The following is a 230,686-nucleotide window of genomic DNA, read 5'->3' on the forward strand; positions in this document are numbered from 1 at the left end:
TAGACAAAGCCCTCTGCCAGCGCCCGACCGAGCTTAGACATGTCGTTTGCGTAATCCTGATAATAGCCAAAATTTTCACCGGTGGCCGTGATGTGCAGGACATGGTGAATGTCGTCATTCCACTGCGCGGTGAAATGGATGGGCGCACCATTTTTATTACGTTCGAGCAGGTCGGCATTGTTGTCTTCATTCTCGACGATCAGATGCACGGCCCGTCCGAGTGCGCAAGCGCGTGTCCGCATGGCGATATCATGAAGGATATGGGGCTTGCGCTCGTCTTCTATGGCGTGAACGGCGTCGAAGCGCAGTCCGTCGATCCGAAACTCGTCCACCCAGTATATGGCATTGCGCACGACGAATTCACGCACGGCTTCCGACTGGTCGCCATCGTAATTGACACCCGGCCCCCAGGGCGTGATGTGCTTGTCGGTAAAGATCGGCGCATAGGCGGGAAGATAATTTCCGTCCGGACCGAAGTGATTATAGACCACATCGAGAAAGATGCAGATGCCGCGTGCATGGGCTTCGTCCACCAGCCGCTTCAGATCCTCAGGACGGCCGTAGCTGCTATCGGGTGCATAAGGCAATACGCCGTCATAGCCCCAGTTCCAGCGTCCTGGAAAGTCGCTGATTGGCATGAGTTGCAGCGCGGTCACGCCGAGGTTTTTCAGGTGGTCCAGCCGTTCGATGATGGCTGTAAACGTTCCGGCGGGCGTAAAGCTTCCCACGTGCAGTTCGTAGATGACGATCTCTTCCCAGGGCAGTCCCTGCCATTCGGTCTGCTGCCAGGCATAGGCTGGGTCGATAACCTCGCTTGGCCCATGCACATCGTCGGGCTGGAAGCGTGAGGCGGGATCTGGAACAGCGAGGCCATCCTCCAGGATGAAGTTATAACGGCATCCGGCCCCGACCTCAGGCACTTCGGCGCTGTACCACCCATTGTCACCGGCTGTCATGGGACGAGGCTCCTGTCCCTCGATCTTCAGCAGAACCTTTTCCTGAAGCGGCGCCCAAAGGCTGAAGATCGTGCCGTTGCCGTAAAGAACCGGGCCAAATGTCATGTCCTGCATCGTGTCTCCTGCGCATTTCAATGGGTGGTCGTCGGGGGTAATCGGGTGGTGATCGGGCAAACCGAGGCGTTAACTTCCAAACTGCTCCGGTGTTCCGTCTTTCCCGGTATTTGATGCCGACTGTATCGGCATTCCGCCGCCATTATTGACCGGGACCGCGTGGAACCGAAGGCGGCTAGCCGTGTTACTGGCAAACACCATCAAGAGGGCAGCATGACCATCCCAACAGCGACCTACCGCCTGCAATTTCGAAACGGCATAACATTCGATCATGCTATCGATCTTATTCCCCATTTGAAATCGATGAGCATCAGCCATCTCTATGCATCCCCGATCTTCACGGCCACCACTGGCTCCACCCACGGCTATGATGTGGTGGATGCCAACGAAATCGACCCGGTTATTGGCGGGAAAGCCGGTTTCGATCGGATGTGCGCGGCGCTTGCAAAGGCGGATATTGGTCTGATCCTCGATATCGTTCCCAACCATATGGCGGCTTCGGTTGAAAATGCCTGGTGGTACGACGTGCTGCGCAATGGCAGCCGCAGCGCCTATGCCGGACATTTCGATATTGACTGGAGCCGGAAGCTGACCTTGCCGGTGCTTGGCAAGACCCTTGAGGATGCCCTTGGCGATGGTGAGCTGACGATCATACGGGATGATAACGCTGACAGGTTCAGCCTTGCCTATTTCGAGACGCATATTCCCTTGAGCGATGAAAGCATCGAGCAGGCACTTGTCTCTGAAAAGACCGACCGGGCGACCTTGGTCGAGGTGCTCGCCTCGCCTGAAAAAGTCAGGGCGTTACTCGATGCCCAGCATTGGCAGCTTCAACACTGGAAACAGGCTGCGGAAAGCCTGAGTTATCGCCGCTTTTTCGAAGTCACCGGCCTTGTGGGTGTCTGCGTGGAAAAACCGCAGGTGTTTGAAGAAAGCCACCAGCTGATCCTTGATCTGGTCCGGTCAGGGCAGGTTCAGGGATTGCGGATCGATCATGTCGATGGGCTGGCCGATCCGGCTGGTTATCTCGACCGCCTGCGCGAGGCGGCGGGGCCGCAGACCTATATCACTGTCGAGAAAATTCTGGGGGCAGGCGAGGTGATTGCGTCGAGCTGGCCGGTGTCCGGCACGACGGGCTATGAGTTCATCACCGCCCTGTCGCAGCTCTACATCGATGGCGACGGGCTTGAACGCCTTCAGCAGGCCTATAACGACACCGACGCAGGCGCTGCGGACTATGTCAAAGGCCTGCGGGATGCCAAGACCCGGATGGTTCAACGCAATTTCAAGGGTGAAGTCACCCGGCTGGTGGTGCTAGCGCAATCGATTGGCACCGGCCACGGCGAGGACGAGTTGCGCAAGGCGATACAGGAATTGCTGATCGCTTTCCCAGTCTACCGGACCTATGGCTATCACGGTGGCCTTGATGCGCAGGACAAAATCGTCCTGGAACACGTCGTTGCGCAGGCTCGGCTCTGGGGCGTGGACGAGGGAGCGCTTGGTGTTATCGAACGCCTGTTGCTCGGCGGGTTCGAGGCGGAGGCGGCAGATGAGTTCCGCACCCGTTTCCAGCAGTTGAGCGGTCCTGTCATGGCTAAGGCGTTGGAAGATACGCTGTTCTACCGCTACAACCGCCTGATTGCCGCAAACGAGGTTGGTGGTGAACCAGCCCATCCGCCGGGCGGTGTGAGCGCCTTCCACGCCGCAATGGCTGAGCGCATGCAGACCCAGCCGCATGGTCTCACGGCAAGCTCAACCCATGATACCAAGCGCGGGGAGGATGCGCGCGCCCGTCTCTACACCCTGTCGGAAGGGGCGGATGCCTGGATCGACGGTGTGAGCCGCTGGCGCCAGATGCATCGCGGCAATCTCACCTCTTTACTAGACGGTCCCGCGCCCGATCCGAATGTGGAGTGGATGCTGTACCAGGCTTTGGCGGGGATCTGGCTCGCGCCGACCGAAGCTACCGATCCTGCCACGCTGACCGACCGCTTTCTGGCCTATACTGAAAAAGCGCTTCGGGAGGCCAAGGTGCGAACGGACTGGGCCGAGCCAAACGAGGCTTTCGAACAGGCGGTGCGCTCCTATGCCGAACAGTTGGTGTCACCGGAAAACCGAAGCTTCCTGACGGATTTCAGCGATACGCTTCAGCCCTTTATGGCGGCGGGCGAGGTCAACAGCCTCTCCCAGACGCTGATCAAGCTCACGGCGCCGGGCGTGCCGGATATTTATCAGGGAACCGAGGGCAAAGACGACAGTCTGGTCGATCCGGACAATCGTCGCATCATCGATTATCAGGCGCTGGCAGCCGAGGTGAGTGCGCCCGCAAATGAGGGCCCGGTCTCTTTCATTCAGCGCAAGCAAAGGCTGATCCGGGAGGTGCTCGCCCTTCGTAGCCGCCATGCGAGCCTGTTCAATAACGGTGATTACGTGCCGGTGGAGGTCACTGGTCATGCCCGGGATCACGTCATCGCTTTCGCTCGGGTACAAGGCAATGATATCGCGTTGACCATCGCGCCAAGATTGGTGTTTGGCCGGATCGATCCTGAGACGGCAAGGGTTGCTGCGGCGTTCTGGGCGGATACCAGGATTGTTTGGCCTGAGAGCGTGCAGGGACCGTTGCACACTATTCTGTCAGGCCGGTCGTTCAATCGTGAACAGATGCTGGTGTCAGATCTGCTCGACGGTAACGATATCGCCCTGCTGGTGACGCCTTCACTCACTGCAACCGACATTCAGCGATAAGCGGAACCGATCCTGCGCCGGGGTGTTAACCCATCATCCCGGCCAATGGCCCGCTTATGAATGGAGCGGCGGGGTCCCATAGTTGGGCCTATTTGCATAGAATAAGGAGATTGCCATGAAGATCGAAAAATACGGTTCGGCCCAGTGGTCCGGTGGTTTGAAAGACGGAAAAGGCAAGGTTTCGACGCAGAGCGGCGCGTTGAATGCCTATCCTTACGGGTTCAACACCCGCTTTGAAGGCGTCACCGGCAGCAACCCGGAAGAGCTGATCGGTGCGGCCCATGCGGCCTGCTTTACCATGGCGTTGTCGATGATGCTGGGCGAGGCTGGACTCACCGCCGAAAGCCTGGAAACCAAGGCCAATGTGACCCTGGAAAAGCTGGAGGCTGGTTTTGCCATCACTGCCATCGAGCTTGTCTTGAAGGGTAAGGTGCCTGGTGCCGATGAAGCCCGGTTTACGGAAATTGCCAATCAGGCTAAGGCGGGATGCCCGGTTTCCAAGGCCCTGGCCGCCGTGCCGATTAGCCTCAGCGTTACCCTGGGATAACCAGTTACCCTGGGTAGTCTGGGTCCGGTCTGGCTTGAATGCTAGGCCGGGCTTTTGTGCTTTTTTCAAGAGATGATATCCGCCTTTTCGACGCCCCCTGTGATAAACGGCTGGCACGTGCTAGGCACACTCAGCAGCTTGACAATCACGGATCGCTGCCAATCGCGAGGGACGCTGTTATGCCGACACTGAGTGACGAGGGCCAAGCGCGTCTGAGCGACATTGCCACCCGCCATGGGGTCAGCTTCGGGGCGGTGGAACATTTGCTGATGGCGTTGATGGCTGGCAACGGCTACCAGGCCCAGTTCAACCACCCGGATCTTGGGGGCATGGGGCAATGGTCGCAGGGTGGCATGACCATGGTCGGCGATATGTTCAACAATGGGCTGAAGGCCCGGGTCGACAATCTTTGCTCGGATATCGCCACGTTGCTGCAAACCAGTGATCTGCATCGCCCGGCATCCGGCTATGCCTCATCCTCGCAATCACAATCGCAGGGAAATGGCGGGTTTGGGGCCTTTTCGAGCGGTGTTAGTCTCTTCGTCCCCGGCAGTATTTCAGCCGCAAACTGGTGGCCAGCTGATCTTGGCTTTCCGGCTTCGACCGGTGCCCAGAACAATTTGCGCTATGCGTTTTTCCCGTCAAGCCGCAGACTGGCGATCGATATTGGCGGGCGCACGACAGTCTATGATACCAGAGACCACCAGATCGGCGGATTTTCCCAGCAACAGGGCGGCGACCAGACACTGAGCTTCACCTCCCAATACGGTTTGGTGCGGATCTCCGAGCTTGACGTCGTGTCTCCCGGTGCGACTGCGCCCGTTACGAATGTGGTAGGCGAGGCCGCGACTGCACCCCTCGCGCCGGTCATGCCACCCGTCGCCACTGTTTTTGACGATCCCGAACCAGCGCGTGAGCCTTTGGCGTCGGAAATCCAGGCATTTTCGGCAGGGACTTCTGCCAGGCCTCCAGCCGCTTCCCCGGCAGGCAGTGACGATGAGATCTTTGCCAAGATCGAAAAACTCGCCGCCCTGCATGGCCGTGGCATCCTGACCGACAAGGAATATCAAGACAAAAAGGCCGATCTTCTGTCGCGTCTCTGATCGCAGACGAATTCTATTCGGTGCGTGACATGTGGTATTTGGGGTGATGGGGTGGCCAAACGGGCGACCGCATAATGACGCCTGAATGGCAGGTGAGGGGAAGAGCATCCGTTCACAATACGCTCCTGAGATGGTGTGTTGTTGAAAAAGCGCTGCATAAATAGGCGCTTAACACCTTCTTTTTTCCAAAACGACAGGTCGTGTTATCCTGGATGCAAATAGGTCCAGTGGACATCTTTCAATTTAAATCTATATATTTTATAGTCAATATGCAGTGGCAGGAGTCGAGGACTGGCAAATTCAACAGGCACTCAGGGCATGCCTGTATGGCTATCCTGAAGGCCGCTTGATGGAGGGCATCATGCTCCAGTTTATTTCAGGGGTTTCTCACTTGGGAGCTTACCAAGCGAAAAGCAGCATTTCGCCTGCCCGCAAGACAGTCGTTATTGTCGGTGGAGGGTTTGCCGGCGCGTCAGTAGCGCGGTTTCTGGCGGAGCGGCAGGACGAGGATCTGCAAATTCTGGTATTTGAGCCGAGAGCCACGCTGGGGGCCGGTCTTGCCTATGATACGGACGATCCGGCACTTCGTCTCAATGTTGAAGCAAGCCGGATGATAGCCGATGCTAGGGAGCCACTCGCCTTTGCCGAGTGGTTACGGCAATCTGGCGCGCTTGCGGACGATCCTGACGCGCAGGTCGAATGCACAGGCAGTGATGTCCCGCAGGTGTTTGCCCGCCGTGAAGCCTTCGGTCGTTTCATGGCGGAGCGGATGGCGCCTTATCTTGAAGAGGGTAGGATTCAGCACATCCGGGAGACGGTGGAAAGCGTGACCCGGATCGGGAGCCGCTGGTTGGTGACCGGCAATTTGGGTGCCTGGATCGAGGCCGATATCGTCGTCATGGCAGCCACCCACCCGGCTCCCAAGGCGCCGCGGGCATTGCAATCAGCCCTGCAAGGCCATCCACGCTTCCTTACCAATCCCGTCGCGGGCCCGAGCCTTTGCGGTTTCCGTGCGACGGATCGGGTTCTTGTCGTGGGCATGGGTCTGACGGCAGCGGATATTGTCGCCAGTTTGAGTGTCCGTGGCCATCGCGGCGAGATCACCGCCTTTTCAAGGCGCGGCATGTCGTCTCGCGGCCATACTCTTCAGCCCCAGGACTGGTCTTGCTCGTTTAGCGAGGATGATTGTCGCTCGGTAAGGTCGTTGTTACGAGCCGTGCGGCGTGCGGTGGCCGATGCGCAGGCCCATGGCGTGACTTGGCATGCGGTGACCGACGCCCTGCGTAAACAGGGTCAGACCATTTGGGCGCGGCTCAATGCGACGGAAAGAAAACGGCTGTTGCGCCACGCCCGCCGTCTTTGGGACGTGCATCGCTACCGGCTGCCACCCCAGGCACAAGCCATTTGGCAGCAGCGGTTGGCTGAAGGCAGTCTGACGCTCGCCTCAGGCCGGATGATTAAGATCGAGCGGGGTATCGAGACCATCGCTATTGATCTCGTGGTGGCCTCGACCGGGTTGGTGGAGCGGAAATTGTTCGACTGGGTGGTGCTGGCGACAGGTCCCGATCATGCCAGTGTTCTAAAATCACAGTCGATGTTGTTGACGCTGGAAAGCACGGGCCACCTCCAGGCCGATGCCTACGGGCTCGGTATTGCCTGTGATGAGACTGGTCAGGCCATTGGTATTGATGGGCGACCGCAAGCGGATTTGTTTATTGCAGGCCCGCTGGCACGCGGTACGTTTGGTGAGCTTATGGGCGTCCCGGAAGTCTCCCGCCAGGCCGAACTGGTGGCAGATCGTATCGCCAATGCCGTCTTGGCTAGCCGCAGCATGGCGAGCCATAGCATCGAAGCGCGATAGCATTGTATTGCCAGTCCAGCCCGGTCGTATCGATGCCGGGCTGGCGTATTCCTCACGCTTGGGCCGCTTCTCCCAGCAGTTTCCCCAATATCTGTGCTTCGATTGCCGCGCATTCTGCCGTGGCATGCCGCCTTGGGCGTGGCAGTGAAACCTTGAGATCGAGCGCAATGCGTCCGGCGTCGATGACGACGATCCGATCGGCGAGGGCGACGGCTTCCGACACGTCATGGGTGACCAGCACCGCCGTGAACCGTTGCTTTTGCCAGATCCGTTCCAGCAATTGCTGCATTTCGATCCGGGTTAGGGCATCGAGCGCGCCCAGCGGTTCATCCAGCGCCAGGATATGCGGATGCGCCGCCAAGGCGCGGGCAAGCGCGACGCGCTGTTTCTGGCCGCCTGAGAGAACGGAGGGCCATTCGCTGGCCCGTGCGCCAAGGCCGACCTCTTCCAACAGGGCGCGGGCCGCCGAAAGCGCTTCCTTGCCCTTGGCAATTCCGGTCAGTCCGACGGCGACATTGTCGTCGATCTTTGCCCAGGGCAGAAGACGCGGTTCCTGAAACATCATTCGAACCCGGGCAGCATCGCTCTTGTCGGCATGATGGATAAGTTCGCCGGAACTTGGTTTGTCCAGCCCGGCCAGCAACCGCAGCAGGGTGCTTTTGCCACAGCCGCTCTTGCCGATGATCGCCAGGAACTCACCTTCGGCGACATCGAGGTTTATGCCATCAAGCACGGTCTGTGTCCCGAAACTCTTTCGGACATTGCGGAAGGAAAAAGCCGGGCGGGCGCTGGCAAGCACCGGTTGGGATGCCTGTTCCTGTCTTGTTGCAGGATGTGCTTCCTGAATTGGCCGAAGCCGCGTCACTGTTGTTGCGGTCATGGGTCTTACCTCGCTGTCTGGTAGGCCGGATGCCATTGCAGGAACACGCGCTCCAGGAAACGGGCAAGCAGATCCGCCAGTTTGCCGAGCAGCGCATAGATGAGAATGGAAAGAACAACCACGTCGATCAGCAGGAACTCACGCGCCTGCATGGCCATGTAACCGAGGCCGGAAGAGGCGGCGATGGTTTCCGCGACGATCAGCGTCAGCCACATGATGCCAAGACCATAGCGCAGTCCGGCAAAGATCGCGGGCAGGGCGCCCGGCAAGATCACCTTGCGAAACAGCCGGTATGGCTTCATGCCGTAAAGGCGGCCCATTTCCACCAGTTGCGGATCGACGCTCTGGATACCCAGCAAGGTGTTGACATAGATCGGGAAAAACACGCCAAGCGCGACAAGAAAGAGCTTGGCCTCCTCATCAATCCCGAACCACAGAATAACCAGCGGGATCAGTGCCAGATGGGGAATATTGCGCACCATCTGCAAGGTTGTATCGGTAATGCCCCGGCTCAGGGCCGACAGGCCGTTGAGCAGACCGAGTGCGAAACCAATGCCGCCACCAATGGCAAAGCCAGCCAACGCCCGTACGGTGCTGACGCCTATATTGGTTGGCAATTCGCCCGATAATGTCAGCCGCCAGAAGGCTTCGGCGACGGCAGACGGTGCTGGCAGCACGTTTTGCTGCAACAATCCGGCGCGCGACGATGCTTCCCAGGCAATCAGGATCAGCAAAGGCAGCGCCCAGCCGATGCTGTTGCCAGCCAACCGCGACAGGCCAGCCCTGAACCATGCAAGTCCCAGCGAGGGGGCCAGCGAGGGGGCATGTCCGGCATCTGGTCTGAGGTTTGAATTCTGCATCGCTTCAACTCCGGATCATTATCTTCAGTTGCCTGGGTCTTCAGTTGGCTGGCGCAACCCACACGGCGTCTTTGATGTTGATTTTCTTCGGGATCAGGCCAAGCCGGAAGAAACGGTCTGCCGTCTCTTGCTGGGTTGCCACGATCTCGTCGGTAATCTTGAAAATGCCGAACTCGGCCCGGTTGGCAGCCAAAGTCTGGGCGTTGAGCGGCACGCCGGTAATCTCATGCAGGGCGGCGGCCAATTGATCGCGATTGTTGGCGGACCATTCCGCTGCAACAGTGAGCGCCTTCAATACGGTTGCCAATGTGTCGGGATGGCTTGCTGCAAAGTCGCGATTGGCGAGAAAATAGGTTTTGACGTCAAGCACTTCGCTGGAGCGGGCGAGCGTCACCAGATCATATCGGGTCTCGGCAATCGCCAGGAACGGGTCCCAGACGGCCCAGGCGTCCACCTTGTCGCTGGCAAAGGCCGCCGCCGCATCCGCCGGGCCCAGATAGACTGGGGTGATCTCGTCAAAGCCGATCCCGGCCTTTTCCAGGGCAACCACAACGAGGTTATGGGCGCTGGTACCTTTTCCGACCGCGACCTTGCGGCCCTTGAGACCGGCCAGATCCTTGATGCCGGAACTGGCCTTGACGACGATGCCTTCGCCTTTGCCATTTGGTGGTAGCGCCGCAGCATAGACGATGGCTGCCCCGGATGCCTGACCGAAAATTGGCGGCGCATCTCCTGTCCAGCCGACATGGACGGAGCCGACATTCAAGGCCTCCACCAGCGGCGGCCCGGCGGCGAACTCCACCCAGGATACCGAGGTCCCCTGCGATTTGAGAGCGGCTTCGATCACGCCCTGCTGGCGTGCGATGACGGGCAGACCTGTTTTCTGGTAGCCGATTTTCAAGGTACCCAGTCCTTCGGCCTGAGCGCGAAATGCAGCGCCAAGCGCCAGGGAGAAGGCGAGGGAGCCAAGGGCACCTGTCGTGAACAGGCGGCGGGTCAATTCTGTCATGTTGCGTCTCTTGAAAACTCGATTCCGGGCGATCGCGCCTTAGGTTAGAGTATATTGTCTATGGAAATAATGGAGATAAATTCGATCAATATTCCACGAACAGCGAAAACATTTTTCCTCATTCGACAGTTTTCCGGGTTGGGGCGTTCGGCGATGATGCCCTCATGTGGGTTGGGCCTGGGCCGGCGAAAACCGACCCCCGTGGCTGACTTCAGTCTCCGCATCTTCAGAAGAGACGAAATTCCGACCCCTGAAGACGGTAAAATGGCGGCAGGAAATTTCCGCAATCGTCCATAAAGCGAAAAATATTGCTTACAAATTCCATAGACTAAATCATCATATAGGCCTGACGAACGCGACAGACCGAAGAAAGAGACCGCTGATGATCAACCGCAGACAGACCCTTGGCTTGCTTGGCGCTGCCAGCACCATCCTCGCCTTGCCGGCAATCCGTACCGCCCAGGCGGCAACCACGACATTGCGGATCGGCTGGCAGAAGAATGGTGTGCTGGCGCTGGCCAAGCGCACGGGCGCGCTGGAAAAGCGTTTGGCTACACGCGGCGTCACCGTGACCTGGGCTGAATTTACCTCAGGCCCGCCGCTTCTGGAAGCGCTGGGCGCCGGTGCGCTCGACTTCGGTCCGACAGGCGATGTGCCGCCACTGTTTGCCCAGGCGGCGGGCGGCAATCTCCTTTATGTCGGCACGTACAAGGGAGCACCCTCCGGCACGGCATTGCTTGTTCACAAGGATTCACCGATCCAGTCGATTGCCGATCTCAAGGGCAAGAAGCTTGCCTTCAAGCGTGGTTCGAGCGCCCACAATTTCGTGGTCAAGGCGCTGAAAACGGCCGGATTGACGCGATCAGATGTCAAGGCTGCGGATCTGTCGCCTGCCGATGCGGGGGCGGCATTCAAATCCGGAAATGTCGATGCCTGGGCAATCTGGGACCCTTATTTTGCGGTGGCCGAGACCGATCCTAATGCCAGGGTGTTGACGACCGCCAGCGGTATTGTCGATAGCTGGAGCTTCTATTTCGGCAATGGTGATTTCACCAGTAAAAACCCGGAGGTGATCACCGATGTGATCGATGAATTGCGCAAGACCGGCGTTTGGGCGCAGAGCCATCTGGATGAGACGATTACAGCGCTCGCCGAAATCACTGGCGTGCCGCGCGACACGACAAAGACCGTGCTGACCCGGCCCGGCGCCGATCTCGGCAGCGTGTCTACCCTGAACGATGAAGCCATCGCCTATCAGCAGGCCTTGGCCGACGAGTTTCACGCCCTGCAAATTCTGCCGAAGCCTTTGAAGATCGCCGAGATCGTCTGGCGCCCGAAGGCCAGCTGAACCATTTCCATGAAAGGACTTGTCCATGACTAAAACGTCCAATGCGCAAAATGCGCGGCCCATCGATTTTCTCTGGTTCATCCCCACGTCGGGTGACGGCACCTATCTCGGCTCCAACGATCTGACCCGCCCGGTCGATCACGGCTATCTGCGTGAGATTGCCAGCGCTGTCGACCGGCTCGGCTATTACGGCGTATTGCTGCCAACGGGGGTCGCCTGTGAGGAATCCTTCGTCACGGCGGCGTCGTTGGCTGCCCATACGCAGAAACTGAAATTTCTGGTCGCCATTCGCCCCGGCACGGCGTCGCCCGCCTATTACGCGCGGTTGGCGGTCGCCCTGGACCGGGTCTCGAATGGTCGCACGCTGCTGAATATCGTTGTCGGCGGCAGCCCGACGGAATTGGCGGGCGATGGTATTTTCGTCTCCCATGACGAACGCTATGCCCATGCCGACGAGTTTTTCACCGTCTGGGAAGATCTTCTGAGCAAGGGCCATGCCGACCTGAATGGCAAGTATATTCGCGCTGAGGGGGCGCGCCTGGGCTTTCCGCCGGTACAATCGCCGCGTCCGCCGCTCTATTTCGGCGGCTCCTCGGACGCCGGGATCGACTTTGCCGCCCGTCGCGTCGACAAATACCTGACCTGGGGCGAACCGCCAGCGCAGGTCAAGGAAAAGGTCGATGCCGTACGCGCTGCCGCTGCCCGCAGCGGGCGGGATGTCTCCTTTGGCATCCGTCTGCACTTTATCGTCCGCGAAACCGATGAAGAGGCCTGGGCCGCCGCAGACAAGCTGATCTCGAAACTGTCGGATGAAACCATCCGCGAAACCCAGGCCCGCTTTGCCAAGGAATCCGATTCTGTCGGCCAACGCCGCATGACTGAATTGCATAATGGCCGGCGCGATAAGCTGGAAGTCTCGCCCAATCTGTGGGCCGGGGTGGGGCTGGTGCGGGCAGGGGCCGGTACGGCCCTCGTTGGTTCGCCGGAAACGGTGGCGGAGCGCCTGCGGGAATATCAGGCCATCGGCATTGATACGGTGATCGGCTCCGGCTATCCGCACCTGGAGGAAGCCTACCGTGTCGCGGAACTGCTGTTTCCGAAGCTTGGTCTGGGCAGGTCGAATGAAAACGACATTAAGCACAGCGACTTCGCCGATTCGAAAGTCTTTGCCGGCGGAGGCCATTCCGGTGGTTTCCGGGTCGTTTCCGGCTCCTGACACCCTTTAATTGTCGCTCATGCGCCATGCCGCTCCGGATTAAGCCGGGGCGGTGTTGCCTTTTTTGATGCTTCCATGCAACGAACGGCGGTGAAACGTCGGTCGATCTGACGTTTGCCAGCCACAATCCCTTGCGGCAAAGCTTGAATATGAAATACATAATTTTTATATGTTTTTAAAGTTCACGCTGTAGTTTGGCTTTATTGCCATGGTGAAATGCGGATGGGGCCGAGATTTGTCGGCCCGGAATGTTGGGAAAGCAGACAGTCATGCTGACGAAAAAAGGCAAATACGGTTTGAAAGCGCTGGTGGATCTGGCTCAGCTTGGACCGGGTGAAACAGCGTTCATCAGCGAGATTGCGCTCAGAAACAACATTCCGAAGAAGTTTCTCGACACCATTCTTCTCGAATTGCGCAATGGTGGCATCCTGCGGTCGAAAAAAGGCCCGGGCGGCGGTTACTCCCTGTCGCATCCCGCCAGCGAAATCCGTATTGGCCACGCCATTCGCCTGCTGGATGGGCCGCTTGCGCCGATCCGTTGTGCCAGCCGCACCGCTTTCGAAGCTTGCGATGATTGTGCCGATCCGGTCAACTGTCAGGTCCGGCGGTCGATGACCCAGGTGCGGGACGCCATTGCGGCTATTCTCGACAATATGACACTGGAACAATTCGTCGCTACGCCAAGCCTGAATGAGCTGACGCAGGATGAGCAGCAGGAAAAGCGCGCTACTGCATAATTCCTTAAATCGGCTTGGATTTATGGCTAAAATTATGCAGCAGATGTAAAGCGCTACGGCAGACCTCTAGTATGAAACATGTCCGTCGAATACAGAAATCAGCCTGCCGGATCTGAATAATCCGGCAGGCTGATTTTTTGCTGTGGCCGCAAGGTCAGCCCAAAATCGGTGTGAAATTGCCGTAACGGCCGTTCTGATAGGCCAGTGGGTTGCCTTCGCCGAGCTGGATCGAAATGACCCTGCCAATGATGATGCCGTGGCTATGGCGGTCGATGATCTCTTCCACTTCGCAGTCGATTGCGGCGAGCGCGCCGACCAGCAGCGATGCGCCGCTAGGCCCGACCAGCCAATTTGACCCGTCATAGCGGGCCTCTCCCTTCAGACCCCCAACGCCGGCAAAACGATTGGCGACAGGCTCGTCATGGCTCGCAAGGATGTTGAGGCCGAAATGACCGTATTTCCGGATCACCGGATAGCTGGAAGAGGTCCGGTTGATATTGACGATAACCGTTGGAGGATCGACCGACAAAGCGGTGGCGGAGGTCACGGTTGCACCAGTGCGCTCTGGCCCCTGGCCCGCCGTGATCACCGAAACCTGGCCGCTGACGTGGCGCATGGCCGATTTCAGCAGACCCGGATCGGCGGACGGCTGCGGATAGGGCGTAGCGTTGGCGTCCTTGCGCGGCATGGTGAGGATCGTCATGAGCAATCTCCAATTGGCTGTCTTTTCCTGCCGGTCAAAATGGAATCTCACGGCTCTTTTGTCAAAGTAATCCATAATTTCAATAGATTAAATTATGAGAAGAAAATTCTAAAAAATGGCGGTCTTTTGCACTCCTTGACCCGTAAACCTTTCAAGGCCGACATGCTGCCGACATAATGTGCTATAAACGGGAGAGCCTATCAGATTTGGACTGAACCAGATGGGCTCTCACTTCTCTTGGTTTCAGGTGTCTTTTCACGAAAACCGGAGTCCACTTTTCCGAGAGTATTTTCAGCAAAAGTGCGCAGCGGGTTTGCGTCCGGAAATGCTCTAACGCAAACTGCTGGCAGCATTCATCGGCAAGTTATCCATTGGAATCATCATCTGAAAAACCGCTCAAGCCAAGTGTGCCCTTGCGCAAAAGCGAAACGATGATAGCGGCTTCAGCACTTTGGAACTCGACACCGCCAAGAGGCGTGGTTGCATGTGCAAAGCGTGGGTCCGCTGCGACAGACTGAGCGATTGTCGAGGCTTCCACGGCGGCTGCATTGGCTGCCGATGCGATCAGGAAGGCGGTATGTCGATGCCGGTCCTGTGTGCCGATCTGGGCGGCATCGATGGCGCTGGCGGCTTTCTCGATAACGGCTTCGGCTGTTGCCAATCGCAGGGCGGCATCGGCGATGGCGCCGGTTTTTGATGGGTCAAAATCGGGTTCGAACGTCTCATCAGGCAGATGAGAGGGGGCCAATACCGGGCTTCCGAACAATTGGCTGAATGCAGCTTTGCCTCTCCCTAGTTCCACCGCTGCCTGCAAAAGCAGCTCCATGGCCTGAGGCACATCCGGCCCCTGGGCCGGACGACGGGTCTGCAATTGCGCGTCCTTTTCGCCTCTCTGGTCGCGAAACAGCACGGGCTCACCTCGATCCGGCTGGCTTTTGTCTGAAAGGGAATTGGCGATCGGCGTCATCGTCGCCGTTCCCCCAGGGAAAAACAGATGGGCTGGCTCTTCAACCTGGTCATGGACGGAAACCATGATCCAATCGGCAGAAGTAGCGTTCGGTGACGCCATGCCGGTGCCATTCAATGACCAGCCAAGTCCATTATAGGAAAGGTGCAGGCCCCTGTCTTTCAGGCTTGCCGCAGACGGTGCTTTGACGCGTGCCAGACGCATGCCTGCCAGTGCGGCAGCAAAGAAATAGGATTTCTGCGCTTCGCTGCCATGGCTGCGCAACAGCTCCAATGCACTATAATGGCCCGCAAGCATGGCCCCCAATGTGGAACAAGCCTTTGCCAAAACACAGCAAATGGTCGATAACAACACATTCGAAACGTCGATCCCGCCGTAATCGGTCGAGACGGAAATGCCGAGTAGCCCCGACCTGAGCAGATGGTCGAGGATTGTTTTTTCATAGGACCCGTCATCTGCCGACATTGCAGTTTCGGCCAGGAGATGCGCGCAGCCAAGGGCTTCGTCTTCGGCTTTGATGAAGGCAACTGGTCTAGCCAGTCGGTCGAAAACGGGCGAGAATGTTCCCATGACGGCATCTCCCTTTTGTCTCGATTTCGAAATTCAGGACCAGAGCATTTCCAGGAAAAGTGGAGACCGGTTTTCCGTCCGGAAATGCGTAAAAACAAAGAGTTAGAGCGTTACTGCGGTTACATGTAGAGCAGAAACGCTCTAGTGACGTCTCTTCCCGATTCACGAGAGCCGGAACCCGCCAAACAGGTGGGCAATAAACGATATTATCATATCGATAGATTTTGTATAGTTTCCTTTTCAAAGGGTTGTGGGGTCTGTGACGTCGTTGTTTCAGCCCTCATTGAGTCTGGCTTCGAGCAGAAGTTTTACCAGCCAATCCACGAAAACCCGGACCTTGTTGCTCAAATGCCGGTTCGGCGGATAGACGATATAGAGAGGAAGCGGCTCACGCCTCCACTCCGCCAGCACTTGCACCAATTCGCCCGATGCGAGGAGGCTGGCAGCCATGAATCGGGGAATTGGCGCAATACCGAGGCCGTTCTGGGCGCACGTCATATAGGTGCGGCTATCGTTGACAGACACGATGTAGCGGGCGCTGATCTCCAACTCTTCCTTGTCTTTTTTGAACGTGAACGGCATTTTCCGGCTATTGTTGCTGCTGAAATAGTTCACGCAATAGTGGTGGTTTTCCAGCTCGCGCGGATGGGCCGGGATGCCGAATTTTTCGATATATCGGGGTGCGACGCAGGTGATCATTTCCACGTCGCAAACCCGTCTGGCGATCAGCGACTGATCGGACGGCGTGCCGGCCCGCAAGGCGCAATCGACGTTTTCGGCAAGATAATCGACCATCCGGTCGCTGACGCCGAGATCGATGTGCATATCTGGAAATTTCTGATGAAAGTCGCAGAGGGACGGCACGACAATCCAGTCGGAAAAGGCGCCGGACATTTCGACACGCAAGCGTCCGCGGGGTGTGCTTTGCGCATTGGAAAGACTTTCGTCCAGCTCAGCCAGTTCCGAAACGATCTGGACGGCTCGCTCATAATACAAGGCCCCGTCCGTGGTCACCATGACGCGACGGGTGGTCCGGTTGAGCAGTTTGGTTTGCAAATGGGCTTCCAACCCCTGGATGAGATTGGTGACCGTTGCCTTCGGCATATCAAGCCGTTCAGCCGCACGGGTAAAGTTGCCGGTTTCCACCACGCGAATAAAGGCGCGCATTGCCGAGAGCTGGTCCATGGGAGTTGGCCTTGTTGATGTGCGTTGCACTATTATTCGAAAATACGAACAGTGTAGTAAGAAAACGCCAGCTTGTTCCAATTGGCGAATAACAATAGATTTTACATGAAATTGCAAGCGTGCATATCATATCTCGTCTCGGGGGCCGCTGGTCGGACCAGGGAAAATCAGAAGTCCCGAACGTTGGGGCTTAAGGAAAGCCTAAGCAATGTCGGTACAAGTGAAAGATATGGTGCTGGACAAGCTGGCCGTCGGGCCGGTGTCGGCGCGTGTCTATCAGGGTGCCGAATATGGCAAGGGGCCACCGGTCGTGTTGTTCTTTCACGCAGGTGCCTTCATGGCGTCCGGCGTGGTGGACAGTTCGGTTGCGGCATGTCTGGCGAGGACCGGTGCTATCGTGGTGGTGCCGGACTACAACGCGCCGCTCGGGCCGGTCTTCCCCAGTCCGCTTGAGGTGGGTTTTTCGATTTTCTCCTATCTCGCCAACAAGCGTGCCGGGCTTGGCGACCGTAAATCGCTGCTGTTGCTGGCAGGCGTTGAGGCGGGTGGTAATATTGCCGCCAGCGTCGCGCTGAAGGCACGGGATCATTTCGCCAACGAACTCGACGGCCAGATCCTGCTGTCGCCGCTGCTCGACCCATTCATGGGGACGGCTTCCATCCGTGAAGCGGAAGCCATCGGCATGCGGGAGCGCTGGGCGGAAGGCTGGAGCCGCTATCTCAGTGGTGGCGGATGCCATCCCTATGCCGCACCTTGTCTCTGTTCGCGCCTTGCAGGCGTCGCGCCTGCTTTGGTTTTGAGCGCAGAGGACGATCCACTGCGTGATGAAAGTCTTGCGTTCGCGCAAAGCCTGAAACAGGCAGGCGTTAAAACCTGTAGCCAGATCCTGCCTTCGGGGAAGGGCTGGTCATCCATCTATGGCAGTCAACAGAGCCATGCATCGACATGGGAGCCTGAGCTTGAAAGCCAGTTCGAGGACTTCGTTAAACAGATCAGCATTCGCTAGAATGTCGTGAAACCTGAATGAACAATGGCGGCCTGTGGGGGCCGCAAGGAGATTGCCAATGTCATCCAGAAAACAACGCTGGGCCCTTATGGGCGCCGGCCTGGGCCTTGTTGTGTCCATTTCAGCCGTATCCGTGGTTCTTCAATTGCCGATGAGTGCTGCTGCAACGGCGGCCTCGGCGGCCGCACCGGCTCCTGCCGTGCCGGTCACGGTTTCCAAGGTTTCCAGCCGGAATTTCACCCATTGGGAGCTGTTTTCCGGCCGTCTCGAGGCCGTTGAACGGGTCGATGTGCGGCCACGGGTCGGCGGAGCCATCCAATCCGTCCATTTTCGTGAGGGCGCGTTGGTCAAGGCAGGCGATTTGCTGTTCACTATCGATCCCGCTCCTTATCAGGCCGCTGTCGATCAGGCGGAAGGCCAGTTCGCTTCAGCCGAAGCCAAAGTCGATCTTGCCAGGATCGAATTGGATCGCGGCTTGAAACTATCGGGCAACAGCACGATTTCGCAAAGCGATATGGATCAGCGCCGCAATAGCTTTACCCAGGCTCAAGCTGCCATGGGAACCGCCAGAGCCCAGCTGCAATCGGCTCAATTGGAGCTGGATTATACCCAGGTGCGCGCCCCGGTATCCGGTCGCGTTGGTAAGCTTGAGGTTACAGCTGGCAATCTGGTGGCCTCGGGGTCGTCTTCTTCCGTCTTGACCACACTGGTGTCTGTCGATCCGATCTATGCCAGCTTCAATGTCAGCGAGCAGTTGGTGGCCAAGGCTCTGTCGCAGCTCCCACAAACTGGAGCCGCCTTGGCCGACATCGACCGTATCCCTGTCGAAATCGGCACGTTGGCCGATGACGGCACGCCGATCAAAGGCAAGCTGCAATTGATCAATAACCAGGTCGATGCGGCCAGCGGGACGATTGGGGTGCGGGCCGTGTTCGACAATCCGGGCGGCAGGCTTATTCCTGGCCAGTTTGTGCGGGTGCGCATGGGACAACCAGTGCCGGAAAACAAGATCCTGGTCAGCGAACGGGCGATTGGCACCGATCAGGACAAGAAATTCGTTTTCGTTGTCGATGGCGATAACAAGGTCAATTACCGCCAGATCCAGCTGGGCGCCGTGGCCGAAGGCCAGCGTGTGGTGGAAAGCGGGCTTACTGCTGGCGATACGATCGTCGTCAACGGCCTGCAACGCATCAAACCGGGCGCAGTGGTTGTGCCGCAGCCGGAAGAAAAGCTCGCGGCGTCGAAGTAAGCATAGCCTCCGCATCGACCTGATGCCTCGTCCGTAAGCTGCGAACACTCGTCAGGTCCAATATCCTCCCGGCAGCAAAGGCCGCCGGGCAGGACTGTCATATCCATATCCACCGTTTGCCGGACGAAACATCGCTTTTGTCCGAGGGCGGAGTTGTTTCACGCCGGAGAGGGCTTTGAAATGAACATTTCCCGATTTTTTGTCGACCGCCCGGTGTTTGCCGGGGTGCTGTCGGTGCTGATCGTCGTCGCCGGGTTGATCGGCATGCGGTCGCTGCCGATTTCCGAATATCCCGATGTCGTGCCGCCGTCGATTGTCGTGCGGGCCACCTATCCCGGTGCCAATCCGAAGGTGATTGCCGAAACCGTGGCGACGCCGCTGGAAGAGCAGATCAACGGCGTCGAGGGCATGCTTTACATGTCGAGCCAGGCGACCTCGGACGGCGTGATGACGCTGACCGTCACCTTCAAGCTCGGCACTGACCCCGATCAGGCCCAGCAACTGGTGCAGAACCGGGTGTCCCAGGCCGAGCCGCGGATGCCGGAAGAGGTCAAGAGCCTCGGCGTGACCACGGTCAAAAGCTCTCCCGACCTGATGATGGTCGTCAACCTGATCTCCCCAGACAATCGCTATGACATTACCTACCTGCGCAATTACGGCGTCCTGAACATCAAGGACCGGCTGGCGCGGATTGCCGGCGTCGGTCAGGTTCAGATCTTCGGTTCCGGCGATTATTCCATGCGCATCTGGATCGATCCGCAGCAGGCGGCCGAACACGGCTTGGCGGCCAGCGATATTACCACGGCCATCCGCGCGCAGAATGTCCAGGCCGCAGCCGGTATCATCGGTGGGTCGCCAAGCCTGCCGGGGGTCGATGTGCAGTTGAATGTCAACGCACAGGGGCGGCTACAAACACCCGAGGATTTTGGCAATATCATCGTCAAAAGCGGCGCAAACGGTCAGATCACCCGATTGCGCGATGTCGCCCGCGTCGAGCTTGGCGCTTCCGATTACGCACTGCGCTCCCTGCTGGACAGCAAGGCCGCAGTCGCCATTCCTGTTTTCCAGGCGCCCGGCTCCAATGCCATCACCATTTCCGATGAAGTGGTGAGGACGATGGATGAGCTGCAATTGGCCATGCCAGAAGGCGTGAAATACGAAATCGTCTACGACACCACCAAATTCGTCCGGTCTTCCATCGAGAAAGTAGTCGATACCCTGCTGGAAGCCGTGGCGCTGGTCGTGCTGGTCGTCATCCTCTTCCTCCAGACCTGGCGGGCGTCGATCATTCCGCTGATCGCGGTTCCGGTGTCGATCATCGGCACATTTGCCGTGATGTATGCCTTCGGCTTTTCTATCAACGCCCTCAGCCTGTTCGGACTGGTTCTGGCCATCGGCATCGTCGTGGATGATGCCATCGTCGTTGTCGAAAATGTCGAGCGCAATATCGAAAACGGCCTGTCGCCCCGTCAGGCGACCTACCGTGCCATGAAGGAAGTGTCGGGGCCGATTATCGCCATCGCCCTGGTTCTGGTGGCGGTCTTCGTGCCGCTGGCCTTCATTTCCGGTCTGTCGGGCCAGTTCTACCGCCAGTTCGCCTTGACCATCGCCATTTCGACCGTGATCTCGGCGCTGAATTCGCTGACCCTGTCACCGGCGCTTGCCGCTCTGCTTCTGAAGGGACACCACGCACCGAAGGACCGGCTGACGCGCGGCCTGGATTTCATGCTTGGCTGGTTTTTCAGAGGTTTTAACCGTGTCTTTGGCGCTGGCTCCAATGCCTACGGAAAAAGCGTCGGCGGTCTTCTCTCACGCAAAAGCATCGTCATGGTGGTTTATCTGGCCCTGGCCGGTGCCACCTATGGCCTGTTCAATGCTGTTCCGGGCGGGTTCGTGCCAGCGCAGGACAAGCAATATCTGATTGGTTTTGCCCAATTGCCGGATGCGGCCAGCCTTGACCGTACGGAAGATGTTATCAAGCGGATGAGCGACATTGCGCTTGCCCAGCCGGGCGTGGCTCACGCCATCGCTTTTCCGGGCCTGTCGATCAATGGTTTCACCAATTCCTCCAATGCCGGCATTGTCTTCGTCACCCTGAAGGATTTCGACGAGCGCAAGACGCCTGATCTGTCCGGTGGGGCAATTGCCATGCAGCTGAACCAGAAGTTTTCCTCCATTCAGGATGCTTTCATCGCCATGTTCCCGCCGCCACCCGTCCAGGGTCTCGGCACGACCGGCGGTTTCAAGCTGCAATTGGAAGACCGGGCTGGATTGGGCTATCAGGCGCTGGACGAGGCCACCAAAGCGTTTCTGGCCAAGGCCTATCAGACACCGGAGCTGACTGGCCTGTTTTCCAGCTTCCAGATCAATGTGCCGCAGCTCTATGCCGATCTTGATCGCGCCAAGGCAGAACAGCTCGGTGTTTCCGTTACTGATGTGTTCCAGACCCTGCAAATCTATCTGGGGTCACTTTATGTCAATGACTTCAATGCCTTTGGCCGCACATACAGCGTTCGCGCCCAGGCCGATGCCAAGTTTCGGGCCACGCCCGACAATATTGGTCAGTTAAAGGTGCGCTCCGCATCGGGCCAGATGATCCCGCTGTCTGCGCTGCTGCGGGTCGATCCGACCACAGGGCCGGAACGCACCAACCGCTATAACGGTTTTCTGGCTGCTGATATCAATGGGGGTCCGGCACCGGGCTTTTCGTCCGGTCAAGCACAGGCGGCAATTGAAAAGATCGCAGCTGATGTACTGCCGAAAGGCATCGGCTATGAATGGACCGATCTGACCTATCAGCAAATCCTGGCGGGAAGCTCGGGCTTCCTGGTGTTTCCACTGGCTTTGCTTCTGGTCTATCTTGTGCTTGCCGCGCAATATGAAAGCCTGACTCTGCCTTTGGCGATCATCATGATCGTACCGATGGGCGTATTGGCTGCACTGACCGGGATCTGGTTGACCGGAGGAGACAATAACATCTTCACCCAGATCGGCCTGATCGTGCTTGTCGGGCTCTCAGCCAAAAACGCCATCCTGATCGTCGAATTTGCGCGGGAGCTGGAATTTGAAGGCAGGACACCGGTTCAGGCGGCTATCGAGGCCAGCCGCTTGCGTCTGCGCCCGATCCTGATGACATCCATGGCCTTCATCATGGGCGTCGTTCCGCTGGTCACCTCAACCGGTGCCGGGGCTGAAATGCGTGCGGCCATGGGCATTGCGGTGTTTTCCGGCATGATTGGCGTGACGGTCTTCGGCATTTTCATGACGCCGGTCTTTTACGTGCTGATCCGCAAACTGGCTGGCAATCGTCCGCTGGTGCAGCATAACCACGATGACCATGAGCAGGACAATGACAGGCCGATGCGCATGGCGGCCGAGTAAGGCAAACGAAGTGCCGTTGCGCTTCTGAGGCGCAGCGGCACGTCGCTGTTTATGTTCTATTTTTACGGTTCGACGACAGCGATCAGCCGGAAACGATGTCATGTTCCTTATGCCGATCGGGCTCCATTTTTTCCTGACGAACTCTCGCTGCTGCCTCGTGCATCTGGGATCGGAACCAGACCAGTGCGGGATCGCGGGTGCGATAGCTGTGCCATTGCAGGCACTGTAGTAATGGTGGCAGAGGGAAAGGCGGGTCCATGATGCGGATACCGCCCAGATTGAGCATGCATTCCGCCAGGCTGCGTTGAACCATGGCAATGCGTTTTGAGCCACGGATAAGGAAGGGCAGGGATGAAAAGGAAAAGGTTGAAGCCTCCACCTTGATCTTCAGGCCGAGCCTGTCGCAGGCGCGTTGGGCAAAGGTCTCGCCGCCATTGGGCGGCTGCATCACCACATGACCGGCCTCAAGAAAATCCTTTTCTGTCATAGGCCCTTCGGCCAGCGGCCCGTTCACATCCACCACACAACAGATCTGGTCTTCCAGAAAAGGTTCCGATGGATGATTGGTCGAGCAAAAGTCGCTTGGCGCCACCAATAGATCCGCTTCCCCGCGCTCGAGAAGGAGATGGGGATAGTTTTGTTGTGGTTGGAAATGGATTTGCACACCCGGGGCCAGCGCGGTCACCTGCCGAAGAAACGGCGGCATGATCGTATTGAGCGTATAGTCAGACACGATGAGGTTGATACTGCGTGTCGATTCATGGGGAATGAAGGACGGTGTTGACACAACAGCCGCTTCGATGCGCACGATAATGTCGCGCAAGGGCAGCTCCAATGAGGCGGCGAGGGGGGATAATTCCATGGATCGCCCGACCTGAATCAGCAGTGGATCATCGAAGTAATCGCGCAGACGCCCAAGGGCATTGCTCATCGCCGATTGGGTGATGAACATTTCCTCTGCCGCCCGGCTGACATTGCGAACCCTGATCAGCGTGTCGAGCGCCACCAGCAGATTAAGGTCCAGATTCTTGAAGCGCATGATTGTCCCCCTCCCAAGGAATCCCTCGAATAACCAACCAAATTATCGGGGGGTCAATCGATTCATGTATTTATTTTAAAAATACAAATCATTCATCAATGCAATTTTGTAAACGAGTTTTTCTTCAGTACATCTTGGGTCAGGGAGGAAATATCGTTGCTTGGCCTTAACGCTGGCAGCGCGGTTCTCCCATCGCCTAAATCGCCCGAGGAGGCGAGTTCGAGGAGACCCGATGTTTAAGTATTTTCCGACCAATTATGTCTGGAACCTGTCTGTCGATCTGTCGATCGAGATGGGTGCCCGGATGGGCGAGATCGAAGAAATGTGCGCCCCGTTGCAGGAGGCGGCCAAGGCGCCTGATGCAGCCGGGACACAAGCGTTCCGCGAGACCTGGATCAAGATGGCGGACAAGCTGGTGTCCCTCGCCGAGGAAGACGAAGCCAAGGGCAGGTTGATTTCTGCGGGTGACAAGCTGATCCGCGCCGCCAATTACATGCTGACTGCGGAACGGTTGCTTGCCCATGGTTCTGAGGGCCGGGTAGCCTTGTACAAGCGCTTTCTGGATGCGTTTGAAAAGGGTTTGAAGCTTTCCGGCTCGTCCTGTCGCCGGGTTGAGATTCCCTATGAGGGCAAGCATCTGTCCGCTCTTTACGTACCTGCCGAAGGCGTCGAAGGTGCCGCACCGCTTCTGGTCCAGGTCAATGGTCTCGACAGTACCAAGGAAATGAAGCTTTTGGTTGGGTTGCCGGTGTGGCTTGCCAAGCGCGGCGTCGCTTCGCTGATCGTCGATCAGCCGGGTACGGGGGAAGCCCTGCGCCTTCAAGGACTGACGGCCCGTTATGACAGCGAGCACTGGGCGAGCCGTGTGGTCGATTGGTTGGAAGGCCAGCCGGATATCGATGCCAAGCGGATTGGCATGGAAGGCGTTTCACTTGGCGGTTACTATTGTCCCCGCGCTGTCGCCTTCGAACCACGCTTTGCCTGCGGCGTGGTGTGGGGTGCCAATCACGATTGGCGCGATGTTCAGAAAAAGCGCCTTGCCCGTGAGGGCAATCTCCCTGTTCCTCATTACTGGAGCCATGTCATGTGGGTCTGGGGTGCCAAGGACATGGACGACTTCATGGAGATTGCCGAAAAGGTTCATCTCAATGGCATTCTCGACCGGATTCATGTGCCTTTCCTTGTCACTCACGGTGAAAAAGATAGCCAGATTCCCCTGCAATGGGCTCATGCCACCTATGACCAGCTGGTCAACAGTCCCAACCGCGAGCTGAAGATATTCGACGAGCGTACTGGAGGCATCCAGCATTCCAGCTTCGACAATTCGGCAAATGCCGGTGCCTTTATTGCCGATTGGGTCGCGGAGGTCCTGGGTGGACGTATCGCAGTCAGGAAAAACTCATGACCATCAAACTTATGCTCTGTGGCCGTCGGCGGTTGGGCCAGACTCTTGCCGAACAACGTGCACACATGAAGGACCATCACGGCAAGCTTGTGCTGGATTATATTGCACATGATCCGGTGACAGCACCGCAGCGCTATGTTCAAAACCATGCTTTCGATGGCGTCTATTTTGGTGGGGAGCCGCAGGTCAAGGCACTGTCGATTGGTCTGGATTTCGTCACCGAGGTCTGGGCTCAGGATCTGGCAGGATTGAAGGCGTCACGCGAGACGCCGTTCTATCTGCAAAATCTCAAGCCCGACGAGCCGGAAATGGTCGATCACGATACTCTCATCGGCTTACCCTACTCGGAAGAGATAATCATTCCGGTGCAGTCGCGTGAAGGTGCCGTGAAAGTATTCCTGGCCTGGTTTGGCGAAACGCCAGACGTCCATGCTGTTTTGGATGTGATCGACACGGCTTCTCACGGATTGCTCGGATATTCCCGCAACACACCATTGTTTCCCGGCCCGGTCGCAGCCATCGATGAATATTGGCTGCCGAATGAGGGTGCTGGCGTCGCCTTCACAAAAGCCTGCCGCGACGCCATCAACGGGCTTCGCCCCGGCGATACCAGCTTTAGCCTGACCATTGCCCGCGAATATGTTCTCCACGCTGGTCACCTAGACCTCGCAAAATAAATGCCAGACGTTATGAAGGAAAGGAATGTCCCATGAACATCATCGGACCCGATTATCTTGTCTTTGGTGTCGATAATGTCGCAGCTTGCTGCGAATATCTCACGGCTTTCGGCCTGAAGCCGGTGGATGTTACGGATGCCGGTGGCTTGTTTGAAGCGTTGGACGGCACGGGAATAATCGTTCGCCACGCGTCCGATCCGTCTTTGCCTCCGCCGCTGCCAACCGCGAACATGTTGCGCCAGCAGGTTTATGGTGTACGCGCAGCGGAAGATCTGGATGCGATCGAAGCCGAGCTGTCCAAGGACCGTCGCGTCACGCGGCTGTCCAACGGTTCGATCGAAGTGAAGGACAGCCATGGGTTAGAGCTCAAATTTCAGGTATCGATCCGCCGGGAATTCGACATGCCAGCGGAAAAGATCAATGCACCTGGCGCACCGGCCCAGCGCAAACCGAACGAAATCGGCGTATGGGAAGAGATGCCGGCACTGCCGCGCTCACTCAGCCATGTGGTGTTGTTCATTCCCGATATTGAGATCGCAACCGAGTTTTATTGTGATCGCCTCGGCTTCGTCGTCACGGATACCTTGAGTGGGGCAGGTCCGTTCCTGCGGCCCAAGGCGAATGACGATCATCACACACTGTTCTTCATTCGCACGCCGGACTACATGAAAGGCTGCGAGCATCTCGCCTTCCATATGGGTGGGCCGACGGAATTGATGGTTGCGGGAACGCGCTTCGTCAAAAAAGGTTATCAGAGCTTCTGGGGACCTGGCCGTCATAAGTTCGGATCGAACTGGTTCTGGTATTTCAATAGTCCCCTTGGCTGTCACGTCGAATACGACGCCGACATGGACAAGCACGATGAGACTTGGGTAGGCCGCGACGTGCCGATCAGTGCCGAGGCGTCTCAGATCATCCTGTTCGAGATGCGCGAGAAGTGGATGCCCGGTGGCGGTCCGCCTCCCGGTGCAAAGTCCTGACGTGATGGAAAGAGACCATGCCATCCCGACAATTCCTCTGCCGACAGGATGCCGTTGGCGAGGGCGAGGCTAAAGGCTTCGGCCCGCTTGAAGGCTTCCGTCGCAAGATCATCGTGATCAGACGTGACGGCAAGCTCCACGCCTGGCTCGATGCTTGCCCGCATTATTCCAGCGGAACGCCGATGGCCTGGAAGACGGATGCCTATTTCAACGGCGAGAAAACCCATCTCGCCTGCCATTCCCATGGCGCCTTGTTCGATTTGGAGACGGGAGAATGTGTGCTTGGCCCTTGCCTGGGGCAAGGACTGACACGAGTGGACATTGCAGTGGGTGAGGAAGGCGAGGTTTTCGCTTTGGTAACTGCGCAGGAGGAATAAAACATGAATTCGGGTATCAAGAAGATCCTGATTATCGGCGGTGGTTTTTCGGGAATGACTGCGGCACTTCAGCTGTCGCGAGAGGGGTTTGAGGTCGATCTCGTGGAGATCGATCCAGGATGGCGCTCCTATGGGGCAGGCATCAGCCTGCACGGCTCGACGCTCAGGGTGCTGCGCCAACTCGGCCTGCTGGATCGCTTCATGGAAGAGGGTTATGCCAGTGACGGCGTGCACTTACGGGGGCCGGATGATGCCGTGCTGTTCACACTGCCTACCCCCCGGGTGGCGGGCGACGATATTCCCGGCGGCGGCGGCATCATGCGCCCGGCGCTTGCCAAAATCCTGTCGGAGGCGGTGCGGGCTTCCACGACCAAGGTTCGGCTAGGCGTGACATTTACCGAGATCGTCCAGAGCGAAGACGGAGCACAGGTCAGCTTTAGCGACGGCAGTTCAGACCGGTTCGATCTCGTCATCGGGGCGGACGGGCTGTTTTCCGCTGTCCGTTCCAAGACGTTTCCTCATGCCCCAAAGCCCCGTTTCATCGGCCAGTCGGTCTGGCGCGCTGTTCTGCCAAGACCGGAGGAGCTGGAAACCATCACCATGTGGATGGGTCCGAAACTCAAGGTCGGCTTGAATGGCGTCAACAAAACCCAAGCCTATCTATTCCTGACCGAAGACCGCCCCACCAATAACTTCGTGGCTCCGGAGCTTTTCGTCGATACCCTGCGCGGCTTGATGGAGCGCTTCAGCTCGCCAATCATCCAAGGAATTGCCAAGCAATTGTCAGCTGAGCACCAGATCATTTACCGGCCACTGGAGCAGATGTTGCTGCCGCGTCCTTGGTTTCAGGGACGGGTGGTGCTGATCGGCGACGCCGTTCATGCCACGACACCGCATCTGGCCGCCGGTGCCTGTATCGGTATCGAGGATGCCATGGTGCTGGCCGAGGAATTGGTGAGGGGCAGCGATGTCGATGGCGCGCTTGCCGCTTTCGAGGCAAGGCGCTGGGAGCGGTGTCGGATGGTGGTCGAGAATTCGGGCCGTCTGGCCGATATCGAGATCCATGGCGGCAGCCGTGAAGAGCACGCTTCGATCATGACAGTTTCGATGAAAACCCTGGCGGAAGCGATCTGACACCAGAAATCATTGCAAGTGATAGTCGATACTCAATTTAAAAATTACTTAAATTATTGATTTTGTTAAAATATTTTCGACGGCGTTCCGATTGGGAGATCGGACGCTTTTGTCGGCGCATGAAAAGAACCGGAGGAGATGGAATGTCAGGACAGAAATTTGGAGTGGTCGGGTCGATTGCCCTCGTCATCGGTCACTTCTCGGGCATGCTTGATTTGATTGCTCTTCCCGTCTGGGTTGGTGCGCTTGTCGAACGCTTCGGGTTCAGCCCGCAGCAGGCAGGCGGGATCGTGACATTGTTCCTGGTCGGTGCAGTGGTTGCGAGCCTCATTGTTGCGCCTCGTTTCAACCAGATGAACCAAAGGCGCTGGGCCTCGACGGCTTTTGCCGTTGCCGCTGCCGCTTTTTTTGGTGCATCGAGAGAGACGGCTTTCATTCCCCTTGCACTGTTACATCTGACTGCCGGTTTCGCGGTTGGGACAGCTCTTTCCATGGTGCATGGAACGATCGGCCAGGCGACCAATCCGCATCGGCTATTCGCCATGGCTGGCATAGCCCTTGGACTTTTCGCCATTGTTCTCCTGGCCGCCATACCGCAGCTTTTGATCGTTTATGGCGGTTCTGTCCTCTTCTATGTGTTCACCGGTATCATGGTGATTGCCGCCCTTACCTCTACGTTCTTGTTTCGCAATCCCGTCCATGCCGTTGAGCCGGAGAAAAAGCCCTTTAGCCGGGCAATGTGGTTCACGATCTTTGGCATCAGCATCCTGACCTTCAACCAATCCATGGTATTTTCCTTCGTTGAGGTCATCGGTAAATCGCGTGGGTTTTCCGCAGAAAGCGTGCTGGCCGTTCTCATCGCGCTGGGCTGCGTCAACTTCATATTGCCGTCTCCACTGGCGGCTTTTTTGCAGACCCGCGTTTCCGCCACGACTGTCACCCAGATTGGGCCGGCGGTGCAGGTCATTCTGGCAATCATCGTGACCTCGGTCACCGTTTTTCCGGTCTGGGCGGTCGCGGCCTCCCTGTTCGTCTCCGTGCAGATCTTCACGCATAACTTTGCGTTCGGTCGTCTGGCAAAACTCGATCCGACCGGACGTGCCGTTGCAGCGACCCCGGCGATGCTGATGGTGGGGGCCGCACTTGGCCCCATTGTCGGCGGTGCATTGGGCGAAAATTTTGGCTTCGCGGCGCTGGGCGTGACGGCTGTGGCGGTCGGCGCGGTCTCTATTGGCTTCTTTACCAAGGCGAAAACAGCATGACACAATTTCCTGACATTACCCGTATCGTTACCGGCCATGCGAGCGATGGCCGCTCCATCCTCAGCGAAGTCGGGCCTTTGCCCAAGGTGGTTGAAATCGATGCCATTCCTGGCACTGTGTTTCACGAAGTGTGGTCAACAGGCGAAAGCCCTGTGCGGATTGATAATAGAACCGACCCGACCTTAGGTCCGCTGGTGCTACCGCCTCCAGCTGGCGGCACGCGCATCCGTTTCGTCGATATTCCGCCGGATACCGAGGATTTTTTGAAAACCGGTGCGGAGCGAATGAACGTGGCCTTCGAGCAACTGGGCGACAAGGCTGCCTCCACGGTGGAGGAGCATTCTCCGCATCCGCTGATGCATCGCACGGAATCGGTTGATTATGGCATTGTCATTGAAGGCGAGATGACCCTGGTACTTGATGATGGCGAGGTGCTTTTGAAGCAGGGGTCTGTCGTCATCCAACGTGGGACCAATCATGCCTGGGCCAATCGGTCCGGCAAGACGTGCCGGATGCTCTTCATCCTGATCGCAGGGGTCTACGACCCCGCTATCGCCGCAAGTCTTGCCGGACGATGATAGCCGGGTGCCACCAATAACAGCAGGAACGAGGTCATCATGAAGTTTGCAACTTATCACGATGGAAGCCGCGACGGCCAACTCTGGATCGTTTCGCGCGATCTGAAACGGGCCGTTCCAGCAACCGGCATCGCTGTGTCCCTGCTTGCTGCGCTGGAGGATTGGGATGCCGCCGCTCCCCGCCTTCTCGAACTGTATGAACGGGTCAATGCGGGAGATGAGCCCTTTGCCACCAGCTTCCAGCCGGAACGGTGTCTGGCACCCTTGCCGCGTGCGCCGCAATGGCTGGATGCGTCGGCTTTCCTCAACCATGGTCGGTTGATGGATAAGGCCTTCGACAATCCGGTTAACCCGGACTTCGAGACAGTGCCCTTGATCTATCAAGGGGCGAGCGACGATTTCCGCGGGCCGCTGGCAGGCGTGGAGTTTCTCGACGACGCGCTGCTGATCGACATGGAAGGCGAGTTCGGCGTTATTCTTGCCGATGTGCCGATGGGCGTGACACCGGAAAATGCCACCGATCACGTCCGTCTGCTGGTGCAGATCAACGATTGGTCGCTGCGCGCTCTTGGGCCGCGCGAAATGCGGGCGGGTTTCGGGTTTCTCCAGGCCAAACCATCGACGGCCTTTGCACCGGTCGCCATCACGCCGGACGAGATCGGGCCGCATTGGTCTAACGGTCGGACGGGTCTGGCTTTGCATGTGGAGATCAACGGGCGGCGGGTCGGGGATGCGCATGGAAGCGAGATGCATTTCTCCTTCGGTGAATTGATCGCTCATTGCGCCCGTAGTCGGCGTTTATCGGCGGGGACCATTCTGGGTTCCGGCACAGTGTCCAATGCAGATCGGGCCGCCGGTTCGTCTTGCATTTCTGAAATCCGGGTGATCGAGCTTCTGGATGAAGGCAAGGCGCGCACGCCCTTTCTGACCTGGGGTGATCAGGTGCGGATGGAGGCACGGCTGCCGGATGGGAGCACGCCTTTCGGGGTGATTGATCAGGCGGTGGTGAAGGCCTGATGCGCATTCTTGTGACCGGTGCTGATGGCTTTCTCGGACGCGGGCTCGTGGCTCGTCTCCCGTTCGCTCTTCACCAGGCAAAGCGGATCGTTGTCACAGACCGAGCCTTTGCTCAACCTGTCCCTGACGGGATTGAGGCCTTGGTCGGTGATCTCGGCGATCCCGGCTTTCTGGACACATTGCTGGAACCCGGTTTCGATCTAGTCTTCCATCTGGCCAGCGTTCCCGGAGGACTTGCCGAGCGCGAACAGGCGCTGGGACATGGTGCAAACCTGCTTGCGCCGATTGCTTTGGCGCAAGGCGTCGCACTTCGCCAGCCCGGCGCGAGGCTGGTGTTTGCCTCCTCCATCGCGGTCTATGGTGCGCTTGGAGCGGCAACCGTCACGGCGCAGACGCTTGCCGCGCCGCAGTTGACCTATGGCGCCCACAAGCTGATGACCGAAATTCTGTTGTCCGACATGACGCGACGCGGTGCGCTTTCAGCCATCAGTCTGCGGTTTCCCGGCATTGTCGCACGGCCTGCGACCGATAGCGGGCATGGTTCGGCCTTTATGAGCCTGCTTTTCCATCGGATCGCTGCCGGAGAAGCCTATGCCTGTCCGGTTCCGGCGAAAAGCACCTGCTGGTGGGTCTCGCGGCAGGCGGCGGTGGATATGCTGCTGCATGCCGCAGGGCTGAAGGATAGTGCCGTAACCGTTGTCCAGCCGCCGGTACTGTTTGCAACGACCGGCGACGTGGCCGCTGCTGTCGCCCGCCATGTGGGCAAAACCGCATTGGTCGAATGGGGTGAGGACGACATGCTTCGCCGCCTGTTTGGTGCGATGCCGCCGCTTGATGCTGCCACGGCGTTGGCGGCGGGCTTCAAGGCCGATGCTGATCTCGACGCGCTTGCCAAAGCCGCAATTTCAGGAGAGTCATGATGAAGATTATCGATCTGTCCGTTGCTATCGAAAACGACATTCCTGCCGATCCGCCGGGCCTTGGTCCCAAAATCACCTACACGAACCATGCGGAAGGCTCGGAAGAGGTTTTGCGCTTCTTTCCCGGGCTCGACATTGGCGATGTTCCCGGTGGGGAAGGCTGGGCAGTCGAACAGCTGAACCTGACCGCCCATGCCGGTACGCATCTCGATGCGCCCTGGCATTTCGCCTCAACGATGAATAATGGCGAGCGCGCCTGGACCATTGATGAAGTGCCGCTGGACTGGTGCATCCGTCCGGGCGTCAAACTGGATCTGCGCCATCTGCCGGACGGCTCAATCGCAACGGCAGCCGATCTTCAGTCAGCTCTGGAGGTCGCAGGCCATACACTCCAGCCTTTTGATGTGGTGCTGGTCAACACCGCCGCCGGTGCCGCCTATGGGCGACCGGATTATCTGGGCCGTGGCTGTGGCATCGGACGCGAGGCCACCCACTGGCTTATGGCGCAAGGCGTCCACATCGCTGGAACCGACGCCTGGTCCTGGGATGCGCCCTTTCCGGTCACCGCCAAACGGTTTGCGGAAACCAGGGATGCAGGGTTGATCTGGGAAGGACATAAAGCCGCCCGTGAAGGTATTTTCCTGCATATGGAAAAGCTGACACGGCTGGAGGAATTGCCGGGCTCCGGCTTCACCGTCTCCTGCCTGCCTGTGAAGATCAAGGGCGGCTCGGCTGGCTGGTGCCGTGCAGTGGCGATTTTCCCGGAGGGTTAACAGTCTATCCAAGAATTGCCGCTGGCCGTCTGCAAATGGCAATTTCTGCGCTTCCAGTGCTCACGTACTTTAAGTACGCTCCGCGCCGGTTCTCGAAATCACCATTTTCGCCAGGCCAACAGCAATCCTTGAACAGACTGTAAGACAATTTCGTTGTATGCCAATCTGCTGCGCCCGCCGTTATAAAAGACACGGGCACAGCATTTCAAATCGTGCCTGTTCAACCTATTCCGGGTTTTCCAGGCTGAACATTTCGGTGCGTTCGTCATAGGCGAACAATTCGGCATAGCGCGCCCAGGAGACAATGGTCTTCAACGTGTCGTCGGCGTAGGATTCGCTCATGTAATCCTCCAGTTCGTTGCGGAACCGCGCTGCCGGTGCTGTATGGCTTGGCCGTTCATCCAGAACCCGGCGGATCAGGCCCATCAGAGGCACATAGCTGACCAGATGCTCGGCAAACAGTTTTTTGCGGGCATCGGTTTCCAGATGGGCGAAGCGGGTTCCGGCCTCGGTCAGCACCAGATCGCCTTCGCTCAGATGGGCAAAGCGCAAAAGCTGGAGCGCTTCACCCAGATGAAACAGCTCGTCGGCCTCCAGTTGCAACTGGCCGGCCAGTACCGGAAGATCGGCGCGGCCATGATAGGGTGCGCCTGCGAGCGCCTCGATCAGCCCCGACAGGATGTTGGTCGAAACCGGCTCCAGCACCATGCCCATGCCCGTGCCGGGAATGCCGTCCATGCTGGGCAAGCGCGGTTCGGCGCGTGCCGTCATCAGCGCGTAGATGCTATCGACCAGCTGGCGGAACACCGGGTCGAGCCGGTTGCGCGGATGCGGCAGATCGACCTTCAATTCGCGCGCCACCCGGCCCGGATTGGAGGAAAACACCAGGATGCGGTCACACATCAGCACCGCTTCCTCGATATTGTGGGTGACGATCAGCACGGATTTGATTGGCAGGCGGCCCTCGATCCACAGGTCGATCATGTCAGTGCGCAGGGTTTCGGCAGTCAGCACGTCGAGGGCGGAAAATGGCTCGTCCATCAACAGCAGATCAGGGTGGACGACCAGGGCGCGGGCAAAGCCGACGCGCTGGCGCATGCCGCCGGACAGCTCTTTCGGATAGGCGTTTTCAAACCCATCAAGGCCGATCAGGTCGATTGCGGCCAAGGCAAGTGAGCGTCGCTCGGTGCGGTCTACGCCCTTGGCTTCCAGGCCGAGTTCGACATTCTGGAGCACTGTTAGCCAGGGAAACAGGGCAAAGGACTGGAAGACCATCGAGATGCCGGGCGGTGGCCCGTCGATTTCGGTGCCGCGATAGCGGGCGCTGCCCGAAGACGGCGACAGCAAGCCGGCGATGATGCGCAGCAGCGTCGATTTTCCGGAGCCGGAGCGGCCGAGCAAGCCGACGATTTCGCCTTCCTTGATGGCGAGGTCAACATTTTCGAGCACGACAACATCGTTGCCGCTGGCCTTGGGAAAGGAGCGAGAGACCTGGGCGATATCGATCAGCGGGGACTTGGTGATAAGATCAAGCATGGGAACAATCCTTTTGTCGGATGACATCATGTCTGTGGTGTCAGGGAATGCCGAAACATTCCCGATTGATGGTGGATGGTATCAGCCCAGGCGCAGGCGGCTTTCGCCATAGGCATAGAGCGGACGCCAGACCAGCCGGTTGAACAGCGTCACGAAGGTACACATGACGATGATACCGAGCACGACCCGTGGGAAATCGCCTGCCGTTGTCGCATTGGCGATGTAGGAGCCAAGGCCCGGGGTGGTCAGTTGGGTATCGCCCCAGCTTGCCACTTCTGCGACGATGCTGGCATTCCAGGACCCACCCGAAGCCGTGATGGCCCCGGTGATGTAATAGGGAAAGATACCGGGCAGGATGACCTTGAACCACCAGCGCCAGCCGGTGATGTGGAAACTGCGGGCGGCCTCCTTGAGATCGCTTGGAAAGGCGCTGGCACCGGCGATCACATTGAACAGGATGTACCATTGGGTCCCGAGGATCATCAGCGGGCTCAGCCAGATATCGGCATTGAGACCGAAATGCACGATCACCACCACGAACACCGGAAAGGCGATATTGGCGGGGAAGGCCGCCAGAAATTGCGCAAGCGGCTGGACTTTTTCCGAGAGCTTCGGACGCAGGCCGATCCACACTCCGACCGGCACCCAGACCACGGTTGCGATGGCCATCAGCACAATGACGCGCAGCAGGGTGATGGAGCCATAGAGGATAACGGTCGGGATTTCCGACCAGCCGATGCTGGCCCGCAGGTAATCGAAGCTGATATAGGCGGCCCAAGCTGCTGCACAGGCAATGATGGCAATCCAGATCCAGTCGATGACACGCGAGTTGGCAGGGCTGGCAGTTTTTGAACCGGTGCTCCGCAGTTTGGGGAGGCGTAATGTCCAGAGTTGACGGGCCACCCAGTTCAGAGGTGCCAGCAGCAGGCGGGTAACACGGGCCTTGCGCAGCAGGTCCAGCATCCAGGAACTGGGAGCCACGCCTGAGGCGGTGGTCTCGAAGCGGAACTTGTCGGCCCATGCCACCAGCGGACGAAACATCAACTGGTCATAGAGAAGGATGACGGCGAGCATGGCGATGACGGCATAGAAGACCGCCAGAATGTCCTGTTGCTTGATGGCCAGCGCCACATAGGAACCGATGCCCGGCAGAGTAACCGTGGTATTGCCCACGGTGATGGCCTCAGAGGCGACGACGAAGAACCAGCCGCCGGACATCGACATCATCGTATTCCAGACCAGGCCGGGCATGGCGAAGGGAACGTCAAGCCGCCAGAAGCGCTGCCAGCCACTCAGCTGGAAGCTGCGGGTGGCTTCTTCCAGGTCCTTCGGCTGGCTGCGCATCGACTGATAGAGGCTGAAGGTCATGTTCCAGGCCTGGCTGGTGAAAATCGCAAACACCGCCGCCAGTTCCGCACCGATCACCCGTCCTGGAAACAGGTTGAGGAAAAAAGTGACGGTAAACGTCAGAAAGCCGAGAATCGGCACCGATTGGAGGATATCGAGGACCGGGATCATCACCATTTCCGCACGCCGGCTTTTGGCGGCAACCGAGGCGTAGATCAGGGTGAAGATCAGCGAAAACACGATGGCTGCCAACATGCGCAGAATGGTGCGCAATGCATAGATTGGCAGATTGGTGGGATCGAGCGACAGCGGAGCGGCATCAAGCGCCGACAGCGGAATTGTCGTCACCCGCTCACCATAGGCAAACAGCACGATGACGCCGATGATCAACAGCAGCGCCATCAGGTCCCAATGGTTCGGAAGATGGGAGCGGCGGATGGCAAGCGGAGCGAATTTTGGATGGATCATGGGACGGGCCTATATTTCGCAAAGCGTATCCATGAAGGATGACGCTGAAATTGTAGGGGTGGGCAATTTCAGGCTGGCCAGTTTCAGGCTGGATGGTTGATCCGCAGATCCCCGAAGGGCCTGATAATCCTATAGAATGGCCGAACATCTGACGCCACCGCGCTTAAGGAAAGCCAGGCACGGCTTAGGCATAGCCTCGATATACTTTTGTATATTCAGCCCTGCGGGACTGTCGCTGCGGCGCTTTCCTGCGTAATTTGGTTTGGGTCGATCCGGCCCTCGATGTTTTGCGAGACGGCGTCTACCTTTTGCGCAAAGAAACAGCCATGGCCACCGAAGGATGAAACACATTCTGTTTTCCCAGCACCAGAACCGGCCAAAGCTGAGGGCGGTGTTCATCCTGTTCCTGCTGGTCTGCATCTTTGCTGCCGATACGATCACCAATTTCGAGATCGCTTTTGCGGTCTTCTATATCGCGGTCATTCTGATCGCCATCGGCTTCCTGTCGATGCGCGGGGTCGTCGCACTGGCAATGATCTGCATTGGCCTGACGGTACTGAGCTTGTTTCTCACCCGGCGCGGATCGTTCGAATCCGGGCTCATGAATTGCGGCATCAGCACCTGCGCCATTGGGGTGACGACCTATCTTGCCTTGAAAATCGTTGCCGCCCAGGCGGCTATTTACGATGCGCAGGCGCAGTTTTCCCGCATGGCGCGGCTGACGCGGCTGGGTGAATTGACCGCCTCCATCGCCCATGAGGTCAATCAGCCGCTGGCTGCCGTCGCCACCAGCGCCGATGCCTGTCGCCGCTGGCTTGATCATACGCCGCCCAATCTGGATCGTGCCCGTCAGGCGGCGGAGCGAATTGCCAGCGACGTGAAACGCGCCAGCGATGTGATTGTGCGAGTGCGCAGACTGGCCAGAAGCGAACCGCCGCAACGGGAAAGCTTCGACCTCAATGCGGCAACGACCGAAGCCATCGGCCTGGCCGAACATGAACTTGAGCGCAACAACATTGCGCTGGAGATGGCCCTTGCGGAAGACCTGCCGCCGGTGCTGGCTGATCGTATTCAGATCCAGCAGGTGATCGGCAATCTCCTGCTCAATGCCATCGAAGCCATGGCGGCTGTTCCCAGTTTCAAGCGGGAGCTTTTGATCTCGACCTTTGTCGATGGCGATGACAGGATCGTGCTTGCCGTCGCCGATTCAGGTCCCGGTATGAAGCAATCGACGCTGGATCATCTGTTCGAAGCGTTCTGGACCACCAAGGAAAGCGGCATGGGCATCGGGCTCGCCATCAGCCGCTCGATCATCGAGGCGCATGGGGGGCGTATTTCCGTGACGTCGGCGCATCGCATGGGGACGGTCGTGCAATTCAGTCTGCCCTTAAGCGAAGAGAGTAAGGCATGATGGCCAACCCACCGCAACAGGATGAACATGAGCCGGTTGTCTATGTGATCGATGATGACGCCTCGGTGCGTGCCGCATTGGAGGATCTGCTGGCCTCCGTTGGCCTTGCGGTTTGCGCCTATGGGTCGATCCAGGAATTCATGGCAATGCCGCTTGCCGATGCGCCCGGTTGTCTGGTGCTCGACGTGCGGATGCCCGGCCAGAGCGGTCTTGAGTTTCACCAGCAGATGACGAAACTGGGCATACGGCTGCCGGTGATTTTCATTACCGGTCATGGGGATATCCCCATGTCGGTCAAGGCGATGAAAAACGGTGCTATCGAGTTCCTGACCAAACCGTTTCGGGATCAGGACCTTTTGGACGCCATTCAGCAGGGTATCGAAAATGACCGTGCGCAGCGACGGCAGGATCATCTATCCTCCGGCTTGCGGGAGTTATGGCAAACGCTGACGCCGGGCGAGCGGGAGGTGATGGAACTGGTTGTTCAGGGGCGTCTCAACAAACAGATTGCCGGCGATCTCGGTGTCAGCGAAATCACCGTCAAGGTTCGCCGCGCCCAGTTGATGCGCAAACTCAATGCCAAATCCGTCGCCGATCTGGTGCGGATCTGGGATCGGCTGGCGGTGCCGGATTGAGAGGATAGCGCCGCGCCCTAGACAAGCGCGGCACCATTATCGGTCGTCACCAGATCAGCGCAGGTTCACCAGCTTCGCCAGTTCGCGGGCGCGGTCCAGGCAGCGGGGCTGTTGGTCGAGGAAGCGTTCGGCGCCGATTTCCATGATCAGCATGGTGTCGGGCAGGAAAGTGAGTTCGGCGAAGATCTCGTCCCAGGCAATATCGCCCCAGCCGAGCGGCAGATGCAGGTCGCCGATGCCGAGCGCAGTTGCTTCCGCGTTATGGAAGAATTCCTTCATCGTATAGGGCAGGCCAAAGCTGTCATGGACGTGGAGATGGCCGGTCACTGGTGCCATGGCGCGCAGCTGCTCGCGGAAATCCAGTCCCTTGAAGGTGGATTCGATATAGGCATGGGAGAAATCGATCAGGGCGACGACATGGTCATGGCTGATGGCCTTGACCGTTTCGGCCACTTGGCTTGGCGTCTGGCGGTACTGGCCGGTCTCGGTGGTGAAGATGTTTTCAAGCGCGATGCGCACGCCATAACCCTTGGCGATATCTGCCATTTCCAGCAGCGCTTCGCGCTCCATCTTGTCGAGATCCGCGCCGTCAACACCTTCTACCGGCTGGGCGGCACCCGAATGATGGACGAGAATGCCGGCGCCGAGGCGGTCGCATAGTTCCAGCATGGCGCGAACCACGTTCTTTTGCAGATGCAGATGCTCGCGGTCCATGAAATTGGAGCTGACCTGGCCGTGCAAGGATAATTTCTTGAAGCTGTATTGGCTGACAATGTCAGCGACGCGCTGGGTGCGATCTTCGATAATACGGCCACCGGAGATGATTTCTTCGCCATAAATGCCGATTTCGCAGGCCGTCGCACCGGAATCGGCGATTTCACGCAGCGAAGCGTCCAGTGTCGTCAGGTCGCCCTTGCCGGTGCGATTGCAAAAGCCGATGGCGGAAATGGTGTCGGTCATGAAAGAACTCCAGTGGGTTGATGCGATGGTATCTGGCTGTTGGCGAGGCTGTTTGCCGCGCCCGCCATGGGAGAAAAGTCGATCCGCTTCTGGCTCTCGGCGTCAAAGAAGTGCAATTGCTGCTGCGGCAGCAACAGCCCGATCGTGTCACCGGCTGTCACCTGCGCTTCTTCGGGAACGGCAATGGCAAAGGGCTGGCCAGCCAATTCGCAATGGACGACGCGACCAACACCGAGCTCCTCCACGAATTCGATGAGTGCCGGGACACCCTGGCCGTGGCTGGCAAGACGGCATTGTTCCGGGCGGATGCCGACAATTACATCTCGCCCTCTCAGCGCATGAGCGACGACCGGATCGATTTCGACCGCTGCACCACTGATGCGAATGGTGGAGGTTTCCACTTCGACGCGAGCGTCGAACAGGTTCATGGCTGGTGAGCCGATAAACGAGGCAACGAACGTGGTGGCCGGACGATGATAGATGTCGAGTGGTTTGCCGACCTGTTCCACATGGCCACGGTTCATCACCACCAGCCGGTCGGCAAGTGTCATCGCTTCGACCTGGTCATGGGTCACGAAAACCGATGTCGCTGACAGACGCTGGTGCAGTTTGCGGATTTCGGCGCGCATGGTGACGCGCAGCTTGGCGTCGAGATTGGACAGTGGTTCATCGAACAGAAACACCTTCGGCTCGCGGATGATGGCGCGGGCCATGGCGACGCGCTGGCGCTGGCCACCGGACAAGGCGGCAGGCCGACGGTCGAGATAATCCTGCAAGCCGACGATTTTTGCGGTCTCAAGAATGCGCCGGTCACGCTCGGCTTTGGCAACGCCCGCCACTTTCAGCGCGTAGCCGATATTGCCCGCCACCGACATATGCGGGTAAAGCGCGTAATTCTGAAACACCATGGCGCAACCGCGCTCACGAGGTTCCAATGTATTCACGACACGGCCATCGATAGCGATTTCGCCTGAGGTAATGTCCTCGAGCCCGGCGATCATCCGCAGCAGAGTGGATTTTCCGCAGCCGGAGGGGCCGAGGATGACCACGAATTCCCCTGAGCCAAACAGCAGATCTATGCCATGCAGGGTTGGTGTCTTGCCGTAGCTTTTGCGCACCGCGCGGATGTCGATATCAGCCATTGTCTTTGAACCTTGTTGTTCTTGCAGGCGCTTTTCAGCGTCACTTTTCCGTGGAGACCAGACCGCGCACAAACCAGCGTTGCAGCACGGCAACCACAACCAGCGGCGGGGCCATGATCATCAGGGAACCCGCCAGCGTGACGTTCCAATCGGGGATGCCGTTATCGGACGGCAGCAGTGAACGCAGGGACATCATCACCGTCTTGTAGTTCGGATCCGTGACCATCAGCAGTGGCCAGAGATACTGGTTCCAGCCATAGACGAACATGATGGTGGTCAGCGCCAGCATGTTGGTGCGCGAGAGCGGCAGCAGCATTTCAAAGAAGAAGCGGATCGGCCCGGACCCGTCCATGCGCGCCGCCTCGGCCAATTCATTGGGGAGAGTCATAAAAAATTGCCGGTAGAGAAAGGTGCCGGTTGCCGTGGCGACCAGCGGCAGGGTCAGGCCCGCATAGGTGTTGAGCAGGTTCCACTCGATCTTGATGTCGATGCCAAACAGCGTGGACAGGATGGATTTGACCGGCTGCAACAGGTCGGCTGCCACCGCATAGGTCGGGACGACCCGGACTTCGAGCGGCAGCATCAGGGTGATGAACACGCCCCAGAAAAACACGTGTTTCAGCGGCGTGCGGAAAAACACGATGGCAAAGGCGGTCATGGCTGACAGCGCGACCTTTCCGAGCGTCACCAGGGCCGCCATAATCAGGCTATTGGTCATCGCCGTGCCGAGATCGGCCCGCGACCAGGCCTGTTTGGCATTGGTCAGGAACTCGCCTTGCGGCAGGAAGCTGAAGGGAACGGCATTGACCTGCGGCATTGTCTGGCTGGCACCGGCAATTACCACGATGAATGGTCCGATCAGCAGCAGGAAGCCCAGGACCATGATGAGGTAGGTGAAGGCATTGGCAATCGGTGTGCGCTGGATCATTCCGGCCTCACTTGTAATGCACGCGCTTCTCGATGAAGCGGAACTGGATGAAGGTGCAGATCATGATCAGCCCGATCAGAATGATGCTTTGGGCCGATGCGCCGGAATAGTTGAGACCCTTGAACGCCTCATCGACGATCCGGTAGACCATGACTTCGGTGCCGTGGTTCGGTCCGCCGCCGGTCATCGAATGGACGATGCCGAATGTGTCGGCGCCAACGAAGCCTTCCGTCATCATGGTGACGAGCAGAAAAAACAGGGTGGGCGCAAGCAGCGGCACCTGCACGTCGAATGCGCGGCGAAAGGGACCGGCGCCGTCCATGGCGGCGGCTTCACTCAGGGCGTGTGGCACCGATTGCAGGCCTGCCAGCAGGAAGATGAACGTATAGCCCGACCATTTCCAGATGAAGACGATGATAACCAGCGCCAGCGCATGGCTGCCGTATTTGGCCGGATTCCACAGATCTGGAGAGAAGGAATTGACCATGGCCGCCAGCCCGCGATCGGGTGCCAGGATGAAGCGGAAGGCGATACCGGCAGCCGGTCCGGCAATGGCGAAGGGCAGGATGTAGAAAAACCGAAAGAAGCCGGTTCCCGGCAGTTGCCTATCGACCGCAAGTGCCAGCACAAGGCCGATGAGAATGGCGAAGAACGGCCCGACTGTCGCGAAGATCAAGCTGACATAAACTGAATTCCAGTAAAAGGGATCGGTCAGCGCGTCCTTGAAATTGGCAAAGCCAACAAATTCCGCCACGCCGCCAAACGGAGGCTCAAGGGTGAAGGCCCAGTTCACCACGGCAGCCACCGGCCAATAGAAGAACAGGATGATCAGGATGATCTGCGGCAGCGCAAACAGAATAGGCAGCCACCAGTTCTTGAAAACGGCGCGTTGTTCCATGTCGTGACCAATATGCTGGAATGAAGGAGGAAGCCTGCCGATGCGGCAGGCTTCCGGGAGCAATGAGAGCTGAGGCTTAGTTCAGCTTCTGACCGGCATAGGTTTTCTCAAAGCGGCGCAGGATGGCATTGCCGCGCTCGACCGTCTGGTCCAGCTGGGTCTGCACATCGGCATTTTGCATGAAGATCGCCTCGAAGGATGTCGAGACTTCCTTGCGGATCTGGGTGAAGCTACCCAGGCGGATACCGCGGCTGGTATCGGATGTCGGCGTGTAGGTCAGGCTGGCAATGGCCAGTTCACGGCCCTTGTAAGGTGCCTTATCGTAGAAACCATTGGCTTTCATGGCATCGAAACCGGTCTTGGTGACGGGGATATAGCCAGTCACCGTTGACCACCATTGCACCATGTCCGGCTGACCGAGGAAGTTGAGGAAGGCGGCCGCCCCCTTGTATTCCGCTTCCGGACGACCGGCGAGAACCCAGAGCGAAGCCCCGCCCACCAGCGAATTCTGGCGCTCCGTACCCTTCCAGACCGGCAGCATGGCGACGTCCCATTTGACGTCAGCGGGCAGCGTCTTGCCGACGGTGCCGTGGTCGGCAATCGAGGTCTGGATCATCTGGCAGGTCTGCGAGGTGAAGGCCGGAACGACATCCATGCCAAGCTGCTTGGTCTTGACCACGAACAGCTTCTCGTCCTGCATCTTCTTGAAGAATTTCACATGGTCAACGAACTTGGTTTTGTTGAAAACCAGTTCAGCATCGAGACCCTGATAGCCATTGGCCTTGGTGGCGATTGGCTGGTTGTGGATGGCGGAAAACTGTTCCAGCATCGACCATGGATCGAAATTGAAGCCCAGCGGGCATTCATAGCCAGCGGCTTTCAGCTTGCGGGCTGCTTCCTCGACATGTTCCCAGGTATCCGGCTTGAAGGTGATGCCAGCCTTCTCAAACGCGCTGACATTATAATAGAACATCGCGGTCGAAGAGTTGAACGGGAAGGACTGCAATTCGCCGCCCGCCGTGGCGTAGTAATTGGCGATGCCGCCGAAATAATTGTTCCAGTCGATCTTGTAGCCATTGTCGGCCATCAGCTTCTTGGCTGGAATAAAGGCCTTGGACAGCATCAGGTCCAGCGTGCCGGCATCGTAGATCTGGGCAATGGCTGGCTGCTTCTTGGCGCGGTAGGCAGCAATGGTGTTTTGCAGCGTGGTATCGTAATCGTTCTGAGAGGTGCAGACGATTTCGAAATTCTCCTGGCTGTCGTTGAACTTGCGGCAGGCGTCCTGGACGCGCTCGCCAAGGTCGCCGCTCAGGCCGTGCCAGAATTCGAACTTGACCTTTTCGGCCATGGCCGGTGCTGCCCCCAGCGTCGTGGCAGCCAGCAGGCCGGCCAGCACGGTTTTCAAAGCGTAGTTTTTCATCGCAAATGCCTCGTTTTCAGGAAAACAATTCCGCTTTACCCCCGGAAATTCAGGGGTTTCTAGCGGGCATTTGTGATGGCTCGACTACGCTTCCATGACGCTTGCGTGAAGATTTTTCTTCCGATTGATGACGGCCTAATTTACCAGCGCCGCGTATACTCTGCCGCGCGGCGCAGTCGATGCCTTCACGCCGCCGGTTGCTGTTTTGCCCTGGCGACGATTTGCGTCGGGCTGACGAATTGCAGGGCGATGACCAGCCAGAACAGGGTGGTGACCATATAGACCACAGCCATGGCATCGATGGATTGCGATGCCCGAACCCCGGACGCGAAGACCGCATAGTAGAGCGATACGACCAGTGTTTGCGTCGTCGGCCCGGCAATCAGGAAGGTCAGCTCGAACATGGCGATGGTGCGCACCAGCACCAGCAGCAGGGCGGCCAGCATGCCCGGCAACAGTAGCGGTAGCAGGATGCGGGTGAACAGGCTCCAGGTTCCGGCCCCAAAGACCTTGGCGGCGGCCTCGATGCGCGGGTCGATCTGCTCGATGAAGGGGATCATCACGAGAATGACGAAGGGCAGCGACGGCACGAGATTGATCAGCACCACACCCCAGAAGCTTCCGCCAAGGCCGACCTGATAGAGAACCGTGGCCAATGGAATGCCATAGGTGAGCGGCGGCACCAAAAGTGGCAGCAGGAATGTGAGGATGACCAGCTTTTTGCCGGGGAAATCCCGCCGGGCCAGCGCATAGGCGGTCATCACCCCGAGCAGGCCGGAAATGATCACCACGGTGAAGGTGATCTGGAAGGTGACGGCAACGACGCTGGACAGTTGAAACTCGCTCCAGGCATCGGAATACCATCGCGTCGTCCAGCCGGTTGGCAGCCAGGTGCCAAGCCAGCGGCGGGCAAAGGAATTGACCACGACGGATGCAATCACCGCCACGAGGTTGAGGATGAACAGCCCGGCGAGCGCCCAGACCGCCATGCGCCAGAGTTTTGAGCCGATGCCCTGATCGCGGATCATGATCTAGCCTTTCGTTCCGGCGACGGGGCCGCGATAGAAGAGGGAGCGCAATGCCAGGATGGCCGCGACGATTGCCAGCTCGATAACGCCCATGATGATGGCGATGGCCGAGCCCAGCGAGTGGTTATATTGCTCGAAGGCGGCCTGATAGGCGGCAATCGAAATCACCCGCGTCGGCCCGGCGGGTGCGCCAAGCAGAACGGCGGACGGAAACACCGCGAAGGCTTGGACGAAGGACAGGCAGAAGGTGACGGCAAGACCCGGCACCAGCAGCGGCAGAAATACGTTCATGAAGCGCTTGCGGGCATTGGCCCCCAATGTCGCCGCCGCCTGTTCGATGGCCGGATCGATGCCGGTGACATAGGAGAGCGTCAGCAGGAAGGCGAAGGGGAAACCTGAGATCAGCAGCGAGGCAAACACGCCCCAGTAATTGTTGGTGAGCTTGACCGGCGTATCGAGAATGCCGATCAGGATCAGGCTGCGGTTGAACCAGCCCTGGGGACCAAGAAAGGTCAAAAGACCGTCCGCAATGAAGACGGTGCCGAGCGTGACCGGCAGCACCAGAATGGTGGTCAGAAAACGCTGGCGCGTCATCAGCCGCACCCGGAAGGCAATTGGCAAGGCAAGCGCCAGATTAACCACCGTGACCGGCAGCGCCAGCCAAAGCGTGGCGGAAATGGTCTTGTATTGAAACGGATCGGTGAAGAAGGTGACGTAATTGGCGTACCATGCGCCGTCCGCGGGCGTCAGTGAGTCAACCACGCCATACATGAACGGATAGATGAACAGGGCGAGAATGACCAGCAAGCCCGGCAGGACCAGCAGCGTCGTGCCGTCTATTCCCCTGGCTGCAAGCGAGACACGAAGGGAAGACTGGCTCATGCATCACCCTTAAAGATCAGCGCACGGCCTTCTGCCGGACGCACGCTGGTGACGGTGCCGCGTGGCAGCAAGATATCCGAGCGAAAATGCACCTCTGCCCCGTCACTGGCTTCTGCCGCGCCAAAATAGGCTCTACCGCGATATTCCATGGATTTGATTGTCACCGGAATGCCGCTGCCATCCTGAACGGCGATCATATCCTCCGGTCTAACGCTGAGCACAGCTGCATCGCCGACCTGCACCGGTTGGCGGGGCGTGCCGACAGTGGTTGCGCCCGCGGCTTCGATCTGGGACTCATCGCCGGATACGGCTGTGATACGCCCGGCAATCCGGGTGCGAAAGCCCATGAAATCGGCGACATCGACATGGTTCGGGCGCATGTAGAGATCTTCAGGCGTGCCGATCTGGCGGATATGGCCCTGGCTCATCACTACGATCCGGTCGGCCATCGACAGTGCCTCATCCTGATCGTGGGTGACGTATATGGTTGTCGAGCCGATCTGGTCGTGAATGGCGCGGATATCGGCGCGCATTTCCAGCCGCAGCTTGGCATCCAGGTTGGAAAGTGGCTCATCCATCAGCACGACTGGCGGGCGGATGACGATGGCACGGGCAATGGCGACCCGCTGCTGCTGGCCGCCAGAGAGTTGCCCCGGCAATTTATCCGCCTGCGAACCGAGCCGTACCAGATCGAGGGCTGCTTCGATGCGACGGTCGGCTTCCGTGCCTTTGATGCCTTGCATGGACAGGCCGAAGCCAACATTGCGCCGCACGGTCATATGAGGAAACAGCGCATAGCTCTGGAAGACCATGCCGAAGCCGCGCTTTTCCGGCTCCAGCTGGTCGATGCGCTGGCCGCCGACCCGGATTTCGCCACCCGTCAGCGGTAAAAGCCCGGCGATACAGTTCAGCGCCGTGGATTTTCCGCAACCGGAAGGGCCGAGCAGCGCGATGAATTCGCCCGGTTCGATGGCGAGATCAATACCGTCAAGCGCTTTATAGGCGCCGAAAGCGCGGCGAAGGGCGACAAGCTCAAGCTTTGCCCCCTGTTTGGGCTGGGCAGCCTGCGTCGATAAGGGGGCTGGCGCGACCACGTTACTCTCCTGTCTGCGGAAAAATCATAGGCAAGCTCTCCCAGACCCGGAGATCCGAGGGGAAAATATGCAAAAGACTGCGTATAGGCCCCGCCGCGCCAAGGCTCTGCGGGGCAAAGGCTCGGCGGGGCAAAGGGCTCAGCCCTTGGCTGCGCCGATCTTTTCGTCCCAGATGCGGAAGGCATCGACGATTTTCGATGGATCGAGCGGCACTTCCAGCGGGTTATTGGCGATCCAGCCGTCATATTCCTTGCGGCCAAATTCGGCGATGGCGTCCTGGCTCTTTTGAGGCGCCATGGAAATCGTCACATCCTTGACCGCCGGGCCGGGATAGAAATAGCCATCGTCAAAGGCAATCGCCTGTTGCTGCGGCTGAAGAATGAAATTGATTACATCCAGCAGAACCGCGAGCTTTTCTTCCGAAACTCCCTTCGGAATGACGGCGTAATGGGCGTCAGTGACCCAATGGAAGCCCTTGAGGGTTGCCACCTTGGCCTCTTCCGGCACGATGCCGAGCACGCGCGGGTTGATGTCCCAGCCAGTGGTGGTGACGACAATATCGCGGGTGCCTTCGCCAAGCTCCTTCATCACCTGCGTGGTGCCGGTGCCGTAATATTCGACGTTTTCGCCGATTGCCTTCAGGTAATCCCAGGTCTTGGCCCAGCCATTGACCGGATCTTTCGGGTCTTTATCACCCAGCAGGTAAGGAAGACCCATCAGGAATGTCCGACCTGGCCCGGAATTGGCAGGGCGGGCATACATGAAGCGCTTGGGATTGGCCTTGGTCCAGGCCAGCAATTCCTCGGCGGTGCCCGGCACCTGCTTGACCCTGTCAGGCATATATTCGATCAACGGCCCAGACGGATAATAGGTGACGACGACGCCCTGGTTCTGGGCCAGCGCCTGCATCTTGAAAGCCTGCGGCAGCAGGATTTTCTCCAGATCCGGCAGGTCTGCCTTATGGGCGGACAAATCGACCCAAAGCCCTTGCGAAAGGCCAGCGGCCAGCGCATCCGTACCGGTCAGCACCAGGTCGATATCGACTTTTCCGGCTGCCTGTTGCGCTTTAAGCTTTGATGGCAGTTCCGGGGCAGGGGCCTTTGTGAAGGCAAAACGCGACACCCATTGCGGCTTTGCCGCAGCATATTTCTCGAACATGCCCTGGGTCAACGCCAAGTTGCCCGCCACATCAGCGACGGTAACAGTGACAGGACTTGCCGGTTGTTTGGGGGCTGCCATGCCTAGACGCGGCAACAGGCCGAGCCCGGCCACACCAGCGGCCGTGCCCATGAATGTTCTTCTATTGATCGTCACCAACATATCCTCCCAGATTTCCACCCTCGGAAAGGGCTCCCGAAGATAGTGATATGTTAGTATGCGACTTGATGTCAACGTATAGATGCAGGCATATCACCGTGACGACATGTATCCTGCTATTCAGAGCTGTCCTGGGAGAAGGCAATAGGAGCCCCATAAGCCCGAAGAGCCATTGCTAATGGCTCCTCGTCTTAGGCGATGCGGCCAGTGGTAATCGCCGCTTCAACCTGCGGTCTGTATTGCAGGATGGCGGCGGCGTGCATGCCTGTCCAGCCCTGGAGCAGCGAGCCTCGGCCAAAAGGCGGTGAGAAATATTCGACTGAGCCGATCCAGCCGTTTTCAAGGCTGGTCTGCCACCAGCGCAGCATTGGATAGTCCCAGCCGTCCATGCCGTATTTCAATCGCTGTTCGGCATAGAGACCTGAGAGATAGGGCCAGTCGGAGCCGTTGTGATAGCGATAGGCAAAGGCGGATTTGGCGCGGGTATCGGCGGGTCGCTTGAAGGGCGGCCAGGCGCACATCACACCCCAGTCGCCATAGGGCTGGCGCGGATTGTTGCGAGTCTCAAGCAGGGCCGCGACATGGCCAAGCACGGTTTTGGCGCGTTGATCCGACACGGCATCGAACCGCAGGAGAGTCAGGCTATCGAGTGTCAGATGATCCTCTACGAAATCACTTTTCAGGCCGTAATCGGCATACCAGCCATGGGGTGTGAGAAGCGCTTCGTCCAGCGATGCGCGTGCGGTGATAGCCGTTTGCTTTGCCTCCTTGGCCAAAGCCTCGTCCTGATGAATGCCGAATTCAGCAATCGCGTCAAGCGCGCCGATCCAAAGCCCGAGATCATAGGCGACATAGCCATGGCGATAGACATTGTCGGCCCAGTCACGGTCGTGCCGTGGCTTGATAGGCAAGCCGTTTCCGGCAGTGTCGAAGCCTTGATAGCGACGGAAAATCGCTTCGATGGTCTTCCAGTGACGGGTAAGGACGGTTGTGTCGCCGGTGGTGCGGATATAATCGCCAATCGTCAGGATGAAGAACAGCGGACTGTCGAAATGATCGCTCCACCAATCGGTGCGCCGCAGATGTTCCATCTTGTAGTCATCAGACGTCGTGCGGAATTTCTCCCACTCCTCGCCCTGTTTCGGACCGGTCAGAATGACGCCGCTCGGGCTTTCGCCATCGGGCTGGATACCGGTTGCCAGCAGGTCGATCTGGCCACGGACGGCCTTCGGTTCGAGATGCAGCAGGGCCTGCAAGGTCCAGTAGCCGTCGCGGTAATAGGTGCGGGTCGGGGCGCTATAGGCCTGGCCTGCGGCAAGCCCCAGAAAGGAACCGTCTTCGGCACGGCGAATGCTGGAGAGCGAAGCATGGGCGCTCTGGATTGCCATGCTGCGCATCAGCGGTGGGGCTTGTGGCAGCAGGTCGCAGCGCGTCACATGCGCTTTGCTCTCGGCGATGATCGTCTCAACGGGTAGGGCCATGCCCCGTTCGGCTTCCGCGTCGCTGGCCCCTGCGGCAATGACGATCACGCCGTCGCCTTTGTCTTCAACGATGGCCACACCCCATGGCGTGCGGATGATCCGCCTTGCCCCGCTACGCGCCACTTTTTCCGGCTTGGTCAGCGTGCCCCACCAGGCGCAGCGGCGGGCTGGGCGTGTGGATTTCAACCGGCTGCCGGTCAGCACCAGAACCGGGGCGGATTGGGCAACATAGAGGCCATGGTCTTTGCCGGTCATCTGGTTCGGCGCGTAGACGAACGGGCCGGTCCAAGGGTGAAGGGCGATGTTTGCGATCCGGCCGCAACCCCAGAGTGACAGTTCAAGCCGTCCTTCCGGCAGAAAATCACCTTGCAGGCGGGGTGCCATGAACGCCAATTGCAGGGGCAATTCGCTTTCGACAAGTCCGTCTGGTCGTGCATTCGCCTTGGCTTTATCCATGTCTCTCCCCTGTCCGTTATAGATTTTCCGCATTGGATTTTTCCGGATGCGGGACGCGGTTTTTCAAGGCCAGTGCCACAGCGCCAATCATCCCCGCCTGCACGCCGAGCCTGCTTTGTTTCAGCGGGCTTTCGAAGGGCAGCAAGGGTTGCAGATGCGCCTGTAGAAGCGTGAAGAATTCTGGCTGGGAGCCGATGCCGCCGCCAATCACCGTGACTGCCGGGTCTAGAAGCGCATGCACGGCGGCGATACCGATCGATGCCTGTTTTGCCACGCTATCGATAGCAAGCCGGGCCTGTTCATTGCCTGATCGCGCCAGCGAAAACAGTTCGGCAACGGTCCCGCCGTCTCTTGTGAACCTTTGGCGGATGCCGCTGGTGCCGACGCCATCCTCGTAAAGTCCATTTTCCGACAAGGGGGCTGTCTCATGAGGTGCCGCGCCCACAGGCAGGTAGGCAATTTCGCCAGCCCGGCCAGCGGCACCACGCCATGGCTCTCCATCCAGGACGATGCCCATGCCAACGCCGGTTCCGAACGACACGAATACCAGTGAGCCAAGCCCTTGACCCGCGCCTGCCCATGCTTCGCCATAGGCGGCGAGATTGACATCATTTTCCACCGTCACCGGGCAGGAAACGAAGCGCGACATCAGGTCCGCAAGGGGACGGTCAACCGGCAGAGCCAAATTGGGAGAAAGCGACGAAAGCCCGGTTTGAGGATCGACGGCGCTCGGAACGCCAATCACGACATTGTCCAGCTCTTGCGCCAAGGCACCGGCGTCCGACAGGAGAGAGGTAATCAGTCTTGCCATTTGCGCGAGAACGGGTGCATCTTCACCGTGCAGCGTAGGCTCTTCGCGTGTGGCAATGATCTGCTCCTGGGTTCGGGCAATGCCGGCCAGAATTTTTGTGCCGCCAAGGTCGATGCCAATGACCCAGCCAGGGACCCGGGCGCGGCCCGAGGCATCTTCCCGGGGTCTTTCAATGGTGGGCAAGGGTTTGGCCGAACTGGACACAATTGCATTCCTTGTTTTGTTCGGTGTGTTGACGAACTATTTATGGGCTGGTTTTTGACCTGTCAAGCCTGCTCCCTGAGAGGAAAGGAAATTCTAGGGTCCAAGCCAGGCCCTAGCCAATTCCTCAGGGCAACCGACAGGCAAAACCCAGGTAATCTTCCTGGTTGTCGGGCTTTTTCACATCTCCACGAATTAGCTTGACACGCCGTGGCAAATCCTATTTCGTTCGTCATGTCAACGAACCAATTAAGAAGTTTCAGGGCATTTGCATTCCGGTTTTGCCTGGCGGAGGTATCCGGGCAAGACGATGACATACTGCATGATTGCATCGGGTTTTCAGGATTCGAGCGGGACATTATGCAGGTAAAGAAATGCTACAGCGATTTTGTGGAGTTGATGATCGCACGTCGCTGTATTTCCCATCATCCGCCGTCTCACCTGCAAGGGAACAGCAAGGTGAATCCGGCCCGCGCAATTGCGTGAACCAAAGCTTGCGTTCACCGGTGGCCATCAGGAGGAAGATTCGATGCAAAAAAGCGTTTTGAAATGGGTTGGCGGTGGGTTTGGCGTCATGCTGTCGCTGAGCAATGCCTATGCGTTCGGCGAAGCGCCGATGCTGAAGAGCCAGGTCGATGCGGGCAAGCTCCCGCCGGTCGAACAGCGCCTTCCCAAGAAGCCTGCCATCATCCCTGTTTATAACGAGATCGGCACTTATGGTGGCACGCTCCGGCGTGCCTATAGCGGCATCGGTGATCGCATGGGGTCCACCAAGCTGATCGAAGAGCGGGCCTTGAAGTTGCAGCAATCGTCCGACGGCAAGGTCGATCTGGTGCAGCGTTTCGTTGAAAGCTGGTCGGCCAATGCCGATTCAACCGAATTTACCTTCACGCTGCTCGATGGCATGAAATGGTCCGATGGCGTACCGGTCACCACGGAAGATGTGAAATTCTGGTATGAGGATCTGTTCCTCAATACCGATCTCAATCCCAGCCCTCCCGGCTTCCTGTTTTCCGGCGGCAAGCCGATGAAACTCGACATTGTCGATGCGCATACGTTCAAGGTCAGCTTCGCCCAGCCTTACGCGCTGTTTCCCTATGTTCTGGCGGTTCAATCGACGGGATGGCCGGGCCTCGACAAGCCGAGCTTTATCCAGCCAGCCCATTATCTGAAGAAATTCCTGCCGAAATACAGCACACCGGCAGAGCTGGATGCCATCGTCAAGGCCAAGGGTGTGCCCAATTGGCGGGCGCTCTGGGATTTGAAAGGCGTGATCCAGGCCTGGTGGTTGAACCCGGATCTGCCTGTCGTGACCGCCTGGAAGGTCGTGACGCCGCCACCGGCCAGCACCATCGTTTTTGAGCGTAATCCCTATTATTGGGCAACCGACAAGGCTGGCAACCAGCTTCCCTATATCGACCGGATCGAGGCAAAGCTTTTCCAGGACCATCAGGCGGTCAACCTGATGATCGTTCAGGGCCAGATCGACTTCCAGTCGCGGTTTGTTGAAGCGCGGGATTATCCGCTGCTCAAGGAAAACGAACAGGCGGGCAATTACACCGTTCATCCTTGGAAGAGCGGTGAAAACCTGGCGATTATCCCCAATATCAACGACACCGACGAGGTGAAACGCAAGCTGTTTGACGATATTCGCTTTCGCGAAGCGTTGAGCATCTCGATTGACCGCGAAGCCATCAACGAGACAGTGTTTTCCGGTCTGGCCATGCCAAGAGCTGCCGCGCCAGCCAAGGGATCGCCCTATTACGACCCCGAATTCGAGACCAAGTGGACCGGTCTCGATATTGATCGCGCCAATACGCTGCTGGACGAAATCGGCCTGAAAAAGGGTAGCGACGGGTTCCGCACCGGGCCGGATGGCAAGCGCCTCAGCCTGGTGATCGAGACGATTGACGAGAATATTCCGCCTGAGATGGTTGAGGTTATCCGTCAGGGATGGCAGCAGATCGGCATTGAAGGGCTGATCCGTTCGGTTGATGAAACCGCCAGCCTTCAGCATATCAAATCCGGCAATTTCGATATCATCACCGCCTATGCTGACCGGTTGCTGATGCCGCAGGCCGATCCGACCCTGCTGCTTGGCCGCGAATCCTACGCCAACGCTTATTTCGAATGGTATAATTCCGCTGGCAAGAGCGGCACGGAGCCGCCGAAGGATCACCCGATCCGCAAGCTGTTTGATGCCTGGACCGCCGCGTCAAGCTCCAAGACTGTTGATGAAGCCAACCAGCATATGAAGGACATGATCAAAGTCATGAAGGACAATGTCTGGATGATTGGTCTTGTCGGCGAATCTGTCACGCCCTTCGTCGTCAACAACAAGATCGGCAATTTCCCCGATGTGATGACCAACGAAGAAGCCCTGCGCAATGAAGGCAATGCCATTCCCGCGCAGCTGTTCTTCAAGAAGTGATCGGTGCCGGTGGTCTGCTGAACGGCAGGCCACCGGCAAGCAATTGGATTACCAGAGACACGGTTGCCAGAGACAAGGTTGCCAGAGACACGAGTGAACGACGCCAACTGTCGAGAGTAAGTGATGACATCCTATATCTTGAACCGGTTTGCCTGGGCCATTCCCATGCTGGTACTGGTTTCCATCGCCGCCTTCACGGTCATCCAGCTGCCTCCAGGCGATTACGCCACAGCGCTTGTCGCGGAAATGCGGGCGAATGGTGATACGCCGCCTGAGGGCACTGAGGAGCGGTTGCGCCATCAGCTCGGCCTGGATCGTCCGATGTATGAGCAATATTCGCAGTGGATCGGCAATATCGTTCTGCACGGTGATTTCGGCACCTCCTTGACCTATAACCAGCCAGTCTCCAACCTGATCTGGGGCCGGTTGGCCTTGACGCTGGCAATCTCCTTTTCATCCCTGTTGCTGACCTGGGTGATCGCCATCCCGATTGGTGTTTATGCCGCAGCGCGCCAATATTCGTTCCTCGACTATTTCTTCACCGTGTTCGGCTTCCTCGGTCGAGGCTTTCCGGAATTCCTCTCGGCCCTGATCCTGATGTGGCTTGCCTATTCCTGGATGGGCATGAATGTCGGCGGGTTGTTTTCGCCGCAGATGCAGGATGCGCCCTGGAGCATCGCCAAGGTCGCCGACATGCTCGGCCATTTGTGGATTCCGCTGCTGGTGCTTTCGACCAGCGGTGCGGCTGGCCTGATCCGCATCGTGCGCGCCAATATGCTGGACGAGCTGAACAAGCCCTATGTAGAGACCGCGATGGCGCAGGGCCTGACGGAATGGAGCGTCATCTGGCGCTATCCGGTGCGGGTGGCGCTCAACCCGTTCATTTCCACAATCGGCTGGGCTCTGCCAGCGCTGATTTCCGGCGATGTCATCACATCCGTGGTCTTGAACCTGCCGACCACCGGACCTCTGCTGCTGCGCGCGCTGCAAAGCCAGGACATGTATCTGTCGGGAAGCTTTATCCTCATTCTCGGCGTCTTCACCATCCTCGGCACCATTGTGTCCGATATCCTGCTGGCGATCTCCGATCCGCGCATCCGCTACCGATAGGAGCAGACCATGACCGATCTGACCGTAAACGACATGGATGAGTCCCGACCCGAAGCGGGGCGCGCGGAAAAACTCTACCAGGCCAGCCCCCGGCAATTGATGTGGTGGCGGTTCAAGCGCCACAAGGTGGCGATGGTTTCGGGGATTATCCTCATCCTGGCCTATCTGGTCACCGGACTAGCCGAATTCACGGCACCCTATGATGCATTCCAGGGCAATGCCCGCACGACATTACTACCGCCCCAGGCACTGCATCTGTTTGACGAGGAAGGAAATTTCCACGGCCCCTTCGTCTATGCGACGACCCGCACCCGCGATCCCGTAACCTTGAGGCCGATGTACAAGCCGGATACGTCGAAGATCGTGCCGATCCGATTTTTCGTCCAGGGACAGACCTATCGGTTCTGGGGCTTGATCGAGGGGAACCTGCGTCTGTTCGGTGCTGCGGGGCAGGACAAAATCAACCTGCTCGGCACCGATACGCTGGGACGCGATGTGCTGTCGCGGCTGATCTATGGCGGGCGCATCTCGCTATCTGTCGGGTTGATCGGCGTTGCCGTCAGCTTCGTTCTCGGGCTGACGCTGGGATCGATTTCGGGCTATTTCGGCGGGATCACCGATAATATCGTCCAGCGCGGCATGGAATTTCTGCGCTGTATTCCGACCATCCCCCTGTGGATGGGGCTTGCTGCCGCCCTGCCGATCACCTGGGACCCGCTGTTTGTCTATTTTCTCGTGACACTGCTGTTGTCGCTGATCGGCTGGACCTATGTGGCCCGCACCGTACGGGGCCGGTTCCTGTCGGTGAAAAACGAGGATTTCGTGCTGGCGGCCCGGTTTTGCGGGACATCTGAAGCGAAGATCATCACCCGGCACATGCTGCCGTCGATGACCAGCTATATCATCGCGGCGCTGACCTTGTCGGTGCCGGACATGATCCTTGGGGAGACGGCATTGAGCTTTCTCGGTCTTGGCCTGCGTCCGCCGGTGGTCAGCTGGGGTGTGCTGCTGCAAGAGGCTCAAAACCTGCGAACAATCTCGCAGGCGCCTTGGTTGCTGGCACCGGGGGCGGCCATCGTCATTGTCGTCCTTGCCTTCAATTTCCTTGGTGACGGCCTGCGCGATGCAGCCGATCCCTATAGCAAATGAGTGAAGACATGCCCCCAGAGAGCGAAAAGCCTGTTATCGAGATCGATAATCTCAAGGTTCACTTCCAGGTCCGTGAAGGTGTGGTCAGGGCAGTCGATGGCGTCAGCCTGAAACTGATGCCGGGTGAGGTGCTGGGTATCGTTGGAGAAAGTGGTTCTGGAAAATCGATTACGGTGCGGGCAATCATGCAATTGCTGCCCAAGGTTGGCAAGATTTCCGATGGCCAGATCCTGTTCAATGGCGTTCCCGGCAAGACAACCGACATCGCCAAGCTGGATCGCAATGGCCGCGATATGCGCGCCCTGCGCGGTGGCCGGATTGGCATGATCTTTCAGGAGCCGATGACGGCATTGTCGCCGGTACACACCATTGGCCATCAGGTGATGACGCCGATCCTGCTGCACAGCCAAGGCAGCAAGGCGGATGCCGAAAAACGTGCCAGGGAAGTGCTCGATATGGTCCGGCTGCCGCGCATCGATGAGATGATGCGCAGCTATCCGCACCAGCTTTCCGGCGGCATGCGCCAGCGCGCCATGATCGCCATCGCGCTCGCCTGCCGTCCTCAGGTGTTGATTGCTGACGAGCCGACAACGGCGCTGGACGTCACCACCGAGGCGCAGATCCTTGATTTGCTGAAGGAGTTGAGGGCCGAGCTTGGCATGTCGATCATCTTCATCACCCATAATTTCGGCGTGGTTGCCGATATCGCTGACCGGGTCTCGGTGATGTATCTCGGTAATGTCGTGGAAACCGGCCGGACCGAGGATATTTTCTACGATCCGAAACACCCCTATACGCGGGCATTGCTCAATTCCATCCCAAGGCTTGGAGCCGCAAAACAACACCGGCTGAACACCATTCCTGGCATGATCCCCGATCCCTTCAACCTGCCTGACGGTTGCGTGTTTCACCCCAGATGCGGGCTTGCCAGAGATGGGGACTGTCGCCGGATCTACCCAGCCGTCACCCGGATCGATGACGAGCGGATGGCCCGTTGTCATGTTGTCGCGGAAGCGATGCAAGCAGGGAGTGTCGCCCAATGACGGAGCTATCCATGGCGCCTGACCTCCTGATGGATGTCGCCGATCTGAAGAAACATTTTCCGATTCATTCCGGCTTTCTCGGACGCCAGACCGGCGCCGTGCGTGCGGTGGAGAATGTCAGTTTTCAGTTGCGCAAAGGCGAGACCCTGGGACTGGTCGGCGAGAGCGGTTCGGGCAAATCCACCGTCGCCCGGCTGCTGCTGCGGGCTTTTCCGGCCACCGAGGGCCGGGTGACATTCCGCCGCCGCAATGGTTCGCTGATCGATATCGCCAAGGCGGGCAATGCCGAGATGCGCGAATTGCGTGACGAGGTCCAGATGATCTTTCAGGACCCGTATTCCTCGCTCAATCCGCGCCTGCGGTTGCTGGAGATTATCGGTGAGCCGCTGATCAACAAGAAGGTGGCGAGGTCCGAAATCGAGGACCGGGTGGCGGAGCTGCTGAAGCTTGTTGGTCTTCGTCCCGAATTCATGAGCCGTTATCCGCATGCCTTTTCTGGCGGTCAGCGTCAGCGCATCGGCATTGCCCGGGCGCTTGCCGTCAATCCGAGTTTCATCGCCGCCGATGAAGCCGTGTCGGCGCTGGATGTCTCGGTCGCGGCCCAGGTTGTCAACCTGATGCAGGACTTGCAGGAGCAGTTTGGTCTCACCTATCTGTTTATCACCCATGACCTGTCAATGGTTGAGCATATCGCCAACCGCGTCGGCGTCATGTATCTCGGCAGGCTGGTGGAAATTGCCGATACGGCAAGCCTGTTCGACAAGCCGCGCCATCCCTATACCGAGGCTTTGCTGTCATCTGTGCCGCAGCCCGATCCCCGCGCCAATGCCGCCAAGAAGCGGATCATCCTCAAGGGTGAAATCCCCAATGCCGCCAAGCCGCCGTCCGGCTGTGTCTTTCATCCCCGCTGTCCCTATGCCACCGATATCTGCCGCCAGGTGGAGCCGCAACTGGAAGCGCTAGCTGGCAGCGACAATGCCGTGCGCTGCCATCGTGCCGCGGAACTGGATCTGGCGGGCGTTCGCTGAAGGGACTCACGAAAGGCGAAGACCCTGTCCCGATCCAGGTCCTTGCGCAAATGTGACTCGATTTGCAGCGCAAACTGTGCAGTAGAATGCGCGATTGGCCTGGCGCGGACGTTTGGACGTTTCTGTGCCGGGCACGGCATATGTGAGAGTATCGGCATTGCGGATTCTGGTGGTCGAAGACGACGTCATTCTGGGCTCTTCCCTGAAGAAGGCCTTTGAGAAACACGCCTATGGCGTGGACCTGATGCGGGATGGCGAATCCGGGCTGCTGGCCATTCAGGATAATGACTATGCCGTTGTCATTCTGGATGTGAACCTGCCGAAGGCCAGTGGTTTCGAGGTGGTTCGAACCTTGCGCGCCAGCGGTAACAAGGTTCCGGTCCTGCTGCTGACGGCGCTTGACAGTATCCGCTCACGGGTCGAGGGACTGGATGAAGGGGCCGACGATTATCTTGTGAAGCCTTTCGATCTGGACGAGCTTCTGGCCCGTGTTCGAGCGCTCGCCCGCCGGTATGAAGGGCGCACCGAGACATTGATCCGTTGCGGCAATGTCGAGCTTGACCCTTCCGCGATGATCGCTCGCCAGAACGGCACGCCCCTGCATGTGGCTGGCAAGGAATTCCATCTGCTCAAGCTGCTGATGGAGCGTGCTGGGCGCTACGTCACCAAAAGCGATATCGAATACGCTCTTTACGATATTTCGGCGATGGTGGAGAGCAATACGATAGAAGTGACGATCTACAGTCTGCGCAAAAAATTGGGCGCTGATTTCATCAAATCCATCAGAGGCGTCGGCTATATGGTCGAGCGGTGACACGTGACACTCAGTCAAAGACTGTTCCTGAGAATTCTGCCGACGCTGATCATTACAATCGCGCTTGTCGGCGCCTTTGCGTATCGAAGCGCCGACCGCGAGATTGAAAATATCTATGATGCGGAGTTGATCAACGACGCCAACACGCTTTGGGTCCTGCTCAATCATCCGCTGGCCAAGAATTCGGACAAGCCGATTGTCCAGATCCCCGATCTGGATTTCAACATGGACGACCAGCTGTCCCTGAACGAAGATGCGGATGATTACGCCGATGCCCACGCCTTCCGGGCCTGGAAGAATGGCCGCCTGGTCATGGTCAGCAGCAATTCCTTTCCTGAATCCGTCCCGGAATTCAAACGCGGCTTTTCCAATTTCAAGCTAAACGGTGAGACTTGGCGGGTTTATACCCTGCCGATTCCCAATTCTCCTGTCACCATTGAAGTTGCCGAGAAAATGGCGCTGCGCGACGGGTTGGTCGCCAATATTATTCTTAATCTGTCCTTTCCATTGATGATCCTGGTGCCGGCCATCGCCATTGTTGTGTGGTTCGTCATTCATAACGGCCTCAACCATATCCGGGTGCTTGTCCGCCAGATAAGGTCACGGACGCCGGACGACCTGTCGGCAATTTCCACCGATGGTTTGCCGCGCGATCTTGTGCCGCTGGTCGGCTCGCTCAATCAGTTCATGGAAAAGCTGCGTATATCCCTGACGCTTGAGCGCCGCTTTGCCGATCTCGCCGCCCATCAGTTGCGCACGCCGCAGGCTGGCATAAAGCTGCTGCTGCAATTGATCGAGCGGTCGGATTCGGAGGAAGAGCGTCAGGCGCTGATGAAGGATCTGACCGCCAGCAATGAACGGGCGATGCATCTGATTGAGCAGATGCTCAATCTGGCCCGCGTCAGTCACCAGCCCTTGAACCTGCAACCGACGAACCTCTTCGATCTGGTTGCCAAGGTGCTGGCGGATTTCGGGCCGGTCTTCAACGATAGACGCTTGCAGGTCGAGCTTTCCGGCGATGAAGAGGCGCTGGTGGCCACCGACAGCACCTTGTTGCGAATGATGATCGACAATATCGTTGACAATGCCATCAAATATTCGCCGGATGCCGGTGCAATCGAGGTTAGGATCAAGGCTAAGGGCCCCAACTGGTGCGTTTCAGTTAATGACAGCGGACCGGGCATTCCCGTTCAGCATCGCGACAAGGTTTTCCAGCAATTCTACCGGTTGCCGACAACAGAGCGCGAGGGGACCGGGCTTGGCCTTGCCATTGCTGCGGCAATTGCGGGCCGCCTTTCGGTTGATATCGAACTGGGTGTGCCGGACTGGGGCTATGGCTTGCGCATGGACCTGCTTGTGCCAGCGGGGACGCTCACTGCGGCTTGATCGGCAGGTTGCAGTCATAGGATGCAAATAAATGATTATAAAGTATAATTTTTAAGTCAACGAAGACACCCCAAGGCTGGTTGGCAAAAAAATCGACATTTAAGTTTCACTTCATTTTCGTCTAATCCAGCTTTCAGTTCGCGGTTCTAGGGTTCCTTCACAGATTGAAGGAACCACCATGCAAGCTTTCTGCGATTTTGACGGCACGATATCGAAACAGGACGTCACTGACCTCGTCCTGGAGCGGTTCGCCCTGCCTGAATGGACCGATATCGAACAACAATGGGAAGCGGGAGAAATCAACTCCGCTGAATGCATGCGGGCTCAGATCCGTCTGCTTCAGGCCTATCGGCATGAGATCGACCGGTTTCTCGGTGAGGTCGAAATCGACGCTGGCTTTCCTGAATTTCGTCGGTTCTGCCTCCAGAACCATATCCGCCTGACCATCGTCAGCGACGGTGTCGATTATTTCATTCGCCGTGTTCTTAGCCATCACGGCATCACCGATATCGAAGTGGTTGCCAACCGCATGCTGGAGCCCTCCTGCGGTAACCCGACGGTTTTCGACCTCGACCACCCCTTTGCCAGCCAAAACTGCGTCACCGGATCGGGTGTCTGCAAATGCAATGTCATCCGCTCCGGCGATGCGGATCACATTTATATCGGCGATGGCCGCTCGGATTTCTGCGTCTCCAGCCATGCCGCCAAGCTGATCTTCGCCAAATCCAAACTGGCGGTCCATTGCCAGGAAAACCGGATCCCCTTCATCGCTTACCGCGATTTCACCGATATCACAGCCGCACTCAAGACCTTGAAGACCAAGTCCCTGGCGATTGGGGCTGGTGCTGCTGTGACCACTGTTCCTGCATCAAAAATAGCTTAGGGAAAACAAGCATATGCGTGCAACGCTCAAGATTGCCGAACCGCCCGTCGTCTCGCCTTCAGAAGACGAGTTGAGAGAACTCGAAAACCTCTATTGTTCTCACGGCGACACCGTTCACTATACGGATAAGCCGAAATTCTTCGAAGGTTGTGAAGGCTCGTTCGTCTACGATGCCAGCCAGACGCCGTTTCTCGACCTGCAAATGTGGTATTCCGCCGTCAATTTCGGCTATCGCAACGAGCGGCTGAACAATGCGGCCCATCGGCAGCTCGATCAGCTTCCGCAGGTGGCATCCCAATATCTGCACCGCGAAAAAGTCGAACTGGCCGCACTGATTGCCCGCGATGCCGAGCAGAAGTTTGGCCATAAGGGCCGGGTGCATTTCAATGTCGGCGGCTCCCAGGCTGTCGAGGATTCGCTGAAGCTGGTGCGCAATTTCACCGGTGGCAAAAGCCTGATGTTCGCTTTCGAGGGCGGTTATCATGGCCGCACGCTCGGCGCGAGCGCGATTACCTCAAGCTATCGCTACCGTCGCCGGTACGGCCATTTCAGCGACCGTGCTCAGTTCATCGAGTTTCCCTATCACTTCCGCGGCCCGAAAGGCATGTCGAAGGAGGAATATGGTGAGGTCTGCGTACAGAAATTCGCCCGCCTGTTTGAAAGCGAATATAACGGTGTCTGGGATCCCAAGGCTGGTAAATCCGAATATGCCGCTTTCTATGTCGAGCCGATCCAGGGCACCGGCGGCTACGTCATTCCGCCGATGAATTTCTTCACCGGCTTGAAGAAAGTGCTTGATGACCACGGTATCCTGTTGGTCGTCGATGAAATCCAGATGGGCGTCTACCGCACCGGCAAGCTTTGGTCGATCGAGCATTTCGGCGTGTCGCCTGATGTTCTGGTATTCGGCAAGGCCATTACCAATGGTCTCAACCCGCTGTCCGGCATCTGGGCGCGCGAGGAAATGATCAATCCGACGATTTTCCCGCCCGGCTCGACCCATTCGACCTTCGCCAGCAATCCAATGGGCACCGCCGTTGCGCTGGAAACCATGAAAATGGTCGGCGAGGGTGATTTTGGCGCCAGCGTCATGGAAAAAGGCGCCCGCTTCCTGGATGGTCTGAAGGTTCTCGAAAAGCGTCATGCCATCGTCGGAGATGTCGATGGTCTCGGCCTCGCGCTCCGCATGGAAATCTGCAAGGAAGACGGGTTTACCCCCGACAAGGCAACACTCGACTGGATGTCGGACGAGGGCATGAAGGGCGATATGGTTGTTGATGGCAAGACCTATGGTCTGGTGCTCGATGTCGGCGGCTACCATAAGAACGTCATCACGCTGGCTCCCAACCTGATGATCAGCAACAGCGAAATCGATCTGGCCCTCACCCTGCTCGATCAGCTGCTGACCCGCGCTGCACGGAGATAGAGCCGTGCAACTCCTGCTTCTTCACCTCGATGACGCGCTGGAGTTGCAGCCTGAGTTCATGCGCACCTGCAAAATGGCAGGCGCGCATGAACTCAACGAACAGCAAAGCGGCAGGGCTGTGCGTCTCTGGGGGCGGCAAGCCGCGCTCGACACGCTGTGGCGCAAGATCAGCCAAGCGGGACGGCAGGGGTCTGCCGAGCCGCGCCTCTGCTTCATGGGGTCGGGCGATTTTCACCACGTCACATCACTGCTGATTGATCAGGCCTTGGAACGCCGCAGCGAGCGCGTGACGGTCATTCATATCGACAATCACCCGGACTGGGTGCATTTCGATGGCGGCATGCATTGTGGTTCCTGGGTCAACCGTACCCTTGCCAATCCGCAGGTCGATAAAGTCATCACCATCGGCGTCTGTAGCAATGATCTGGAGACGCCGGAGCGTAAGGGCGCAAATCTCGACCTGCTGACCAGCGGACGGCTGGAGCTTTACCCGTACGCACATCCGCCTAGCCGGGTGAAGGCCAGTTACGGTTCCGGGCAATCCTACAGGCAGCATGCCCGTGACCTTTATTGGCAAACCATCGCCGAAATCGGCGAGATGAATTTCATCGACCGGTTGCTGGCCAGCATTCAGACCGACTGCGTCTACATCACTCTGGACAAGGATGTTCTGGTTCAGGGCGATGCGGTGACCAATTGGGACCAGGGGCAAATGCAGATGCCCTATGTCCTATCGATCATCAGCGCGATTGGTGAGCGCTATCGGATTATCGGCGCTGATGTGACGGGGGATTATTCCCGTCCAGACTATAGCGGCACTCTCTGGACCCGGTTTTTGAAAAAGGGCGAGATCCTGATCGATCAACCCCGCCATACATGTCCCAGTCCGCAGATCTGCACCATCAACAGTTCCGCCAATCTCGCGCTGCTGGATGTGTTCGGGGAGCAGATGCGATGAAACAAGGGCTTGATCTGTCGATGTTGGCGCTGATCCTGTTCTGCATCCTGACGGAGACAGGCCGTGAGATCTGCTTCAAAAAAGGGGCAGGCGCGGGCGATGCCAGACAGATGGTGCTACGGCCTGTCGTCTGGGCCGGGATCTGCTTCTGGCTGATCGAACTGCTGGCCTGGAGCCGGGTGCTGGCCAGTGTTTCGCTGTCCGTCGCCTTTCCGATCATGGCGATGAGCTATGCCACCATCACGATTGCCGGTGCGGTGATCTTCAAGGAATCCATCAACCTTCGCCATGCCGTCGGGGTCGCGCTTGTGACTGCCGGTGTGGTCTGTGTCGGAGCAACAGGACTATGAAACTCTTTGCCTATTCGAAATGGGATAGTGTGTCTGTCGCAGCAGCATTGCTGCATCTGGCCTTCAATATCTATCTGATCGCCGGGTTCGAGAGCCGGCCGCTGTGGCTCTCCTTCGTGCTTGCCTGTATTTATGCGCTGTCGATTTCCTGGAACATCAATAGCATTTCCCATAACTTCATCCACACGCCTTATTTCAAGCCGCGCTGGATGAATTATGCCTTCAGCCTGCTGGAATCGATCACCATTGGCTTTTCTCAGACCTATTATCACTGGGTCCATATGCGCCACCATTCCGGCAATAGCGACCGGCCGGATGAGAGCGGCAAGACCGTCGATCTGCTGTCGATCTACAAGCATGGCAAGAATGGCGAGCCGGAAAATGTGTTTTCCTACACCTTTCTGAGCTTCTTCCGGGATGATCTGGGCGAAATCCATCGGGCTATCGCTGCCAAGCGGCCATTTGAAGCCAAGTGGGGGCGGATCGAACTGATCGCCTTCATTGTCGTCGCGCTGGCGGCCCTGGCCTATGACTGGAAGGCGACGCTGTTCCTCGTGCCCTTCTATTATCTCGGCAATTGCCTGTCGTCTCTCAATGGTTACTACGAGCATCTGCACGGCGACCCGGACGAGCCGATTGCCTGGGGCGTCAGCAGTTACAAGAGCTTCTACAACTGGCTGTGGTTCGGCAATGGCTATCACGCCGAACATCATTACCGGCCCAAAACCCACTGGACGCAATTGCCGCTGCTGCATGACCGGATCAAGGATGAGCAGGAAAAGGCCGGAACCCATGTGATCAGCACCTGCCACGCGCTCGGCTTCATTGCCAAGGAGAACCTGGCCAAAGAGACCTTGTCGGGGGAGGGTACCCGATGAGCACCGATGCGCTTTCCTTTTATCAGGAAGGAAGCAATGGCAGCGGCATCCTCCTTGTTCACGGTCTGACAGGGGCGCCTGCGGAAATGCGGCTGGTCGCCCGGCAATTGCACCGGCGCGGATATTCGGTCTATGCCCCGCTGCTGGCAGGGCATGGAAAGGACGAAGCGGCTTTGCGCAAGACGCGCTGGCAGGATTGGCTTGAGAGCGTCGAGGAAGCCGGGCAGGTTCTGGCCTCACGGGTCGACGCAGCCTTCGCCGCTGGTATCTGCGCCGGTGGAAAGCTGGCGCTGATGGCGGCGGATCGCCAGCCGCTGACCCTGCGTGCGGCGGCCATCTATTCGCCCTGTTTTCATTACGATGGCTGGGACATTCCCCGCCATTACAATTTCATGGCCCGCAATATCCGCTGGCTGGCGAAGATCCCCTTCCTGGACCGGCTAAGGTTTCACGAAACCCGCTCGCTCGGCATCAAGGACGACCGGCTGCGCAACAAGATTGCCGCCATGAGTGGCGACGGCGTGTTGGAGAGCTTCCCCGGCAAGGGATTGGTGGAAATGGACAAGCTTGGGCGGGTGCTGAAAGCCCGGCTGCCGTCTATGCAGACCCCGACGCTGATCGTTCATTCGCTTGAGGATGATGTCAGCAGCCCAAGCCATGCCCAATATATCTCGTCGCATCTTGGCGGGCCGCGCGAACTGCATTGGCTGCGGGACAGCTATCACATGATCCATATGGACCGGCAGCATCGGCACGTCGCCGATCTGACAGCGGATTTTTTCGAGGCTCATTATGTACCGAACCGAGCTTAACATGCCCGAAAACAGAGCGGTGAAATCTTCGGCCTCAGACGATGTCACGCAGAAGCGTGTCATGCTTGATGTGGTGCGCAGTTCGGATACTCGCATAACAAGCTCCATTGCCGATATCGATCGTGACGATTGGGACCAGTGCTTTCCGGGCGAGCCGGAAGCCTATGATTACCTGCTGACCGTCGAAACCGCTGGGATATCGGGTTTCGAATGGTGTTACGCCACGGTCTATGAAGGCGGTTATCTTGTCGCGGCCATGCCGGCCTTCATCACCCGCTATGCTTTGGACACCACGCTCGAGGCGGGCAGCGTCCGCGACGTGATCGGCAGGCTGCGCCGTATCTTCCCGAAATTATTGACCTTGCCGCTCGCCTGCCTGGGCTCGCCTTGCACGGAGACCGGCAATCTCGGTTTTCACCCCTCGGTCAGACCGGATCGCCATGAAATGCTGTTTCAGGCGATGTTGAGCTGTTTTGAGGATTACGCCCGGACACGCAAATGTGTGCTAGGTGCGCTGAAGGATATTCCACAGCCGGTGGATGCCGGGATTGACCGCGTGATCAAGGACCATGGCTATGCGCCGCTGGGCGGCATGCCGACTGCCTGGCTTGCCATCGATTTTGCCGATATGGATAGTTATTTCGCCCGGCTGTCGGCGTCCACGCGTAAGGACATGCGGCGCAAATTGCGGGCGCGCGAAAAGGTCAGGGTCGAATATCACACGCAATTCGGTGACCATCTGCCACGGATCATGCAGCTTTATAACGAGACGCGCACGCGTAGCGAATGGCAGTTCGAGGAGCTGACACCGGCCTATTTCGAAGGCATCCTGAAGACTATGCCCGGCCGGTCTTTCTGCACTCTTTATTTTGTCGGGGACGAGCTGTTGGCAGCCAACCTGATGGTTCATAACGATCATACGCTGATCGACAAGTTTTTCTGCATGGATGAAAAGGCAGGCCGTCCCTACAATCTCTATTATCTCAGCTGGTTTGAGAATATCGGCTATTGCCTGAACAACGGATTGACGCGTTATCAAAGCGGCCAAGCCTATTATACCAACAAGGTGCGGCTGGGCAGCAGGCTAACGCCGAACGAAATGTATTTCCGCCACCGCAATCCCGTCGTTCAACGTCTGTTGCGCCTGGTCGCGCCCTATTTTGCCGCAGATGAAGCGAGCGGAGTTCAGCTGAGTGAGGACGAAGCATGAAACTGCTTCGCCTGTCATGGCTGGCCGTGCCGGTACTTAACACGGCCCAGCAGATGTTTTTGAAACTTGGCGCAGATCAAGCCGATACCGCGCATGGATCGGCGTTTTTCGAACATGTCTTCCTGTCGCACTGGTTTCTTGCCGCAGTCGTCGCGGAAATCGTCTGTTTTATCGTCTGGATGTCGGTGCTGGCCGATCTGCCGCTCAGCAAGGCCTTCCCCTTGTCTGCTGTCAGCTATGTGCTGATCATGGCGATGGCCTGGTTCATCTTTGATGAACCGGTCACGCTCCTGACGCTGATCGGCACGGCGACAATTCTGGCTGGCGCCTGGTGCATCGCGACGGCGTCGAAGTCTGGGACCTGAGGCTGCGTTCAGAATGAAATATCGAAGGATTTGTTGAAGGCAATTCCAACAGTGTTCTGGTTTCTGGTCCCGAGCTCTGAGGTAACAGGAGAATCTGCGGCATCGCCCACCAGCCGCTCGAAGCGATTATAGAGTTGCACCGACATATCTGGCGAAATCGTATAAGTGGCCGAGACGGTAAAGCCCACGGATTTGATCCCGGCGCTCGCATCGAAAGCATCGATGCGGCCATTGCGGCTGGCCTCGGTGGCAGAGACGCCGAAATATTTGTTCATATAGGATGTGTCACCAAAGGTGGCCCTCGGCCCGGCGGACAGCAGCCATTTTTCCGAAAGCGGCTGAAACCAGTCCGAGCCGATATCCACCACCAATCCACTGCCATTTGACAGCGCCTGACGGATTTCCGAGCGGACACGCCAGACATCCGGCTTGATCCAGTATTGGACGAAGACACCGGCATCGATATCAAATTCGACGTTTTTCAGCCCGTCGAGATTGGTCGATTTGGAGGAGCGGCTGTCACGAAAGCCAACGACCGGCCCCACTTCAAGCCCATGCCCACTGAACACCGTATAATCCAGATTATCATCAGGTGCTGAATTTTCCTCGGGCTCTCCGAACCGACGGATATCGAAGGAGGGAATGACCCCGAACGTATATTGCTTGGAACCGGGATAGCTGGGCGCCAGTTCGACCGCGCCTCCAAGCGTGACTGTCCAGCGGTTGTCCGTATCGGCACTCGTGTCGGCGGCGTGACTGCTACAGGCAGAAAACAGCATGCCTGACAGACAGCCGACAACCACAGCAGCTTTAGGATTTGCGATGCGAGACAAAACCATCCGTCCAGAAATGCCCTCTGTCGAACAGCAGCGGCAAAGTTACAGGTCGGTAATTTTATTGAACTGTCAGACCGCCCCGGTCAAGGACATTACGATATCCGCACCGATTCCCCCGTGCTTCCTCAAGCCAAGGTGGATTTGAAGTTACAGTTCTGCTGGTTGAATACCATGTTACGGCGAGAATGGTTTTTTCAGCCAATCCCAGAAAGGCTTACCTCTTGTCTGAGCCGTGGCCGCGCCCCAGCAGCGCCATCAACGCATTCGTGGCAAGCCCCAGCAGGATGGCGCACAGGACGAGCCCGCCCGCATAGATCACGAAATTGCCGGAGAGCCAGTTTGCCGCGACCAATCGCATGTTGCTGATGCTCAAGGGCTGCATCGACAACAGGCTGACACTGGTCGGCTCATTGACGACGATCTCCTGTTTTCTCGCATCATAAACGCTGACGCGGCCCGAGATCGCGGTCCAATTGCGAAGATCGGCGATATCGACCGTGCCGGTTTGTAACAATGCGCGATCAGGTGCGCTGAATGTCGTCAGGATGGCACCGTCGGCATCGACGGATTGGGAAAGAAATGCACTGGATGCCTGGGGCAATGTATAGGCGGCCTCGGCACTTGGCCACAGGCTGACGGTCGCCAGATTGAGATCGAAGGTTTCTTTCATCCAGGTGTCGACGCTGGAAAAAAATTCCATGACCGTGCCGGAATCGATTTTGTCGCGCCAGGATTTGAGCTTTACGTCGGTGCTGAGATCGCCATCTCCGGCACCCTTGGTTTGCAGCTGCACATTGGTAAATGCCTGGGGTGGAAGGTCCGGTGCGGCTCCGATGAAAATCGCATTGCGACCGGAAAAGCGTGGGGGGGATGACGCCATTTCGAGGGCAAGGGTTTGCCGGGCCGATGCGGCAAATTTGCCAAGCACGGTTGCGGCGGCTGCCAGTGTCACATCGTCATTGCGGCCTAAAACAACCATTGTCGGGGTTTTTGCCGCAGCAAAGGGAAAGCCGAGACCCGCTGTCGCAGCGAGATCGGGAGCCTGGGTCAGATGCGCGATCGGTGGCATGACGAATTGCGAAGAGCCGAACAAGGCAAACCGCGCCGTTTTATCCGCTGTCTCACCAGGTGCGCAGACACTGTCCTCCTGGGTCATCATCACGGCTTCCAGCCCGATGACATTCACGCCCGGATGAAAATGGCGCAGGGTAACGCGGATCGGATAGTGTCGGAGAACCGCGCCTCCTTTGGACGTGATCGGAACGGTGGTCGCCAGATGACCATTGACCGATACCACGATCTGGCTACCCGGCAAGACCTTGCTCGAATAGGCGGCGTCTAGCAATATGGTCGCGGTCCCATAATGGTTGGCATAGAAATCGGCTGGCATGCCCACCGTGAAATCCGTGAAAAAGCGGCGACCTGAAAATTCCTGGTCGGGAAGACCGAGCGCGGCAAAGGACAGCGCCCCGGCCTTGTCCAGAATAGGCGTATCGACACCGCGCCAGGCCGAGGTTTTCAACATCCGCCGCTCGCCGTCTTGGGCAAACTGGACAAAGTTATCGGCAATCGCCCTGATGTCGCGCCAATCCGGGCCGCTGAAGGCGAGGACCGACATTCCTGGGCGGCCCGGAAGCGCCATGAAGCCAGCCATCGTGCCGTTCAGCTTTCTGGTATCCGCGTTTACGGCATTGTTGATGCCGATCAGGCCCGCCATTTGCGATGTGGTGGCCGCCACGACCACAAGCTCCCCGGGCGCCGGTCGTGCGGGCATGGTTCTCGTGAAGCTGAAGGAGCCATTGGCAACGCCGCTCAGCAGTGACAGGCCTTGGGCCAACTGGAGCAAAGCGGGAGTGGCGGATGGCTGTTCGAAATCCGGAGAAACGATGGTGAAATGGCTGCGGCCTTTTTCATCGACACCAAGTGCGCGCACATCGTCGAGACGTTTCATGCCGTTGGCGTTAGGGTCCGCAAATGTCAGATAGGTTTTTGATGCATCCACTTCCGTCCACAATTCATAGGTGGATTGGATGGTGCAGTCGGTGCGGTGCCTTTGCTCCGCGGCAAAACTGATCCGGTTAAAGCCCGGAACAAGAACGCCTCGCGGCACGGAAATCGTATTTTGCTGCGCAGACTGGCCGCCTCTGATCGGCAGGTTTAGAACCGGCGTGTCATTGATGGTGATAAGAATGTTGGAGGCTTCCGGCGCAACCACCAGCGCGTTGCTATAGCTCAGCACCAGCTTTGCCTCGGCTGAGGCTTGTTCCGGTGTCAGATAAATCGACATCGCCTGCCGGGCCAGTTCGCCTTGCAGCTTGAGAACCGGTGTTGTCAGCAGGTAACGGCGTGACAGGCTCTCGCTTTGCTGTTGTGCCGGGCGGTTGGACAGGGGAATGCCGGGGATCGGCATAGTCGGGACGGGGACAGGTGCCTTGGTCGCGGGCAGGCCGGGTATCGGCGCGCCCGGCATTGTATTGCTTTCGGGGCTCATGTCGAAAGGCGCCATCTGGGCAAGTGCTGACCCAGCGCCGGCCAAAAGCATCAAAATCAGGGCAAAAGCTGTTTTCACTGTTCGCCCTCCTGCTTCGCGTCGTTTTTGGCTTTCGAAGAAAGCAGCAGGAGCAGATAATGCAGGCCACGCAATGTCTGTGTGAGAGACAGGCGCAGGAACATCCAGGCTCCTCCTAAAAGGCCAGGATTGCGACGCCGCGACTGTTGAAACAGGCTCCACTGCTGGGCATTGGCAAAGATCAGATCGGCGATGAATTCATGATGGCGCACGGTTTCCGGGAGATAGCGGCAGCCGATTGAGACGATGTCGCCATTAAACTGAAAATGACGGATATTGACAGGCAGTTCGGCCCATTGGTTTGTGCCATGCGGTTGAAACGTCACGGCGGCCAAAGTGTCCCGCTTGAAGATTTCGCGGTCACGGGTAAAAATTTGCAGGCTGGCACCGTTGACCGACACATCGTCGATCATCGCCGGATAGGTTTTTCCACCCACGGAAAACTCGCAGCGCCGGCTGACCTGCACACGACGCGACGACTGTCGCTCTCCCCGCTCCGAGACGACGCCCAGTGCGCATCCGGCCATGATCAGATTGACCAGGTTCCAGCCACCGACCACCAGTGTCACGTCAAACCGATAGGGATCGCTGTAGAGCCTGTAGACCGTCACCGCAAAAGCAAGCAGCAGGATGAAGAAAATCAGGAAAAACGGCCGGCTGATTTCCGACAGGCGGCTTTCCGTCACGCTTTCATCCTTGGCGGTGACCTTGAAGGTCGGTCGCCGTGGGTCCCACATCACCGAGAGGATAGCCGGCAGCAGATGTATCGATTGCACATATTCGTAAAGCTCCGAAATCCATGGCCAGCGGAAGGAACCATAGAGGTAGTTTTGAACCATCAGGTTCACGAGCATGTAGGACAGGGTATAGGCCATGAACTCACCACCCGAGCCCATGAAAATCTGTAGATCGAAAAACAGGTAGAACAGCGGTGCCATCAGGAAGATTGCCCGGGGAAAGGGAAACAGCCAGAACATTGTCGATGACATGTAGCAAAGCCGCTGCGGCAGGGTCAGGCCGCGCTTGAGTGGTGGAAAACGGAACAGCATGATCTGCATCATGCCCTGCGCCCAGCGGCTGCGCTGGCCGATAAAACTGGCAAAGGTGGCCGGTTGCAGGCCAGCGATTAGCGGCATATCGACAAAAATGCTGTTCCAGCCGCGCGAATGCAGTTCAAGCGCGGTTTCGCAATCCTCGGTGATGGAAAGGCCGCTGAAGCCTTTGGTTTCAAGCAGGGCTTCGCGGCGCAGAACGGCAGCCGATCCGCAGAAAAAGGCCGCGTTCCATTTGTCGAGGCCGCGCTGGATAATGCCGTAGAACATTTCGTTCTCGCTCGGCATCTTGTTGAATGTATTGAGGTTCCGCTCAACCGGATCAGGGTTGATGAAGAAATGCGGTGTCTGGACTAGGAAAAGACGCGGGTCTTCCCCGAAATAGCCGACGGTTTCCTTGAGAAAGCTGCGGGCCGGAGCGTGATCTGCGTCGAAGACGGCGACCAGCTCTCCGCTGGAGTGATCGAGACCGTTGTTGAGATTGCCAGCCTTTGCATGTTCGTTGCGTTCTCGGGTCAGATAGCGCACGCCAAGCTGGCTACAGAGCGCCTGGAGCGCCTGGTGACGTTGTTCGGCGAATTTTGCTGCCAGCAGGTCGGTGGATTGACGCTTCTGCTCCGTTGAACCGTCGTCCAGCAGCCAAACAGTGAATCTGTCCGTGGGATAATCGAGATTGCGGGCCGCAGCCAGCGTATTGGCCAGCAAGGCTTCGTCTTCGTTATAGCTTGGCACGAAGATGTCGACGATCGGCAGTTCTTCAGCGGCAAGCGTGCGAAAAGGCTTGCGCGGCGGCAGTGGCATGGACACCACGAACAGGCTGAGAAAAAGCATCAGAACGCTGTACATCTCGGCCAGATAGACAAGCAGGCCGGGGATGAAATTTTCAAGCTGGTTGACCGGCGGCAAGGTACTGCTGGTGCGCCAATAGACATAACGCAGCACAATGGCCGTCGAGAGCGACAGAAAAACAATGCGGCCGCGGCCTTCGATCCGCATCATTCTCATCACCGAAACGATGATAAGAATGATGAATGTTGTCACCAGCTGTGTCCGGGTGTCGATGGGCAAAAATGTCAGGGCCAGCATCGCCGCCGCGCAGATCAGCCAGAGCAGGAAGCGGACCAAAAACACCATTGTCTAATCCTCGAAATCCCGGTCAAAGGGGACGCGTTGCGGCCACCGCGATGCAGCGGATTTTTCGCTTATGGCCACCAAGCTCATGGGCGCCATCCAGTTCATGGGCATTGTCCAGCTTGGGTTGCCCCAGATTGGGCCGAGCCAGATTGGGCCGAGTTTGCGCCAATGCATGCGGGCGATGGCACGACAGAACCGGGTCTTGCGGTCTGTGCGGACGGGCTTGTCGCGCCCGATCGGGCGGGCGACGGTACTGTTCCATGGGAGGCGCCGATCTGGCCGGGTGACGGAACGATCGTGCCTTGCGCACCCGCCGGTAATGGCCGTGGATTGGATGTCACCGAACCAGGAGCAGTAGACTGTGATGTCGCCGCGTTCGTCTGGGCCGGACGCGCGGCGCGGGGCTCGGTGGGATGTTGAGCCGGAGTGACAGCTAAGGCCGCCGGGACTGGCAGAATGGGGGTTGCCGGAGGATAGATCGGTGCGCTGCTACCGCCCAGGCGGGTGTCGAGCGGGGGAGGGCCGCCGTAAGGGTTCCAGCCGGGACTGTCGACGGTGCCAGCAAGGGTAAATCCATACATCAGCGATAGAAGCTGCTGTTCGCTTGCCAGCCTGTCGCAAAGCCGCATGCGGATCTGAACGGTTCCGCCATCGACGAAGGGGCCACGCTGGCCCTGCCGGGCGCGCAATTGCTGCCAGGCATAAAGGCAGAGGTCGTTGCCGCTGGAGCGGCCCACCGCATAGCCGAAAGGCCCAAAATCATTCTGCACCACGTAGGATGCGCGGGTCATGGCGAGGCCCGGCAGGGTGCCGCGCATTTCCGAATTGATCCGGGCGTCGGTCAATGAGGCCGAGGAGAGGGCATTATCGCCGTAGCGATTGGGATTTTCCGTTCCGTAAAACCGCACCTGCACGACATTTTGTCCCGGAACCGTCGAATTGGTCGACAGGGCAATTTCCTGCTGCACCGCATTGCTGAAGCGCTTTTGCGTGACGCCGACGATGGAAAAGTCGCCCGGCGGTGGTAAAAGCATGGCCTGGTCTGCGGAGAGCGCCCGCGTTTCGTCGTTCAGCCGCACCGGATTGCCGGCACAGGCGGACAAAAGGGCCACAAGAATAAGAGCGGGCGAGCAGACTATGCCCCGCACCAGTCCCGCTAGAATCGGTCGGTCTAGAATCATAGCCTCGTCATACGCCAGAAACTGCACTGACGAAATTTAAAACCTTTCAAAGTGCAAGACTTCCCTCCCGATCCGATCAAAATAAACCATTTCTTTACCCTAACAGTTAAAAGTCAGATCTTATTGGCTTTGCATTTCGGCCGATAATGCGGACGGAGTTCTCATGCGTACATCACTCATAGCGCTTATAGCGATTGCGGCCGGAGCCGTGGGTGCCGTGGGCGTTCTTCCGGGCCATGAGGATCTCGCGACGGTTTCGAAAAATTCGCAGGCCTCCGGCCAGGATGTCCGTGAGGGCGAGGAGGCTGGCGAGCAGGTGCCGTCTGGAAAATCCGAGCGTCTGCCAGCACCCCGGGCCATGCCCGTGCAACTGCTGGCAGAGGCGGGCACGCCCGACCCGTCAGCACCCACCCGACCCAGTTCGCCGCTTGTCCCTGTTGCCGGGGAACAGTCTGCCGCACCGGTAAAGCCTACCGAGGGTGGAGGGTCTGGAGAAACCAGCCGCCCATCGGTTGATGCCAGCCGCCCCTCGGTCGATGAAAGTGCGTTGCGTTATTTTGCCGCCCGTGGTGATACGGTTCGGTTGCAGGCTGAGATTTCTCGCCTGCGCATGCTTTATCCCGGCTGGCAGCCGCCGGAAAATCCAATGTCCATCGCAACCGGGGTCGATAGCTTCGTCCAGTCGCTCTGGCAGACCTATGCGGACGGGCGTTATGATGAGGTGCGCAAAGCCATTGCCGGACGCCAGCAGAGTGAACCCGGTTGGATGCCACCGGAGGAATTGCTGGGAAGTCTGAGGCTTGCCGAAGCCCGCCAAAGCCTGGTCAAGGCATCCGATGACAAGCGTTATGACAGTGTTATCTCACTGGCGTCAGGGGCGCCGGAACTGCTGACCTGTACGGAGGTCGATGTTTTATGGCGTGTTGCCGAGGCTTTCGCCAGGACGAGCAAGCCGGAACGCGCCCGCGATGTCTATACCTATGTGCTGAAAACCTGCCGGACCCCACAATTGCGGCTGGCATCCATGCAGAAGGCAAGCACTCTGTTGCAGCCCGCTCTGCTCGAAGATTTGTTGAAGCTCGAACAGCCCAGTGCTGACGGGCAACCGGAATTCGACGGCATTCGTGACGATATTGCCCGCCAGATCGTGGCGCGCGCCGGACAGGATGCCGGGATTGCCGTGCAGGGCGTTGAGCTGGAGCGGTTGGAAAAGGCTGCCGAACGCGAAGGAAAAGCCAGCGATGCCCTGCTGCTCGGCTGGTATCATTACCGCCGCAACGACATGGCCACCGCGAAAGAGTGGTTTGACCGCTCCTACGCAAAAGAACCAAATGCCTCGGCGGCTCAAGGGTTGGCCCTGACGCAGGTGGCGCTTGGCACACCGGGCGAAGCGGAAAAGACCATGTTCCGCTTTTACGGCACCGATCAGCAGGCGAGGGCTGTCTATCTTTCGGCGGTTGCCGCATTGCTGTCGCAGGATCCGCCAAAGGTCATCGACAATGGCGTGCTGTCCCGCATGGCGCCAGTCGTTATCGCAGCCCGCAATTCGGCGGCAGCCGAGCAGTTCGGCTGGTATGCGCGCGCGTTGCAACAGATGTCGACGGCGGCGGACTGGTTTCGGCTGGTTTTGTCCTGGGATGCCACCTATGAACCTGCGGCCTATGGTCTGGCCCTGTCCCTCGACACTTTGGGCGACAAGACCGGCGTGGCGCAGATCAAGGCCAAATGGGCCGGCCAGTCCGACCGGATCGTCGCAGTCGGTGAAGTCAGGTCTTCCAAAGACAGGCTTGCGGTAAAACAAGCGGTGCGGTCTGCCGACCGATCGGCTGTTGCCGAGACGGGAAGCTCCGCGTCCGGGATTGTCAGCCAGACACGCTCAAGACCGACCATGGTTGGCTTGCAGCAAGAAACCGGAACCAGGCGCTCTGGCTGCTCATCAACCCTTCCTGCCGGGCAATTGTCGCCGTCAGAGGCTTTGATGCGCGGCTGGTGCCTGATGGATCTCAAGCGTCCGATGGAGGCGGTCGAGGCGTTCGACAGGGCATTCAGCGGCGGTGACCTGCCGCTTCGCCAGGATGCCGCCTATGGCAAGAGCCTGGCGCTTTTGCGGTTGAAGTTGACCGATAAAGCTGCCGCTGCCGCCGCGTCCGTGCCGCTTGGCAAGGAACGGGCGCGTGAGCTGCAATTGGCAATTCTGGCTGATCGCGCTGTGGGCGCGTTCCAGCTTGGCCGTGCCCGTGAGGCGCTGATTGCGCTCGACCAGCGCGCGCGCCTGATGCCGGAACCGCAGGATCTGCTTTTGCTGCGGGGCTATGCCTATCAGAAGCTCGGTTATGTCGGCGAGGCGCGCCAGATCTTCCAGACACTATCAGATGTCGGCAATACATCCGCTCTCAAGGCCTTGGCCGATATCCGCGCCAATGATCCCGGCGAACCGCATGGCTGATAGAATGACTGGATTCTTTCAGCGTCTTGGGGATTGGGATGCCTGAGAATCTGTTCCGCTTCCGCTGAAAAGGCAAACGAAAGCAAGAGCCTCTCGGGTTCAATCTGAACCTGACAAACTCTAGTCTCCGGTTTCCTGGATTGTGGTGAGCGGTGCATGGAACGTTGCCGTCAGGCCGGACGGGCGATAGTCCTTATGGGCATTGCCTGTTCCAGCCAGTCCCATGCGGATCAGGCGTGAGCCGAAGCCTTTGCGGGTCGGTTCGCTCACGGTCGGTCCACCGCTTTCCGTCCATGTCATCGACAGGGTCGGAATGGCGTCGTTGTCGGCGATCCACCATTTGACGGAAACGCGGCCGCTAGCGTTGGAAAGCGCACCATATTTGAGGGCATTGGTCGCCAGTTCATGCAGCAGCAAAGATAGCGACAGACCGGCCTTCGGGCCAAGCGCCAGATCGGGACCATCCACGTAAATACGGTCGCCGTCGGCATGCAAGGCCAGCACTTTCTCGATCACATCGCGCATTTTCGCCGCCGACCAGTTTTGCCGCAGAAGAACGTCATGGGCGGCGCCCAGGGCATGCAGACGGGCCAGGAAGGCGTTGACGGCTTCCTTTTCCGAGACGTCCTTCAATGTCTGCCCGGCAATGGCCTGGACCATGGCCAGCGTATTTTTCAGCCGGTGGCTCAGTTCGTGGTTGAGAAGTTCCTGTTCTTCCTCGGCCTGAACCTTGGCAAGGGCTGCATAGGTTCTGTCGGCAATGCCGCGCGTAAAGTCCAGTTCATCCTGGCTCCATGTCCGGGGCTTGTCGTCATGGGCAAAGAGAATACCGACCAGGTTTCCGCCTTTGAGGATCGGTACCTTGATGAGCGACGAAACCCCGATGGAGGCATAGGCATCCTTTTCTGTGGTCGGCCATTTGCTTGAGGCGACGTTGGGGATCGACAATGTCTCTCCCTTGCGCAGGTGCTCAATCGTTTCTGAAAATCTCTCGAGAGAATGGCGCCCCGCCAGTGAGACCGTGCCATGGGATGCCCAGTCGAAGGCGACCGCAAAGCTATTGTCGGTCCGATCCACCACGGCATAGCCTGCGCGGGCAACGCCAAGACCGTCCGACAGGATGGCGGCGGCGCTTTGGGTGATCTCTTCCACAGTGCTGGCGGCGCGAAGTTCGTCTCCCAGCTTTAACAGTGCAGCCTTTTTCGCTTCTTTCAGCTTGGCATCGGTGGTGTCGAAGACCACGCCGACCATGCGGGTGATCTCGCCTTTTTCGTTGTGAACGAAGCGCGCCCGCCGCGAAATCCAGCGCAATTCATCATCGTCGGCGCGGATGATCCGATAATCCACGTCAGGGCTGGCCGAACCCTCTCGCCGTGTGACCGGGTTTGAGCGCAGGCCACGATCGTCCTCATGCACCAGATCCTCAATCGCCGAAGCCGGATAGGACGTCTGCACGGGAATGCCGAAGACCCGACAGAATTCGCTGGAAACCGTCATGGTATTGGTAGCGATGTCCAATTCGAACGTGCCGACCCGGCCGGCCGCCTGGGCGCTTCGCGAGCGCTCGTCCTGTTGTTCCATGGCCGTGACGCGTGCCAGCCTGCGCTCGCTCAATCGGCGCTGTACCTCCGCCTCACGCGCTTTTTCCTTCAGCGCCTTGCGTAATTCCAGCTGCACCATCACCTGTCGGGCAAGAACCTTCAACGTGTCCTGTTGAAGCTCATCCAGCTGCTTGGGTTCGAAACCCAGCACGCAGACGGTGCCGATGGGTAAATTATCAGCGGTTTTCAGGACGGCTCCGGCATAAAACCGCAGATGGGGTTCGCCGGTGACCAGCGGATTGCGATTGAACCGGCTGTCTTGACTTGCATCCGGTATCATCAGGAAATCGTCTTCCAGAATAGCCTTGGCGCAGAAGGAACTGTCGAACGGTGTCTCGCGCACGCCAAGACCGACTTCCGCCTTGAAGAATTGCCTGCTGTCATCGATCAGATTGACGACGGCGATCGGCGTCGCGCAGATCCGCGAGGCGAGGGCGGCAATATCGTCAAAATCCTTCTCGCGCGGCGTGTCAAGCACGTCATAGGCCCTGAGTGCCTCAAGGCGCCGTCTCTCCCGCTGCTCGGCCTGGTCGTCGTTTAATGATTGGCGCATGAATCTTGTTCTGTCGTGCCGGTTCAAACTCTGGACCGGGCGGGATTTGCCGAGAGGGTTGCATTTTTTAAAGTGAAGATGCGCTCGCACCTTCGTTACCGAGAAATTCTTGTCCATTCCATCCGGGGGGACAAAGCAGGATGTGAATATGCGGAGAGGGTAAACTTTCCATGACGTTTGCCCGCTGGGCTGGAGATTCACTGGTTTATAAGGGCATTATCTGGGCATTTTTTATAGAATTTGCAAGATTGGAAATGCAGGTCCTTTTGCGGTGCTTTCTGCGATGTCAGAACATCAATTTTATTTTTAACAGATGGAACATATAGGATTTCTTCTCGTTTCGCGTTCCTAACGACAACAGGAAGTTTTATGACCGACAGCTCAGCTAGACGCGGTGCCGAGGCCGCCGGGCGCAGACTTCTGGCAGAGCATGCATCGGAAGATCCATTTGCCGCCGCCTTCAAGGCGACCCGCATGCCGATGATCATTACCGATCCCAGGCAGGCCGACAATCCGATCATCTTTGCCAATAATGCCTTTTGCGAGCTGACGGGCTATGCTTCCGACGATCTGATCGGCAAAAATTGCCGCTTCCTGCAAGGCCCTGACAGCGACCCGAAAGCTGTGTTGCAGATCCGCAAGGCGATAGAGGCCGAGCGGGACGTATCGGTCAATATTTTGAACTACCGTAAGGACGGCACGACGTTCTGGAATGCATTGTTCATCAGCCCAGTGCGCGATATCCAGGGCGAAGTGATTTATTTCTTTGCCTCGCAACTCGATTTTACCGATGTCAAAAGCAAGGAAGTGCAGCTGGCCTCGGCAAAATCGCAGGCGGAAGCAGCGGTCGCCCAGCGTACGCAGGATCTTGTCGATGCTCTGGAGGCAAAAACCACGCTCGTCCATGAGGTCGATCACCGCGTCAAGAACAATCTCCTGACGATTGCCTCTATCGTCAAGTTGCAGGCGCGGATGACCAGGGACGATACGGTGCGCCATACCTTGCGCTCTGTGCTTAATCGCGTCGAAGCGCTGAGCACGGTACAGAGAAAGCTGTTTACCTCGAGCGATGTCGGGCGTTTCGATGTGGCGGATTTTGCCCGCGAACTGGTGATTGACATTGTCAACGCGCTGAAACGGGGCGATATCAATATCACCATGGATCTTTCCCCGGTCTTTGTTCCCGCCGTGAAAGCGTCGCCACTGGCGCTGATTGTCAATGAGCTGATTGGGGATGCGGTGCGCCGCGGCCTGAGCGATGGCGGCGGCGAAATCCACCTGACCGTTAACCGGCCAAACGGTCATTTCGTGATTGAAGTGCGCGATACCGCTGATCCGGTGCCGGTCAATAGCGAGGATGACGACTTCGGGCGCCTGATGCTGGAAACCTGCATTCGCCAGGTTGATGCCAAACTTGAACGCAAGACTGAGGGCCGCCAGACCATCGTGCGGGTCACCCTGATGGTTGATAGCTGATCTGGAGCATAAAATTGGACATCATGATCGTCGAAGACGAGACCCTGCTTGCGCTTGAACTTGAAGCGGAAGTGGAGGCAGCTGGCCACACTGTCGTCGGACAGGCGATGAGCCGTGCTGAGGCTATTGAAATCATCGACCGGGAAAAACCGGACTTCGCCTTTGTCGACGTTCATCTTCTCGATGGGCCAACCGGGATCGAGGTTGGGCGGCATCTGACTGAGCGGGGTATTCCCTATGTTTTCGTCACGGGCAATCTTCGGCGGATACCGCCGGATTTCGTCGGTGCGGTGGGTGCTATTGAAAAGCCCTATACCATGAATGGCTTGCAGAACGCCCTGGATTATATCGGCAAGCGGCTGCGGGGCGAGGCTAACGTGCAGGCCCCGCCAAGCCTGGTGGTGGCGCCGGAGACCCAGCACGGTTGAGGGCATCGACCTCAAATCCGCGTCGCGGGCTTGAGGTCGTCAGGCCAAATGCCAATGTCATAATGCCAGCGTCGTGGTGACACCTGGCTGGTATCAGACGCTGACGCGACGGCCTTCCTTATCGGCATTCTTGCGGTCGGCGCCGTGTTTTTCGATAATGGTGCGGGCATCCTCGACCGATATCCGGTGCTTCTTGGCAAAGGAAACAGGCTCGTAAGGCTGTTGCGCGGTCGTTTCGTTGGTTTTCTTCTCAGCCATGATGGGTGTCCGATCTTGCTTGCTCCGGCGCAATGCCAGAGTGTGGGTTGAAATCTGTGACATTCTGAAGAGGGAGAATGTGGGCGTCTGGACCGAGAGACCGGCAGTGTGGCGGTCATGGTCGGTATTTTACCCCGATGGGCTGTATATGGCGATGAATGTCGCGAACTTCAATGTTGAGATGCGTCTAAGCGGGCCAATAGAGCATTTTTGCATGTCCCGGTACCGCGGAAATGGCTTATTTTCCTTTGCGCGGGATTTTATTGCCACGTGGCCCGGTTGTCACCGGCGTCCTCTTGCGGCTTTCCGTTAGAAGGATACGCCAGCGCTCCAGGCGTTCAGGTGCCAGTTCGCCCTTGGCAATGGCCGCCTGCACGGCGCAGCCGGGCTCATGGGCATGGGTGCAGTCGCGAAAACGGCATTGCGGCGCAAGTTCGGTAATTTCGCTGAACAAGGTATCGAGCCCATCCGTCACGTCGCTGACATAGAGCGTGCGAATTCCCGGCGTGTCGATGACCCAGCCGCCACCGCTGATGGCATGCAGAGATCGCGCCGTCGTTGTATGACGTCCCTTGGCATCGTGCTCGCGGATGCCGCCAGTTTTCTGGGGCAGGCCCGTTTCCGAACCGGCTCCCGTCTCCAAACCCGCCAAAGTGTTGACCAGCGTCGATTTTCCAACCCCCGACGAGCCGACAAGGGCGACTGTCTCGCCGATGCCGCACCAGGGCGCAAGCGCTGCTGCGGCATCCGGGGCGCGGGCATTGACCGTGACCACGGGCAGGTCGCGTTGCAGGCCTGCTGCCTCATCAACGAACCTTTGAGCATCGTCAACCGTATCGGCCTTGGTCAAAACCAGGACCGGATTGGCGCCGGACTGGTTGGCCATGACCAGATAGCGCTCCAGCCGGGCCGGATTGAAATCTGCATTGCAGGACGTGACGATAAACAGCGTATCGACATTGGCAGCGGCAAGCTGTTGGCCGTTGCGGCCTTCCGTGCGCCGCTGCAAGACGGTTTTACGCTCCAGCCGGCGGACAAATTCCCCGGTTACCGGATTGGCAAGCACCCAGTCTCCCACCGCGAAATCGGCTGTATTGCTGTGGTGAGGCAGTCCGAGATCACCGTGTCCGTCAGCATGGATCGCTTCAACCCGCGCGCGGTGAACGGAGGCGATACGCCAGGGCGTCAGTGCCGATTCATCCTGGCCGATCTGGTCTGCAAAAAACTCCGACCAGCCGAGCGTTGCAAGCAAGGGGGCGGTCAAAATGCGATACCGCAGCGGGCTGGAGCGATCATCTTGCTTGCTTTCTATCAACGAGTGCCGGGCTATCAACGTTGTCTGAAGACTACATAAGGCGATGTCGGACGCGGGGGAAGAGCAAAAAAATGCCTGAAAATTCTAAGGCAAAAATTCCCCGAAACCGAAGCGAATTTTGCGGTAAAATACCATGGCTGACAGCGAAATTTCCTCCTCCTTTACGACAGGTGAGAAAAGCCTGAACAGGTGGGACGACATTGATTGACAGAGGTAGTTTAGCATGTCACGAAATCCTATGATCAGTCGCCCCCTGCGTAACGTTTCGCTCACCCCCGAACTCGAGGGTTTCATTCATGCCAGCCTTGCGTGCGGCGACTATGCCAACGCAAACGACATGGTGTGCGCAGCCCTTAACGGGCTGCGCAACGCGGGCTTGCCCACCGGCAGGCAAGATCTCGGCATGCAAGACGTGGAATGGCCAAAAGGTGGCGGCAATTGCGGCGATCTGATCCGGGGGCGGGATTGGCGCAATTCCAGCCTCGGGGCGGTTTGTCAATGGTCGGGAGAATTGCGGGGGACGGTCGCCAATGTGGTCAATTCACCGGTTGCGACTGTATTGATGTGGGGAAAAGACCACATCATGATTTATAACGATGCCTATAGTGTCATTGCTGCGGATCGCCACCCGATAGCGCTCGGCATGCCTGTTGCCACCGCCTTCCCGGAAGTCTGGGATTGGAACCGTGGTATTCTGGAAGCCGGTTTCAGGGGCGAAACGGTGGTGTATCGGGATCAGCCGATTGTGCTGAATCGCCGGTCGGGACCGGAAAGACTGTTTCTCGATCTTTTCTATACTCCGGTGTACGATGCCGACGCCAAGGTCGGTGGCGTGATGTGTACGATTGTCGATAACAGCGCGCGTCTGTCGGTAGAGAGGCGGCTGGCTGAGCGCGAGGCGGAGTTGAGGCGGGTTACGGATGCCGTGCCCATGTTGATTTCCTATGTCGACCGGGATCACATCTATCGTTTCGTCAATGCCACCTATCAAGACTGGTTCGGTATTGCGCCTGAACGGGTGGTTGGGCGTCATGTGCGCGAACTGCTTGGCGATTTGTCCTATACCAACCGCCGCTCCTCTATTGAACGTGGCCTTGCGGGTGAAAGCTTCACCTCGGAAGCGACAATTATTCGCAACGGCGCGGAGCATCGGCTGGAAATCCGCTATATCCCGCATGTCGAGGCGGATGGTTCGATCCCGGGGGTTCATATCCTGTGCATCGATATGCAGGAGCATGCGAGACGCGAAGCGGCCCTGATTATCAGCAATCGCCGGTTTCGCACCGCCATGGACGCTGTCCATGGGGTATTGTGGACCAATGGCCGTGACGGTCGAATGGAGGGAGAACAGGCCGGCTGGTCGGCGCTGACCGGCCAGACCATGGCCGAATACCAGGGCTATGGCTGGTCCGATGCCGTCCATCCGGACGATGTTACCGCCACCATTGGCGCCTGGCGGGCGGCGGTCGACAGTAAAACCATGTTTATCCATGAGCACCGTGTCCGACGGGCCGATGGCGTCTGGCGCCAGTTTGCCATCCGGGCGCTGCCGCTTCTGGACAATGCGGGTGAAATCATCGAATGGGTCGGCGTTCACACCGATATTACCCACCAGCGGGCCGCTGAAGCGACCTTGCGTCAGCAGGCCGAGACCCTGGCGCGGCAGGTGCGCTACCGCGAACTGGCGGAAGAGCAGTTGCGCCATCTGAATGAGACGCTGGAAGCCCGCGTCGTCGCGGAAATTGGCGAACGGCGCCAGGCCGAAGCCAAGCTGGCGCAGGCGCAGAAAATGGAAACGGTCGGCAAGCTGACCGGCGGTGTCGCCCATGATTTCAACAACCTGTTGCAGGTGATTTCCGGCAATCTTCAATTGTTGTCGAAAGATGTGGCGGGCAATGAACGCGCCGAAACCCGAGTTTCCAATGCCATGGCCGGTGTGTCGCGCGGCTCAAAGCTTGCCAGCCAATTGCTGGCCTTTGGCCGGCGCCAGGCGCTGGAACCGAAGGTCGTCAATATCAGCCGCTTCATCCAGGCGATGGATGACATGCTGCGGCGCGCCGTTGGTGAGGCCATCAAGCTGGAAACGGTGTTTCCAGGGGAGTTGTGGAATACCTTCATCGATCCGGCACAGATCGAAAATGCCCTTCTCAATCTGGCCATCAATGCCCGCGATGCCATGGATGGGGTCGGAATGCTGACCATCGAGCTTGCCAATGTGCATCTGGATGACGCTTACGCCATGACCCATGACGAGGTCTCTGCCGGTCAATATGTCATGCTGGCCGTCAGCGATACCGGGTCAGGGATCGCGCCTGAGATCATCGACAAGGTGTTCGAACCGTTTTTCTCCACCAAGGCGGAAGGCAAGGGCTCCGGCCTTGGCCTGTCTATGGTCTATGGCTTTGTCAAACAGTCCGGCGGCCATGTGAAAATCTATTCGGAAATTGGCCAGGGAACAACGATCCGGCTCTATCTGCCGCGCGCCATGCAGGCCGAGGACGTGGAAATTGCCGTGGATACCGGGCCGATCACCGGCGGCAGCGAGACTGTGCTGGTGGTGGAGGACGACGAGGCTGTTCGAGAAACGGTCGTGGCGCTCTTGGCCGATCTCGGCTACCGGGTGTTGAAGGCAGTGGATGCCAGCAGTGCGCTAAGCGTGATCGAAAGCGGTATCCCCATCGACATCCTGTTTACCGATGTCATCATGCCGGGTACCCTAAAAAGCCCGGAACTGGCCCGCAAGGCCCGCGAGCGCCTGCCCAATATCGCCGTGCTGTTCACGTCAGGCTATACCGAAAATTCCATTGTGCATGGCGGCAAGCTGGATGCAGGCGTCGAACTTTTGTCCAAGCCCTATACGAAAGAGGCGCTGGCACGGAAATTCCGGCATGTTCTGGCCAATCAGCGTCAGCGCTTAACAGGCAGGATCGCCGATCCGAAACCGGCTGTGGCTGCACCTGATATAACGTCGCCACTGACCGTTCTTCTGGTTGAAGATGACGCGCTGATCCGGATGGATACCGCGGAAATTCTTCAGGATGCCGGTTTTGTGGTGATCGATGTCGGTAGCGCAGAACAGGCGATGGCCGCGCTTGAAACCCTGGCCATCGATGTGCTGGTGACGGATGTCAACCTTCCGGGCATGTCGGGGCGGGATCTTGCAGCAAGAACAAGGCAGATCCGGCCAGCGGCGGGCATTGTCTTTGCCACGGGTGATGCGTCTTGCGTGCGCGATGAAGCGGATGCTCGCGTGCTCACCAAGCCCTATGGGGCCGACCAACTGGTCTCCACGGTTCGTCTGGCCTGCATTGCCGCACCGGCGACGAGCGCATAAACGTGGGCTCCAAAAACGCGTGGAGGTCGCGGTGTGGACACATCTGTGTGGGACACATCCGCCTCGGAAAATAAGGGAGAGAGATTATGAACAAGCGTATCGTCTTTACGGGCGGCACCGGCAAGGCTGGACGCCATGCCGTTCCGCATCTGCAAGCCAAGGGATATTCGATCCTCAACCTTGATCTGAAGCCGCTCGACTGCCCTGGCGTCAATACGCTGATCACTGATATCACCGATAGCGGCCAGGTGTTCAACGCGCTGACGACGCATTTCGGTTTTGATGGATATGATCACGGCGCCCCGCCTTCGGCGCCCGACGCCGTCGTGCATTTCGCTGCCATTCCCCGGGTGATGATCGAGCCTGACAATTCCACCTTTTCGGCCAATGTCGTCGGCACCTATAATGTCATCGAGGCGGCCATGAAGCTTGGGGTGCGCAAGGTGATCATCGCTTCGAGCGAAACCACCTATGGCGTCTGTTTTGCCGAAGGCGACAAGGAGTTCCATAGTTTTCCGCTTGAAGAAGACTATGACAGCGACCCGATGGACAGCTACGGTCTGTCCAAGGTGGTCAATGAAAAGACCGCCCGGGCCTTTGCCATGCGCTACAAGGCCGATATCTATGCGCTGCGGATTGGCAATGTGATCGAGCCGCATGACTATGCCAATTTCCCTGGCTATCTCGATAACCCCATGTCGCGCAAGCGCAATGCCTGGAGCTATATCGACGCCCGCGACCTCGGCGAAATCGTCCATTTGTGCATCGAAAAGGACGGCCTCGGTTTCCAGGTGTTCAATGCCGTCAACGACACGATCACCGCCGATCTGCCGACCCGTGAATTTCTTGCCAAATATTGCCCCGACACGCCGGTTCTACGGGAGATGGGTGAGAATGAGGCACCAATTTCCAACCGGAAGGCCCGCCAGGTGCTTGGTTTTAAGGAAGAGCATCCCTGGCGCAAATATGTGACGCGCTGACAGTCTATCCAATAATCGCCGCTGACCGTCTGCAAATGGCGATTTCTGCGCTTCCGGTACTCACGTACGTTAAGTACGCTCCGTTCCGGTTCTCGAAATCACCATTTTCGCCAGGCCAACAGCAATTCTTGAACAGACTGTAAGACAATCAGCCAAAGACATCCGCCGCCGGTTTGGACCGGCGGCGTGACGTTCGCGTCAGGCGAAGCGCTCAGGCCGGAACGTGGCCAACATCGGATGGCGTTCGCCACTGGCGATTTCATAGGCGAGAAGTTCGCCGACAATCAGGCCCAGCGTTGCGCCGCTATGGCTGAAGGCAACAAAATAGCCGGGGATGGCTTTGAGTTCGCCCAGAACAGGTTCACCATCGCCGGGAATGGGTTTGCGGCCGACGCCATAGCTGGCCAGTTCGAGCTTCGGATTGCCTTCCAGTACCTTGGAGGCTTCCGTCAACAGGCCATCCAGCGTTTCCTGCTTCACCTGATAGCTGCCATCCGCCAAAGTACCGACTTCTTCCTCGGACCATGCCGAATCCAATGCAAAACTGTTGTTGGGGCCGGGGCGAATAGCGATGCGGGGTGTGTTCAGCACGGCTGTCAAGGGAAGGTCGAGAGGCTTTGTTGTGACCAACAGCGAAATCGGGGTGCCGTCGTCAATTTTCTGGCCTGCATCAGCGGCCATTTTGGGAACGGACGGTCCCGTTGCCACTAGGACCGCATCGGCAGGATAGGTCGCACCGTTTGCTGCGCGAGCACCAACGGCGCGACCGTTTTCAATTATCACGCTGGCCACCCCGGCATCTGTCACCAGCGTGCCGCCGCGCTCCTTAAATTCATCGACGAGAATTTTGATCAGGGCGGGCAAATCTACCCAACCCTCGGCCGCGTTGAAAATAGCGCCCTGTGGTGTGACCACGTCCGCATCGACGCCAGGCGTCACAGCCTTGACCTCGTCTGCGGCCAGATGAACGGCATCATAGGCGAGCTTGACCTCATGGTCATAGGCGGCATCAATCTCATTGTTGGCGTCGTCGGCATCCCAGGTCAGTCCACCCTTGAAGGACAGCCAATCGGCCCCTGGAAAGCGCTCAGCAAGTGTGCGGTAACGATCAATGCCCGCCATCCGCAGGCGATGATAAGCATCAGAGCGCATCCGCGAGGAATTGAGCCAGGACAGGGAACGCCCGGACGCGCCATTGGCAACCGGTCCGTCATTGATCAGGGTGACATTGATACCCTTGCGGACAAGCTGCACCGCCGTGGACGTTCCAAAAATGCCGCCGCCGATAATGACAGCGCTTGATATCTTGTTTTTCGACATGGTTTTCTCTCAGTCTTCAATCATGATGATGTAAATTCGTTCAGGGCTTTTCCCAGCCATTGCTTGCCTTTGAGCGGAAAAACGCATCGATGACCTTCATATTGGCCACGGCATCGCCTAGCCCGGATGACAAAGGCTCACCCACCAGCACGGCATGGGCAAAGGCATCGCATTGCAGGCCATATTGATTGGCAGCGCTGATCTCGATCACTTCACAGCCGCCACCGGTCAGGTCACGGCCATCATCGATGGTGATGGTGGTGGGTGCATCGGTTGGTGCATTGAAGGGAATGGCAATTTCTATGCGGCCTTTGGTGCCGAGCACCGTGACCTTCTGGCATAAGGATAGCTGCGTGGCGCAGGTAAACGTGAGGTGGCGATTGGCGGAGAATTCCGCCAAACCACTCATCATCCTGTCCGTCTGGAATGTCTCATCCTGATCAAACAGGCCAATCACACGCTCTGGCTCACCATCAAACACAAAGCGGGCGGTATTGATGGCGTAACAGCCGACATCATAAAGTCCGCCGCCACCAATATCTTTCTGGTTGCGCACATTGGTGGGATCATCGAGATAATAGGAGAAGATCGTCTGGATGCTCCGCACCTCGCCAATTCGCCCGGCTTTCACCAGATCACGCACCTTCAGCCATTGCGGATGATGGCGCACCATGAAGGCCTCTGCGACCAGCACACCGGAAGTGCTGGAAGCTGAAGCAATCTGCTCTGCTTCCTCTGCCGTAAGGGCAATTGGCTTTTCACACAGCACGGGCTTGCCGTGGCGGATGGCTTCCAGCGTCATCGGCATATGCAGGTGATTGGGCACCGGATTATAGATGGCATCGATATCGGGATCGCGGAGCAATTCCTCATAGCTGCCATAGGCTTTGGCAATGCCAAGGTCTGCCGAAACACTCTGAGCTTTTGCCAGTGAGCGCGACGCAATTGCCGCAACAATGCCCGTTTCGCCCGCCTGAATGGCCGGAATAACGGCCTTGATGGCAATATTGGCGGCTCCCAGCACGCCCCATCTGAGCTTTTTCATGCTTGTTTCTGCCTTCTATTTATCACTTACAAAACCTCCGCCAAAAAGTGCTTCAGACGCGCACTTTGGGGATGATCAAAAATGGCTTCGGGTGAACCGGCTTCCACCACCTTGCCCTCATCCATGAAAATCACCTGATCAGCGACGCGGCGGGCAAACCCCATTTCGTGGGTCACAACCACCATGGTCATGCCCCGTTCGCCCAGATCGGCCATCAGGTTCAGCACGCCCTTCACCAATTCGGGATCAAGCGCCGACGTGACTTCATCAAACAGGATGACTTCCGGTTCCATCGCCAGCGCACGGGCAATGGCCACGCGCTGCTGTTGACCGCCGGAGAGGCCGCCGGGGCGGTGATGTTTGCGGCTTTCCAGCCCAACATCGCGCAACCTTGCCAGCGCAATCCGTTCGGCTTCCTGCCGCGACATGCCTTTGATCTTGGTCAGCGACAGCATGACATTGTCGAGCGCCGAGTGATCGGGAAACAGGTTGAAATGCTGGAACACCATGCCGACCTTGCGGCGCAGTTTTTCGGGCTTCATCGCCAGAATGCTGCTACCGTCAAGCAGGACATCGCCGCTCTTTGGTTCCACCAAGCGGTTGAGGCAGCGCAAAAGCGTCGATTTTCCAGAACCAGACGGGCCAATGATGCAGGTGACCGTGCCGGGTTTGACGGTGAGATCAACACCTTTGAGCACATCCAGCGTGCCATAGGCCATGGTCAGCCCGCGCACATCCAGACTGCCGCCGGTAAAGGTGATCTCTTTGGCCGGTGCTTTTGCACCATCGACGGCCTTTGCAAGCTCGCTCACCTCGGCAAGACCGCTTATGGCCTCGCTGGCAGGTTTTTTACCCAGCCGCAACCGTGTATCGATGGTGTTGACCAGATGGGTCAGCGGCACGGTAATGACAAGATAGAACATGCCCGCCAGCAACAGCGGGGAGAGATTTCCTGTCACAACAGCCTGATCCTGCCCAACACGGAAAATTTCGCGCTCAGATGCCAGAAGACCGAGAAAATAGACGAGACTGGAATCCTTCACATTGCCGATGAACTGATTGACCAGTGCGGGCAACACCCGCCGTACGCCCTGCGGCACAATGATCAGACGCATGCCTTGGCCATAGCTCATGCTCAACGCCCGGCAAGCTTCCAGCTGTCCCCGATCGACACTTTGAATGCCGGAGCGAAAAATTTCGCCAATATAGGCCCCGGCAATCAGGCTCAACGCCAGAATGCCCAGCGGATAAGGCGACGGCCCCCAGATTTCACGAGCAATGCGGGCAAAACCCTGACCGATCAGCAAAATAGTCACAATCGCAGGCAGGCCGCGAAAAATATCGGTATAAAGCCGTGCGGGAATGCGCAGCCAGGGCGAGCGCGAGATTCCCATGATGGCGAGGATCATGCCAATCACCACGCCAATCACGGTGGAGGCGAAGGCCAGGATGAGGGTATTCTTCAAGCCAACCGTGATCATGGCAGGCAAGACCTCGGCCATCGCGTCCCAGTCGAGAAAACTGCGACGCAGTGTTTCAAGCCATTCCATTCAAAAGTCCTTCCCAGTGTTGATCATGTGCCCGGTAGCCACCCGGCTGGCGCTCACAGCCAACCGGGTGAAGCCGCAATCAAGGCTTGGGAAGGTAGTCGGCAGGCATCGGCGAGCCGGGGAACCATTTTTCGTAGAGCTTCTTCCAGGTTCCGTCCTGCATGGCGGCGTGCAGGCCCTTGTTGAAGGCCTCACGCAGCCCATCATTGCCCTTGCGGATCACAAAACCCGCAGGCGCATCGAAGCTTGGAATGTTGACGGCAATTTTCAGTGCCTTGAAACGATCCGTATAGTCCTTGGCAGCCTCATAATCGAGGAAATGGGCATCGACCGTGCCATTGTTCAGGGCCGAGACGGCGGAGTTGTTGTCGGGAAATTTGACGAGATCGGTGTCCTTGAAATTCTTGGTCGCATAGATTTCCTGCAACGTGCCTTGCACCACGCCCAGGCGCTTGCCCTTCAGGCCCGCGGCATCGGTAATCTTCGCATCTGGAGTCAGCACCGAGAGATAACCGGCCAGATAACCATCCGAAAAATCAACGGTCTTCTTGCGGGCCTCGGTGGTGCCAATGGCCGCGACGGCCACGTCGAACCGGCCATTGGCAACAGACGGCATCAAGGCTGAGAATTCCTGCCCGGTAAAGACAACCTGATCTTTCTTGAAGCCCATGCGTTCCGCAACATTGAGAAAGAGTTCAATGTCGAAGCCGGTGAACTGGCCATCGGAGGTGATGAATGTATAGGGCTTGGAATCGCCCATGGTGCCGACACTGATGACCTTCGGGTCAATCAGCCCGTAAGGATTGTCGGCTGCAACAGCCTGCTGCCCCATCAATCCGGCACAGGCAAGGGCCGCCGCGATAACTGCGCCACGCGCCTTCTGTGAAATTGTTCTGGCTATTCTCATTGTCGTTGTTCTCCGCTCTGGTGATTGTTCTTCTTCGCCGTGCTGTCCTTGTGCTGGCGCGCACGGTTTCCCACCCGGATGAATGGCGGCAACCACCCATCCGGCAAATGCTTGTCGCATGCCGTTTTCTTGTTATTGAATATGAGACCGGTCTCTATCTTAAAGAGACCGGTCTCTTTTGGTTTGACAATTGTTATATTCGCATTGACCGTCCGTCAATATCCCTTATAGAGCTAATATCATGGAACAGCCGCCGATCAGGAAATCATCCGTCACCGTTGCCGACGTGGCCAGAGCCGCAGGCGTTTCCAAGGCGACGGCTGCGCGCGTTTTGGGCGGCTATGGCACCGTCAGCGACAAGGTGCGGACGCTGGTTCTGGAGGCTGCGGCCACATTGGACTACCGGCCCAATGAGCTGGCCCGTAGCATGACAACGGGTCGCTCCGGCACCATTGGTGTTGTGGTTGGGGATATTGAAAATCCGTTTTTCAGCTCCGCCGTGCGCGGCATTGCCGATGTGGCCCGCATGGCAGGTTATACTGTCATCCTCACCAATTCCGGCGAAGACGTTGCGGCGGAAAAGGCTGCTGTCAGGGCTTTGCTGGCAAAGCGGGTCGATGGTTTGATTATCTCGGCTGCAAGCACGCTGGATTTCGAACACCTGCAAGAAATCCGGCAATCGGGTTGTCCGCTGGTGCTGCTTGACCGCGCCCTTCCTGTCCTGGATGTCGACACGGTGACAACGGATGACCGTGAGGCGGCCCAACAGGCAACGGAAATCCTCATTCGCAATGGCCATCGTGATATCGCCTATATCACCGCCTGCGATACACCGGACCATCGGATGAAAAGTCTCGACGATCTTCATACGGCATCGGTCCGGCATCGTGTTGAAGGTTTTATTGCTGTTTGCACTGCCGCAGGACTGCCTGCGCCCCTGCAGGCCGTGCGTCTCGGGGCGAATGGCCGGGAAAAATGTGAGGCGCTGGCGCTTGATCTGCTGCAATCGGCGCACCGGCCAAGTGCCATCATCGCCTCGGATAGTCTTATTGCTCTGGAGGTCTTCAAGGTCGCCCGGCATCTCGGCCTGTCGATCCCGCAGGATCTTTCGCTGATCGCTTTTCACGATGCGGATTGGACTGCTGTGACCTCTCCGCCGATCACCGTTATCCGCCAGCCGGTCTATCATATGGGAAAAACCGTAGCAGCACATTTGATGGAAAGAATAAAAGGCGCAAACCACCCAGCTCGGCATGTCATTCTGACGACCGAGCTTATCGAGCGCAGCTCCATTGCATCAAGGCTGCCTTGATTTTTTGATTTATATATTTGTAATTATATATTTTTATCGCATTTTTCTGCAAAATTAAAAAAGAAATTCATTTTATTTCAGGTTTTTATTGGCTTTGAAAATTTCGAAATTCATGTATTTCCCGATCAGCGAGTGAAAATAATGGAGTACACTATTTCGATAACAGCGATGTCTCAATTTTATACATAAATCATTAAGTATAGACGCAACTGCGCAGGAACCAGATCGGTCATGGCGAATTATCGCGCCAGAAACGAAACAAAACTGGATTTCTGCGATGAAAAACCTGCCAATCATTGGTAAATTCTTAACTATAATGGCGCTGTTCGGTGTGTTTGCACTGGGCGTTGCTGGCTATGCTGGAACGCGCATTATGGATATCGACACATCCTATAGCGACCTCATATCCCAGGATACTGCCGCTGCGACAGCGATATCGCGCGCCAACCGGGCCTTGCAGGGTGCACGCTCGGCAATTGCGGAACTGACGATTGCTCGCTCCGACAAAGAGAAAGCCGGTTCTCAACAGGACCTTCAATCCTCGCGGGCCGCTTTCGTAAAATTCATGGACATTGCCATTGCCGCGGTTCCGCAGCGCCGTGATGTTGCCGATGCCAAGACGGAAAGTCTGCGCATCATCGACAATACCTGTGCCAATACCATTGCTCTTGGCAATGCCAGCAATTCGCCAGAGGGCGTGGCGCTCGCGCAAGCCGCCTTTATCAATGAGTGTCAGGCGGCGTTTCGCGTTATTACGCCAAAAAACGTGCAATTGGTGGATGATTTGAACAATGCCACCGATCAGAAAAGTGATGCATTATCCGTGACCTCAAGCCATGCCGCTATGGTCACGGTGGCCAGCATCGTAGCCGGTCTGGCAATCGTCCTGACCATAGGCTTCTTCGCAATCCGCTCGTGGCTTGTCCTGCCGATCCGCAAGGTTGCCGCAACGATGGAAACTCTGGCCGGTGGCGATCTCTCTGTGGATGTTGCGGGAACCGAACGTCGTGACGAAGTCGGCGGGATGGCCAAGGCCGTGCAAGTGTTCAAAGATAACGGCCTGCGTGCCCGGGAACTGGAACGGGAAGCAGAAAGCGTGCGCAATTCCAGCGAGGCGGAACGGGCTCGTGTTGCAGAAATGGACCGCAAGCGCGCGGAAGAAATGGCAGAGGCGACGTCTGGTCTGGCCGATGGCCTGAAGCGACTGTCGAATGGCGATCTCGGCTTCCGTTTGAGCCAGCCGTTCGCCACCGAGTTCGAAGCGCTTCGCAATGACTTCAATGCTGCCGTTGCACAATTGTCCGATACGCTGGGTGCGGTTGCTAATGCCACCAGCTCTATCGATAGCGGTTCACGGGAAATCAGCCAGGCTGCCGAAGACCTGTCGAAGCGCACCGAACAGCAGGCTGCATCGCTGGAAGAAACCGCCGCCGCCCTCGACCAGATCACCACCAATGTCGCCAATTCCTCCAAGCGCGCCGAAGAAGCCCGGCATGTGGCGATCGAGGCCAACCAGTCAGCCCGCGAATCCGGGATTGTCGTCTCCAACGCTGTCGATGCCATGCAGCGGATCGAGCAATCGTCCAACCAGATCTCCAACATCATTGGCGTCATCGACGAAATTGCTTTCCAGACCAATCTTCTCGCTTTGAATGCGGGCGTGGAAGCAGCGCGCGCCGGGGAGGCTGGTAAGGGCTTTGCGGTCGTGGCCCAGGAAGTGCGCGAACTTGCCCAGCGCTCTGCCGGTGCCGCCAAGGAAATCAAAGAGTTGATCCGCAATTCTGCCGGCGAAGTCAGCAATGGTGTGACGCTGGTGCGGGCGACCGGTGAGGCACTCAAGGCCATCGAAGCGCATGTCGTTACCATCAACAGCCAGCTTGATGCCATTGCCCTGTCGTCACGCGAACAATCGGTTGGTCTTGCCGAAGTCAACACCGCCGTCAACCAGATGGACCAGGTGACCCAGCAGAATGCCGCCATGGTCGAGCAATCGACGGCAGCCAGCTCTTCGCTGGCATCGGAAGCGGGCCGGTTGCGTCAATTGATTTCGCAATTCCACCTCGACGGCACCCAGACCATGCCTGCCTCTTCGGCTGCTGGCTGGACATCCAAAAAGCCGGCTGCTGCGCATGAACAGCACCGTCCGGTTGCGTCTCCGGCCCGGCGGATGGTGGGGCAGGTGGCCCGCGCCATGGGTCTCCAGACAGCGGCCAAGGCCGATAACTGGGAGGAATTTTGATGCGGACGGCGTCAACCAGCCAGGCGGATGCGCTTGAAATCCTGGCCTTCAGGCTGCATGGACAGGAATTCTGCGTCAAGACCACGTCCATCCGCGAAATTCGCGGCTGGGCACCGGCCACCTCCTTGCCGCATGCCCCTGCTGAGGTCATCGGGGTGATAAACCTGCGCGGCACGGTCATTCCCATCGTCGATCTCGCGGTCAAATTGGGAATGCAGGGCATGGTGGCCAATGAGCGCAGCGCCATCATCGTTGCGGAAGTGGACAGTGCGGTCGTCGGCCTGCTTGTCGATGCCGTGTCCGACATCTTGACGGTTCCCGCTGACAGCTTGCAACCCGTGCCGCAAGCTACCAGCACCGGAACGGATTTTTCCGATGGCATCATTGTGCAGGGCGCGAGCATGATCTGTTTTCTCAATCTCGAACGGATGTTTGCCCACAGCAATTGCAGCGATTGGGGAATTGCCGCTTGATTGCCCGAAATTTGTAGCAGGCCCAAAGCCCGGAAGTCTCTTCCGGGCTTTGGCGTTTTCAACCCATTGCCGTTTTCGCAAAATTTGGAATGAGGTCCTCGATAAACCCGTCTTTTCAAAGATGTGATTGGCTTGTCTTTATCCCGTAAGACAGTTTGATGAGCGAGTGCTATGAAGCCGGTTCTGTCCTTCTGTGGGAAAAGACAGGATTGCTGCCGGATGGACTATCCCCGGAGGACCATCCATGACGGGCCATGAAGAATGCGTGAGCGAAACCTATGAAGAAAATGACGAAGATCGTCCTGGTCGGCCTGGTGCTTGTCGGGGCCGGATTGGTTTATGCTGCCCGCCAACCGCAATTTGCCGCGATCACCGCAGGCTGGCTGGGCAAGCCCCAGGCCGACCGGCAGCGGGGCCGCGATCTCGCCATTCCCGTTGTAGCCTCTCCGGTGAACCAGACGAATGTACCCGTCTACGTGACCGGCGTCGGCAGCGTCAAACCGTTGAATACTGTTGTTATCCAGCCGCAGGTCAGCGGGCGGATCACGAAGATCGGCTTTCAGGAGGGGCAGGACCTGAAGAAAGGCGAGTTGATCGCCACGCTGGATGACGCACTTTACAAGGCACAGTTGGATGAAGCGATTGGCAAGAAGGCCCAGGACTCGGCCCAATTAACGTATGCCATTCTGGAAATGGAGCGTTTGCAGCGCCTGATCGGCAATTCCGCCACCACTCAGCAGCAACTGGACAATCAGGTGGCGCTGGTGGCGCAATATAAGGCGCAGGTCCAATCCGACCAGGCAGCCATCGAGGCGGCTCAGGCTCAGCTGGATTACACCGTGATCAAGGCGCCGATGGATGGACGAACCGGCATTCGCAATGTCGATGTCGGCAATATCGTCTCGACCGGTGACACGACCGGCATCGTCACTCTGTCGCAGATCAAGCCAATTACCATCGTGTTTTCCATTCCGCAGCAGGATCTGGCCCGCGTCAATACCGCCAATGCCAATGGCGCTCTTTCGGTCGATGCCCTCGGCGATGACGGCAAGACGGTCGTTGCCAACGGCACGCTGACGGTGGTCGATAACCAGGTGGATACCACCACAGGCACTGTCCGCTTGCGGGCTGAATTTCCCAACGAAGATCTGCGGCTGTGGCCTGGCGCTTTCGTCAATGCCCGGCTTCTCGTCGAGACAAAGAAAGATGTGCTGACGGTTCCGTCTTCGGCCATCCAGCGCGGTCCTGCGGGTACTTACGCCTATATTGTTCAGCCAGACCAGACGGTGAAAATCCAGGCGGTGACGGTCGAGATGCAGGACGACCAGATGGCGGTGATCGCCAAAGGGGTCAGTGCCGGTGAGACTGTCGTGACGACCGGTTTCGCCCGGCTACAGGATGGCGCGCTGGTGCGGGTTTCGACGCCGCAGGAGGCCGATCCTGCCAATATGGCCGTGCCGTTGGATGATAACAAGCCGCGTCAACGCCATGGTGGCAACCGTAACAATGGCCAGGCCCGGCCAAACGCCCATGACCCAGCCTCGCGGAAAGAGGGCGGTGAAAAACCTCAGGCTGGATCGAACAGCAAAGCGGAACCGCCTTCAGCAGAAGGAAAAGACACTGGCGCACCCGCAGCCCCACCGGCTGACGCAGCGAAATGAGTATTTCTACACCCTTCATCGCGCGGCCCGTCGCCACCTCGCTGCTGGGGATCGCCATCCTGCTGGGGGGATTGCTGGGGTATACGTCGCTGCCCGTAGCACCATTGCCGCAGGTGGATTTTCCGACCATCCGCGTCACCACGCAATTGCCGGGCGCCGACCCCGAGACCATGGCGGCCCTGGTGACAGCGCCGCTGGAAAGGCCGCTTGGCCAGATCCCGGCACTGGCTTCGATGACCTCTTCCAGCGCCTTCGGCATCAGCCAGGTGACGCTGCAATTCAACCTTGACCGTGATATCGATGGTGCTGCGCAGGACGTGCAGGCGGCAATCAATTCGGCCAGCGGCAGCCTGCCGAAAACCCTGCCTTATCCGCCGACCTATGCGAAAGTGAACCCGGCGGATACTCCGACCATCACGCTGGCCCTGCATTCCGATAGCTATCCGATTCGCGATCTCAGCGACTTCGCCGATACGATCATGGCGCAGCGGCTGAGCGAAGTTTCCGGCGTTGGCGATGTGCGCGTTCAGGGCGGCGTGCGGCCCGCCATCCGCATCCAGGCGGATCTGACGCGGCTTGCCTCCTATGGGATGTCGCTGGAGGATCTGCGCACCGCGATTACCAATGCCAATGTTTCCGGTGCCAAAGGGGCAGTGGACGGCACCTATCAATCCTTCACACTCTCGGCCAATGACCAGATCCAGGACCCGGAAATCTACCGCGACACCATCGTCACCTACAGCAATAGCGCGCCTGTCCGGTTACGCGATGTCGCCGATGTGGTCGAAGGGCTGGAAAACAGCCGCGTCGGTGCCTGGTATCAGGGGCATCCGGCGGTCATCGTCGATATCATGCGCCAGCCCGGTGCCAATGTCATCCAGACTGTCGAGGATGTCCGAAAACAGCTGCCGCGCCTCAAACAGGCGCTTCCCGCCGGGGTCTCGCTCGATATCGTCAACGACAGGACGGACACCATCCGCGCCTCCATTCACGATGTGCAATGGACGCTGGCGCTCAGCGTCGGGCTGGTCATTCTCGTGGTGTTTCTGTTTCTGCGCACGCTGACGGCGACGATCATCGCCGCTGTCGCCCTGCCACTGTCGTTGATCGCCACCTTCGGCATCATGTATTTTGCCGGTTTCAGCCTCGACAACCTGTCGCTGATGGCGCTGACCATCGGCACTGGCTTCGTGGTCGACGATGCCATCGTGATGATCGAAAATATCGCCCGTCACATCGAGGAGGGTGAAAGCCCGATGCAGGCCGCCCTGAAGGGGGCGGGCGAAATCGGCTTCACCATCATTTCGTTGACGGCCTCGCTGATCGCGGTCTTCATTCCGCTGCTGTTCATGACCGGCATTGTCGGGCGGATGTTCCGCGAATTTGCCCTGACACTGACCATTGCCGTCGTGGTCTCGGCGGTGATTTCGCTGACGCTGACGCCAATGATGTGCGCCCGCATTCTGCGAGCCCCCAAGGAGCGAAATTCCGGCGTGCTCGGCATGGTGGACCGTGGCATGGACTGGATGAACGAAGGCTACCGCCGCAGCGTCGTCTGGGCTGTCAATCGCGGCTGGCTGATGCTTGTGCTGACGGGGGTCACGCTTGTAATCACCGGCCTGCTTTACGTCACCATCCCCAAGGGCTTCCTGCCGGTGCAGGATACCGGGCTGATTTCTGCCGTCGTGGAAACCGAGCCGACCAGCTCGTTCGATGCGATGAAGCAGACCCAGTCCCTTGTCGGCAACCGGCTCCGCGCCGATCCGGCGGTGCAAAGCGTCATTGCGGTGATCGGCACCAGCGCCTCCAACCTGACGCTGAACACGGCAAGCTACAGTATCGTGCTGAAGCCGCTCGACCAGCGAGACATCTCGGCGACGGATTTGATCGACCGGCTGCGGGCCTCCGTTGCCGATATTCCTGGTATCCATCCGACCTTTCAGAGCATTCGCGATATTTCGATCAGCACGCGGGCCAGCCGAGCGCCCTATCAATATACCCTGACCGGCACCAATACCGCGACCGTCGCCGACTGGGCCGACCGGCTGGCCCGGCGACTACAGCAGAACCCGTTGCTGATCGATGTCACATCTGAAGTGGAAATGGGCGGCGGGCGGCTGGCGATCACCGTCAATCGCGAGACCGCCGCCCGCCTTGGCGTCTCCATGCAGGCGATCAACGATACGCTCTACGATGCCTTCGGCCAGCGCCAGATCAGCACCATCTACGGGCAGGCGAACCAGTACCGCGTCATTCTTGAGGCCGCCCAGCGGTTTCAGGGCGATCCGAAATCCCTGGAAAAACTCTATGTCAAAGGCACGAGCGGTGCCATCGTGCCGCTGAATGCGGTTGCATCGGTCAAGTTTACCACGGCACCACTGGTGATCAGCCGGGACGATCAATTCCCCGCCGTCACCATCAGCTTCGATCTCGCCCGGCACGCATCGCTGAGTGAGGCAATTGCCGCCATCAAGAGTTCTGAGCGTGACATCAGCATGCCCGCCTCCATCCAGCGTCATTATAGCGGCGATACCGAGGAATTCGACCGCTCGCTGGCGGGAGAGCCCTGGCTGATTCTGGCGGCGATCATCACCATCTATATCGTGCTGGGTCTGCTGTATGAAAGCACCATCCACCCGATCACCATTCTGTCCACGCTGCCTTCGGCGGGCGTCGGGGCGCTGCTGGCGCTGATGCTGTTTGGTCAGGATCTGTCGATTATCGCCTTGATCGGCATTGTTCTGCTGATGGGTATCGTCAAGAAAAACGCGATCATGATGATCGATTTCGCGCTGGACGCGGAGCGCAAGGACGGGCTTAGCGCCCGCGATGCCATTATCAAGGCCGCCGTCATGCGCTTTCGGCCCATCATGATGACCACGCTGGCGGCCCTGTTCGGGGCGCTGCCGCTGGCGCTTGCCCAGGGAACCGGCGCGGAACTGCGCATCCCGCTCGGCATCTCGATCATCGGCGGTCTGCTGCTCAGCCAATTGCTGACGCTCTATACCACGCCTGTCATCTATCTGGCGCTGGATGGAGTGCGCGCCAGGATGCAGGGAAAGCGTGCGGCTTCCGATATCGGAGGCCCGTTATGAATATCTCAAGCCTGTTCATCAGCCGCCCGGTTGGCACCACTTTGCTGGCCATCGGCCTGATGATGCTCGGGCTGGTCGCCTACCGGTTCCTGCCGGTCGCAAGCCTGCCTGCCGTCGATCTTCCCACCATAAGGGTGACAGCCAGCCGCCCCGGAGCCGATCCGGAAAGCATGGCGTCCAGCGTTGCCGCGCCACTTGAGCGCCATCTTGGCGCGATTGCCGGTGTGACCGAAATGACCTCGACCAGTGGGCTTGGCACGACCAATATCTTTTTGCAATTCGACCTTTCCCGCAATGTCGATAGCGCCGCCCAGGATGTCCAGGCGGCCATCAATGCCGCCGTCGGAGATCTGCCAAGTGACCTGCCGTCGCTTCCGTCCATGCGCAAGGCCAATCCTGCCGCATCGCCAATCCTGACGCTGGCGCTGACCTCCGATACCATTCCCGCCAGTGCGATATACGATGCCGCCGATAGCGTCGTTGTGCAGCGGATTTCGCAGGTGGAAGGGGTTGGCGACGTCTCGGTCAGCGGTGCCGACCAGCCCGCCGTCCGCGTCCGGCTTAACCCGGACCGGCTGGCGGCCATCGGGCTTTCGGCGGATGATGTGCGCACCGCCATCGTCAATGGCAATGCGCTTGCGCCGATTGGTGCCATTGATGGAAGCCAGGCTTTCTACGCGCTGTCAGTCAATGCGCAATTGATTACGCCTGAAGATTACGGCCAGCTTGTTATCCATGCCTCCAACGGCATCGCCGTCCGGCTGGTCGATATCGCCACCGTGGAGCCCGGCGTGCGCAACCGCCGTTCCGATGCTTGGTTCAACGGCAAGCCCGCCGTTCTTCTCAATATCACCAAGGCGGCGGATGCCAATGTGATGTCCACGGTCGATGCAGTGAAGGCACTCATCCCCGAGGTCAAACAGCTGATCCCGGCTGGTATCGAAGTCGATATCCTCAACGACCGCACCAAGACGATTCATGCCAGCGTTGAGGATATGCAGTTTACCCTGCTGGCGACGGTGGCGCTGGTCATGGCCGTGGTTTTCGTCTTCCTGCGCCGCTTGGTGCCGACGCTGGCCGCCGGTTTGACGGTGCCGCTGTCGTTTGCAGGCGCATTTGCCGCCATGTGGCTGACGGGACTGTCCATCGACAATCTGTCGTTGATGGCGCTGGCAGTGGCCAGCGGCTTCGTGGTGGATGACGCGATTGTGATGATCGAGACGATTTACGCCAATATCGAAAAAGGCATGAAGCCGCTTGAGGCGGCCCACGCGGGCGCCCGGCAGATCGGCTTTACGGTGATCGCCATCAGTATTTCATTGATGGCTGCCTTCATTCCCTTGTTTTTCATGGGCGGTATTGTCGGCAAGTTCTTCCTGACCTTTTCCCTGACGCTCGCCTTCACCATCGCCGTTTCCACCGTGGTCTCCCTGACCTTAACGCCGATGATTTGCGGTCACCGGATCAGGGCGCGGGATCTCGATGCCCGGCAGGGGCGTTTCGACCGGGCCATCGAACACAGCCTGGAGCGGACCGTTGCCTTTTACGACCGCACATTGAAGGGCGTCCTGCATCACCGTGTCCTTGCGGTGGTCATCACCACCGCCTGCATCGTGCTGACTGGTTTTCTCTATGCCAAAGTGCCAAAGGGCTTCATGCCGCGCGACGATACCGGCTTTGTGATGGGCAATAGCCAGGCTGCTAGCGACATATCCTATCCGGCCATGCTGGCGCTGCAAAAGCGCGCCTTGGCCATCGTCGAGCGCGATCCGGCGGTGCAGAGCATCGGCGCCTCTGTTGGCGGCGGTTTTTTGGGAACAGCCAATCGCGGCCAGATGTTGATCGCGCTAAAAGCGCCTGATGAACGAGAGGCAACGGACGTGGTGATCGAGCGGCTGCGCCGTGCGGTTGCCGTCATTCCCGGCCTCGATACATCGTTCTTTTCGCCAAGCGATATCCGGGTCGGCGCGCGGACATCGGATTCGGAATTTCAATTCACGCTTTGGGATGCCGATTATGACGAGTTGGTGGCCTGGGCGCCGCGCATTCTCGCCCGGCTGCGGCAGGAACCCTTGCTGACCGACGTCAATAGCGACCGTCAACCGAGCGGTCTTCAGGCCAATGTCGTCGTTGACCGGACCGCCGCGTCTCGTCTCGGCGTCAAGATGACGGCGGTCGATGCGGCGCTCAACAATGCCTTTGCCCAGCGTCAGGTGACGATCGTCTATGGAGAGCGTAACCAATACCGTGTCATCCTTGAAACCTATCTGGATTTCGCCAAGGACCCGGAACATGTTCTGAAGATCTATGTGCCTGGAAATAGTGGTACGCAGGTGCCGCTCAGCGCTTTTGCCAGGATTGAGCGGACATTGGCACCCATTGGCGTCAATCATCAGGGGCAATTTCCGGCGGTGACGATTTCCTATAATGTCGGGCCGGATACCACGCTGTCCGAGGCCAATGATGCGGTCAAGGCTGCCGTGGCCGGCATGCATCTGCCCGATACGCTGCATGCCGAATTTGCCGGTGACGCCGCCAATGCATCGAGTTCCTCAGGCGGCCAGCCGCTGCTCATTCTCGCCGCTCTTCTGGCCGTCTATATCGTGCTGGGCATTCTCTATGAGAGCCTCATTCATCCCCTGACGATCATTTCCACGCTGCCTTCTGCCGGGCTGGGCGCGTTGCTGGCACTGTGGATCAGCGGCACGGAACTGACCATCGTCGCCTTTATAGGCATTATTCTGTTGATTGGCATCGTCAAGAAAAACGGGATCATGCTGGTGGATTTCGCGCTCGAAGCCGAACGCCAGCATGGGATGTCGCCCGAGGATGCCATTCATGAAGCCTGCCTGCGGCGGTTTCGGCCGATCATGATGACGACGCTTGCCGCCTTCATGGGCGCGCTGCCACTGGTGCTGGCGACCGGTCCCGGTGCCGATCTTCATCGACCGCTCGGGGTGACGATCATTGGCGGCCTTATCGTCTCTCAGGCTCTGACCCTTTACACCACGCCGATCATCTACCTGATCTTTGCGCGTCTGTCGGCGCGCTATGGCGCGAAAACCAAAGCTGGGAAGAACCTGGATCACCGTCCGGCTGTTTAGACATCTCCCGTTGCGAACAGATATGATCGTCATTGCAGCTTTTACATGTATACATTAAATTAGAAAAATTGCGTCTGCTGCTTGCCGCTGCGCGGCAGCGGGTCGGGGAAGTGATTGGTTCGGAAAGGGGCTTTATCAGGATGCAGAAGGATACGAAAGCCTCGGTAAAACTGGCGGATACCGCCACCCATGGTCGCCGTGCCGTGATCGAATTGCGTGAAAAAATCATCAGCGGACATCTCACCGGCGGGACGCGGTTGTTTGAGGTATCGCTGGCGGAGGAACTCGATATTTCCCGCACGCCGGTGCGCGAAGCCCTGTCACGGCTGGCCGAGGAAGGCCTGCTTGATCGCTTGCCGAATGGCGGTTTTGTGGTGCGCCGGTTTGGTTATGACGATGTTATTGATGCTATCGAATTGCGGGGTGTCTTGGAGGGGACGGCAGCAAGGCTGGCCGCAGAGCGTGGGGCCGACGCGGAGGCGCTCGCTACAATTTCTGAGACAATTGTTAAACTGGATCAGTGTTTTGGCCCCTATGTCGATGACGTTGACTTCGATGCCTATGCCGATCTCAACGAAATTTTTCATCGTCAATTGGCCGCCCTTTGTGCAAGTGAAGTGATGCGCCGCGAGGTGGAGCGGGCCTGCGCCTTGCCCTTAGCCTCGCCCTCCGCTTTCCTGCCCAACCGGATGGATATTGCGGCTTTCCGCCGCTCCTTGCGGTCGGCGCAGGAGCAGCATCGCGGCCTGGTCGAGGCCATCACAGCCCGCGAGGGCGCGCGCGCGGAAGCTATCGCCCGTGAACATGCCAGGACCGCGCGGCGGAATCTCGATTACATTTTCAAGGAAGCGCCTGGATTGATCGACAAGATCCCGGGTATGGCGCTTATTCGCCGCTGACCGTTTCGCGCAGTGTTGTGTGTTAATCGCGATGGCCACAAAAAAGCTTCAGAAACGGGCTTGCATTCTGCTCAAGGGTTGGCATCAATGTATACACACTGAAGTGTGCCTTGGGAGGAAACGATGGCAGCAAGCAGTCTCCACGATATTTTGCAGGATAATCCCGACATTGTCGGCCGGTTGCGCAATTCGCCGGTCGGCATGTATGTGTACCCGGTTGTGACACCCGAATTCAGCAATTGGCGCTCCGAACAAGTCGCCTGGCGCAATTCCGCCGTGCTGTTCGACCAATCCCACCACATGGATGAATTGATCGTCGAGGGACCGGATGCAGAGAAATTTCTCAGCCATCACGGCATCAATTCCTTTGCGAATTTCGATCTCAACCGCGCCAAGCACTTCGTTTCGGTCACGCCGAACGGCCATGTGATCGGCGATCACATCATCTTCCGTGAACGACAGGACAAGTTCATCCTGGTGGGCCGCGCCCCGACCTCGAACTGGCTGATGTTCTGCGCCGCCTATGGCAAATGGAACGTCCGCCTCAAGCACGATCCGCGTTCACCGTCGCGTCCGGAAGGCGAACGGGTGTTGCGCACCCATTATCGCTACCAGATCCAGGGGCCGGAAGCTCCGAAGATCTTCGAGAAGATCAATGGCGGGCCGGTTCCGGAGATCAAGTTTTTCCATGTAGACTGGATCAATGTCGGCTCCAAGAAGGTGCAGGCGCTTCGCCATGGCATGTCCGGCGCGCCGGGTCTGGAAATCTGGGGGCCGTATGAGGACAAGAATTACATCCTGTCCTGCATTCTCGAAGCGGCAAAGGATGCCAATGTCGATCTGGTGCGCTGCGGCAGCCGCGCCTATTCTACCAACACGCTGGAGAGCGGCTGGATTCCATCGCCGCTTCCGGGCATCTATACCGGCGATGGCATGCTCGCCGAGTATCGTCAATGGTTGGGCGCCGACAGCTATGAGGCCAATGGTCCGATTGGTGGCAGCTTCGTTTCCAGCAATATCGAGGATTATTACGTCAATCCGTTCGAGCTTGGCTATGATTTCTACATCGGCTGGAAGAAGGACGATTTCATCGGCAAGGCGGCGCTCGAAAAATTCAAGGGCCAGACCAACCGCAAGAAAGTCACCTTCGAATGGAATGCCGAGGATGTGGTCGAGGTGATTGCCTCTGCCTTCCGTCCGGGCGAAGACAGCTACAAGTGGATCGATTTCCCCGTGCTGAACTACGCCTCAACCAGCGCCGACATGATCGTCAACGACGAGGGCAAGACGGTGGGCCTGTCGATGTTTGGCGGCTATTCCTACAATGAGCGCTGCATCCTGTCGCTTGGCATTGTCGATGCCGATGTCAAGGAAGGCGATGTTCTGACATTGATCTGGGGTGAACCGGACGGCGGCAGCGGCAAGACTTCGACCGAGCGTCCGCACAAGCAGGCGAAAATCCGCGTGCGGATCTCTCCGACACCTTACGCGCGTCAGGCCCGGGAGACCTATGCCGAGAGCTGGCGGACGAAGAGGAAGTGATCTGCTGGAATTTTGCAGTAGATTGAAAACGTTACGGCGCCGTGTGATGTATAAAACGCTCGGTGCTGTCGTAGATCAATCATAGTCTGCATTTATCCTCGATGTCATGCTCGGCCTTGTGCCGAGCATCTAAGCACATTAATTTATTCAGCAATGTCAATGGCTTATTTATCGGCGGCAGACCCTCGGGACGGGCCCGAGGGTAACGATATGTTGAGATCGGAGTGATTTGTATCGGACGGTCACTCCGCGTTCAACACGTCAGGCGGCCTTTGCGCTACCGCGCCAGCGCAACAGGCGCATGGCGTTGGCGGTGACGAGAACGGTGGCACCGGTATCGGCGAGGATTGCTGGCCAGAGACCGGTAATGCCGATAATCGTCGTCACCAGGAAGACGGCTTTCAGCCCGATGGCAATGGTGATGTTTTGGCGAATATTGCCCATTACCTGCCGCGACAGCATGACCATGTCGGCTAGGTCCATCACCCTTCCATGCAGAATGGCCGCATCGGCGGTTTCCAGTGCCACATCCGTTCCGCCGCCCATGGCGATGCCGATATCGGCGGCGGCAAGCGCCGGAGCGTCGTTGATGCCGTCACCGACCTTGGCGACCCGTTCGCCTTTCGCCTGCATGTCGCGGACGATAGCCTGTTTGTCCTGCGGCAGCAGTTCGGCACGAGGCTCAATGTCAAGCAGCGTGGCGATGGCTCTGGCCGTGGCGGCATTGTCGCCGGTCAGCATGACTGGGCGAATACCGGCAGCCTTCAACGCGTCCAATCCTTGGCGGGCATCGGGACGCGGCTCGTCGCGCAGCGCGATCAGCCCCGTGACTGACCCGTTCTTCACCAGGAGAGAGACAGATTTCCCTTCCGCACTCAGTTTTTCGATCCGGGTGACGATCTCAGCGGACACTGCGGCCAGTTCGGCGGCGGCGCTGGCCGATCCGAGGAAGAGGCTGATGCCACCCACCGTGCCGCGCACGCCCTTGCCAGCGATAGCGCCGGTCTCGTTTGCCGTTGGTACAGAAACGGCGCGGTCGGTGGCGGCCTCGATAATCGCCCGGGCCAGCGGATGGCTCGACCCCATTTCAAGGGCTGCCGCATCGGCCAGCACGTTCTCTTCGACTGCGCCGCCAAACGCGATGATATCAGTCACCTTCGGTTTACCCTCTGTCAGCGTTCCCGTCTTGTCGAGCGCGATGGCGGTGATCCGTCCGACATTTTCGAGAACCGCGCCGCCCTTCATCAGCAGGCCACGACGCGCACCGGCGGAAAGACCGGCGGCAATGGCAGCGGGTGTGGAGATCACCAGGGCGCAAGGGCAGCCGATCAGCAGGATTGCCAGACCTTTATAGAGCCAGAGGCTCCAGTCCCCATCCCAGAACAGCGGCGGCAGGATTGCCACCAGCGCGGCCAACAGCGTTACAGCGGGTGTGTAATAGCGCGAAAACCGGTCGATGAAGCGCTCGGTTGGCGCTTTGCTCTCCTGGGCTTCCTCGACCAGACGGACAACGCGGGCAATGGTGTTGTCGGCGGCGGTGGCCGTCACCTTGACGCGAAGCGTTCCCTCACCATTCACCGTTCCGGCAAAAACGCCTTCCCCGGCACCCTTGGTTTTCGGCAGGCTCTCTCCGGTGACAGGGGCTTCATTGATCGCGCTGGTGCCATCGATAATTTCCCCATCGGCCGGAATTCTGTCGCCGGGCCGCACGGTGACAATGGTGCCGAGTGTCAGGCTGGCGGCGGCGACATCTTCAAGGCGGCCATTCCGCTCGATCCGCGCCGTATCGGGAACCAGCTTGGTCAGGCCTTGAATACTGGCCCGCGCCCGCCCAGCCGCAAAGCCCTCAAGCAATTCACCGACCAGAAACAGGAAGACGACTGTGGCCGCTTCCTCGGTCGCACCGATGATGATGGCGCCGATAGAGGCGATGGTCATCAGCATTTCGATGGAAAACGGCGTGCCAGCCAGCGCGGCCATCACCGCACGGCGAGCAATCGGCACGATGCCGATGGCGATGGCCGCCAGAAAAGCCCAGAAGGAGAGGGAGGGTATGAGGTGGCCGATGAGCATAGCAAGGACGAGAGTAGCACCGCTCGTTGCGACCTGCCGGGCCTTTTGCGTGCGCCACCAAACGCCTGTCGTGGGTCCGGCATCATGCTGATGGCTGTGCAGGCCGTCGCCATGAGAGGCGTGCTCATGTCCCTCATGATTATGCTCATCGTGATGATGATTATGCGCCTCGCCATCATGATGGCCCGTGCAGGTCGGGCCATGCGCGTGATCATGCTGATGATCGTGTTGTGGGACGGACGCGGCGAGGCGGGTGGTTTTGTAGCCAAGACCGGTCACCCTATCGGCAAGCGTGACCAGATCGGCGTCGCCATCGTGGACAACGGCCATGGTCTGTGCCGTTACCGAAACCCGGACATCGGTAATACCGGCCACACGGCGCGCTGCCGTGTCGATTTTTGCCGCGCAGGAGGCGCAATCCATGCCCTCGACGCGGAAGCGGGTGGTCTGTTCGGTTGCCATCGGTTCGTCCTTGTCATTGTGTCGAACCGATCCTACATTCTCTAGTGACTAGAGGAGCAAGGGCTAAATCGATGAATATTGCAATTGGCGAGGCGGCGCGGATCAGTGGCGTCAAGGTTGCGACGATCCGGTATTACGAACAGGTCGGCCTCGTGCCGCAGCCGCCGCGCACCGATGGAAACCGCAGGCTTTACAGCGCGGCTCATTTGCAGAGGCTAACCTTCATCCGCCATGCCCGCGAGCTTGGCTTCGAGGTCGATGCCATTCGCACCCTGCTTGATCTTCAGGATAAGCCCGGTCAATCCTGCTCACCGGCTGATTCGATTGCAAGACAACGGCTTGCCGATGTCGAGGAACGGATCGACCGGCTCAGGGCGTTGAAAACCGAGTTGGAGCGAATGATCACCGGCTGTTCGCATGGGACGATTGCCGAATGCCGGGTCATCGAGGTGCTGGCCGATCACGACCAATGCCGCCACGACCGGCACTGATGTCACTAGAGTATCGGGCCGAAAATAGGAATCGGTCCGATGCTCTCAGTTTTTGTTTGTGCATCGGATTTATCCGAAAACCGGTTTCCACTTTTCGGTCCGATGCTCTAGGCCACCCATTTCAGATAGAGTGTCGCCAGTGGTGGCAGGGCGAGGTTTATCGAAAATTCCCTGCCATGGGCCGGATGCGGCTCGGCTGAGACGTCACCCTTTCCTTGCCCTGAGCCACCAAATTCACTTGCATCGCTGTTGAGGATTTCTATCCACCGTCCTTGCATGGGAACGCCGACACGGTAGTCATGGCGCAAGATCGGTGTGAAATTCGAGATCGCCAGAATGCAGGTCTCACGATTCTCGTCATAGCGCAACATGGCGATAACCGAATTTTCGGCATCGTCGGCAATCGCCCATTCAAATCCGGCGGGGTCGAGATCGCTGAATTGCAGGGCCTTTTCCTGCTGATACAGCCGGTTCAGCTTGGCGACCAAAGTCTGGATACCGGCATGATCCGGTCGGTCCAGCAAATCCCAGGATATTGATTGATCGTGGTTCCACTCGATGTCCTGGCCGATCTCGCAGCCCATGAACACCAGTTTCTTGCCGGGATGCGCCCACATGAAACCATAATACGCTCTGAGATTGGCAAGTTTCTGCCAGTGGTCGCCGGGCATTTTCCCCAGCAACGAGCCTTTGCCATGCACGACCTCATCATGGGAAATCGGTAGCACAAACCGCTCCGAATATTGATAGATCATGCTGAAGGTCATCGTGCCGTGATGGTATCTGCGATAGACCGGATCTTCTTCGATGTAGGACAGGCTGTCGTGCATCCAGCCCATGTTCCATTTGAAATCGAAGCCGAGGCCGCCTTCTTCCGGTGATTTGGTCACACCCGGCCAGGCGGTCGACTCTTCGGCAATCATCAGCGCATGCGGGCAACGGCTGTGTACGACGCTGTTCAAATGCTTGAAGAACTCGACGGATTCGAGGTTTTCCCGTCCGCCGAATTGATTGGGAATCCATTCGCCGTCGTTGCGGCTATAGTCGCGGTACAGCATCGAGGCAACGGCATCGACCCGCAGGCCGTCGATATGGAAATGCTCCAGCCACTCGAAGGCGCTGGCGATCAGAAAGCCCTTCACCTCCTTGCGACCGAGATTGTAGATCAGCGTGTTCCAGTCCCGATGAAAGCCCTCGCGCGGGTCTTCATGCTCATAAAGCGCGCTACCATCGAAGCGTGCCAGGCCCCAGACATCTGTTGGAAAATGGGCAGGTACCCAGTCGAGAAGCACGCCGACACCGCTCGCATGGCAGCGGTCGATGAAATAGGCCAAATCCTCGGGCGTGCCATAGCGCCCGGTGGGAGAAAACAGGCCAAGCGGCTGATAACCCCAGGAGCCGCCAAACGGATGTTCGGTGATCGGTAGCAATTCGATATGGGTGAAATTCATCGATTTGACGTAGGGCACCAGCCGCTGGCTCAGTTCCACCCAGTCGAGCCAGCGATTGCCATCTTCCGAGATCCGCAGCCACGAGCCGAGATGCACTTCATAGATCGAGATCGGCTCACGGGCGGCAGCATCGGCGGTCTGCCTTGTCATCCAGGCCTGGTCCGTCCAGGCAAAAGGCGTGTTTGACGCGACGATGGATGCTGTTCCCGGTGCCGCTTCGCTGGCTTTGGCGACCGGATCGGCCTTTTGCGGCAGCACATTGCCTTGCGCGTCGATCAATTCATATTTGTACCGCTCGCCGGGGCCGAGGCCCGGAACGAACAATTCCCAGATGCCGCCGGCTTGGCGCAGGCGCATCGGGTTGCGCCGCCCATCCCAGGAATTGAAATCGCCAACCACCGAAACGCGCTGTGCAGTTGGCGCCCAGACGGCAAAGCCAACCCCGGGCACCCCGTCCATCTCTCTCGGGTTGGCGCCCAGCGTGCGAGCGAGATCGTAATGAGTGGCCTCGGCGATCAGATGCAGGTCCATATCGCCCAGCAGCAGGCCGAAGGCATAGGGGTCTTCGGCAATCTGCACTGCGCCCTGCCATTCGATCCGAAACCGGTAGCGCGAGGAAGAGCGAAGCTCTCCGGCAAACAGGCCGCCCGGATGCACCAGGTTCAGCCGGCCGACTGGGGCATTGCTGTTTCTGTCGAGCATTTCAACGCCGAGCGCACCCGGAAAAATCGCCCGGACCACTGTTTCCTCATCTGTCCGATGCGGTCCCAGAATGGAAAAGGGATCGCCGTGCCTGCCGTCGATCAGGGCTTGAACCGACTGGGCATCGATGCCGGATAGCAAGTCGCTCGTGGCAATCGTCATAGGGAATTCTCCGTCAGCCGTTCGGCAATGTCGGCAAACCCGGCAAGCGGAATAGCGATCCAGCCGGGCCGATTGCTGGCTTCATAGCCGATTTCATAGGCGGCCTTTTCCAGCAGGAACAGGTCGAGGATCTCGCGGCGTTTTTCAGGGTCCATTGCCAGTGATGGTTCTCCGTCGACTGCCGTGAAATAGCTGTCGAGGAAATGCGTCTCGGCCTTCTTGCGAAACGCCTCGATCAGCGCGGCTCTTGCTGCACTGTCGCCCTGGACGACGATCTCGCGGCCCGTATCGGCGGAAGCAGCGAGATAGCTCAGTGACCGGATCAGCCCGGCCACGTCGCGCAGCGGATTGGTCTTTGCCCGCCGTTCGGCGAGGGGGCGGGCCGGTTCGCCTTCGAAATCGATGATATAAACATCGTCTTCGGCAACCAGGATTTGGCCCAGATGGAAATCGCCGTGGTTGCGGATCATCAGCGTGTCCTTGGCAACACTGGCCAGCGTACCGACCGCGCTCAAGATCTGCTCCCGACGGTCCGCCAACATGGTGCTGACCCTGATGGTTTCAGTATCGAGACCATCACTGTCGCTGCCATGACCAATCTCAGACACTCTGTCCAGGCAGTCGGCAACGCGGGCCATGACTGATCGCGCCCAAACGGAGACATCCTCATCACTCATTGCGACCGGCGCGAAAGCCGGGTCGTCTGTTGGCTTGGCCAGTGCCACATGCAACTCGCCAAGCCGCTTGCCGATCACGGCTGCTTGATTGAACAGCGGGTTGAACCGCTCTTGCTCGGCGTCATCATCCTGACCGGCAACCATGCTTTGTTCGAGCGTTTGCCTGAGCGTGTCGAGCATCCAGGTCCAGGCATCGCCCTGATTGCGGATGGCGCCCTGGATGATGATCAATGTCGAGCGCTCATCTTCAGGTGAAACCCTGACGACCTCTCCCAGCAGCGGGGCAGTGTTGGCGTAGCCAAGCCGCGTCAGGTGGCGGGTCATTTCCACTTCCGGGTGGATGCCCTGATGGATATGACGGATGAGCTTGATCATCGCCATGTCGCCGATGATCAACGAACTATTGGATTGTTCAGCCGAGAGCCATTTGACTTGCATGTCGTCGGACAGCTCAATGCCATCGAGTTGTTCGGTGCCGATGAAATCGATGGAGCCGCTTTTACTGGAAATGCTGGAGCGTTCGCGCAAAGCCCTGATGACGCCGCGTGCCATGCTTTGCATGGCAAAGCCATCCGTCAGGAAGCCAACCCGGCGTCCTTTCCGCACTCTTGCGAAGGCCAGTTGCTGGGCAAGCGCATGGGGATTCTCATCGTCCCAGGCGATGGCGAACGGTAGAAAATACCGCTCAACGCGATCTTCCAACTCGGTTTCCAACTCACCCAGCAGCAGGTCATTGCCGAAGGGCATCGGAATGGTCGAGATCAGCGAGGCGCGCTTCACCCTTTCGCCCTTGGAGGCAAACCAACGGCGCTTGGCAAGATAGGCAGGCAGGATTTCACGCGAAATCGTCTCTTGGATACCAGGCTCGTCCAGCAACTGGGCAAGCTCGCGCCGCATGACGATGGTAACGAAATCCGGCAATTGCTCCGGTGGCTCGGTGCGCCAGGTTGGCCCATCCGCATCCGTCTCGCCCGACAGCTTGAACCAGAAGAAACCATAGGGTGGCAGGGTCAGCAGATAAGTCAGCTGGCCGATGGGGGGGAATGCCGACATGCCTGTTAGTTCGATGGGAATGCGCTTTTCGAATTCAGCGAGATCCAGCTCAACCGCCTGCGGCAGGCGCGACAAATTGGCGACGCACAGCAGCACTTCGCCTTCATATTCCCGCAGATAGGCGATGATCTTGCGGTTGGCCGGTGACAGGAACCGCAATGTGCCTCGTCCGAATGCAGTAAATTTACGCCGGAGCGCCAGCATATGGCGGCTCCAGTTCAGCAGCGAATGGGCATCAGCCGACTGTGCTTCAACATTGACCGCCTCATACCCATAAAGCGGGTCCATCAGCGGCGGCAGGACCAGACGGGCCGGGTCGGCGCGGGAAAACCCGCCATTGCGATCAGGCGACCATTGCATCGGCGTGCGCACCCCGTCGCGGTCACCGAGATAGATATTATCGCCCATGCCAATCTCGTCGCCGTAATAGATCACCGGCGTGCCGCGCATCGACAGCAGCAGCGCGTTCATCAGCTCGATGCGGCGGCGGTCACGCTCCATCAGCGGCGCCAACCGGCGGCGAATGCCGAGATTGATGCGGGCGCGGCGGTCGGCGGCATAGGTATTCCACAAATAGTCCCGCTCGGCGTCGGTGACCATTTCCAGCGTCAGTTCGTCGTGATTGCGCAGGAAAATTGCCCATTGGCAATTATCGGGGATCTCAGGCGTCTGGCGCATGATGTCGGTGATCGGAAAACGATCTTCCTTGGCAATCGCCATATACATGCGCGGCATCAGCGGGAAGTGAAAGGCCATATGGCATTCGTCACCGTCACCGAAATATTCCTGGGTATCTTCAGGCCATTGATTGGCCTCGGCCAGCAGCATCTTGCCCGGATGACCTTCGTCCATTGCCGCGCGGATCTTCTTCAGGATCGCGTGGGTTTCCGGCAGGTTCTCGTTATTGGTCCCCTCGCGTTCGACAAGGTAAGGAATGGCGTCGAGCCGGAAGGCATCAATGCCGGTATCGAGCCAGAAGCGCATGACCGTGATCAATTCGTCCAGCACAGCCGGATTGTCGAAGTTGAGGTCCGGCTGGTGGGAATAGAAGCGGTGCCAATAGTAGGCGCCAGCCACCGGGTCCCAGGTCCAGTTGGACTTTTCCGTATCGAGAAAGATGATCCGGGTTTCGGGAAACTTCTGATCGGTCTCCGACCAGACATAGAAATCCCGTTCCGGCGAACCGGCAGGCGCATTGCGGGCTCGCTCAAACCAGGGATGCTGGTCGGATGTATGGTTGATCACCAATTCGATGATGACGCGCATGTCACGGGCATGAGCGGCATCCACGAAGGCGCGGAAATCGTCCATCGTGCCATAGTCCGGGCTGACATTGCCGTAATCGGCGATGTCATAGCCATCATCGCGCCGCGGCGAGGGAAAGAACGGCAAGATCCAGATGGCGGTAATGCCAAGCGAGGCGATATGGTCGAGCTTTTCCGTCAAGCCCTTGAAGTCGCCGATCCCGTCGCCATTGCCATCGTAAAAGGACTTGATATGCAATTGATAGATAATTGCATCCTTATACCAAAGCGGATCGGTCTCGGCCTGCTGATGTTGCTGTTCCATCGGAAATCTCCTCACCTGACGCGGTAAATGCTGAACGGCAGGACATGCGGGTTGAAGCCGACCGTCTGCCATTTGCCTGTCCACGTGAATTTTCTCATTGTCACCAGATCCTCGAGCGCGAGACTGCCGCTATCGGGCAGGCCCCAGCGCCACAAAGGCAGCTCGATTGAGCTGGTCTGGTCATTGTGCGGGTCGAGGCTGACAGCCACGAGCAGAACGTTTTCGCGGCCCGGACTGGCCTTTTCGAAAAACATCACCTGGTCGTTGGAAGAGGGCAGCAGCGTCAGGCCGAGATGGGAATGCAGCGCCGCGTTTTCGGTGCGAATGCGGTTCAGCATGGTAATCTCGGCAATGATATTGCCGGGTCGGTCCCAGTCCCAGGCGGTGATCTCGTATTTTTCGCTGTCGGCATATTCCTTGCGCTTGGCATCCGGGCGGCCTTCGCACAGTTCAAAACCGTTATAGACACCCCAAAGCCCGGAAAGCGTCGCAGCCAGGCCCGCCCGGATCAGATAGGCCGAGCGCGGTGCGTTCTGCAGAAAATCGGGGTTGATATCATGGGTGTTGACGAAGAAATGCGGTCTGAAGAATTCCTTCGGTGCCTGTGTCGTCAGCTCGAGCATATATTGCTCAAGCTCCCAACGCAGATTGCGCCAGGTGAAATAGGTGTAGGATTGCGAAAAGCCGATCTTGGCCAGCCTGTACATCACCTTTGGCTTGGTAAAGGCTTCCGACAGGAAGACCACTTCCGGGTGGCGGGCACGGATATCGCCGATCAGCCACTCCCAGAACGGAAACGGCTTGGTGTGCGGATTATCGACGCGAAACAGTTTGACGCCTTCGCCGACCCACATCTCGACAATGTCGCGCAAGGCCTGCCAAAGCGCGGGAACCGCGTCCTTCGCGTAGAAATCAACGTTGACGATATCCTCGTATTTCTTCGGTGGATTTTCCGCATAGCGGATCGTGCCATCCGGACGCCAATCGAACCAGCCGGGATGCTGCGTCAGCCATGGGTGATCGGGTGAGGCCTGGATGGCGAGATCGAGCGCAATCTCCAGCCCCTCATCGCGGGCAGCGGCAACCAGGGTTCTGAAATCCTCAAATGTACCGAGCTGTGGATGGATGGCGTCATGGCCGCCATCTGGCGAGCCGATTGCATAGGGGCTGCCGGGATCGTTCGGGCCTGCCTTCAGGCTGTTGTTGCGGCCCTTGCGGTTGGTCGTGCCGATCGGATGGATCGGCGGGAAATAGACCACATCGAAACCCATGGCGCGAATGGCTGGCAAGCGTTTGATGACATCGGCGAATGTGCCGTGACGATCGGGGTCGCCGCTTTGTGAGCGGGGGAAAAGCTGGTACCAGCTGGCAAAACCCGCCTCCAACCGCTCCGCATCGACAGGAAGCGGCTGCGAGCGCAACCGGAAAGGCCTGGCATCGGCGCGGTCCATCAGGGCGAATGTATCGGCTTGCAGCAACAGGTCGGCGCGTTGCTGTTCCGAGGTCTGTTCCAGATGAGCGATTAGTTGTTCAAGGTCTGAAGCCAGTTGGCCATCGGCTCTTGCCAAAGCCTCTCGCACAAGGGCGATGCCCTCCTGCAATTCCAGTTTCAGATCCAGCCGTGCCTCATGCTTCTTGGAGAGCTCATAATGAAAAATCGCAAACGGATTGCGCCAAGCCTCGACGACAAATTCATGCCGTCCGAGCCGTGACAACGAAAATTCACCCCGCCACCGGTCGTTTTCGACCAGTTCCATACGGATTTCGGTCCACTCATCCCTATCGCAGGGCCGCCAGAGCACGGCGGCAGACAGCGGGTCATGACCATCCCCAAAAATATCGGCTTCAACCGTGATCCGGTCGCCGACAATGCGCTTGATGGGGAAACGTCCTTCATCCACGGACGGCTGGATATTTTCAATCGCCAGACGCGGTGCGGCGGCGGCCTCGCCTGCCGTCGTTTCAGGCTCGAACACGATGGCATCTGCCCGTGCGCCAGTGAGCAGGCAGAGCCCGCCCGGGCCGATTTTTCCTGTCTCCAAGATCGCGGACGGCGCTTGGCCCTGGTCGAGCGTCAGTGGCAGGAAGCCGGAGGCGAGTTCGTGCAGCGCATGGAGCGGTAGGGTCGCTGATGTGCGTAAATCGCGATTGAAGGCGACGATCCGAATGCGCTGCGACGACCGCAGGTCTTCCCTGTCGGATTGGACCAGAGCGCAAGCCGGTGAACCTGCCTTGGCGACGATCCGCAAGGGTTTTCCGAGAAAAACATGCCGTTGTCCGGCTTGATCATTGAGGGCGCGGATGCTGGCGGACAGATCAAAACTGCCCTGGTCTTTCAGGCCCCTGATACCTTGGCCATCGCCATGCATGGGATCGAGCGGCGTGCTCACCCCGAATTCGAAACCCATCGGCACCATCAACGGGCCGAACGCTGCGGCAAGGTTCAGGGCGCGGATCGCCTTCCGCTCGATGATTTCACGGCTTTCCGTGCCGTGGGCGATCCGCCGGGCAAAAGGGGCTTCGGGAAAAGCGATCTGAATGCCGAGGGGGCGTTGCAGCGCGTATTCCTCCACAAACCATGGCTCCTCCAGATTCCACCAGGCAAAGGATGAGAAACAGCCGTCAAAACCTGTGCCTTGCAAGGCCCGTCGCGCCTCGAAACTCGTACCCGGCGTCCAGGCGAAGAACCGGGCCGACGGACCGGCGGCGATCAGGTCTCGCCAGAAGGACGAAGGCGCTGCATCAATGCCGATACAGCGGAAACCAGCCACGCCAGCCGCAGTAAACCGTGCAATGCGCGTGTGCCATTCACCCAGCAGATGAGTTGCTTCATCGTTATTGGTAAAATCAACAGGGCGGCTACCGGAATGAAAGGGCGAAATTCTTGGATCGGCAACCTGCCCAGGCGGCGTTTCCGTCGCAATCCGGTCAATCACCATATCCAGCATGAATTCCAGGCCATGCGCCCGGGCGGCATCGGTCAACTCCCGCAGGCGGTCATCGCCGCTGCCTGGGAGGTCCAGAGCGGGATCGAAAGTGTCGAAGGATTTGGATATGAATAGGCTCGCACCCGATGCACGCGAAAATGGCGGCGCACTGAGTATTGTATCGAAGCCGAGTCCTCGGACATGCTCAAACAGGGTGTTCCAGTCCGCCATGCCTTTGAGCAGCAATGGATGGACATAATAAATCTTTGGTGCTCTGGGAGCGAAAGAATCCCGGGCGGTGTCTTGTTGTTCGGCAGAATGTGATTGCGTCATCGTCCACCCGCATAATTTGTTTACCAAGGACAAACACCTCACGCGGCAGGTGGTTCCATTCAATAAAACATATGCCGGTGAGAGCGCAGACGCATGGAAAGGGAGACAGCCCTTGCAGGCGTTGGTTGAAAGGCTTTGCTTACTCCGGCGCTGACAATCGTTGCTGGTGGATGGAACCGTTACCTTGAGGATGGGTTGGTGGTGTGACTGCACACATCGCGACGCTGTCTGCGGCAAGGCCTCTGCCGCAGACGCTAACGATCGCTCAGGATGGACCCAATCATGACGTCAATGATCAACAGACTTGCCAAGAAACATGGGATCAACCTCGCCAGACCGGGAATAGAACAGGCGGAAGTTCCGATTTCAGACGTCACAAAACGTCGGTTGTTGGCGGCTCTCAACGTGGAAGCGGGTGAGCCTGGTCGCAGCTATCTGCCCGATTGCCTTGCTCGAGATCGTGTCTGGGGCATCAGCCTGCAACTTTATGAACTGCGATCAGTGCGCAATTGGGGGATTGGCGACTTTGCCGATTTGCAGAGCATGGTGATGCTTGCCGCCGATCAAGGTGCCGATTTTATCGGGCTTAACCCGCTGCACGCGCCTTTTCTGGCCGACCCCGCCCGGTGCAGTCCCTATGAGCCATCCAACCGGCGCTTTCTCAATCCGCTTTATATCGCTGTCGATCTGGTGCCGGGTTATCATCCAGGCATGAGCGACAGAGAGACGCTCGACGCTTTACGGCGATCCAAACTTGTCGATTACAAAGCGGTCGCCGGTGTGAAGCTTGAGGTTCTGCGGCGGATCTGGGACGGTTCAAGACGGTTGGAGCGAAACGACGATCAGGACAGAGCCGATTTCAGGCGTTTCTGCGATGAAAGCGGTGATGCTCTACAAAATCACGGTCTCTTCGAGGCTTTATCCCGATTCATGAGCGAAGGTGGCCATGGTGCAGGCTGGATGTCCTGGCCTGGGGAGTATCAGGATATCGATCATCCCTCCGTTCGGGCCTTCCGTAGCCAGAATGCCGAGGAGATCGCATTTCATGTGTGGCTTCAATGGGTCGCGCACCGGCAGCTGGAGACGGTTGCTGCCCAAGCGCGCAAAGCGGGCTTGAGAATTGGCCTTTACCTCGACCTCGCGGTCGGCGAAGCGTTGGATGGTTCGGCGACCTGGAGCGAACCGGATATCTATCTGCGCGGCGCCAGCATCGGCAGCCCGCCCGATCCTTGGGCGGTCAAAGGCCAGGATTGGCGGTTGGCCGCCTTGCAGCCGGCGTTGATCGCCTTTTCTTGCCGCTCGCCCTATCGTCAGATGATCGATGTCGCGATGCGCTATGCGGGTGCGGTGCGTATCGATCATGCCGCCGCCATTCAGCGATTGTTCCTGGTGCCAGCCGATATGGGGCCGGAGGAGGGGGCCTATGTCGATTATCCCGCCCGCGAGATCCAGGGCGTGATTGCTGAAGCCTCCTTGCGCAACCAATGCCTGGTCATTGGCGAGGATCTCGGTCTGGTGCCGTCTGGACTAAGACAGCAGATGGTGGATGCCAATCTCCTGTCCTATCGCATCCTGTCTTATGAAAGAGACAAGCGCGGCTTTATTGCGCCGGACAAATATCCGGTTATGGCGCTTGCCTGCGTCTCGACCCACGATCACCAAACGTTGGTGGGATGGTGGCGCGGTGCCGATATCGAAGCACGCGCGGCCCATGGATTGGTGCCGGAAGCGGCAAGACTCCAGGAGCAGGCCGCCCGCATTCAGGAACGAGCCGACCTGCTGCGAGCCGTTGCGTTGGCTGGGATAGAGTTGCAAGAACATGGTGTCGAACAGCCGGATCTGCATGAGCGCGTCGTGGCGGCTCATCGGTTTATGGCGAAAACAGCCTCCATGCTGGTCTCTGTCCGGCTTGCCGACCTTACCGACGAGGAAAACCCGACCAATATTCCGGGAACCAGCAGTAGCTATCCCAATTGGCAGCCGAAGCTCTCGGTCGCCTGTGAGGATCTCACCGGGTTCACCCTTTTCAATCGGATCGTCGACGCCGTCCGAGAGGAAAGACCCAAAACAAAAGAGGGTAGCTAGAGGTGGGTAAGAGAAAACTGGTCGCCGCTTTTCTCGAAAAGGCAGACTCAAACAACCATACCGACTGCCTTTGGAAACATGTCGGAATGCGCCTGGATCTGACCGTGAATGAATGCCCCTACATATTGAGGGGTAGTCTATTGAACCCAATTATGGCCGCGACGGAAACCGCTATTCCAGCGGGTATTTCAGCAGAAAAAACGCATAAATGCTTGCCGCTTTGAGCGATTTCCTGTAGATAATTTCGCGTTCGGGTATTTATGATCCCGGAGACTGGACTGATTGTATCTCCGCGCTTAATCTTCTGGGTTGCTCGGCTTTGGGGGCTTAACCTCCGCTGGTAGACGTCTTTTCCCCGTTATCGCGACTTACCGACCTGTCTCTTCGCGAAGGGACGATGCATGCTTCATCCGGCCGCCGCCGGGCGTGGCGAAACTAAAAACTCAAGGGATAAGGACTTCTCCCATGGCCATCAAGGGCACCGTAAAATTCTTCAATCAGGACAAGGGCTTCGGCTTCATCACCCCGGAAGGCGGCGCGAAGGACGTTTTCGTTCACATTTCCGCTCTCCAGGCTGCTGGCATCCAGACGCTTCGTGATGGCCAGGAAGTCACCTTCGACACCGAAGCTGACCGCATGGGCAAGGGCCCGAAGGCTGTAAACATCCGCGCTGCGTGATTGTTTCGCCTCCGTCCTTCATGGCGGATGATTTTGAACGGCGTTCCGCAAGGAGCGCCGTTTTGCGTTTATTGCGTCTGGTTTTCATCCCTTCGATGAGGCGTGTGCAAAAAACCTGAAGCAAGACTTCAGGCGGCCCGCACAGGCCCAGCATCGATATCCACCGCAGCGAATGCCGCCGCGATGACATCAGGTCCAGCCCCCGGTTTGGGTGCGTCAGCCGAAAGGATCTGGCGAAAGCGCCGCGCCCCGGCATAGCCCTGAAACAGCCCGACCATATGGCGGGTCAGATGCACTAGACGTCCGCCCTCAGCGATATGGCGGGCGGCGTAATCCATCATCTTATCACGAACGATGTCCATGTTTTGAGCCTGAAGTGGTTCGCCATAAATGCGAGCATCGACTTCGGTCAGCATCGTGGCATTGTTATAGGCGGCACGGCCGACCATAACACCATCCATGACCTGCAAATGCGCGCTGGCCTGATCCAGATCGGTAACGCCGCCATTGATCCCGATAAAAATATCCGGGTTTTCCTGCTTCATCAGGTGAACCAATGGGTAATCCAACGGCGGAATGTCTCTGTTTTCCTTGGGGCTGAGGCCCTGTAGCCAGGCCTTGCGTGCATGAATCCACAGGGCGTCCGCCCCAGCGCCGATCATCCGCTTGATGAAATCCGGCAGAACGTCACCCGGTTCCTGGTCGTCGACGCCGATCCGGCATTTGACGGTGACGGGAACGGTGGAAGCCGCTTTCATCGCCTGGATACAGGCCTCGACGGTTTGCGGTTCGCGCATCAGGCAGGCACCGAAGGTTCCGGCCTGGACCCGGTCCGATGGACAGCCAACATTCAGGTTGATTTCGTCATAGCCCCAGTCATTGGCAATCCGCACGGCTTCCGCCAGCTTATGCGGATCGGAACCGCCAAGTTGCAGTGCCAACGGGTGCTCGCTGGCGTCGAAAGCCAGCAGGCGATCCCGCTTGCCATGAAGAATGGCATCGGCAACGATCATTTCCGTATAGAGCAGCGCATGGCGGGTCAGCAAACGATGAAACCGCCGGCAGAACGTGTCCGTCCAGTCAATCATCGGGGCGACAGCGAAGACTTTATGGGAGCGATAGCCGAGTTTCTGCGGCTCAAGCGGCTGTTGCATCTTTACACGCTCTCTGGATGAAGTGGTAAAGCAGAAGATCGACTTCCAGGAGATGCTGAACGCGGCTGATTTTTCTCAGCACATCGGCCAGCTGATGGATGGTCTCCACGGGTGGTTTCATCTGCACCACATTTTCCGGCACACCCAGGGTTGCCGCAATCAGCTTGGGGTAACTGGTATCGTCCTGACCGGGATCGAAAACCGTAAACTGCGACAGAGCATCGAGGGCCTTGGTGACGTCATCAAGAGAGGGGACGTCAGTCGGGTTTGCGGCAACCAGCTGATGGGTAAAGGGGGAGGCCAGCAGATTCAGGGTTTCTTTTGGCGCGTGCCTGATAGCGGTGATAACCGCCTCTTCATCCTGAAAGGCCAAGCCTTCGAACAGGTTCATGACCGGCTTGAACAGCAATTTATCGCGCGGCGAAACGAAGGAAAATTCATGCTTATTGGATCGGCTGAAAACGATTATTCGCGTCGCCAGCTCATAGAAGGGGTCACGCAAGGCAAGCATTGTCGTGTCGATATTGTAGCCGATGTAAACCAGATAGGCCTTCAGCAGAATCCGGCCCGAAACGTAGACTGAAGGCTGGTGAATGATCTCCAGCATCTGGCGAACTGTTTCAAAACCGAAACGTTCAACGCCGCATTCGAAAAACTGGAAATAGGGTTTCACCCCCAGATCCAGCTCTCTGTGCGGCAAATAGGATGTTTCGATCCGCAAGACCTTTTTTGGAATATATTCTGGCTGGGCTCGCCGGTAGATGGTGAGCCTCGTTTCAGGATCATAAATCTCCAGCTTCGACGCGGTGCTGATGCCCGGAATATTGTCGTCGTTTAGAACGAAGCCAACATTTCCGGTCTCGTGAGCGCCGAGAGCGCGAGCGCCATCAACGTAAACCCACGGCAAGATTTCGGTTTCCCTGTCCTCGTCATTCAGCCGGACGCGAATGCAGGGTTTCGTGGAAAAGCCGTCAGGGACGATATAGCCCTGTATCTCCGCTCCAGTATCTTGGTAAACGCAGAAATTCATTTATCTACGGGCATCTCTCATTGTGACGACACTCTATAAGAGCCAATTTTAATTTCGTCCAGCCTTACTCGGCAGGCTGGACGTGATGACAGGCGTGACAGCGTCACAAAAGCCAGAGGATCATGCCGCTCACCTTGATGATACCGCAGCCAGCGAAGGTGCCGCATCAACACGGCGAACGGAATGTTCGCGCCGCTCCAACTCTGTCACCATCGCCAGATCCAGCACTTTTTGCAGGTCAGCCGCATGGCGGAAGTCAGGTTCGCGGGTTTTGCCCTCCAGCACCGCCTCGACGAAGCGCTGGTAATTGGTGGCAACGGTGCCGGCATCCACTTCCGTCCAAATGCCTTTTTCCACATCGTCGCCCATGCAGGCGCGCAATGTATTGCCCGTTGGCGTGTGGATCACCTCCAATGCGCCCTTGTCGCCATGCATGCGCAGGCGCAATTCGTTAAGGTGGCCGGTTGCCCAGCGCGAGGCGTGCACGACGCCGATGGCGCCATTGCTGAATTCCGCCGTCATGGTGAAACTGTCATTGGCGTCAAGATCATAGTCGCCAATCCGGTTGCCCGGCGCTTTCTCAAATGTCTTCAACCGCGCAAAGATATGCTCGACATCGGTTGCCGCGCCATAGCTGGCGAAATCGAGAATATGGATGCCGACATCGCCGAGCACCCCGTTTGAGCCGTGCTTGGTGGATAGCCGCCATAGCCATTGGTCCTCGGTTGCCCAGTCGCCCCAGGCCTTGGACACCAGCCAGCTTTGCAGATAGGAGGCCTCGATATGACGGACCTTGCCGATCTCACCAGCCTGAACCAGCTGTCGTGCTTTCTGTACCGGCGCGACATTGCGATAGGTCAGGTTGACCATGTTCACCAGTCCAGCGGCATTGGCTTTGCGGGCCATCTCATCAGCTTTTTCAAAGCTTTCAGCCAGCGGCTTTTCGCAAAACACATGCTTGCCCGCCGCGATCAATTGCAGTGTCGTCGGATAATGCACCCGGTCGGGCGTCACATTGGCGACGGCATCGAACTCACCCCAGGCAAGCGCGTCCTCCAGCGAGGTGAATGTATTGGCGATATCATGGCGCAGCGCAAAACCACGTACCTTGGCGATATCGACATCGACGGCGCCGACCAGTTGGGCGTCGCTATTGGTGGCAAACTCGATGGCATGGCGGTTCGCCATGCCACCGGTACCGAGAATGAGAATACGGACGGGTGTGTTCATCGATATCCGGCCTCCCCGGCCTTATGCAATTTCGGACCCCGTTCCTGGATCGGCTCGAGCGCCTGATCGACCGGCACATTCGGGGCGTCATGAATGCTCTTCAGCGCCGGGCGCGGATTATACGCCCATTTCACCGCGTTGGAGATCACCTGTTGTATCGTTTCGTTATGATAGGTCGGGTAGGTTTCGTGGCCTGGACGGAAGTAGAAGATATTGCCAGCGCCGCGCCGCCAGGTGAGGCCGGAGCGAAAAATCTCGCCGCCGGAAAACCAGGAGATGAACACGGTTTCCAAAGGCTCCGGCACGGAAAAGAACTCGCCGTACATTTCCTCGTTTTCCAGCACGAATTGTTCGGGTATGCCAGCCGCAATCGGATGGCCGGGATTGACCGTCCAGACCCGCTCGCGCTCACCGGCTTCACGCCATTTCAAGGCGCAGGGCGTGCCCATCAGCCGCTTGAACGGCTTGGCGAAATGCCCGGAATGCAGGACGATCAGTCCCATGCCCTCATGGACGCGGGCGACAACCCTCTCAACGATCTCGTCGCGGACGCTGCCATGATCCTTGTGGCCCCACCAGATCAGCACGTCGGTCTGCTCCAGGCGCTCAGTGCTCAGGCCATGCTCCGGCTCCTGCAAGGTTGCGGTCGTGGCCTCAATGTCGCTGTCGCGGTTCAAAGCCTTGGCAATGGCTGTATGCATGCCTTCCGGATAAAGATTTCCCACCACTTCATTGAGGTGCTCATGAATATTCTCACCCCAGACAACCGTCTTGATCGTCACGCGCTTCTCCTATCGGTTGAAATTTCCATCAGTGAAAAATCCGCAGCCTGATGGCTGCAAGCCCCCTTGGTGCCGCTTCCCCCTGGGACACCTCATCCAATGCCATCGAATATAAGGCACCGAATATGTTGATGTATCTTAGTGCCAAGCTTGGCAATTTCGAGACGATGACATGTCGCACCCTTCCAGAAAGTTGGATGCGAGATTGGCAAATCAAGTGGGGCCAATGCAATTCGGGCTTTTTTCGGCGAAAATGATAGATTGGAATGAATCAGCAGCAATCGGGAACAGGCTCTTGGACGATAAAACGGTCGACACGGAAAAACCAATCCACAGGCGTGGCTATGGAGTCTCGACAGTCTATGAGACTTTGCGCAATGAGATCATTGAGCTGACGCTGGCGCCCGGCAGTCCTGTCGATGAGCAGCAACTGTCCGACCGCTTTTCCTTGTCGCGCACGCCGATTCGCGAAGCACTGGTACGGCTTGCGGCCGAAGGCCTGATCACTACGCTGACCAACCGCGCCACCATCGTCTCTTCCATAGACTTTCTAGGCCTTTCGGAATTTTTCGATGCGCTGACCTTGATGTATCGGGTGACGACACGGCTTGCCGCGCTCAATCATACGCCTGATCATATCGAGCAGATCCTCCGTTTCCAGGAGGTTTTCGCGGAGGCAGTCGAGAGGCGCGATGTGCTGGCGATGATCGCCAGCAATCGGGATTTCCATGTCGCCATCGCGAAGGCCGGCAAAAACCGCTATTACGAGGATCTTTTTACGCGATTGCTGGATGAAGGCCGCCGGATTCTCCGACTCTATTACTCATCCTTCAACGATATGTTGCCAAGGCAATATGTCACCGAGCATGAAGACATGATCCAGGCAATCATCGAGCGCGATGCCGAGCGCTCCGATGCACTGGCTACCGCCCATGCCGACCAGATTGTGCGGCAGATCCGTTCCTATATCACCGCCGATGGAAGACAGACCGTAAATCTCAAGCTTTGATCGGAAGTCGATATCAAGACGAGAAGGGTTTTTGCGGCTTGATGTCTTGTATTTTATTTGTCGACAAAGTGGCGTGAAGATGGTAGTGCGCTTTCATCGGCTACGAACCGCGTCTTTGCCTGCGGTCAATCTGGGAGAGTTCAATGACCCAACTGGTTTTCAAGGGATGCATTCCCGCTCTGATGACGCCTTGCAAAGCGGACCGAACCCCCGATTTCGATGGGCTGGTTCGCAAGGGCAAAGAGCTTGTCGGTCTTGGCATGTCGGGCGTGGTCTATTGCGGATCGATGGGTGATTGGCCGCTGCTGAGCGATGAAGAGCGCCAGGAAGGTGTGCGCCGGCTGGTTGAGGCCGGTGTGCCGACCGTGGTTGGAACCGGCGCGATCAACACCCGTTCAGCCGTCAGCCATGCAGCCCATGCGGCGAAAGTCGGGGCAAGCGGGTTGATGGTCATTCCACGGGTTCTGTCGCGCGGCTCTTCGATTGCCGCCCAGCGCGACCATTTTTCCGCTGTTCTTGAGGCGGGCAAGGATTTGCCCTCGGTGATCTATAACAGCCCCTATTATGGCTTCGCGACGCGCGCCGACCTGTTCTTCCAGCTGCGCGCCCGCTTTTCCAACCTGATTGGTTTCAAGGAGTTCGGTGGCAAGGGCGACATGACCTATGCAGCCGAAAACATCACCTCCGGCGATGACGGCCTGATCCTGATGGTCGGCGTCGATACCGGCGTGTATCACGGCTTCGTTAATTGCGGCGCGGCTGGCGCAATCACCGGGATCGGCAATGCGCTGCCAAAAGAGGTTTTGCACCTGATGGCCCTTTCCAAAGAGGCGGCCAAGGGCGACCCGAGGGCGCGCCGCGAGGCCAAGGAGTTGGAAGAGGCGCTGATGGTGCTTTCGACCTATGACGAAGGCCCGGACCTGGTGCTGCACTATAAATATCTCATGGTCCTGAATGGCGAGACCGAATATACGCTGCATTTCAACGAGACCGACGCTTTGAGTTCCTCGCAGCGTGCCCATCTGGAAAACCAGTATGCGCTGTTCAAGTCCTGGTACGAAGCCCGCTATCCAAGCCCTCGTTGAGGGTTTGCTTTAGAATTTTACGGTCTATCTGTAGAGTTTCAGCGTCAGAATTTCGAAGGGCTGGAAGGCAAGATCCAGCCCTTTTTCGTTAATGTCTACCGCCACCGGATTTTCCTCAAGCAGATCGACGAGGGCGGCATGGGTGATCCCGTTGTCGAGTTTAATCCGCGCGTGACGCTGGCTTCCGGTGGTTTCCCAGAGGCGTAAGATATAGCCATCGCCCGCCTCGGCTTGTTTCACCGCCTCCAGCGTAATGCCATCTGTTTCTATCGACAGTAGTGGCGGAGCTTGATCTCCTGATACAACATTAGCCTTTCCGGTCGCAACGATCTGCAAAGGCATGTTGAAATCCTCGGCGGCATCATGCACCACGGCCTTGTCGCCGTCATGCAGCAGCAAGGCGTAGCGCAGGCGATGTTCGCCCTGGTCGGCATCCGGCCATGGATAGGTCGGTGAGCGCAGCAGGGTGAGGCGAATATCGCTGCCCTTTGCGTCATAGCCATATTTGCAATCGTTGAGGAAGGCGATGCCGAAATCCGGTTCGCTCACATCGATCCAGCGCTGCATGGAGCATTCGAACCGGGCGCGGTCCCAGGAGGTGTTGCGGTGCGTGGCGCGGCGAACATGACCGAACTGGATTTCCGCATCAATTGACGCGGTGTTGAGCGCCATCGGGAAGCCGGTTTTGACCAGCGTATTGTGCTCATGCCAGTCGATGAACGTATCGAATTCCAGCTTCCTGCTGGCGGCCTCAAGAGAGACGACCTGGACGATCCGCGAGGCCTCATAGCGCCATTCGAACCGGATTGCGGCGCGCAAAGGCCCGGTTTCGACAATCTCGGCGCTGACGAGATCGTCGATCTCGAAAATCTGGTCTTCGAAATCGCTATCGATATCCCAGGCATCATATTCTGCGGGCATGTCCCGGAAGGCCTGGAGGCGATTGGCGGTGTGGCCGGGCTTCAAGACATGGCGGTCTCGCACCTTGTCATGTAGTGACAGGATGCGACCTTTGGGGTCGAACACCACATCCAGAAAGCGGTTGGCAAGCCGAAATGGTTCAACCTCAACGGCACCGGGCGGTGTCGGGCCGCAGGGCAGGACGGCGGACAAGGACAGCGGCGGCACGTTTTCCAACCGGACGGCGTGGGTTTTCGATCCATCCGCCAGAACCAGGGTCTGACCCGAGGCATGAGGTTCATGGGTCAGAGCTAGACCGGCCCGGTGGCGACCGGTCACATTCAAGACGACATCGCCGCCATGGGTTGGCAATAGCGCCATGAGTTCGGCTCGCAAGGCTTCCGCCTCAGTAAATAGCCTGGCGTAATCACGGTCACTGTCTTCATAGACAGCGCCAATCGATGATCCCGGCAATATATCGTGGAACTGGTTGAGCATGATAATGTCCCAAAGGTCGCGCAATTGCTGTGTGGGATAGGCATGGCCTGCCTGCCGCTCCGCCATCACCGCCAGCGTCTCCAACTCCCGAAGCGCGATTTCGGCTTTGCGGTTGAAGCGCTTGTTCTTGGCGACGGAGGTCAGCGTACCGCGATGGAATTCCAGGTAAAGCTCGCCGACCCAGGTCGGATAGCTGTCTGGATTGGCCTGCATCTCGGCAATCAGCCGCTCAAAGAAGGGCCGCATTTGCCCGTGTTCGACCTTCGGGCAACCGGGTATGCCTCGTTCCATCCGGCGGATATTCTGGAGCATTTCGCGGGTTGGGCCGCCGCCGCCATCGCCATGGCCATAGACCAGGAACAGTTCCTTACCCAGCCGCTGCTGGCCGTGGCGTTTCCAGGTTCCCATCACATGGGTCGGCTTCAGGTTGGGGCAGTAGGTGGTGTTGATCAGCTTGGAATCATAGGGTTGGGTGGTCAGGAAATAGGCGACCACCTTGCTGCCATCGATACCCTGCCAGAACAGCTTGTCGTCAGGCATCCGGTTGGTGTCGTTCCAGGACAGTTTATGGGTGACGAAACTGTCAAGGCCGGATTTGCGCATCAATTGCGGCAGCGCCGCTGAATAGCCGAATGTGTCCGGCAACCAGACCATGCGCGGCTCGACACCAAAGGTCTTGCGATGATAGGCGACGCCATAGAGGATATGGCGCACCAGCGCCTCGCCACCAGCGATATTAACGTCCGGCTCCAGCCATAGTGCCCCTTCGATTTCAAACCGACCGGTCGTCACATGGGCGCGGATACGCTCGAACAATTGCGGATAGTCGTCAGCCAGATAGTCCAGCAGCACGCATTGGTTATACATGAACCGGTAGTCGGGAAACTCCTCCATCAGGGCAAGGGCGGTTGCCATGGATCGCGCCATCTTCTGCCGGGTTTCGCGCACCCGCCAAAGCCAGGCGACATCGATATGGGTGTGGCCGGTTGCCATCACGACCGGCTTTTCCTCAAAATCAACGGCATTGTAGATGGCCGCCGTGATAGTGCGCGCTGTGGCAAGCGAGGCCTTGAACCTGTTCTCATTGCCCTTTCGAAAATCCACGGCGTTGATGGCATCATCCAGTGTACGGAGAATGAAATGGCGGCGTGGATCGTCCTCTGCCAGCAGACGGGCCACGTCCAGCGGCACGCGAATGTCGTAATAGGCCTCCTCAACCTCCAGGTCATGGTGATGCAGGCTGACGGCAAAGCCGAGCTGCCGCCGATCCTCGATCGTCCCCGCTTCGATCTGGATATCGAAACTCTGGCCAGCTTGGGCAGACGGTGTCAGTAGGAATTCACGGTGGTTGGCATCGCCGCCCTGGGTGATCGTTCCATCGATCCGCACCAGGCATTGCGGATCGCTACGGCCCATGACATTGCCAAACGCCGCCTCAATGCGTCCGACGATCCGCTGCCCATCCACGCCCTGGGGCAGGGTGGCGTTACCGCCGAACCAGTAATAGCCATCCGGTTCGCCCCAGATATGGTCAGGCGTCACTGCCACCCAGTGCTCGCGGCTTTCGCTCAGCACGCTTGCACGCTCGTCATAATGTGCCGCCCGAAACCGCAGCGGCACCGAAACACCGATGGGTTGAAAGATAAGATCGGCCAATCGGGCGAGCAGGCTATCGAGCTTTCGTATGGTTTTCATGGCGGCGTCTGTATCCGATGTTGTTCTGCTGGCCTGAGGCGTGGGGTGCCTTTGTCCTATCGATTTTAAGTCATCTGCTCCAGAAGGCCGATCCCTTCATCCTCACCCCAGACATCGGCAATAGTGACGGGTTTGCCGCTGCGGCTGCTTTCCAGCGCGGCAATCCCGCACAGAACCGACATGGCCCCAGCCCTTGCGCCAGCGCGCTGGCGCAATTCGTCATTCATGCCGGGCTTTAGCAGCATATTGCGCAGCCGGTCATCGCCGCCGTAATGGCCGCCGGAGGAATGCGGCACCCAGATGCGCTCGACCTCGCCGAAATTGCGCATCAGCACGATTTCATCGGCTGGCGGCTCGGTCCAGTGCTGTTTTTCATATTGGCGAAGCTCGATACGCCCCTTGTGGCCATTGAAGGCAATATGGTGGCCCTCAATCGGCATATAGGTATTCAGCGAATAGGAGACATGGACACCGTTCTTGTAGCGGATATTGGTGACCATGGTGTCGGGAATGTCGATATCCTCCCGGTATACGCAGGCATCGCGGACATAGCCATCTTGTTTGGATGGCGCTTCGTAAAGCGCTTCCAGCAAAGGCTCCTTGCGCATATCGAAATAATGATCGCATTGCTGCGCATGGGGACAGGTGCGACAGCGCTCGCCTCGAAACGGCCCATTGCGCCCGTAATGCTTCAGGTCGGCAAAGGCGGAGACCAGATCCGGGTCCGAATCAAGATACCAGTTCAATAGATCGAAATGGTGGGTGGCCTTGTGGACAAACAGGCTGCCGGAATTTTCGGTATAGGCATGCCAGCGGCGGAAATAGTCCGCACCGTGACTGGTGTTGAGATACCAATGAAAATCGACGGAGGTGACATCGCCGATGACGCCTGAATTCAGCAATTCCTTGATGCGGGCAGCGGTCGGCGCAAAACGATAGTTGAAGGAGACGTCCAGCCGCCTCCCGGTGCGCTTTTCGGCTTTCAGAATGCGCTTGATCTTGGCTGCGGTGGTGGTCATCGGCTTTTCGCTGATCACGTCGGCACCCGCCTCCATTGCCTTGACGATCAACTCGTCATGGGTGCTGTCACGGGTACAGACAATCACCAGATCCGGCTTTTCAACGGCCAGCATCTGGTCGAAATCCAGGTAGATCGGCACCGAGGAGCCGATATGGGCTTGCGATTGTTCGGCGCGCAATCCGTTCAGGTCGCAGATTGCCACCAGCTCGACCTGGTCGCCCCAGCGCTCGACAATGTCGCGGCCCCACATGGTCGTTCCCCGATGGCCGGCGCCGACCAGAGCAAAGCGTCTCTTGCGTATGACTTGCATGCCATCCTCCTTGGCTACAGCCGTGGTGTCCTGCAGGCGCTATCACGCCGTCTCCGGCGGACAGGGCGCCCACAAACCTCCTCCATGGGCTGCGTGGTTGTTCAAGACTCAATCATGGTGTCAGGGCCGTTTTTTTGCACGAGAGTGCCAAGGAATCCGGCGCGCAACACTCCCTCCAAGGGCTCGCGCGCTTCTGGCCGCCTCCACTCTTTTGGTGATGATGCAAAATCATTTCCTTCGACCCGACTTAACTGCTATGCTAGCATATCATTTGCTGTTGTCATGCTGAGATTGTTTGTCTGCATGAAATTTTCACGGCTTGACAGGCGGTGGAAACATCGACAATTTGTAAAAGAAATGCCGGTGTTTCGGGAGATATCGGCGGCTTGGATAGTGTATATAAGTAGAGGGCATGAAAATTTTTTCATATCCTTGCGTTGACTGTTCTGTAACCTCGGGAGGGAGGTTCTGGTCATAACGCACGCGATTTGAATTCATCTGGATACTGGGGAGGAGACCAGAATGATGACAAAATTCAGCAGACGAACCGTGCTTGCTGGCATGGGTCTGACGATGCCGTTGATCTGCATGGGTGCAGTTGGCGCAAGAGCGGCCACCAACCTGCGGTTTTTGTGGTGGGGCTCCAAGGAGCGCAACGACCGAACCTTCAAGGTCATCGAAGCCTATAAGGCCAAGAACAGCGGCACAGCCATTGATGGCGAGTCTTTTGGCTGGGACAATTACTGGACACGTCTGGCCACCCAGACGGCGGGCGGCAATGCACCCGACCTGATCCAGATGGATTACCGTTATATTTTTGAATATGCGCGGCGCGGTACGCTGCTTGATCTGACGCCCTATATGGGAAAAACGCTGAAAATCGACGATTTCGGCGCCGCTAATATCGATGCCGGCAAGGTTGGCGGCAAGCTCTACGGCGTCAATCTCGGCGTCAATTCCGTCACGGCACTCGTCAACAAGGCGGCGTGGCAGGAAACCGGCGTTGACGCGCTGCACGAGGGCATGACTTGGGAGGAATTCGGCGAGGCCTGCGCTAAGGTCTCTGCCGCCAAGAAGCGCCGTGGTTTTTATGGTACGCAGGACGGCAGCGTCGGCGAAAGCAATCTGGAATGCTGGCTGCGTCAGCGCGGCAAGGCGCTGTATACGGCGGATGGCACCATTGGTTTCGACCAGGGCGATATAACCGAATGGTTCAAATTCTGGGCCTGGATGCGTAAGATCAAGGCCTGCGTGCCAGCCGATATCCAGGCGCTCGACCAGCTCAATGTCGAAAACAATATGGTGACATTGAACAAGGCGGCCGTTGGCTTCGTCAATTCAAATCAGTTCATCGCCTTCCAGGCTGTCAACAAGGACCCGTTGACGCTGATGAGCTATCCCGAAACCAAGGGTGGCAAGCCTGGGCATTATCTGAAGCCCTCTATGCTGATTTCGGTCTCCGCCGCATCCGCCAACAAGGATGCTGCTGTCAATTTCGTCAATTTCCTGGTCGAAGACAAGGATGCGGCGCTGGCGCTCGGGATCGAGCGTGGTATTCCGGCATCGACGACCATGCGCGAGGCCCTGGAGCCGACGCTGAACGATCAGTCCAAGGAAATTCTTGACTATATCGCCCGGCTGACGCCGCATGTCGGTCCGCTTCCGCCGCCGCCGCCAAATGGCGCGGGTGAAAACCAGATGTTGATCAAGAAGATCGGCGAAGAAGTCGGCTTTGGGCGACTTTCGCCGGAAGACGGCGCGGCGAAATTCGTCGATCAGGCGGCTGCCAATCTGAAACGGGGTTGAAACCGTGAACACCACTCGCGATGGAATGGCCGGCACCTCTGGTGCCGCGCCAGTGATGCAGCCTATCTCGACACCGTCGCCGTTCAGGGCCAGTCTGGCGCGCAACGCGCCGGGCTATCTATTTCTCCTGCCCTGGTTCATCGGCTTTTTCGTACTCACGCTCGGCCCGGCCCTGTTTTCCTTCTGGCTGTCGCTGACCGACTACAATCTGCTGCAATCGCCTAATGTGGTCGGCCTGGACAATTACATCCGCATCGCCACGGCTGACGAAAAATTCATGTCCTCCATGCGGGTGACGCTGGTCTATGTGGTGCTGTCGGTGCCGCTGAAACTGACCTTCGCCCTGCTGGTTGCCCTGCTGCTCAACAAGGGCATTCGCGGCCTACCGCTCTACCGGGCGGTTTTCTACCTGCCATCGCTTCTGGGCTCCAGCGTCGCCATCGCGGTGGTTTGGCGGCAATTGTTCGATGGCGACGGGGCGATCAACGTGCTGCTTTGGAATACCTTCGGCATCGAAGGGCCAAGCTGGATCTCCAATCCCGATTACTCCCTCTATACGCTGGTCATCCTGGCTGTCTGGCAATTCGGCTCGCCGATGATTATCTTTCTGGCTGGCCTACGGCAGATCCCGGTTGATATGTATGAGGCAGCCAGCCTGGATGGCGCTTCCAAAGTGCGGATGTTCTTCAAGATCACCCTGCCTTTGCTGACGCCGGTGATCTTCTTCAATGCCGTGGTGCAGACCATCGATGCCTTCAAGGCCTTTACGCCCGCCTATGTGATCTCGTCGGGCACCGGTGGCCCGATTGATTCCACGCTGTTTTACACGCTCTACCTTTACCAGGAAGCCTTTGGCTATTTCCGGATGGGGTATGCGGCAGCGCTTGCCTGGATCCTCGTGATCATCATCGCGCTGTTCACGGCCTTTTCCTTCCTGTCCTCGCGCTATTGGGTGCATTACGATGACTGATGCAGCACTTGCTTCCTCCCCGGACATCCATGCGCAGGAAAAACGGCGCTGGCCGGTGTCCCTTATCCTGCATATCGTTCTGGCGGCAGCCTCGCTGGTGATGCTCTATCCGCTGCTGTGGATGCTGTCCGGTTCGATCAAGGACCAGAGCGAGATCTTCGGCCAGGCCTCACTGATCCCTTCGAAAGTGGATTTCAGCGCCTATATGCGAGGCTGGTTCAGCACCCAGGTCAGCTTCGGTACCTATTTCTGGAACTCGCTGGTCATTGCCGTGCTGACCGTGGTGGGCAATCTGTTTTCCTGCTCGCTGGCGGCTTACGCCTTTGCCCGCCTGGAGTTTCGGGGCCGCAATATTTGGTTCGCGCTGATGCTGGGGACGCTGATGCTGCCGTATCACGTCACACTCATCCCCCAATATATCCTGTTTCTCGAACTGGGATGGGTGAAGACCATTCTGCCGCTCGTCGTGCCGAAGTTTCTGGCGGTCGATGCGTTTTTCATCTTCCTGATGGTGCAGTTCTTCCGTGGTATCCCGCGCGAACTGGACGAGGCGGCGATGATGGACGGGTGCAGCCCCTGGCGGATCTATTGGCGGATCATGATGCCGCTCTCCCTGCCGGTGCTGGCGACGGCAGCGATCTTCTCCTTCATCTGGAGCTGGGATGATTTCTTCGGTCCGCTGATCTATCTGAGCGATATCAATACCTACACGGTGCAGCTTGGGTTGCGGTCGTTCGTGGACTCGACCGGCAGTTCCGACTGGAGCGGGCTGTTTGCCATGTCCAGCCTGTCGCTGGTGCCGATTTTCCTGATTTTCCTGTTTTGCCAACGCCTGCTGATCGACGGTATCGCCACCGCCGGTCTGAAGCGTTGAGATGATTTTCCAATAGGAGCTTGCGACGATGAGTGCCTTGCGTTTTGCCGTTATCGGCATCAATCACGATCATATTTTCGGCCAGATCGCTTTCATGCTGGACGCCGGAGCTGAGTTTGCGACGTTTTTTGCAGAAGAAGATGAATTGGCCCAGGCTTTTGCCGCACGCTACCCACAGGCGCGCCGCGTTGCGGACCGCAGACAGATCCTTGAAGATCTATCGATTGCCCTGATCCTGTCGGCAGCCATTCCTGCCAACCGCGCCGAGATCGCCATTGCCGCCATGCGCCATGGCAAGGATGTGATGCTGGACAAGCCGGGCATGACCACGTTCGAGCAATTGGAAGCGGTGCGAAAGGTCCAGGCGGAAACGAAGCGGATCGTTTCCATCCTCTATTCCGAGCATTTCGAGACGGCCTGCACCGTGGAGGCAGGCAATCTGGTCAAGGCCGGAATGATCGGCGAGGTGATCCACACGACCGGCCTTGGTCCGCATCGGCTGCGCAAGCCACACCGGCCCAATTGGTTTTTCGACCGGGCGCACTATGGCGGCGTGCTGATCGACATCGCCTCGCACCAATGCGAACAATTCCTGTTTTTCACCGGCGCCAAGGATGCGCAAATCCTGTCGGCCAGCACCGCCAACCGGGCCAATCCCGACACGCCCGGCCTTGAGGATTACGGCGATATTCACCTGACCACCGGCAAGGCCACCGGCTATATCAGGGTGGATTGGTTCACCCCCGATGGCCTGCCGACCTGGGGTGACGGACGGCTGTTCATTGTTGGCACGGAAGGGACAATCGAGCTTCGGAAATATCTCGATATCGAGGGTCGGCCCGGTGCCGACCATCTGTTCCTGACCGACAAAACCGGCACGCGCTATATCGATTGCAGCAAAACCGAGCGGCCCTATGGCCGGCAATTGCTGGCCGATATCCGGGATCGCACGGAAACAGCCATGGAGCAGGAGCATTGCTTCAAGGCCATGGAACTGGCGCTGAAAGCCCAGGCTTTCGCGGATGCGGCAAAGCAGAAGGGTGCTGGCAATGTCTAAGACCTTCAACGTTGCCGTCATTGGCCTTGGCATCGGCGCGCGTCATATCCGCGAGGGCTATATGCCGAATACGGATCTGTTCCGGGTTGCCACCATTTGCGATCTTGATCCCGCTCGTCTGGCCCAGTTTGGCGAGGAGTTTTCTATCGCGGGACGGACCGATGATTTCGACGCCGTGCTCAACGATCCTTCCATCGACATTGTCGATATCTGCACGCCGCCCTCCACCCATTACGACCTGATCTTCAAGGCGTTGGACGCGGGCAAGCATGTGATCTGCGAAAAGCCGCTTGTCGGTTCGCTTGCGGAAATCGACCGGTTGATGATCCATGAGAAGACCGCCAAAGGCCGGTTGATGCCGATTTTCCAGTACCGTTACGGCGACGGCGTCCACAAGGCGCGCCGGATCATCGAGGCGGGTCTGGCGGGTAAAGCCTACATCGCTACGTCAGAAACCCATTGGACGCGGTTGTCGGACTATTACGCCGTGCCGTGGCGGGGCAAGTGGGCGACAGAACTTGGTGGCGTGCTGATGACCCATGCCATCCATATCAACGATATGTTGAGCTATCTGCTGGGGCCGGTCGCCTCGCTCTATGCCCGGGTCGCTACTCGCGTCAATCCGATTGAAGTGGAGGACTGCGTCAGCCTCAGCCTGGAAATGACAAGCGGTGCCTTGGCAACCGTGTCGGCGACGTTGGGTTCGGCGGAGGAAACCTCGCGGCTGAAGCTGTGCTTTGAACATGTGACCTTCGAAAGCAGCCATGCGCCTTACCATCCCGGCGGCGATCCCTGGCGGATCATTCCGGCCAATCCTGAGATCGGGCAGAAGATCGACGCCTTGCTTGAGGGTTGGGTGCCGATGGCCCAGCTGTTTTCCGGCCAGATGCAGGCTTTCCATGCCTGCCTGGTCAATGACACGCCGACGCCGGTCACGACGGAAGATGCCCGCCGCTCGCTGGAATTTCTCACCGCTTGCTATTGGAGCGCCACTCATAAGCAGGAGGTGCATTTCCCAGTTGGCAGCGACAACGCCTATTACGATAGCTGGAGGCATAACTGATGGCGACAAGCGTCACCCTGCAAAAGGTCTTCAAACGGTATGGCGCGCTTGAAGTGATCCATGGCGTGGATCTCGAGATCACGCCAGGAGAATTCGTGGTGTTTGTTGGCCCGTCCGGCTGCGGAAAATCCACGCTGCTGCGGATGATCGCTGGGCTTGAGCCGATTTCCGGTGGCACTCTGCTGCTGGATGGGCAAAGGATGAACGAAGTGCCGGCGGCCAAGCGCGGCATTGCCATGGTTTTTCAGTCCTATGCGCTTTATCCTCATATGACTGTTTATAAAAACCTGGCCTTCGGTCTGGAAACGGCTGGCATGAAAAAGAAGGATATCGAGCCGCGTGTCGAGCGGGCCGCCGATATCTTGCAGATCCAGCCGCTGCTGGGGCGCAAGCCCAAGGCTTTGTCCGGTGGTCAGCGTCAGCGCGTCGCCATCGGGCGGGCCATTGTGCGTGAGCCGAATATCTTCCTGTTCGACGAGCCCTTATCTAACCTCGATGCCGAATTGCGGGTGCAGATGCGTGTCGAGATCGCCAAGCTCCATCAGAGCCTCGGCAATACCATGATCTATGTGACCCACGACCAGGTCGAAGCCATGACCATGGCTGACACAATCGTGGTGCTGAAAGGCGGCTATATCGAACAGGTCGGCGCGCCACTTGATCTCTATAACAATCCGAAAAACAAATTCGTTGCGGGCTTCATCGGTTCGCCGCGCATGAATTTCATCGATACCCGGCTGGTGGAGGCTGGAGACAGAACCGCTGTTGAGCTGAACGGCAAGCCGGTCGATCTGGCGCGGACAAGCCCCGGCGCACAGGTGGGGCAAAAAGTCAGCGTCGGTGTCCGGCCCGAACATCTCAGCCTGCGTCCAGCCGAAATTACCCTTGGCGAGGCGCATGTCGATCTGGTCGAGCATCTGGGCGGGCAGACCATTCTCTATTTGTCCATGCAGGACGGTCAGTCGATTGCCATGGTGATGGAAGACCAGCAGGCAATCCGCAAGGGCGAGAAGGTGACGATCCATATCGACTCGAAACGCTGCTATCTGTTTGACGATGCCGGAAACCGGGTAAACGGTGGTGTGAACCGATAGGCAGGGCAGGCGTGCAAAAGCTTTGCGCCTTGGTTGGCGGGCCTTGCTATGCTATTGGGCGGCTTTTGCAGGATAAAGAGACGGCCCGATGCTTCCCTGGATACAGCTTGACAGTGCAGCCATTCCCGATGGCGGCGGAGATCTGCGCCTGAAGCAGCGGGGCCAGGAATTCTCGATCATGCTTGGCGCCAACGAGCTGATGAACAGCCGGTTGAGCGGTTCGGAAGAGGCGCTGGCAACGCTTGCCTGCGAGAAGATAGGGGCCTGCGATAAGCCTAGCCTGCTGATCGGCGGGCTTGGCATGGGGTTTACCCTGCGTGCCGCCCTCGGCGTGTTGCAAGCCGATGCCCGGGTTACCGTGGCTGAACTGGTGCCGGCTGTTGTCGCCTGGGCGCGTGGGCCGATGGCGGAGGTTCATAAGGGCAGTCTCGATGATCCGCGTGTCGATATTCATATCGGCGATGTCGGCGCGCTGATCCGCTCAAAACAGGCGGCCTATGATGCCATTCTGCTCGATGTGGACAATGGTCCGGACGGATTGACCCGCGCCTCCAATGACAGTCTCTACAATGCTGCTGGACTGCGTGCCGCCAAAGCTGCCTTGCGGTCTAAAGGCGTGCTGGCCGTCTGGTCTTCTGCACCGGATGCCGCCTTTACCCGCAGGTTGCGAGAGGTGGGGTTCGTCACCGAAGAAGTCCAGGTGCGCGCCAACGGTAAACGCGGCGGGGCGCGCCACCTGTTGTGGATGGCGGTCAACGGGTGAGATCATCAGAGTGGTGAGGCGACGCTACAGCGCCGTGCGCCATATGTGGCGCACAAAGGTTCGCTGTAGATCCTTATATTTGTTGCATAATTTTCTCTTTAAGTCGATTCCGGTTTAAAGAATTATGCAATAGATGCCAATTGATGGAGATCATTGGCACTTTCAGTCAATCGAGCGAAAAATGTCGAATTGAAGTGAAGAAACAAAAAAGCCTGCCGCGGGAGGAGGTGCGGCAGGCTTTTTAAAAGAGTGAACAGCGGCTGGGAGGAGGAGTGCCACCGTTCCATCGGACGCCCCTAGGGAGGAGGAGTGGGTCGTCCGAGAGACGAAGCTTTGCGGGAGGAGGATGCATCGCTTCGTTGAGATAAATAATACGCGACAAATGCCCAATTCATAGTCATTTTGTTGCAGTGCAGATATGCGTTAAATGCATGGGTATTTTGCAATGATTTGAGATCCAAATCGGACCGGTTTGCGTAGCGCAATTCCCAGACGCAAAAACGCCCGCGTCATCGGCGGGCGTCGTTCAAGCAGCAATGTCGATATCGATCAACCGGCAACGGAGGCCCGCGCAACGCGACGGATGTCGCTCCGTTCAATGCCGAGATCCTGCAACTCGCGGCTGGTCATGCGGCCAAGTTCGGAAACGGTCTGACGATACTTGCGCCAGTTGTTCAGGGAGCGTGCTACGTTCATGATAATGCCCTTTCTGAGGACTGTCTGACGTCAGCAACCTTGGTTCGGTTCCGGCGTCGTTTCGATGATTGGAATATAAGCGTTCTTTCATCGTCCTAACAGAGACAAGGTCTCACGCCACCCATGCGTCAAATGCATGAGTAAGCGATGGCGGTCGCCTTTGGAAATTTGGGGTCCGATGTTTTCGGCAGCCCATATCCGTAGCGTTTATTCAGGTCACGAAATATTAAAATTCGGAACGGTGGCGCTTTCTCTTTGTTTGCAAACAGTGGGGTTTTGAGGGTGCGGCTTGGATGCGCGCCCTCGACTATCCAGCAATAATCTTTAGAAATGAGAGCTGATCCGATGATCGATAAACCGACGCCACCCTTTTCCAAGCAACAACAGTCTATTCCGGGACTGACCCGCGACATGGATCCCGTGCCGGATCACGGTGAAACGACCTATAAGGGTTCGGGGCGGCTTGCCGGCAAGAAGGCGGTAATAACAGGTGCTGATAGTGGCATCGGGCGCGCTGTGGCCTTGGCTTATGCCCGAGAGGGTGCTGATGTGCTGATCTCCTATCTCAGCGAACATGAGGATGCCGAGGAAACCAAGCGCCTTGTGGAAGAGGCAGGCCGCAAGGCCGTGCTGGTGGCGGGCGACTTGCAAAAGGCCGACCATTGCCGCCTCATTATAGACAAGGCGGTTGCCGAGCTTGGCGGCATCGATATTCTCGTCAACAACGCTGCCCACCAAAAGACCTTCGAGCAAATCGAGGATATCAGCGATGAGGAATGGGAATTGACGTTCAGGGTCAATATCCACGCGATGTTCTATCTGACCAAAGCAGCCGTCAAGCATATGAAGCCCGGTGCGGCGATTATCAATACAGCCTCGATCAACGCCGATACGCCGAGCCCCACTTTGCTGGCTTATGCAACGACCAAGGGTGCTATCCAGAATTTCACGGCAGGCCTCGCCCAGCTTCTGGCGGAAAGAGGTATCCGCGCCAATACTGTTGCGCCCGGCCCGATCTGGACGCCACTCATCCCTTCAACCATGCCGCCGGAACGGGTCTCGAGCTTTGGCGAGCAGGTGCCGATGAAACGACCGGGCCAACCGGCTGAACTTGCAACGGCCTATGTGATGCTGGCCGACCCGCTTTCAAGCTATGTTTCCGGCGCCACCATCGCAGTCACCGGTGGCAAGCCCATTATCTAGCGGTTGTTGGGTGAATTGAAGTCCGGGTTCCCCGAAGAGACAAGCAAAACCAAGAAAAGTTTTCGTCGGTCAGGTTCAGATTGAACCTGACCGACTGTCGTTTTGCGGTAGTGGCGATGATGTGGATCGCGCTCTCTTGGCAGCGTGGCGGAAATGCATTGACCCTCTATTGTCGCTGCAGGAATACCCGATAAACTGCTGCATGATTCCTTCGGCTGAAAGGCTCAAGGAGAAAGCCATGCAGCAAGTATAGAATCGGGGCGGCGGGTTCTGTGCATCCCATGGGATGCTTGGCGCAGTCGTGTCTTGGAGGGGCGACGGTTGTGCAGTTTCGCCAGGCCTTTGTGCATACGGGTCTTGGTGCGAAACAGGGGCCGAAAAGCGTCTTGATCTCTTGCGGGTGGGGAGGGGTGGCGTGAAAAAGAGACTGGTCGCTGTGGTCTTGACGGCGTTGTCACCGGCATTGGGAATGCTGGTTTACAATGAAGTGAGTGCGCGTGCCGAACGCTATGCCGAAGTTCATCGTCAGGTGTTCGAAACTGCCCGACAGGCGGCGTCCGAGGTGAAAAGCGTCGTGGAAGGCGTCAAGGCCCTGCTGATTGCCACCGCGGTTATTCCAGCGGTCGCCGGTCAGGATAAACAGGCCTGTACCGACGTTCTGAAATCGGTAGCCGCCAGAGTAACGCAGGTCCGCAATATCGTTGTTCTCGATCGCAATGGAAAACTGGTTTGCGACAATATGGGCTGGGAGGTCGGCAGCGACTTCAGCGATCGCGACTATGTTCGGCAAGCTCTTCGGTCCGATGCGTTATCGGTTGGCGATTACACGGTCAGCCGGATCTCGAACGCACCAATCGTGCCAATGGCGCTGGCCATCAAGCAGGGATCCGAGACAGTTGGTGTGCTGGCGACGGCGGTGCATCTTGAGTGGCTGGAACAGCGCATCGTTCAGCGGGGCCTTCCGCCGGGCGGTTGGATCACCATTGCTGACCGCAACGGTATCGTGCTTGCCCGCAACCCGGGGCCTGAAAAATTCGTTGGCACCCAGATTCCACCGCCCTATCACACGCTGGTTCAAGCCCAACAACCCGGCACGACGGAACGTGTAGGTCAGGACGGAATACGCCGGATTATGGGTTATGTTCCTGTTTCACCCGACAATCCATTTTATGTCAGCGCCGGATTTTCGGCGGACCAGGCATTTGCGCCGATTGACCGAGCTTCTCTCTTGGGATTGGCGATGATCGCTGTGGGCGCAGGTCTCGCTCTCCTGGCGGCGTTTTTGATCGGAAATCGCTTCATCCTCGGCCCGATCACTCACATCGTTGCCGTTCTTCAGCGATGGCGCCAAGGGGATCTCGCGGCCAGAACCGGGATGACCGGGCGCTCCAGTGAATTGGGACAGGTTGGCGCCACGGTCGATAGTCTTCTGGACGAATTGGAAGCACGCCGATGTGAGGCAGCGCGCGCTGAAGAAAACCGCAAACTTGTGGCCAGAGAGCTGGCGCACCGTGTCAAGAATACGATGGCGATGATCCAGGCGATCGCAAGGCAGACGTTCAAGGACCGCTCGCAGGAAAATGGCGTTTTTGCCCGGCGCGTTGCAGCCCTTGCGGGAGCCTATGATATCCTTTTGTCGGAAGACTGGAAAAGTGCCGGGTTGCGCGATGTCCTCGAGCGGGCGCTTCAACCCTTCGATAGCGAGGGTGACAGGCGGATTGTTCTCCAGGGGGCAGCCTGCACCTTGCCGCCTGAGGCTGCTGTCGCGCTATCGCTGATCGCGCATGAACTGGCCACAAATGCCGTGAAATACGGGTCTCTTCGCGAACGGGATGGACGTGTCAAGGTAGAATGGCGGCAAGAGCAGGATCGGATCGAGCTGCAATGGCGGGAAGAAGACGGGCCGCCGGTCGTTGATCCCACTCTTCAAGGTTCTGATCCCCAAGCCTCCGGTCTTAAAGGGGCCAGTGTCGAAGGGTTTGGGTCGCGGTTGATCCGCAGTGCTTTCCCTCGCAGCCTGTCTCCCAAGATCAGCAGCGATTTCCGGCCCGATGGTCTTCGTTTCCATCTTTCCTTCGCTGTGGTCCAGCCAGGGTTAGGGCAGTCGTCGGTGTCAGGGCAGTCCGAGACAGCGCAATCCGGTGCTTTGGATAAGCCGCAAACACTCGCCGCCTTGGAGGCTTGAAATGCGGCCTGCGGTCGCCTGAAAGATGGTTCATCCTGAATGGCCTGCCAAGTGGGGAAAGCTGTCGCCTGGATCTGGTTCCCCCCATTGGCCGAGTTTGCGGATTTTATTGAAATTTTGCACAAGACAAATATAAAGTTCCTGCATCGCTCATTGAGGGCGGGTTTGGATCAGGGTGGACATTGACTTAAAGCTAAAAATTCTGCCGTAGAATTCCCGCAATCGTCCCGGGTTAACGGAACTATGCGGCATCGCGATATTATTCCCCCTCTTTTGAACGATGCATTTGCCTGCATGGTCATGGAAGACAGATATGCCACCACGCAAAAAAGCTGCGATTGCCAGTACCGGCATCGCAGGACTGGACGAAATTCTCCGCGGCGGATTGCCCTTACCGAACCTGTTCATGCTTCAAGGTGCTCCCGGATCGGGCAAAACCACCGCAGCCATACAGTTCCTGCGGGCCGGTGTTGAAGCGGGCGAGAGCTGTCTTTATGTGACGCTGTCCCAAAGTGCTGCCGAATTGCGCTCTATTGCGGTTTCCCATGGCTGGACGCTGGATGGTATTCACGTCGAGGAACTGTCGACGACAGGCAGTATCGACGAGGCCGACGAGCAGAGCATTTTCATGACCGCCGATCTGCGGCTCGATGAAACCCGCAAGGCGATAGAAGCTGCTATCGATGAGCATAAGCCGCAGCGCCTGGTGTATGACTCGCTGCTGGAAATCCGGTTGATCACCGGCGACTCCCCCCGTTTCCGCCGGGAACTGATCGGCTTCAAGTCCTTCCTGTCAAAACGAAAGGTCGTGGCGCTGCTTCTCGATACTCAGTCGCCCGGTCTCGACCGCAGCGGCGAGGAGGTCGAAGGTCTGGCCCATGGCGTCATCCGCTTCGACAAGTCGCTGGAAGAATATGGCGGTGTCCGGCGCCGGATTGAGGTGTCTAAAATGCGCGGCGTGCCGATTGCCGATGGTTATCATGACATGGCGATCCGCGAAGGCGCAGGCGTTGTCGTGTTTCCGCGCATCATGCCCAGCACGGCGACAGAAGCGACCAAGCCGCAATTGATCAAATCCGGCGTGAGCGAGTTGGATGACATGTTCGGCGGCGGCCAGGAAGCGGGAACGACCACCCTGGTCATCGGTCAGGCCGGAACGGGCAAATCCACCATGTCGTCGCTCTATGCAACGGCAGCCCTCGAGCGCGGCGAAAGCGTCGCTCTCTTTCTGTTCGAGGAGCGGTTGGAAACATTTTTCCGCCGGTCTGAAGGCCTGGGCATGCAATTGCGGCAGTTCCACAAGGATGGCAAACTGATCCTGCGTGATTTCAACCCGAATGAAGTCTCACCCGGCGAGTTCGGCCAGATTGTCCAGGATGCCGTTGTGCAGAACAAGGTGCGTGTCGTGGTCATCGACAGCCTGACGGGTTATCTGAATTCATTGCCGCATCGGGAAAAGGCGGTGCGGGACATCCAGTCCCTGCTGAAATATCTAGCGAGATCCGGTGTCCTGACCATGCTGATTGTCGCGCAGCATGGGCTTTTGGGCCAGAATGTCGGAATTGACGTCGATGTCAGTTTCCTCGGCGATACGGTGCTTCTCTTGAGAATCATGGAGCATGAGGGCCGGCTGCGGCGCAGCATCACCGTGGTTAAGAAGCGCCACGGTCCCCATGATCTGGATGTCCGAGAGCTGCTGATCGAAAGCGGTAGCGTCAGCGTCGTTTCCTATAACCCGCTTCCTGATCCGAAATGACATCGCTATCGCCCCAGGAGGAACTGGTCCAGGATGAGCTGGATTGGGTGCTGGTCTGCGCACCTTTTCGCAAGGATGCCGATTATGTCGGCGCGCTTTTGCGCGAACATCTGATCGAGGTGCGGGCCGTAACGGAGGCCAAGGGCTTCGCCCAGTTGCTGGATGCTTCACCTGGGATTGTGATTGTGTCACATGAAGCTCTGACGCCCCAGATTGTTGCCCTGACCGCCGCGCATCTCACCCGGCAGCCGAACTGGTCTGAAGTGCCGATCATTGTTCTTCTGGAGCGGGGCGCGCCCCTGACGCGGATCCGCAGCCAATTGCTTTCCGCCTGGCCGGGAGCGCGGCTTTTGTTCTACACACGTCCCGTGGCGCCGCTGGAACTGGTCAGCGGTATCCAGTCCAACCTGCTGGTGCGCTTGCGCCAGCGGCAGGTGCGCGATTCCATCGAGCGGGAGCGGGAATTGCGGGCAGAGCTTAATCACCGGGTCAAGAATATCCTGGCAACGGTGACATCGATCTTTCGCATGACACGGCGCGGTGCCGAAAGCCTTGACGATCTTGCAACGGATTTCAATGGGCGACTGCTGGCGCTTTCCAATGTCCATACGGCAGTTTTTGAGGCCGGGGGCGAGGATGTCTCGCTATCGGCGGTGGTTGATCTGATCGTTTCGCCCTATGGCACCGAGCGGATTGCCGTTGACGGTAGTGATCTGCTTGTCAGTCGTGAAGCCGGAACGACGCTGGCGCTTTGCTTGCATGAATTGATCACCAATGCGATCAAATATGGCGCCCTGTCGGTCCCGGAAGGGCGTGTTTCCCTTCGTTGGGAGGTTGATGGTGGGGAGAAACCGACCTTCCAGTTCCATTGGCAGGAGAGCAACGGGCCGCCTGTCCGTACACCGGCTCGGCAAGGCTATGGGACACGCTATGTTACCTCCGCCCTTGCATCACTGTTTGCAGCGACGCCCGATATCCAGTTTGCCGAAGACGGTTTGGTTTGCAGCGCTACGGGGCCCTTTGCGCGGATCTCGCCTGCGACAGTCGCTCGCTAATCTGGCCTCCAGTTAAAACATATCGGCGTTTCGCAGTCTTCTCGCCGATATGCTCTCAGTCAAACCTCAAGCGGCGGATCTCCCATCGGCCCTAACAGCCGTTGATATTCTCGCTCTACGGGACCATAGGCATCGGCGGCAAAGGTTTCGAGACCTGCTCTGTCGCGAATGCGGATTGCCTTGCGCTCCGCATAAATCAATCTTTCGCCTTCCAACACGTGCAAGGAGGCGGTGACGCTCGAGCGCCGTACGGCCAGCATGATCGACAGAAATTCATGAGTTAGCGATAATTCATCCCCATCCAGCCGATCGTGGCACATCAGGATCCAGCGTGCCAACCGCTTATCGATAGAGTGAATGGCGTTTGACTGGGCCGTGAAAGCCATTTGCATATTGACCACATAGGCCCATCGAAGCAGCAGGCGGCGCATGGTTGGCCTGCTATCCATCAAGCCAACCAATCGGCCTGTTTCCAGGCGCAACCCAGTGCCTGCGACCTGCATGATCACCCGGCAGGGATTGCGGTCACTGTCCAGCAGCGCAGAGGCGGGCGACATGCCTTCGCGGCCAAACAGTCCGACTTCGCTCTGGTTGCCAGCCGGAGAAACGATCACCGTCGAGCCGACGCCCGAGAGAGGGAAATAACAGGAGTGGTCGATGTCGTGAGGCTGCGACAAGATCAGCCCTTGCGGTAAATCGACAGGTTCGAGAGCGGGCGCGATAGCGGCGAGATCATCAGGCGCCAGCAGGCCCAGAAGACGATTACGCACAGGCATGTCTGTCTCCGTACCGGTTCGGCCACCATGGTTTGGCGCAAGGATCGGCGACACTGAAATGGCGCGATCCTCAGCCGCGCGGCCATTTTTCAAAATTCTGTCACTCATCAATAGATCACCAGTGCTTTCATAAATCCATCCGGCTGGTCGCGGGCGGCGATCAGCGCCTGACCCAACTCCTCCAATCGGTAGCGATGGGTATAAAGGGATGTGGGATCGAGCCGTCCGTCCATGATTGCCGCCACCGCTTCAAGCATGCCATCGACGCAGATTTCCTGGCTGATGTCTGGGCCGATTCCGTGACTGTGTTTATCTGTCTGGATTACTGCGGCTTCGCGCTTTTTCCATGACTGTATAATTCCTTCGCGCGGGTCGGACTGTTGGCGACCGGCCATGATCAGGCGACCTGCCGCGTTGGTCAATTTATCCGCCAGATCAATCAGCCCGCTCTCGCCGGTAACGTCGATTACCCGGTCGCAAAGATATCCGCCCGTAAGCTCATGCACGGTTTCGATGATCCGCACGGAATCGTCCGCCGCACCATGCTCGTCTATGGTAAACGCCTTTGCCGCTCCCATACGCTTGGCCACCGCCAAGGATGCTGGACGGCGCGAAATGGCTGTAACATGCGCCTTGGCTCTTGAGGCGAGCTGGACGAGAAGGGCGCCGACAAAGTCTATGCCGATAATGGCCACCCTTTGTCCGGCTTTGATATCGCCACGGCGAAAGATGTTCATCGCTCGGCTCAGGGACCTGCCTGGAAACGGCATGCCATCCAGCAATGGGGGAAGCGAAATGACACTGTCTGCATCGGCCAGATGGTGGCTGGCATAAGCGGACCGCACAAGGGACGCCACCCGGTCTCCGACCGACAGGCTTCTGACATTGGGACCAATGGCGTCGATGACGCCCCATCCTTCGCCATCCAATCCTACAGGCTCGGCAGAGGTCGGCATCCGCCCTTGTCTATCGAGAGAGAGAGGGTCGCAAGCGAGGACACCACAGCCCTCCAGCCTGATTCGTACTTGGCTCCGTCCGGGTTGCGGCAGAGTATTGGATACGATGTTGATCTGTCCCGGCCCGGTGAAAACCGCTGCCTTCATCTCATCGGTATCCGGTTTTTCGCTATACTGTGCGGCAATCCTGTCCATCCGGTTCCTTTCCTTAATTCGCCTGGGCTTGCCACATTCACCGATGCCTTGGGCACCAAGGCCTTTGGCGCGCCCGTCTTTGAGGCGCGGTCTTGGTGTGGGCGCATGTTGTGGTGTGCCTGGTTTCATATTGAACTGCGAAAGCGCGCTCGGGTTCCCAAATCCGGTCAAACAAGTCGTGGCGAAGACGATGGTGTTGGGTATTTCGGTGTCATTGCGTTGAACGGCTATTTGCGGTGCCATTTCACCCGCCGGGTTTCCTGCCGGATATTTCGGGGAACTTTTAGGTTGCAACCCTGGTTTGGGAAGGGTGGCCTACATGGGAGCCTTCAAAAAGCGTCCCGACTTTTCACGCAGTTCCAGACGAAAGCCACAGGAAAGACGCCAAGGAATTGCACCATTCCCCGGAGGAAAAAATGGCTGAGAAAACATTGAACGACCTGTTCCTGGATACGCTTAAGGACATCTACTTTGCTGAGAAGCAAATCTTGAAGGCCTTGCCGAAAATGGCACGCGCAGCCCAATCGGAAGAGGGCCGGAACGCATTTCTTCATCATCGCGAAGAAACCCAAGGCCAGATCGAGCGGCTTGAACAGGTCTTTGAACTTCTGGGCAAGAATGCCCGGGGCAAGACCTGTGAGGCAATCCAGGGCATCATCGCCGAAGGCGAAGAAATCATGGAGGATTTCAAGGGGTCTTCAGCTCTTGACGCTGGCTTGATTTCGTCAGCGCAGGCAGTCGAGCATTATGAAATTGCCCGCTACGGCACACTAAAGGCCTGGGCACTGCAGCTCGGTATGAAGGAGGCCGCCGCCTTGCTCGATGCGACCCTAAAGGAAGAAATCGCTACGGACGAAAAGCTGACGGCGCTTGGCGAAGGTAGCGCCAACAAGAAAAGCGCACGCAAGGCAGCGTGATCTCTGGACGAACCTTTCGCTGTTGCGAAAGGTTTCTTCCCCCTGAAAGGCCGCCAATGTGCGGCCTTTTTTGTGTTCATGGCCAGAACCCTGATGGCAAACGTCACGTGTCTTTGGTGCGGTAGCGTACAGAAACAACCTGGCCCTGTGCTCGTTGATGCCCGCAGAAGGAGATCTGTTTCATGGCAACTTTCGAGGGCAGCGCTGGCAACGGCGGCGCGATGGCATTTACAACGGCTGTTCACACCGAAATAGAGGCGCATCTACCTGCATTGCAACGTTTCGCAAAGCGGCTGGTCGGCCCCAATGGCGATATTGAGGATCTGGTTCAGGACACCATTCTCAGAGCCTTGAACTCGTCCTCACAATTTCGAGCCGGTACGGCGTTGAAATCCTGGTTGTTCACAATCATGCGCAATGCTTTCTATACGGCCTATAACAGGCGCAAGCGTGAGCATGTTGGAATGGATGACGAGTTTAACCTGCGCATGGTGATGGAGCCACCACAGGAATGGGTGGTTCTATACGCCGATCTCGGTCTGGCTATGCAGCATTTGCCGGAAGCATCGCGGCGTTCCCTGCTGATGGTGGCGAGCGGCGCAAGTTACGATGAAACCGCCCTTGCCTGTGGTTGCGAGGTGGGAACTGTAAAAAGCCGGGTCAATCGAGCCCGAAAAGCATTGTCAGAGCGCTTCAGCATAGCCTGACCGATCTCGCATTTTCCAAGAGAACCCAAATTTACCAGGAAAGCCAAATTTACCAGTAGAGAATGATTGCCGGTGTTGGCATGCGTGTTGCGGCCTATAGGAATTCAAATCTGCTTCAGGCTGGCGATTGACTTGCCAGGCTCGAAATGCGAGTCAGAAACTGCCTGATATTGGGATTCTTTCAGCTTTCTGAGGAAAAGCATGGCCGGACTGGGACGCTTTGTCGATATTTTGAGGCTATTCGACGAGAAGACGTCCGAGTGGACCATACAGGATATCGCAGAGCGGCTGGATGTGCCTGGAAGCACGGTCTACCGCACGGTACGGGAGTTGGTCGGACAAGGGTTTCTAGATCCTTCCCGGGAGGGTCATTATCGCCTCGGCGCGGTTTTTATCGAATTTGATCGACGTCTTCGCCTCTCCGATCCACTGATCCGCGAGGGCGTGCCCTTGTTGCGTGACGTTGTGTCTGCCGTTCAGTTTCCTTGTGTCGCGGTCATCGCACGGCTGTATCGCGACCAGGTGATTTGCGTTGCCGATGATCGTAGCCCCGCCACCGATATCGCCACCAGCTATGAGCGAGGCAGGCCCATGCCATTGTTGCGGGGTGCCACGTCAAAAACCATTCTGGCACAATTGCCGCGGGCAAAGCTGAGCAAGATCATTAAAGGCGCGGAGGGAGTGGACCGGGCATTTGACGATATCGCATCTGAACTGGCCGCCATCCGTAAGCGCGGCTTTACGGTGACGCGTGGAGAAGTGGACCAGGGTCTTGTTGGCATTTCTGTACCCGTCACCTGCGCGCAAGGGGCAATCAATGCCAGCTTCAGCCTGATCGTCCGTGCCAGCGATTTCGATGACTCCACTGAACGGCGGCTGGCGATGCTTTTGTTGCCTGCATCTTCAATCCTTGCTGACAAGCTAAATTCCCGGTGGGTTTGAGCATTTTATACCATCAGTGTTTGCCTCTTATATTCGAAACAATGCACGCATAATTAGAAATTCTTTCGATATTATCAAAATATAATAATTTTTGTTGACTAGCGATTTGATATTCCTCAATATGCAAAGAAATGAGGAGGTCCTGACGCAATTGTGTTGGGAGGGGAAGGAGATCACGTCGCAGCATCGCATTCAGCCTGATGTCCATGTTCATAATTCCTGGAGCCGGACTCGGCTTTTGGGGGGGCGTCAATTTGAGAATAGGGCGACGTCTTTGGTGTGACAGGTAACGCGTTCGGCGCTGCAGCTTTTGCAAGAAGAGGTGGATCCAGTTTGATCAACCAGTCAGCTTGGAGGCGAGTGCGTGAGCTGAAATGGATTGCCTGAATTCGCGGAACCTCATTTCGAAACAATACAGATTGTAGGGCAGGCTGCCCCGCATCGATTTTCTGCGTGCGGATTGCGGACCAGTCTTGAAGATCTGGGTATTTATGGAGGAGGAGAGACATGCAAAGAGCCGCCGGTATACCTCAAGGAGTGTTACTCATCTCAATGGCCTGGCTGGCGCCGATCGGATCGACATTGTTCGCGCCGGTCTTGCCGCAGATCATCCAGCATTTTTCCTCGGAGGCGAATGCGTCGCTGCTTGCTCCGATCGCCCTCGTCACGCCGGCACTATTTGTGGCGCTGCTTGCCCCGGTTGCCGGGATACTTGCCGATAGAATCGGTCGCAAGACGCTATTGTTTTATTCCATGCTGTTTTACGCCATTGCCGGTGTCATGCCAGTCTGGCTTGATAGCCTTTATACAATTATCGCATCGAGAGTTGTGGTTGGTATCGCCGAAGCGGGTGTCATGACGGCAGGGACGGCCCTGATCTGCGATTATTTTGCAGGCGAACGTCGGGCGCACTGGCTATCTCTGCAATTCGGGTCGGCCTCTTTTGTCGCAACCGTTTGTTTCGTGCTGGCAGGATTTCTGGGTGGTTACGGTTGGCGCGTACCGTTCCTTGTCTATGGTGCCACGGCGCTGTTCATTCCGCTTATCCTGATGGTGTTGTTCGAGCCGTCACGCGTGGACTCATCGAGCCGTCCAACTGACATGCCCGGGGATACGCGGGACGCCGAAGGCGGGCTTTTCAACACGCGGTTTATCGTTTGCCTCGTCTTGACGATGATCTGCGGCATGCTCTTCTACGTGATGCCGGTCCATGTGTCCCTGCTGCTTGCCGAGCGCGGCATTGTTGAGCCAAGCGTGCTTGGTCTTGCCAGCGCTGCCGGGTCTTTCGGTGTCGTCGCAGGAACCCTGTTGTTCCGGTCTCAGGCGCGACGTTCCATCGGTGTGCTCTTGTCGGCGGCCATGGTGTTGCAGGGTATCGGTTTCATCCTGCTCTATACCCAGACGTCATTGATGGGTGGAATCGTTGGCATGTTCATCAATAATATTGGCTGCGGTATTTCGCTACCTCTGGTTTTGGCCTTCACCATGGCGCGGCTGCCGGATGTTTATCGAGGCAGGGCCTCCGGTATCTGGACGTCGATGTTTTTCATCGGCCAGTTCATTTGCCCCCTCGTGGTTGGCGCTGTCTCCGCTGCCTCCGGCGGAATGATCGGAGCAATGGCGGGTTTTGCAGCTTTTACGCTGCTGGGAGCCGGCGTCTTCGCCATCTGGTCGATATTCGGTATGGCGTTGAAGGAGCCTGTCACCATCAAGCGGGAACTGGTCGGGCTTCATTGAGACGAAGCGAACCAGGCGCAGGTTTAGTGCATCCTCTGTGACGTACTCAGCTTCGCTTTAACACGCTTCTCCATGCGCAACCTCTTAAATATATTACTACCTTAAGGAGTTGTGATGTTTCTTTGCAAGCCTGGAGCAAGAAGAGGCGGTTAGGGTGGTCTGGGATTTACTATGGAGCGAATCCCAGGGCGATTCGACAGAGCCGGATTTGGGGTGGCCTATTATTTTGGCTGGGAAAGTGGGACAAGTTTATGGGAAATAGACGGTTAGATTTTGCGGTTCTGCTGATGGGCACTTGCCTATTGGCTTCTCAAGGTGGGCAGGCCTTTGCTGCCGAGTTTTATCAGACGTCCACACCGGGCGCCTCTACGGATATAAGGGCTGCGGAATTGCCGCCTGAGGCTGGCTTCTATGCAGTCGGTGGCAGTTGGGGCAGTTGGCGGAACTCTCTGCGTGACAATAGCGGAAATTCGATGTTCCCTGATACAAGCGAAAGGCTTTTTCAGGGGCAGTTGGGTGGGCTTTACGTCTATGACGGAGAGATTTTTGGCGGGCGAATGGCGTCGTCTCTGGTCTTCGTTTACGGAGAGCACGATCTGACGATTACAAAAACAACGCCAGCCAATCTGTCTTCCAAAAATACCGGTTGGTTCGACGCCTATTCCGATATCTTCTTCTGGTCGAAGAGCTGGTATGAAGGCCCGCCTCCTGGCGCTCCTGGTCAACCAAAGCCCGCTGCTGATTTCATTCCGCCGATGCCAGTTGGTTTCACCCTGGGTCTTGGTGTTGGTGTCACCATACCAATGGGCTTGTTCGACAATGAAAAGGTTGGCAATCCAGGCTTCAGTAACTGGGTTCTGTCTCCAAACGTCGCCATGACCTATCGAACCCGTCCTATTCTTTTGGAAGGGACGGAGTTTTCGACCCGTATCTTCTACAATCACAATTTCGACCGGGATGACTCGACGGGCGGTTTCACCTATCGCGACGGTGATTATCTTTCGGCCGATTTCGCCGTTACAGAACGGTATAATCGCTACCAGTTCGGTCTTGCCGGCAATGTCAAATGGCAGGTTCAGGATGATGATGGCTCTCCGGCCAATCTAGCCTTGGACGGACGGCGGCATAAATCCATACGCCTTGGTCCCATCGTCGCGGTTGATTTTCCTTCACAACGTGCGACCGTGACCATCAAATACCTGACGGATGTCTACAACAGGAATTCATTCAAGGGTGATTATCTGCAAGTGAACTTTATCAAAAAGCTCTGGTAAGTGGCAGACGGCGAAGATGGTTTGACCATCTTCGCCGTTTCTATCCTCTGAAGTTTTTCAGGGGAAACCGCCAATTAGTGGGCATCGGAATCAATCCTTGCGAATACAGCACGACAGTCTCTTTTGGGCGCTCGATAAAATGCCCAAAAGAGACTGTCGTGCTTTAATTTTTCTGCCTGCTTCTGTAAAATTGTATCCGATTGAAGGAATTCACGGGCGGCCAGGCCGAGTCGGTCGTTAACCACCAGATATTATGTGTACTTCATGCCGATGGTAGGGCGGATTGCTCGCCATTCAAATGCCCGGCTTCACATGTTCTTCTGCTCACAGATCATCACTCTTGTCACGTCAGGACATTGCTTGGATTGCTCCGTACGCTGGGGAGCGATGAGCAAACCGTCTGTCGGTCGTTGCTCTGAAAAATTGCCGTTGCCAATCGGTCGGCTAGGCGAATCAACGATCCCTCTGGTATCTGAGAATTTTCTCATATATTATTCGATCTAAGTAATTTTCGGTGAAACGTGATCGCGTCTTGCTGATTTTAACTTGATGACGCGAAACTGATTTTTCTCGCAAAGATCCGCTTCAATCTACAATACGCTGCGTTGCGGTCTGTCTTCGGTAGACACCCTTGGATGCTTTATTGCACTTGTAAACTCTTGTATGAAATAAGTGAAAAGTTACCGAACCAACATGCCGGACGGTCACGACTGTGGCAAAACGCTCTTCGAATTCCAAATGGTGTTGTCGTCCTTGCTTTAGCGATTGATCGTCAGGAGAATTATAATGAGATTCGTCCGCCTTTGGGCCTATATCGTGCTGTCGGTCGCTCCCGTTTCGATGGCGCTGGCGGGAACATTCGCTGAGCCGAAAGGCAAGCCTATCCTAGTGATTTCCGGCAATATTGAAAACCGCAATACGGCGGAGGGAGCTGCTTTTGATCTTGGTATGCTGGAAGCCATTGGTTCTACAGTGATTAAAACCGCCAATCCTTGGTATGAAGGGCGTACGGCTTTTGAAGGCGTTCCGCTTAAAAAACTGATGGATTTCGTGGGAGCAAAGGGAACGAAGGTGACAGCCGTTGCTCTCAACGATTATGTGACAACAATTCCGCTTGATGATTTCAATCGGTTCAATGTTTTGCTCGCTTTCAAGCGGGACGAGAATTATATGCCGGTGAGGGATAAAGGGCCGCTCTTCATTGTCTATCCCTATGATAGTGACCAACAGCTTCAAAGTCAGGTATATTACATGCGATCGGCATGGCAGGTTTCAAAGCTCATTGTGGAATAGAGGCACGGCGTGAGGCGTATTCTTGGGACGATCATATGTTGTTTCGTCATGGCAACCGGGTACATCGCCTATGTGATAGCCGAACGTCAAACGACGCTTGAGAAATTTGCCCGTTACAATGATTCCTGGGCCGTCAGTCAAACCCTCTCCGAATATATGAGGCTTGAGCATCGGCTGGCGACATCCGCATTCGACATGGGTGAGTTTGACCGGGATGATTTGCGTCTTCGTCTGGATATCATGCTGAGCCGGCTGGAATTATTCGAGCAAGGCAATTTAAAGAGCTTCATTGATGCCGATCCGCAGCGTGTGGATCTGATCGCCAAGCTCAGCGACGTTCTTGAAACTCTCAACGGGCGGTTCGGAACGCTGGACCTTGAAGCCATCAAAGTGCTGTTACAGAAAATGGAACTTCTGGATGGTCCGATGACAAGGCTGGCATCGTCTGCTCTCGAAGCCGACGTCAGCAAGATTGGTGCCGCCCAGGCTGAGTTGCGGCACCTTCATCTCATCTACACCGCCCTTGCTGGGGGGCTTATCCTGTGCGGTATTGTGCTTGTCGGCTTGCTTTTGCGTCACAACAGTCTTCTGGATAAAGCACATCGGCGTATGCAACGGTTGACAGACGATCTGCGTGCGGCGTCCTGGGAGCTGAAGTCACAAAACAATCGCCTCGAATATGTCGCTCACCATGATTCCCTGACAGGTCTGCCCAATCGCATCCTCTTTCGTCAGGATCTGGAAGCAAGGCTGGTATCGGCCAAAGCTGGCGGACCGCCGGCCATCATCCTGCTGTTGGATCTCGATGGGTTCAAGGATGTGAACGACACGCTAGGTCACGACATCGGTGATGCCTTGCTAAGGATGGTTGCGAGTCGGCTTGTCGACATCAAGGACCACGGCGATCTCGTCTGTCGTTTGGGAGGAGACGAATTCGCGATCTTGTCCACCGGTCTGACCGAGACACAGGCGATGGATTTTGCCACGCATCTGATGCATGAACTTGGCCTTGTGTACCTTGTCGGAGACCAGGAAATCAAGATCGGCACTTGTGTGGGTGTGGCTATCTTCAATGACGAGCCGGATACGGACGAACTCTTCAAGCGTGCTGACCTTGCTCTCTATGAAGCCAAGGCGTTGGGGCCGAGCCATGCCTGTGTGTTTGAAAACCAGATGCAGACAAGGTTGAAGGACAGAAAGTCGTTCGAGGCGGATTTGCAAACGGCCTTGCAAAATGGGGAAATGGAAGTCTACTACCAACCATTGGCGACCACTGCGACGCGCGAGATTTGCGGTTATGAAGCATTGCTGCGCTGGACACATCCAAGCCGCGGTTCGGTATCACCGGTTGACTTCATCCCTGTCGCCGAGAAAATCGGGGTCATCGATGGGCTTGGGGATTGGGTTCTGCGGACCGCTTGCATGGAAGCGGCAAGCTGGCGCGGCAATCTCAAAATCGCGGTGAACCTGTCCTCAGTGCAGTTTCGCAGCGCGACGCTCGTGCAAAAGGTTTTAGATGCCCTGGAAATCAGCGGCCTTTCTGCGGGCCGTCTAGAGCTTGAGATCACTGAATCCGTCTTGCTTGACAAAAACGAACTGACCCTGAAAACCTTGAGGGAGTTGAAGGCGATCGGGATTCAGATTGCCATGGATGATTTCGGCACGGGTTATTCTTCGCTCGGCAGCTTGCGGGGCTTTCCGTTTGACAAGTTGAAGATCGATCGGTCTTTTATCCGCGATGTGACGACAAGGGCGGATGCCCTGGCAATCGCAGAGCTTGTGACAGGAATTGGCGCCAGCCTTGGCATGACCACGACGGCTGAAGGTGTGGAAACGGAAGAACAATTCGAATGCGTGAAAAGACTGGGTTGCGATCAGGTCCAGGGATACCTGATCGGCAGGCCAGAACCGGCGAGCTTTCTCACCCATCTTCTTCAGGAAGATGACAACAAGGAAGTAACCTTCGACCAATCATGGTAAGTTTTGCAATTCCCTTTGTTGGTACAGGTAATGCTTGGAAAGAGACAGGGCTGGGACAGGCACCTGACATTTCCCTTTGCATCCTTGGTAATTTCAGGAATGATGTATTGGTAACCGGTCCAAAACCAATCGTCTTAATTCCGCGACAGAAACTCTTTGGATAAAAGTGAACAGTAGCGTGTTTCAGGTGAAATTCTGGGGTGTTCGCGGCAGTATCCCGGTCTGCGGCGCGGAATTCGATGTTTATGGCGGGAACACGCCCTGTATCGAGGTGCGCTGTGGCGAGCACAGGCTTATTTTCGATGCCGGCTCCGGTATTCGTCAGGCCGGTCTGGATATGATGGGAGACAAGACCAGCAATGTCGACCTGTTCTTTTCCCACTGTCACTACGATCACATTATCGGCTTGCCTTTTTTCAAGCCGATCTACAATCCCGAGATCACCGTCAATATCTGGTCCGGCCACCTTGCCGGTAGCATGACGACGGATCAGATGATCCATCAATTCGTCAGTCCGCCCTATTTTCCCGTGAAGATGGATATCTGCAAGGCTTCTTTGCAGTTTCATGATTTTCGTGCCGGCGATATTCTGACGCCTCGTCCTGGTATTTCCATCGGCACATTTGCGCTCGATCATCCGGGCGGATGCATTGGCTACCGGGTGGAATGGGCAGGTAAGGTGCTGGCATTGGTGTTTGACATAGAACATCAGCCCGGCGAACTCGACCCGACAGCGCTGGCGCTGATGGCCAATGCCGATATTGCGGTCTACGACGCCGCCTTTACCGAAGCGGAAATGCAGCGTTATCGAGGGTTTGGCCATTCGAGCTGGGAGCAGGGCGTGAAATTGGCCGAGCAGGCAAATGTGGGCCAATTATTGCTGTTCCATCACGCCCCATGGCGCACCGACAGCGAAATGGCACTGTTGGAACGGTTGGCGCAGGAAGCGTTTCCAGCGACGCTTATGGCTCGTGACGGAATGCTTCTCGATATCTGATAGCACAGGCAAAAATTCGGAAACTTGATTTCCGTGTTGGTCATACAATCGATAAAATCAATCAGGAAACCCGGCGGTGATTTACAGGTCCTGTCAAAACTGCCATTGCTGGATCTTCGGAAAGTGGCTTTGAAGAACTGAAACCTATGGCCGTGGACGTCAAAAAAAGCCTCTGGTCGGAACGCCGGATACGCAAGGCCCGGCTCGGTTCGGGGTTGGTGATTTTCCTGTTCCTCGCCATGCATATGGCCAATCATGCCACCGGGTTGATTTCGGTGGATTTTGCCGATCGCGCCCGTTTGTGGTTTCTGGGTGTTTGGCGTACCCCCCCGGGCACAGTGTTGCTTTACGGTTCTATGCTCACCCACATGGGTCTGGCGTTGCGCGCCGTCTATATCCGCCGCAGCTTTACCATGCCGAAATCCGAAGCGTTGCAGATCGTGCTTGGCTTGGTGGTGCCGCTATTGATCATCGACCATATTGTTGCGACCAGGATTGCCTCCTCGCTCTTTCATCTGCGTGACAATTATCAGACGGTCGTTCATTCCATGTGGACCACGTCGCCTGTCGATGGATGGCGCCAATCGCTCGCCATTGTCATTTTATGGCTGCATGGTTGTATCGGAATCCATTTTTGGCTGCGCTTCCGACCATGGTATGAAAGGTCCAAAGCGGGTTTACTGACGGTGGCCATTCTGCTGCCGATCCTGTCCCTGCTTGGCTTTGTCGAGATGGGCCGCACGATTGCCAGCCCAGCCTTCTGGTTGAGCGGTTATCCAGGCGGTTACTATGACCCGACCGCATTGACGGACAGCGAAGCAGGGTGGATCCAGATTATCCGCTTGTCACTTTATGGGTTGTTTTTCCTATCTATCGGCATGGTTGTCGCCCTGCGTGTCGCCCGCAGAATGAACGAGCGGGCGCACCTTATCACCGTCCGCTATCCGAACGGCGAGGCTGTCAGCGTGCCGCGCGGCTTCACGCTGCTTGAGGCCAGCCGTCTGGCTGGACAACCGCATTATGCCGTGTGCGGCGGCAAGGGCCAGTGCTCGACCTGCCGCGTCCAGGTTATCGATGGAGAGCAGCTGTTGCCGCCCGCTGAAACGCTGGAACAGGGTACGCTCAACCGGATCAAGGCTGGCCCCGGTGTGCGGCTTGCCTGCCAGCTTCGGCCCATGGCGAACCTCACAGTCATGCCCCTTATGGTGGCGATGCCGCAAAGCGCCACGATCGATAGCAGTCATGAAGTGGTTCCGGGCCGCGAACGCGATATTGCCGTACTGTTCTGTGACCTGCGGCATTTCACGATGCTGACGGAAAGCCGGTTGCCTTTCGACATCGTCTTTCTGCTGAACCGCTATTTCGCCGTGGTCGGTCATGCCGTGGAAGAGGCAGGAGGGCGGCTGGATAAATTCATCGGCGATGGCGCGATGGCGCTTTTCGGCGTCACAGGTTCGACCGAGACCGCCTGTCGCCAGGCCCTGAAGGCGGCAAGCGGTATCATTGCCGGTCTTGAGGAGTTGAACCGGCAATTGGCCAATGAACTGACGGTGCCGCTTAGGATCGCTATTGGCATCCATACGGGTCCGGCTGTGGTGGGAACACTGGGTTACGGCAGCGTTCGTAATCTCACTGCGATTGGCGATACCGTCAATGTCGCCAGCCGGCTGGAATCGGTGGCCAAGGAATTCGAAACCCAACTGGTGATTTCCGAACCGGTCGCTACTCTGGCGGGGCTTGTGGTGCCGGAAAGCGCCGGACGGGAAATTTCCATTCGCGGACGTGCAGAGCTGTTAAAAGTCTTCATCCTGAATGAGGCGACACGCAATGCGCTCAACCTTTCCGAGGTTGGCAAAACATAACCTGCGGCGAAAAAATCCGATGCGAAAACAAAACGACAGTATCGTCTTGATTCCATTGTGTTGAAACATGCTGTATATAAGGCATTGTGGACGTTGTCTGCCATTGTCTGGAGTGGCGGAGATCCCTATTTCCTATCATGAACCCGGCCATGGCCTGTTTTTCAACGACGCGTCTTTTTGATGGGACCTTTCATGGCAACTACATCCGCACCGGTCTCGGCGATCTTCATGGAGAAAGTCGCCGATTGGCTGACACAGGCAGCCCTTTCCGGTAGCACTCTCGAGGATATTGTTCGGGGCTTTTGCGACCGGATCGCCGCCGCCGGTCTGCCAATCGTTCGGGTCCATTTGTCCTTTGCCATGCTGCATCCGCTTTACGAAGCTGTTGGCTTTACCTGGCGGCCACAAAGCGGGCTGATGATTGAAGGCTATCGTCACGATGCCGACAATACGGATATGTTTTTGCAGAGCCCCTATTATCAGTTGCTAAGCCGGGATCTCGATTATTTGCGCCGGCGCATTCCCGCCGAAGGCCCCGTTGAATTCGAGATCTTCGAGGATTTGCGCAAGGAGAATGTCACCGATTACCTTGCCTTCATGCAGCCCTTCGGCGATCAATCCGTGCAGGGCATGTTGGGCTCCTGGTCCACGGATGCCAAGGACGGCTTTAGCGAGGAGATGATTGCCGCGTTGCTGCGCATTCAAAACCATCTGGCGGTTGCCGCCAAAATGGCTGTACTCAGCAAGCTTTCCAACAATATGCTGACCACCTATCTGGGGGGCGATGCCGGCAAGCGGGTGCTGAATGGCCAGATCCGCCGGGGTGACGGCGAAACCATCCGGGCAGCACTTGTTGTCGGCGATATGCGCCAATCGACCATGCTGGCCGAAAAAGAAGGCCGCCAGGCCTATATCGATACGTTGAATGATTTTTTCGACGCGATCGCTGCACCGTTCAACCGCAATGGCGGACAGATTCTCAGTTTCCTGGGCGATGGGTTTCTGGCCGTCTATCCTTGCGACCGTCATAAAGATCCCTCCCGGCAGGCTTGTCAGGCGGCACTTTCGGCTGTTCGTGTGGCCCAGTCGCGGTTGGCGGACCTGAATGCGGAGCGTCGGAAAAAGGGTGCGGCCCCTATCGGCTACGGCCTCGGCCTGCATGTCGGCAATGTGATGTTCGGCAATGTCGGACTGCGTGACCGGTTGACGTTTTCAGCTTTCGGTTCGGCGGTCAATGAAGTGGTCAGGCTTCAGTTGCTCACCAAGAAATATGCAAGCGACGTGGTGGCCAGCCATGCATTCGCCGGCTATTGCGCCGGTGACTGGATAACGCTTGGTGAGGAAAAGCTGCGGGGGGTTCGCCAGCGGGTAACGATTTTGCAACCCGGTCCGCTCATGGCTAAAATGCAGAGAGATGACGTTGAAGCCGATCTGCATCGCACCGGTCTTTCGGAGGCCGAGCGTTTGATTCTCCTGCATCGCGATGCCGTCCAGTTGGATGGACAGAAAAGGTCCCAAGCAATGATGGACCGGTTTTTGCAATAAATCAGGGCTGGATGCCGGGAAACAGTCTCGATAGAGGAACAGAACGCGCCTCTAAAAGCTTGTGGAACGGGATCTTTGCATGACCGCTTTACAGCGAAGAGAAGTGCGCCATATATGATCAAAGGCGTTGTCGCGCGGCATGGGGCGTGGGACGACAGGCGCTGCATTTCACGAGTGACGATGGAAAAAAGCCTGGGGCGTTACATCTGGTCGAACACCTCTCTGCAACAGGTGTGGATACTGTGCATTGTCGGCCTGTCGATGATCCCCTATTTCCTGTCTTTCGATCTGCCCAAGCAGATCGTCAATGGCCCTATTCAAGGCCAGGGCTTTGAAGAGGCTGGGGCGACAAAGCCGTTCTTGCATGTTGCCTTCGACCTGCCATGGATCGGACATCTGGAAATCTTCAGCGGTTTCGAGCTTAACCGCCTGCAAATGCTGATGGCTCTCAGCGTCGTCTTCCTGTGTCTTGTCGTGCTGAACGGTTTGTTCAAATTCTACATCAACACCTATAAGGGGCGGCTTGGTGAGCGCATGCTGCGCCGCATCCGCTTCGAGCTGATCGATCGAGTCCTGCGGTTTCCGCCTGTGCATTTCAAGCGGGTCAAATCTGCCGAGATTGCCACGATGATCAAGGACGAGGTCGAGCCGCTGGGCGGTTTTACCGGCGATGCCTTCGTCCAACCGGCGCTTTTGGGTGGGCAGGCTCTGACGGCGCTAATCTTCATCATCCTTCAGAATGTCTGGCTGGGAATGATCGCCGCTGGCATGGTTTGCGTTCAGGCCGTCATCATTCCACGCATGCGTAGGCGGCTGCTGGAACTGGGCCGTCAGCGTCAGCTGACGGCGCGCCAGTTATCCGGGCGGGTTGGCGAAATCGTCGATGGCATTCATACGATCCATGCCCATGACACATCCAATTTTGAGCGCGCCGACATTGCCGCCCGTCTCGGCCTGATTTTTTCGATCCGCTACGATCTCTATCAGTGGAAGTTCATGGTGAAATTCATCAATAACTTCCTCGCCCAACTGACGCCGTTTCTGTTCTACGCCATTGGCGGGTATATGGCGCTGGAGGGCCGGCTCGACATCGGCCAGCTCATCGCTGTTATCGGCGCCTATAAGGACCTGCCGGGTCCGCTGAAGGAATTGATAGACTGGGATCAGGCCCGCCAGGACGTTCAGGTCAAATATGCTCAGGTGGTCGAGCAATTCGATGTTGAGCGATTGGTTGATGCGCGGGTTCACACGGTCGCGGCCACGCCGGTCGGCCCGCTTTCCGAGGCACTGGTGGCCTCGAATCTGGTGCTTTGCGACGATAGTGGCGCGCGCCTGCTCAATAGCGTTTCGCTGGATATTGCCCCCAATGAGACGGTTGCGATTATCGGTCAGAACGGTGGCGGCGGCGAGGCGCTGGCGGAAGCTCTCGGGCGTATTCTATGGCCGGAATCCGGCCATATCAGCATTGGTGGCCAGGATATTCTCACCATGCCGGAATCGGTCACCGGGCGGCGGCTTTCCTTCGTGTCCTCGGATGCCTATTTCTTCCATGGAACTCTGCGGGACAATCTCCTCTACGGGTTGAAACATGCGCCTTTGACAGATGTTACCTATGACGGACTGGCGGCGCGCAGAAACAAACGTGACCTTCTGGAGGCGCAGAGATCCGGCAATCCGCTTCTCGATCTCAACAGCGATTGGGTGGATTATCGATCGGCTGGCGCCGAAGGGCCGGATGGTCTGTTGAAGGTGATCCGTCCGGTTCTGGATGCGGTGACGATTTCCGAAGATATTTTCGATCTCGCCCTGCGTTCACAAGTGGATACGCTTGCCCATCAGGAATTGACAGAGCGAATCGTCGAGATCCGCCATGCGCTGCGCCGTCGTTTGCATGACGAGAATCTGGACGACATTGTCGTACCCTTCGAGGCCGATGCCTATAACAGCCAGGCGACGGTGGGTGAAAATCTACTTTTCGGCAAGATGAAACCCTTGATGATCGACGGTCAACGGTTGGCGGCCCATCCTTATTTTCGCAAGGTGATGCGTGATACCCGCATTGGCGATGCGTTCTATGCAATGGGGCTTGAAATCGCGGCGAATGCTGTGGAACTGTTTCGAGACCTTCCGCCCGACCATCCGTTTTTCCAGCAATTGACCTTCATGAGCGCGGAGGATCTTCCCGACTACGAGGCTTTGCTGCAAAAGCTCCATGGCACAGCCATAACGCAAGCCTCGGCCAGCGAGCGCAGCAGCATTATCCGCCTCAGCTTTGCCTATATCGAGCCGCGCCATCGTTTCGGCCTTTTGACGCAGGAGTTGATGGACAAGATCGTCGATGCGCGTCGCGAGTTTCATGCCGGAGTTCCCGCGGATCTGGCGGAAAAAATCGAACGTCACGACGTAGAACGGTTCACCCTGTCGGCATCGTTGATGGACAATGTGCTGTTTGGCCGGCTGGCTGTGCGTGAAGCCGATGCGTCTGACCGGATCCGTGCGATCATCCGCGACATTTTTAGAGACCTCGGCCTTGCCGAAAGCGTGCTGTCGATCGGGCTGGATTTCGATGTTGGCTCGCAAGGGCGGCGGTTAACCGCTGTCCAGCGCCAGAAGCTCAATCTGGCGCGGGCGCTGGTGAAGCGGTCGGATTATTTCATCTTCAACAGGCCCTTGTCGGCGCTCGATCAGCGGGCGCAGGATAAGATCGTCAGCCACATCATGCAGGACCTGCATTGCGACGGTCAGCGGCCCTCAATCATTTGGGTTTTGCCAAATGCGGATATAAGCGGGCTTTTTGACAGGATACTCGTGTTCGACAAAGGAAATCTTGTCGAAACCGGGAGTTTCGAAGAGCTTTCCGCCAAAGACGGGATGTTCAAACAGTTTCTCTCGTAATATCGTGATCAGGCGCGATAGGGGGTAAGACGCAAATGCTACTGAAGGACGAAGTCGAAATGTTGCGGCGTGTGCCGCTGTTTTCCCAGATTGCTCCAGCCAAGCTGAAGCTTCTGGCTTTTGCTTCCGACCGGATGACCTGTCGTGAGGGGCAGAACCTGTTTCGCCAGGGCGATGTCGGTGACGCAGCCTATGTCGTGCTCTCAGGGACAGCCGATGTTCTGGTCAATTCGGATGCTGGCGAGATCAAGGTCGCGGAAGTTCAAAGCAATTCAATTGTCGGGGAAATCGCCATTCTCTGCGATGTGTCGCGCACCGCAACCGTGCGGGCGGCCTCGCGTCTTGAAGTTTTGAAAATCAGCAAGGAAAACTTCCTGAAACTGATGAGCGATTTTCCCGAAATCTCCTCGGAAATCACCCGGGTTCTGGCGGATCGTCTCAATCACACGACATCCGAGCTGTCCGCGGCCCGCAGCCGCGAGCAACAATTGCTGAACTGATACCGAGAGCGATCGTGTCAGCATCCGGCATATCGGATAGCCGGGCTGTCATATATCCTTTACTTGCTTTTCTGCCCATTTCCGCGAAGTTTCGGCATTCATTCGACCTCGTTCTGTCCTGAATCGAGGATATTGTCCCAAACATCCCGGAATGTGCCATGACCGATCTTAGCGCCCGCGACCGTCTCGCGCCTGACAGTTCTCCACGCCTGTTAGCCCTTGCCAGCATTGCTCTCGAAGCCGGAGCGCTGGCGCGTCAATCGCTGCGTCGCCGTCATGTCGACCAGATGGTGTCCAAAGGTCCGCGCGATTACCAGACGGAAATCGATGTCGCCGTCGAGCGCCTGATCGTTGCCGGTGTCTCCGAGGCCTTTCCGGACCATGCCATCCAGGGCGAGGAAGAGACCGGCAACCGTACAGGTGGCCCAGATGCACCGGTCATCTATATTGATCCCATTGACGGAACCACCAATTTTGCCTGGGGTCTGCCGCATTTTGGTATGACCATCGCCATCGCCGAGCAGGGTAAAATCACCTGCGGGGTGGTTTATGACAGTATGCTCGATGAGCTTTTCAGTGCTGAAATCGGTAAGGGCGCCACTCTGAACGGCGAAAAACTACGGTGTGCTGATGTGGCCGATGTCCAGAATGTGCTGGTGGGAGCGGGCTTGCCGGTCCCCGGACAAGTGAAAAGCGTCGATGAGGAGCTCTATCACCGGGCACTCCGCCGGTTAATGGATAATACCGCTGGCGTGCGCCGTCTCGGGTCGGCGGCGCTATCGATTGCCTATGTCGCCTGTGGGCGGCTGGATGGGTTTTTCGAGGATGGCTTGCAGGTGCATGACTATGGCGCCGCAGCCCTGATTCTGACCGAGGCAGGTGGCGTGGTCACAGGCTTTGGCGGCATGCCGGTTGACGCCGGAGGCGGCATTCTTGCCGCCTCGCCAGCGTTGCATCCCTGGCTGCTCGCCGGGTTTCAGCCTGGGATGGACCGTTGATTGTCATAGAGTGCGATCAGCGCTTGAAGTCCGACCGGATCGTCAGTGGTGATCTGGTCGCATTTCAGCGCCAGCAGCCGCAGGACACGCGGTAGCGATGCCTCGTCTGCCCTGTTGATCGTATAGGCATCGATCCGTTTTCCAGCCGCATGGAAGGCGGCGACCATGTTGAAACCGCGATCCTCGGCAAACAGCACCGCCTCATGGTCGAGATAGATCATCTCGGCGTCGGGGATGGCGGCGACAGCATCGTCGATGAAGGTAACGAAGTCACCACTTTCCATTGCCCGTTCGATGGCGCCGCCATGGCAGGGATCGTAACCGATTGGCAGGCCGGGTAGGGCATCTGCCAGACGGGTGACGGCCTTTGCATCGCCCGCCGACAGGATAACACGGTCGCGCACTGGCCCGATGGCGGCAACGAAAGCGGCGATGTCCTGCTGCGTCAAGTCGCTGGCCTTTTCCTTCAGGTCCAGTTGCAATACGGCGCCTGCACGATGGGAAGTGCTGGCCAGAACCCGCCCGAGATCATCGATCAGCATGACTTTGTGGGTACTTGGCTGTCCATCATGGTCGCGCAGAAACAGGCTGCGCAGCTGGTCCACTGAGGCGCCGCGCGCCGGGCCTTGGCCGGTCGTGGCTTTGTCCAAAACCTCATCATGCAGCACGGCCAGGCCGCCACCGGCATGACAGACAAGATCGATTTCGACGCTGGCGCCAAGCGCCATGCCCTCGGTGATCCGGTCCGGCGTGAAAGAAATATCGCCCGCCTGCTTATGGCCGCGATGCCATTTCAGCATGGTTCTGAAACCGTCACGCTCGATAAACAAGCCGTCAGACATTGGCAAAGCTCCTTAATCGCTCGGCGGTCTGGGACACACAGATCACCTTATTGTGGCGAAAAACCCGGAAGGCCCTGACCTGCAATTCGGCGCGGTCGCCTTTTTGCCAGCCGGTTCCTGGATCGGTCATGGCCTTTACCCTCGTGCCATCACCGAGTTGAAGATCGACCATGAGATGGCTGCCGAAATCGATGGCCCGGCAGACAAAGGCCGCGTCCGCCCGGTCGGTGGGCGACAGATGCAGGGCTTCAGGCCGAACCGCCAGCACAGCATCGCCATCCTCTGGATTGCTATCGGCATCGACCGCCAAGGAAAGGTCAATATGGGTGAATGCGCCCCGGCGCATCATGCCGGGAATGAAATTCATCTGGCCGATAAAGCCTGCGACGAATTCGGTTTCCGGCTCGCGGTAGACCCGGTCCGGCGGGGCGATCTGCTCGGCACGTCCAGCCCGCATCACGACGATACGGTCGGCCAGCGCCAAAGCTTCGTCCTGACCGTGGGTAACGAACAGGGTGGTAATGCCAAGCCGCTGCTGGATATCGCGCACTTCCTCACGCAGGCGTTCGCGCAAATGCTGGTCGAGGCTGGCAAAGGGTTCATCCAGCAGCAGGATTTTCGGCTCCAGCACCAGCGAGCGGGCAAGTGCCACTCTCTGCTGCTGGCCGCCCGAGAGTTGATAGGTCTGGCGCTGGCCGTAATCCTTCAACCCGACCATCGCCAGCGCTGCCTCGACCCGGTCAGCGATTTCGCTTCTCGCCATGCCGCGCAGCTTCAGGCCGAAGGCGATGTTCTTGAACACATTCATATGCGTCCAGAGCGCGTGGCTTTGAAACACCATGCCGGTCGGTCGCCGTTCCGGCGGCAGACGGGTGACGTCCTGGCCGTCGATCCGGATCACGCCGCTGGTCGGTGCTTCGAAACCGCCAATCATCCGCAGCAGCGTCGATTTACCCGAACCGGATGGGCCGAGCAGGCAGACCAGCTCGCCATCCTCTACATGCAACGAAAAAGCATCGACGGCGGTGGAGCCGGGAAATTGCTTTGAAACGCGATCAAGGGTCAGTTGGGCCATGGGTGTTCGTTTCTGTTCCGGTTACAGGCGATGACGGGTCTGTTCAGGCGCCAAAGCCCTTGGCGAATGCGCCTGTGCCGATGGCGCGGCGGGCAAAGATCAGTGCGAGGAAGGAGGGAACCCACAGCATGACCGACAGCACCGCGCCATATTGCACCACCATCTGATTGTTGATGAAGGACACCATCAAGACAGGCATGGTGCGCACCTGCGGCGCGCCAATCAACCAGGCGCCTTCTGTTTCGTAAAACGTGCTGACGAAGGTCAGGAGCAGGGCGGCAAAGATGGTCGGCGCCGCCTGCGGCAGCGTAATCGACCAGAAAACCCGCAAGGGCCGGGCGCCCGCATCACGCGCCGCTTCTTCCATTCGCCGGTCTACATTCTGGAAGGCGGCAACCGGTATCCAGATCATGAGCATCAGCGTGCCGACCAATTGAATCAGTGCCACGCCCCAGAAGGTGCTGATCAGATGCAGCTTCAGGAAAATCGCCGCAATGGCCACCAGCAGACCGAATTTGGGGAAGGCATGCGAGGCAAGAAAAGACAGGAAAAGCAGATTGCGGCCCGGAAATTTCATCCGGGCAAAGGCATAGGCGGCCGGAAGACAGATCACCGCCGACAGCAGTGTCACCGTGGCGGTGAGGCGCAGGCTGAGAAAGAGCGCTTCCCAGACGTCGGCGCGGCCAAGCGTCAGGAACCAGAAGCGCAGGCCGAATTGCTGCGGGATCACTGATGGATAGCGCCAGACCTCGGTAAAGGCCCAGGTGCCGACCACCAGCAGTGGCAGGGCGATAAACAGGGTGAGCAGGCCTGCGAAAGCAAGGCCCGTCCAGTCGATCCTACCCACTCTCATCGCAGGGGCCTCATCGTGTTCGTTCCTGATTTCTGGCAATCGAATAGACATAGAACGCGCCGAAAAACAGGCAAAAGCCGAAGCTGATCACCGCTTGCGTGGTGGCATTCAGCGGATCGTTCAGATCGGCAAACGTTCGCTGCATGAAAGGCCCCATCATTTCTGGCGAGGCTGGGCCGAGCAGATAGGGCAGGGTAAAGGCCGAAAATATTCCGAGAATGGCAAAGGAACTGGCGACCAGGAAGGAATTGGCCATGCGCGGCAGGATGATATGCAAAAATACCTGCACAGGCCTTGCACCAGCGTCGCGCGCCGCCTCGACGGCATTGTTGGAAATGGCGCTGAGACCCGCCGTCAGCATCAGCACGGTCAAAGGCAAATTGTCCCAGACCAGACCGATCACGGGACCCCAGGGTGTCAGATAGGGCGTTGGCAGCTTCGGCAGGCCTACGGCGTGGAGCAGGATATCGACCGTGCCATTTGGACCGATGGTGCGGATCAGCGCATAGGAGAGGATGATCGACGGCACGAACATCGGAAAGATCGCCAGCGCCTGAACATAAGCGGCCAGCCTGCTGGAGGAAAAGCGCAGGTAGAGCGCAATCGGCACGCCGATCAGCAGCAGCACAACGCCACAGACGGCGGTGGTCCAGAGCGTGATGCCGAGATTGCGCAGGCTGTAGGTGTCACTGAAGAAGAACCGGTAGGACGCCGTTGAAACGTGCCACCCGCCCTCGGGCGAGGCCACGACAAGTGTGCCGATCACCGCCGAGATGATCGGATAAATGATTAGCCATCCCAAGAGCAGGATAGGAAGGGCGACCAGAAGCAGGCCAGTCAGCCCGCGTCCAGCTTTTGCCTCCCGCCCTTTATCAAGCGACAGCGAACTGGTCGCGCTCATCAACCCCGCGCCAGGCCTGGTGCGACATTGCGGAACCAGCCGTCATTGACCGCCATTTCCCAATCGCCGCTGGGGAATGTCGGGATCGATGCGGGAATGACATCGGCATATTTCTCGCGCAGGTCCTTGGAAATATAATCCCAGGACACACCCGGAAAGCCACCAAGCTCGGTGATGATTGCCGACTGGATTTCTTCAGACAGCAAAGTATTGGCGAGCTTCAGGGCGGCATCCTTGTTGGCGCCATTGGAAAAAATCGTCATACGGGCGAAATCGCCGCAAAGCGCCAGATCCGTCAGCTGCACAAGCCGTGTTGTGTCGGGCAGCACGCCCTGGGCAATCGATTGCAGCGCCTGATCGGACCAGACCGGTACCATGGTGACGACGCCTTGGGCAAGCAGCTGGATCGACTGCGAATTGCCGGAGGTATAGGCGCCCTTTTCATAAAGCGACGGGGCCAGATCGTTGAGGATCTTCCAGCTTGGCGGCAAGGCTTTTTCCGCGGCTTCCGCCGTGTAATTGCTGACGGTGAATTTGCTCGGATCGCGGCCATTCGCTTCGTGGATGGCACGGCGGACGAAATTGCCGCCTGAACCGCCCTTGTCGGGGCGGTTGTAAATGAACTGGCCGGGATTGGCCTTGATCCAGGCAATCAGCTGTTCCCAGGTTTTCGGCGCATCCTTCGGATCGAGCTTGGTGCTGTCATAGGCCAGAAGAACCTGCGAACCGCGATAGGGCAGCGACTGCGACAGATCGATCGCCATCGGGTTGACGCGGCCGAAATTGGGGACATTCTTCTCGGAAAATGCCACCCAGAGACCGGCATCGATGGAGCCGGTTGGCAGGCGCGGATTGAAGGCTTCAAACAGGTCTGCCTGCGGATCGTTGTTGGATTTCAAGGCGGCGAGGGCGCGATCACCAATCGCACGCAGACCGTTATTGTCGCCGGCATCAATCACCTTGATCGTCAGGTCACTGTTGGCCTTCTCGAAGCTTGGGCGAACGATGTTGTTCCAGAAGTCGATGATATTGGCATCGGAGCCGCTGTAGACATTGATTTCCTTGCCCGCAGCAAAGGCAAAATTCGGCACGGCGGCCAAGCCTGCGGTTGCGCAGGAAGCTAGCAGAAAGTCGCGTCTGTTCATCATCGGTCTCCGAAATGGGTCGAGATATAAAACCCCTGACATTTTAGGGCAGCGTTACCGCTGGACCGTGACAGCGACATGAAAGCTGGATGATGCTTTTGTGTCTTTTCGAACAAGGAGCTAGGTTGTCTCCTGCAAAAATTGGCCTTGCAAACGGGAGAGGCTTCTAATCATCTGTTGTTGTGGAGACAAAGCATAAAGAGTGTGCCGATGCCGGACCCGAAAACTGTCAGTACGGCCATTGTCGTTCTTGCCGCCGGGCAGGCGCGCCGGATGGGCGGCAGCGCCCATAAGCTTCTGGCTCTCTTTGATGGTGTCCCACTGATCCGTCGCGTGGTGGCGATCAGCCTTGCGAGCCGAGCGGCATCCGTTACGGTTGTCACCGGACATCGTCGAGAGGAGGTCGAGGCTTGTCTTTTAGATTTGCCAGCCGCGATGAGCTTCAATGCCGGATTTGCCGAGGGGATGGCATCCTCGTTGATCACCGGACTAAATTCTCCTGATGTGGCCGACAAGGATGGTGTCATGGTGGTGCTCGGCGATATGCCGGGACTGACAACGTTGCATCTCGATGCGCTGATCTTAGCATTCGAAAGCGCAGATGGCCGCGCCATCATCCGTGCAGCGTCAGGGGACGTGCCGGGTAATCCGGTTATTTTACCAGAGGCGCTTCGTCCGGCATTGCTGACATTGACGGGCGATAAGGGCGCCAAGGCAATCATCGCGGCCAGCACGCTGCCGGTGATCGATGTCGATATCGGTCCGGCTGCTCTTGTCGATGTCGACACACCAGACGCCATTATGGCGGCTGGCGGAGTGTTGAACGGATAACGTTCGTATTGGCTTACGTATTTGCCGAGTTCAGACTTTCGAGCAGCGCGGCGATATAGCCGTAGCAGAAGGCGAAGGCGACGCCGGTTGGATCGCGGCCGCTGATGGTGGGAACATGATCCGGCATCAGCATATATTGGTAGCCGACTTCGTGGTAGATCTTGACCGATCGCACCATGTCCATATCGCCTTCATCGGGAAAGGTTTCCATGAAGGACAGTTTACCGCCGCTGATATTGCGGAAATGGACGTTGAAGATCTTGCCGCGCGTTCCGAACCAACGAATGATATCGTCGATTTCCTCGCGCGGATTGTCCAGCATTTCACCAATTGATCCCTGGCAGAAATTCAGGCCGTGATAAGGGCTTTCGCGCATCTGCACGAATTTCTTCAATCCCTCCACTGTGCCGAGGACCCGGGTTACGCCCTTATAGCCAGGCGGCGTGTAGGGATCGTGCGGATGGCAGGCCAGACGCACCTTGTTGCTTTCGGCAACCGGCACGACCCGTTCCAGGAAATAATCGATCCGCTCCCAATTCTCATCCTCCGAAAGAACGCCAGCCAGTCCCGGTGCTGCGGCCTGATCGGCCTTGTCCCAGCGGAAGCTTTCATTCATTGAGCCTCCCCGGCCTTTCTCCATCGGAGTGCGGGGAATGCCGATCAGGTTGAGATTGTATTTTGCCGCCGGAATTCCGGCCGCGGCCAGGTTCTCGATCATCTTGCAAACCGAATCGATCTGGCGGTCGCGGTCTGGGCCGGCCAACAGGATATCCGGATAGGACGCTCTTTCGATTGGGCTGGAGGGCAAGGGCAATTGCAGCATGTCCAGGATCAGACCAAAGCTCTCGACCTTGTCGCGATGGCGCTCGATATCGGAAAGTGTCCAGCTGCGTGGATCGCCCGGCGGATCGGCGCAGATATGCTTGAGACCCAATTGGGCAAACACCCGATAATCGTCGTCGTCTCGCGCGCCAACCTGCGTTCCTAAATACATGACGCTCCTCCTCATGCAAGTGCTGTTTATCATGACATAATATGAATTTTACAGGGTGTCGAGTTATTTTGATGCTTTTTCGCGTGAAGGTCTATTGCACATTAACGCTTTTATCGAAGCTATTAGAAGTCGTTGTCCATGAAAATGGTGGTGCGAATATGGTGCAGTAGCCAGCAATCAATCACTTCATACTATGACACTTAGTTTGATATAATATGTGTTTGAGATGGCTCAGCGTCGTATCGAGCATGCGAATTTGCGTGGCGCGACGGGCCTCATCATAAGCTGTCTGAATCAAAAGAGATCCATGGTCGGGGTTCCCGGTTGGGGGATCATTTTCGACGGCGGACTCAATCTCCAAAAGGTGCATGGCTGAAAAAGTCAAATGGTGTGGGTTGCTCTTCCAAGGTGCCGAGCGCATCCGCTTTGATGAATGTCGATGGCTGCGCGAGGGCGTTCGTCGCAGAGCTGTTCATCGCATCTTTTGCAGAATGTCCAGGTGGGCTGTTGCAGCTGCATCGGAAAAGCGAGTGATGCTTTGGGGCTGAAACCTTTGATATGCATGCGTGTTTTGCGCTTGCTAACAAATTCGGACGCTGCTGCGAAAAAAACAATTACCTCTGATTGCATTGATCGTTGACAGTGGGTTAAATATTGCTATCCTTCGACTGAATAACAAAGATAGTTTTTTGAGAAAACAAGTCAAAAAAATTAGTAACGTAAAATATAAACTGGTTTATGAAATTTTGAGAATAACTCGTTCCATTCGAATATTTAAAATAAGCAAATTATTTAATTCTTATTGGAGGTAAGTGTGGCATCTGTCGCTATAATTGGTTCCGGTATTTCCGGACTGAGTGCAGCCTATTCGCTTGATAAAGACTTCGACGTTCATGTTTTCGAGCAGGACGACCGGCCTGGTGGGCATGCAAGCACAGTGGTCGTTTCTGATCCATTGGGTGATGTCGGTGTGGATACGGGCTTTATGGTGTTCAATCCGCCCAATTATCCTAAGCTTACCAAGTTTTTTGCTGAGCTGAACGTGCCGCTGACCGAGCATTCCGGTGGTTTCAACTTCTTCGATGTCGATGCCGGTACCTATTACGGCACAGAGGAATTTGAAAAGGACGAGGCTTATGTTAGGGCTAATTATGGGCCGGAATTCATTTCCGTCTGGGAGCAGGCGGATCGCCTGCTGAGGGAAGCGCCTCGCCATATCATGGAGGGCAAGTGTCAGATTCCATTGGAGGAATATCTCCGGACCTATGGTTATACTGACGACTTTATCAACGGTTACATGATCCAGATTTCCTGCTCATACTGGTCTGTCCCCGTTGAGGTTACATTGAATTCTCCCGCGGTCATGGTGATTGGCATGTTCCTTAATCATGGCAAGGATGGCCTTGGGGGGAAGGGTGTGAAGTGGCTTGCGGTCAAGGGAGGTGCCAAGGGCTATCTTGATATCCTGATTGGCGGCCTCAAGCGTCCACCAAGGTTGAATGCGGCGGTAACGTCCGTGCGTGCTCTTGCAGATGGTGTCGAGGTTCAGACCGGTGGAAGCTGGGAAAAATTCGACTATGCCATTGTCGCGACCCATGCCGACCAGGCTTTGAAATTGCTCGACAATCCAAGTGTGAAGCAGCGCGAAATTCTGGGAACGTTTGAGTACAATCGTTGCAGCACAGTTCTCCATACCGATTCATCCGTGATGCCTGTGCCGCCGCACAGGTGGAAGAGCTGGAATTACGGCTGTATGACGGTGGATGGCAAAAGGCGGCCCTATCTCGTCTATCATATGAATTCAATTCAAGGGTTTAAGGCGGAGCAGGACTATTTCGTGTCCTTGGATAGTCCGCTGCCCATCGATCCTGCCAAGGTGATTAAGACTTTCGATTACGAGCATCCGGTCATTACCATCGAAAGCAGCAAAATGCAGGCACGCTTGCCTTCGATCAATGACGATGGTCCGCTGTATTTTGCAGGTTCTTACTTCTCTGTCAGGGATCTCGGGCCGGATTTCGTCGGTTTCCACGAAAGCGGCGTCTATTCCGGTACACAGGCGGCGCGCCTTGTGAAACGGCATGCCGCAGCTCCAATCGGGAAGACTGCGTAATCTATCGAGTCGAGGCCTTTGCCTTTTTTAATCGAGACAAGATTTTCAGCGTAAGGCGCATGCGGCATCGGGTGCGCCTTGCTAGAAGTCATATATCGTCGAATAATAGGCGGCAAGTCATTTCCCTATCATAAGCTATTGGTATTATAAGATATTTCTTCCCTTCGCAATAAAGCCATAACGGCATCGATCACCCTGAGCCTGTTTTCAGGAATGGAAAATTGTGCCGTTAAGGTCGCTCGCCTAAGGGCCAAAACAATAGTCACGTTGCGACAGTCGAAAGCCGGCATGTAGCCGGATGTTGCAATCATTTGGGGTTCCGGGTGCTAATTTGCGTCTGGAGATGGTATCGCAGGATGGACCATGTCGGAAGTGCTCCTGTTCGTTCATGTTTTTGCCGCAACAATGTTCCTTGGTAATATTGTTGTAACAGCCGTGTGGAAACTGATTGCAGACCGAAGCAATAATCTTAATATACTAAGGTATGCAATAAAATTGGTTTTCCTGACCGATTATGTATTTACGTTCGGTGGGGCTGTACTCTTATCTGCGACGGGTGGATATATGGCTCGCAGCTACGGTATGAATTTCCTCGACACGCCGTGGTTGCTGTATGGAGTGGGCTGTTTTCTTTTGTCGGGCCTGTCCTGGATGTTGGGGCTCATTCCCAATCAGATCCGCCAGCGAAGGCTTCTCAACCAGGCATCGGATTTCGATGCGATTGCCGAGCCGTTCCGCGCCTTGGCGAAGCGTTGGTATCTCTGGGGAACCCTCGCCAATGTTTTCGCGATCTGCGCCTTGTTTTTCATGGTCACGCGGTGACGTGGCCGATTTTTAAAATGCATTTCAACGCAACAAAGGGTGACGAATAATGTCTGACGTTCAAACAAAGTTCAGCTACGCAGAAGCCAAGACCTGGCTGGTCGAAAAATTCGCTTACAAGCTTTCGGTTCCGGCATCGGAAATCGATGTGAACAAGATCTTCACCGATTTCGGCCTGGATTCCACTGAAACCCTCGTGCTTGCAGGGGAAATGGAACAGTGGCTCGGCTTCGAATTGCCGCCGACGGCCATGTGGTACCACCCGACCATCGAAAAGTTGGCCAATTATCTTGTCGAGGCCAAGGATCTCTTCGAAAAAGGCGAACTCTGAATTCCAGAAGCCAAAATCCAGCGAGGTATGGCCAGCGAGGTATGGCGAATGGAGATGCCGAAATCTGCAAGTGAACTTGCCCACCGAGAGAATGCCGGGATGACTGTGGTTTGCGTCCATCCCGGCGGAATGCCCATCCGCAGTTACATACAGCTTGCGGAGCGAATGACAGGCTATTCCTGGCATCTGGTCGAGCTTTCTCTCAATAAGCGCTACACCTCGGCGTTGGGCAAGACCGATCTTCCCGAAGGCATTCTCGGGGAGATTGCCGATGAAGCAATCGCGGATTTGGGAGAGGTCTGGAACGCCGAGCGGCTCTGTCTGCTGGGCTGGTCCTTTGGAGGTGTGCTGGCGTGCGAAATGGCAAGCCGGCGTACAGACGGCGCTTGCGGCGCCGTCCTGCTCGACAGCATTGCACCACGCTTGTTCAATGGCGTGATGGATGGGACGCAGACAGAGCGGTTGATAACGCTCAGCCGTTCACAAGTGGTCAGGGTTCGTTGGTTCACGGACTATATGCGGGCGCTGAAGCGGGTTGCCTGGGAAGTGGCAGGCAGCGATGCCCATCGCCTGGCGGAAGACGATCTAATCGAGCTGATGCGTCTCCAGTTGATTGCCAATGGCGGCCTGCCGGAAACCACCAGCTTCGTCGGGTTCTCCAAGGTTTACCGGGAGTTTTCGAAAGGAATGAACCGTAACATCGCGGTTATCCTTGCGCACAAGCCGCAATCCTACGGGTTTCCCGTACATCTGGTTCGGTCGGATTACCCATTATACGAAATATTTCATCTGCATGAAGACATGGGGTGGGGGCAGTTGGCGCCCAATCTCACAGTCTCGAATCTGCCGCTGGGCCATTACGAAATGTTGCTGGAGCAGCAGGCCCTGGATCACATTTCAACACATATTGAAAATATATCGCACCGTTTGATTTGAAATATATTGACGAAAACCTTTTGGAAGGGGCCGAATAATGGACGGGTTCTCGCAGCGCGTATACGATGTCTTTTCTCCTATCGCAATTGTTGGCGTAGGAGCTTTGTTTCCGGAAGCAAAAAATGCTGATGAATACTGGAACAATATTGTTAAAGGCAAGGATTGCCTGAAGGATGTGCCGGAGACCCATTGGAAAATCTCCGATTATTACGATCCAAATCCTTCAACGCCTGACAAAACCTATGCGCGCCGGGGCGGCTTCATTCCTGAAACGGCCTTCAATCCTGTCGAGTTCGGTCTGCCGCCGTCTCAGCTTGATGTCACTGACATTCTGCAGATCCTCAGCCTCAGCGTTGCCAAGCAGACATTTCTGGATGCGGGTTACGAACATGCCAAATTGAACCGCGAAAAGACCGGCGTCGTGCTCGGCATTACCGGCGCCAATTCGCTTGTGACGCCGCTAACCTCGCGCCTGCAATATCCGCTGTGGCAGAAGGTTCTGGAGAGCCGGGGCCTTCCCAAGGCCCAGGTTGACGATATCGTCGAGACGCTGAAGCTTGCCTACGCGCCTTGGGAGGAAAACTCCTTCCCCGGCATGCTGGGAAATGTCGTCGCTGGGCGCATCGCCAACCGCTTCGACCTTGGCGGTATCAATTGCACGGTAGATGCGGCCTGCGCCAGTTCGCTGGCGGCCATGCGCATGGCCATCGATGAGCTGCATAGCGGTCGCGCCGACATGATGCTGACCGGCGGCTGCGATGCCGAAAACACCATCCTGATGTATATGTGCTTTTCCAAGACACCCGCCTTCAGCAAGAAGGGGGTGATTTCGCCGTTCGACGAGAATTCCGACGGCACGTTGATTGGCGAAGGCATCGGTATGATGCTGCTGAAGCGGCTGGAAGATGCCGAGCGTGATGGCGACCAGGTTTATGCCGTGATCAAGGGTCTCGGTTCGGCCAGCGATGGCAAGTTCAAGAGCATTTACGCACCGCGCGCCGCCGGACAGGTCAAGGCGCTGCAACGTGCCTATCAGCAGGCGGGCATTTCTCCGCATGATGTTGATCTGTGGGAGGCGCATGGCACCGGCACGGCGGTTGGCGATGCGACTGAAGTAGATGGTCTCAAGACCTTCCTGAAGAGCTGGGACAATGATGGGTCTTCTTCGCCCATAGCACTCGGCTCAGTCAAATCGCAGATCGGTCATACCAAGGCAGCAGCGGGTGCGGCTTCCGCCATCAAGGCCGCGCTTGCCTTGCAGCACGGCGTCCTGCCCCCAACCATCAATGTTAACAGACCCGATCCCAAGCTGGGTCTGGACGAGACGGCGCTCTATCTGAATTCCACGGCGCGTCCATGGTTCCGCGATCCCAAGACCGCCAAGCGCCGGGTTGGCGTCAGCGCCTTCGGCTTTGGTGGCACGAATTTCCATCTGGTCCTTGAGGAAGCGCCACAGACCGCAAAGGCACCAAAGCTGCGCAGCGTCCTGCCGCGACCCATTGTCGTTGCAGCCCCGACTGTGGCTGCTTTGCGCAAGCGTTGTGAAGAGCTTCTCACCGCCACAGGCGAAACGGCCTGGCCTTTCGAGGTTTCAATCCCCGCAAACCATCCGCGTCTGGGCCTGGTTGCCGCCGACGACGTCAGCCGCCGCGCTTTGTTGAGTGAAGCGATCCAATTGCTCGACAGCCGTCCGGCCACAGCCGAATGGCGTCATCCAAAGGGCATCACTTTCCGCCCCAGTGCATTTGAAAACGCTAAGCTGGCCGGCTTGTTTGCCGGGCAGGGGTCGCAGCATCCCAATATGGGCCGGATGGCAGCGGTTGCCATTCCGGCGCTCGGCGATTTCGTCGGTGCTGCCGATACCTTGTTTGTCAAGGACGGTGCCCAGCCCCTCAGCCAGGTGATGTATCCGATCCCGGCCTTTGATGATGCGGATCGCAAGGCCCAGGAACAGGCATTGCGCCGCACGCAATATGCCCAGACAGCAATCGGCGCACTGTCGGCAGGCCATTATCGCTGGCTGCAAAATCTCGGCCTCAAGCTGGAAGCCGTGGCTGGCCACAGCTTCGGCGAATTGACAGCGCTTTGGGCTTCCGGGGCCTTGAGCGATGCCGATTTCTCAAGCCTGGCCAAGGCGCGTGGCGATGCCATGGCTGCTGTAACCGGCGACGGCGCTGGCACGATGACGGCGGTGAAGGCCGGTCGTGAGCAGTTGGAAAGCCTGATTGCCGCCACCAAGGGCAGCGTTCATTTCTGCAATCTGAATACGCCGAAGCAGACTGTAGTTGGCGGAGCGGTTGAGGCTATCGAGAAATTCGAGGCCGACCTTAAGGCTGCCTCAATCGACTTTGTCCGGTTGAATGTTGCCGGGGCATTTCACACGCCGCAGGTCGAAGGTGCCGTCACGGCATTTGCCGAGCGGATCGACCAGACCAGTTTTGCCGTGCCGCAGATCCCGGTTTATGCCAATCGCAATGGCAAGCCTTATGCTGCATCGGCTGCCGATGTCGCGGCCCAGCTCAAGGGGCAATTGCGCGAGCCTGTCGAATTCATCAAGATTATCGAGCAGATGTATGCCGATGGCATCCGCGTCTTCATCGAGTTCGGCCCGCGCTCGACGCTGTCGAAAATGACCGCCGATATTCTCGGCGACCGGCCTCACCTGGCAATTGCACTTGACCATGGTCAGCCTGACAAGGCGGATGCCGGTCTTATCGAAGCGGTTGTTGATCTGGCGGTTGCCGGTATTGCACTTGAAAGCCCGGTCGGGACCGAAGGCCTTATCGAGGCTCCGGCCAAGAAGGGCGAGATCAATCTGAATGGCATGAATTACGTGTCACCGTCCCGCAAGGAGGCCTTTGCTAAGGCGCTGGCCAATCCAGTCGTCGTTGCCCCCAAACCGGTTCCCACGCCGCCACAGCCTGTCGCCGCAAAGCCGCTGGCTGCTGCCCCCGCGCCTGTCCGGTCGGAACCAGCAAAGCCAGTCGCTGCAAATGTCGCGTTCGGCGTTCCGGCATCATCCCCGGCGCCTTCAATAAAAGCGGCATCCGTGGAAAAGCCGTCCGAGCCATTGGCACCCAAACAAGCCGTTGCCCTGACGGCGCCTGCCTCCAGATCTTCATTTGCGGAGAAATCCATGTCCATCCTGAAGAATGAATCCTCGTCCGAGCCAGCTGTGGCTCTCGGTGGCGGCGATATCGTCGCTGAATTGGCGCGGTCCAACGGCGAACTGCATCGCGAATATCTCAAGTTCGAGCAAAGCGCCCTGCAAGCCCTGGTGCACAATGCCAGCGAGTTGAGCGCCGCACATGTCGATATGCTCTGCGAGATCCACGAGGAAACCAACCTCACCCACCGTGAATTCATGCGCAGCCTGCCCAGCCTGTTTCTTGGTCAGGGCGAATTGCCAGCCGCCCGCGTCAGGACGGTCGAGCATGAGCCTGCAAGGCATGAACCCGTCAAACGGATGATTGAAACCGCCGTCGCCCATGCCGCACCTGTTGCCGCAGCCAAACCGACGGTCACAGCCAAGGCATTTGAGCCGGTCGCCACTCCTGTTCAGCCCCCAGCCGCCAAACCGGTTGCCGTGGCCCCGCCGGCTCCTGTCCCTGCAAAGCCTGTTGCCGCGCCGGCTGCGGCTCCTGCTGCCGCATCCGCTGCACCAGCAGCGGTTGTCCGCGACACCTTGTTGGCTGTTGTCAGCGAAAAGACCGGCTATCCCGCAGAAGTCATTGACCTCGACATGGATCTCGAAGCCGATCTCGGCATCGACTCGATTAAGCGCGTCGAAATCCTCGGCTCTCTGAAAGAGCGCCTGCCGCAAATGGCGGAGCTTTCCCCTGATCGTATGGGTGAGCTGCGCACGCTGGCCCAAATTCTCGAACTGGCAGGCTCTGCGTCCCCGGCGCTTCAAGCCTCTGCCACTCCGGCCGCGCAGCACGCTGCTGCGTCCATCGTCGCCCCGACACCAGCGGCATTCGCCCCGGCTGTCGCGGCCGGAGCCATCCGGGAAACCTTGTTGGCGGTTGTCAGTGAAAAGACTGGTTATCCCGCTGATGTCATCGATCTCGAGATGGATCTCGAAGCCGATCTCGGTATCGACTCGATCAAGCGCGTCGAAATCCTTGGTTCGCTGAAAGAGCGCCTGCCGCAAATGGCGGAGCTTTCTCCTGATCGCATGGGTGAGCTGCGCACGCTGGCCCAAATCCTCGAACTCGCCGGTTCCGTCGCTCCTGCTCCGGTCGCACAGCCCGCCGCCGTCTCTATCGCTACTCCCGTATCGGCGGCGATCTCTCCTGCTGTTGCGGCCGGAGCCGTGCGGGAAGCCCTGCTGTCTGTCGTCAGCGAAAAGACCGGCTATCCCGCCGATGTGATTGATCTCGACATGGACCTCGAAGCCGATCTCGGCATCGACTCGATCAAGCGTGTGGAAATTCTCGGCTCGCTGAAAGAGCGTCTGCCGCAAATGGCCGAACTTTCTCCTGACCGCATGGGTGAATTGCGCACGCTGGCCCAAATTCTGGCACTGGCCACCGAAGGTGCTGTCGCTGATGCGCCTGCTGCCTCCGTGGCGGCACCGGTCCCGGCAACGGTCGCTGTCCCGGCGCTCGCTCCGACACAGACAGTTGTTCCTGAAACTGCCGGGTTGCCTGCTGGCGCTGTCCGCGAAGCACTTCTCGCCGTCGTCAGTGAAAAGACCGGTTATCCAACCGATGTCATCGATCTGGATATGGACCTCGAAGCTGATCTCGGCATCGACTCGATCAAGCGTGTGGAAATCCTTGGCGCCTTGAAGGAGCGCCTGCCGCAAATGGCGGAACTTTCGCCTGACCGTATGGGTGAATTGCGTACCCTGGCCCAAATTCTGACCCTTGCTGAAGGTGAGGCTTCAAACGCTGGGGAACCCCAGCAGAAAGAGGCAGCTCTCGCTTCTTTTAAGGATGGTGACGATCTGATCGGGCGCGGTGTCGTCACCCTTTTGCCAGCTCCGCTCGATCTGGTGACGCAACAGGCCTTTCAAAAGGGGGCAAAGTTTCTACTGACCGGTACCGATGATGCACTGATCCTTGCCCTTCAGAAGGGATTGAAAAGTAAGGGTATTGAGGCGGTCTGGCTGCGGTTCGAAGGCAAGGTTTCCTCGAAGGCTGGTCCGCAATTGGCGGCTGGCAAGGACGAGGCCGAGCTGAAACAGCAATTCGAAGCTCAGGGTCCTTGGGATGGGGTGATCTATGTTCATCCCAAGACAATCGACAACGCGCTTCCCGGCGCTGAAAGCGACGCATCGGTTCTCTGGCTGAAACGGGCCTTGCTGCTTGCCAAGCTGTCGATCACGCCGCTCACGGCGCGGGCTTCCCAGGGTCGTACGGTGTTCATGACGCTGTCGCGGATGGATGGAGCCCTCGGCTACCGGGATGGCAGCCTTGCAACGGTGGCATCCGGTGCCTTGTCTGGCCTGGTCAAGACCTATGCCGCTGAAGCACCGCATATCTTTGCCCGCGCCGTCGATATCGCGCCGCAGATCGAAGATGCCGCTGCTGCCGATCTGCTGGTGCAGGAAGTGTTCGATGCCCGCCATAGCATTACCGAAATCGGTCTTGATGGGCAGGGGCGCTGGAAGCCTTCCATTGAGGCGATTTCCTCCAGCGATGCCGTGACGGTCGCCGATCCCGATGAATTGTTCATCGTCACCGGTGGTGCGCGGGGTGTGACAGCCGATTGCGTGTTGGCCCTGGCCTCTGCCGCTCCTCGTCGCTTCCTCCTGCTCGGTCGCTCCGCCCTTGAAGCCGAACCGGCCTGGGCTGCGGGTCTCGAAACCGACGCGCAATTGAAGGGTGGAGCCCTTGCCGCACTGCGCGAAGGGAAAGCGCCGGTGACACCGAAGCTGATCGATCAGACCGTGCGTGGGGTTCTGGCGGGCCGTGAAATCCGCCAGTTGCTGGCCGCACTGGAAAAGCTCGGCAGCCATGCCAGCTATCTGTCGCTCGATATTTCCTCTCCGGCGATTTCCAGCCTTGGCGATCACCCCGAAATTCAGAAGGCGGCGAAAATCAGCCTTGTGCATGGGGCTGGCGCGCTTGCCGATGCGGCAATTGCCCAGAAGAAAATCAGCGAAATGGACCGTGTCTTCACACCGAAAATCTTCGGTCTGGCCGGGCTGATCAAGGCGCTGACGGGCAAGCCCTTCCACCGCGTCCTGCTGTTTTCCTCGGTTGCCGGTCTGTTTGGCAATCCGGGTCAGGCCGATTACGCCATGGCCAATGAAATGCTCAACCGTTTCGCCGCCAGCCAGTCGGTGAAGGGCGTCGATGTCCGGGCGATCAATTGGGGTCCGTGGCTTGGCGGCATGGTCACACCGGAAATCCGCGATATTTTCATGAAACGCGGCGTTCCGATCATCCCACGCGATATCGGTGGCCAGTTCTTTGCCCGGGAAACCGCCATGCCTCTGCCAGCAACCGGTGCAGTCCTGGTGGGTGGGTTGAAGCCGATCAATGCCCGCTTCGTCCCCTTTGCCGAATTGCCACAGGCACCAAGGCGGCTGGCGCTCAGCGGTCACGACTGGACGAAGTCCTTGCTGTTGGCCGATCATCAGATCAAGGGACGTCCCGTCGTTCCCGCCGCCTTCGTGCTTGGTCTGGTGGCGGACGGCTTGGAAAGCCTGCTTCCAGGCTGGACATTCTCAGGCTTCGATCAGTTCAACGTGTTGAACGGCCTTGTCATTAACAAGGATTGGCGCGGTGATTTCGAGCTGTCGCTCAGCGCACTCCGCGCCGAGACGGAAGAAACCATTCGGCTGGATGTGATGTTGGCCGATGGGTCTGGTCGCCCACGCTACAAGGCGGACAATATCCTGCTGCGCAAGGCCGCTTTCATGCCGCCACAGCCGGGCAAAGCTCTGCCTTCGCTGGAACCCTCGACGCCTGCCAATGGCTTTTATTCTGATGGCACGCTGTTCCATGGCGAGAGCCTGCAAATGCTCAAGACCTACAGGAAGCTGGAAACCGCGAGCTACCTGTTCCGCATCGCCCAGCCAGCGGCAATCCATAGTGCGGCGCTGAACGGATTTGCTGACAGCACATTGCTCGATGCTGTCTCCGTTGATGCGGTCCTGCAAGCAGCACTGGCCGCAACGCGGCTGGAAGCCGATAGCCCAAGCCTGCCGATGCGGCTTGGATCGGCGACGCTGACGAGCCGGCCTGAGCCTGGATCAGATTGGCTGATTGCCGCCCGCCTCAAGGCCAGCCGCGCCCAGGAACTGGATTGGGAACTGACCGGCTACGACCTTGATGGCCGCTTGCAGATGCAATTGGTGGCAACCACGGTCAAGCGTGACGAGGCACCGTCTGGCGCCCAGGGATCAAAATCCGTCGAGGCCGTTAAATGAGCCGCATCGCGATCACCGCCCTGTCGCTCTGCTTTCCGGGCGCCAACGACCTGGATAGTTACTGGCGCAACCTCCTTGCAAAAAACGACTCCCGCTCGACGGGCGGGGTCAAGGACTTCCGGATCGACCCTTTCTATCTCAGGGATAGTCAGGAGGATGTTGATCAGGTTCGCTGGCTCCGCGGCGGCTTCGTCGATCTGGACGAGGTGACCAAGGGTCTTTCGGAAGAAGGCGGCGACGGCCTCGATCTGCCCTGGCAATTGGCCCGGCGGGTTGCCGAAGAAGCCTTGCAGACCAGCAGGCTTGGCGAGCGGGTCGATCTTGGCCGGGTTGGCATGGTGCTTGGTAATTATACCTTCCCGACCTTCGCCTCCAACAATGCCGTTGTCCCGGTTTGGGAGCGGGAAATAGCCGCAGGGCTGGAAGACGGTCTCGGGCTTTCGCCCGGGACGTTGGTGGACACGTCTTTGACGGCACCGCCTGCCGAGCATGGTGTGCTCAGCGCCGATGGCATCTATGCCGTTACACGAGGCTTGAGCCTCGGCGGCCCAAGCTTCAGCCTTGATGCTGCGTGTTCTTCCTCCCTTTACGCCATCGAACTTGCGTCCAGTTATCTGCGAAGCGGACATGCGGATGCCATGCTGGCGGGAGGCGTCTGCCTGCCGGACCCCTGGCTGATCCATGTGTCCTTCGGCGATCTCGGCGCTTTTCCCAACAATGGCGTCAGCCAGCCCTTCGACAGCACGTCGGATGGTATCGTCACGGGTCAGGGCGCCAGCGTTGTCGTACTGCGGCGGTTGGAAGATGCGCTGCGCGACAATGACGTGATCCTTGCGGTCATTGAAAGTGTCGGTCTGTCTAATGACGGCACTGGTCAGCATATGCTTGTCCCCAATGCCGATGGCCAGCGGTTGGCCTATCAGCGCGCCTATGCCCGCACCGGCGTGCAGCCTGAAGAGATCGATTACGTTGAATGCCATGCCACCGGCACGCCGCTTGGCGACCGCACAGAGCTGACATCGCTGCAACGCTTTTTCGGTGCGGATAAGCAGCACTTTCCGCTGATCGGATCGGTCAAGGCCAATGTCGGCCATCTTCTGACTGTGGCGGGCATGAGCAGTCTGGCCAAGGTTATTCTGGCCATGCAGGAAGGCACCATTCCGGCGACGCCCGGCATTGGAAAATTGCAAAAAAGCATGGACGCGCCGGGCATGGAGCAGCGGCTGGTGGTAGAAAACCAGAGCTGGCCGACACCGGCTGGCAAGCGTCATGCGGCCATTTCTGCCTTCGGCTTTGGCGGTACCAATGCGCATATGATCGTCTCCGATGACCGGACGTTTTCAGGGGAACGGACGCAAGGAGATAATGGCGCTACAAAAACCCTCCAACCGCCGCCGCTGGAAATCCGGGGCATGGCCGCCCATTACGGCAATGCCGCCAGCCTCCAGGCCTTTGAAGCGGCGTCTTTCGGCGGGGAACCCGTCTGGGCGGAACCATCCAGCCGCCGCTGGCGTGGCGCTACGGTAACTGCCGATGCGCCGCCTCAGGCTGCCATCAATGCCTATGATATCGATTTTCTGCGCAACCGCATTCCGCCAGCGGAAACCGAAGCCTTCAACGCCCAGCAGGGACTGGTGCTAAAGGTGGCCAATGAGGCACTGTCCGATGCTGGCTATGGCCATATCGGCGAAAAGCGCTCCGCCCGCCCGGTAGCGGTGTTGGTGGTGTTGGAACTGGACCTGAGCGCCCATCTGCGCCGTGGCCGCACGCTGGTGCCGGATTGGATTGACCAGGCGCTGACGGGCCAAGGTCTTCACCTCAGTGAGGATGAACGCCAAGGCCTGATCGATGCCTGCAAACGCGCTGTTCTGGGGCCGCTGCGCTCCACGGAAATCACCAGTTATATCGGCAATATCTGCGCCAGCCGCATTGCCTCGCAATGGAATTTCACCGGACCGGTCTTCACGCTTTCTGCCGGTATGCTGGGCGTTGCCTATGCCATGGAACAGGCCGGGCTGATGATTGCCGATGACAAGGCGGAAGCAGCGCTGATCGTCGCGGTTGATCTTAATGCCGGGCTGGAAGCCTATGCGCTGGAACAAGCCGGCACCCCTGGTGCGAATCCACAAGCCGCCAAATCCTTAGGTGATGGCGCAGGCGCGATATTGCTTGCTCCCGCCGGTTTGGGCGCAAGTGCTGCGCCCTATGCGGTTCTTGATCACATCTCCATCCGTCATGTGGGCAACGTTGAGGACAGTGCCGTCGCGGTGGCGCTGGCGACCATCGCCGATGGTCATCGTCTCGATCTGATGGACATGGCTGGGCAGATCGGCGGCGATGGTGTGGAACTGGCGGCGGTTGCCACCCATGCTCCCGGCGCCGTTGTCTGCGGTGTTGAACATTTGAGCGGCCATTGCAAGGTTGCCCAGCCGATGGCGGCGTTGATCCGGGCGGCGCTATGCCTGTCGGGCCGCTATCTTCCGGCCACGCCCCCGGCCTGGCTGAATGCGGAGACGAGCCAGCCTTTGACGGTCGCCGTCGAACAGGCCGGACTTGGACTTCTGGCCGAAAGCGTGCCGTGGACGCGCCAGGAGCGGAGCCGTCCGCTTGTCGCGGGTGTGGGTGCCGCCGGACCATTCGGCAGCTACGCCGCCTTCCGTCTCAGCGAAGCGGTGGTGGAAACCCTGCGCCAGCCGGAAGCGGATTACCCACCCTTCCTGCCGGTCGCAGCCGAGAACCGGGGAGCCCTCGTGGGTGTTCTGGCTACGGTCATCGCTGCGCTTGAACAGGGAACGCCATGGCAGGCATTGCAAACCGAAGCCTTGGCCAATCTTCGTGAAAGGCCCAGTGCACGGGTGTTGGTCCTATCCGGTCGAGACCCGGCGCAATTGCTGACCGAAGCCCGTCAGGCGCAGAAATTCCTTGGTGAAGGCCAAGGGGTGGAGTTCCAGACACCAGCGGGTAGCTATTTTACCGACCGGCCCCAGGGCGCAGAGGGCAAGATCGCCTTCATGTATCCCGGTGGTTTCAACAGCTATCCGCATCTGGGACGCACATTGCTGCGTCGTTACCCGGACAGCCTGCGCGCTTTCGAGCAATTCGTTGATGATCCGGCAGCAACGCTCTGCCATGACCAGCTCTATCCGCGCCACAAGCCCGGGCAGGACGCGACTGTGCGGTTGATGCAGACCGAAGCCGGGATGCAGCAGGACATCGCGGCGATGATGAAAACCGGCGTCGGTTTTGCCCTGATGTATACCGCCTTGCTGCGGGACCAGTTCGGTGTGCAGGCCCATGGTGCGCTTGGCTATTCCATGGGCGAAGTCAGCATGCTGTTTGCCAATGGCATCTGGCCGATAGACCAGCATGGCTTGCGCAACGACCTGCCACTGTTCGAAACTTCGATTGGCGGTCCCCGTCAGGCGGTGCGTGACACATTCGGTATCGGACCTGAGGTCCGCGACAATCAGGTCTGGTCGAGTTATGTGCTGCTTGCTCCGGTGGAGACGGTGCGCGACGCGATTGCCCCCCGTGCCGATGTGTTCATCACCCATGTCAATGGTCCCAAGGAAGTGGTGATTGCCGGTCTGCCCGCAGCCGTGACGGCTGTGGTCAAGCAATTGGACGGCTATTCCGCCTATCGCAGCCCGGTCTCGCATGTCCTGCATGTGCCTTTGCTGCAACGGGTGGCGCATCAGATTTCCGCCCTTCACGATCATCCAACCACCGCACCACCGGACAATCTGCATCTTTATACCACCTCGACCTATGGGCGGATGACGGATTTCAGCCGTGAAGGCCTGTCGCGGACCATTACCGATGTGATGTGCTCCGAGGTGGATTTCGTGCGGCTGGTCGATATGGCCTATGACGATGGCTACCGGATCTTCATCGAATGCGGACCTTCGGCCACATGCAGTCGCTGGGTGAATTCGTGCCTTGCGGGGCGGGATTATCTGTCGATCAATCTCAACCAGCGTGGTGCCGACGATGGGCGCAGCCTGCTTGCGGCTCTGGCCCGGCTGGTTTCTCACGGTGTCAGGGTCGATCTTACCAGCCTGGTGCCTGGGGTGAAGGCCGAGCGCTCCAAAACGGTCATCAGCCTGCAACCGGGCGGTGCCGCTCTGCGCGCAACTGCTAGTGAAACGGTCAGGCCGCTGGAAACCAAACCCGTTGTGGCGCTGCCATTCACGCCCAGCACTGTGGCAAGGTCTATTGCTTGGGGCCCGACGGCAGCCTTCATCCTCGAAGGCACCAGCCTGGTTCACGAATTGTTGGATCACAACACCCAAGACGACGACACCCAAGACGAAATCCAGCCGGACGATCAGCCAGCAAGACCAAGTCCCGGTCTTCCATCTCTTTCCCCGAAACCTGTCGAAGCGGATCAACCATTCATGGCCAAGAATATTACCATCAGCCAGGATAAATCTCAGCGGATCGCCCAGGCTGTCGAAGCCTTTTTGCAGCGCCAGCGCCTCGGCCATCAAACGTTCCTGCAAACCCAATCCGACCTCGTGCAGATCTGGCGTGAGCATGCTGGAAATGGGGCACATGGTGTACGGCCAGCTCAGCGCAGTCTACCCCAACCAGCAACCATTGATGCGGCGCCTGCCGTATTGGAGATCGAGGCACCTCAGCCAGTCGCCATTGCGCCTGCGCCAGTGCGCGCACCAACACCTGTTGCCACGGCCACCGTGCTGCCCACTAGCGCCCGTGAAAAGCAGGAGAAGGGCTGGTTTCTGGACGAACAGGATCTGTTGACCTTTGCCAGCGGCAAGGTTGCCGATGCCTTGGGCGCGCAATTTGCGCCAATTGACGATTATCCTGTTCGGGTTCGTCTGCCAGCGCCGCCCTATTTCTTCGTGTCGCGCGTCACCAAGGTCGATGCCAAGTTCGGCGAATACAAGCCTTGCTCGCTGACAACAGAATATGATGTTCCAGCCGATGCCTGGTATCTGATCGACGGCCAGATGCCGCCCGGCATTGCGGTGGAATCCGGCCAGTCGGATTTGCTGCTGGTCGCGCTGCTGGGCATTGATTTCAAGAACAAGGGTGTCCGCAAATACCGGCTGTTGGATGGGCGGTTGAGCTTTTACGGTCGCCTGCCGCAGGCGGGCAGCACGCTGCGCTTTGACATCACCATCGACCGGTTCGTCTGGCAGGGCGATGGCCTGCTGTTCTTCTTCCGCTATGACGGTTATGTCGATGGTGAACTGGCGCTGCAATTGCACAGCGGTTGCGCCGGTTTCTTCACCGAGGACGAGTTGAGTGCTGGTGGTGGCGTGGTCATCAAGCAGCCGCCCGCAGCACCGCTCACCCTGGTCAAACCCCTTCTGCCACGGGTCCGCGACACGCTGGAAAAATCCGATCTGGTGGCGCTGTCCGAGGGGCGGATCGGCGAGATCTTTGGCCCCGGTTCGCAGCATCCGGAAAGCGGCAGTTCCATTCGCCTGCCGCCCGAAATGCTGCTGATGATCGACCGCGTGACCGATATCGGCTCCTGGCAGGGCGAACATTATGTGATGGAGGCCGAAAAGAGCTTTGACGCCGATGGCTGGTATTATACCTCGCATTTTGTTGATGATCCGGTCCTGCCGGGCTCGCTGATTGCCGAAGGTGCGACCCAGCTGCTCAAGGTCTATCTGATTGCCAATGGCATGCATCAATGCTTTGCCGATGGGGTGTTTGAGCCGGTCACACACCGCGAAATGCAGATCACCGTGCGTGGCCAGATCACCCCTGACGTGAAAAAGGTCCACTACAAGCTGTTCATTCAGGAAAGCGCCCTGCTGCCGCGCCCCTATGTGATTGCCGATGTGCTGATCTATGACGAGCATGGCAAGCCGCTGGTGCGGGTGTCCAATCTCGGCTTGCAAGTTGTGGAAAAGCCCGGCGTCTCGGTTGAGCCGCGCTTTGGCGATCCGACCTGGTTCAGCGGACGCAAGACCAAGAGCGGTGAGAAGGTCGTGCTCAATGAAATGAGCATGCACCACGCCGCCAAGGGCGAATTGCGCATCGGTCTCGGCCCGGAATTCAACATTTACGGCGAGGAATTGCGCGCCCCGCATATTCCCAATGGTTGCTTCCAGTTTGTCGATCGCTGCCTGGAAACCACAGGCACGCGTGGCCAACTGGTCCCCGGTGCCGTGATGGATGCCGAATATGATGCCGCTGCCGATAGCTGGTATTTCCAGGAAAACAGCCATCCGCATATCCCGAATTTCGTGGTGCTGGAATCGGCGCTTCAGGCGGCCATTCTCAACGGCTATGCGCTGGGGCCAACCCTGAAATATCCCGATAAGGAATATTCGATCCGCAATCTGGATGGCACGGCGGTCTATCTTTCCGACCCGGATGTGCGCGGCACGACGATCCGCCACAGCCAGAAACTGCTCAGCAATGCCATGGTGACGGATTCGATCCTGCAAAACTTCGATTTCAACCTGAAGGTTGATGGCCAGCCTTTCTATCAGGGCCAGTCTTCCTTCGGCTACTTCACCAAGCGGGCGCTCGAAAACCAGCTTGGCCTTGACCAGGGCAAGCTTAGCAAGTTCTGGTTGGAGGAAAACAGCGCGAAAGCCGAGGAGTTCGACCTTCTGAACCCTGCCTCCGCCCATCTGTTTGCTGGTACAGCGGACAAACCCCATTGGCGGCTGCCGCCCGGCCATCGGTTCCGGTTGCTGCATCAGGCCAGCCTGGTGCGCGAGGGTGGTAAATTCGGCCTCGGCTATGTCAAGGGCGAGCGGACGATTGATGCGGGCGAATGGTATTTCACCAACCATTTCCACCGCGATCCGGTCATGCCCGGCTCACTGGGATTGGAGGCCATCCTGCAAGCCATGCAGCTCTTTGCCATCCGCACCGGTCTGGACGCCGGGATTGCCAATCCACGCTTCGGCATCGCGGTCGGCGTGCCGGTCAACTGGCGCTATCGCGGCCAGCTGCTACGCACTGACAAGCGCATGGGCCTGGAAGTGCATATCAAGGAAATCCGCCGCGAAGGCGAGGGTCTGGTGGTGATTGCCGATACCGATTTGTTCAATGATCGGCTGCGTATCTATGAGGCGCTGTCGATGAGCATTTCCATCAAACCGGCTTAATCCAAGGAGGATATCATGACAATCAATGCGCGATTTGAAGACGCCTCCGCAACACCCGCTATTGTCTGGGACACCCCGTCAATCCGTCGGCAATTGCAGAAATTGGATCAGCCGGGCTCAGTGGTCAGCGATGGCACCCGGCTTGGGGTGACCTCGGAACTGGAGCCGCTGGAAGCCGGTTTCAAAGTGGTCTGCCGCTATCCTGCCCTGGCGCCGAGTGCGCTGGGGGACCCGGATTTCCTGGCCCGCTACGATCTGCGCTTCCCCTATATGGCTGGTGCCATGGCCAATGGCATCGCCTCGCCGGACCTGGTCATTGCGCTGGCCCAGCAGGGTTTTCTGGCGAGCTACGGTGCAGGTGGCGTTCGGCTGGAACAGGTCGATCAGGCACTGGCCAAGATTACCTCGGCGCTTCAGGGCGCGCCATTTTCGGTCAATCTCATCCATAGCCCCAGTGAACCGGCCATGGAAAACGGCCTGATCGATATTCTGCTGCGCTATGGTGTCACCATTGTCGAAGCCTCGGCTTTCATGGGGTTGACGCCAGCACTGGTGCGCTACCGGGCGCTTGGCCTTCGCCGCCGCGACGATGGCAGCATCGAGATCGGCCATCGGCTGATCGCCAAGGTCTCCCGCTCGGAAGTGGCCTCGGTCTTTATGGAGCCAGCGCCAGAAAACATCTTGAAAAAGCTGCTGGCCCAAGGCGCGATCAGTGAGGAGCAGGCCGCGTTGGCTGCCCAGGTACCGATTGCCGACGACATTACCGCTGAAGCTGATTCCGGTGGGCATACCGACCGCAGACCGCTGGTCGTGCTGCTGCCGATCCTGCTGCGGCAGGCGCAGAAAGTGGCCGAGAAAAACGGTTACGCCAAGCCGATCCGCATCGGTGTCGGTGGTGGGCTTGGCTCGCCCAAGGCAATTGCCGCCGCCTTTGCAACGGGTGCCGCCTATGTGGTGACCGGGTCGGTCAATCAGGCCTGTCAGGAATCCGGCTCGTCGCCTTCGGTGCGCGCCCTTCTGGCCAAATGCGGCTTTGCCGATACGACCATGGCACCGGCTGCTGATATGTTCGAGCTGGGGGTGGAGTTGCAGGTCTTGAAGCGTGGCACGTTGTTCGCCAGCCGCGCCAAGATGCTCTACGATCTCTATCGCCGCTATGACAGTCTGGATGCGCTGCCGGAGCCGGTGGTGCAGGAGCTGGAGCAGAAGCTGTTCAAGCAGAGCCTTGCCGATGTCTGGCGGATGACGGCGGATTACTTCATTGGGCGCGACCCCAAGCAGGTCACGGAGGCGGAAGCCGATCCGAAGCGCAAGATGGCACTGGTGTTTCGCGCCTATCTCGGCAAGGCATCCCATTGGGCCAATGCCGGGGAAGAAGGCCGCCAGATCGACTACCAGATCTGGAGCGGCCCGGCGATTGGTGACTTCAACGAATGGACGGCTGGCACCTATCTGGAACAGCCGGAGGGACGCCGCGTGGTGGATGTCGCCACTCATCTGTTGCAGGGCGCGGCCTTTGAGACGCGGCTGCATTGGCTGGCCATGGCCGGTGTCCGCTTCCCCCATCCGATGTCCTATGAGATTGCGCCGCTATGACAACATCCGCCTTCTATCTCGACCGGTTGCGGACGCTGTTGGGCGATCCGCTTGACGACGACCACCCCTTTTCCTTCGCCACTGCCGTGAAGGCCGATCTCACCGGCGATAGTCTGGATCTTCAGGCCACGGCGCTGGTCGAGTCCGGCTTTATCCGGCAGATCATTCCCGCCCATTGGAAGACGGGCGGGGAATTGGTGGATCTGGAAGCGGTGCTTGAAATGGCGCGCCTTCTGGCGGGCCGCAATCCATCGCTGATGCCCCGGCTGATGTATTCCATCGGGGCAATCACGGTGCTCGATCTGGCTGGCACCGAGGCGCAGCGCAAGATCCTGTCGGACTGGCTGCTTGCGGGCCACAGCGTAGCCCTTGCCGTCAACGAACCTGGCATTCGCAGCGATCTGATCAACAACCAGACAAAGGCGGAACGTCAGGGTGACTGGTATGTGATCAATGGCCGCAAATGGCTGGTCGGTCAGGCCGAAAAGGCGCGGGCCTTGATGGTCATGGCCAAGACGGGTGCAGGCGGACCGGCGGCCTTCTCGCTGTTTCTGATCGACCGGCAGCCGCAATGGGAATCGACCCTGCCACATCCACGTGCAGAACTGTCCGGCATGCGCGGCATCGATGTCGCCGATGTCGATATCGATGTGGCCTGTGTCAATGTCGCAAACCGGGTGGGTGGCGAAGGCGAAGGCATCGAGCTGGTGTTTCGCGCCGAATCCGTCATCAAGCTTCTGTCGATTGGTGCCATGCTTGGCCCCTGCGAGAGCGCCTTGCGGCTGACCTATGGGGAGATCTCCAAACAGGCGAATGGCGGCCATCCACATCAGCATTTCCTGCTGGCTGGTGCCTATGCCGATTACCGGATCATGGACAGCGTTGCCAAGGCTGCGGCCCGCTTCGCGTCTTTCCGTCCGCAGCATTTTCCGGTGGCGGCGGCGGTCGCCAAACAGATCGCCCAGGAATTCAGCAGCCGGATTTTCACCAGCCTGATGGCAGCCCTGGGTGCCCGCTCGGTGCTGGCGCAGGAGCCGGTCTCGGCGATCCTTCAGAAATTGCGCCGCGACGGTGAAGTGGCGCAATATATGGATATCAATCCGCAGGTTAACCTCGGCATGTTGGCCAATCAATTGCCCAGTCTGACCAAGCGTCGCACCAAGCTGGAGCCAGGCCTTGCGGATGCGCTGTTTGCGCAATTGCAGGCGGAACTGTCACCATCGTCGCCTTGCCCGGCCATGGTTCTTGCCAAGGTGCCGATGCTGAACAGGGCTGGCGAGCCGTTGACGGATTTGTTGCCCGGCCTTGCCGAGCGGTTTGCCAAGGCGGCATCCGAACAAGACAGTGCGGTGGTGGACGCGCTGCATGAGGCAGAGGCACGCTTTGCCAGCCTGGAAGAGGGCATGGCTGAACTGCTGGCCCTGCGCCAGGGCGAACGGCCGGAAGCCGTCAATGCGGGAGCGCAATTTGCACGGCTTTATGCCGTGTCCTGCTGCGCGCTATCGGCACTGGCTGAGGGTGGGGATGCGCTTCTGCCCTTCATGCTGCAACGCCTGCTGGCCGGTGATCGCTATGCCTTCGGCGGAGAAGATCGGTTCTATCAGGCGGCTTGGCATCGTCTCGCAGAGGCGATGGGGGCTGGTGAAGACGTTTATGGTGATGAAAGACGGCACGCTGCGGTTTAGCAGCGGTCGATGATTTTTCACGTTTTTTCAGGTGGCCTCGACAGGGCCACGCAAGACATTTTGATCAGGAGTTTCAGATGCTATTTCCCGAGGTGAAGAAAAAAGGGTCTGCCGAGGTCCTGGCGACATTGCGGCAGCTGGATCTGGCCATGGGCGATCCGTGGGATACGGCAGCACCGGCCTCCTTCGCGCAGATCATGGCCGATGACGAAGCAGAGCGGTTCCCCGCCCGTCCCTATGATGCGCTGGTCGGTGAAAGCATCAGCCAATGGCTGGTACCGGAAGGTGCCGGCGGCATGATGTTTTCCTATCCGGAATCCCTGCAAATGTACCGCGCCATTGCCCGCCGCGATATGACGCTGGCAACCATCGCCATCCTGCCCTTCATCGGCTATCTGGCGATTGTCACCTGCGGCACGGAAGAGCAGATCCGCGAATATGGACGCTTCGTTGCCTCTGGTGGCTCGATTTCCTGGGGGTTGAGCGAAGGCCGCCATGGTAGCGATCTTCTGACCAACGAGACCACGGCGATCAAGGATGGTGAGTTCTACCGCGTCAATGGCGAGAAATGGCCGATTGGTTTTGCCGACCGGGCCGGTGCGATGATCGTCCATGCCCGCACCGACGAGGCGATTTCGCCGGTCTCTCACACCATGCTGATCGTTGACCGCAGCCATCTTGAGCGCAAGAATTACCGGGTTCTGCCCAATGAACGTCTTTACGGCGTGCGCGGCCTGCCGCTGGGCGGGGTGCGCTACGAGGATGCCAAGGTGCCGGTTGGTCAGGTGCTTGGCCGCGAAGGTGCCGGGTTGGAAGTGTCGTTGAAAAGCCAGCAATCCCTGCGGCTTGGCGTGGCCGCCATGTGCCTCGGCGCTGTCGATACCGGCTTGCGGCTGGCCTATGGCTTTGCTGCCAACCGAAGCCTCTATGGCAACCAGAAGGTGATCGAACTGCCGGTCAGCCGTCGCCAGATTGCCGATGCCTATGCTGATCTGATGATCTCGGAAATCATGGTCGCTTCTGCGACCCGGTTGGTGCATTGCCTGCCCCGTCAGCTTTTCCTTTATTCCTCCATTTCCAAATATCTGGTGCCGAAGCGGCTGGAGCAATCGCTGCAAAGCCTGGCAACCGTGATTGGTGCTCGCTTCTACCTGCGTGATGGCTTTGGCCATGGGGTCTTCCAGAAGCTGCTGCGCGATATCGGCATGACCGGCTTTGTCGATGGCAATAGCTATGTGAACATGCGCGTCGTTGGCAGCCAGATGGAATTGGCGCTTGGCAAGGCGCTGGCTGCTCGTGAACAGCCGTTTGATGCAGCGCGCCGGGCGTTGCTGGATGATATCTACGATATCCGCCGTCCTGTTGGGCCGCCGCGCTGGAGCAAGCTCGGCCTGTCCGGCAATGGCGACGATATCAGTCTGGCTGGCCTTCCCGATGCGCTGCGCGAATTGAAGCCGCTGGTGTCGGAGAGCGAATATGCGCTGGCAGTGAGCGTGATGGATGAGGTCGTCAAACTGGATCAGGCCCGACGCGACGCCCAGGCGAGACTTGGTCGCGGTTTTTCCAACAGCGCCAATTTCTATGCATTGACGGACCGCTATTGCAGCCTGAATGCCGCCGCCTGCTGCATCCAGTTTGCTGTGGCCAATGCTGGTGGCATGCCTGCTTCCCTGCCGGACGGATCGGGTTGGCTTGGCTATTGCCTGAAGCGGATCATGCACTGGATGTATCCGACTGAGTTCCTGCCGGAGCCGGAAGAGGTGTCGGGCCTGATTGAGGTGATCGGCGATCTCTATCAGTCCAACCGGGCCTTCTCGGTCTTCCCCTTCGAATATGCGGGAAGCCGTGAAAGCATGGAACAGGGCGGCAAGCTGCTGACCAATAGTTGATACGCGAAGACATTGATGAAGGCTGCTTATGCGGCCTTCGTCATGCCATCAGGCAAAAACGATCCGGGGGAAATAAAAGCTCACCACCCAGTTCGGCATATCGACCACTTCGCTGATCCTTAGATCGCCGCAGACCGAGCAAAGCATGTAGGCATCAACCGGGGCCATGTCGTGTTCGTCGGCCAGAAGATCGACCATCCGCATCACGGCCTCGCGGGCGCTGGTCATCAGGTCCGGGCCGATGCCTGTCGTTACCTCATAACCCGCGCCGTCGAGGTGCCGGGTGACGGGTTCGGTCACGGTAAAGCGCGGGCTTTGCAGGGCCATGCCCTTCACCAGATCAAGCGTCAGTTCCACATCCATCCGGCTTTCGATGGCGGTGCCGCACACCTCGCCATCGCCCTGGGCGGCATGGGTATCGCCGACCGAAAACAATCCGCCTTCGACCTCGACCGGCAGGTAAAGCGTCACGCCCGCCGAGAGATCGCGAATATCGAGATTGCCGCCAACCCGGCGCGGTGGCACGACCGAGTGCGGACCGGGGTCGGCTGGCGCAAGGCCGATGGTTCCGGCGAAGGGTTTTAGCGGTACTTTACCGCCTGGGCCATAAAGGGCCGGGGCCATGGACACGGCGTCATAGTGCCAGATATGCAGGGCCGGGTCCTTGAACTGATCGGCGAGCAGGCCGAAGCCTGGAATATTTGCGGTCCAGCCGAGACCGGAGGGATGAAACTTGCGGATGGAGACTTTGACCACATCGCCGGGCATGGCACCCTCGATATAAACCGGGCCGGAAACCGGATTAATTCCGGTAAAATCCAGGGCCGCAAGGCTCGCAGGCGTCGCATCGGCACCAAGCTGGCCGCCGGAGGCATCCATGCATTCAAACAGGATCGTCTCGCCGGGCTTTGCGACCAGCGCCGGTTCGAAATCCTTGTCCCAGCCGAAGTGATGCTGGGCGCGGTGGATGGTGTGGGTGCAGGCGATGCACATGGCAGGCTCCCTTTTCTTCAATCCAGCGGAAAATGACAGGCGACCTTGCGCTCTGCCGAGACAGGCGTCAGCGGTGGCCGCAGGTCGCGGCAGATATCCTTCGCATAAGGACAGCGGGTGGAAAACTTGCAGCCGCTTGGTGGGTTGAGCGGGCTTGGAATCTCGCCCGTCAGCAGGATGCGTTCGCGCTTGTCGCGCTTATGCGGCTGCGGAATGGCCGAGAGTAGCGCCTGTGTGTAGGGATGGCTGGGATTGGCATAGAGCGCATCCGTGTCGCCGATCTCAACGATGGAGCCGAGATACATCACCGCCACCCGTGTTGAGACCTGCCGCACCACGGCCAGATCATGGGCGATGAATACATAGGTGAGGTCGAGCTTTTCGCGCAAATCGCTGAACAGATTGACGATCTGCGCCTGCACCGACACATCGAGCGCCGAGACCGGCTCGTCGGCAACAATCATCTTCGGCTCGACCGCCAGGGCCCGGGCAATGCCGATCCGCTGGCGCTGGCCGCCGGAAAATTCATGCGGATAGCGATCGAGATATTCGCGCCGGAGCCCGACGAGATCCATCAGTTCGGCCAACCGGTCCTCGATAGCGGCACCCTCGCGGATCTTGTGAACCTTCAGCACTTCGCTCAGTACATCGCGCACCTTGCGGCGCGGATTGAGCGAGGCGGAGGGGTCCTGGAAGATCATCTGCATCTTGCGCCGCACCGATTTCAGCGCCTTGCCGTCCACCTTGGTAATGTCCTGCCCGTCAAACGTCAGCGATCCGCCGCTGACATCGTAAAGGCGGGTCAGGCAGCGTCCGAGCGTCGACTTGCCGGAGCCGGATTCGCCGACCAGGCCCAGCGTTTCCGTGGGATAGACGTCGAGGCTGATGCCTTCGACGGCGCGTAGCAGTTTGCCGGAGCCGGGACGCATGGTCTTGCCGACAGTGAAACTCTTGGTGAGATCCTGAGTCGAGAGCAGCGGCGTGGTGTGAGATGTCTCGCTCATGCCAGGGTCTCCAGTGGCAGGATGTCTTGGCGAAGGGCCTCACGTTCCGGCCCGTCCAGCACGCAGAGCGCCGATTGTTCTCCCATGCGCCGCAGCGGCGGATGTGCTGCGCAGCCCTCCCGCGCAAACATACAGCGCGGTGCAAAGCCGCAGCCCTCCGTCAGGCTGTCTGGCGTGGGCGGCATGCCGGGAATGGATTTCAGCCGCTTCAGGCGTGGCCCGGTCAAAGGCGGGATCGAGGCCATCAGGCCCCAGCTATAGGGATGCATGGGTGTCGAGAAGATCTGGTCGGTCGTGCCTCGTTCAACGATGCGGCCTGCATACATCACCGCCACCCGGTCAGCGACTTCGGCGACCACGCCCATGTCATGGGTGATGAGAATGATCGCCGAGCCGAAATCCTTGCGCAAGCGGATCAACAGGTCAAGTACCTGTGCCTGCACGGTGACATCCAGCGCCGTTGTCGGTTCGTCTGCCACCAGCAGCGCCGGGCTACAGGAGAGCGCCATGGCGATGACGACACGCTGGCGCATGCCGCCGGACAGCTGATGCGGATAGCGGTCCACCGCTTCACCCGGATTGGACAGGCCGACTTCGCCCAACAGCTCGATGGCCCGCAGCCGTGCGGCCCGTGCCGAGATCGGCTCATGGGCGCGGATCTGTTCGGAGATCTGCCAGCCCACGGTTTTTACCGGGTTCAGCGCCGTCATCGGGTCCTGGGAAATCAGGCCGATCTGCTTGCCGCGAATGCGCCGCATCTGGCTCGCCGACATTTCCAGAATGCGCTGGCCGCGAAACGTGACGGTGCCGTCCACCCGCGTGGTCTTGCGGTCATGCAGGCCGAGCAGCGACAACAGCGTCACTGATTTGCCAGAGCCGGATTCGCCAACGACAGACAGGATTTCGCCTTCGCGCACGCTAAAGGACACATCGCGCACCGCCCGCACATAGCCGCGATCAGTGGCGAAGGAGACACTGAGGCCGTTGACATCAAGCAGCAGGGGTTTTTCGGTCTGGTTCATTTTCAGCTTCCCCGCACGCGCGGATCGATCAGCACATAGACGACGTCAACCAGTGCATTGGCGATGACGACGAAGAAGGAGGCGTAGATGACAGTGCCGAGGATCATCGGCAGGTCGAGATTGAGCAGGGCCTGATAGGTCAGGCGTCCGACGCCGTTCAACCCGAACACCACTTCCGTCAGCAGCGCCGAGCCGCCGACCAATGCGCCGAAATCCAGCCCGAACATGGTGACGAACGGAATGAGCGAGGTGCGCAGCGCATGGTGCAGCATGACCCGCGATGGGCTGAGACCCTTGGCGCGGGCGGTGCGGATGAAATCCTCCTGATAGGATTCGACCAGCGTTGCCCGCAGCACCCGGCCATAGATGCCGATATAAAGTGCGGCCAATGTACACCACGGGATGATCAGCGTCTTGAACCAGCCGGCGGGGTCGGTGAATAACGGCTTGTAGCCAAGCGATGGCACCCAGGAGAAGAAGATCGTGTCGTGGAAGCGGTTCTGGGAGATCAGGTTCATCACCTCGCCCAGCCAGTAGACTGGCATGGAAACGCCGATCAGTGCCAGCACCATCAGTCCGCGGTCTAACGCCGTATCGCGGGCCATGGCGGCCACGACCCCGACCGCGATCCCGCCGATCACCCAGAGCACGGCGGCACCGAAGACCAGCGACAGGGTGACGGGGGCAGCCGCCGTCACTTGCGGCACCACCTTCATGCCCCGATTGACGAAGGAGGCGAGATCCTGGGTGATGAACAGCCGTTTCATCATGATGCCGTATTGCACCGGCAGTGGCCGGTCGAAGCCGAATTCCTTGCGGATTGCCTGGATGGTTTCCGGCGAGGCATTGCGTCCGGCAATGCGGGCGGCAGGATCAGCGCCCGGCGTGGCGAAAAAGATCAGGAAGACCAGCGCCGAAATGCCGAACAGCACGAAGATCATCTGGGCGAAACGTTGAATGAGGGCATAGATCATCGGGCGGCTCCTCAAATCACTTTGGTGCGCGGATCGAGCGCATCACGCACACTGTCACCCAGCACGTTGAGCGCCAGCACGCAGAGCACGATGGCAATGCCCGGCGCCAGGGCTACCAGCGGGCGGGTGTAAAGCAGGCCCTGTCCATCCTGGATGATTGTTCCCCAGCTGGCATCCGGGGCCTGCACACCGATGGAGAGGAAGGACAGCGAGGATTCGGTGATAATGTTCAGCGCCATCATCAGTGGAATGAAGACGATCAACGTGGTCGAGACATTCGGCAAGATGTCCTTGATCAGGATGCGCCATTTGGGAATGCCAAGGCCGATGGCGGCCAACACGAATTCGCTGTTTTTGAGCGAAAGCACCCGCCCGCGCACCGGACGCGCCACGTAAGGCACGTAGATAATGCCGATAATGCCGATGGGCAGCAGCAGGCTGCTGGAATTGATCTCGATGGGGCCGATGGTAATGCCTTGCGAAATCAGCACGATGGACAGCGAAATCGCCAGAAGATAGACCGGGAAGGCCCAGAGAATGTCGAGAATGCGCGACAGAACCATATCGGTGACGCCGCCGAAGAAGCCAGCCGAAATCCCGACGATTGCGGCCAGCACCAGACAGATCAGGGTCGAGGACGCGGATATCAGCAGCGAATTGCGTCCGCCATAGAGCAGGCGGGCAGCAATATCGCGGCCCTGGCTATCGGCACCCAGAAAATACGGTCCTTTGAGGGTTGGCCCGATGGGGGTAACGCCAAGGCCAAGGCCTTCGGTAGACGCCTGCATGACCTTCACCCGCTGACCGTCGATTGTCACTCTGCCGCTAAGGTTGGAGCGGAACGGGTCGGTGCCTGATACCATCGAGGCATAGAGCGGGGCGGCGAGACTGGAGGCGATGATGATCAGCAGCACCATGGCGGCTGCAATGGCCGATTTATCTCTTCGGAGTAGCCGCCAGGCACGGTGCCACGGGCTGGCACCACCCGCTTTTTTGCGGGGCTGCGATTCAGGCTCTCGATTGGATTGGGCACGGCTGGCCATGCCTTCCGACACATCGTTCATCTGCGCTCTCTTCAAAGCTCGGTCATGGAGGAAATGGAGGGGAAAGGCTTTTTACGCCTCGCCCCTGATGTACCGGCTTATTTCACCCAGGATTGCGAGATCACCCAGCGGTTCTGCTTGTTGAACAGGTAATTGCCGAGCCGCGCCGAGGTGAAGTTGACGCTCTTTGGCGTGAACAGTGGTGCAAGCGGTGCCTGTTCCATGAAGGCTTTGTCGATCTTGGCCCAATTGGCGTCAGCGGCTTTGGGGTTCTTGATGGACAGTGACATCGTGTCCTGCATCTGCTTGTCCAGCTCCTTGTTGCAGTAACCGGCAATATTGATGGAGGAATCGCTGCCCGGATGGATGCTGTCGCAGGACAGCAGCACGTTGATGAAGTCCGAGGCTGCCGGATAATCCATGTACCACTGCGTGACGCTGATCTGGACGTTGTTGTTGGTGTTCTGAATATAGGTGAACTCGATATTCGGCGAGATTGCCTTCAGCGAAGCGTCATAGCCAAGCTCGTTCAACAGGCTCTGCACATAGGTGCCGATGCCGCGACCAACGGCATTATCCTCGGCAATGATCGTTACTTTCTGGCCAGCCGTGCCGCTTTCCTTGATCAGTGCCTTGGCCTTGTCCATATCCGGCTCGCTCCAGCTTTCGCCGGGGTTCTTGGTGTAAAGGCAATTGGGAGCATAGCCGGGGAAGTCAGGTGGCAGGATCTGGCAGGTCGGGGAGGCCAGCGCATCGCCGCCGAACAGGCCAACCAGCGCGTCGCGGTCGAGCGCATAGTTTACCGCCTGGCGCACCTTGATATTGTTGAATGGTGCCAGATTGGTGTTCATCGGCAGATACCAGAAGGCGGCCAGCGGATCGATATGCATCTGCTTGGCATATTTCGAGCCCAGTTCCGGCAGGCGGTCGGCGGGTGGCGTGTCGAACATCCAGTCGACCTGACCGTTCTGGATGGCGTTGATCGTGGCTTCCTCGGTCATGCCGAACTGGTAGACGATCTCGTCGGCATAGCCATCCGGCTGGGCATCGACGCTCCATTCCTTGAAATGCGGATTGCGCTTCAGCACCATTTTTTCATTCGGGTTGTAGCTGGCAATCATATAGGGGCCGGTGGCAGGCAGGGCCGTCGTGCCAGCGTCCTTGGCGGGCGTATCCGCGGGCAGGATGCTGGCATGCGGCACGGCCATCTTGTCGAAGAATTCCGAATCCGCCTGGGTCAGGTGTATGGTCACGGTACCAGCCGCGTCATCGGCAATCACGCCACCTTCAAGCGTGCAGTTTGCCGCATCGGCAATGCATTTGTCGGCCCCAACAATGCCATTGTAAAAGCTGCCGGTGGTCGGACCATTGACCTTGAAGATGCGCTGGAAGGAGGCGGCCACATCCGATGGCTTCAACTCCTGCCCGGTCGAGAACATGATGCCCTTGCGGATCTTGAACACATAGGTCTTGCCATCGTCCTGCGGCTCGGGAATGGCTTCGGCCACATCAGGCACGATCTTGAAGCCCTCGGTGCCGGCGGCCTGCTTGAACTTGACCAAGCCGTCATTGGTCATCTGCAAGACCTGCCAATATTGACCGGTATAGTTGATGGCGGGGTCAATGGTACCGGCTGCGGAAACGGCGGCCAACGTCATCGTGCCACCGCGATGCTGGGCCATCAGCGCGGCCCGATCCTCTGCATAGGAGATACCGGAAAGCGCTGTCTGGGCGAGAAGGCAGGTTGCGAGAAATGTGCCTGTCTTGCAGGACAAGGCTTTGGTCGATCTGGTCATGGAGTTCATTCCCTCTGGTTCTTATTGGGTCGGTTGATTGTGGCGGCTCTTGTCGGGGCCGTTATCAGGGCGCTTTCTGGTCGAGGAAGGCGCTGACTTCCGCCATGCAGGCATCGCGCTCTTCCACATGCGGCATGTGGCTGGACTGTTCGAAAATCCGCCAACGCACATCTGGGATCTCATCGGCAAAGGGCTGCACGCAGGCTTCGGTCGCCTCATCGAACCGGCCGGAAATCAGCAGGGTCGGGACATTGATGGTCGAGAGCCGACCCTCAATTGTCCAGTCCTTCATGGTGCCGATGACATGGAATTCATTGGGGCCGTTCATCGTGTGATAAACGGTCGGATCGGCGGCAATCGCATCGAAGGTGCGCTGTACTTCTGCTGGCATCGGCACGACACGGCAGACATGGCGCTGGTTGAAGACATCGGTTGCCTTCATATACTCTTCGCTGTCGGTGGTTTCCGCCTGTTCGTGGGCCAGCAATGTCGCCTGCACGTCAGCAGGCAACGCTTCACGCAGCCGGTTTGCTTCCGAAACCCAGGTGCGCAGCGAGGCGGGCGAATTGGCGATCACCAGGGCTTTCAGTCCTTCGGGCTGATCCACGGCAAATTCAGCGCCGAGCATGCCGCCCCAGGATTGGCCGAGCAGGCAATAGGCCCCCCGAATGCCCAGATGGTCGATCAGATTGTGCAGTTCGGCCTTGAAAAACGCCACCGTCCAGAAGTCGCCGCCCTTGTCGGGCAGATGGGTGGATTTGCCATTGCCGACCTGATCGTAATGAATGACGGCGCGGCCCGTTGCGGCGATGTCCCTGAAACTATCGACATAGTCATGGGTGCAGCCGGGACCGCCATGCGCCACGATCAACGGCGGCTTGCCGGAGGTGAGGTCGCCGGTGATCCGATACCAGGTCTGATACTCGCCGTAAGGGGCGAAACCTTCAATACTTGACACGCAAAAACTCCTTATGGACTGCAATACTGTTTCAGTTGGATTTCGGGATCGGAAACTCGCCGATATGCCGGTCATTGCGGCAGATGGCCTCGGCGGCATCCTCGATGGTCATGCCCCAGTCCATCGCCACCATGCGCAATCTGCGCCAGGCCTCGGCCTCGGTGCAGGCGCCCTGCCGCAGCAATTCCAGCACGGCATGCACCACGACCGGCCTTTGGCGGACCCGGTTTTCAAGATTGCGGATGTCATCGGCCTGGCTGCGGGCTGCCTGATAGGCATGGGCGGCGATCAACAGGGCGCTATAGGCACCGGTAGAGCCGACCGGTTTTAGGAGATGGGCATTGGAGCCTTGCGACAGCGCCCATTCGATCCGCCCCGGGGTTTCCGAGCCGATCAGTGCGATCATCGGCATCGGCGCAAAGCCGGCTGGCCAGGGAAATTGACCGTCATGACCCATATCGGCATCGAAAAACACGATATCGGCCCCGGCATGGCTTTCGTCCAGTTGCGGCCAGGCGACCGTCACCCGAATATGCAGGAGTTCGAGCTGGCGTTGCAGCGCATCGACGGAAGGATGCGGGCGATGCAGGATGATTGCATGCCAATTGGCAAGCAGAGGACGTTCGGGCCGCTTCATTTGATCACCTTCAGGGATGGTGACGTCTGGGGTTTAGGCGCGGGTGGAGTGTCTTCCATTCGCTTTGGCTGGCTGCGCACCAGATAGGGATCAGCCTCAATGGGCACCGCCGCACTTTGAAACAGCGTGAAGGAACCATCGTGGTCCGAAAGCGCGATATGCGGACGAAGCGCGGCGTGCTGGGTGCGGGGGTCGATTTTCAATGGCCCAAGCGGGGTGCGAAACAGCCGGTTCGTGGCGGCATGGCGCACGGCCTCCGGCATGTCGCTGCCCACATCGGCCATCGCCTGCGCCAGAACCATGACAGCGGTATAGGCAGAAACGAAAGGCGTGGTCAGGCGGCGGTCCTGACCGTGACGCCGTGCGATTCCTGCCTTGAACGCCTGGTTTTCCTCGGTTTCCAATCCCTGAAAGTAGACAGAGGTGGTGATATGGCCGATCCGGGCGGATGGCTCCAGAACGGCGAGATCTGTTTCGCAGAGATTGCAGGCTGTGACGGGACAGTTCTCCGGGCCAAAATCAGGATCTTCGCGCCGCAGGGCGTCATAGGCGGCCAGAAAGGCGGCTGCCGATTGGCCGACGAGATTGCTCAGGATGAAATCGGGCCGCTTTTGACGGATCTCGGCAATCAGGTGATCGACCTGGGTGGAGCCGAGCGGCATATACCGGTCGGCGACCACCTGGCCACCGCTGGCCTCGGTAAGTTCCCGGGCGATCCGGCTGACTTCCCAGCCCCAGATATAATTGGACCCGACAATGAAAGGCCGCCGTCCGAACCGTGGCAACACATGTGCAAACAGCGGCAGAAGGTGCTGGTTGGGACAGGCACCGAGATAAAGCGCGCTGTCGCTGGCCTCGTAGCCTTCATACGGAAAGGCATACCAGAGCAGCGCGCCTGACCGTTCGACCACCGGCAGGATTTCTTTTCTGCTCCAGGAGGTGATGGCGCCGATGATATGTTTACAGCCATCGTCGCGGGTAGCCGCTTCCGCCATCAGTCCATAGCGCTCGGCATTACCACCGGGATCAGCCAGTTTCGCCTCGATTTGAACAGCAAATGCCGCATCCGTATTGATCTGCGCAATGGCCGCCATCGCCCCGTCGACGGCTTCCCGGCCAAGTGCCGCATAAGGCCCGGTGGTCGAGAACAGGATCGAAATCGGAACGGTCATCCTTGTCATGCAGTCTCTCTGGTCATGCGATTTTCTCTGACAGTCAAAATCGCGCATAAAAAAAGCCCCGGCTCGTCCGGGAAGACGAGTGGCGGGGCGTGTTTGCCTGCGGCATCAAAGCCATGTGCTCGGCGACAAGGACAATAAACGGTGTCCAGTCGCCAGTTTGCCCCTAAATCCGTGTGGATTATCGGAAGCTCACTTGCACGCTATGCCCAGGTTAAAATATAGTCAACAGGAATTTTCGCCCATTTAATAGGCTTTAATGGTTGCGCGCTTGTGTCTTCTGCAACGAACGCGCTTAACGGAGCGACAGGGCCAATATGGGAAAAACATCACCCCAGACGGGACTTGGAAGGCATGGAGAAATCTGGCAATTCTGCTGCGGCGGGGATGAACGGGCATGCAGATAAAAGCACTGATCTATTTCGATGAACTGGTGCGAACCCGCTCGATGCGGGCCGCTGCCGAGCGTCTGAATGTGCAGCCGACCGCCTTTGCCCGACAGATCGATCAATTGGAGCATTATTTCGGCACGGTGCTGATCGAACGGTCGAGCCGGGGCATCCAGTTGACGGCGGCGGGCGAGCTGCTGGCGGCAAGAGCGGGCAAGACATTGCGGGAGCTGAACCATGTTCACCAGTTGATCGACGATCTCCAGGGCTTGAAGCGCGGCCATGTCACTATCCACGCAAACGGTGCGACGGTTGCCAATTTGCTGGCACCGGCTCTGGCCGATTTCAGCCTGGTCTATCCCAATATCCGGTTTTCGGTGACCATTTCCAGCGCTGGTCAGGCGATGGAGGCCTTATCGAGTGCCAAGGCGGACATGGCTGTTACCCTGTTTTCCGAGCCTGATCCGGGCATACGGGTGCGGGCACGGGCGCAGATCGTCTATGATGTCATCGCCGCCAGCCATCATCCGGCAGCGCACTTGGCGGAAATGACCGTCACCGAGCTTGCCCGCTTTCCGCTGGCGGTGCCGGATGGGTCCTTTGGTGCGCGCCGGGCCTTCGATGCCTGGTTTTCCAAGGCCGGTCTGGAGCTTGATCCGGTTTTTGTGACGGGGTCGCTGGAAATGCAGCGCGAACTCGTGCTGCGCGGCGCGGCCCTGACGTTGCTGCCAGCCCAGACGGTGGCGCGTGAGCGCCGGTCCGGCGAACTGGTGGTTATTCCGGTTGCCGGTGGGGCGGGCATCCGCACACCCATCGATCTTTGCGTCGCCGGTGACCGGCAATTGTCGTTTGCCGCTTCAAAGCTGGTGGATGCAGTTGAGCGGTTCATGCGCGAGCAGATGGGGAAATGAAGATGTGCGTGTAGCGTTTTGCGCTCCACGCAGAACACAAAAAACCGCATTGTGTGGTTGCTTGCGAAATGACAGTATTTTCGGCAATGACGCCACCCGTGGTAAACACGGAAAAACGAGCGTTCACGAAGGGGAATTTGACGATGGTTCATGCACGCTTTTTCAAGCCGGGCACTTTGCGTCGCATCGCGTTGATGACGCTGGCGGCGACGACGGTGTCGCTTGTCGGTCCCGGCCTGGCGACGGCGGCCCAAAGGACGTTGACACTCGGCATGAATATCGAGCCGACTGGGCTTGATCCGACGGTGGCAGCCCCTGTGGCCATCGGCCAGGTGACCTGGCAGAATATTTTCGAAGGGCTGGTTGCCATCGACCGTGACGGCAAGATCGTGCCGCAGCTGGCGAAAAGCTGGGAGATCTCCCCCGACGGCCTCACCTATACATTCAAGCTCCAGGAGGGTGTGACCTTCCACGATGGTGAGGCGTTTGATTCCTCCGTGGCGAAATTCACGCTCGACCGGGCGCGAGGCCCAGACTCGACCAATGGCCAGAAACGGTTTTTTAGTGCCATCGACAGCATCGAGACACCGGACAAGGCAACGCTAGTCTTGAAACTGAAGGAACCAGCGGGCTCGCTGCTCTACTGGCTGGGCTGGCCCGCCTCGGTGATGGTGGCGCCGAAAACTGCTGCTGATGACAAGACCAATCCCATCGGCACAGGCCCGTTCAAATTCGTCAGCTGGACCAAGGGCGACCGGGTGGAGCTTGCCGCCAACCCTGATTACTGGAACAAGCAGGTGAAGCTTGGCCTCGACAAGGTGGTGTTCCGCTTCATTCCCGATGCTCAGGCCCAGGCGGCGGCGCTGAAATCCGGCGGCGTCGATGCCTTTCCAGAGTTCAGCGCGCCGGAACTGATGGACAGTTTCAAGGACGACGCCAAGCTTGCGACTGTGGTCGGCAATACCGAGTTGAAGGTCGTGGCGGGCATGAACAACACCCGCAAGCCGTTCAACGACAAGCGTGTGCGCCAGGCGCTGATGATGGCGATTGATCGCTCGACGCTGGTGGAAGGCGCCTGGTCCGGCTATGGCACTGTGATCGGCAGCCATTATACGCCGAACGATCCGGGCTATATCGATACCACCAAGGTCCTGCCCTATAACCCGGAAAAGGCCAAGGAGCTTCTGGAGGAGGCTGGCTATCCAAACGGGTTCAGCTTCACCATCAAGACCCCGCAAATGACCTATGCGCCGCGCAGCGCCGAAATCATGCAGGCCATGCTGGCTGAAATTGGCGTGACGATGACGATAGAGCCCACCGAGTTTCCGGGAAAATGGGTGTCGGACGTGTTCAAGGGTACGGATTATGACATGACCATCGTTGCTCACGCCGAGCCAATGGATATCGATATCTATGCCCGCGACCCCTATTATTTCAACTATAAGAACCCGGTCTTCAACGAGACGATCAAGAAGATCCAGGCCACATCCGATCCGGCGGCCCAGGCCACGCTCTACGGTCAGGCGCAACAGATCCTGGCGGAGGACGTACCCGCCCTCTATCTGTTCGTCATGCCGAAGCTTGGCGTGTGGAACAAGAAAATCAAGGGCTTGTGGGAAAACGAACCGATCCCAGCCAATGTTTTGTCACAGGTGTATTGGGAGGATTGATCCTGATCGGCGATGACCTGAAACGGCCATCGCCTCCCGATGCAAGAGCACGTGAGATTGACTGTTTCGTCCTAGCACGGAGCGGGCCCGAAAAATCCGTGCGGAAGGAAAACCAGAGATGCTTGCCCTTATTCTCAGGCGGCTGGGCGGCCTTGTCCTGACACTGGCTGCCGTGTCCATCCTGATCTTTATCCTGATGGATGTGTTACCTGGCGACCCCGCCGCCGTCATGTTAGGCACCTCGGCAAGCCCCGATACGCTGGCGGCGCTGCGCCATGAACTTGGCCTCGATCAACCGCTGGCGATCCGCTATCTGCACTGGTTGGCAGGTGCCGTGACGGGGGATCTGGGCCAGTCCTATACCTATGGCGTGCCGGTGGCTGGCCTGATCGGCGAGCGCCTGACCGTAACGCTGCCTTTGGCGGTGATGGCGATCCTTTTGTCCATGGCAATCGCCATCCCAATGGGTGTGGCCTCGGCCTCCAGGCGCAATAGCGGCTTTGATTATGCGGCTGGCTTTCTGTCGCAACTGTTCATCGCTGTTCCGGGTTTCTGGGTTGGTCTGCTGCTGGTGCTCGGCTTTTCCATAGGGCTCGGCTGGATGCCGGCTGGCGGCTTTGCCGGGTGGCAGGCAGGGTTTGGCCCGGCACTGCTGTCGCTGACCCTACCCGCCGTCGCGCTGGCGTTGCCGCAGGCAGGCGTATTGACCCGCGTTACCCGCTCGGCGGTGCTTGAGGTGATGAACGAGGATTTCGTCCGCACCGCCCGCGCCAAGGGCCTGACCCGGCGCGCAGCTTTGTGGCGTCATGCGGTGCCGAATGCGCTGGTGCCTGTCATGACCATTCTTGGCCTGCAATTCACCTTCCTGATCGCCGGGGCTATCCTGATCGAAAATGTCTTCAACCTGCCGGGTCTGGGGCGGCTTGCCTATCAGGCGCTGAACCAGCGCGACATCATCGTAATGCAGGATGTTGTCCTGTTCTTCGCGGGCCTGGTGATCATCATGAATTTCCTTGTCGATCTCTCTTATCTCGTACTGGACCCAAGATTGCGGGGCAGGGGCAAATGACCACGACCGTGACAATCTCAAAGCCGTCTACCAGGCGGCTCACCCGTCTTTTTCTTCGCCCGACTTTGCTGATCGGCGGGCTGATTATAATCCTGCTGGTGGCGATTGCCCTTCTGTCGCTGGTCTGGACACCGCTGCCGCCGACCCGGATGCAGATCGTCTATAAGCTGAAGCCGCCGCTGGTGCATGGCCTGCTGGGAACCGACCAGCTGGGCCGCGACCTGACCTCCATGCTGATGGTCGGGGCCTGGAATTCCCTGTCGACAGCCATGGCGGCTGTGGTGCTTGGCGCAGGCGTCGGCACGCTGTTCGGCGTTACGGTTGCAGCGCGGCGCGGCATGGTCGAGGCGCTGACCATGCGGATCAATGATGTGATCTTCGCCATTCCGCCGATCCTGTCGGCCATGATGCTCGGCGCGCTGCTCGGCACAGGGCGGTTTACCGCCATTATCGCCATCGCCGTATTCATGGTGCCGGTTTTTGCCCGCGTTACCGCCAGTGCGGCCCTCCAGGTCTGGTCGCGGGATTATGTGCTGGCGGCGCGTGCCGCAGGCAAGGGGCAGGTTCTCATTACCATCGAACATGTCCTGCCCAATATTGCCAGCCAGATCATCGTACAGGTCGCCATCCAGCTTGGTCTTGCCATTCTGACCGAGGCGGGCTTGAGCTTTCTTGGTCTCGGCATGCCGCCACCGGCGCCGACCTGGGGGCGGATGCTGGCCGATTCCCAGACCTATCTGGCTGCCGCGCCCTGGCTTGCCATCCTGCCGGGCCTGGCCATTGCGCTCACCGTGCTCGGCTTCAACATGCTGGGCGATGGGCTGCGCGATCTTCTCGACCCGCGTGAAAAGGGGCGTTCATGAGCGAGAAACCGTTGCTCTCCATTCGCGACCTGTCCATTGCGGTTGATCTCCCCGATGGCCGGTCCATGCCCATTATCGATGACTTGAGTTTCGATCTGCGGGCTGGCGAAACGCTTGGCATTGTCGGCGAAAGCGGCTCGGGAAAATCACTGGCATCGCTCGCAGTCATCGGCCTTCTGCCCCGCGTTGCGCGCCCGACTGGCCAGATCCTGCTGGACGGAGAGGACCTGTTGAGCGCCAGCGAAGACCGGCTGTGCAAGATCCGTGGCAACCGGATCGGCATGATCTTCCAGGAGCCGCTGACGGCACTCAATCCGGCGATGACCATCGGCGACCAGATTGCCGAAGGCGTGGTCTGGCATCGCGGTCTCAGCTGGCGGCAGGCGCGTCGTGAGGCGGTGGCGCTGCTCGATCAGGTCCGCATTCCCGACGCAAAACGCCGGGCCGGGACCTATCCGCATGAAATGTCGGGCGGCCAGCGCCAGCGTGTCGGCATCGCCATTGCACTGGCATTGAAACCGGCGCTGATGATTGCCGACGAGCCGACCACGGCGCTTGATGTGACGGTCCAGGCCGAAGTGCTGGATATTCTCGATGATCTGGTGCGCGAATACCGGATGGCGCTGATCCTCGTCAGCCATGATCTCGGCGTCATTGCCCGCATGTGCGACCGAACCCTGGTTCTCTATGCCGGTAGGCGGATGGAGGAAGGTCCAACCCGCGATGTTCTGACCTCTCCGCTCAATCCCTATACGCGCGGCCTGCTGTCTGCCGTGCCGAAGCGGGTGCCTGGAAAGGATGGCGAGGAAGGCAGGCTTGCCACCATTCCCGGCACGGTTCCCGGGTTTGCGCAGCTGCCGGAAGGTTGCTGTTTTTCCGACCGTTGTCCTGATGTGGTGACGGAGTGCCGTCGCACCGCGCCGGGCTGGTCGAGGCAGGGCGAGGATCGCGGTGTGCGCTGTCTGCGCGCTGAGCAAGGGGAGATCCGCTGATGACCGACACCAGTCTTCTCGATATCCGCATGCTTGCCCGCGACTATACCAGCCGTCCGCTGTTCGGAAAGCCGCATACCAGCCGGGCGCTGGACGAGGTGTCGCTGACGGTTGGGCGCGGCGAAATCTATGGCATTGTCGGCGAAAGCGGCTGCGGAAAATCCACCCTTGCCCGGCTGGTGATGGCGCTCGACCGTCCAACGTCGGGCCATGTCCTGTTTGACGGCGACGATCTGTTTTCACTGTCGCCGGAAGCACTGAAGCGCAAGCGGCAGGCTTTCCAGATGGTGTTTCAGGACCCTTTCGGCTCGCTTGATCCGCGCCAGACCATCGGGCGGATTATCGCTGAACCGTTGCATGTGCTGACGCCCAGGCCGGGTAAGGCCGCAATCGGCGAGAAAGTTGCCGCGATGCTGGAAAGCGTCGGTTTGCAGGCGGGGCATGCGCAGCGTTATCCGCATGAGTTTTCCGGCGGCCAGCGCCAGCGGATCGCCATTGCCCGCGCCCTGATCACCGAACCGAAACTTGTCGTGGCCGATGAGGCGGTCTCGGCGCTCGATCTCTCGGTGCAAGGGCAGGTCCTCAACCTGTTGATGGATCTGCGCCGCATACGCGGGGTCAGCTTTCTGTTCATCACCCATAATCTGGCGGTGGTGGATTGTATCGCTGATCGGGTCGGGGTGATGTATCGCGGCAGGCTGGTGGAGCAGGGACCGGCCCATGCGGTCTTCGAGCAGCCCCTGCATCCCTATACGAAAATTCTGGCCGATGCCGAGCCAAGCGTTCACCGTTTCGGCAGGCCGCAAAAGCCTTACCCTCTGCCTGATATCAGCGGCGATCCCGATATTGGCTGCGCGTTCCGTGGCCGCTGTCCACTGGCGCAGACACGCTGCACCATGGAACAGCCAGCGCTGCGCGAGATCATGCCCGGACGCGAGGCGGCTTGCCACCGTGCCGAGGTGATGGCCGGGACCGATACCTTCATCCGATAAAAGACCAAAGATAGAGAAAGCCAGGAATGACCGATCTTGTTGATTTGACCATCCGGGAGCTTATTGCCGCTTTCAGCGCCAAGACCCTGTCGCCGGAAGACTATTGGAACGCGGTTGAGGCCCGGATCGATGCTTTCGAGCCCTCGGTTCAGGCGCTTTACCTCTACGATTCCGAAAGCGCCCGTGCCCAGGCCCGCGCCTCGACGGATCGCTGGCAGCGCGGCGCGGCCCTCGGCCCGCTCGATGGCATTCCTGTCTCGCTGAAGGAGCTGATCGCTACCAGAGGCCAGCCGGTGCCGCTCGGCACTGCCGCCGTTGATCTCGTGCCTGCTGCGGCGGACGCGCCGATTGCGGCACGGATGCGCGAAGACGGCGCGGTGATTTTCGCCAAGACCACCTGCCCGGATTATGGAATGTTGTCTTCGGGCCTGTCGAGCTTTCATCCGCTCAGCCGCAATCCCTGGGATCTCAGCCAAAACCCCGGCGGCTCCAGTGCCGGTGCGGCAGCGGCAGGGGCTGCCGGGTTCGGACCGCTGCATATCGGCACGGATATTGGCGGCTCTGTGCGCCTGCCCGCCGGGTGGACCGGGCTGTTCGGCTTCAAGCCCAGCCATGGCCGCATCCCTGTTGATCCCTATTATGTCGGGCGTTGCGCCGGGCCAATGACCCGCTGCGTCGATGATGCCGCCTACTCGATGATAACCTTGGCCCGCCCGGACTGGCGTGACGGGACCAGTCTTCCCCCAGAGACGATCAACTGGCTGGATGAGGATATCGATATCAGCGGCATGAAAATCGGTGTCATGTTGGACGCTGGCTGCGGTCTTGCAGCTGAACCAGAGGTGCGCGAGGCAATTATTGCTGCCGCTAAGCGCTTTGAGGCGGCAGGGGCCGAGGTTTTCGAGGTTGGCCCGGTGATGAACCGCGCCATGCTGGATGGGCTGGACGTGTTCTGGCGAGCAAAATTCTGGGGTGATATTGCCGCCCTCAGCACGGAAAAGCGCCAGATGATCCTGCCCTATATCTATGAATGGGCCGAGGGCGGTGCCAATGTCAGTGGCGTCGATGCGGTCAAGGGCTTTGGCCAGACCATCGAGATGCGCAAGACCTGCGGCGCGTTGTTTACCCGCGTTGATGCGGTTCTATCGCCGGTCAATCCTGTCGTTTCCTATCCGGCGGAATGGGCCTCGCCAACCAATGATCCGCAGAAGCCTTTCGAGCATATTGCCTTCACGGTGCCGTGGAACATGTCGGAACAGCCAGCAGCATCGATCAATTGCGGCTTTTCAAACAGCGGCATGCCGATTGGCTTGCAGATCGTCGGCCCACGGTTTGGTGATCTGACCGTGCTGAAACTGTCGAAACTGTTTGAAAGCTGGACCGGGCGGATCAACACTTGGCCGCAGCCGCCACGGTCTTGAGGGGGCTTATTGAGGCTCAAAGGCTGGCAATATAGGCCCGCCAGCCACCCAAATGCGTAATGTCCTCAGCGCCTTCGACCGCCGAAGGCTCGACGAGAAAACCCTTGGCGCTTGATCCGTCATCCAGGAAAACCGTGCCGATACACATCGGCGAGGGGATCATGTTGACGAACTGGCCGAAGCCAGCGGGCGTCAACTGCCAGATTTCCACCGCAATGGCGGCACCTTGCTCGACCCGGACCAGGCCAGGCTTGGGCGGTGTCTGGTTGGGCAGGGCAAACAGCTTGTAGCTGGCCGATGTCGTCCCAGCCCGCAGGAACCTGGCGTTGAGGCTGGTCAGTTGGTGATTGAGCGGCATGCCGGACAGATGCGCGCCGACAACGATGACAGGGATCAGACCCTCCGCCTTTTCCACTGGCTTTTCTGGTGACGGCGGCAGCGGCCAGCCGGTGGCACCAATGGTGGTTCCAAGTCGGTTGTGCAAGGCTGAACCGAGTGCTGCGGTCAGGCCGTCGGCACCGAAGGGTGCCAGGAGTGTGACGCTGGAGGGCAGGCCATCGTTGCGCGTTCCGGTCGGCACGGCAATGCCGCACATGTCCAGAAGATTGACGAAATTGGTATAGGTGCCGAGGCGTGAATTGGCCTTGATCGGTTCGGCTTCCAGATCGGCCAACGTGTAATGGGTGGGTGCTGTCGGCACGCAGATCACATCGACCGAGGCGATCACCGGCGCCAACTGCTGCTTCAATGCTTGCAGGCGGTACATGCCGGAAAAGGCATCGGCGGCAGTCAGGGTTTTCGCCGCGCTGTAGATCTTGTGCGTCACCGGATGGAAGCTTTCGGGCTTCGCATCGAAAAATTCCTTGACCGCCGCATAGCGCTCGGCCACCCAGGCGCCTTCATAGAGCAGGTTTGCGACCTCGTAAAAGCCGGAAAACGGCAGGTCCACGAGCGTGTGGCCCATGGCCGAAAGCTCCGCCAGCGCTTTTTCGAAACTTGCTTCCATAAGGCTGTCGCCGAAGAATTCGCGGTCGGACTTGGCGGGAACGCCAATACGCAGGACTGGCGCGGACGCCAACGCATGGCCGGTGGGCATGGTGCGGGAATATGCGTCCGCGGCATCATGCTTTGCGGCGACGGTGAAGACCTTATGGGCATCTTCCACCGTCAGCGCGAAGATCGACACGCAATCGAGGGTGCGGCAGGCGGGGATGACGCCGGTGGCCGACAGCGCCCCGACCGAGGGCTTCAACCCGACAATATTGTTCAGCCCGGCTGGAATGCGGCCAGAGCCTGCCGTATCGGTGCCGAGCGCGAAGCTGACAATGCCCTGCGCCGTTGCCACCGCCGAACCTGAACTGGAGCCGCCGGGGACCAGTTTGGGGTCAATTGCGTTGCGGGGAATGGCATGGGGCGTGCGCACGCCGACCAGGCCAGTGGCGAACTGGTCGAGATTGGTCTTGCCGATCACCAAGGCACCCGCGTCTTTCAACAGCCGCACTACAGTCGCATCGATTTCGGGCGTATAGGCATAATCCGGGCAGGCAGCGGTGGTTGGCAGGCCCGCGACATCGATATTGTCCTTGACGGCAAAAGGAATGCCCCAGAGCGGCTTTGTCTCCGGCGAAAAAGCGCCGAGCGCCTGGGCCTGATCCAGCAGGCTCGCTTTGTCGGCAAGCTCAAGGAAGATGCCGGGATCGTTGATGGCGGCGATGCGGGAAAATACCTCTTCGATCATCTCCTGTGGTGTCCAGCCAGAGGCATAGGCGGCGTGAAGCGATGCAATATCAAAAGCTTGAGAAAATGCCATGGATCAATTTTCCAATAGTGTTACGGGGCGATCCCATTGGATCAGGACGGTGCAGCCATCAATGCTCCACACGGAATGTTCGGTGCCTGCCGCATTGACGATATAGGAGCCGGTGCCATAGGTGCCGGTCTCGTCGGACTGGCTGCCTTCCAGCACCAGAATGGTTTCCAGCCCTTCGTGGCGGTGGCGGGGAACCGAGGCTCCGGCCTGATAGGCGAGAAGGGCGACGCCGGGCTGGTCGCCCTCAAAACGGCGGATCCAGTGAATGGTCACACCGTCGCGGAACGCCTCATAGGGCAGGCTTTTCCAGCCACCTGAAAGCATGTTGTCACGGGTCGTTTCAGCCATGGGCAAGCGCCTCCAGAAAGGGGTCGAGATGGGCGGTCCAGCCGACAATGCCGCCCTGGGCGCGGATCATCTCCAGGGTTGATTGCTTGAAGGCCGGAAAATAGCTGGCGGTGGCTTCTTCAATCAGCAGGCAGTCATAGCCCCGGTCATTGGCTTCGCGCATCGTGGTCTGCACGCAGACCTCGGTGGTGACACCGGCAAAGATCAACTGGGTAATGCCGCGCGCTGTAAGCTCTTCACCGAGAGTGGTAGCATAGAACGCACCCTTGCCGGGCTTTTCGATCACCAACTCGCCGTCAACAGGCGCTAGCTCCGGCAGAATGCCGGTGCCGTATTCCCCTGAAATCAGGATGCGGCCCATCGGTCCGGGATCACCGATCCGCAGGGTAGGATTGCCGCGATTGCGCTTGGCATCCGGCAGGTCGGAGAGATCGGGCCTGTGGCATTCCATCGTGTGGATCACGGTAAGACCGTGGGCGCGGGCCGCCTCCAGCAAGCGTTTCACATCCGGCACGATGGCGCTGACGAGGCTGACATCATTGCCAAGTGTTTCGCCAAAGCCGCCCGGCTCGGTGAAATCGCGCTGCATGTCGATAACAATAAGCGCCGCCTGGTCCAGCTTCAAAGGGAAGGCGAAGGGTTGGGCCTTGATATCCACCATCATGCATGTCCTGCCATATGGGCGCCGATCACGGCAATGTCGGCGCCGCGCGCCGGGGTCTCGTAAACCAGCCTGCCATCCGACATCACGACAATGCGGTCGGACATCTCCATCAACTCGTCCAGATCCTCGGAGAACAGCAGCACGGCGCTGCCATTGTTGCGCGCCTTCATTATCCGGGCGCGGATTTCGGCGACGGCGGAAAAATCCAGACCAAAGCATGGATTGGAGACAACCAGTAGATCGACATCGCCGGTTAGCTCCCGCGCCAGCACGGCGCGCTGCACATTGCCGCCCGACAGTGAGGCAATCGGCGAGGCGGGAGAGGCTGTCTTGACCTTGAAATCGGCAATCAGCCGCCCGGCTGTCTCGCGCATCGCCTTGGCATTCAACCAGAACCGGGTTTTTCCCTTGGCATCCACATCGAAATCCCGAAAACTCAAGTTCTCAGCCACCGACATTCTCGGCGCACAGGCATTCAGCAGCGGTTCTTCGGGGATGAAGCGAACATTGGCGGCCCGCGTTTCCTGACGGGTAGCCGTATAGGGCCGGTCCTTGACGGTGATGTCGCCCGCCTCGGCAGGCCGTTGCCCGGCCAGCACTTCGGCCAATTCCTTCTGGCCATTGCCGGAAATGCCGGCAATCCCGACGATTTCGCCAGCTCTGACCTTGAGATCATCGACCTCGATGCTCTTCAAACCACTGCGATCACGGGTTTTCATACCCCGGATCGACAGGATGGAAGGGCTTGCTTCCACGACCGGCAAGCGGCTGTCCAGCTCGGCCAGTTTGACATCGCCGATCATCATCGCCGCCATCTCCTGCGTCGTCAGGTCTGCTGTGCGGCCTGAGCCGACCAGCTTGCCACGCCGCAGCACCGACACGGCATCGGCGAATTTGCGCACCTCGTGGAATTTGTGGGAAATCATCAGCACGGTCAGCGCGCCGCGCTCGGTCATGCTCCGCACCAGGCCCAGCATGTCATCCGCCTCGGCGGGGGTCAGCACCGATGTCGGCTCGTCGAGGATCAGGAACCGGCGTCCGAGATAGAGCTGTTTGATGATTTCCAGCTTCTGCTTTTCGCCCGCCGACAGTTCCCGCACCGGGCGCTCCAGCGGGATCTGGAAGGGCATGGTCGCCATGAAATCGTTGAGCGCTTGGCGCTCTCGCCGCCAGTTGATCATCGCAGGCACGGCATTGCGGCTGATGACCAGATTTTCCGCGCCGGTCAGTGACGGCACGAGCGTGAAATGCTGGTAGACCATGCCAAGCCCTAGCGCTGCCGCATCGCGGGGCGAGGCGATCTCCACTTCCCGGTCCTCGACCAGCAATTGGCCTGAGGTCTGGCGGTAAAAGCCCATGATGCACTTGACCAGCGTCGATTTGCCCGCGCCGTTTTCTCCCAGCAGGGCGTGAAACGAACCGGCCTGCACCTTGATGGAGACGGCATCGAGGGCGGTGAAGCTGCCGAACCGCATGGTCATGGCGGCGGTCTCGATGCAGATGGCACTTCCGCTGGGCTTCATATCACATCCTCCCGCTCGACAATAATTGCCACCGGCCCGCCGCCGGGCGGTCCCTGATGTTCGGCTCCACCAGACACATACAGGTCCGTTTCGCCGAACACGCCAGCCAGCACGCCGCCGACAAAGGCGCGGGCATGGCGGGTGCCGGAAATGTCGCTATCCTCAAGCATGGTGTGGCGCTTGCCCCGCACGGTGCCGCGCGGATCGGGTTCGGCCTTGGCCAGCACGGCGCTCAGTTTTCCAAGCGGCATGTCGGACCAGGCGGCCCGCACGCTCGGCGCATCCATGGCGTCGAACATCACCGTATGCGTCATGGCAAATGGCCCGCTCCAATGATCGCTCATGCCGAGAACGATGATTTCGTGATCGGTCAGTTCAACACCAGCCGAGGTGGAGGCGCGGGCGGAATAGAGGTCCAGCGTGCGGCAGATGTCGGTGTCCTTGATGTCGTCCATGTCAAGTTCGCCCAACGCCACGGCGACGCCAAGCGCCGAGGCACCACGTGAATAACCCATGGATTTCAGCGTCTCGGCAATAACCGTGCGTTTGCCACGCGCCTGGGCTTCCGCTACGCGCGCCGAGGTTAGCAGCGGGCATTTGATCTGAACGAAATGCACGTCCGCCGGATCGTCGATCCCGGCATCAGCCATGGCGGCACGTACGCCCTGGGCGACCAGATCCACCTGTTCCTTGCGGCCCAGATGTTCTGGCAGAAGCGAGGCGGTGCGGGCAACGCCGATGGCGAGCGAGCGGTTGGGCGCTGCCTCCACCCGTTCACGGGCAAAAATCGTCCAATGGGGCGACAGCGCCCCTTCCGTGCCGCCGGACATGACGATGGAAACGCCTGTTACACAGAGGCGGGCAAACAGCTGCTCGAATGTGGCTGTGGCAAAACCACGGGTGAAATCATTGACGCAGCCATTGCCTTCGGTCTTGCCCAGCACCGCGACGATGCTGTGCGGATTGAGGCCGCTGCCAATCAGCGCTTCAACGCCGGATATGTCATCCGGGGCAGAGGCGGCAACGCGGTAAACCGAGGCGCGGAAACATGTGGTCACGGTAGGGCCTCAATCAGGTCTTTCGAATTGGAGACCGCGCCGAACACGCCGCCCTGCATTTTCACCATCTTGATGGCGGCGAGGTGATTGCCGTAATCAGTTGCGCCGCAGCAATCTTCCAGCAGCAGGCATTCAAAGCCCCGGTCATTGGCCTCGCGCATCGTGGTGTGCACACAGACATCGGTGGTGATGCCGGTGAGGATGATATTCTGGATGTGCTTCTGATTGAGGATCAGTTCGAGATCGGTGGCGCAGAAAGAGCCCTTGCCGGGCTTGTCGATAATGGTTTCACCGTCCAGCGGAGCCAGTTCCTCGATAATGTTCCAGCCCGGCTCGCCACGCACCAGAATACGGCCGCAGGGGCCGGGATCGCCGATGCCGGACTTGATGCGTTGCGAGCGCCAGCGCTTGTTGGCGGGCAGGTCGGCGAGGTCAGGGCGATGGCCTTCGCGGGTGTGGATGATGTGGTAGCCCTTGGCCCGCATCGCTGCCAGCACTGCCTTGATCGGCTCGATCGGTGCGCGCACCAGCGACAGGTCATAACCCATGTGATCGACATAGCCGCCGGGGCCGCAGAAATCGGTCTGCATGTCGATGATGATGAGCGCGGTATTATCCGGCCGCCAATCGCCATTATAGGGCCAGGGATAGGGATCGGCGGCAAGCGTGTGAAATTTTGTCTCTGTGGACATATCCATGATGGCTCCTATTCGGCGGCGGATTTGGCAGGCTTGCCGTAGAGGCGGGTGGGTTTTTCAAAGCCGCAGGCTGTGCCGTCGGTGATCTTCACCTCGACTTCCCAGGGCAGGCGATAGCGGCCTGCTGCCAGGTCGTGCATGTAAGTGTAGGGCGCATCCTGCGCGCCGCCAGCGACTGCCACATAGCCGCGATGGCCCAGCTGGTAGATGTTGTTTTCCACACCCCAGCCCAGCCGCGCCTCACGCACCAGATCGGGCCGGACCTCGGCGGTAATGATCTCGTTGACACGGCCTGATGTGCCGTGGGCGATGATCGAGCCGTCGAAATTGCAGATCATCCCTTCGCCCATGCTGTCGAATGTGCCGTCCGAACCGCACATGCAGACATTGGCTGTGACCATCAGATTGCAGAAAGCGTTGGACTGGTTGGTGAAGCGCCAGGATTCGCGGATCGGTGCGGTATAGCCTGCCGTGCGGATCATGATTTCGGCGCCCTTATAGGCGCATTCCCTCGCCATTTCGGGGAACATGCCGTCGTGGCAGATGATCAGCGCCAGCTTGGCACCCTTCGGCCCGTCGATGACGGGAATGCCGAGATCGCCCGGCTCCCATGGCTCGACTGGCACCCACGGATGCATCTTGCGGTAATAGAGCTTCAGCGCGCCGGTATCGTCGATGATAATGCCGGAATTATAGGGCATGCCGCCGGGATTATATTCCATGATCGAGAAACAGCCCCAAATGCGGTTCTGTTTGCAGGCAGCCTTGAAGGCGGCCACTTCCGGCCCATCCATCCGGCACATAATATCAGGGTTGATATCCATCGAAAGGCCGTGCAGGGCATATTCGGGAAATACCACCAGATCCATGCCCGGTTGGTTGCGCCGGGCTTTGGCCACGAGATCGACGATCACCTGGGTCTGGCGGGCCAGATCCTGCGGTGTCACGGTGACGGGAAGTTGTAGCTGCACGAGTCCAATGCCGACGCCGTGTTCCGATTTGTTCAATCCGCCCAATCCGTTCATGGGAACCTCCTGTGCTTTATTTCGTCAAGGAAAGCGCCGCCGGAGCGCCGGACAGCGCCCGTGTCGGTGACGATGTGATGATGAGAATGATCAGGGTCAGCACATAGGGTGCGGCGTAAAACAGATAATAGCCCTCGCTAACGCCGACGGATTGCAGCGCCGGGCCGAGCGCACCAGCCCCGCCAAACAGCAGGGACGCCAGCACGCAACCGAGGGGGTTCCAGCGGGCGAAAATCACCAGCGCCACGGCCATCAGGCCTTGGCCAGACGAAATCCGCTCGTTCCAGGAGCCGGGATAAAACAGCGACAGATAGGCACCACCCACCGCCGCCAACGCCCCGCCTGCCATGGTTGCCAGCAGGCGCACGGTGTCCGGGTTGATGCCCATGGCACGCGCCGCATCCGAACTGTCGCCGACCACCCGCAGGATCAGGCCGATCCGGGTATTCTTCAGCGCCCACCAGAGCACAAGTGCTAGCACAAGGCCGATGACGAACAGGATGTTGATGGTCAAAGCCGCCTGGATCTGTGGGAGGTGTGACCAGAAGCCGAGGGAAATGACCGGCAGTTTCGGCGCGACCGGCTGGATGAACGGCTTGCCGAAGAAGAAGGCGAGGCCCAGCCCGAACTGCATCATCGCAATGCCGATGGCGATATCGTTGACCTTCGGAAATTTGCAGATAAAGCCATGCAGCAGGCCAAACAGCGATCCGGCCACCATGGCAGCCGCGACGCCAGCCCAGGGCGAACCGGTCATGACCGCCACGGCATAGGCGGCCATGGCACCGAACACCAATGTGCCTTCAAGACCGAGATTGATGCGGCCTGATCGTTCCGTCAGGGTTTCGCCGAGGCTGACGAAGATGAAGGGGGTGGAGACCCGGATGGCTCCCGCCAATATCGCCAGCGGCACGCCCCAGAGGCCAAGTGCGCTATCGTCCATCATTGGGCTCCTTTCGCGGCGTCCGGCTGTTTCCAAAGCTCAGGATTAAAGACGCGGAACCGGCCATACAGCGTTTCGCAAAACAGGATGACCACGAACAGCGTGCCTTGAAGCACCAGCACGGTGGCATCCGGCAGACCCATGCGGCGCTGGATCAAGCCGCCGGACGCGGTGATGCCGCCGAGGAAGATCGCGACGGGAATGATCGCCAGCGGATTTTGCCGGGCGAGGAAGGCGACGAGAATGCCGGTATAGCCATAGCCAGCCACCAGCGCACCATTGGCGCTGCCTTGCACGGCGGCAACTTCGATCATCCCGGCAAGGCCTGCAAAACCACCGGCCAGCGCGGTGAAGCCGACGATCAACCGCCCAACCGGAAGCCCCTGGATCTGGGCGGCGCGCATATTGCCGCCCGCGATCCGGGCCGCAAAACCGATGCTGGTCCATTCGATCACGATATAGGAGAGAATGCAGGCGATGACGCCGACGGCCAGGCCCCAATGCACGTCCATGCCGGGGATTTTGCCGATCATGTCGGCGGCGGGCAGGGGCAGGGTCGAGGGCTTGTTGAGGCTGGCCGGATCGCGCAGCGGCCCTTCGATCAGGTGGTTCATCAGCGCGATGGCGATATAGGCCAGCAGCAGCGAGGATATGGTTTCATTGACGCCGCGATAATGTTTCAGCGCTCCGGCAAAGCCGATCCACACACCGCCCGCCAGCATGGCGCAAAGCCCCATGATCAGCCAAAGAGCAGGGGGACTAAAGCCCGGAGCCAGCGGAACGGCGATGGCCGCCGCCGCCAGGCCGCCCAGCACCAGCGCGCCCTCCGCGCCAATGATTGTCAGTCCGAGGCGCGCCGGAAGTGCCACGCAGAGTGCGGTCAGCAGCAGCGGGGCTGCCCGGCTAAGGGCATTTTGCAGTGAAAACCACGAGCCGAAGCCGCCCGCAAACATCAGCTGGAACAGTTGCAGCGGCGATTTGCCGATGGCGATAATGAACAGGCTGAACAGGCCAAGCCCCATCAGCACGGCCAGCAAAGTGATGGCCACCGGCTCGGCGCGGCGGGCCAGCCATTCCACCACCGGACGCAGCGCGTGACGCCCCGCAGACTTGGGTTGCAAGCCATGCGGCTGGGGTGTCCGGCTCTCAGGTGTCGTGGTCATGGCCCGCGCCTCCATTGGTTCAGCCCATCGACCCCATGACGCCTTCGACCAGGTAGTTCATGCTTTCCAGCTCGATGGCGTCTTCGGCATAGTCCTTGCCCAAGGGGATGACGGTATTGCCCTTGTTGTCCTTCTGGCCGCCCTTGAACACGGAGAAACCGCCTGCCTTCATGGTGGCAAGCGTGGCTTCAAACTTGGTGCGGGCCTCAGGGGAGACGCCGGGGCCAAGCGGGCTCATCTTGACGAAACCGTCCTTCAACCCGCCGCGCACGAAATTGCCGAGCTTTTCACCAGCCTGCGCCTTCTTGACGAAATCGGTATAGACATTGCCCCAGGCCCATTCTGCGCCCGTCAGGTATTTCTCAGGGGCCAGCGGGCTCTGGTTGGCATGGTAGCCGCAGACGAAAGCGCCGCGACCAGCGGCGGTCTGCACCACGACCTTCGGGCTATCGACATGGCAGGTGATGACATCGACGCCCTGATCGACCAGCGCATTGGTGGCTTCGGCCTCCTTGACGGCCAGCGACCATTCGCCCGTGAAAATCACCTGGCAGGTGATGGACGGATCGACGGAGCGGGCACCGAGCAGGAAGGCATTGATATTCTGTACCACCTGCGGAATGGGCTTGGCGGCGACGAAGCCGATCTTCTTCGACTTGGTGGCATAGGCGGCGGCAATGCCGTTCAGATATTGGCCCTGGAAGATGTAGCCGAAATAGGAGCCGGTATTGTCTGGGTTCTTGCCCTTTTGCCAGAGGCCGCCGCAATGGCGAAATTGAACGTCAGGATATTTCTGCGCGACCGCCAGCATATGGGGGTCGAAATAGCCGAAAGAGGTCGGAAACAGCAGGCTGGCACCATCCAGATTGATCATCGATTCCATGGTCTTCTGGACATCGACGGTTTCAGGTACGTTTTCTTCCTCGACGACAGTTACGCCGGACAAGGCCTTGACCACGGCAGCGCCCTCGGCATGGGCCTGGTTATAGCCATAATCATCCTTCGGCCCGACATAGATGAAGCCGACGGTGAGATCGGCAGCCTGGGCGGAACGCAGCATGCCGGGAGCAGCGATGGTGGCAGCGACACCCAGGGCGGAGGTTTGCAGGAAATGACGGCGGGTAAAGGAAGGCGATCTGGTCATCGATAGGTTCCCCTGTTTGATCCGGCTCTCGTCCGGTGCGGATGATTTGAGAAAGTGTATGCAATCACCATGCCAGATCTGAAGGCTATGCTTGAAAGGAGTTTCTTGGCGGTCTCTGGTTGCTGCCAGTGCATCTGTATGCACTTTTAAAATTCAGATGAATATTTTTTGAGCGCGACTATTAAATTTGCTAAATCCTTCAGGGAAAAGCTCCTGATCTCGCACGAAAGTTGTGTATTTTTGTGAAAATCGTGCTTTGATATCAGTAGGGCAGTGGGTTAACCTGCCAAAACAAGTGATTTTTAAAACTGCATACAGACGATAATAAGACTGGGAAATCTCAATGAATCAGCCGAGGGTGCGCGAACTTGTTCGTGCCGGCAACACGGTCGAACAGCTGGTGCGCGCCATTGCCGACCTGATTATCGTCGGTGATTTGCAGCCGGATGATAAACTGGATGAAGGATCGCTTGCCGCCCGCTTTGAGGTGTCACGCACGCCGGTGCGCGAGGCGCTTCGACAATTGTGCGCCATGGGTCTGGTGGAGCGCAAGCCGAACAAGAGCGCTGTTGTCACCAACGTCACCGGCGGGTTTCTGACCTCGATGTTCGAGGCGATGGCGGAGCTTGAAGGGATGTGCGCCAGACTTGCAGCAGAGCGCATGACGCTGGAGGAGCGCCGGTTGCTGGAGCGGATGCATCGCGATTCAATCCGCATCGTCCAAGCGGGGCAGACGGAGGATTATTCCGCCTATAATATCGAGTTTCACAACCGGATCTATCAGGGCGCCCATAACCAGCATATTCTGGAACTGGTGACGCAAACCCGGTCGCGGCTGGCACCGTTTCGCCGCGCCCAGTTTCGCTTGACGGGCCGCTTGTCTCTGTCTTTCCAGGAACATGAAGCCATCGTCAATGCCATCCTGCGCGGTGAAAAGACTGCCGCTGCCGAAGCGGCCTATCGCCATGTCGAAATTGTCGGCGATGCCAGCAGCACATTGACCCAGCATACGGTTGGCAGGGATTGAGGTCTCGAAATCCAGGCCTCACGGATTGATGCGGTAGGTCCTCACCAGTTCCGGGTCCTGTTGCAGCGTATCGAGCCAGGTCGGGTCGAGTTTCGGCACCGAGGAAAACAGCAGTTTCGAATAGGGATGCTGCGGGGCGGTAAGCTGTTGCGGCGAGATCTGCTCGACCTTCTTGCCCGCATACATCACTACGATCTCGTCGCAGATCGCTTCCACCACCGAAAGATCGTGGCTGATGAAAATGTAGGACAGGCCAAGTTCGCGCTGCAATTCCTTCAAAAGCGCGATGACGGCGGCGGCGACCACGGTGTCGAGCGCAGAGGTGATTTCATCGCACAGAATCAGCTTTGGTTCCGCTGCCAGCGCCCGGGCGAAATTGATCCGCTGTTTCTGGCCGCCAGACAGTTCCGAGGGGCGGCGCTGGCGCAGCGATTGCGGCAGATGCACCATGTCGAGCAATTGGTTGATGCGGGCATCGCGCGCCTTGCCCTTCATTCCATGGTAAAAGGTCAGCGGACGGCCGAGGATGTCCTCGATGGATTTGGCTGGGTTCAGCGCCGTATCGGCGGATTGGAAGACGATCTGCATTTCACGTAGCTGGTCGCGGGTGCGGTCGCGGGCATGACGGCCCAGTTCGCGGCCATTGAAAATGATATGGCCTGCCGCCAATGGCAGGAGCCCGGCAATGCTGCGCGCTAACGTGGATTTACCGCAACCGGATTCGCCGATAATGCCGAGGTTGCGGCCATTACGCACCGTCAGGCTGACGGACTGCACCGCCTGAACGAGTGGCAGGCCATCCGCTTGCAGATCACCATAGCCAGCAATCAGGTTTTCGATTTCCAGCAGGGGCTTGAGGCTCTTGTCTTCGGCAAGCGGTGTTGTGCGGGGCTTCGGTTCAAAGGCAGACAGAAGTTCACGGGTATAAGGATGTTGCGCATGCGCCAGCAGCTCGGCGGTGGTGCCGGTTTCCTGCACTTCGCCACCCTTGAGCACGACGATCCGGTCGGCAATCTGGGCGACGACGGCCAGATCATGGGAAACATAGACCCCGGAAATGCCGTCCTTGCGCATCACTGACTTGAAGGCGCGCAGCACTTCGATCTGCGTCGTCACGTCAAGCGCCGTGGTCGGCTCGTCGAAAATCACCAGTTTCGGGTCTCCTATCAGCGCCATGGCCGCTGACAGGCGTTGTAACTGGCCGCCGGAGACCTGATGCGGATAGCGTGTGCCAATCGTTTCGGGATTGGGGAGGGACAGCGCCCGAAACAGCGCCACGGCGCGGGTGCGGGCTTCATCCTTCGACATCAGGTCGTGAATGCGGGTGACCTCGATCACCTGATCCATGATGCGGATGGCCGGATTGAAAGCCGCCGCCGCCGATTGCGGCACATAAGCGACATCGGTTCCGCGAATACCGGCGCGATCACGCTCGGAAAGTGCGGCCATATCCTTGCCCGCGACACTGATCGTGCCGCCGGTTATACGGCATCCGGGGCGGGTATGGCCCATCAAGGTCAAGGCGATGGTGGTTTTTCCAGAGCCGCTCTCGCCGATCAAGGCAACGATTTCACCCTGCGGTATGTCCAGGCTGATGCCCTTGATAATCTCGACCTTGCGGCCGGAATCGGTGGTGGCCTGGACCTTCAGGTCGCGGATTTCCACGAGGTTTGCCATCATGCACTCCTGTCGCGGATCTTGCGGGGAAGATTATCGATCAGCATGTTGACGCTGATCGTCAGGCTGGCAATCGCCAGCGACGGGAAAATCACCGCTGGTGCCGCAAAGGGCAGGCCGCCGATATTTTCACGCACCAATGCGCCCCAATCGGCATTGGGCGGCTGGACACCGAGGCCCAGAAACGAAAGCCCCGAGAGTAGCAAAACGATGAAGACAAAGCGCAGCCCAAAATCCGCCAGCACCGGTCCGGTAATATTCGGCAGGATTTCAGAGCGGATGATGTAGAAAATAGTCTCGCCCCGGATGCGTGCGACGCTGATGAAATCCATGGCATTGATGTTGACGGCAAGCGCCCGGGCAAATCGATAGGCGCCGGGCGTGTAGATCACCGACAGGGTGATGACCAGAACCGGGATCGACGATCCGACGGCAGCGACCACCACCAGACCGAAAAGCTTGCTGGGAATGGAGTTCATCGCATCGAGAAAGCGGCTGAGCACGGTATCGATCCAGCCACCGGCGACGGCGGCGATCATGCCAAGCACAACGCCGGAAAAACAGGCGATAGTGACGGCGGCCAGCGAAATGCCGACCGTGTAGCGCGCACCCATGATGATACGCGACAGCATGTCCCGACCGAGATAGTCGGAGCCCAGCCAGAGCGTGTTGCTCATCGGCCCGAAATAGTCGAAATCGACGATCTCACCGACTGGATGGGGAATGAGCAGGGGCGCGAAGATCGCCACCAATGCCCAGGCAGCAATAACGGTGAGACCGGCAATGCCAACGGCGTTGATGCGATAGCCGAATGACCGATGTCTGCGGACGACTGGTGCTGTTGATGGCGTGCCGTTCAGTTGCGTCATAGTCATCGCAGCCTCGGATTGGAGAGAATGGAAACGATATCGGCAATGGTGATCAACACGAGATAGCCGACGCAGAAGATCATCGCGCAGCTCTGGATCAGCGGCAGGTCACGGGTGGCGACGGCATCGACCATCAGCTTGGCAATGCCGGGATAGTTGAAGATCGTCTCGACGATAATGACCCCGCCGATCAGATAGGACAGTGATAGCGCCATGGCATTGACGATTGGCCCCAGCGCATTGGGCAGCGCATGGCGCAGCACGATGCGGCGGCGTGAGGCGCCTTTCAGCAACGCCATTTCCACATAGGGCGTATCGAGGGTTTCGATCACAGCTGCCCGGGTCATGCGGATCATCTGGGCTGAAACGCCGAAGGTCAGGGTGATGACGGGCATGGCATAGACGCGCACCAGGCCAGCAAATGTGTGAACCTCATTGGCAAAGGACAGCGCTGGCAGCCATTTCAGATAGACCGCAAACAGCAGAACGGCAGAGGTGGCAATCATGAATTCCGGCACGGAAATCACCCCAATGGTCACCACGGTGACGCAGCGGTCATAGAGAGAGCCGCGCAGCATGGCCGAGGTAATACCCAGCGTCAGTGCGATGGGAACAGCCAGGAGGGCGGTAATGCCGGCAAGCTTCATGGAATTGACCAGACGGCCGGAAATCAGCTCAGCAATCGGCATGTTATTGGCATAGGACGTGCCGAGATCGCCTTGCAACAAGCCCGTTGCCCAACGCAGGAAACGCAAGATTGCGGGATCGTTGAGATGCATGGCCCGACGCAGGCCCTCGACGGCTTCCGGTGTCGCGGCCTGACCGAGCAGCATGGTCGCCGTATCGCCTGGCAAGAGCGCAGTCGCCATGAAAACGGCCAGCGACACGATGATCAAGGTGATCAGGGCGATCATCAGCCTGTTGACAACAAGGGAAAAGGCTCGGGCGTTCACGCACATGCTCCAGCTGGGTTAGGGCGATCAATCTTCGGCAATCGCTTCGGGTAATCGGAATGCGGATGACCGTGATAGTGTGCCGCCAGGCTGGCAAACGGTTTTGCCGCGATGCGCTGGATAAAGCACGCATCGATCCAAAGCCATTTGCCAAGGCCCGCTCGTAGAAGGTCTGCCGAATTGGTATCAGGCTTCCAGCCAGACATATTCGGCGAAGGCATAACCCATCATGCCACCCAGCGGGCTGGGTTCAAGCCCTTTCAGCTTGGCGGTGATGGCATCGACATTGGAAAGATAGGCGGGAATAACCGTCCCTGCTTCCTCTGCGATCATCACCTGCATTTCGCCATAGATTTCCTTGCGCTTGGCCTGATCGAGAAGGCCACGAGCTTCGAGCAGCATCTTGTCGAATTTCGGCGACTTATACTGGCTTTCGTTCCACGGAGCATCGGAAGAATAGAGCAGCGAGAACAGGATATCTGGTGTTGGACGTGGGTTGATATTGCCGAAATGGACCGGTGCCTTCAACCAGTATTTGTCCCAATAACCATCGGAGGGTACGCGCTGGACATCGAGCTTCATGCCGATTTCTGCCGCCGATGCCTGGATAATCATCGCCATGTCTATCGAAGAGCTTGCGGCTTCTGATGCGATAACCGGGATGGACTGGCCAAGCACGCCCGCCTTCTGGAAGTGGAATTTTGCCTTGTCGGGATCGAAGGCCTTCGGCTTCAGGTCGGCATTATGATAGAAGCTGGCAGACGACAGCGGCTGGTCGTTGCCGACTTCGCCCAGCCCACGCAATGCGGATTTGACGATCTGCTCCCTGTTAACGATCAGCTTCATGCCGTCGATGAAGTCTTTCTTATTGCCCGGCGCCATGTCCATGCGCATGTTGAGATTGGTGTAATTGCCCGATGTCGTCTTCGACAGCACGAAGCCGTCCTGGGTATCGACCAGACGCATGGAGCGCGGATTGATGGAGGCGGCCAGTTGGATGTCACCCGACAGGAGCGCGTTGACACGGGCATTGTCCTCGCTGATGGCGAAAAATTCGAAACTGTCGACATTCGGGCCGCCAGCTTTCCAGTAATTGCCATTGCGCTTCATGATCGAGCGGACGCCGGGCTCGAATTTTTCGAGAACGAAGGCACCGGTGCCATTGCCCTTGGAGAAATCCTTGGTGCCATCGGCAACGATCATGAACTGATGGATGGCGAGAATGGACGGCATGTCAGCATTGGCATGCGCCAGGGAGATTTCCACGGTCTGCTTGTCGACGGCCTTGATGCCGGTCATCTGGGCGGCGATCTTGGCAACCTTGGAGCCGGTGGCCGGGTCGAGATGGCGCTTCAGCGAATAGACCACGTCGTCTGCGGTCAGCGTCTTACCGTCGTGGAAGGTCACGCCGCTTTTCAGCTTGATGGTCCAGACCTGAGCGTCCTTACTTTCAACCGATTCTGCCAGCTCCATCTGTGGGGCGCCGGACTTGTCGAGAATGGTCAAACGGTTATAGAGCGCGCAGCAGCGCACATAGTCGGTGGAAAGCGAGGCCTTGGCCGGGTCCAGCGTATCGGCATTGGAGGCAGAGTAGCCGGCGGCTTTCAAAGATCCGCCCTTGACCGGCGTTGCGGCCAGCGCGCTTGAGGCGCGGCCCATGATGGAGCCGGCGGCGGTGAGGGCAACGCCACCAGCCAGCATCATCTGCATCAGTTCGCGGCGGGTGGCACCACGGCGAATGGCGTTTTCCACCATGGCATCGTCAGCGCCGGTCCAGTTTGTCGTCTGCTTGTCTGTCATGACATTCCCCTTATTGTTGTTGACTGTGTTGCGTGCCTTTTGGTGGCACGTCATCGTATGCTGATTTTATCGAGTGTTGCCTTCAGGCGGCGCGATCCAACTCTACAGCCTCGGTAAGTCCCGCCATGGAGGTGAAGTGAAAATCGGGTTTCACAAATGTTTCCGGCTCGATCGTGCCGCCATAGCCTTTTTGGGCATGGCGTCGCTCGATCCAGCAATTGGTTAAGCCGAGCTGCCGTGAAATGCCGATGTCGTGATACTGGCTTTGTGCCACATGCAGGATATCGGCGCGGCTATTGCCTTCCTTTTCAACGAAAGCGAAAACAGTTTCGAAAAACGCCGGATCAGGCTTTTCCGTCGCTGTGTCGTCGGTGGTGAAGGCGGCATGAAAGGGCTCGCCCAAGGCTTCATCGAAATACGCAAAGGCCCAGCGTTGCGCATTGGTCATGGCAATCAGCCGGTAGCGGGTTTTCAACTTCGCCAGCGCAGCAACGCTATCGGCAAAGGGCTTCCAATCGGTGACGGAGCTACGCAGACGCTCGCCAAAGGCAGCGTCTGCCGGCAGGCCGAGGGCGGGGGCGATCTTTAGGTAGACCCGCGCGAGATCGTCGGGAAAAAGCAAGGCTTCATCGTCATAGCGGGCCGCACGATAGAGCGAAAGAGCTTGTTCTCCATCCATCGTCACACCTGTCTCTGCGGCAATCTCAGCGAGGCAATCGGTAATGCCGCTCTCAAAATCAATGAGCGTGCCGACCACGTCGAAGGTGAGATATTTGAAATCCGCAAAGGCCTTTGCCATCATTGCATCCTCTGGCTTGTCCATCTTCATGCATCAGGCTCGGCAAATGCCGTTCCTGTCACTCACGATCCCTTGGTTTCCTCGCTTAACTTTTATTTTTATCTTGAATGCGCCCTGGCATTTTCTACTGAGGCGCACCCGAAGTATTACAGGAGCTACGGGCTGTTTCTTCCCGAATGCCGATCTTAAGACGGCAGAAAATTCTGAATCTGATCGTTCGGCGGTATTTCGCCTGACTGGCTGTGGTCTCAGGCCATGGCAGTGCGAACGTCCGGATCTTCCAGCGTCTGATCCAGCGTCTTTTTGGTGCGCTCGACAATGGCGTCGATTTCGCTTTCCGTGCAGCACAGCGGCGGCGCATAGCCCAGAATGCCATTGGCAAAGGCGCGGATGACAAGGCCATTGTCCCAGGCGCGTTCAAACACCCGGGTGGCGGGGGCAGCAGCGGCTGGCAGAGGGGTTTTCTTATCCTTGTCCACCACCATTTCAATGGCGGCCAGCATGCCACGACCGCGCACATCGCCCACCAGCGG

173 protein-coding genes (2 of these 173 running past the window's edge) are annotated in these 230,686 nt (G+C 58.2%); 97 read left to right on the forward strand and 76 right to left on the reverse strand.

The genetic code is table 11. The annotated features are described in order from the left end of the window. Nucleotides 1-1,070, reverse strand: the 5' portion of a protein-coding gene (gene treZ / locus AVI_RS19345) for a malto-oligosyltrehalose trehalohydrolase (protein WP_012653823.1). Its footprint begins 694 nt before the window's first position; 1,070 of the gene's 1,764 nt are visible here — the first part of the coding sequence; its start codon is at nucleotides 1,068-1,070; its stop codon lies beyond the left edge, outside the window. A 213-nt stretch (nucleotides 1,071-1,283) separates the two neighbouring features. Between treZ and treY the strand changes: the two genes are divergently transcribed. From treY to AVI_RS19365, 4 genes are all read left to right on the forward strand, one after another. Continuing rightward, a complete protein-coding gene (treY, locus tag AVI_RS19350) occupies nucleotides 1,284-3,815 on the forward strand; it encodes a malto-oligosyltrehalose synthase (RefSeq protein ID WP_012653824.1) in 2,532 nt (843 codons plus the stop codon). A gap of 115 nt (nucleotides 3,816-3,930) precedes the next feature. Further along, nucleotides 3,931-4,362, forward strand: a complete 432-nt coding sequence (locus AVI_RS19355) for an OsmC family protein (protein WP_012653825.1) — start codon at nucleotides 3,931-3,933, stop codon at nucleotides 4,360-4,362. 179 nt (nucleotides 4,363-4,541) lie between these two features. Then, complete coding sequence (locus tag AVI_RS19360) at nucleotides 4,542-5,465, forward strand: SHOCT domain-containing protein (RefSeq protein ID WP_041698491.1); 924 nt, start codon at nucleotides 4,542-4,544, stop codon at nucleotides 5,463-5,465. Between the two features lie 361 nt (nucleotides 5,466-5,826). Beyond that, a complete protein-coding gene (locus AVI_RS19365) occupies nucleotides 5,827-7,326 on the forward strand; it encodes an FAD/NAD(P)-binding protein (RefSeq protein WP_012653827.1) in 1,500 nt (499 codons plus the stop codon). A 52-nt stretch (nucleotides 7,327-7,378) separates the two neighbouring features. On the opposite strand, the gene AVI_RS19370 is transcribed toward AVI_RS19365, so the two are convergent. From AVI_RS19370 to AVI_RS19380, 3 genes are read right to left on the reverse strand one after another with little or no spacing between them, the layout of a single operon-like run. Continuing rightward, entirely contained in the window at nucleotides 7,379-8,206 is an 828-nt protein-coding gene (locus AVI_RS19370; RefSeq protein ID WP_012653828.1) for an ATP-binding cassette domain-containing protein, read from the reverse strand. Between the two features lie 5 nt (nucleotides 8,207-8,211). Next, nucleotides 8,212-9,066 carry an ABC transporter permease subunit gene (locus AVI_RS19375; protein WP_012653829.1) on the reverse strand — a complete coding sequence of 285 codons (855 nt, stop codon included), beginning with the start codon at nucleotides 9,064-9,066 and terminating at the stop codon, nucleotides 8,212-8,214. A gap of 40 nt (nucleotides 9,067-9,106) precedes the next feature. Next, on the reverse strand, nucleotides 9,107-10,075 hold the full coding sequence (locus AVI_RS19380; protein ID WP_012653830.1) for an aliphatic sulfonate ABC transporter substrate-binding protein: 969 nt from the start codon (nucleotides 10,073-10,075) through the stop codon (nucleotides 9,107-9,109). A gap of 382 nt (nucleotides 10,076-10,457) precedes the next feature. Here AVI_RS19380 and AVI_RS19385 point away from each other — a divergent pair, with 382 nt between their 5' ends. The 3 genes from AVI_RS19385 (at nucleotide 10,458) to AVI_RS19395 (ending at nucleotide 13,376) form a co-directional block, all read left to right on the forward strand. Then, nucleotides 10,458-11,423, forward strand: a complete 966-nt coding sequence (locus AVI_RS19385; RefSeq protein WP_012653831.1) for an aliphatic sulfonate ABC transporter substrate-binding protein — start codon at nucleotides 10,458-10,460, stop codon at nucleotides 11,421-11,423. Between the two features lie 25 nt (nucleotides 11,424-11,448). After that, nucleotides 11,449-12,639 (forward strand): FMNH2-dependent alkanesulfonate monooxygenase, encoded by a 1,191-nt coding sequence (ssuD, locus tag AVI_RS19390; RefSeq protein ID WP_012653832.1) that lies wholly within the window; start codon nucleotides 11,449-11,451, stop codon nucleotides 12,637-12,639. A gap of 269 nt (nucleotides 12,640-12,908) precedes the next feature. Further along, nucleotides 12,909-13,376, forward strand: coding sequence for an RrF2 family transcriptional regulator (locus tag AVI_RS19395; protein WP_012653833.1), 468 nt, complete (start codon nucleotides 12,909-12,911; stop codon nucleotides 13,374-13,376). Nucleotides 13,377-13,530: 154 nt separating this feature from the next. On the opposite strand, the gene AVI_RS19400 is transcribed toward AVI_RS19395, so the two are convergent. The 3 genes from AVI_RS19400 to AVI_RS19410 form a co-directional block, all read right to left on the reverse strand. Continuing rightward, entirely contained in the window at nucleotides 13,531-14,079 is a 549-nt protein-coding gene (locus tag AVI_RS19400; protein WP_012653834.1) for a flavin reductase family protein, read from the reverse strand. Nucleotides 14,080-14,443: 364 nt separating this feature from the next. After that, the gene (locus AVI_RS31740) at nucleotides 14,444-15,616 is read right to left on the reverse strand and encodes an acyl-CoA dehydrogenase family protein (RefSeq protein ID WP_012653835.1); all 1,173 of its coding nucleotides are present in this window, start codon (nucleotides 15,614-15,616) and stop codon (nucleotides 14,444-14,446) included. A gap of 273 nt (nucleotides 15,617-15,889) precedes the next feature. After that, on the reverse strand, nucleotides 15,890-16,801 hold the full coding sequence (locus AVI_RS19410; RefSeq protein WP_012653836.1) for a LysR family transcriptional regulator: 912 nt from the start codon (nucleotides 16,799-16,801) through the stop codon (nucleotides 15,890-15,892). Between the two features lie 208 nt (nucleotides 16,802-17,009). On the opposite strand from AVI_RS19410, the gene AVI_RS19415 reads away from it, so the two are divergent. From AVI_RS19415 to AVI_RS19425, 3 genes are all read left to right on the forward strand, one after another. After that, nucleotides 17,010-17,807 (forward strand): alpha/beta hydrolase fold domain-containing protein, encoded by a 798-nt coding sequence (locus AVI_RS19415; RefSeq protein ID WP_012653837.1) that lies wholly within the window; start codon nucleotides 17,010-17,012, stop codon nucleotides 17,805-17,807. Nucleotides 17,808-17,865: 58 nt separating this feature from the next. Then, on the forward strand, nucleotides 17,866-19,056 hold the full coding sequence (locus AVI_RS19420; protein WP_012653838.1) for an efflux RND transporter periplasmic adaptor subunit: 1,191 nt from the start codon (nucleotides 17,866-17,868) through the stop codon (nucleotides 19,054-19,056). A gap of 180 nt (nucleotides 19,057-19,236) precedes the next feature. Then, nucleotides 19,237-22,437, forward strand: coding sequence for an efflux RND transporter permease subunit (locus AVI_RS19425; protein ID WP_012653839.1), 3,201 nt, complete (start codon nucleotides 19,237-19,239; stop codon nucleotides 22,435-22,437). Nucleotides 22,438-22,519: 82 nt separating this feature from the next. On the opposite strand, the gene AVI_RS19430 is transcribed toward AVI_RS19425, so the two are convergent. Then, the gene (locus AVI_RS19430) at nucleotides 22,520-23,476 is read right to left on the reverse strand and encodes a LysR substrate-binding domain-containing protein (protein ID WP_012653840.1); all 957 of its coding nucleotides are present in this window, start codon (nucleotides 23,474-23,476) and stop codon (nucleotides 22,520-22,522) included. A gap of 232 nt (nucleotides 23,477-23,708) precedes the next feature. Between AVI_RS19430 and AVI_RS19435 the strand changes: the two genes are divergently transcribed. The 10 genes from AVI_RS19435 (at nucleotide 23,709) to AVI_RS19480 (ending at nucleotide 32,599) form a co-directional block, all read left to right on the forward strand. Next, nucleotides 23,709-24,881 (forward strand): alpha/beta hydrolase family protein, encoded by a 1,173-nt coding sequence (locus AVI_RS19435; protein ID WP_012653841.1) that lies wholly within the window; start codon nucleotides 23,709-23,711, stop codon nucleotides 24,879-24,881. Beyond that, the gene (locus tag AVI_RS19440; protein WP_012653842.1) at nucleotides 24,878-25,558 is read left to right on the forward strand and encodes an EthD domain-containing protein; all 681 of its coding nucleotides are present in this window, start codon (nucleotides 24,878-24,880) and stop codon (nucleotides 25,556-25,558) included. The genes AVI_RS19435 and AVI_RS19440 overlap by 4 nt, the downstream gene beginning before the upstream one ends. A 32-nt stretch (nucleotides 25,559-25,590) precedes the next feature. Next, a complete protein-coding gene (locus AVI_RS19445) occupies nucleotides 25,591-26,538 on the forward strand; it encodes a VOC family protein (RefSeq protein WP_012653843.1) in 948 nt (315 codons plus the stop codon). Between the two features lie 17 nt (nucleotides 26,539-26,555). Next, nucleotides 26,556-26,915, forward strand: coding sequence for a Rieske (2Fe-2S) protein (locus AVI_RS19450; protein ID WP_012653844.1), 360 nt, complete (start codon nucleotides 26,556-26,558; stop codon nucleotides 26,913-26,915). A gap of 3 nt (nucleotides 26,916-26,918) precedes the next feature. Further along, nucleotides 26,919-28,049 (forward strand): FAD-dependent oxidoreductase, encoded by a 1,131-nt coding sequence (locus AVI_RS19455; RefSeq protein WP_012653845.1) that lies wholly within the window; start codon nucleotides 26,919-26,921, stop codon nucleotides 28,047-28,049. 143 nt (nucleotides 28,050-28,192) lie between these two features. After that, complete coding sequence (locus tag AVI_RS19460) at nucleotides 28,193-29,311, forward strand: MFS transporter (protein ID WP_012653846.1); 1,119 nt, start codon at nucleotides 28,193-28,195, stop codon at nucleotides 29,309-29,311. After that, nucleotides 29,308-29,889, forward strand: a complete 582-nt coding sequence (locus AVI_RS19465) for a cupin domain-containing protein (RefSeq protein ID WP_012653847.1) — start codon at nucleotides 29,308-29,310, stop codon at nucleotides 29,887-29,889. Before AVI_RS19460 ends, AVI_RS19465 begins: the two co-directional genes overlap by 4 nt. Nucleotides 29,890-29,928: 39 nt before the next feature. Then, complete coding sequence (locus tag AVI_RS19470) at nucleotides 29,929-30,906, forward strand: fumarylacetoacetate hydrolase family protein (RefSeq protein WP_012653848.1); 978 nt, start codon at nucleotides 29,929-29,931, stop codon at nucleotides 30,904-30,906. Further along, nucleotides 30,906-31,826, forward strand: coding sequence for an NAD-dependent epimerase/dehydratase family protein (locus AVI_RS19475; protein WP_012653849.1), 921 nt, complete (start codon nucleotides 30,906-30,908; stop codon nucleotides 31,824-31,826). Before AVI_RS19470 ends, AVI_RS19475 begins: the two co-directional genes overlap by 1 nt. Continuing rightward, complete coding sequence (locus AVI_RS19480; RefSeq protein ID WP_012653850.1) at nucleotides 31,823-32,599, forward strand: cyclase family protein; 777 nt, start codon at nucleotides 31,823-31,825, stop codon at nucleotides 32,597-32,599. The genes AVI_RS19475 and AVI_RS19480 overlap by 4 nt, the downstream gene beginning before the upstream one ends. Before the next feature lie 225 nt (nucleotides 32,600-32,824). Here the strand turns inward: AVI_RS19480 and AVI_RS19485 are convergent, their stop codons facing one another. Together AVI_RS19485 and AVI_RS19490 are read right to left on the reverse strand one after the other, a co-directional pair. Beyond that, nucleotides 32,825-34,135 carry an ABC transporter ATP-binding protein gene (locus tag AVI_RS19485; RefSeq protein WP_041698901.1) on the reverse strand — a complete coding sequence of 437 codons (1,311 nt, stop codon included), beginning with the start codon at nucleotides 34,133-34,135 and terminating at the stop codon, nucleotides 32,825-32,827. A gap of 81 nt (nucleotides 34,136-34,216) precedes the next feature. After that, nucleotides 34,217-35,950 (reverse strand): ABC transporter permease, encoded by a 1,734-nt coding sequence (locus AVI_RS19490; protein WP_041698494.1) that lies wholly within the window; start codon nucleotides 35,948-35,950, stop codon nucleotides 34,217-34,219. A gap of 340 nt (nucleotides 35,951-36,290) precedes the next feature. Between AVI_RS19490 and AVI_RS19495 the strand changes: the two genes are divergently transcribed. Further along, on the forward strand, nucleotides 36,291-37,361 hold the full coding sequence (locus AVI_RS19495) for a sensor histidine kinase (RefSeq protein WP_012653853.1): 1,071 nt from the start codon (nucleotides 36,291-36,293) through the stop codon (nucleotides 37,359-37,361). Further along, the gene (locus tag AVI_RS19500) at nucleotides 37,358-37,996 is read left to right on the forward strand and encodes a response regulator transcription factor (protein WP_012653854.1); all 639 of its coding nucleotides are present in this window, start codon (nucleotides 37,358-37,360) and stop codon (nucleotides 37,994-37,996) included. The genes AVI_RS19495 and AVI_RS19500 overlap by 4 nt, the downstream gene beginning before the upstream one ends. Nucleotides 37,997-38,050: 54 nt before the next feature. Here the strand turns inward: AVI_RS19500 and AVI_RS19505 are convergent, their stop codons facing one another. The 11 genes from AVI_RS19505 to AVI_RS19555 all read right to left on the reverse strand — a co-directional run bounded on the left by AVI_RS19505 (nucleotide 38,051) and on the right by AVI_RS19555 (nucleotide 50,617). Beyond that, the gene (locus AVI_RS19505) at nucleotides 38,051-38,956 is read right to left on the reverse strand and encodes a sugar phosphate isomerase/epimerase family protein (protein ID WP_012653855.1); all 906 of its coding nucleotides are present in this window, start codon (nucleotides 38,954-38,956) and stop codon (nucleotides 38,051-38,053) included. Next, nucleotides 38,953-40,098: a sn-glycerol-3-phosphate import ATP-binding protein UgpC gene (locus tag AVI_RS19510; RefSeq protein ID WP_012653856.1), complete on the reverse strand. Its 1,146-nt coding sequence runs from the start codon at nucleotides 40,096-40,098 to the stop codon at nucleotides 38,953-38,955. Before AVI_RS19510 ends, AVI_RS19505 begins: the two co-directional genes overlap by 4 nt. 40 nt (nucleotides 40,099-40,138) lie before the next feature. Continuing rightward, a complete protein-coding gene (locus AVI_RS19515) occupies nucleotides 40,139-41,026 on the reverse strand; it encodes an ABC transporter permease subunit (protein WP_012653857.1) in 888 nt (295 codons plus the stop codon). 7 nt (nucleotides 41,027-41,033) lie between these two features. Beyond that, a complete protein-coding gene (locus AVI_RS19520) occupies nucleotides 41,034-41,924 on the reverse strand; it encodes a carbohydrate ABC transporter permease (protein ID WP_012653858.1) in 891 nt (296 codons plus the stop codon). 76 nt (nucleotides 41,925-42,000) lie between these two features. Further along, nucleotides 42,001-43,344, reverse strand: coding sequence for an extracellular solute-binding protein (locus tag AVI_RS19525; RefSeq protein ID WP_012653859.1), 1,344 nt, complete (start codon nucleotides 43,342-43,344; stop codon nucleotides 42,001-42,003). 185 nt (nucleotides 43,345-43,529) lie between these two features. Next, nucleotides 43,530-44,372 carry an ABC transporter permease gene (locus AVI_RS19530; RefSeq protein WP_012653860.1) on the reverse strand — a complete coding sequence of 281 codons (843 nt, stop codon included), beginning with the start codon at nucleotides 44,370-44,372 and terminating at the stop codon, nucleotides 43,530-43,532. 3 nt (nucleotides 44,373-44,375) lie between these two features. Beyond that, nucleotides 44,376-45,254 (reverse strand): ABC transporter permease, encoded by an 879-nt coding sequence (locus tag AVI_RS19535; RefSeq protein ID WP_012653861.1) that lies wholly within the window; start codon nucleotides 45,252-45,254, stop codon nucleotides 44,376-44,378. Then, nucleotides 45,251-46,348: an ABC transporter ATP-binding protein gene (locus AVI_RS19540; RefSeq protein WP_012653862.1), complete on the reverse strand. Its 1,098-nt coding sequence runs from the start codon at nucleotides 46,346-46,348 to the stop codon at nucleotides 45,251-45,253. The genes AVI_RS19535 and AVI_RS19540 overlap by 4 nt, the downstream gene beginning before the upstream one ends. Nucleotides 46,349-46,486: 138 nt before the next feature. Then, nucleotides 46,487-47,662, reverse strand: a complete 1,176-nt coding sequence (locus AVI_RS19545) for an extracellular solute-binding protein (protein ID WP_041698904.1) — start codon at nucleotides 47,660-47,662, stop codon at nucleotides 46,487-46,489. A 194-nt stretch (nucleotides 47,663-47,856) separates the two neighbouring features. After that, nucleotides 47,857-49,602 (reverse strand): amylo-alpha-1,6-glucosidase, encoded by a 1,746-nt coding sequence (locus tag AVI_RS19550; RefSeq protein WP_012653864.1) that lies wholly within the window; start codon nucleotides 49,600-49,602, stop codon nucleotides 47,857-47,859. 16 nt (nucleotides 49,603-49,618) lie between these two features. Next, nucleotides 49,619-50,617, reverse strand: coding sequence for an ROK family protein (locus AVI_RS19555; protein ID WP_012653865.1), 999 nt, complete (start codon nucleotides 50,615-50,617; stop codon nucleotides 49,619-49,621). A gap of 526 nt (nucleotides 50,618-51,143) precedes the next feature. On the opposite strand from AVI_RS19555, the gene AVI_RS19565 reads away from it, so the two are divergent. The 15 genes from AVI_RS19565 (at nucleotide 51,144) to AVI_RS19635 (ending at nucleotide 66,457) form a co-directional block, all read left to right on the forward strand. Then, the gene (locus tag AVI_RS19565; protein ID WP_012653866.1) at nucleotides 51,144-53,045 is read left to right on the forward strand and encodes an ABC transporter substrate-binding protein; all 1,902 of its coding nucleotides are present in this window, start codon (nucleotides 51,144-51,146) and stop codon (nucleotides 53,043-53,045) included. Nucleotides 53,046-53,168: 123 nt separating this feature from the next. Continuing rightward, complete coding sequence (locus tag AVI_RS19570) at nucleotides 53,169-54,155, forward strand: ABC transporter permease (protein ID WP_012653867.1); 987 nt, start codon at nucleotides 53,169-53,171, stop codon at nucleotides 54,153-54,155. Nucleotides 54,156-54,164: 9 nt separating this feature from the next. After that, nucleotides 54,165-55,304, forward strand: coding sequence for an ABC transporter permease (locus AVI_RS19575; RefSeq protein ID WP_012653868.1), 1,140 nt, complete (start codon nucleotides 54,165-54,167; stop codon nucleotides 55,302-55,304). 8 nt (nucleotides 55,305-55,312) lie between these two features. Further along, nucleotides 55,313-56,347: an ABC transporter ATP-binding protein gene (locus AVI_RS19580; RefSeq protein WP_041698499.1), complete on the forward strand. Its 1,035-nt coding sequence runs from the start codon at nucleotides 55,313-55,315 to the stop codon at nucleotides 56,345-56,347. Further along, complete coding sequence (locus AVI_RS19585; protein ID WP_012653870.1) at nucleotides 56,344-57,375, forward strand: ABC transporter ATP-binding protein; 1,032 nt, start codon at nucleotides 56,344-56,346, stop codon at nucleotides 57,373-57,375. The genes AVI_RS19580 and AVI_RS19585 overlap by 4 nt, the downstream gene beginning before the upstream one ends. 157 nt (nucleotides 57,376-57,532) lie before the next feature. Further along, a complete protein-coding gene (locus AVI_RS19590) occupies nucleotides 57,533-58,189 on the forward strand; it encodes a response regulator transcription factor (protein WP_012653871.1) in 657 nt (218 codons plus the stop codon). A gap of 3 nt (nucleotides 58,190-58,192) precedes the next feature. Then, nucleotides 58,193-59,575: a sensor histidine kinase gene (locus AVI_RS19595; RefSeq protein ID WP_012653872.1), complete on the forward strand. Its 1,383-nt coding sequence runs from the start codon at nucleotides 58,193-58,195 to the stop codon at nucleotides 59,573-59,575. Nucleotides 59,576-59,753: 178 nt separating this feature from the next. Beyond that, nucleotides 59,754-60,458: an MtnX-like HAD-IB family phosphatase gene (locus tag AVI_RS19600; protein ID WP_012653873.1), complete on the forward strand. Its 705-nt coding sequence runs from the start codon at nucleotides 59,754-59,756 to the stop codon at nucleotides 60,456-60,458. Between the two features lie 13 nt (nucleotides 60,459-60,471). Then, nucleotides 60,472-61,884 carry an aspartate aminotransferase family protein gene (locus AVI_RS19605; RefSeq protein WP_012653874.1) on the forward strand — a complete coding sequence of 471 codons (1,413 nt, stop codon included), beginning with the start codon at nucleotides 60,472-60,474 and terminating at the stop codon, nucleotides 61,882-61,884. A gap of 4 nt (nucleotides 61,885-61,888) precedes the next feature. Then, nucleotides 61,889-62,842: an arginase family protein gene (locus AVI_RS19610; protein ID WP_041698501.1), complete on the forward strand. Its 954-nt coding sequence runs from the start codon at nucleotides 61,889-61,891 to the stop codon at nucleotides 62,840-62,842. Next, nucleotides 62,839-63,192 carry a DMT family transporter gene (locus tag AVI_RS19615; RefSeq protein ID WP_012653876.1) on the forward strand — a complete coding sequence of 118 codons (354 nt, stop codon included), beginning with the start codon at nucleotides 62,839-62,841 and terminating at the stop codon, nucleotides 63,190-63,192. Before AVI_RS19610 ends, AVI_RS19615 begins: the two co-directional genes overlap by 4 nt. Next, nucleotides 63,189-64,070, forward strand: a complete 882-nt coding sequence (locus AVI_RS19620) for a fatty acid desaturase family protein (protein ID WP_012653877.1) — start codon at nucleotides 63,189-63,191, stop codon at nucleotides 64,068-64,070. The genes AVI_RS19615 and AVI_RS19620 overlap by 4 nt, the downstream gene beginning before the upstream one ends. Then, the gene (locus tag AVI_RS19625) at nucleotides 64,067-64,882 is read left to right on the forward strand and encodes an alpha/beta hydrolase (protein ID WP_012653878.1); all 816 of its coding nucleotides are present in this window, start codon (nucleotides 64,067-64,069) and stop codon (nucleotides 64,880-64,882) included. The genes AVI_RS19620 and AVI_RS19625 overlap by 4 nt, the downstream gene beginning before the upstream one ends. Before the next feature lie 61 nt (nucleotides 64,883-64,943). Next, nucleotides 64,944-66,092 (forward strand): GNAT family N-acetyltransferase, encoded by a 1,149-nt coding sequence (locus AVI_RS19630; protein WP_012653879.1) that lies wholly within the window; start codon nucleotides 64,944-64,946, stop codon nucleotides 66,090-66,092. Continuing rightward, complete coding sequence (locus AVI_RS19635) at nucleotides 66,089-66,457, forward strand: EamA family transporter (protein WP_012653880.1); 369 nt, start codon at nucleotides 66,089-66,091, stop codon at nucleotides 66,455-66,457. Before AVI_RS19630 ends, AVI_RS19635 begins: the two co-directional genes overlap by 4 nt. 8 nt (nucleotides 66,458-66,465) lie before the next feature. On the opposite strand, the gene AVI_RS19640 is transcribed toward AVI_RS19635, so the two are convergent. From AVI_RS19640 to bcsN, 4 genes are all read right to left on the reverse strand, one after another. Beyond that, a complete protein-coding gene (locus AVI_RS19640; protein ID WP_012653881.1) occupies nucleotides 66,466-67,296 on the reverse strand; it encodes a MipA/OmpV family protein in 831 nt (276 codons plus the stop codon). Nucleotides 67,297-67,507: 211 nt separating this feature from the next. Then, complete coding sequence (locus AVI_RS19645; RefSeq protein ID WP_041698504.1) at nucleotides 67,508-69,862, reverse strand: cellulose biosynthesis cyclic di-GMP-binding regulatory protein BcsB; 2,355 nt, start codon at nucleotides 69,860-69,862, stop codon at nucleotides 67,508-67,510. Then, nucleotides 69,859-72,048: a UDP-forming cellulose synthase catalytic subunit gene (gene bcsA, locus AVI_RS19650; protein WP_012653883.1), complete on the reverse strand. Its 2,190-nt coding sequence runs from the start codon at nucleotides 72,046-72,048 to the stop codon at nucleotides 69,859-69,861. Before bcsA ends, AVI_RS19645 begins: the two co-directional genes overlap by 4 nt. A 101-nt stretch (nucleotides 72,049-72,149) precedes the next feature. Beyond that, nucleotides 72,150-73,229: a cellulose biosynthesis protein BcsN gene (gene bcsN / locus AVI_RS19655; protein ID WP_012653884.1), complete on the reverse strand. Its 1,080-nt coding sequence runs from the start codon at nucleotides 73,227-73,229 to the stop codon at nucleotides 72,150-72,152. A gap of 163 nt (nucleotides 73,230-73,392) precedes the next feature. Between bcsN and AVI_RS19660 the strand changes: the two genes are divergently transcribed. After that, a complete protein-coding gene (locus AVI_RS19660) occupies nucleotides 73,393-75,675 on the forward strand; it encodes a tetratricopeptide repeat protein (RefSeq protein WP_012653885.1) in 2,283 nt (760 codons plus the stop codon). A gap of 120 nt (nucleotides 75,676-75,795) precedes the next feature. Here AVI_RS19660 and AVI_RS19665 read toward each other — a convergent pair whose 3' ends face one another. Further along, entirely contained in the window at nucleotides 75,796-77,829 is a 2,034-nt protein-coding gene (locus AVI_RS19665; protein WP_012653886.1) for a GAF domain-containing protein, read from the reverse strand. A 369-nt stretch (nucleotides 77,830-78,198) separates the two neighbouring features. Here AVI_RS19665 and AVI_RS19670 point away from each other — a divergent pair, with 369 nt between their 5' ends. After that, nucleotides 78,199-79,305: a PAS domain-containing protein gene (locus AVI_RS19670; RefSeq protein WP_041698508.1), complete on the forward strand. Its 1,107-nt coding sequence runs from the start codon at nucleotides 78,199-78,201 to the stop codon at nucleotides 79,303-79,305. A gap of 14 nt (nucleotides 79,306-79,319) precedes the next feature. After that, on the forward strand, nucleotides 79,320-79,733 hold the full coding sequence (locus AVI_RS19675) for a response regulator (RefSeq protein ID WP_041698511.1): 414 nt from the start codon (nucleotides 79,320-79,322) through the stop codon (nucleotides 79,731-79,733). Between the two features lie 93 nt (nucleotides 79,734-79,826). Here AVI_RS19675 and AVI_RS31180 read toward each other — a convergent pair whose 3' ends face one another. Continuing rightward, nucleotides 79,827-79,991, reverse strand: coding sequence for a hypothetical protein (locus tag AVI_RS31180; RefSeq protein WP_174082397.1), 165 nt, complete (start codon nucleotides 79,989-79,991; stop codon nucleotides 79,827-79,829). A 238-nt stretch (nucleotides 79,992-80,229) separates the two neighbouring features. Further along, nucleotides 80,230-81,255, reverse strand: coding sequence for a ribosome small subunit-dependent GTPase A (gene rsgA, locus AVI_RS19680; protein WP_139192521.1), 1,026 nt, complete (start codon nucleotides 81,253-81,255; stop codon nucleotides 80,230-80,232). A 454-nt stretch (nucleotides 81,256-81,709) separates the two neighbouring features. Here rsgA and AVI_RS19685 point away from each other — a divergent pair, with 454 nt between their 5' ends. Both AVI_RS19685 and AVI_RS19690 read left to right on the forward strand, forming a co-directional pair. Further along, complete coding sequence (locus AVI_RS19685; protein WP_041698911.1) at nucleotides 81,710-84,640, forward strand: PAS domain-containing protein; 2,931 nt, start codon at nucleotides 81,710-81,712, stop codon at nucleotides 84,638-84,640. Between the two features lie 83 nt (nucleotides 84,641-84,723). After that, on the forward strand, nucleotides 84,724-85,620 hold the full coding sequence (locus AVI_RS19690; protein ID WP_085946643.1) for an NAD-dependent epimerase/dehydratase family protein: 897 nt from the start codon (nucleotides 84,724-84,726) through the stop codon (nucleotides 85,618-85,620). 198 nt (nucleotides 85,621-85,818) lie between these two features. Here the strand turns inward: AVI_RS19690 and AVI_RS19695 are convergent, their stop codons facing one another. From AVI_RS19695 to AVI_RS19710, 4 genes are all read right to left on the reverse strand, one after another. Next, nucleotides 85,819-86,940 carry an NAD(P)/FAD-dependent oxidoreductase gene (locus AVI_RS19695; RefSeq protein WP_012653892.1) on the reverse strand — a complete coding sequence of 374 codons (1,122 nt, stop codon included), beginning with the start codon at nucleotides 86,938-86,940 and terminating at the stop codon, nucleotides 85,819-85,821. Nucleotides 86,941-86,980: 40 nt separating this feature from the next. Beyond that, a complete protein-coding gene (locus AVI_RS19700; RefSeq protein WP_012653893.1) occupies nucleotides 86,981-87,985 on the reverse strand; it encodes a Gfo/Idh/MocA family protein in 1,005 nt (334 codons plus the stop codon). A gap of 26 nt (nucleotides 87,986-88,011) precedes the next feature. After that, nucleotides 88,012-89,535, reverse strand: coding sequence for an amino acid ABC transporter permease/ATP-binding protein (locus AVI_RS31745; RefSeq protein WP_012653894.1), 1,524 nt, complete (start codon nucleotides 89,533-89,535; stop codon nucleotides 88,012-88,014). Nucleotides 89,536-89,614: 79 nt separating this feature from the next. Further along, the gene (locus tag AVI_RS19710) at nucleotides 89,615-90,367 is read right to left on the reverse strand and encodes an ABC transporter substrate-binding protein (protein WP_012653895.1); all 753 of its coding nucleotides are present in this window, start codon (nucleotides 90,365-90,367) and stop codon (nucleotides 89,615-89,617) included. 316 nt (nucleotides 90,368-90,683) lie between these two features. On the opposite strand from AVI_RS19710, the gene AVI_RS19715 reads away from it, so the two are divergent. The 8 genes from AVI_RS19715 to ligM all read left to right on the forward strand — a co-directional run bounded on the left by AVI_RS19715 (nucleotide 90,684) and on the right by ligM (nucleotide 104,767). Next, nucleotides 90,684-91,754, forward strand: a complete 1,071-nt coding sequence (locus AVI_RS19715; RefSeq protein ID WP_012653896.1) for a LacI family DNA-binding transcriptional regulator — start codon at nucleotides 90,684-90,686, stop codon at nucleotides 91,752-91,754. Between the two features lie 277 nt (nucleotides 91,755-92,031). Further along, nucleotides 92,032-93,993, forward strand: a complete 1,962-nt coding sequence (locus tag AVI_RS19720; protein ID WP_012653897.1) for a methyl-accepting chemotaxis protein — start codon at nucleotides 92,032-92,034, stop codon at nucleotides 93,991-93,993. Next, nucleotides 93,993-94,466 carry a chemotaxis protein CheW gene (locus AVI_RS19725; protein WP_012653898.1) on the forward strand — a complete coding sequence of 158 codons (474 nt, stop codon included), beginning with the start codon at nucleotides 93,993-93,995 and terminating at the stop codon, nucleotides 94,464-94,466. Before AVI_RS19720 ends, AVI_RS19725 begins: the two co-directional genes overlap by 1 nt. Before the next feature lie 287 nt (nucleotides 94,467-94,753). After that, nucleotides 94,754-96,127: an efflux RND transporter periplasmic adaptor subunit gene (locus tag AVI_RS19730; protein WP_234688596.1), complete on the forward strand. Its 1,374-nt coding sequence runs from the start codon at nucleotides 94,754-94,756 to the stop codon at nucleotides 96,125-96,127. Beyond that, a complete protein-coding gene (locus tag AVI_RS19735) occupies nucleotides 96,124-99,222 on the forward strand; it encodes an efflux RND transporter permease subunit (RefSeq protein ID WP_012653900.1) in 3,099 nt (1,032 codons plus the stop codon). The genes AVI_RS19730 and AVI_RS19735 overlap by 4 nt, the downstream gene beginning before the upstream one ends. Then, on the forward strand, nucleotides 99,219-102,326 hold the full coding sequence (locus tag AVI_RS19740) for an efflux RND transporter permease subunit (RefSeq protein WP_012653901.1): 3,108 nt from the start codon (nucleotides 99,219-99,221) through the stop codon (nucleotides 102,324-102,326). Before AVI_RS19735 ends, AVI_RS19740 begins: the two co-directional genes overlap by 4 nt. A 140-nt stretch (nucleotides 102,327-102,466) precedes the next feature. Continuing rightward, nucleotides 102,467-103,225, forward strand: a complete 759-nt coding sequence (locus AVI_RS19745; protein WP_012653902.1) for a GntR family transcriptional regulator — start codon at nucleotides 102,467-102,469, stop codon at nucleotides 103,223-103,225. A gap of 123 nt (nucleotides 103,226-103,348) precedes the next feature. After that, on the forward strand, nucleotides 103,349-104,767 hold the full coding sequence (gene ligM, locus AVI_RS19750; protein WP_012653903.1) for a vanillate/3-O-methylgallate O-demethylase: 1,419 nt from the start codon (nucleotides 103,349-103,351) through the stop codon (nucleotides 104,765-104,767). Nucleotides 104,768-105,028: 261 nt separating this feature from the next. Here ligM and AVI_RS19755 read toward each other — a convergent pair whose 3' ends face one another. Further along, a complete protein-coding gene (locus tag AVI_RS19755) occupies nucleotides 105,029-107,302 on the reverse strand; it encodes a heavy metal translocating P-type ATPase (RefSeq protein ID WP_012653904.1) in 2,274 nt (757 codons plus the stop codon). 71 nt (nucleotides 107,303-107,373) lie between these two features. Here AVI_RS19755 and AVI_RS19760 point away from each other — a divergent pair, with 71 nt between their 5' ends. Further along, entirely contained in the window at nucleotides 107,374-107,793 is a 420-nt protein-coding gene (locus AVI_RS19760) for a MerR family transcriptional regulator (RefSeq protein ID WP_012653905.1), read from the forward strand. A 107-nt stretch (nucleotides 107,794-107,900) separates the two neighbouring features. Here AVI_RS19760 and glgB read toward each other — a convergent pair whose 3' ends face one another. Genes glgB through AVI_RS19775 form a run of 3 tightly spaced genes read right to left on the reverse strand, consistent with a single transcriptional unit; the run spans nucleotide 107,901 to nucleotide 116,565 of the window. Further along, a complete protein-coding gene (gene glgB / locus AVI_RS19765; RefSeq protein ID WP_012653906.1) occupies nucleotides 107,901-110,108 on the reverse strand; it encodes a 1,4-alpha-glucan branching protein GlgB in 2,208 nt (735 codons plus the stop codon). Beyond that, a complete protein-coding gene (treS, locus tag AVI_RS19770) occupies nucleotides 110,105-113,407 on the reverse strand; it encodes a maltose alpha-D-glucosyltransferase (protein WP_012653907.1) in 3,303 nt (1,100 codons plus the stop codon). Before treS ends, glgB begins: the two co-directional genes overlap by 4 nt. A gap of 11 nt (nucleotides 113,408-113,418) precedes the next feature. Further along, nucleotides 113,419-116,565 carry a maltotransferase domain-containing protein gene (locus tag AVI_RS19775; protein ID WP_234895228.1) on the reverse strand — a complete coding sequence of 1,049 codons (3,147 nt, stop codon included), beginning with the start codon at nucleotides 116,563-116,565 and terminating at the stop codon, nucleotides 113,419-113,421. Between the two features lie 384 nt (nucleotides 116,566-116,949). Here AVI_RS19775 and malQ point away from each other — a divergent pair, with 384 nt between their 5' ends. Both malQ and AVI_RS19785 read left to right on the forward strand, forming a co-directional pair. Then, nucleotides 116,950-118,752 (forward strand): 4-alpha-glucanotransferase, encoded by a 1,803-nt coding sequence (gene malQ / locus AVI_RS19780; RefSeq protein ID WP_139192523.1) that lies wholly within the window; start codon nucleotides 116,950-116,952, stop codon nucleotides 118,750-118,752. Between the two features lie 465 nt (nucleotides 118,753-119,217). After that, the gene (locus AVI_RS19785; protein ID WP_012653910.1) at nucleotides 119,218-119,430 is read left to right on the forward strand and encodes a cold-shock protein; all 213 of its coding nucleotides are present in this window, start codon (nucleotides 119,218-119,220) and stop codon (nucleotides 119,428-119,430) included. A gap of 128 nt (nucleotides 119,431-119,558) precedes the next feature. On the opposite strand, the gene dusA is transcribed toward AVI_RS19785, so the two are convergent. The 4 genes from dusA to AVI_RS19805 all read right to left on the reverse strand — a co-directional run bounded on the left by dusA (nucleotide 119,559) and on the right by AVI_RS19805 (nucleotide 123,626). Beyond that, on the reverse strand, nucleotides 119,559-120,584 hold the full coding sequence (gene dusA / locus AVI_RS19790; protein WP_012653911.1) for a tRNA dihydrouridine(20/20a) synthase DusA: 1,026 nt from the start codon (nucleotides 120,582-120,584) through the stop codon (nucleotides 119,559-119,561). After that, nucleotides 120,568-121,491 carry a hypothetical protein gene (locus tag AVI_RS19795; protein WP_139192524.1) on the reverse strand — a complete coding sequence of 308 codons (924 nt, stop codon included), beginning with the start codon at nucleotides 121,489-121,491 and terminating at the stop codon, nucleotides 120,568-120,570. Before AVI_RS19795 ends, dusA begins: the two co-directional genes overlap by 17 nt. 252 nt (nucleotides 121,492-121,743) lie before the next feature. Next, nucleotides 121,744-122,844: a Gfo/Idh/MocA family protein gene (locus tag AVI_RS19800; protein ID WP_012653913.1), complete on the reverse strand. Its 1,101-nt coding sequence runs from the start codon at nucleotides 122,842-122,844 to the stop codon at nucleotides 121,744-121,746. Beyond that, nucleotides 122,841-123,626: a ThuA domain-containing protein gene (locus AVI_RS19805; protein ID WP_012653914.1), complete on the reverse strand. Its 786-nt coding sequence runs from the start codon at nucleotides 123,624-123,626 to the stop codon at nucleotides 122,841-122,843. Before AVI_RS19805 ends, AVI_RS19800 begins: the two co-directional genes overlap by 4 nt. A gap of 295 nt (nucleotides 123,627-123,921) precedes the next feature. Between AVI_RS19805 and AVI_RS19815 the strand changes: the two genes are divergently transcribed. Both AVI_RS19815 and AVI_RS19820 read left to right on the forward strand, forming a co-directional pair. Further along, the gene (locus AVI_RS19815) at nucleotides 123,922-124,635 is read left to right on the forward strand and encodes a GntR family transcriptional regulator (protein ID WP_012653915.1); all 714 of its coding nucleotides are present in this window, start codon (nucleotides 123,922-123,924) and stop codon (nucleotides 124,633-124,635) included. A gap of 143 nt (nucleotides 124,636-124,778) precedes the next feature. Then, nucleotides 124,779-125,720 carry a dihydrodipicolinate synthase family protein gene (locus AVI_RS19820; protein ID WP_012653916.1) on the forward strand — a complete coding sequence of 314 codons (942 nt, stop codon included), beginning with the start codon at nucleotides 124,779-124,781 and terminating at the stop codon, nucleotides 125,718-125,720. A 24-nt stretch (nucleotides 125,721-125,744) separates the two neighbouring features. On the opposite strand, the gene AVI_RS19825 is transcribed toward AVI_RS19820, so the two are convergent. Together AVI_RS19825 and AVI_RS19830 are read right to left on the reverse strand one after the other, a co-directional pair. After that, nucleotides 125,745-128,813, reverse strand: a complete 3,069-nt coding sequence (locus AVI_RS19825) for an alpha-mannosidase (RefSeq protein ID WP_012653917.1) — start codon at nucleotides 128,811-128,813, stop codon at nucleotides 125,745-125,747. A gap of 65 nt (nucleotides 128,814-128,878) precedes the next feature. Further along, the gene (locus AVI_RS19830) at nucleotides 128,879-130,144 is read right to left on the reverse strand and encodes a Gfo/Idh/MocA family protein (protein ID WP_012653918.1); all 1,266 of its coding nucleotides are present in this window, start codon (nucleotides 130,142-130,144) and stop codon (nucleotides 128,879-128,881) included. Between the two features lie 522 nt (nucleotides 130,145-130,666). Here AVI_RS19830 and AVI_RS19835 point away from each other — a divergent pair. The 7 genes from AVI_RS19835 to AVI_RS19865 all read left to right on the forward strand — a co-directional run bounded on the left by AVI_RS19835 (nucleotide 130,667) and on the right by AVI_RS19865 (nucleotide 137,771). Beyond that, nucleotides 130,667-131,950 carry an ABC transporter substrate-binding protein gene (locus AVI_RS19835; protein ID WP_012653919.1) on the forward strand — a complete coding sequence of 428 codons (1,284 nt, stop codon included), beginning with the start codon at nucleotides 130,667-130,669 and terminating at the stop codon, nucleotides 131,948-131,950. Nucleotides 131,951-132,005: 55 nt separating this feature from the next. Further along, nucleotides 132,006-132,920, forward strand: a complete 915-nt coding sequence (locus tag AVI_RS19840) for a carbohydrate ABC transporter permease (RefSeq protein WP_049777399.1) — start codon at nucleotides 132,006-132,008, stop codon at nucleotides 132,918-132,920. After that, nucleotides 132,913-133,794, forward strand: a complete 882-nt coding sequence (locus AVI_RS19845; protein ID WP_012653921.1) for a carbohydrate ABC transporter permease — start codon at nucleotides 132,913-132,915, stop codon at nucleotides 133,792-133,794. The genes AVI_RS19840 and AVI_RS19845 overlap by 8 nt, the downstream gene beginning before the upstream one ends. A 28-nt stretch (nucleotides 133,795-133,822) precedes the next feature. Next, nucleotides 133,823-134,851, forward strand: coding sequence for a Gfo/Idh/MocA family protein (locus AVI_RS19850; RefSeq protein ID WP_012653922.1), 1,029 nt, complete (start codon nucleotides 133,823-133,825; stop codon nucleotides 134,849-134,851). Further along, nucleotides 134,844-135,914 carry a Gfo/Idh/MocA family protein gene (locus tag AVI_RS19855; protein WP_012653923.1) on the forward strand — a complete coding sequence of 357 codons (1,071 nt, stop codon included), beginning with the start codon at nucleotides 134,844-134,846 and terminating at the stop codon, nucleotides 135,912-135,914. Before AVI_RS19850 ends, AVI_RS19855 begins: the two co-directional genes overlap by 8 nt. Further along, on the forward strand, nucleotides 135,914-137,008 hold the full coding sequence (locus AVI_RS19860) for an ABC transporter ATP-binding protein (protein ID WP_012653924.1): 1,095 nt from the start codon (nucleotides 135,914-135,916) through the stop codon (nucleotides 137,006-137,008). Before AVI_RS19855 ends, AVI_RS19860 begins: the two co-directional genes overlap by 1 nt. A gap of 88 nt (nucleotides 137,009-137,096) precedes the next feature. Further along, nucleotides 137,097-137,771 (forward strand): spermine/spermidine synthase domain-containing protein, encoded by a 675-nt coding sequence (locus AVI_RS19865; RefSeq protein WP_012653925.1) that lies wholly within the window; start codon nucleotides 137,097-137,099, stop codon nucleotides 137,769-137,771. Between the two features lie 549 nt (nucleotides 137,772-138,320). Here the strand turns inward: AVI_RS19865 and AVI_RS29725 are convergent. Continuing rightward, nucleotides 138,321-138,467: a DUF1127 domain-containing protein gene (locus AVI_RS29725; protein ID WP_012653926.1), complete on the reverse strand. Its 147-nt coding sequence runs from the start codon at nucleotides 138,465-138,467 to the stop codon at nucleotides 138,321-138,323. 345 nt (nucleotides 138,468-138,812) lie between these two features. On the opposite strand from AVI_RS29725, the gene AVI_RS19870 reads away from it, so the two are divergent. The 4 genes from AVI_RS19870 to AVI_RS19885 all read left to right on the forward strand — a co-directional run bounded on the left by AVI_RS19870 (nucleotide 138,813) and on the right by AVI_RS19885 (nucleotide 144,666). Next, nucleotides 138,813-139,670: an SDR family oxidoreductase gene (locus AVI_RS19870; RefSeq protein WP_012653927.1), complete on the forward strand. Its 858-nt coding sequence runs from the start codon at nucleotides 138,813-138,815 to the stop codon at nucleotides 139,668-139,670. A 415-nt stretch (nucleotides 139,671-140,085) separates the two neighbouring features. After that, a complete protein-coding gene (locus AVI_RS19875) occupies nucleotides 140,086-141,855 on the forward strand; it encodes a sensor histidine kinase (protein ID WP_049777344.1) in 1,770 nt (589 codons plus the stop codon). Between the two features lie 313 nt (nucleotides 141,856-142,168). After that, nucleotides 142,169-143,611 (forward strand): DUF7125 family protein, encoded by a 1,443-nt coding sequence (locus tag AVI_RS19880; RefSeq protein WP_012653929.1) that lies wholly within the window; start codon nucleotides 142,169-142,171, stop codon nucleotides 143,609-143,611. Next, nucleotides 143,608-144,666, forward strand: a complete 1,059-nt coding sequence (locus AVI_RS19885; RefSeq protein WP_012653930.1) for a sensor histidine kinase — start codon at nucleotides 143,608-143,610, stop codon at nucleotides 144,664-144,666. The genes AVI_RS19880 and AVI_RS19885 overlap by 4 nt, the downstream gene beginning before the upstream one ends. Before the next feature lie 59 nt (nucleotides 144,667-144,725). Here the strand turns inward: AVI_RS19885 and AVI_RS19890 are convergent, their stop codons facing one another. Both AVI_RS19890 and AVI_RS19895 read right to left on the reverse strand, forming a co-directional pair. After that, on the reverse strand, nucleotides 144,726-145,550 hold the full coding sequence (locus tag AVI_RS19890) for a Crp/Fnr family transcriptional regulator (protein ID WP_234617639.1): 825 nt from the start codon (nucleotides 145,548-145,550) through the stop codon (nucleotides 144,726-144,728). Next, complete coding sequence (locus AVI_RS19895) at nucleotides 145,550-146,593, reverse strand: MDR/zinc-dependent alcohol dehydrogenase-like family protein (protein ID WP_012653932.1); 1,044 nt, start codon at nucleotides 146,591-146,593, stop codon at nucleotides 145,550-145,552. The genes AVI_RS19890 and AVI_RS19895 overlap by 1 nt, the downstream gene beginning before the upstream one ends. 416 nt (nucleotides 146,594-147,009) lie before the next feature. On the opposite strand from AVI_RS19895, the gene AVI_RS19900 reads away from it, so the two are divergent. The 13 genes from AVI_RS19900 to AVI_RS19960 all read left to right on the forward strand — a co-directional run bounded on the left by AVI_RS19900 (nucleotide 147,010) and on the right by AVI_RS19960 (nucleotide 164,240). Next, nucleotides 147,010-147,510: a YciE/YciF ferroxidase family protein gene (locus AVI_RS19900; RefSeq protein WP_012653933.1), complete on the forward strand. Its 501-nt coding sequence runs from the start codon at nucleotides 147,010-147,012 to the stop codon at nucleotides 147,508-147,510. Nucleotides 147,511-147,692: 182 nt separating this feature from the next. Continuing rightward, entirely contained in the window at nucleotides 147,693-148,217 is a 525-nt protein-coding gene (locus tag AVI_RS19905; RefSeq protein ID WP_012653934.1) for a sigma-70 family RNA polymerase sigma factor, read from the forward strand. A gap of 201 nt (nucleotides 148,218-148,418) precedes the next feature. Next, complete coding sequence (locus tag AVI_RS19910) at nucleotides 148,419-149,159, forward strand: IclR family transcriptional regulator (RefSeq protein ID WP_012653935.1); 741 nt, start codon at nucleotides 148,419-148,421, stop codon at nucleotides 149,157-149,159. Nucleotides 149,160-149,666: 507 nt separating this feature from the next. Then, the gene (locus tag AVI_RS19915; protein ID WP_012653936.1) at nucleotides 149,667-150,896 is read left to right on the forward strand and encodes an MFS transporter; all 1,230 of its coding nucleotides are present in this window, start codon (nucleotides 149,667-149,669) and stop codon (nucleotides 150,894-150,896) included. Between the two features lie 122 nt (nucleotides 150,897-151,018). After that, nucleotides 151,019-152,170, forward strand: coding sequence for a SphA family protein (locus AVI_RS19920; protein ID WP_012653937.1), 1,152 nt, complete (start codon nucleotides 151,019-151,021; stop codon nucleotides 152,168-152,170). Between the two features lie 786 nt (nucleotides 152,171-152,956). Then, nucleotides 152,957-153,463 carry a putative pterin-binding protein gene (locus AVI_RS19925; RefSeq protein ID WP_012653938.1) on the forward strand — a complete coding sequence of 169 codons (507 nt, stop codon included), beginning with the start codon at nucleotides 152,957-152,959 and terminating at the stop codon, nucleotides 153,461-153,463. Nucleotides 153,464-153,511: 48 nt separating this feature from the next. Next, nucleotides 153,512-155,443, forward strand: a complete 1,932-nt coding sequence (locus tag AVI_RS19930; protein ID WP_156596776.1) for a putative bifunctional diguanylate cyclase/phosphodiesterase — start codon at nucleotides 153,512-153,514, stop codon at nucleotides 155,441-155,443. Between the two features lie 166 nt (nucleotides 155,444-155,609). Continuing rightward, nucleotides 155,610-156,440 (forward strand): MBL fold metallo-hydrolase, encoded by an 831-nt coding sequence (locus AVI_RS19935; RefSeq protein ID WP_012653940.1) that lies wholly within the window; start codon nucleotides 155,610-155,612, stop codon nucleotides 156,438-156,440. 146 nt (nucleotides 156,441-156,586) lie between these two features. Beyond that, the gene (locus tag AVI_RS19940; RefSeq protein WP_012653941.1) at nucleotides 156,587-158,302 is read left to right on the forward strand and encodes an adenylate/guanylate cyclase domain-containing protein; all 1,716 of its coding nucleotides are present in this window, start codon (nucleotides 156,587-156,589) and stop codon (nucleotides 158,300-158,302) included. Between the two features lie 192 nt (nucleotides 158,303-158,494). Beyond that, nucleotides 158,495-159,847 (forward strand): adenylate/guanylate cyclase domain-containing protein, encoded by a 1,353-nt coding sequence (locus AVI_RS19945; protein ID WP_012653942.1) that lies wholly within the window; start codon nucleotides 158,495-158,497, stop codon nucleotides 159,845-159,847. Nucleotides 159,848-160,027: 180 nt separating this feature from the next. Then, nucleotides 160,028-162,742 carry an ABC transporter transmembrane domain-containing protein gene (locus AVI_RS19950; protein ID WP_012653943.1) on the forward strand — a complete coding sequence of 905 codons (2,715 nt, stop codon included), beginning with the start codon at nucleotides 160,028-160,030 and terminating at the stop codon, nucleotides 162,740-162,742. 35 nt (nucleotides 162,743-162,777) lie between these two features. Next, nucleotides 162,778-163,242, forward strand: a complete 465-nt coding sequence (locus AVI_RS19955; protein ID WP_012653944.1) for a cyclic nucleotide-binding domain-containing protein — start codon at nucleotides 162,778-162,780, stop codon at nucleotides 163,240-163,242. 158 nt (nucleotides 163,243-163,400) lie between these two features. Continuing rightward, a complete protein-coding gene (locus tag AVI_RS19960) occupies nucleotides 163,401-164,240 on the forward strand; it encodes an inositol monophosphatase family protein (RefSeq protein ID WP_012653945.1) in 840 nt (279 codons plus the stop codon). On the opposite strand, the gene AVI_RS19965 is transcribed toward AVI_RS19960, so the two are convergent. From AVI_RS19965 to AVI_RS19985, 5 genes are read right to left on the reverse strand one after another with little or no spacing between them, the layout of a single operon-like run. After that, nucleotides 164,219-165,082: a glycerophosphodiester phosphodiesterase gene (locus tag AVI_RS19965; protein WP_041698523.1), complete on the reverse strand. Its 864-nt coding sequence runs from the start codon at nucleotides 165,080-165,082 to the stop codon at nucleotides 164,219-164,221. The two genes, AVI_RS19960 and AVI_RS19965, sit on opposite strands and share 22 nt — an antisense overlap. Then, nucleotides 165,075-166,157: an ABC transporter ATP-binding protein gene (locus AVI_RS19970; protein WP_012653947.1), complete on the reverse strand. Its 1,083-nt coding sequence runs from the start codon at nucleotides 166,155-166,157 to the stop codon at nucleotides 165,075-165,077. The genes AVI_RS19965 and AVI_RS19970 overlap by 8 nt, the downstream gene beginning before the upstream one ends. 43 nt (nucleotides 166,158-166,200) lie before the next feature. After that, nucleotides 166,201-167,010: an ABC transporter permease gene (locus AVI_RS19975; protein ID WP_012653948.1), complete on the reverse strand. Its 810-nt coding sequence runs from the start codon at nucleotides 167,008-167,010 to the stop codon at nucleotides 166,201-166,203. Between the two features lie 10 nt (nucleotides 167,011-167,020). Then, nucleotides 167,021-167,911 carry an ABC transporter permease gene (locus AVI_RS19980; RefSeq protein ID WP_012653949.1) on the reverse strand — a complete coding sequence of 297 codons (891 nt, stop codon included), beginning with the start codon at nucleotides 167,909-167,911 and terminating at the stop codon, nucleotides 167,021-167,023. Then, nucleotides 167,911-169,056, reverse strand: coding sequence for an extracellular solute-binding protein (locus AVI_RS19985; protein ID WP_041698525.1), 1,146 nt, complete (start codon nucleotides 169,054-169,056; stop codon nucleotides 167,911-167,913). Before AVI_RS19985 ends, AVI_RS19980 begins: the two co-directional genes overlap by 1 nt. A gap of 210 nt (nucleotides 169,057-169,266) precedes the next feature. Between AVI_RS19985 and AVI_RS19990 the strand changes: the two genes are divergently transcribed. Continuing rightward, a complete protein-coding gene (locus AVI_RS19990; protein WP_041698528.1) occupies nucleotides 169,267-169,887 on the forward strand; it encodes a nucleotidyltransferase family protein in 621 nt (206 codons plus the stop codon). A gap of 13 nt (nucleotides 169,888-169,900) precedes the next feature. Here the strand turns inward: AVI_RS19990 and AVI_RS19995 are convergent, their stop codons facing one another. Beyond that, nucleotides 169,901-170,881 (reverse strand): mannonate dehydratase, encoded by a 981-nt coding sequence (locus AVI_RS19995; protein ID WP_041698530.1) that lies wholly within the window; start codon nucleotides 170,879-170,881, stop codon nucleotides 169,901-169,903. An 814-nt stretch (nucleotides 170,882-171,695) separates the two neighbouring features. On the opposite strand from AVI_RS19995, the gene AVI_RS20000 reads away from it, so the two are divergent. From AVI_RS20000 to AVI_RS20040, 9 genes are all read left to right on the forward strand, one after another. After that, the gene (locus tag AVI_RS20000; RefSeq protein WP_012653953.1) at nucleotides 171,696-172,994 is read left to right on the forward strand and encodes an NAD(P)/FAD-dependent oxidoreductase; all 1,299 of its coding nucleotides are present in this window, start codon (nucleotides 171,696-171,698) and stop codon (nucleotides 172,992-172,994) included. Nucleotides 172,995-173,357: 363 nt separating this feature from the next. Next, a complete protein-coding gene (locus tag AVI_RS20005) occupies nucleotides 173,358-173,816 on the forward strand; it encodes a DUF2269 family protein (RefSeq protein ID WP_012653954.1) in 459 nt (152 codons plus the stop codon). Nucleotides 173,817-173,865: 49 nt separating this feature from the next. After that, nucleotides 173,866-174,147, forward strand: coding sequence for an acyl carrier protein (locus AVI_RS20010; RefSeq protein WP_012653955.1), 282 nt, complete (start codon nucleotides 173,866-173,868; stop codon nucleotides 174,145-174,147). A gap of 54 nt (nucleotides 174,148-174,201) precedes the next feature. Then, nucleotides 174,202-175,083 (forward strand): thioesterase domain-containing protein, encoded by an 882-nt coding sequence (locus AVI_RS20015; RefSeq protein WP_158212742.1) that lies wholly within the window; start codon nucleotides 174,202-174,204, stop codon nucleotides 175,081-175,083. A 37-nt stretch (nucleotides 175,084-175,120) separates the two neighbouring features. Beyond that, complete coding sequence (locus AVI_RS29235; protein WP_012653957.1) at nucleotides 175,121-182,467, forward strand: type I polyketide synthase; 7,347 nt, start codon at nucleotides 175,121-175,123, stop codon at nucleotides 182,465-182,467. Next, nucleotides 182,464-189,570 (forward strand): beta-ketoacyl synthase N-terminal-like domain-containing protein, encoded by a 7,107-nt coding sequence (locus AVI_RS29730; protein ID WP_012653958.1) that lies wholly within the window; start codon nucleotides 182,464-182,466, stop codon nucleotides 189,568-189,570. The genes AVI_RS29235 and AVI_RS29730 overlap by 4 nt, the downstream gene beginning before the upstream one ends. A gap of 15 nt (nucleotides 189,571-189,585) precedes the next feature. Further along, nucleotides 189,586-191,166 (forward strand): PfaD family polyunsaturated fatty acid/polyketide biosynthesis protein, encoded by a 1,581-nt coding sequence (locus AVI_RS20030; RefSeq protein WP_012653959.1) that lies wholly within the window; start codon nucleotides 189,586-189,588, stop codon nucleotides 191,164-191,166. Next, nucleotides 191,163-192,851, forward strand: a complete 1,689-nt coding sequence (locus AVI_RS20035) for an acyl-CoA dehydrogenase family protein (RefSeq protein WP_041698538.1) — start codon at nucleotides 191,163-191,165, stop codon at nucleotides 192,849-192,851. The genes AVI_RS20030 and AVI_RS20035 overlap by 4 nt, the downstream gene beginning before the upstream one ends. Nucleotides 192,852-192,928: 77 nt before the next feature. Next, nucleotides 192,929-194,740 (forward strand): acyl-CoA dehydrogenase family protein, encoded by a 1,812-nt coding sequence (locus AVI_RS20040; RefSeq protein ID WP_012653961.1) that lies wholly within the window; start codon nucleotides 192,929-192,931, stop codon nucleotides 194,738-194,740. Nucleotides 194,741-194,788: 48 nt separating this feature from the next. Here AVI_RS20040 and AVI_RS20045 read toward each other — a convergent pair whose 3' ends face one another. From AVI_RS20045 to AVI_RS20085, 9 genes are all read right to left on the reverse strand, one after another. After that, nucleotides 194,789-195,733 (reverse strand): acetamidase/formamidase family protein, encoded by a 945-nt coding sequence (locus AVI_RS20045; RefSeq protein WP_012653962.1) that lies wholly within the window; start codon nucleotides 195,731-195,733, stop codon nucleotides 194,789-194,791. A gap of 17 nt (nucleotides 195,734-195,750) precedes the next feature. Next, nucleotides 195,751-196,737, reverse strand: coding sequence for an ABC transporter ATP-binding protein (locus tag AVI_RS31480; protein ID WP_012653963.1), 987 nt, complete (start codon nucleotides 196,735-196,737; stop codon nucleotides 195,751-195,753). Further along, entirely contained in the window at nucleotides 196,734-197,759 is a 1,026-nt protein-coding gene (locus tag AVI_RS31485) for an ABC transporter ATP-binding protein (RefSeq protein ID WP_012653964.1), read from the reverse strand. The genes AVI_RS31480 and AVI_RS31485 overlap by 4 nt, the downstream gene beginning before the upstream one ends. Before the next feature lie 2 nt (nucleotides 197,760-197,761). Beyond that, nucleotides 197,762-198,733 carry an ABC transporter permease gene (locus tag AVI_RS20060; protein WP_012653965.1) on the reverse strand — a complete coding sequence of 324 codons (972 nt, stop codon included), beginning with the start codon at nucleotides 198,731-198,733 and terminating at the stop codon, nucleotides 197,762-197,764. Nucleotides 198,734-198,744: 11 nt separating this feature from the next. Continuing rightward, the gene (locus AVI_RS20065; protein WP_012653966.1) at nucleotides 198,745-199,797 is read right to left on the reverse strand and encodes an ABC transporter permease; all 1,053 of its coding nucleotides are present in this window, start codon (nucleotides 199,795-199,797) and stop codon (nucleotides 198,745-198,747) included. 77 nt (nucleotides 199,798-199,874) lie between these two features. After that, on the reverse strand, nucleotides 199,875-201,572 hold the full coding sequence (locus tag AVI_RS20070) for an ABC transporter substrate-binding protein (RefSeq protein ID WP_049777405.1): 1,698 nt from the start codon (nucleotides 201,570-201,572) through the stop codon (nucleotides 199,875-199,877). Nucleotides 201,573-201,636: 64 nt separating this feature from the next. Next, nucleotides 201,637-202,530, reverse strand: coding sequence for a proline iminopeptidase-family hydrolase (locus tag AVI_RS20075; RefSeq protein WP_012653968.1), 894 nt, complete (start codon nucleotides 202,528-202,530; stop codon nucleotides 201,637-201,639). Between the two features lie 31 nt (nucleotides 202,531-202,561). Beyond that, nucleotides 202,562-203,167 carry an ANTAR domain-containing response regulator gene (locus AVI_RS20080; protein WP_012653969.1) on the reverse strand — a complete coding sequence of 202 codons (606 nt, stop codon included), beginning with the start codon at nucleotides 203,165-203,167 and terminating at the stop codon, nucleotides 202,562-202,564. Then, complete coding sequence (locus AVI_RS20085) at nucleotides 203,164-204,348, reverse strand: transporter substrate-binding protein (protein WP_041698541.1); 1,185 nt, start codon at nucleotides 204,346-204,348, stop codon at nucleotides 203,164-203,166. Before AVI_RS20085 ends, AVI_RS20080 begins: the two co-directional genes overlap by 4 nt. Nucleotides 204,349-204,742: 394 nt before the next feature. On the opposite strand from AVI_RS20085, the gene AVI_RS20090 reads away from it, so the two are divergent. From AVI_RS20090 to AVI_RS20120, 7 genes are all read left to right on the forward strand, one after another. Beyond that, on the forward strand, nucleotides 204,743-205,645 hold the full coding sequence (locus AVI_RS20090; protein WP_012653971.1) for a LysR family transcriptional regulator: 903 nt from the start codon (nucleotides 204,743-204,745) through the stop codon (nucleotides 205,643-205,645). Nucleotides 205,646-205,839: 194 nt separating this feature from the next. Next, complete coding sequence (locus AVI_RS20095; protein ID WP_234617670.1) at nucleotides 205,840-207,315, forward strand: ABC transporter substrate-binding protein; 1,476 nt, start codon at nucleotides 205,840-205,842, stop codon at nucleotides 207,313-207,315. A 118-nt stretch (nucleotides 207,316-207,433) separates the two neighbouring features. Continuing rightward, on the forward strand, nucleotides 207,434-208,384 hold the full coding sequence (locus tag AVI_RS20100) for an ABC transporter permease (RefSeq protein ID WP_012653973.1): 951 nt from the start codon (nucleotides 207,434-207,436) through the stop codon (nucleotides 208,382-208,384). Then, nucleotides 208,381-209,247 (forward strand): ABC transporter permease, encoded by an 867-nt coding sequence (locus AVI_RS20105; protein WP_012653974.1) that lies wholly within the window; start codon nucleotides 208,381-208,383, stop codon nucleotides 209,245-209,247. The genes AVI_RS20100 and AVI_RS20105 overlap by 4 nt, the downstream gene beginning before the upstream one ends. Beyond that, on the forward strand, nucleotides 209,244-210,239 hold the full coding sequence (locus tag AVI_RS20110; RefSeq protein ID WP_012653975.1) for an ABC transporter ATP-binding protein: 996 nt from the start codon (nucleotides 209,244-209,246) through the stop codon (nucleotides 210,237-210,239). Before AVI_RS20105 ends, AVI_RS20110 begins: the two co-directional genes overlap by 4 nt. Beyond that, the gene (locus AVI_RS20115) at nucleotides 210,239-211,231 is read left to right on the forward strand and encodes an ABC transporter ATP-binding protein (RefSeq protein ID WP_012653976.1); all 993 of its coding nucleotides are present in this window, start codon (nucleotides 210,239-210,241) and stop codon (nucleotides 211,229-211,231) included. The genes AVI_RS20110 and AVI_RS20115 overlap by 1 nt, the downstream gene beginning before the upstream one ends. 26 nt (nucleotides 211,232-211,257) lie before the next feature. Further along, entirely contained in the window at nucleotides 211,258-212,652 is a 1,395-nt protein-coding gene (locus tag AVI_RS20120) for an amidase (protein ID WP_012653977.1), read from the forward strand. 16 nt (nucleotides 212,653-212,668) lie between these two features. Here the strand turns inward: AVI_RS20120 and atzF are convergent, their stop codons facing one another. From atzF to AVI_RS20170, 10 genes are read right to left on the reverse strand one after another with little or no spacing between them, the layout of a single operon-like run. Next, a complete protein-coding gene (gene atzF / locus AVI_RS20125) occupies nucleotides 212,669-214,462 on the reverse strand; it encodes an allophanate hydrolase (RefSeq protein WP_012653978.1) in 1,794 nt (597 codons plus the stop codon). Between the two features lie 3 nt (nucleotides 214,463-214,465). Beyond that, nucleotides 214,466-214,810, reverse strand: coding sequence for a cupin domain-containing protein (locus AVI_RS20130; protein WP_012653979.1), 345 nt, complete (start codon nucleotides 214,808-214,810; stop codon nucleotides 214,466-214,468). Beyond that, the gene (locus AVI_RS20135; protein WP_041698925.1) at nucleotides 214,803-215,471 is read right to left on the reverse strand and encodes a cysteine hydrolase family protein; all 669 of its coding nucleotides are present in this window, start codon (nucleotides 215,469-215,471) and stop codon (nucleotides 214,803-214,805) included. Before AVI_RS20135 ends, AVI_RS20130 begins: the two co-directional genes overlap by 8 nt. After that, entirely contained in the window at nucleotides 215,471-216,997 is a 1,527-nt protein-coding gene (locus AVI_RS20140) for an ABC transporter ATP-binding protein (RefSeq protein ID WP_012653981.1), read from the reverse strand. Before AVI_RS20140 ends, AVI_RS20135 begins: the two co-directional genes overlap by 1 nt. Then, nucleotides 216,994-218,055: a cyanuric acid amidohydrolase gene (gene atzD / locus AVI_RS20145; RefSeq protein ID WP_012653982.1), complete on the reverse strand. Its 1,062-nt coding sequence runs from the start codon at nucleotides 218,053-218,055 to the stop codon at nucleotides 216,994-216,996. The genes AVI_RS20140 and atzD overlap by 4 nt, the downstream gene beginning before the upstream one ends. Further along, nucleotides 218,052-218,753 carry a biuret amidohydrolase gene (biuH, locus tag AVI_RS20150; RefSeq protein ID WP_012653983.1) on the reverse strand — a complete coding sequence of 234 codons (702 nt, stop codon included), beginning with the start codon at nucleotides 218,751-218,753 and terminating at the stop codon, nucleotides 218,052-218,054. Before biuH ends, atzD begins: the two co-directional genes overlap by 4 nt. 8 nt (nucleotides 218,754-218,761) lie before the next feature. Further along, nucleotides 218,762-219,778: a formamidase gene (locus tag AVI_RS20155; RefSeq protein ID WP_012653984.1), complete on the reverse strand. Its 1,017-nt coding sequence runs from the start codon at nucleotides 219,776-219,778 to the stop codon at nucleotides 218,762-218,764. Nucleotides 219,779-219,794: 16 nt separating this feature from the next. Further along, a complete protein-coding gene (locus tag AVI_RS20160) occupies nucleotides 219,795-220,721 on the reverse strand; it encodes an ABC transporter permease (RefSeq protein ID WP_012653985.1) in 927 nt (308 codons plus the stop codon). After that, complete coding sequence (locus AVI_RS20165) at nucleotides 220,721-221,884, reverse strand: ABC transporter permease (protein ID WP_080517051.1); 1,164 nt, start codon at nucleotides 221,882-221,884, stop codon at nucleotides 220,721-220,723. The genes AVI_RS20160 and AVI_RS20165 overlap by 1 nt, the downstream gene beginning before the upstream one ends. Nucleotides 221,885-221,903: 19 nt before the next feature. Beyond that, entirely contained in the window at nucleotides 221,904-223,028 is a 1,125-nt protein-coding gene (locus tag AVI_RS20170; protein WP_041698545.1) for a BMP family ABC transporter substrate-binding protein, read from the reverse strand. 343 nt (nucleotides 223,029-223,371) lie between these two features. Here AVI_RS20170 and AVI_RS20175 point away from each other — a divergent pair, with 343 nt between their 5' ends. Next, on the forward strand, nucleotides 223,372-224,055 hold the full coding sequence (locus AVI_RS20175; protein WP_012653988.1) for a GntR family transcriptional regulator: 684 nt from the start codon (nucleotides 223,372-223,374) through the stop codon (nucleotides 224,053-224,055). A gap of 18 nt (nucleotides 224,056-224,073) precedes the next feature. Here the strand turns inward: AVI_RS20175 and AVI_RS20180 are convergent, their stop codons facing one another. From AVI_RS20180 to AVI_RS20205, 6 genes are all read right to left on the reverse strand, one after another. Continuing rightward, entirely contained in the window at nucleotides 224,074-225,732 is a 1,659-nt protein-coding gene (locus AVI_RS20180; RefSeq protein ID WP_041698931.1) for an ABC transporter ATP-binding protein, read from the reverse strand. Beyond that, nucleotides 225,732-226,601: an ABC transporter permease gene (locus AVI_RS20185; protein ID WP_049777350.1), complete on the reverse strand. Its 870-nt coding sequence runs from the start codon at nucleotides 226,599-226,601 to the stop codon at nucleotides 225,732-225,734. Before AVI_RS20185 ends, AVI_RS20180 begins: the two co-directional genes overlap by 1 nt. Before the next feature lie 2 nt (nucleotides 226,602-226,603). After that, nucleotides 226,604-227,560: an ABC transporter permease gene (locus AVI_RS20190; RefSeq protein WP_012653991.1), complete on the reverse strand. Its 957-nt coding sequence runs from the start codon at nucleotides 227,558-227,560 to the stop codon at nucleotides 226,604-226,606. A gap of 180 nt (nucleotides 227,561-227,740) precedes the next feature. Then, nucleotides 227,741-229,354: an ABC transporter substrate-binding protein gene (locus AVI_RS20195; protein WP_012653992.1), complete on the reverse strand. Its 1,614-nt coding sequence runs from the start codon at nucleotides 229,352-229,354 to the stop codon at nucleotides 227,741-227,743. Between the two features lie 82 nt (nucleotides 229,355-229,436). Then, nucleotides 229,437-230,153, reverse strand: coding sequence for an HAD-IA family hydrolase (locus tag AVI_RS20200; RefSeq protein ID WP_041698935.1), 717 nt, complete (start codon nucleotides 230,151-230,153; stop codon nucleotides 229,437-229,439). Nucleotides 230,154-230,401: 248 nt separating this feature from the next. Further along, nucleotides 230,402-230,686, reverse strand: partial view of an aspartate aminotransferase family protein gene (locus tag AVI_RS20205; RefSeq protein WP_012653994.1) — the 3' end only. 1,089 nt of this gene lie beyond the right edge of the window; only the last 285 of its 1,374 coding nucleotides appear in the window; its start codon lies beyond the right edge, outside the window; the stop codon is at nucleotides 230,402-230,404.

Source organism: Allorhizobium ampelinum S4 (assembly GCF_000016285.1).
Taxonomy (GTDB): Bacteria; Pseudomonadota; Alphaproteobacteria; order Rhizobiales; family Rhizobiaceae; genus Allorhizobium; species Allorhizobium ampelinum.

Excerpts from the sequence above, each read along its gene's own strand:
- treY (WP_012653824.1), top strand. The coding sequence starts at position 1,284 with ATGACCATCCCAACAGCGACCTACCGCCTGCAATTTCGAAACGGCATA.
- AVI_RS19355 (WP_012653825.1), top strand. The coding sequence starts at position 3,931 with ATGAAGATCGAAAAATACGGTTCGGCCCAGTGGTCCGGTGGTTTGAAA.
- AVI_RS19360 (WP_041698491.1), top strand. The coding sequence starts at position 4,542 with ATGCCGACACTGAGTGACGAGGGCCAAGCGCGTCTGAGCGACATTGCC.
- AVI_RS19365 (WP_012653827.1), top strand. The coding sequence starts at position 5,827 with ATGCTCCAGTTTATTTCAGGGGTTTCTCACTTGGGAGCTTACCAAGCG.
- AVI_RS19370 (WP_012653828.1), bottom strand. The coding sequence starts at position 8,206 with ATGACCGCAACAACAGTGACGCGGCTTCGGCCAATTCAGGAAGCACAT.
- AVI_RS19375 (WP_012653829.1), bottom strand. The coding sequence starts at position 9,066 with ATGCAGAATTCAAACCTCAGACCAGATGCCGGACATGCCCCCTCGCTG.
- AVI_RS19380 (WP_012653830.1), bottom strand. The coding sequence starts at position 10,075 with ATGACAGAATTGACCCGCCGCCTGTTCACGACAGGTGCCCTTGGCTCC.
- AVI_RS19385 (WP_012653831.1), top strand. The coding sequence starts at position 10,458 with ATGATCAACCGCAGACAGACCCTTGGCTTGCTTGGCGCTGCCAGCACC.
- ssuD (WP_012653832.1), top strand. The coding sequence starts at position 11,449 with ATGACTAAAACGTCCAATGCGCAAAATGCGCGGCCCATCGATTTTCTC.
- AVI_RS19395 (WP_012653833.1), top strand. The coding sequence starts at position 12,909 with ATGCTGACGAAAAAAGGCAAATACGGTTTGAAAGCGCTGGTGGATCTG.
- AVI_RS19400 (WP_012653834.1), bottom strand. The coding sequence starts at position 14,079 with ATGACGATCCTCACCATGCCGCGCAAGGACGCCAACGCTACGCCCTAT.
- AVI_RS31740 (WP_012653835.1), bottom strand. The coding sequence starts at position 15,616 with ATGGGAACATTCTCGCCCGTTTTCGACCGACTGGCTAGACCAGTTGCC.
- AVI_RS19410 (WP_012653836.1), bottom strand. The coding sequence starts at position 16,801 with ATGGACCAGCTCTCGGCAATGCGCGCCTTTATTCGCGTGGTGGAAACC.
- AVI_RS19415 (WP_012653837.1), top strand. The coding sequence starts at position 17,010 with ATGTCGGTACAAGTGAAAGATATGGTGCTGGACAAGCTGGCCGTCGGG.
- AVI_RS19420 (WP_012653838.1), top strand. The coding sequence starts at position 17,866 with ATGTCATCCAGAAAACAACGCTGGGCCCTTATGGGCGCCGGCCTGGGC.
- AVI_RS19425 (WP_012653839.1), top strand. The coding sequence starts at position 19,237 with ATGAACATTTCCCGATTTTTTGTCGACCGCCCGGTGTTTGCCGGGGTG.
- AVI_RS19430 (WP_012653840.1), bottom strand. The coding sequence starts at position 23,476 with ATGCGCTTCAAGAATCTGGACCTTAATCTGCTGGTGGCGCTCGACACG.
- AVI_RS19435 (WP_012653841.1), top strand. The coding sequence starts at position 23,709 with ATGTTTAAGTATTTTCCGACCAATTATGTCTGGAACCTGTCTGTCGAT.
- AVI_RS19440 (WP_012653842.1), top strand. The coding sequence starts at position 24,878 with ATGACCATCAAACTTATGCTCTGTGGCCGTCGGCGGTTGGGCCAGACT.
- AVI_RS19445 (WP_012653843.1), top strand. The coding sequence starts at position 25,591 with ATGAACATCATCGGACCCGATTATCTTGTCTTTGGTGTCGATAATGTC.
- AVI_RS19450 (WP_012653844.1), top strand. The coding sequence starts at position 26,556 with ATGCCATCCCGACAATTCCTCTGCCGACAGGATGCCGTTGGCGAGGGC.
- AVI_RS19455 (WP_012653845.1), top strand. The coding sequence starts at position 26,919 with ATGAATTCGGGTATCAAGAAGATCCTGATTATCGGCGGTGGTTTTTCG.
- AVI_RS19460 (WP_012653846.1), top strand. The coding sequence starts at position 28,193 with ATGTCAGGACAGAAATTTGGAGTGGTCGGGTCGATTGCCCTCGTCATC.
- AVI_RS19465 (WP_012653847.1), top strand. The coding sequence starts at position 29,308 with ATGACACAATTTCCTGACATTACCCGTATCGTTACCGGCCATGCGAGC.
- AVI_RS19470 (WP_012653848.1), top strand. The coding sequence starts at position 29,929 with ATGAAGTTTGCAACTTATCACGATGGAAGCCGCGACGGCCAACTCTGG.
- AVI_RS19475 (WP_012653849.1), top strand. The coding sequence starts at position 30,906 with ATGCGCATTCTTGTGACCGGTGCTGATGGCTTTCTCGGACGCGGGCTC.
- AVI_RS19480 (WP_012653850.1), top strand. The coding sequence starts at position 31,823 with ATGATGAAGATTATCGATCTGTCCGTTGCTATCGAAAACGACATTCCT.
- AVI_RS19485 (WP_041698901.1), bottom strand. The coding sequence starts at position 34,135 with ATGCTTGATCTTATCACCAAGTCCCCGCTGATCGATATCGCCCAGGTC.
- AVI_RS19490 (WP_041698494.1), bottom strand. The coding sequence starts at position 35,950 with ATGATCCATCCAAAATTCGCTCCGCTTGCCATCCGCCGCTCCCATCTT.
- AVI_RS19495 (WP_012653853.1), top strand. The coding sequence starts at position 36,291 with ATGAAACACATTCTGTTTTCCCAGCACCAGAACCGGCCAAAGCTGAGG.
- AVI_RS19500 (WP_012653854.1), top strand. The coding sequence starts at position 37,358 with ATGATGGCCAACCCACCGCAACAGGATGAACATGAGCCGGTTGTCTAT.
- AVI_RS19505 (WP_012653855.1), bottom strand. The coding sequence starts at position 38,956 with ATGACCGACACCATTTCCGCCATCGGCTTTTGCAATCGCACCGGCAAG.
- AVI_RS19510 (WP_012653856.1), bottom strand. The coding sequence starts at position 40,098 with ATGGCTGATATCGACATCCGCGCGGTGCGCAAAAGCTACGGCAAGACA.
- AVI_RS19515 (WP_012653857.1), bottom strand. The coding sequence starts at position 41,026 with ATGATCCAGCGCACACCGATTGCCAATGCCTTCACCTACCTCATCATG.
- AVI_RS19520 (WP_012653858.1), bottom strand. The coding sequence starts at position 41,924 with ATGGAACAACGCGCCGTTTTCAAGAACTGGTGGCTGCCTATTCTGTTT.
- AVI_RS19525 (WP_012653859.1), bottom strand. The coding sequence starts at position 43,344 with ATGAAAAACTACGCTTTGAAAACCGTGCTGGCCGGCCTGCTGGCTGCC.
- AVI_RS19530 (WP_012653860.1), bottom strand. The coding sequence starts at position 44,372 with ATGATCCGCGATCAGGGCATCGGCTCAAAACTCTGGCGCATGGCGGTC.
- AVI_RS19535 (WP_012653861.1), bottom strand. The coding sequence starts at position 45,254 with ATGAGCCAGTCTTCCCTTCGTGTCTCGCTTGCAGCCAGGGGAATAGAC.
- AVI_RS19550 (WP_012653864.1), bottom strand. The coding sequence starts at position 49,602 with ATGGATAAAGCCAAGGCGAATGCACGACCAGACGGACTTGTCGAAAGC.
- AVI_RS19565 (WP_012653866.1), top strand. The coding sequence starts at position 51,144 with ATGCAAAAAAGCGTTTTGAAATGGGTTGGCGGTGGGTTTGGCGTCATG.
- AVI_RS19570 (WP_012653867.1), top strand. The coding sequence starts at position 53,169 with ATGACATCCTATATCTTGAACCGGTTTGCCTGGGCCATTCCCATGCTG.
- AVI_RS19575 (WP_012653868.1), top strand. The coding sequence starts at position 54,165 with ATGACCGATCTGACCGTAAACGACATGGATGAGTCCCGACCCGAAGCG.
- AVI_RS19580 (WP_041698499.1), top strand. The coding sequence starts at position 55,313 with ATGCCCCCAGAGAGCGAAAAGCCTGTTATCGAGATCGATAATCTCAAG.
- AVI_RS19585 (WP_012653870.1), top strand. The coding sequence starts at position 56,344 with ATGACGGAGCTATCCATGGCGCCTGACCTCCTGATGGATGTCGCCGAT.
- AVI_RS19600 (WP_012653873.1), top strand. The coding sequence starts at position 59,754 with ATGCAAGCTTTCTGCGATTTTGACGGCACGATATCGAAACAGGACGTC.
- AVI_RS19605 (WP_012653874.1), top strand. The coding sequence starts at position 60,472 with ATGCGTGCAACGCTCAAGATTGCCGAACCGCCCGTCGTCTCGCCTTCA.
- AVI_RS19615 (WP_012653876.1), top strand. The coding sequence starts at position 62,839 with ATGAAACAAGGGCTTGATCTGTCGATGTTGGCGCTGATCCTGTTCTGC.
- AVI_RS19620 (WP_012653877.1), top strand. The coding sequence starts at position 63,189 with ATGAAACTCTTTGCCTATTCGAAATGGGATAGTGTGTCTGTCGCAGCA.
- AVI_RS19625 (WP_012653878.1), top strand. The coding sequence starts at position 64,067 with ATGAGCACCGATGCGCTTTCCTTTTATCAGGAAGGAAGCAATGGCAGC.
- AVI_RS19630 (WP_012653879.1), top strand. The coding sequence starts at position 64,944 with ATGCTTGATGTGGTGCGCAGTTCGGATACTCGCATAACAAGCTCCATT.
- AVI_RS19635 (WP_012653880.1), top strand. The coding sequence starts at position 66,089 with ATGAAACTGCTTCGCCTGTCATGGCTGGCCGTGCCGGTACTTAACACG.
- AVI_RS19640 (WP_012653881.1), bottom strand. The coding sequence starts at position 67,296 with ATGGTTTTGTCTCGCATCGCAAATCCTAAAGCTGCTGTGGTTGTCGGC.
- bcsA (WP_012653883.1), bottom strand. The coding sequence starts at position 72,048 with ATGGTGTTTTTGGTCCGCTTCCTGCTCTGGCTGATCTGCGCGGCGGCG.
- bcsN (WP_012653884.1), bottom strand. The coding sequence starts at position 73,229 with ATGATTCTAGACCGACCGATTCTAGCGGGACTGGTGCGGGGCATAGTC.
- AVI_RS19660 (WP_012653885.1), top strand. The coding sequence starts at position 73,393 with ATGCGTACATCACTCATAGCGCTTATAGCGATTGCGGCCGGAGCCGTG.
- AVI_RS19665 (WP_012653886.1), bottom strand. The coding sequence starts at position 77,829 with ATGCGCCAATCATTAAACGACGACCAGGCCGAGCAGCGGGAGAGACGG.
- AVI_RS19670 (WP_041698508.1), top strand. The coding sequence starts at position 78,199 with ATGACCGACAGCTCAGCTAGACGCGGTGCCGAGGCCGCCGGGCGCAGA.
- AVI_RS31180 (WP_174082397.1), bottom strand. The coding sequence starts at position 79,991 with ATGGCTGAGAAGAAAACCAACGAAACGACCGCGCAACAGCCTTACGAG.
- AVI_RS19685 (WP_041698911.1), top strand. The coding sequence starts at position 81,710 with ATGCAAGACGTGGAATGGCCAAAAGGTGGCGGCAATTGCGGCGATCTG.
- AVI_RS19695 (WP_012653892.1), bottom strand. The coding sequence starts at position 86,940 with ATGTCGAAAAACAAGATATCAAGCGCTGTCATTATCGGCGGCGGCATT.
- AVI_RS19700 (WP_012653893.1), bottom strand. The coding sequence starts at position 87,985 with ATGAAAAAGCTCAGATGGGGCGTGCTGGGAGCCGCCAATATTGCCATC.
- AVI_RS31745 (WP_012653894.1), bottom strand. The coding sequence starts at position 89,535 with ATGGAATGGCTTGAAACACTGCGTCGCAGTTTTCTCGACTGGGACGCG.
- AVI_RS19710 (WP_012653895.1), bottom strand. The coding sequence starts at position 90,367 with ATGGGGCAGCAGGCTGTTGCAGCCGACAATCCTTACGGGCTGATTGAC.
- AVI_RS19715 (WP_012653896.1), top strand. The coding sequence starts at position 90,684 with ATGGAACAGCCGCCGATCAGGAAATCATCCGTCACCGTTGCCGACGTG.
- AVI_RS19720 (WP_012653897.1), top strand. The coding sequence starts at position 92,032 with ATGAAAAACCTGCCAATCATTGGTAAATTCTTAACTATAATGGCGCTG.
- AVI_RS19725 (WP_012653898.1), top strand. The coding sequence starts at position 93,993 with ATGCGGACGGCGTCAACCAGCCAGGCGGATGCGCTTGAAATCCTGGCC.
- AVI_RS19730 (WP_234688596.1), top strand. The coding sequence starts at position 94,754 with ATGACGAAGATCGTCCTGGTCGGCCTGGTGCTTGTCGGGGCCGGATTG.
- AVI_RS19735 (WP_012653900.1), top strand. The coding sequence starts at position 96,124 with ATGAGTATTTCTACACCCTTCATCGCGCGGCCCGTCGCCACCTCGCTG.
- AVI_RS19740 (WP_012653901.1), top strand. The coding sequence starts at position 99,219 with ATGAATATCTCAAGCCTGTTCATCAGCCGCCCGGTTGGCACCACTTTG.
- AVI_RS19745 (WP_012653902.1), top strand. The coding sequence starts at position 102,467 with ATGCAGAAGGATACGAAAGCCTCGGTAAAACTGGCGGATACCGCCACC.
- ligM (WP_012653903.1), top strand. The coding sequence starts at position 103,349 with ATGGCAGCAAGCAGTCTCCACGATATTTTGCAGGATAATCCCGACATT.
- AVI_RS19755 (WP_012653904.1), bottom strand. The coding sequence starts at position 107,302 with ATGGCAACCGAACAGACCACCCGCTTCCGCGTCGAGGGCATGGATTGC.
- AVI_RS19760 (WP_012653905.1), top strand. The coding sequence starts at position 107,374 with ATGAATATTGCAATTGGCGAGGCGGCGCGGATCAGTGGCGTCAAGGTT.
- glgB (WP_012653906.1), bottom strand. The coding sequence starts at position 110,108 with ATGACGATTGCCACGAGCGACTTGCTATCCGGCATCGATGCCCAGTCG.
- treS (WP_012653907.1), bottom strand. The coding sequence starts at position 113,407 with ATGGAACAGCAACATCAGCAGGCCGAGACCGATCCGCTTTGGTATAAG.
- AVI_RS19775 (WP_234895228.1), bottom strand. The coding sequence starts at position 116,565 with ATGGCGGACTGGAACACCCTGTTTGAGCATGTCCGAGGACTCGGCTTC.
- malQ (WP_139192523.1), top strand. The coding sequence starts at position 116,950 with ATGACGTCAATGATCAACAGACTTGCCAAGAAACATGGGATCAACCTC.
- AVI_RS19785 (WP_012653910.1), top strand. The coding sequence starts at position 119,218 with ATGGCCATCAAGGGCACCGTAAAATTCTTCAATCAGGACAAGGGCTTC.
- dusA (WP_012653911.1), bottom strand. The coding sequence starts at position 120,584 with ATGCAACAGCCGCTTGAGCCGCAGAAACTCGGCTATCGCTCCCATAAA.
- AVI_RS19800 (WP_012653913.1), bottom strand. The coding sequence starts at position 122,844 with ATGAACACACCCGTCCGTATTCTCATTCTCGGTACCGGTGGCATGGCG.
- AVI_RS19820 (WP_012653916.1), top strand. The coding sequence starts at position 124,779 with ATGACCCAACTGGTTTTCAAGGGATGCATTCCCGCTCTGATGACGCCT.
- AVI_RS19825 (WP_012653917.1), bottom strand. The coding sequence starts at position 128,813 with ATGAAAACCATACGAAAGCTCGATAGCCTGCTCGCCCGATTGGCCGAT.
- AVI_RS19830 (WP_012653918.1), bottom strand. The coding sequence starts at position 130,144 with ATGCAAGTCATACGCAAGAGACGCTTTGCTCTGGTCGGCGCCGGCCAT.
- AVI_RS19835 (WP_012653919.1), top strand. The coding sequence starts at position 130,667 with ATGATGACAAAATTCAGCAGACGAACCGTGCTTGCTGGCATGGGTCTG.
- AVI_RS19840 (WP_049777399.1), top strand. The coding sequence starts at position 132,006 with ATGCAGCCTATCTCGACACCGTCGCCGTTCAGGGCCAGTCTGGCGCGC.
- AVI_RS19845 (WP_012653921.1), top strand. The coding sequence starts at position 132,913 with ATGACTGATGCAGCACTTGCTTCCTCCCCGGACATCCATGCGCAGGAA.
- AVI_RS19850 (WP_012653922.1), top strand. The coding sequence starts at position 133,823 with ATGAGTGCCTTGCGTTTTGCCGTTATCGGCATCAATCACGATCATATT.
- AVI_RS19855 (WP_012653923.1), top strand. The coding sequence starts at position 134,844 with ATGTCTAAGACCTTCAACGTTGCCGTCATTGGCCTTGGCATCGGCGCG.
- AVI_RS19860 (WP_012653924.1), top strand. The coding sequence starts at position 135,914 with ATGGCGACAAGCGTCACCCTGCAAAAGGTCTTCAAACGGTATGGCGCG.
- AVI_RS19865 (WP_012653925.1), top strand. The coding sequence starts at position 137,097 with ATGCTTCCCTGGATACAGCTTGACAGTGCAGCCATTCCCGATGGCGGC.
- AVI_RS29725 (WP_012653926.1), bottom strand. The coding sequence starts at position 138,467 with ATGAACGTAGCACGCTCCCTGAACAACTGGCGCAAGTATCGTCAGACC.
- AVI_RS19870 (WP_012653927.1), top strand. The coding sequence starts at position 138,813 with ATGATCGATAAACCGACGCCACCCTTTTCCAAGCAACAACAGTCTATT.
- AVI_RS19880 (WP_012653929.1), top strand. The coding sequence starts at position 142,169 with ATGCCACCACGCAAAAAAGCTGCGATTGCCAGTACCGGCATCGCAGGA.
- AVI_RS19885 (WP_012653930.1), top strand. The coding sequence starts at position 143,608 with ATGACATCGCTATCGCCCCAGGAGGAACTGGTCCAGGATGAGCTGGAT.
- AVI_RS19890 (WP_234617639.1), bottom strand. The coding sequence starts at position 145,550 with ATGAGTGACAGAATTTTGAAAAATGGCCGCGCGGCTGAGGATCGCGCC.
- AVI_RS19895 (WP_012653932.1), bottom strand. The coding sequence starts at position 146,593 with ATGGACAGGATTGCCGCACAGTATAGCGAAAAACCGGATACCGATGAG.
- AVI_RS19900 (WP_012653933.1), top strand. The coding sequence starts at position 147,010 with ATGGCTGAGAAAACATTGAACGACCTGTTCCTGGATACGCTTAAGGAC.
- AVI_RS19905 (WP_012653934.1), top strand. The coding sequence starts at position 147,693 with ATGGCAACTTTCGAGGGCAGCGCTGGCAACGGCGGCGCGATGGCATTT.
- AVI_RS19910 (WP_012653935.1), top strand. The coding sequence starts at position 148,419 with ATGGCCGGACTGGGACGCTTTGTCGATATTTTGAGGCTATTCGACGAG.
- AVI_RS19915 (WP_012653936.1), top strand. The coding sequence starts at position 149,667 with ATGCAAAGAGCCGCCGGTATACCTCAAGGAGTGTTACTCATCTCAATG.
- AVI_RS19925 (WP_012653938.1), top strand. The coding sequence starts at position 152,957 with ATGAGATTCGTCCGCCTTTGGGCCTATATCGTGCTGTCGGTCGCTCCC.
- AVI_RS19930 (WP_156596776.1), top strand. The coding sequence starts at position 153,512 with ATGGCAACCGGGTACATCGCCTATGTGATAGCCGAACGTCAAACGACG.
- AVI_RS19940 (WP_012653941.1), top strand. The coding sequence starts at position 156,587 with ATGGCCGTGGACGTCAAAAAAAGCCTCTGGTCGGAACGCCGGATACGC.
- AVI_RS19945 (WP_012653942.1), top strand. The coding sequence starts at position 158,495 with ATGGCAACTACATCCGCACCGGTCTCGGCGATCTTCATGGAGAAAGTC.
- AVI_RS19950 (WP_012653943.1), top strand. The coding sequence starts at position 160,028 with ATGGAAAAAAGCCTGGGGCGTTACATCTGGTCGAACACCTCTCTGCAA.
- AVI_RS19955 (WP_012653944.1), top strand. The coding sequence starts at position 162,778 with ATGCTACTGAAGGACGAAGTCGAAATGTTGCGGCGTGTGCCGCTGTTT.
- AVI_RS19960 (WP_012653945.1), top strand. The coding sequence starts at position 163,401 with ATGACCGATCTTAGCGCCCGCGACCGTCTCGCGCCTGACAGTTCTCCA.
- AVI_RS19965 (WP_041698523.1), bottom strand. The coding sequence starts at position 165,082 with ATGTCTGACGGCTTGTTTATCGAGCGTGACGGTTTCAGAACCATGCTG.
- AVI_RS19970 (WP_012653947.1), bottom strand. The coding sequence starts at position 166,157 with ATGGCCCAACTGACCCTTGATCGCGTTTCAAAGCAATTTCCCGGCTCC.
- AVI_RS19975 (WP_012653948.1), bottom strand. The coding sequence starts at position 167,010 with ATGAGAGTGGGTAGGATCGACTGGACGGGCCTTGCTTTCGCAGGCCTG.
- AVI_RS19980 (WP_012653949.1), bottom strand. The coding sequence starts at position 167,911 with ATGAGCGCGACCAGTTCGCTGTCGCTTGATAAAGGGCGGGAGGCAAAA.
- AVI_RS19985 (WP_041698525.1), bottom strand. The coding sequence starts at position 169,056 with ATGAACAGACGCGACTTTCTGCTAGCTTCCTGCGCAACCGCAGGCTTG.
- AVI_RS19990 (WP_041698528.1), top strand. The coding sequence starts at position 169,267 with ATGCCGGACCCGAAAACTGTCAGTACGGCCATTGTCGTTCTTGCCGCC.
- AVI_RS19995 (WP_041698530.1), bottom strand. The coding sequence starts at position 170,881 with ATGTATTTAGGAACGCAGGTTGGCGCGCGAGACGACGACGATTATCGG.
- AVI_RS20005 (WP_012653954.1), top strand. The coding sequence starts at position 173,358 with ATGTCGGAAGTGCTCCTGTTCGTTCATGTTTTTGCCGCAACAATGTTC.
- AVI_RS20010 (WP_012653955.1), top strand. The coding sequence starts at position 173,866 with ATGTCTGACGTTCAAACAAAGTTCAGCTACGCAGAAGCCAAGACCTGG.
- AVI_RS20015 (WP_158212742.1), top strand. The coding sequence starts at position 174,202 with ATGCCGAAATCTGCAAGTGAACTTGCCCACCGAGAGAATGCCGGGATG.
- AVI_RS29235 (WP_012653957.1), top strand. The coding sequence starts at position 175,121 with ATGGACGGGTTCTCGCAGCGCGTATACGATGTCTTTTCTCCTATCGCA.
- AVI_RS29730 (WP_012653958.1), top strand. The coding sequence starts at position 182,464 with ATGAGCCGCATCGCGATCACCGCCCTGTCGCTCTGCTTTCCGGGCGCC.
- AVI_RS20030 (WP_012653959.1), top strand. The coding sequence starts at position 189,586 with ATGACAATCAATGCGCGATTTGAAGACGCCTCCGCAACACCCGCTATT.
- AVI_RS20035 (WP_041698538.1), top strand. The coding sequence starts at position 191,163 with ATGACAACATCCGCCTTCTATCTCGACCGGTTGCGGACGCTGTTGGGC.
- AVI_RS20040 (WP_012653961.1), top strand. The coding sequence starts at position 192,929 with ATGCTATTTCCCGAGGTGAAGAAAAAAGGGTCTGCCGAGGTCCTGGCG.
- AVI_RS20045 (WP_012653962.1), bottom strand. The coding sequence starts at position 195,733 with ATGTGCATCGCCTGCACCCACACCATCCACCGCGCCCAGCATCACTTC.
- AVI_RS31480 (WP_012653963.1), bottom strand. The coding sequence starts at position 196,737 with ATGAGCGAGACATCTCACACCACGCCGCTGCTCTCGACTCAGGATCTC.
- AVI_RS31485 (WP_012653964.1), bottom strand. The coding sequence starts at position 197,759 with ATGAACCAGACCGAAAAACCCCTGCTGCTTGATGTCAACGGCCTCAGT.
- AVI_RS20060 (WP_012653965.1), bottom strand. The coding sequence starts at position 198,733 with ATGATCTATGCCCTCATTCAACGTTTCGCCCAGATGATCTTCGTGCTG.
- AVI_RS20065 (WP_012653966.1), bottom strand. The coding sequence starts at position 199,797 with ATGAACGATGTGTCGGAAGGCATGGCCAGCCGTGCCCAATCCAATCGA.
- AVI_RS20070 (WP_049777405.1), bottom strand. The coding sequence starts at position 201,572 with ATGACCAGATCGACCAAAGCCTTGTCCTGCAAGACAGGCACATTTCTC.
- AVI_RS20080 (WP_012653969.1), bottom strand. The coding sequence starts at position 203,167 with ATGAAGCGGCCCGAACGTCCTCTGCTTGCCAATTGGCATGCAATCATC.
- AVI_RS20085 (WP_041698541.1), bottom strand. The coding sequence starts at position 204,348 with ATGACAAGGATGACCGTTCCGATTTCGATCCTGTTCTCGACCACCGGG.
- AVI_RS20090 (WP_012653971.1), top strand. The coding sequence starts at position 204,743 with ATGCAGATAAAAGCACTGATCTATTTCGATGAACTGGTGCGAACCCGC.
- AVI_RS20095 (WP_234617670.1), top strand. The coding sequence starts at position 205,840 with ATGACGCTGGCGGCGACGACGGTGTCGCTTGTCGGTCCCGGCCTGGCG.
- AVI_RS20100 (WP_012653973.1), top strand. The coding sequence starts at position 207,434 with ATGCTTGCCCTTATTCTCAGGCGGCTGGGCGGCCTTGTCCTGACACTG.
- AVI_RS20105 (WP_012653974.1), top strand. The coding sequence starts at position 208,381 with ATGACCACGACCGTGACAATCTCAAAGCCGTCTACCAGGCGGCTCACC.
- AVI_RS20110 (WP_012653975.1), top strand. The coding sequence starts at position 209,244 with ATGAGCGAGAAACCGTTGCTCTCCATTCGCGACCTGTCCATTGCGGTT.
- AVI_RS20115 (WP_012653976.1), top strand. The coding sequence starts at position 210,239 with ATGACCGACACCAGTCTTCTCGATATCCGCATGCTTGCCCGCGACTAT.
- AVI_RS20120 (WP_012653977.1), top strand. The coding sequence starts at position 211,258 with ATGACCGATCTTGTTGATTTGACCATCCGGGAGCTTATTGCCGCTTTC.
- atzF (WP_012653978.1), bottom strand. The coding sequence starts at position 214,462 with ATGGCATTTTCTCAAGCTTTTGATATTGCATCGCTTCACGCCGCCTAT.
- AVI_RS20130 (WP_012653979.1), bottom strand. The coding sequence starts at position 214,810 with ATGGCTGAAACGACCCGTGACAACATGCTTTCAGGTGGCTGGAAAAGC.
- AVI_RS20135 (WP_041698925.1), bottom strand. The coding sequence starts at position 215,471 with ATGGTGGATATCAAGGCCCAACCCTTCGCCTTCCCTTTGAAGCTGGAC.
- AVI_RS20140 (WP_012653981.1), bottom strand. The coding sequence starts at position 216,997 with ATGAAGCCCAGCGGAAGTGCCATCTGCATCGAGACCGCCGCCATGACC.
- biuH (WP_012653983.1), bottom strand. The coding sequence starts at position 218,753 with ATGGATATGTCCACAGAGACAAAATTTCACACGCTTGCCGCCGATCCC.
- AVI_RS20155 (WP_012653984.1), bottom strand. The coding sequence starts at position 219,778 with ATGAACGGATTGGGCGGATTGAACAAATCGGAACACGGCGTCGGCATT.
- AVI_RS20160 (WP_012653985.1), bottom strand. The coding sequence starts at position 220,721 with ATGGACGATAGCGCACTTGGCCTCTGGGGCGTGCCGCTGGCGATATTG.
- AVI_RS20165 (WP_080517051.1), bottom strand. The coding sequence starts at position 221,884 with ATGACCACGACACCTGAGAGCCGGACACCCCAGCCGCATGGCTTGCAA.
- AVI_RS20170 (WP_041698545.1), bottom strand. The coding sequence starts at position 223,028 with ATGACCAGATCGCCTTCCTTTACCCGCCGTCATTTCCTGCAAACCTCC.
- AVI_RS20175 (WP_012653988.1), top strand. The coding sequence starts at position 223,372 with ATGAATCAGCCGAGGGTGCGCGAACTTGTTCGTGCCGGCAACACGGTC.
- AVI_RS20180 (WP_041698931.1), bottom strand. The coding sequence starts at position 225,732 with ATGGCAAACCTCGTGGAAATCCGCGACCTGAAGGTCCAGGCCACCACC.
- AVI_RS20185 (WP_049777350.1), bottom strand. The coding sequence starts at position 226,601 with ATGACGCAACTGAACGGCACGCCATCAACAGCACCAGTCGTCCGCAGA.
- AVI_RS20190 (WP_012653991.1), bottom strand. The coding sequence starts at position 227,560 with ATGTGCGTGAACGCCCGAGCCTTTTCCCTTGTTGTCAACAGGCTGATG.
- AVI_RS20195 (WP_012653992.1), bottom strand. The coding sequence starts at position 229,354 with ATGACAGACAAGCAGACGACAAACTGGACCGGCGCTGACGATGCCATG.
- AVI_RS20200 (WP_041698935.1), bottom strand. The coding sequence starts at position 230,153 with ATGGCAAAGGCCTTTGCGGATTTCAAATATCTCACCTTCGACGTGGTC.